Source organism: Pseudovibrio sp. M1P-2-3 (assembly GCF_031501865.1).
GTDB classification, from domain to species: domain Bacteria; phylum Pseudomonadota; class Alphaproteobacteria; order Rhizobiales; family Stappiaceae; genus Pseudovibrio; species Pseudovibrio corallicola.
Window position 1 is genome coordinate 57,672 of the sequence record NZ_JARRCW010000002.1, and the last position, 195,691, is coordinate 253,362.

Consider the following 195,691-nt stretch of genomic DNA (forward strand, 5'->3'; position numbering starts at 1 on the left):
AATAGGTTGTTCTCATTCCACATTAAATTTTAACTCTTTAAAGTTCCGGCTCTGGTTCGCTCGTCCTCTATGTGCGTACCAGAGCCGCCATCTGTATCGGTCTCTAATGTGAAAAAATCTAGAAATCCAACTCTTTAAAACCAGATATCATGTTCTCTAAAAATGGTTTGCTCTTTTGAAACTCTCTTATAACCGGGAGGTAGCCATAACAATGTTCTCCATTGTCCGGGTGCCACTTTCTGAACAATGGGACAGCATGAGATGCACAAAAACTTTTATACCTACAATCAACACACTTCGGGTGTGTGATTAGCGAACGAACCACTTCATTGAGCATCTTTTCAAGAACTCCATATGGTTCTGTGATTATGCTTTGTATTGAAGAGTTTTTTAAATTTCCAAGTGGTTCATATCCAAAGTTGCGGTCTAGGACATGCTGCCCCATCGATTCAGACCAAACAAACAAATCAAGGTTGTGATCAACATATAGAGATGAAAGAAATATGTCTCTAGTTTTATCCTTCACATGTTTTATATGGAAGGGTTCGGGCTCCGGGAGCTTCTCTACATCAAAGTAACCGTTTGGTGATAACGCTATGTTTTCTCCATATTCATCAAGCAAAGTGACCGCATATTCACCTATTGGTATTGGATGTATATCATACCCTCTTGTTACAGTTAAACGTGCAACCTCTGCCAGCCACTTTACTTCTTCGTCGACAGTGACTACTTGAGATGTTCTATATCCTCTTGTTTTTGAGGGAGTATACCGGCCAAATTGCATTTGAACACTAATGTCACTTAGGGGCCCCATAGCTTCATCAACAAACTTTTCGGGGGAGAACTGGTCTAACAGTCTGCGTGTCACCAAAACTTCGGGATATCCTAATATCCCATGTTGCCTCATTGTAAGGATCATATCCCTAATATCATGTGGTGAATCTGCGATGGGGTCATATATTATTTCAAGAAAGTACCTACCTGGATATCTGTTTCGAAGTCCAACAAATTTCTGAATATCTTCAGAGGGGGCTGTCGAGAATACTCGATATTGACTTGGAAATGACTCTGCAATTTCGTCCAGCATATCTTCTGGAAGCTCACTATGGTTTCCAAACCTAAAAGTATAAGAGTAGTGGTCTACAGTGAAACCATTTTTGCCAAAGTATCCTGAATCCTTTGTGTTAATATTCGCTCGAAGCCAATCATAATACTCCTCGACCCTAGAGTGTATAAGTCGCATGCCCTCTGATGGAATTATGTTTCGAAACCGCCAGCCATTTTTAAAATGCTTATCGACAAGGCATCCTGAGCACCCACGAGCACAGCCGTCATAGGTATGTACCGCTATCTGCAGATCATCCATAATCCCTAACGTTGAGCCTTCTCTGTCAAAAAAATTGCTAAACATAACCAGCTCCTATTTCGAATGTCTTTCTTATACCCGCCGGGCAACCTGAAACCTGACCCTTTAGTCTCTTGTTAATCATGTTTACAAACTTAAATGCACCAGAGCTAATACAGGCAGGACGGAACTCACATCTACGACATTCTTTATTACGAAAAAGAGAATTTGCATCCGCTAAGGCACGATGTTTCATTCCCACTTGCAGACCTTCTCGGTCAAATCGTATAGGGTCCAGTTCAGCTAAAATTGTAAACTGACCGTTGTGCCAATTCCCATCTGCATCAATAAATGTGATAGAATCACAGGATTCCTGCGCCTTTTCGATTGCGTCTTTGTGTGATATATCAACATCCTTTAAGGCGTTGTCCACGCGCTCAATAAACGATGCATCAATTCCCCTATCTCGACTTTTTACGTAGAACTCAGCCAGCCACTCTTCCATCTTCCTTAACACAGAGGAGCAATTCAGCGCCTTGTCATAGGAAGGCGCCCAGACAATATTTATTACTGAGCGGTGACCAGGGAATTGATCAAGGACACCATCAATATTTGGGAGTGTCTCGCATGAAAGCGCCAATTGGAGTATATCGCCACTATCTTCAACCTGATCATGTACACCCCTACGCATGCTTGAAATTTCACTCATAAAATGGCGAAGGTTTTGCCAATATTTGGTTGATAAAAGAGCCGTATTCCCGACAACCACAAACCGCATATCAAAAGCTGAATTGCTATTCCTTGTCATGAGGTATTGAGCTTTCTGAATTTGGCTATTTATCTTTCCTATGAGTGATGTTGTGATTTCCGCATACCCTTTGTGAAAGGATAAATTTCTCTCCGCTGTCTGAATGATACTTTGAATATTATCCAAGTCAGCCTTTTCAAGATCGAGTATATTAGCTCGTCCAATACCTAGAGCCACACTTTGTGCTCCAGCGTAGCTACTTGCTATAGCCTCAATTCCCTTTGTTATATTACACAATTTTGTATGTGGAGATCTCTCGGCTCGCTCAGAACGTGAAAGAACACATGTCTGGCAAGTACCATGACAATGTGTAACATATTCCATAGCAATTGTTAGAAACTCTTGCATTATCTGGCTCCTAAGTCATAATTCAGAGAAAAGCTTTGGGGCCATAGCAGGAACCTAGGCGTGACTCGACATCTTTATATACACGACGTACAATACCTATCCCATTGAAATTACATGAATTAAAGTGCTCGCACTCTGAACATGAGAACGGACTATTCAATAATTTATTATAGGATTGAATACCCAAACGTTTCACTGTCGGTGATTTTAAAATTTGATCAAGACATGTAGATTTCAAATCTCCAAGTGCTGGGGCTTTATTCCTATAGTCAAGTATAACGTCTCCAAAGCTTGTATATGCAGTAGGCCAGACCTTACCATCACTACTCACATGGTATGTTTGAGCAATGAATTGTTCATAGGACCCACTGGAATTGAACCGGCGTAGTTCGTCTTTAAACAGTGCTGAGCCCGCGGCCGTAGAATTATAAAATTGAGTTGCCCAACCTGCAGCTTTATCTACGCTATAGCCGTAATTTTTACGCCCCATATTTTCAATTGTAGGTGTAAAACCAAGAGAAACTGATCTCCCCTCGAGCTCCATGTCCAATTCCTTTCCAAGATCCTGTGGACCTAGTTTTGAAAGAAGAGCTTCAGAAAGAAGCATCTGCAAATGAACTTTTGGCGCTAAACGGCAAGCCTTTCGAAGGCGATTACCATACTCTTTGTTACGAGATAACCTTATGGGATCAACTGTAATGTCGAACACAATGTTAGGGCAAGTATTGATTATTGACACCAATTTACTTTCATATACATCCCAATAGTTTTCAGATGTTAAAGTCATTGTCATACCAATACTCAAACCAGCCGTTTGAACAATTTCTATGTATTTGTGTAAAGCATCCAACGGGAGTTGTGGAACATCTCCGAACACCAATACTATTCGATAGTTCAAATCAATTGATTTACCGTATGTCGCAATCTGGTTTACAACTGCCTCGAACATGCTAATCGACATAAGCGGAAAGCCTTGGCCCCGTTCGGCAACTGACAACAAGCAGCCGGTACAAGAGCCAGCACAACCATTATATAATTCGAGAGTTATGTCGGTGAAAAGTTGTTTTCCGTGAGTAGACAATTAAGCGCTCCATACCCCATTTATACATGGCCAAGGGATTTTGGCTTACCAACTGCAAATGAGCGAACTCGCATCCTGCATCTAGGTTTGAAATCTTATAGATATACTTTATATAAAATAACTGAAACAGAAAAGTCTGTGCTTAGGATATATTATGGGTATCAGTTTGTTTCCTGCAATATTATCCTATCTTACAAAGATATCAGGTTCATATTATGCGATCTATCTTTTACATTTCAGCTGTTATATTCACTTTTTTATCCTCATACATGAGTGCGAATGCACAACAAACCTCTGACATTAATGCGTCACTAAACTCGAAATATGTAGCAGTCGGTAGCGAATTAACTTCAATGTTGTTGGAGTATCTTGAATATAACGCACATAGGATTAAAGAAACTTCCTATTATGCTGGCCAAGAAACCCTTTATGGAATAAGCGGCATAAATCAAGGTCTAAATGGAACTACCAGTTTTGAAATAGGTAAAGTTGAAATGGTCAACCCTGTTAACGGGGATACCCATTTTTTCTTTGATAAGCTTTCAATTACAGGGTTTAAGAGGGCTGCCCCTAATGGTACGAGAACAAGCTTTGATAAATTTGTCGTAAATGATCTTAAAATCCGTGATGCTTCTACAGGATTGCCCGGCTTGATGTACTCAAGTATACACATTAAAAATTTTCGACATACTACCGCTGAAGACCATACGTTTTCCATCGCTAATTTAGAATTGATTGCCCCCAAGTGGAGCCGTGCATACCCAATACCTTTGCAGGCAACGCTAAAATTATCTTTTGCAGCAACATCTGGATACCTACAAAAATTAAGTAGCATTCCATTGGATCAGTTTGCGCAAGGACACCAAGTAGATGCAAGAGTAGCGATGGAGGTAAGTCCTGTCCCAAAAGAGCTTACAATGAATATTACAATGGCTACCAACAACTATGGTTTGCTGTCTATGTACATGAAACTGGATAACCTAAATAATCAAATCCTATCTGGTTTAGACGCGATTATTCGTCCACCGGACATCATTACTGAAGAAGATGCAAAAAGATATATATCAAAGGTAAAAACTGGCTTATCTAATATGAGGTTACAGCTAATTGTTGCAAACGGTAAAATAAGCAGCGTTTTGGAGGCTGTTTGGAAAGCGTATCAGGGGGACGGTATTCTCCCATTTACAGGAAATAGCCACTCAATAAATATTGTTGGAAAGCCACAAAAGAATAGAGAATTATACCACTTCTTCCCACAGCTGAAGTCTGATCGCGAAAAGAATGAGAGCTCCCAAAATTTACAGTTTCTCAAAACCAAGACAAATGAAAGTGACTAATAAACTGATTTAATTACAGGTTTCCATCATACAATGGTGGGCCCTCTAAAGGCTCAGGTATATGGAAGGTCGGCATACTTTTATCCAAAAGCAATCCCGTTTATTTACTGCGATAAGGTCATAAGCCGACCTTCTACAACCTGAAACCTGTAGCTATCTACAGTTTATCGCAGTTTTCTATATGCCATTCAGAGCTATGCTCAATTTTGTCTAAAGCATTTATTATCTCTGTTCTTTCAAAATAACTTTCTAAGTTGGCATCCCCTGCATCAGCAAATAAGTTGGAAAAATCCTTGAGGGTGCAGCCATCCCAATACCCACGGCATAATATATCTTCAATTGAACTTTTGTCTGCACCTGTCAGCCCATCAAGTAGATCATGCTTTTGCAACATGGTTTCTAAGGTTGCATAGCGCTCTTTGAGAAAAGTCTCACTTTGCGTTTTATTTGAAGTCATTTCCATATGTCCTTCAGTATTTGTAACTTAATTTATGAATTATCTAATTCCATCTATGTTATTTACAAGTGCGGTTCTCAACAATTGCTCTATCTTCCAATTATTTATTTTACAGATAGAGCGTACCTTTTCAACTTCATCTGTGTGGTACCATCCTGATATGCGAACTCTTTTTTTCCTATATTTAGCGACTGTGCTGCTGGTACTGAAAGAGATGGCTCGGGAAATCTGAACAGGTGGTATAAGTGGATTTCGCTTCTGAAACTGGCATTATGCCACGAACAGGAGAATTACATGGCAAGACGTCCAAGGCGCAATCACAGCCCGGCTTTTAAGGCGAAAGTAGCGTTAGCTGCCATCCGCGGTGAGAAAACGCTGAGCGAACTGGCCCAAGACTTTGATGTCCATCCCAATCAGATCAAAGTGTGGAAGGATCAGGCACTTGTCGGCATGCCGGATGTGTTCGGCGCTGACCAACAGGGCAAAGTCGAAGCCGAGGTCGATATCAAGCACCTTCATGCCAAGATCGGCGAGTTGACATTGGAAAATGATTTTTTGTCCGGTGCGCTCACCAAAGCCGGGCTGCTGAGCGCCAAAAAATGATTGACCGCACCCACAAACTGTCCATCAGCCGTCAGACCAAAGCGCTGGGGATCTCGCGCGGTTCTGTATATTATCTACCCCGGCCAGTTTCACAGGAAGAACTCGCCCTTATGCGCCGGTTGGATGAGTTGCATCTGCAATATCCCTTTGCCGGGAGCCGTATGCTGCAACGGCTTTTGAAAGCGCAAGACCATAATATCGGGCGCTTTAAGGTTCGCTCCCTGATGAAACGGATGGGCATTGCAGCCCTTTACCGGCGCCCCAACACCTCCAAGCCAGCACCTAGGCACAAAATCTACCCGTATTTGCTGCGCGATCTTAAGGTCACAAAACCCAATCAAGTCTGGGCCACCGACCTGACGTATATTCCTATGAAAAAGGGGTTTGTCTATCTGGTCGCCATCCTTGACTGGTACACACGCAAAGTCCTGTCATGGAGACTGTCGAACACTATGGAAGCGGATTTTTGCATTGAGGCTCTGGAGGAAGCGCTACGCAAGCACGGCAAGCCGGAGATTTTCAATTCAGACCAGGGCTCCCAGTTCACCAGTCAGGAATTCATCAAGGTGCTGAAACGTGAAGACATCAAGATTTCCATGGACGGCAAAGGGGCTTGGAGGGACAACGTGTTTGTCGAACGGCTCTGGCGGACCATCAAGTACGAGGAGGTCTATCTCAAGGCTTACGCAAGTGTAGGTGAGGCCAGAAAGTCCATCGGGACATACATCGCTTTTTATAACCAAACTCGACCACATTCATCGCTTGACGGGCAGACCCCGGATCAGGCTTACTACAATCATGCGCCGCAAAACCATCAAACAGCGGCATAAACGGAGCGCATCCACTTAAGAAAAGCGTTTCCCTGTACAAACAAACCGGACCACCTCTGAATTTAGCTTTACTTTTATTGCGGATCACATATTTCGAATTGCATTCGGATAGGATTTTTTCAAAACCGGAAGCTTTGAGATGCATGTTGATGCATTTGGCCAAAATCTCTTGCTTGTTGAGAAATGTAGTATCCTTGACTTGCTCTACTTTAGATGCAATCGGGAATTCAACAAAGGCAGAGAGTTGTTTAGACTCTCTTCGGTCGATTGTGACACCATTTTTCCGCTTTTGGAGTGCTCTATTAACGCGAACGGCCACAATCACTCCCCTTTAATCGTGTCCCACTACCCTTCCATTGCTGGCTATTGTCTGGATAGATAATTGCTGGACCATGCGGATTATCAATATGCCCGTTTGTTTTACGCCTTACGGTGATTGTGCCATCCCGCCCCGCCAGAAGTCTATGTGTTGTTGCATCGTGGTCAAAGTTATCAACCTTGTGATAGTTCAGGATGTCTTTTGAAAAAGTATTTATCAGCTCTAATGCAGTTGGGATCTCATCAACAGAGCAGGTATCTGAGTCGAGTACTTGCCCATCGGCATTATACATAAAGCTGGTTGTGTTATCGGGTTTTTTGGGATCTTTCCAAATAGCAACCATTTCTCCGCTTTTACGTAGGTAGATCGCATCTGGGCCTAAGGTACGTTTCCCTTCCTGGACAAGCAAAACATCTCTCGTCAATCCCAGTTCTCCATCTTGAGATGCACTCATTTTATTCAAAGCCACAGCCAGGTGCTTACGATCGCATACAATGACATCTATTTGACCTGAAATAAGGGTTCCAACGCGTTGGAATATACAACTACGATTGGTGGAGCGCATAAGAGATTTCACGATTACAGCTTCATGCTTACTCATTAATGCTACTGCCAACTCTTTGGCAGCAATTGTCCCCTCTTTGAGGGCATGGATTTTACTGCGGATTTTCAAGACTTTTTCGTCAAAGTAGTTTGACACAGTACTAAAGACTTTTTCTTTAACCTCATCTTGAATGTAACCAACTAAACCCGCGACTGCGATAAACCCAGCACCAGAACCTAATGCTTTTTCAACCGGTGATAAATCCAGTTCGAGAGGTACATAGCGCGATGCAATTAACGGGCCCATAATACCAGCAGCAACTGTTATGCCTTTCACAATTTTCCCAACCAGTTTGTCAGAGGCAAACCCTCTGTTGGACTGCCCTAATTCAGCGCCCTCATAGTTGTTCCCTGCTATGAGCGCGGAGTCTGTGAAGTCGGGTAGGCTTTTGGCCGGGATTTTTATGGTTGGTGCTAGATTTGCCTTTCTGAAGTTATTCCGTACTAATGTGGCCCCGGACCAATCAACATTACTCATGGACGACCTTGAAAAGTCGGTTTTATTGAGCTTTGCATTTACGAACGTGCTGCTACCGAGAGCACATTCAGAAAAATTGGCGTTTTCAATGCAAGCGTGCTTGAAGTCGCTAAAGGTTAAACTTGCACCAGTAAAGGTGGTTTCTTTGGGATTGTCTTGATAAACAACGTCAAGAGGCTTGATGTCACACCCATAGAAGTTTGCTCTAAAAGCTGACAATCCATTTGCTTTTAGACCGTGCAACTTGGTTTGTGCAAAATTTGCTCTATTTGCTATTGAACCAGTTAAATCAGCCCCTGACAGGTCAGCACCGCAAAAATCACCATTGCTAAAATCTCTATTCCTCAAAGACAGTCCACGTAAATTTGCGCGCTGAAGGCTTTTATTACGTTTGACGAGAGTTTCGACAAACTGGCCGTATGTTTTCGATTTGCCCTCATACAGGGGATTTCCATCAACATCGCGAATTGTGATCAGTTGCATACCAGATCCTTTATATAATTATTCTTTTTTAAATCACAATTTCTTGCAAGTTTCAGTCATTAAAATTAGAAATATAATTAGACTCTATCCTATATCATTTATATTATCCTAATTGATAGAATTGCAATATTTTGAAATAGGCTCATCAAGAATGATTTTATCTGCTGCATATAATAAGGCGCAGGATGCGTTTTCTCCTGAAACAACGGTTCAAGGGAATGCAAAAAAAGACATCATTGCGAAAAAGGTAACGATCTGTGAAAATGCAGTCTTGGTTGGAAGCATTAAAGCAGATACGGTAATCATCCATGGATCAGTGCAAGGTGATATAAAGTCCAAAATCTGTAAAATATCAAATACGGCAAGTGTAAAAGGCAATATCCAATCCGAGAAATTGACCAACCTTAACAGCTTTGAGGGCTATGCATTTGTAGACCTATATGAGGCTGGAAAAAATGCTGTTACAAAAGGCTCCCTCTATGCCTCTCGCATCCACTTATTGCAGTCTTGTAATGTTACGGCATGCTTTGAGCAACGTGGTGCAGTGGAAGCAAAGAAACTTGAGGCGTCAATCTTTGATAACTTTCTCGAAGATACGCAGGAAAACGAGACCCTAAAACCATTTCCAGTTCAAAAATCCTTGAGCCGGCAACTAAGTGATATAAAACGGAATAATATGAATGAAAGCATTCCGCTCCCTACTCCCATTGGAAATACAGATGAAATCCCAGAGTTTCTACGGATTGTATAATTCACCATGGACCAAATTTGATGCTTTCAGCCATGTGGATTGCCCGAATGTTATAAGTTCGGCTAAAATCGAAGAGGAACTGATTTATTAATCAGTTTGTCCAACACGTTCAGGAAGTCCTCATTCTCACGAGGTGGAAGTGCCTTGATTTGCCAAAATGCCAGATGTAACTCTGACGATGGGGCCGGGGTTATTTGTGTATGAATGGTAGGGTGCTCACTGGTAGGTTGACTGATACAGCCACCTAACAAATAGGACAACATGATCAAAAATATCGTTGGTTCATTTAGATTGTCCAATATTTTGCGGAACTTGTTGGCTTGCATTGACATTTTCGCCTCAAGATAAAAGAATAGGATAAACAAAGTTGGGTGTCATGAATAAATTAATTTATCCTATATTCCTATCTTTATTGACTGTGTCAGCACCATATGCGCAACCATTGTCAATTCCAATTGTATATGAACAATTTTCTCAAAACACTCCTGAAGCCCTTAAGTACTGGGGGAAATCAGCCATGGATGCAGAGGGAACTTTGGTTTCACCTAGCATCTTTGTCGGGAACGTGCCAGTCGGATCGATCCTACTTACTGTAACCATGCTCGCAGCACCCAGTGTATGTGGCCTCAATGAGTGTCCAGTACGTATTTTTAAAGATGATAAGATGTTAGCAAGCTTCAACTCTTGCGATAATGTAATGTTCCATAGCCTCAGTCAATCTGGATATTTCTTCCGCGGTTGTGATGATATTTATCCTACCGGGCTTGTAAAACATGATGATTAAGTCACCCTTTATAACTCGTATAGCCCTCTTATGTCTTGTCGTAGGTAACAGCTGTCAGTTAAGTGCCGCCAAAAGTATTGGTGAAACCGTTACAGAAAAATCGAACCAGACATGTGGTAACAACTCTGCCAGAGATATTGTTGGTGCATTAGAGTCCGGAGGGTCGGGAGGCTATCAAGCAGTGAACTCCCATGGCTACTTGGGTCGGTATCAAATTGGCGAGGCGAAACTTCAAGATTTAGGTTATACCATTCCAGATGGAAACTCTAAGGACAACAGCTTCACGTGGTCAGCAAAGGCTCGCCGTGAATTAAATGTATCAAATAATCAGGATTTTTTAAACCAACCTGATATTCAAGAGCGGGTCTATACGGAGATCAATCAGCTCAATATTGACTATCTGGATGATGCCAATCGAGCAATTGGTGATACTTTACCCTGTGGGTCTACGATCACACAAGATGCCCTTTTGGCCGGTGCTCAATTTGGTGCGCAAAAGGTTAAAAACTATGTCAATAATGGATATAAGTGCATTTATGAGGGGGGGGCTCAAGAAAATACAGTTGATGGCAATGGGGTATGTGTTGAAAAGTATATGTGCGCCGTGGCCGGATGTTCGACTATCCAAAAGGACATGAGCAAGAAAACATGTGATGTTGTTATGCCTATGCTTAGTGCCATTGATTGCTCCACCTACCCGCCCCAAGCGCAGAAATTTTGTAAGAAATATAAGCCACAACTGATGACGCGAGCACAATGCGATACAGCAGAAGAATTATCAAAAGAGGCTGAGAAAGGTCCTAATGCGGACGCGTGTGAGAATATGACGTTTGGACCAGGTACCGGAAGCTGGTCTTTTGTTCTTGCCTGCTCCTTTGCTGAGAACCTTCCTGCAGACCAAGACGGAGTGACCAATCCTCCAACATTTGTTGGGGACCCTGAATGTATATCCAAGTTGCGCGAAACGGGCGCACAGTTCTCAGAGCTAGGAAATTACACAAACGGATCCATTGGAGGTTATAGCTGCGTGATTCCAAATGCAGTCTCCATTTCGCGCTCTCCAAGTATGGAGTGGGGACGAAAATTGACCCTTATGTGTGATACAGCTTTGCAAATGGTTAACTTTGATAAGGAACTCAAATCTCTAGGCGCGAGTGAATACTATGACATATCTTCTACCCGTACATGCGGACCTAAACGGGACAAAAACGGTAATAAACCGGGTACTGTTACAGAACATGCACTTGGACGTGCAATTGATGTGGGTGGGTTTATCGTTAACGGCACAAAGTACTCCTTTGGTGAGATTGCAAACGCTAAAAATGGGGCGGGAACTGCCAAGACAGCTATTGTAAAGAAAGCCTATGATGCAGCTTGTGAGAACTTTAATCTCGTTTTGTCCCCCAACTATCCTGGGTATCAAGGCGCTTATGTCCATTTCCACTTGGAGCAAGCAGGAATGAGTGGATGCGAATAAATAGAACCTACGTGTTTGTCTGTCTGGTGTTCACATTTATGAGCAGTGCGTTTGCAGATGAAAGACATGATCATGAAAAAGCTTCAGATCTTTCTTTTTTCTTAACCGCAAACTTTAAACTGCCAGTGTGGAGGAGGTATCACCCCCTCCATCAAAGGGTGGAAACGGAGGTCGTTGTTCCGGATTTACTTGAGCATGGGAACCACAGTGAACAAAAGCCCGTGTTCGCTATGTCTCTTGTACAGCTACTAGGAGATAATACTCCCGAACTGTTTATTCTCAATCGATCAAATGGACGGTGCAATCAGGATGGTTGTTTAGTTCAAATCTACAAATTATCAGCTGGCAGCTGGTATAAAATATATGAGAACACGGCCTCAGCAATTGTTTATAGGCCAGAAAAAGGACAAGTACCAGCCAAAATCGCCTCAATAGGTGATACCCCCTCTATCCATACCTGGAGCCCATTAGCTGGGGCATTTAATAAATAAGCGCCACAATGGAAAAGAGAGAGCTATAACTGAATCTGGTGTATGGGGCTTTTGATATAGCAGCGTATCGGGTTGAATGTTTGATGCCTAAATCAAGATTTCAACCAATTGGAGATACGCTACCATGGATAAGGATAATGTTCTTGATCTTCCCCGTCAAAGAGCTGGTTTTGATGATTCACTGACACAATTGCTGCGTGAAGGAGCGAGGGAGTTGTTGCAGAAAGCTATTGAAGCCGAACTTCAGTCTGTTCTTGGCAGTTACCAAGGTGAACTTGAAGAGAGTGGTAAAGCTCGAATTGTGCGTAATGGCTACCATCCTGAGCGCGAAATCCAGACCGGGATTGGCCCCGTTTCAGTGAAGGTACCCAAGGTTCGCGCACGCTCCGGCAAAGCTGTGACATTCCATTCAGCCCTTGTACCTCCTTATGTGCGCAAGGCTAGAAGTCTGGAAGCCGCCTTACCGTGGCTTTACCTGAAAGGGATTTCAAGCGGTGAGATGGAAGAGGCCTTGAGGGTTCTGGTTGGTCCCGAGGCGAGTGGTCTTTCTGCCAATACCGTCGCCAGGCTGAAGAGAGAATGGAAGGGCGAGTATGAACACTGGCGTCAGTCTCGTCTGGATCAGGACGAGTGGGTCTATATCTGGGCGGACGGCATTTACAGCGGCCTGCGGGCAGAAGATGTTAAACTGTGCACCCTTGTTGTGATTGGTGTTAACGCGCTGGGACACAAGAAGTTTCTTGCTATCGAGGACGGTGTGCGCGAAAGCACGCAGAGCTGGCGGGAGGTGCTGTTAAAGTTGAAAGAGCGTGGCATGAACGCGCCCAAACTGGCAACCGGTGACGGGGCTATGGGGTTCTGGCTCGCCCTTGACCAAGTCTACAGCACGACCCGCCATCAACGCTGCTGGGTGCATAAGGCAAACAATATCGTGGGCTACCTGCCCAAGTCTGTGCAGGACAAGGCAAGGGTTGCCCTAAAGGATATTTGGATGGCGCCGACGAAGGCAGAGGCTGAAACGGCTTTTGATCTGTTTGTTGAACAGTTTGAGGGTAAGTATCCCAAGGCCGTAGAATGCCTTCTCAAGGACCAACACGACCTCCTCACGTTCTATGATTTTCCGCAGATGCATTGGCAGTCCATCCGCACCTCTAACCCCATTGAATCCACATTCGCTACTATAAGACACCGCACCAAACGCGCTAAGGGGTGCCTGAGCCGCGATGGTATGCTGCAGATGATGTTCAAACTCGCGCAATGCGCACAGACAAGATGGCGAAAACTACGCGGCTTTGCCGATCTTGGCAAACTCATCACAGGCATCGACTTCAAAGATGGAATTGAACAACAACAACCCGATCAGAAAGCTGCTTAAGCAAATGCTCATACACCAGAATTGACTATATCTCGAAAAGAGATTATGATCACTCAAACAGTTAGCATCGTTATAGAAAGATACCAGCAGTACCAAGCGTTACTTGTGTGTCCCTGCAGATGAGAAATTTATCTACTATTCGAAGGTGGGCTGGTGTGAACCATTTTGCTCATTCCCTTATAGATCACATAAGCTGCCAAGACCTTTTGAACATAACCTCTGGTCTCTTTGAAGGGGATAGATTCACACCATATAATCGCTGCTGTTAAACTCACTCTTGGGTCCCCAAAACGGGTTATCCAATCATCAACATTTGTCCGTCCAGCGTTATAAGCAGCAATGGCGAGCATCATATTGCCATTGTAGTATGTGAGAAGGTCTCCAAGGTATTTTGATCCAATCGCCACGTTGTAATCCCCGTTCCCGGCCAATAGATCCATACGCAATCTAGAACCTACGGAGTTTACAATATCACGCGCAGTTGCTGGCATAACTTGCATTAGTCCAAGTGCACCTGCCGGTGATACTGCAGTAACGTTAAATCGTGACTCTTGCCAAATTACAGCCAGCAAGAGAGATAAAGGCACTCGCTTATCCTTCCACAAATAACTCGCATATGGAAATTTTGACGTAATATCTGAATGGAAACGCTTTTCATGACTATAGCTTCCAAACTGCCGAGCAAGCGCAGAATAGTATTCGTGGCCAGCTAAGCTTGCCTTATACATATCTGTCTCGGCTAGACTTGGATTTCCAGTTTGACGTTTTACAAACCCTCGCCAAAAGTATCCTTTTGCTATTGTGTCTGCATTTTTCTCACCATCAATAGAACTGATCATATTCGTAAAATGTACAAGAGCCCTTTGATTCCAACCGTTTATATATGAGAGAAACCCTTGATAAAATTCATGATCAATCCCGGCAGCCTTTTCAGTAGATGTAAATAGACTAAGGCTTATATATGCCTCCTGAGCTCTACCCTGCTCACTTAACTCCATCGCACGCTCACGAACTTTAAGCCATGACTCATCAGCCCTTGAAGGATAAGAGGCAATCAATAGGATATGTAGTGCAAGGATAATATGCTTCACAAGGTTGCAAATACTGTGTGATTCAGACTAAATACCTCTTCTTCAATAACAAGATGCGAAAGAGATAGTATGTCCATAGCTGATACGTCTCCCTGTATGAACATACCGTTACTCTCAGCAACTACGTCTGCTATGTTTGACAGTAATACTTTAACATCACCAGTATGTGTCTGATAATTGCTAAGTCTTGTTTTGATAAATTCTTCGATCAAAGAGTATAAATACAATTTATTTTCGTCTGCTTCTTGATGGTATGCAGAGAACGTTATTGCCTCGACAGTAAATAAAAATACCTCTCTGTAGAGAGCCCCAAGACCATATGGACGATAATCTGAATATTTGTAGAGCGCATGGGCAATACTGCGCGCACATAACTTTGTGACCTGTGAATGGTCGACTTTCTTGGACTTAAGGTCATTCCCAACTGCCAACACTATGGTTTCACGACCATTATCCAATATACCAAGATCTTCCCACTCTTCATCTTGGTAAGTTTCAAAGACTTCACTGTATGGAGATGCAACAGATACTAGTGAAATACCAAGTATGTTTGTATCAATAATCATATCATTCAGGGCAGCGTTTACTAACCTAAGATCCTTACTTAAGCTTTGTTTTTGTGTCTCTAACATCAGACATTAACCTATTCGTAGTTACAATTGTACCCATATCAATCAGAAAGCGAGTTTGTGGCTTCTAGCTCATTTTTTAGCCACAAAAAAGATTTATTTAAAAATTTACCTTAAAGGCCAAGCCCCCTACCACTTTCGTTTAAAAGAAAGTTACCTAGAATATTTGCAAGTTTCATTATAAACTTTTACGTGTTTTTTTATTTTTTTTTACACAGTTAGAAAAATGAGACTTGGATACGTGTTCATACCTATCTACTGAGTTCACTAACAATATATCATGATGCGATGTGGCAATAACATGACTATCCTATTCAGGTTATCTTTCTATCCTATTCAGAATAAAACTTGCTTTATCAAAAATATTATTAGGAGTATGCTGTGAAGAAATGAGATAAAGGTACCCTAAATGATCAATGCACGGCATGGAAGCCAACGATGGAAATCACCACCAGAAGTTAAGCGCCCGAAGGGGGGGAGAGCTGAAGCGGGACCGGGTATATACCTTACAAATTTACTTGAGCGCGCCATGACATACGCTACAGGCAGCGGTGCATGCATGCATTTAGGTATCTCACCCAACCTTGTTCTGACCAAAGACGTTCACATTGAACCGCAGGATGCGCTTTCTTTTCTGCGTAAGACCAGAGGTATAAAAGAGCGGTCTCACTTGGAAGATGACATTCGCTATGAAATAGGTGGAAGTAGAGAGAACCGACAATCAATAAGCCTTGAACAAATTATAAACCTATTTGTTAACTCTGATAACTGCATTGGAGAAAAGGCCCTTTCTTTGAATAGTTTTATTCTAGAAAAGGGTGCTCATGCTTCCCTACAATGGATTTCAGGTAAAGAGGATTGGCTGGTTGTCCATGACCCAGAGATTATTACGTCACACGAACGGGTTCTTTCAAAAGATTTAGATCTGTATCAAGCACAATTGCCTTGCTTTCGAGATCAGATTACCCAGTACACGAAAACGTACGATGGAAATGAAGGACAACGAAGGACATGTAGGCCAGTCCCATGAATATTACACGTAGGTCCATCACAATTGGCGCCATCTCATCAATGCCTTTGATGGCACCCTCTAGCACTATTGCCCAAACACTGCTACAGCCCAACTTAACTGGCAAAGACAAGGCATACATTCGATATGCAACACATGGTAACTTTGCAGTTCCGCTAAACCCGTTACGTTACAAAAGCACATTAGGAGGTCAGTATATTATTTTTTGCCCACTCCCTGATACAGGGGCGGCTACCAACATAATAGTATTTTCCCACTCATTACTTTCGGATCCTCTGGCATATAAGGACTTGTTATGGCATTGGGCGTCCCATGGGTTCACTGTTATTGCCCCTATTCATGATGACTCTCTCTTGAGCAGAGGCGTTACGCTCCGGGAAAGATCCCACTTATCTGTGCCAGATTGGAAACTTAAGCAGCTCTTGACCGATCAATCATCATGGTATGACCGTACCCGCGCTTGCTCGGACATTCTAAATATGATTAGCGAGTTTGAAAAAGTAACAAACTGCGAAATTAAGACGGATAGGCCAATAATTGCCGGGCATGGATTTGGCGCCTTTATATCTCAACTCATCGCGGGGGCTAAAACCAGCAATATGCCTGATGACACGACCAGGTATTACAATCCAAACTTCCGGGTTAAGCTCTTTCTCTCACCGTTTGGAAACGGCATGTTAAACTTGGATGAGACTTCTTGGCATCCAGTTGAGGGACCAACTCTTTCTGTTGTACCTGAAGAGAGCGACAATGTCTTCAAGACTGATGTCAACAGCCGCACTCAATTGTTTAAAATGGCAAGTAACAGCTACCATCATTTGGCAGTTCTAAAGGGCAAGTCTTCATCGAGGTATATCCAACAATTGACTGAACTTAACTCCAATGAAAACCAAATGATTGTTGGGACGAAAGCATTAACAGCTGCCTTTATTCGAGCCTATGGAGCTTATGACGCAGATAGTTTTTCACATATGCGGTTTAATTTTTTCCAAAATCAGTCACTTGGAAAAATTATTGAAAGAAGACGCTGATGCCCCCCCCCTCTTTTGTTCCCCACAAGGCGTGCTCGTAATCGGTCACGTTGGTACATCATTTCAATTTTAAAGCGTATTTTCATGCTCATAAAGTATCTATTCAAAGCCTTACTTCCCAATTCAAACTGTCGGAATACGTCATACCCATTTTATATTCAGCGCTGCATTCTTTGGGTTAAGTCCAATAAGGCGTCAACACTGGCAGTTGGTTCCCCAAAATAGCTTTGGTACTGATGTGGTTCAACTGTTTTAACATTGCCCTCCACCTTCTTAAGCCATAACCATAAATTACTATCTTTAATCATCCCTTTTGCGACAGTCGCCGGCCGGCCAGGCCCGCCTGCGTCCGCGACACAATCGCTACCTTCCGGAAGTCGATCGTCACGTTTCATTGTCTCCAGCTTCATATTTTTTGAATGGATAACCGATGTTCTGCATGAACGTGACAACTCACGATGAACTTCCCCCTTCCAGCGGTCCAAATACATACGTTCTATGTAATCAGCCGCAGTTTGCGCGCTCTCATAACCAGATGCATAAGCCATCTTTCTCCACTCAGAACGATACTTGCCGCCAATAGTAAATGTTGCCTCTCCTGAAATCAGGCCATGCGCTAATGTGGCAAATGTGGAAGCAAAAGCCTTCTCAGGCTCACTAACACCTTCATCAAGACAATGGGCTGCGTGATATAGCAATAACCATGCTTGCACATCGTGTAAGGGAGCGCGCAAGTTCATTGGGAGGGAACTGTTGCCCATCTGATTGGCAACATATTCCCCGTTGATTTGATCAGAGGGAGGCGCAATAACACAGGCACGTTTTCCTGATGTATAGTCCATGGTCCACGCAACTCCCATAGGTTCACTGTGTCCCTTTAAGAACTGAACATCCGCTATATTACAAAACTCATTTGTTTTTGAACACAAACCATTAGAAGCCTGTTGCCAAAAGTCTAAAGTATCATGTGTACGTGTGGTCACAACAATATCAATATTCTTTGTTTGCTCCATTCCGGTTATTAATTGGAGTGCAAGAAGAATGACCTCAAAACTCATATTATTTGACCTTAATTAAATTTGATATATGGATAAAAAAGCAGCCCAATTAACAAAAACATATATGAGACAAGAACCACGATCTTTATAAAGTCACGCTCGGCAAACCGTGTGGCCGGTTGCTTACACAAACATGCCTCAATTGCGTTTATGGCCTTCAATTCTGTTTCAATTGGAAGATAAATGCTTTTGCGTGTCCAGACCTGCTTCGGGAAAATAGGAAGATCATGCAAATGGTCTTTCATTTGCCCCTCTTCACTCTCCTTATATAAACAGGACCGTCCTAGCCCCTTTCTTTCATAGTATACACCCCAAATACGAAATCCAAATGTCTGTTCCATATGTTCAGGACAAGCTATATATGCAAAGTCAGCCATGTTGATCCGTTCTTGCGACTTCTAGACCTACATAAAGTGCCAGCGATGCAATTGATGTCTCAATCAGCCACGAAAATAACCCTTCGGTATCAAAACTCGTTTTTATATATTGTAGAGCACTCGTTCCGATCTCTTCCATTTGCAGCTCTCTTTTGCAGTGTTGCCACAATACATCCGTTAGCAATGAAGCTGATGAGCCCACCAGTATGGGTGAGAACCTGGACATAGTGTGGATCCTTTTGATCCGTTCATCCATTTGCCGTGGCCATAGGCCAAGGATTTTGAGTATCAATCGGCTCTCACCACCGTCCCGAATGGCGCGGATACTTATATCCTTCAAGTGTTCATGAGTGAAAAGAAGGGACAACTTATTCTCACTTAAATGCTGGTTGGTAATGGCTGAGACAATAGAATAAGGACAAGCTAATTGTATTTTCCGTGTTATTTTATTTGCCAAGACTTCAAAGGAGCCAGTCTCACAATTCTTGAATTTCACATAACTCACCAAGCATCCCCTCCTACTTGGCCGTTCAAATTATGGGACATAATTGAGCTGTCCACCAGTTTGCTTAAATGACTGAAATCGAGGCTTTCCAAAAACCAGCTCCAATAGACTTTTTGGTACCTTTTGTACTTCAAGGTTTCGATCTCTAATAAATACATTATCGCACCCCAATAGGGTCAAGAGAGCAATGATTAGTACTGTTTCACGTGAGCCTTCCTCTACAATTATTCGTGCTTGATTTTCACTTTTCGTGGCCACAATGGCATCTTGAAAGCCCCTGGGAACCGAGAAGTTTAAAGATGCCAAAATACGATCAAAGCTCTCCTCAGCAACATTGGAATAAAACTCGCGTGCATTATAGGCTGCACCGCTCAAATATGCAGTATCAAGACTTCCCAGAACCATACTATGCCCCAAGACCTCACCCAGCTTCCAAACGGGGAACATCATTGTCCTCTCGCCGTTCTGAGGAGTGTTAAAAATCAAACAACCACTTATTCCGGAGGGTCCATTGGGAGCATGACGCGGAGCAAGTCCCCATTCAAGCCATAGAACCTGATCTCCTTTGGGTACACTTATTTTATCTAAGTTGCATTCAATTATTCTGGGATTATGGGTGATGATCTGCCAAACTCTTTCGCAGTGCTCAAACCCAATATGTATCTTATCTGCGCGCTGCATCAAATACTGCAGCTGAATAAACTCTTCAAATCCGCCTCCTTCCCTCAATCGGGTGGCGAGTTGATCGAAAAGCGGAAATGTATAAGGCATTATCTATATAGCCTCTTTTGCCTTTCTTTGTCTCGTTCACATTCCATACATCTGATTGCATTTGGTGCAGCCCTGCGGCGATCAAGACCAATTGGTTCTTCGCAGTCCCGGCAATGTTTATGAGAACTATGCGTTCTTAGCTGGGTTTGAATAGACCGAATTTCGTTGTTGCGAATATTCTCAACATATGACTGCGCAAAATCTACATTATCCATACTAGATCCATATTTAGATTAAAACAGGTCATATCACGCTATGAGCTTATCCATATTAAGTCAAGAAGCTATGATAATTATAGGATGGCAGGAAATAAATTCCTATGGGAATAAAAATAGGTTGAAGCTTGCAGTCATAGCTTTCAGTGTCATATTACATTTCGAACTCTTATAGCGGGCATATAGTTAATGGATCCTATTCAAAAAGCTCTTGGGCGGAGTACTAAAGGTGCTGCAAAACGATCATATCTTCAGGATTTAAACGAGATCTTGACAACTTATTATGGTTTGGATTACGGAGCCATCTCTCAACAAGCTCTGTTAATGGGTGAGGACGAACTTCGAAATGCAAGGGATTCCAAAATAAAACCCAGTATTTTTGCAGGTGAGTTAGCTGAACGGTTGGCATTGATGAGTGTCTCTCATTCTCAAAAATACGCTCCAACCTATAATAAGCTTAAACTTGCTGCAGTCTATTATGCCCGTCACGAGAATAAATGGAATCTGGGATTAAAAGCAACGCCCATCCGTCAAGAATTGAACGGGGTAAGTGTTCTGAAGCCACACGTAACTAATAAACAGATTGGATTTGCAGTTCACCACTATCCTGGTGCTCAACTGCAATATGGGATTAAAATTTCCACACCTGAGGGCAATAATAACAAACCTGATACTTACTTTGGCCCTGACATTGATCAGGCAATTGCGTCCATGGAACTTGCATTAAAACCGTCCTCCCGGCCCTCTCATAAGTTGTGACTACTCCTTGCCCCGAAAGAAGAGGAGTTTCGGAAAATTTGGTTAACCGTTGATATCTGGTTGGCGCACACCAAAGGGGCATGTTGTAAGATGCATACACAGGATATCGTGGATTTCATAGTACACTTGAGTCAAGCCTTACGTGCCCATTTTCTCATTCTGCACCAAATGGGCACGTACAACCTGTAACCACGTATGATAGGAAAGCAGCCCCACTCAACCTTCGCGGAGCATAAGGGTATCTATTAATTTCACAGCCTCACGCCTTCCCCCAGCACCTTCGGTCCATGCCCCGCCGTGTTCTTTGACCCAAAGTGCCACAGATAACCATCCATTTCCGTCCCTAAGAACAAGAGCAATGGATGGAGCCATGAATTTAGCGGTTAGATATTCAAGTGACGCAGGTTCCAATTCCAGAAGGGATTGAAGATCAAGCAACCTGTGGTCTTCAGCATCAGGCTTGAAACTAATAAGGTTGACCCCCCCAATAGTCCGTAATGGTGCAGCCCAATCCTCTATGAAATAATCTACCTCAAGGTTTCGTTGAATACTATCGCCTATTTGTGATAATTCTATAGGAACAACCAAAACCCACCTCGGCGGCGGTAACACCTTCCCTCTTGCACGCTCTGGCCACAAGGGCATTGCCTGAGAAACACTAATCACTAAAAAATATGATATATAAAAGCCAAGACATATAGATCCAATAAGATGTCTTTGCATCTGAACCCCTTAGTGAGACAGTGAGAAACTGTAATCAGCCGTACTTTGACTTCGGCAAACAGTACACATCCGATTGTGCTTTCCTTCTGAAACAAAACGAGTTTCACAACACAAGCAGGACCGATACCTTTTCTCCTGCGTGGATGGAGTAGTCACCCCACTCAGGAAATCTTCTGGAAGGGTAATGAGCTTAAAGATATCCTCAGTACTCTCTCTCAGAATATATTGGCAAACACTGTCGATAGACCGCCCAAGCTCGGCTGCGACAAGATCGACTCTGACCTTACCGCTCCTATTCGTGTGCCGGCTAATTGACCCGTCCAAGACAACAAGTTCCTCATCTTTAAATAAAATTCTTGAATTCACCGTCGTGGATCGCCTCGGTAAACTCAGCCGAGAGGCCTGCGACTGTATGGATAAAATGGATCGCTCCAGATAATAGGATATCACAAACAGACTGCCTACTTGTGACCATAGACTTATAAGCAAAGCCACTTCATCCTCACGCCATCTCTTTACCTTTCGAGAGTTCATGCAACTCAACCTACATACTTGTTGACACTTATCACTTCTTTAGACAGAAAGGATCATTCAGTAACAATTTATCCTAGCCACATATATCATTTATCACTATGATGTAATAATTAAATACGAATAAGGATAAAATTTAATAGGATATTATGTCTAACGCAAAGAAGCCCCATAAAGCAAACTCTGGGATGCAATCCCAACTGGATAAGGTTATTGGTGCAAAGGTCGCGATCCATGCTACATCCAGAGAAAGCTACCAGACTTTCATGCGGATTATCTTCGGGCTGATTTGCATTATTGCACTTTTGTCATTCTTTATCATATACTTGGCCATGCGCCCGGTAGAGGAGCGCAATTATGCTGTAGACCCTCAAGGCAGAATTCTCCCCTTACAAGCTCTTTCAGAGCCAATCCAGTCGGACAATTATGTCATCAACTGGGCGTCAACATCCCTACAGGCTGCCTACACTATGTCGTGGGCGAGTATGGAAGAATTCAATGCTAGAAATAGGCATAATTTTACCGATGCAGGTTGGCATGGTTTTGAAAAAGCGATCACTCAATCAGGCTTTCTAGAAAACATGACCAATAATCAGGTCATCACCAGTGCTGTGGCAAACGGTGTGCCTATCATCAACGCTCGTGGAGTAACTTCTAGTGGCCAATATGGTTGGTTGGTTGAAGTTCCTCTGATGCTTCAAATGCGCAGTGCGTCTAAAGTCGTGAACAAGTCATTGCTTGCCCAGATTACGATTGTCCGCCGTCCTGTAACAGAAAATCCAAGAGGGCTTGGGATTGCTCAAATTACAACTCAATAGATCTCAAATGGCGCAAGCTGGCACGCTAGCTCTGTCCATAAGCCTTATCGCGACAGCCTTCCAAGGGCAGGCTGTCGCTCAGGATCTTATTATTCCTGAGACTTATGATTACCAGTTGGACGACCAAGATAATGCCAACTTAAATGTTGGAATGGAAAAGAAAAACTACAATCCTACAGATGAAATGCTTCGCGAGGCTCTTAGTAATATCGTTCCAATCACTCCTGAACAAATCCTTGATGCCCGGCGACACAATCAGATCGTAGAAGACGCCCGCTCTAAGCCTCTGGATCCAATACAGCAAAACTCGCGATCTTTACCAATCAGCTTGAAATCTGGAGAAGCTTCACCGGTTATAAACGTCTCGCCTGGATGGATTTCAACGATAACATTCTCTGATGTAACCGGTCAGCCATGGCCAATTTTGTCAGTGATCAACGGCAATCCGGACGTATATAATATCCAAACAACAGGAAAGCCTGGTGAAAGTAATATCCTAACGATTAGTGCCGGATCCGCCAGCATTCCGACAAATGTTGCGATCACCCCAGTTGGAGCAAATGTTCCTATAATGGTCACCCTGCAACCATCGCGATCCCGTGTGGATTACAGAGTTGACGCACTTATCGACCAACGCGGACCTAACGCAAAGGTCAACTATTCCTCGGTAAGCTCACTTACAAATGAAACTGACGACAGTACCATGTTGTCCTTCTTGGACGGGGTTCCCCCGGCTAAGGCCAAGTCTTTAAAGACCACAGATAAGCAGGTTGAGAGTTGGTCCTTTAATGATCGCCTATATGTGCGGACCAATAAGACTTTGCTCTCCCCAGCATATATGGCCACACAATCCAATGCCAGTGGCATTCATATTTACGTCTTAGAAAGCACTCCGGTCCTGCTAATTGGAGACAGGGGTCGCATATCTAAAGTTAGCATAAAAGGGTAGTGCTTTTCAAAATGAAGGCGTTCATAAAAAATATTAAAACCAGTATAGGTGGATCCAAAAAAACGCTACTAATCGCACTAGGGATCTTTCTTGTGGTGATGGCGGTACTGTTTCTTTTTGACAGTGAACCAACGGTAAATCCATCTACGGTCACGACCCTGCGGGACATGCGTGGAACTGTTCAAGGGGCAAACCCCCTTGCTCCTGAATATCGTAAGCAGGTTGAAAAAGCAGATCAAAAACGCATAGAAGATGCGCTTGCGACAGGGGGCACTGCTTTACCAACAATCATTGCTGGAGATACCCATGAAGCTGTGCTTCCACTAGATATAGAAGAAGAGGTGCCTCCGCTGGTCCTGGAAGAGCCAGAGGAGGAGACGGAGGTCAAAAATGCTGCCCAACCCGACTTCATATTCGAACCGGACCCTCAGCAGCATTTTGCATCACCGGTACAGAAAGTCTCAAACCCTGAGGATATTGGACGTATTGAAGAGTACCTTCGGACCCTTACCACCAACGCTCCCGTTGCAAGTGTTGAGACTGTTTATTCGGGAACTTACTATCAAGACCTAGAACAAGCCAGTGCCGAAGACACAGAGCCGTCCTCACCACGAAAGGACGAGGATGAACCGCAGGTTTCCATGCCACTTGCTGGGACTGTCCTATATGGCCAACTGATTAGCCGGGCAAACTCTGATACTCCAGGCCCCGTACTCGCAACTATTTTACAAGGCCCTCTCGCTGGATCACGTTTGATCGGCTCTTTTACCTTGCGCCAGAACACCTTGGTGATCGATTTCCAAACCGTTGCTGTTAAACAGTATCAAGGTCGGGAGATAAATAAAACTTTCCCTGTCAACGCTGTAGCAGTAGATACAAAGTATATAGGTACGGGATTGGCAACCAAAGTAAACCGGCACCTTGCGCAGAAGATTGGATTTACGTTCCTATCAGGACTTGCCCAAGGTATTGGATCTGCTATTTCGCAAAACGGCAGTACGACAACTGTTCGTTCAGATGGCTCAGTCACAACCTCTACAAGCGACCTCAATACGACTGAGAGCTTACTTTCCGCGTCAGGTCAGGCAGTTTCCCAAACAGGGCAATTATTGATGTCAGAATACGGTTCCCGGCCAACAACGGTCATTGTCGAAGCAGGAACTCAACTAGGCGTACTTTTCTATTAGGAGATTCCAATGGCCGGTAAATTCAATGAAGATAGTCACGGAGCTGACTTTGACTCAAGTGACTTCACAACAAACGATTTTGAAACAGATCACCTATCTGACACGTTCGGGCAAGATAAAGAGCACCCCGAGGAAGCTTCTTTGCCGGATTTTGTAGCAGAAACACAGTTCGCTGAGTTTGATCCGCAAAGCAACGAGGAAGATAGTACGAGTTTTTCCAGTTCGTTTAACAGTTTGGCTGTTGAGGATGATGATAACACTCAATTCCCGAATGCGTTAGATGCTTTTAGCAATGATGGGGGGGATGACACCCTCTCTGATTGGCAAGGAGATGTCGAAAACTCACATGATCCTTATGGGGACGTCCCCAACCCATTCATGGACGAAAGTTCTGAAAAAGACGTGCCCCCAGAGGAGGGGTTTGGCGAGGCTCCCCCCACCAAAGGGGACGAGGACGATGGGAGTGACTTTTTTGGAGGAGATCCAGATCCATCAGACGCCCTAGCGAAACTGGATAATCTGGAGAAGGACACCTCAACCTCTTTTACAGAAAGTCAGGCCGATGATGAAGAGGACCTAAATGGTGTTGAGGATGAAGATCTTAATGAGACTGATGCACCACAGGAAAACACCTCTGACCAGGGTGGAAAAAAGAAACTCATACTCTATGCATTGGCAGGTGGGCTTGCTTGCGCTGCTGGTATGGGGGCTTTTTTGTATCTGGGTATGGGAAATCAAAGAGTTTCTACTCCCCAACCTGTAGCCACCGCGCAACAAAATGATTTCCCCGCAGGCTTGCCACCCATGGAGAGCGATCAAACACCGCAAACTCAACCTGTGGTAATTCCTGGTGCAACAAGTGACTTTGACTTAGATGATCAAGCCTATTCAAGCACAAGTCAGCCCCAACCAGACTTTTTTAATAAAAAACAGGCATTTACACCTTCGCAAAATACAATTTCGCCAGTGCCTGCCCAAAATCTCCAACTTCCTGATGATATTGTACGCTTAGAAGATGGAGAGAAGGAAAAGCTTAACAAGCTGCTAGAGCTTGATGAAAGGGCATTGACGAACCAAATAGATCAGCTGGAAAGTACAATTGTCTCACTGACACAAAAAATTGAACGGCTAGAAAAAGGTCAGAAGTCGTTTGAGAAGAAAATCTTCTCATCACAGCAAGTGGTACGATCCCCAAATAGCCATAGTGAGCAAAAGAGGGATGCTACTGAAAAGCCACCCCAAAAGAGAAATAGCACCGGCATCCGTCTGTCATCGCGGCCTTTGAACGAAAAACCACCAGCTTTGAAGCCCCCAATCGTTCCAGATGCTCATCTTCGCTCTGTATCTGGAAGCACTGCAACAGTTCTAATTGACGGTAACTATATGGACCTTACTGTTGGAGATAGGATCCCTGGGGCCGGGAAAGTTAATGCAATCCGCAAATATCGTTCTCAATGGTATCTCATTACTGATGGCGGACTTGTGACACCATAAGAAGGTAATGAAAAGATGGCAGGTCAAAAACAACAACTCATCTTAAGTGTGAAATGTAAGAACTGGAGAATGAACAGCCAAGATTCACATAAAGCTGATACCGAGTTCAAAACAATGCGTACCAAAGCACTTAAGAGAGATAAGCAGACCTGCCAGTTTTGCGGATTTAAAGACAAACAATGGCAAGAAGTCCATCATCTAAACGATGACCACAGTGATAATCGTCTCTCTAATTTGATAACGATATGTGCGTTTTGTCATAATTGTCACCACATAGGTTATGCCGGAGTACAAAAGGAGGCCGTTCTTATTTGGGCTCCTGAAGTAACCCAACAAGAACTTCATCATATTGTCCGTTCATGTCTGGTGGCCAAGGCTTGGGCAGACAAGTGCCTTGCAAAACCTGGGATCTTACAAAAGGTTCGTTTAAATGCACTGAAAAACAATGACAGTTGTCAAGCTCTATTGAGTGCGCTGCGTGCAAGAACCCGTGATGCAGAGAAATGGATTTTGACAAGCGATCCCACTGTTTTGGCTAATATGCTCCTTACTTTACCACATAAAGACTATCAGCGCAGACATGAGTTCTTATCGGGCATTCGCCTTCTTCCACTTGGTTATAGAGCACATGAGGGTGGAAATCTTTATGAGCAACGGGCAAAGAAATGGATCGAACAAGGAGGCGTTTATTCAAACCTGAAACCTGAAACCTGGTCGTCATTGGCTGATGGTTTTTTAAACTCTTAATCTTTGGGGAATATCAGTTCATGCGGCCCGACACCATGTTGGATAAGCGCTTCGGCGTGGTTTTTTTTGATGATGTCGATGACCCGAATTCAGGATGGGCCTGCCTTGGAGGTGGGCCTGATACAAAACCCAAGCGCATAAGCGGTCCCGAAGATCTGTCCACCAGTGCTATCTGGTGGTGTAATGTGGATCTGAAGAGCGGCGACAATCGACTGGAATTCTGGCGCCTATCGCAATTACGCCCCAATTATTATCTTCCAATAAAACTGGCACGCCTTCTGGCCGAATGGAGCATCGACATGCAAACAGCTCCACCTAGTGCCGTGACCCAGTTTGCAGCAGTTCTATTTACTCGGATAATGACGCTATCCTATCGTTTGATACAAAATATAGACCCCGACAGGAAAGCATCAGACATCTTCGTTGGTATGAGGCTTGCCGAAGATTACGTGCAAATCATGCCAACGCCTTTATACCCAAAAGACGAAGCTGCCTCAATTATGCAAGCAGGCAAGGCGTTTGAACACTTTACCGCAACATCAATCCCACCCCGAAAGAGCTCGCGCCTCTACACAGTTATAAAACCTCGCATTCCATACGCTTTGGAAATGTTGCGTACCCCAATCCCTCATTTTGACAAACCCTTCGAATTTGTCAGTCGGCGCAAACTGCAAAAATTTGGGCCAAACATTATATCGCATCTACAAAGTCTGAATAAACCAGCAATGGCCGAAATCTCTGTTGAGCGTATTGATGGGGAGCTGGCCAAGATTTTTGGATTTGCCGCCTCGACCAGCCGCGCCAAAAGATCCCAGCGCTCATGGGTGACAACACCAGAGTTCTCCAGCCTGGCCCGGCACGCTGAAATAGAGGTCAACAGTGCGTGGATTGGGGAAAGCTATACCACATACATGGACCACCTCCCTCACCCCATAAAAGCCTTCCTCACCTCTCCTGCAAGTGGGGTCTCGTGGTCTGCTGGTATAGTTGCTGAAACTATATGGCGCGCAACTGGCCTGGCTGATAGCACTGGTTTTGGTATGGGCTCCCCCATCAGTGAAAACGCAAAAACATCATGGCAAGGCGCATGGATCCGCGGTGCAGACAAAATTAGCATGTTTGAGACAGCGTGGAAGCTGACCCAACAAGAGCATTCAGTCATCAGCTATGGTTCAGGATGGCTGCACGCTTCAGTATTTGATGAGGAAAAAACGGAATTTCAAAGAGATGCTCTGTCTGTCGGCATGTACCCCTCCATGTTGTCTGTTGAGCCGAAAGAGTTCTCTATGGATGAGAAAATCCAATGGGGCGGCGCGCCCAATGCGTACCTTTTGGTGGCCATACACATGGCCTGTAAAAACAAAATTTTGGACCAGCTGGATATGGCACCACTCCAACCTAGGAAGACGCAGGAGGAATATGTTCGAAACCTGTTTTCATCCCTTGGGGCACTAAAGTAATGTGGTTACTCCTCGCCCGAATGGGCGAGGCTTTCGCCCTGTTGGATAGATACAAGGATTTCCAAGTGGGCTGGACAGTTTCAACGTTCTTGGGAACGCAATATTTAATACCCCCCTGTATTTTTATGAGTTGCAAAATTGGCAATTTCCAAGCAATGACAGCACTCAAGCTTCTTATTGATTTCTTTTCTCATTTTTTTTATCTATTTGTGATCTATTGTGAGAAAGTCGGTCCACGGAGAACAGCACAAATATGGGGTCTAATATTCGCAACCTTGATGCGGCAACAGTAGAAATTCTGGTCAACGGAACAGCCAGACTTGTCTCTGCCAGCTTAGCCAAAAGTGATATTGAGAACCAGCATGTGCCCTCAATCATTGAAGATGTCTTTAGTGAGCTCGTCTATACTGCCCAATCCTTACAGGAGCCGCGACCAGTCTTTGAAATGGAAGTACTTCAGGAGATCACACCTCCCTCCCCTCACAGACAGCTTCCTGCCCCTCAAAAACACACCGCCAAAAGTGTTCCCGTTCCGCAACTAGATTTCAGTTTTGACGACCAATCTGAGGTCGTTGAGCCCTCCCCAGCCCCAGCCCCAGAAAAAACACTCCACAAGCCTGTATTCTCTGGCGTAACCCTATATTTTGATGGGATCATTTGTCTGGAAGACAACAAAAAGGTTTTAAACCTAAGGGAACACCTCAAATCCCATCATAATATGAGACCACAAGAATATCGAGACAAATGGAAGCTACCTGAAACATATCCGATGATCGCCCCTTCCAAACTCATGAAACAGGCTGCAACTCACCGTGTGGATCCGGCCACATCAAAACTAATCCCACTGTAGCCATAGATTTTCCTTTTTAAACTCAGCTTATAAGGATAAATTACAGATAGAATAATCTTATATTTATCCTGAATTGAGGAGACTTCATATGGAAAATGAAGAGAAGGTAAATAACAAAACATCAGCACTTGGCCAAATAACCGGGTTTTCTGTGATTGGTTCTACGGTCAAGTCTAGCATAAATTATCCAAGGGCGGCGTATACCCGTACTAAACAAACTATTGATCTTCTTAGAAGCCCATCAAGGAAAACAAGAACACCAGATTTGGATGACAGTCTGGATGAGCATGACAAATTCCAGCTGGCGCAGTCCTTTTACCGAACCTCAGAACGCAACATTGAAGCGGCTGTAAAAAATACTTTCAGATCCTTTTATCTCTATCTAATAATGATGGGACTACAATCAGTCTATGTCATTTGGAAAATTTATGGATCTTCCATTTCCTCCTTGATGGTTTTTGTGCAGCTCTCTGTGTTTATTATGCTTTCAGCATTGGCGTTCAGGTGCAGTTACACAAACTATATTTTCAGGACAAGGTCTCTTCCAACCATCGTATCTTATTTAAAATCAGGACGGCTTTTACCAAGCAAGCAACAGGCAAATTTATAACTCTTAATATCCACTTGCACATCTCAATCATAATGCCCGCAATATGCGGGCATTATGATTTTTGGTTTGTGGCAGAGGTATTCTTTAGAGTTAAACTACCTTTGCTGAAGCACTTCTATTTTTGTATCGGCCCCTGGGAGACCTCCGTACTTTTTGATTTGGAAGGGGTCGTTGGGCCATCCAAGTCATTTTTGCCACCATTTCCCTTACCCTTACCTTTTCCGTCAGGTTTTGGTCCCGCGGGTTTCATATTCGACATAATTGCGTTTGCACCACCAGCTGTTGCACCCGTAACGGCCGCTACAGCTGCATGGCTTTCATGCTGGTCTTGATAACCGGCGGAGTTAATACCCATCCAGGCTCCAACGCGATCCGCAATAGTGGGAATCATCGAGTATAGACGAAGAGTAAAATGCCACTGGAGAAACATAATAATCACAGTTTCGGCAATGAACGTCCAAATCCACGATAAAACATCAATATTGGCTGGATGTTCCATTGGATTAAGACTATCGCGATCAACTGAAACCAAATCCCATACGGCGCCCCAACTGACATTCAGCGTATTAATCATAACGGGAAGGAGAGCCATACACCCGATAAAGGCCAGCATCCCGATGGCCGGGCGTAGTAGAAGATTAAATAGGAGCCCAACACCTGCGGACTGTTGCTGGTCCACAAGATCCTGGCCATCCATACGTATGAACACAAACGCCCATAAGACAACCGCAATTGCTGCTTCCAAGAAAGCCACGGCCCAGCCAAAACCCATGATTAGTACCATGACGAATGGGATAAGCGGAAGAATGTAGGTGTGTAACATGCCAGCAATAAGGGCAACGAGTACCCCATAGCTGAGCCACCCAAGTAAGTTACCAACAAACTTTTCAATAAATGCAGCACCACCTACCCCAATCGCAGGGACTAACCATGAAGATGCAGTTCCAACACGTGCCGCGAAAGTTGCTCCCTCCATTGTAGCCATACCAATGATCGCAACGTCTGCGCCCAGTAAGAGCATTCTGCCACGCCAAATCATATCACCAACAGGATCATTGGACCATTCACTCCAATCTAAACCTGGCGACCCCATTATTCTCGGGCTGGTCGTGCTGATGATATCTTCAAAAGCACCCTCGATCTTCCCCATCGCATATTTTTGCGAGGAAGCCTTATTGTTAATCGGTTCAGTGGGAGTTTCCTCCCCCCCCTGTCCTGTCTCGGAAGGATCACTAGCTGGCGTGCTACTGGCAGTTGACATGTTAGAAACATTTTTGAAAGTGGTCACAAGCCATGAGTAACCGGCAACTGACGGGCCTAATAAAGTTTCACTGGGAGAACTATAATCCGGCAATTCATTAATCACTGTGGTCGTAGTGGCCGCGATTTTGGATAGGATGCGCTCGTACGCTCCAGCCATCATAAAGCCGCCCTTATCCACTAGGGTAAATAACTGGCTTGATTGTTGCTCGGTTAGAGACCCTTGATAAATTACTTTGGCCTTTTTCCTAAGACCATTGTTCCAAACTTCAATTCTCTTATTTCGAAAATCATGAAAGTCGCCGGGAACATAACCGTTCTCACGAAGTGTACCCGCAAGAGCAACAGACGCCTCGTTAAAGTTATTTTCCTTCGGCAGAAGCGCGATCACTGTCTCCCAATTGAATCTATCAAGGTATTTTGCGATATTGTCTGCCATTTTTAAGGTTAGGCCCGACCGGGCTACGGCAGTCAATTTATGGGCAGAACCATCGGAGGTAAACGTATTGAGTTGCAGTTCGCCGCAAACTCCATAGTTAAAATATTCAACCCCATCGCGAATATATTGACGCCGGCTTCTAGGGGGATAGGTGATCGTACGCAAGAATGTATTATATTGGCGCTGCTCGTTAAAATATCTTAAACACATCTCACTGTCGAACAGGGCATCAAAGACACGCTCACCTTGCGTACTTTTTACAACCACACTTATGGGGTTGGATTTGTATTTTTCCATATAGGCTTTAATGGGGGCATTGCCCAACTGGATGGCCGCCCGGCCAATCACATCCCGCAATAAATAGTGTCCTGCTGAAAACCCGTCTGACAAGGGAATGAGTAGGCCGAACCCTAAGATGACACGGATCGGAGCATAGAGCTGATGATATTTATCGCCCAAGACCCTCCCACTTGAAGCGGTGCTGACAACCCCCGAGATGATATGCCACCCCATCAATAATGCGCCAAAAAAGGTAACTACCCCGCTGACGGTCCCAAAAGCATCACCTATTGGGCTTTCTCCCAACGGGAAGAGAGCTTCCACCCACCGCCAGGCAAGGTCTGTGTCTTTAGGCTCAGCCAGAAGATCTGAAATCGTGCTTGCCACTGTACTCATGCAGAATCATCCAAATATGATATTTATATATTATCCTTAGTATATTGACGTCTCATCCTGTACGCAAACGCAAAGTCTTACTTAACATTTTAAATTGACTCGCTAATCAACTCATAGTAGAGTATACGATATAGGATAACATGTAGTTTAGGGTAATAGTGATGAAAACTGCGGATTTAAGAAAAGAGCGCCGCAATATAATCGTTGGCGGGATCGCATTGCTGATAGCGGGGTACTATTTTGTCTTCTCCCCCCTTAAGGCATCCTGGGACGAGGAAGCCCGCATGATGGCAGCTTATAAAGCCCAAGTTATGGCGGAATATGATGAAGCCGTGAAAAACACTGCATCCCTCACAGAGGAGCAATTGAGATGTTTCGCACGCTACGGCCGGTTTGATCGGGATTCGTCTGTGCCAGATTTTGATCGAAACTATGTAAACTACATGTGCGGGTACACCGGAAAAGCTGACTAGGTATCTCATCATCAGACGGGATTATTCCCACTATTAATGTGGTATGCTGTCCCGGCGTGAGATCGATCAAGCAGGTCAGCATCCAAGAAATAACGCTGAATTATAACGGGTTTTGTGGATCTATCCGGCTCTGGTCAACTGCTCCTATCAAAAGCTGCCCTAAACTACATGTGTAAACTGGCTCAACGCCAAGCACTCCTCACGGCCCTGAAAAGCTTTGGGGAGTGCTTTTTATAGAGGGTAAACATTCCATGGGCGAAGGGACTGCCTTTGATCACTTCAGCAATCGATCGAAAAAAACAGTAGTGATTACTGTTGTGTTTGTATTCACGGATGTAAATAGAACGTAAATTTACATGAAGGCACGCTTTAGGGGCGCGGAAATGAGACAGTCCGTCCGAGCGAAAACCGGATTGCTCACCTAGTGTACAGGCCAAGATTTTGCCCCATACCTTCTCGAAACATCCAAAGTATGCGCTCTATCCTAATTTATTCTCATATTTCACTACGAAGTTATCCATTTATTGTAGAATTAATATTGAAATTTAAGATCAAATTAAGGATATAAGAAAGAGGTATTAAACGGGATAGGATAAATGAATATAACAAACCCTGAAGAGGCAATTAATTTTAGCAAGGCCTTAAGGAAGTTTGAGCAATGCATTCGCAACTCAAGCTGCAATCCGATGGCACGTAACCTTACCCTTTTACATATTCTCATTTTAATAGAGCTCCAAAATGGTCCCCTCTTGACCACTCAACTTGGACAAAGGCTTGAGTTTCAAAAGAACCTTTCTCCCAGCCTTATTAAACTGGAGCGCATGGCCATTATCACCAGAAGTAACAATCATCAAGACGCACGGCAAAAAACCATTGAACTCACCAACCATGGTGAGCTGCTTATTGCTGATATTAAAGACTTTTGGGAAGAAAGGAAGGAGACACATCACTAGATGACAGCACGTAGCACCCCAAACTCTGTATTGAAGATCAGTTCAGTCTCTGCCCGAAATCTACACAAGGCTCGGTCTGTGTGCCCTCCTGAGCTTATGTGCTGTAGTCTGGCAATCGCAAATAGTTATCTGATTTTTCTCTCCCGGAATTGGAGTGTACCCGTTACCTATAGACGAAACTGTATAAGTACCAAGCATGCATCTATAGCAATCAATGAATTTATGAGTAACCGGCCAGACCTTCGGAGCGATGCCTACACACAAAGCAGGCACGATCTAAAACCCGCGATGCTTTGGGATGCGCTTGCTATTGATCTGTTAATTGTCCATATGAGCACAAATTTTAGTCAGCAGCACTTTGAGTTGAGCTCATATTGTTGGAAGGCATTTTATGCCAATCGTAAGCACGCTGTAAAAGCTGTACAAAGGCTTTATCTGTTTGCCAACGCCCATAGTGTTGAAATGCTACCAGATCGGTCAATTTTGAAAACACACCCCAAACAAGTTCAGGGGCTGGCCAGCACCCTGCCTCCCCTCTACCGTCAATAGTTCATGGTTATTCTTAGGCGCCTGATCATAGTGTGTTTGTTACTGTTGGCACTCCTTTTCGGAGCTGGCATCTCCCTAAGTGCATACTACATTAATAGGGTCTCTAAAGACCTCCCCCAGAAGTTCACCGACCCAATCCAGCGCCCAGAAGAAGGGATCACAATTACCGACCGCAATGGGGTAACACTGGCAACATTTGGAAAAAAGAATAAAACATTCACTCCCTTATCCAAAATCCCGAAACATATCATAGCAACTTTTGTTGCCGTTGAGGATAAACGGTTTTGGCACCATACGGGCGCTGACCCGTTTGCTATGGCGCGAGCTGCCTGGCTAGCTCTCACAGGAAAACGAATTACCGGAGCCTCCACTATCACGCAGCAAGTTGTCAAAAATATTCTCTTAAACGATGCACGCACGTTAGAACGTAAGGTTCAGGAAATTATTCTAGCCCGCAGACTTGAGCGAGATCTTGGCAAACATGCAATTCTTGAGACATACCTAAATGAAATCTATCTTGGTGCTGGCGCTTACGGCATAGCAGCTGCAGCAGAGGTCTACTTTGGCGAGCCTTTGAACCAACTCAATACCGCGCAAGTCGCCCTTCTAGCCGGTTTGCCAAAGGCCCCTTCTGCTTATAACCCACGTGCCTATCCTGAAAAAGCTCTCAAACGGCGGAATTTTGTCATTAGCAGATTGCACCGAACAGGGCTTATTTCTCAAAGTCAGCTATTTGAACTTCAAGCGCTCCCTTTAGATCTAAAGAAGGCGGCTGGAAAACATACGGACACTGGGATAGCCTACTCCACCCGCTTAATGCTTAAACATCAGCCAACTCACCACAACAACAAAGCCAGCACCCTCGTTTCTTCTATAGATGAAGCAATGCAGGCAAATGTGTTTACATCTTTACAACAAGGGCTCATTCAACTGGATCTCAAAGAGGGATGGGCTGGACCTGAAGCACGTAATCAACCACTTGTTACAGACTGGATATCGCCTCCAAACTGGGCAAAGTCACAACCAGATATTCTAACCCCTGCCATTGTCCAAAACATCACAGATGTGGTTTCCTTCACAACGCCTACCGGGATCATACATTTAGATCTCGATGATGTTAAAGAAACGGTCGTCCGCTCTAGCTATGACTTAAGGGTCGGGGACGGAGTATTTCTTTCAGAGGTTGAGGGATCCTATGTAATGTCGCAACGTCCTCGGCTAGATGGTGCAGCCATGGTCATGGATGTAAACAACGGGCAGATTCTCGCAATGAGTGGGGGCTTCAGCTTTTCTCAAAGCCAGTTCAACCGAGCATTGCAAGCACGCAGGCAAACAGGATCCCTAATGAAACCACTGGTCGCGCTGTCTGCTTTACAAAATGGATATACGCCCCAAAGCCTGGTCCTTGATATTCCAATAAAGCTGAGAGGCACACAACCAGGAGAGTATTGGGCTCCGCATTCACCCCGTCCTCCGGAAGGCCCCATATCTCTCAAGAAAGCAATTGTGGAATCTCGAAATTATAGTGCTGTACGCTTGCTGCATAAACTGGGTATTCCGCAGCTTAAACAAACAGCTTCCCGCCTGGATATCAAACTCGCTCGCGCCATGGACTATTCCATAGCCTTGGGAACCAACGAAATGACACCTGCTCAAGTGGGGGCAATGTTTTCAGCCTTTGCAAATGGCGGCGTTCCCGTTGTTCCCACATTATTTGCTGAATCTGAAAAAAATACATACAACAGACAAAGCCCAATATCTGGAAATCAATATGACCGCTCGTTTCACCTGCTTAACGATATTTTGAAAGAGGTTCCAATCACCGGTACCGCAAAACATGCATTTCGCGGCTACACACTTCCTATCGCCGTGAAAACCGGTACGACCAATCAATCTAGGGACGTTTGGACAGTTGCCTATAACAAAAATATTGTCGTGGTTGTCTGGATTGGCAGAGATGATTATTCGCCTTTGCCCATCGGAACCACTGGTGGAAATAGCGCTGCATATATCGTCCGCAATATTCTGGAAGCTCTGCCTGATAGGTATCTTCATCAATCCAACGCTATCAAGCCTCTAGGGGCAGAGCAAAAGATAACTCATCCAGCAATACCACCCACATTTTAAAATAGTCCTTTATGAATATCGATCTTGTTCCTTGCATAAAGCCAATCTATCCTAACAACCATTAGGTTTAACAAGTGCCAAGGAGACAAGTGTAATGGCTCAGGTGGCCTCCCCTACGCCAACAGGTGCTGGACGTCCTCCCCCTATGTCAAATACCCAGTACCAGCAACTCGACAATACGGATTTTGGTAATGGTATTCTACCACCGTTCACATTGGGCAGCAGTGCTGCTATTCAGAAAGGGCAACATCTGAATGGCGACATGAAGCAAACACCAAACACCCCCCTTTCAGTCACTGATGTCAAAGAGCGGCTCTCTGACTACTTTCTGGGAAAAATCAGTCCACAGTCCCTTGCGGACTGGCAAAAATATCTTGCCCAGAATTTTTTGGCCCTCAAAAGTATCGCGAACAAAGCGGGTGACATCGTCAACTATATCGTTGATGTCACGTCCAGTAAAAAAATTGATGCTAAGAGCATAATTCCTGAGTTGGGCTACAAGGAGTTATTGTTGAGTGAGTTAAGGCGGGAAGCAAACGGAATATTTGGCCCGGAAGGCGCGCCAGACTTCCCCAACTCATGGGAGGCAGTGTCCATGTCTTCTGAATTTTCTGATCGCGCTGTCGCTTATACAGTCGGAGAAGATAAGGCCGGCTATTTCGGTGAGATTGTTGGTTATTCGAGTGGCAACGTACAAACAAATATGAAACTGATTAGAGCAGCACAAGAGAAAGGGATCAAGTTAATCATCCCCTTTCATAAGGATCCTGTGACAGGAAAAAGACAGCTGCTTGAAGGGCTGCCAATCTTGAGAGCCGACAGAACCATGCGCGGTGATTTGGTAGATAAACGTCTTTCCCATACAAACCTGTCGCAGCACTTTGGAATGACCATGCATCAAGCACAAAGAAAGGCTTTAAAAAAGCAAGAGCAAGCGGCCAATGATCGAGCGTTTCTCACAATGAGCGGGATAGAAACCGTTCGCGCACCAAAACCAGCAGAAAACCAAAAACAAGGCTTTGGCCACCGCAATCGTCACAAACCAGAAGATATGGCCTTGTATCGCCAAACTGACGGATCAATTTTTGTATTTAACCAAAAGTTAAATGAACCGGCAAATATTCCTGTGGCAAATCTCCCGCAAGGGGAATACCCACGCTTTGATCCAAATGGTGCCTACGAAGGTGTAAGTGAGGTCAAGATTAACGCTGTAACTCATCTGGACAATAACGGAAATGAGGTCAACCTCGACCGGAAACTACAAAAACCCCAAGCCGCCAGTGAGCAAATCTCAAAAAGAGATGTAAATCTGGCTGCGCGTCCCCAAATCTACCACTAGTTTGGAATTAGCCCGCCCTATCGGGCGGGCAACTGATCCTATAAATTACGACATTTTACGGCAGCTTCTTTTGAAGCTTCTGTAAAGCCGAGTAAAGAATATACTTCTTTGGCTCTATTCCCATATGCATCCTTCCAGCTCACAGTCATCTGCTTGCCTGCTTTCATAGCTGCAATCAACCGGCGCTCAGGCGCGCCAGATCCGACGAAAGCAGCTTGTTTGAACGAAAGTGCCTCAAATCGCCGTCCGTCCACATCAAAAGATACAGTCCACTGATCACTATTTAAGACACCTGCTCCAACTGAAATAGCAGAGACCGTATTTTGGGCAGGATAATATAGAACCGATAAATGGCCATCCTTCTTACCCTTGATTTTATTTATAGTTTTCCCATCGATTGGATAAGTCGATGCCCAACAAAGTGTATCGTTCCCAAATACTGACCAATCCTTCACAGCTTGGAAGGCAGAAACGGGTGATATGCTTAAAAGGGTCAGTACTATTGTTGGGATAAATGTTCTCATCATATATACACCGCTTACTTTATCCTTTTACCTTATCTTCTCGCTGTGGCCCACAACCCCAACTGTTAAGGCCAAATTATCATATATTTTCGACAATCTAAAGACAAACTAGGTATAAAATTGGCTTGTTTCTGAAAGAACAAATGACTAATACTCTCTAAATGAGTTGTCGTTTATCCTATTTATAGGATCATTAATTTTATGGGTACTGTGCACCTGATTATAGGTCTCTTTTGTGGGAGTTTGAAATTGTCTACACTGACAATAGGAAAATCAAATAGTAAAGCCCCCGAAAAGTACCTGTCTCACGTATGTGTGAAACTATTTCCGTTTTTCTTATCAGCCAACAGCCTAGATAGTATCTATAAATATTCAATTCGTAATAAATTACAAAAATATAGTATTATGTACTATCAGAAAAATATACTACTGTCCCTACAACATATTCATAACTATATATATATAATTATGAACTATTATATTAATCATGCCAATGTATATATGATAGCACCTCTAATGCCCATACATGTTAAACTTAATGTCAATTTAAGTTACGTCAAGAACAATCCAAACCATGTTGAAGGTCATTTAGTATAATGAAGCCAATATTGATCATCCACTTTTTGGCGCTTGTATTTTCCATGGCATCACCGGCCTCAGCTAATGAAGCTTGTCACCAAATACTCTCTAAGATTTTACAAAATTCAAGTTACTTCGGCACATATATGTTAGAAGTCCCTGGCAAGACTGATACTATTAAAGTCTATCGACACAGAGATGATGCTCGAATACTTGCCAGCTTTCACATGCAAGCAAGTAAGCCCCTTGTTGGAACTTCACGTGCCGATGTAATTGCAAACCTAACAAGAGAGAGTGAACACTCACTTCAAGCACTCCAGCATAGTGGACGAAAAGTTCAATATACCATTACAGCCCAAGACCCAATAACCCTGACATGGCTAGAAACTAGGGAGCTTGCGAAGATCGGTCCTGCTTATGTGGCCAAATCTACCTTGCGTTTTACCCCGCAATGCACACTTGTGGCTGACTATCTCTCACCAAGTGTCTTTCTTCTTCAGTCCCGATGGCGTGAGCTCAGTAACCACATCGTAAACCTTGGACGCACAGCTCGACATATTGTAGTTCCGGATCTTACTCTAGTCCAAAACACTGCTCCTCAAGGGATCATGTCTCTGGCAATTAATTTTGGTGTACCGTTCATGGCAGGCATCCTATTTGCTTTTGGTATAGCGACTTTTCGGCCTATCGAAAGCCTATCGACACTCGGCCGTCTTCTTTACATCGCTTTGCCAACCGCCGTCTGCCTTTACGCTTTAAAAATTCTGGATGCTGATGTTGTCAGTATACTCGAGCAACTGAGTATTCAACAAAATGTAGGCTTTCTTGCTTTGCTTATCTGGACTGTTCTACTGGCTATGATCTCATTATTGGCCGGGGAGAAGACTACCCTATTGTTTTTAACTACGTCCATGGCCACAGGTCTGACACTCGTAACGGCAAACTTCCTGAACTGGACACCTGCTAACGTCAATTTTAACATGATTGGTATCCTTCTATTGGTATCGGGTTGTACAATCCTGTTTGCGTGGCTTTCCGATTTTAAGATAACCTCAAAATTAAAGAGATAAAATAGGGTTTAACAATGAGTGTCTTTAGTACACTAGGGTTGCCAAGTACTGCATCTGAAGCTGACGTTAAAAAAAGCTTCAAAGCCTTGGCGAGAGCCATACATCCCGATAGTTCTACTGGAACTCATCATTGCTCTGTAGACTTCACACGCTTAGTAGATGCCAAAAACACCGCTCTGCAGCTCATTAGAGCGCACTCCCTACAAAGTGCACTGATCACATATCGTATACCACTCGATCTTGCCCTTAATGGAGGGCCGCTCAATATAATTGAAGATACAATTGCGTGCGGGCATTGCGACCAACGAGGGTACATACCTTTGAAAGAGCTCCAGCCGTGTACAGAGTGTAAAGGTAGCGGTCGTGGTACTCCACAATATCATGGCTCCATTACCGTAGACACAAACTGTCTAATTTGTCAGGGAAACGGTGAGACAAAAACCATACCATGCCAATCATGTCACACAAAAGGAACCTTACGCGATATAGAGGTCTATCTAGACATCCCAAAACTATGCGCTGACAATGAATTCATATTTGGTGATGGGTTAATTAATCACAAACCAGCATGTATCGGGGTCCATATTAACATTATCCCCTGCGACCATGTAGAAATCAGAGACATGGATATATTTGTCACCAAACAAGTATCACACTCCTTCCTACGTCAAGGTGGCAAACTACCAATTGTACTACCTGATAGAACAAAAGCGTTTCTTAACATAAAGCCAAACAGCGTAAGCCCAATCAGATTCAAAATTGCTCAAAAAGGATTGCACCGGCAACACCAATTTGGTGACTGTTATTACATGGTGACGTCTGCGTGATCCATAAAATAATCGCTCTATTAAGAGCCTAAATCTAGCTCAAAGAACACTTGAGTTGACTTGTCCCAGCCAGGAAGGGCGAGGAATTAAAGAACAATTGTTAAAACCGCCGATGATCACTCTTATATTCCGTCATATTCTGTGAGTTATAAAGTTCCATTTGAGAATAGCCTTGAATGAGCTGGCGTAAATGCGTTTCACGGCGTTGAGCCAAGCTGGCAAAGCGAAAAATCTCGCCATTTGTCAGGAGTGGCTTTCCATTTGGGATAGGGACCGCCTTTACATTCATGGGTATGATAGATTTGCCTCTAGCACCACATATTTGTGTTCGCAGGCTAACTGGATGTAACGAAGAGACTTTTTTGGAAATTGGTGCCCTGTAAGGGGCATAGGTTCCATCAAAAGCGCTGTCTAGCATTTGGACAGTCTCTTTATATCGTTCCTTTTTACTTATCCCACCTAGCATTACACTTAAAAAAGCATGCTTCCCTCTTCGGGCAGCAGCTATAAGGTTATATCCAGAAGAACAGGTGTATCCTGTTTTAAGGCCAATCGCCCCAGTATAAGTGTATAAAAGGGGATTGGTGTTGCGTAGTGTCTTCCCATTATACTGCAGCTCTTTAATAGAAAATAAATACATATATTCTGGGAACTCCATCAAGACTTTCCTTGATAATAGAGCCATCTCTCGTGCGGTCGTGACTTGATTTGTTGCAGGAAGGCCATGGGGCGTCATAAAGTGAGTTGAAGACAGCCCCATAGCTGCAGCCGTTGTATTCATACGCTCAATAAACGAGGGTAGATCACCACTTAGGTGCTCTCCAATCGCAACAGCCACATCATTTGCACTTCTTGTCAAGAGAAGGCGTAGGGCACTCTCCAACGGTAATCCATACCCTGCAGGAAGGCCTATCTTACTTGCAGGTTGTTCAGCAGCCAACTTACTGAATATGACCAGCCCGTTTGCATTTTTCTTGCCAGATTTTATATCTGATAGAGCCAAATAAGCGGTCATTATCTTAGTTAAGGATGCAGGATACCAACTTTCATCAATCCGCTCGCCCGATAAAATCTCCCCAGTATTGAGGTCCATGATTAGTTTGGGCCCTGCATTTGCTTTGGAAGCACAAAATAAAGCAATCACGCAAAATGCAAACAAACGAAACCACATGAAACTGCCAGTCCTACTCTACTATCGACGTGATTATCTATAATATTTTATCCTTTCTTTATCCATAAAAAAACCTCCCTAGAAGGGAGGTTAAGTTCGCCAAACATCAGAATATCATCTCGCCAGATAGCGGGCACATACTGATAAGATAGCCTTCGGGGAAAATGAAAGCAATCTTTAACAATCATCCTTTTAGATAATATTTTATCCTATGTCAATTAAAATTAAGGCTCTAGACCAAAAGATAACATATCATCCTCTGTCTCTATATCGCCTCCACCTGGCAGTGGAATTTTAACTGAATTACCAAGCCCGATCCATGTACCGTCTTCAGGAATGGTGGGTATACCATTTCCTTGTTTATATTTGTCAACGACAGAAGATGGTAAGTGTATGATCCGGTTTGGTGTATCGTAATCCTGTACTGGTTTTACAAAACCGCTTTCAACTAAAAAATCAAGAAGCTTGCGTGAATAGTGAGGGAAATCCGCGGTTGTAAGGTCCGGTTTACCTTCCGCTTCATCAAAGAAGGATATCAGATCCAATCTCTCTGCTTCACTAAGCTTTGCTGCCTTAATTTTGTCTTTGAATTGTTCAACTGGTATGAGCGAATCAGGGGACTTTGCAGGGGGAGCAGAGATAACCCCGGCGAGGTTCAGCCCCAAATTCATTTCGCTGTTATCTTGAGTTGGGAGACTATACTGCTCTATCTGTTGGCTCGACATAGCTTGAGGAAATATCGGCCCTTCGTGAGTTCCAACTCCTGATTTTAGATAGAAAACCCCTCCTAGCATTAACCCCGCTCCTATCACTAGTGCTATAAATGGATCAACAGTACGTGCACGATAGGATATGGCTTTATAGTTCCTTTTTGGGGGAGCTGGCATGGAGAGGGAAGGGCCACGATCGTATACGATGCTGCCGCAAATTTCTAGATACAGTTTTGCAACTTCATCAAGTCGCCCCTCAAAAACGACGACTTTGGTCTCCTTTTCCGAATTAGAAAGCGTTGTTGCATCGTCACAATAGAGGATAAACGATGTCTCACTTTCACTCATCCAAAAACGTTTTACCTGGCCATCTACCAATACCGTGCATCCTTTATCTGCAAAGTATGGTGATGTTCTGTTATCCATATTCATCATAGGAACCTTTGAAACTTTATCACAACAACAAATCATCCGGGTCTTTTGGCGTATTAAAATACGCCTCTAAATCCACAATCCCCTCGCGGGCCATAACAAACTCTAGCCCATCCACCGCTCCGTCTACTTTTGCATCAACAATTGCCCTCCCAACGGCTGTTTCCGCTTTAAAGTGACTTACAATTCCGGCAGCCTCAATATGGTAAGTAGGACGCCCATCATTATTGAGGACATAAAACAAGGTTCGGTCATACCACTTAGTCCATAAGAACTCTGAACTTGGAATAAGAGAAACCTTCGTCTTTGCCCGTCTTGCAAATCCCATAACAACAGTATGCTCATAGGCATGGTACTTGCCGATTTTTTTCAAAAGCTTACGTATGCGTTCATCAGAGCTATATGTATTGATGAGACGCTTCATTTCCGCCTCTCCAGAGTTTTGCAATGCGCACGCAACACTCAGCTTCTGCCTTTCACATAAGGCATCTGGATGACGTATTAGATGCAAAATATGGAGGATCAGCACAACTTTTGTCGTCAATGGCGCTTCATCAAATCCACGCCAGCGGGCTCCTAACTGGTGTGTAAACGCACCGATGGCTACGCTTTGATCAAGAACGCCATCTTTTAATGGGACAGAGTTATCTCTCATCCATTCCATTGGGGTTTTCTGTTGTGCCACTTTTGCGCCCAAGCCCTCTGGTTCAAACTTTAAACTGCTTGTCGCAACTTTCCAATGTTTAGCCTGGTAATCTGCAAGGCTTTCTTGGCCATTAGTCGTCCCGGCCAGATTAAATCTTCTGGCATATCGCCCCCCCGGCATCTTTAGATAAACCCAGACCGCCATAAATAGAATACAAGGTGCATAAACCCATCTGGTGATGCTTCCAACGCTTTGACGAACAAATGAGTACTCACGCCACGAGACATCTTGCCCAGCAGATTGCCGACCATCAAAGACACTTTCTATGAAATCAAGAACGGACGTGCCACGCTCACCTAAACCACGAACTGAATCAATAATTTGTACTGATACCCAATCCAACGCAAAGGTTGGATATATGATCACTGAACGAGCGTATTGCCAAAAGAACCACCCACCGGCTATGACGGCAATTAGAATTGCAATCACAACAACTTCCGTTTGGTCTCCCCCATCCTTCCCTTCAGCCATTATACCTCACATCAAGTTTCCAAGTTTCTGCACTTTTGCAGGAACTGATCCAACTTTAGTCGGTTCTGTTTCTGCACTTATCCTATCATTTTGTGCATAGACAACAGGGGCCGGAGCCATTGGCTGAGGCTCTGGATTTGGAGCACTCGTTCGAATAGGAGCCTTTGGCCTGGACTTTGGCTTTGACCTTGTTAGGTTGCATTCATTCAGTATATCTTGGGGTAAATCGCCTTGTTCAACCAGCTTATCTATTCCAGCGTCAATGATCTTGCGAAACACAACTTGTGGCCTGTCATGTTTTTTTGCCGCAGCCCAAACCGCAATAGTCCTTTGGTCTGCAGGAAGATCAGGATTTAGGTAAATCTGTACCTTTACCGAAGCGGCCATGTTTAAACACTCTCATCCTCTGTTTCCCTCGCCTGATACATGGCATACTTGTAAAGACCGCGAACATTTGAGTATTCAGGATCGGCTTCAACTGTCCCGTTTTGTTTATAGGCTTCCACGATCTCCCGAAATAATGCACTGCCCCCACCAACAAACAGAACCTTTTTAAAACTGGCCCCTGAGCCAAGATTTCGTTGGATTGCCTGTCCAATCTGGCTTTGCTGCATTCTAACCGCCTCAGTTACCTCCTTGGTAACATCCTGGCTTTTACCCCACAAATCGATCCGGTTGTTGCGTACTGCTGCGTTCAAAACCGCTAGGGAAAAGTCATCTTCAATATCAAACTTCTTGCGCAACTGGTTCTGCAAGGCTTCATAAACACTGAGAACTCCTTTGTTAATGGATCCGGATCTGGCATGGTCAATATGTTCGCCAGAGACAACAGTGGCGATATCTGTGGTACGCCCGCCAATATCCACCACAGCCACATCTCCCTTCAGATCAACCTTTGGCTTAAATTGATCATCCAAAGCATAATCCACCCATGCGGCAACGGCTTGACAGCCCACCTGTACTTCATTGATTTGTGCAATCTCTACTTCTTTATTGGCAGGGGTAATTGCTTGGCTGAGGTTACCAACTTTTCGTGCAATTAATTCATCGTTGCGTTCTGCATCTTTAAAATAGTTGGCAACTGGAAGTCCTGAAATAACATTAACTTTTTGTCCTCCAAAACCTGCGCTAATCAAGGCATGGTTGACAAGCACCCTATTGTTTGTCGAATAATGAAATTCATTAAACTCTGTCGAGACACTTGGAATGTTATCAGATACCGTATAAGGGCCGTTTTCGGTTTCATACATTCCAATCATACCTCCACCTCCAATGGCGCCCAATCCAAATCTGCCTTGGCGGACAGTTGATCGAATACACATTTTAACTTCTTGGCCATCAGGTAGAAAACCATAAACTTTTGTCTGAGCATACCCATCATCTACCGCGATCACCGGGCAGTTTTTATCTTCGAATTGCATCTTTTATCCTTTAATTATCCATAGAAATTGGTTTGAGATTGATTGGTTCTGACTTAGGTTGATATTGACTTGTATACCCAAAATCAGCGAATTCACGGCGCATATGATAGGGCACCGGATAACGGTGCCTGCCTGTAAAAAAACACCTGATAGATCTTAGTGTTCCCATCACTCCAAGCCCTATATGTTCAGCGTACCAACCGAAACCCAGAGCAAGAATATCAATTGTGATGGTGAACCAATTTATAGAAAACAAGCTCAGTGCTATAACCAAACCAATGCGAACATCAAACACAAAAAACTTGGGAGTTTTGTAAGTATACTGCCAGTTTGCCATCACTTCTCACTTATACAGACGCAATAAACTCGAAAGTTTGCGGCGTAATCCTGCCTTGCTGTAACAGCTTCCGTCCGCTGTCAATCATTGTCTGCCCCCGTCCACGGCGCTCCAAAAGCAAACTCCTAGCATGTGCCGGCCATGCCCCATAATCAATCGCAGTAAATGAATCTCTCACTTGCCGATCAAACACTAAATATTCGCGGCACCCAACTTGTCCCCCTCCTTTGCGCGGAACCAAGATCTGACAGACAACCATCCGCAGAGTGCTTAAGATTGAGTGTGCGTTTGCACGCTGGCTGGCATATGGAAACAGGTTGATTGCTCTTGAGAGCGTATCTGCCACTGATGTCGTGTGGAGTGTGGAGATCAACAGGTGACCGGTTTGCGCGATACTAACGGCTGCCTGCATGGTTTCCGTATCGCGGGTCTCACCTAAATTCACGATAGTTGGACAGCGGCGCATACCATTCCGGACACAGTAAGCAAACTCACTCTCACCACTCCCTTCTCTGGGTTTTATATGCTTGCCCGCATGAGATTGGAAGACAATCGAATTGGGCATCTCCACCTCATCGTACACATATTCAATGGGGCTCGAATACTCCAAAACTTTCTCATGAGCTTCAGGGTCCTCAAGGCGATCCTTCAATAAAGAGGCCACTAAGGTAGACTTCCCCGACCCAGTTGGTCCAGTTACCCAAATCATTCCATTTAAGGGGCGAAAATTATTGATGATGTCTTCTTCAATTTCCAAGTCCGAAAGATCCGGAGGGGACCCTGGAAGGGAACGTAATGTGATTTGAATACCATCGCCATCCCCTGATCGGCCACCAGAAATGTTCACCCTGAACCGCAACCTCCTATAACGATCTAGATTGATGTTATAGGAGGGATCAAGGTCTTTACCTGAACTAACCTCACCGACTGCATTCGCCCCATAAAGATCACGCGCCATCTGGTTAATTTGATCACTGTTTAGAGGAAAATTTGTTATGGGCCAGAGCTTGCCACCGATATGTCCGACTGCCGGCAGCTCAGGCTGCAGTGTTATATCTGACGCTTTATGTTCAGATGCCCATATTAGCAACTCACGAAGAAATTTGTCACCGCTGTTATAATAGCCTGGATATTTAGACCCATCGTGGCCACTTGAAAAACCCACGTTTATCCTTCCCTTAAAAGTGATCTTTCTTTAGATCCGGCGCTAATTTTACAGGTGTAGGAACAACAGGCGGGACGCTTTTTTTACCCTGCACGCTCGGTTTGTCCCAGGCACTTGTACTTTTGCGCACCTCGTCGATAACTGTATCTTTGAGTTCACGTACACCCTCAATCTGGCCACTATCAGATTGATATGTCGGCGAGCTCTCCCATTTGTTTGTGTCAAGAACTAGTTTGGAATCTTGAGTAATTCGAATGGCCCGGTCGTTCACACGCATGTTCTCGCCATTTCCAGTTGTGCCCATGGACCCTAAAGCCACAATAGGAGAGGTTACTTTCCCCTCTTCCAAAAGACGCTTGTACCGTACCATCCCTGCATAGTCTCTAGACAACCGTGCAAGGTTTGTTTTGAAAATTTGATTGGCCTGCTCCTCACCTTCCCTCCATCCTCGGGTGACACCTTTTACCCAGATATCGCCTTCCGCTTTATTGTTCGGTGTAAGTGCTGCAGGTACTTCACTTGCCTCCTCAAATGAACTGATGAGGTAGCTTTGCCAAAGAGGGGGAACAGACGTAAAGCGGGCTTGATCTATCACCTCATAGACCGTATCAGCCACACGAAGTGCTTTGCCTTTTTCATATAACTCCCAAGCTTCCTTAGCCTCAACAATAACAGGTGGGGTAATTATGGAACCATCAGGCCCATCAATCATAACTGATGTGAATTCAAAAAGCTCAGCAAGTTCACTTGAATTTGTTTGCAATGTTTGATTGATCTTGTCCGTCCGGTAAGCAAGTCCTGAACGAGCACCATATGAAAGCGCCGCTTCCTCCAGAGCTGTAATCCGAAGTGTATCAAGCCCTTTTTCCCCTTCATTGCCCTGGAGGGGCTTTCCTTTTCTTAAAACCTCTTCGAGGGAGGGGGGACGGACGTCCACTTTCTTATCCTTTGCTTGACCTTTTGAACTCAAGCTCAGTTTGGAAACATTAGGTTGGGTATCATCAGCACTCATCACACCGCCATACGATTGGCACCCACTTAAAATGGAGCCGCATAGGAGTGTTATTACCAAACGTGTCGACATTTGCTTTCTCCAAATCTAAAGGTTAGCGGACCATAGAGTGTGAATTGGTTCTATAGCGGAACTCAACAATCTTCTGATTGGGATCCAGACTCACCTCGCCAAATGGGTAGGCCTGTTCACCAATCTGTGAGAGAATGTGTACAACCTTACCTGAACGAACACGAATGTGGACCATGGGTACAGTAGCAGGCGGATTCCCGCCCTCACGAACTTGATAGCCGATCATATTTGCAACACGCTCGACAGCTTCCTTGGCAGGTCCAGACCATATAAAATCCGTCTTTCTCTCCAACTCTTCAGGTAATGACTGTTCATCCAGTACTAATTTGCCAGGGATTGTCCGGCTGACTTGAACACGCGCCAGTTCCTGCTGCGCTGCAGCTGCTTGGTCAGCCGCTTCTTTCAACAACCCAACCGTGACCTGATCAGCCTCAGGTACCGGTGATACAACTTCAATAGGTGTATTACTCCGACACCCAGCCATACCTAAAAGGCAAATTACCAAAATAGACCTGATCCTAATTTTCACGGCAACGCTCTCGTATTATCCTATACAAACCACTACTTCTATCTACGCTGCAATTGGTGAGAGAGGCAAGTTATTTTATCCTAATCGACCTTTCTAAACGTGCTGTGCGTCATATCAATTCATTTATTGCCTATTTTGAATGTTTTTAAGTGATATTACCTTTATTTAACCTGCACTATTGTGTTGCATGTGTACATAATTTCATTAGAGAGCTTATATATTGTGTTTAATTTTCGCATAATTCAGATATTAGCTATCCTATTATAGGTATTCTTGCCATAGTAGGTACGCTTTAACCTAAAATGGAAAGTGTCCTTTACTTATCCTGAGATGTTGGAAGTGAGACAGATGGAAGCAACGAGCGTTGTTTAATTATCTATATAGCTATTTTCGACCGTTGTTGGCTCTCCCAGATGCCCGTGAAATCTTACAACACAGCTGTCTGTTTTATTTTGTCAATCAGCTTCATTATTTTGTCACATATCTTGCATGTAACGGGGGGAGCCTTGCAAAAATAATAATGTCCCTAATAAATCTTCAGCGTTCACATCCCTTACAAAAACACGCTTCCTATACACAAAGCGCCGCTGTGAGAGCTAAAACCACTACAAACACGCCCCCCCTCAACACCAAAGTCCATGACCCCACAACACCATTAACCAAGCCCCCTAAATCATTGCCCCTGACAAACAGGCAAGCCTTGGCAATTTTTCAAGGTCAGCCCAACCATAGCTCACGGCTCCTTCGCAAAAGTAATGTCCGCTCCACATCAAAGCAGCCTCCCACCCCTCTATAACTGTTGGCACTTTTTATTCTTCAAGCCCACTCAACTGATATTCCACTGTTGGCACTTTCCAATCTGTCAGCTCCCTTAATCCAAAACAGACCGTTCCTAAAAACATTCTGAGCTAACACAAATTCAGGTTCTATCATGAATGAGCAATCCGAAAGAAACGAATACAAGACACCCGAAGCTAAGCTCCTGGATACCCAAGATTTAAGTCATCGGGCCCTGCAGTTTATTGATGCGGAAAAATCAAAACTTACTCGAAAGATCTCAGACACTGCCCGTGCTCTCACACCGGTTACAAAAAATATCGTAACTGATGTGACCCGGACGGAGCAAACCCATAGTGACTATCTAGATCGCGGCAGAAGTTTACTTCAAAGCTACCTTCGAGCTATTGGTCAGCCGACGAACAACCTAGAAATGGTCGACCCTGAAGAGTTTGTCGCTTATCTGTTTTCGCGCAGGCCTGAGTGGGCGGGCAGTACATGGCGTTACTACAAGCAAGCTGCCATTGAAATTGTAGCTGCCATGCCATTTGAAAATTCAGGGACCGCACTTTCCATATTAGAGAGTGACTACGATAGTCCTATCCCACAATCCAGCCCCTACTATCAAAAAACAACTTCCGACCCTGAAAACATAAAGAGCTCACCACGCCAAACAAGTTCGGCAAAATCAAAACGTTTTCCAAAAGAAGACTTTGATAAATTACAAAATTACCTACAAAACTTTTCAAGATCCAAGTGGGCTGTAACCCTCTCTCACTGGTTAACCGCTGGCATATTAACTGGACTTCGCCCCACTGAGTGGCAAGTCAATCATATCGCTCAGTTTAACGGGGATGGAGGAAAACGTGACTACCTTCTTGTGGGGAATGCTAAGGCAACAAATGGCCGGGCAACTGGTTCAATCAGAACCCTTGATATAACGGAGCTCTCTGCCCAAGATAAAGCTTCCATTCAATTTATGTCCAGCCATGGGTCTGCTTGGTTTCAACGCGAAGAGTTTACATTGGTACAAAACGCGTGTTCAGCGCTGCTGACACGTGCCTCCCAAAAGCTCTTCAAACGTTCTCAATACTGCCTTTACACCCTACGTCATCAATTCATTGCGAACCAAAAAAAAATACACCCCCCCGCTCATGTGGCCGCCCTTGTTGGGCATAATGATATCCGAACTGCACAAAGCCACTATGGAAAGCGACGGTCAGGCTGGAGGCTGCATGATCAATCTGGAACCGTTCATCCGATTAAATCAGAGGTACAGTTTGTGAAAAAAATTATACGCCACAACAACGAAACTATTCGCAAAAAAGTTGCTGCAGGTTTGATATCCCCTGCTAAGGCAAAGGATATGTACTTGTGAATAGGTAAGGAAATAAAACCCGGTACCGGCGGAAGCGATCACATTCCAAGGTAGGCCTGTGCAATCCCAATCCAATGCGCTCATGTGTGGGGGGACGGGCCTGAAAGAGGGCAAAATCAAACTAAAAATCTAGTATACTTATAATTAATTTAAGTTTAATTGTGCACGCAAAGATTGATAAATTAAAGGGTGTACAATTGACTGGCATGCAATCCATTTCTCTTAAAACGCTAACGGTCTCTCTTGGCTTGCTCATGGGGTTACAAGGGTGCGTTACAAACAGCGCCTCACCAATATCAGGCCAAAAAACCGCTACACAAAAAGCAATTGGTAAATGTGTAGCCAGTATGGTGATTACCACTGGCGTTGGCGCTCTTGTTGGAGCTGCTGTCGGCCGCTCAGGAAGCTCTGCAGGCAGAGGTGCTTTAGCTGGAGCTGCTGTAGGTGTTGGCTCTTGCGCAGTCCTTATACATGTTGCTGCCGCTGAAGACAGGAAACGGCTTGAAGATGCTGAAAGAAAAGCAGTTCAGCTTAATCACAGCAGCACCTCAAAAATTAAAACCTCTTCAGGCACACACGTAACTGTTCAAACCAAAGTTACCAAGGCTCCAGTTCCTGTAACCCGGCCTGGTAACAATACACCGGTTTCGGAAAAACAAGAGACTGCTACTCCTCAATTTACTGCTTGCCGATATGCAGAACAAAAGGTCTCGGTCCAAGGAAAGTCAGCATCCAGTGGCAAGCAATTGTGGTGCCGCATGGAAACTGGCGACTGGCACCCCATCAATCAATAACCTCCAACGAGCAAGCGAGTTTTTAAAATGCAGACCAAGCAGGCATGTAACTATCTTGATGAGAATTTTTGCACCGCCGGCAATGAGCCGGGGGGCATCGAGGCCTCTCTTTTGGAGGCTATTGAAAGTGAATGTAATTTAAAGCGTATACGCCTGTCTGATCCATCAGGGAGTACACCAAAAGGTCTCACCCCTGCCATGGAAAATTGGTATATGGCCAATGTTGCCTACCCCAGAGTTGCGGCACTTGAGGAAATCAATCGGGCCTACCAAAATGTGGAGGATGACAAGGGCACCTCAGCTGTTTTCTTAGAAGGGGAACAATCACGACTACAAGATACGAGAATTCGGGAAAAGCGTGCTGCGTTAAAGCAAATGCAACAAGCGCACAATTCTGATTTCACACAACTGGAAGAAGCTGGCCAAAAACTCGAAGAAAAAACCGCACTCTACGATGAGATGCGAAGTGAGTATAATGGCCGGGAAGCAAAACTAACCCCCTGGTGGTATATCCCGGCACTCATCATCGTTCTTATCACTGAAACACTGGTAAACTACGAGAGTTTCAACGCAGTTAAACTCTTCACACCAGCTCTCGCCCTTGGATCCACATTGATTATTGGCATTGCTCTAGCACTTGCCTCACACATGCACGGGACTGTTTTACGGCAATATAAATCACTTGCTGGCCGGCACAGGAAAAATGTCGACCGTGCCACGGGTTGGCGAATGGCAGGTCTTGGTACGGTATGTTTAGCCGTTGTCATGGCCGCTGTATGGTATGCAAGAAGCCAATATTTTGCAGGCCAACTTATTTCTTTCTCTGTTCTTGGCGGTCAAGCACCAAGTGCATTGACCGTTATTGGCGGCTCAATGATCATGAATGTGGTGGTTTGGATCGTTGGGGTTATTATCGCATTTGTTGCCCATGATGAAGATCACTTTTTTCCACTTACACTCAAAGAAAAAAGGGCCGCAGAAAAAGAAGTCGAGCAGCTTAGTAAAAAAATCGAGAAAATAAAGCGCGCAGAATATGGGCGCATAAATGAAGATATTGATGTCAAGATTAGTAAGCTGCAGTCGAAAAATAGAGTTTTCAAGCCAGCTGACGACATGAAAGACGAGTATGAGCATGCACAACAGATGCTCAGAGCTCTTAAAGAGCAGGATCAACGGATCCTGTCCATATTGAACAACTACCGCTTAAAGTTGATCGAAGCTTTAGGGGAGAAAAAATGTAAATTCGCGCTCACATCAGAGTTAAAGGACGTGAAAGCAGAGATCATGGATCCGATTGACTACAAAGCCTACCGCTTGTCATTAAACTACCACACGGAGGCATGATGATGCGTGTCATTGCAACATTACTTGCGCTTGTATGTTTAACGGGAACAGCACCTGCACAGGTTAGAACCGAAAACGCCACCTGCGCCAGAACTTTGTCTGAGCAGCCACTACGCCAAACATTAATCGTCATTGACGGAGCAATGGTTGCTCCTGATACAGACAACGGCCCTTCCGCAAAGAACCAAAATTGGCGCCGTTTTCTCACCTCCTTGTTAAATCCATCGGGGCCAAACAGCAGCAATAGCTTCTCCCCAAATGAACCCGTAACAGTTGCCATCGCCAGTTCTGATGGCGCGAGCCTCTCTCCCATTTTCCAAGGATGCATGCCAATCGTGAGTGCAGCGGAAGCTGAAAAGCTCGATAGCCAGACCAGTTCTTTGGATACATTTATTGGGAGAGACTGGAGGTCAAGGCACAAAAAACAGGCGGAAACCTTTTTAAACTCGCTTGTTATGGCATCCGTGGAAGGCATCAACAATGTCTCCATTGGGGGGACGGAGAAGGTTCGTTTCACTGAAAGCGGGCTCATTGAAAGTATGCAACGTAATCCGATGATATCCTTGGACAAGGGAATCCCTAGAATTCTCATTCTAACAGACATGGATCTCTACACATTTCCAAATGGGGATATCACAACCATTCGGGCGGCGGCACGTTCAGAAGGCATACGGGGGGGGGGCAACTTCCTACGCGCAGAAACCCATATTTTTGCACAGGGCCTGGGCCAGCATGACCAATTGGATGCTTATTTGAAGCCCTACTTTCTCTCCCAACAGGCCAACTTGGTCTCGATCGGATCTTTCGGGGCAGCTCTGCCTTCCAACAGCCAGCCCACATCCGTTTCAGTATTTCAAGGTGTTGCCGACTTCCCACAAGGGACTTACCCAATGCGTATGCGCCTGGCAAAAGACCAATCAAATTCGATCGTAAACTCATGGGTGGAAGTGCAATCGGATCAAAACCGTTTTGTTCCGTTTAATGGGCTATTAAATTGCCAAACAGATACACAGTGTGAATACATCGGAGATCGGGTGTTTGCCCAAATTTGGTCAGACAACCCAAACCCTGAGCCGGAATGTTTGCAGTGGATGGCATTTGCCGGCATGAGAGAACTCTCGTTTTCCATTGAGGGGGAACAAATTACCGGGAATGTCTCGGATCCAGCTTGTGAAATTGTGGGCCGGGAAGAGGGCATTTCGTTTAAACTTACGAAGGTTTCCAATGGCTTATTCTAAAAAGATGCCTTTGGCTTTACTGTTCATTCTTTCAACTATAGTGTCAGGGCTGTCTATCAGCCCTGCCCTATCTGCATGTCCCCCAGGATTTCCTAAGGGGTTACCGTGCCCTCAAGAGGCGTGGGAAACTGTTGGTTTAGAGCACGCAGATCGCCGGGAGCGTCTACTTCGGTTAACTGATGCAGGCTTAAATCTCCAATTCTTTGAAGAAACAATCACAAAGGAGATGCATGGGCTTTCTGACTTTCCAACAGACATACCTGTTTTGCGCGTCGTTGCACAACATGATGTTTTTTTTGACCGCGGAAGTAGCCAAGTAAAACCTGAAGCCTATCCGATCCTCGATATAATTGCCCAAAGTCTACAAAAAGAACCTCCGGATGTATCTGTATTTATTGTGGGACATACAGATTCAGATGGACCGGATGAATACAATAAACAACTGGGATTGGACCGGGCTAAAACAGTAAGCGATATGCTCGCCAGACGAGGTGTTTATCAGGCAAATATATTCCGGATCTCTTTTGGCGAAAGCCTACCCATTGCAACAAACGCTACAATAAAAGGAAAGGCTCGAAACCGGAGAGTGGAGTTTTTATTTGCCGCCCAAACACAAGCAATCGTTGCAAGCTTTGGAAAGCAAATGGTCAACATTTGTTCCGATCCAAATCAGGCACAGCAAAGACTATGTCAAAAATCTAAGGTGAGCTTGGATGCAGAGAAAGTATTTGTCACCTCCAATTACAACAAAAATATCAATAGCCTGAACCGTAAAACACAAACGGTCATGGACAATAAGGAGCTGAGCAGCTCGCAATTAAACCACACTATTTCGAATATTGAATTACAACGAAAAAAAATCCCAATAGAAATCAGCAGACAAAAAATTGTCATTCAACTAGACAGATAATGTTTAAATTTTACCTCGCCTCTTTATTAATGATAATGGCTGGTCCGGTGGAAGGCTTTGCGGATACCCCTTCCCCGATCACCTATTGTCGCTCTTTGTTTCATACAGTTGTACAACAACCCGACAGCAATGGTGGATGGATTGCCACAACTTCAAACAATGAAAACAAATTATGCCTTTATGGCTCACTTAGTGATATTGATCTGGCATACTTCAAAAAGACTATAACCAATATTGATAAGATTGATGTCATTGTTCGATCTTCAGGCGGACCTGTTGAGACTTGGCTTACCGTGGCAGAGCTACTCTCTCATAAAGTGCACGAGCTAACAGTAGATGAACTTTGTTTTTCAAGCTGTGCAAACTATATAGTACCGATTGCCCGGCAAATTACATCCGGGCCCAATAGTTTAATAGCATGGCATGGCGGCCCATACATGCCAAAGAGCTCACGCACTGATGGATTTTGTTCATTGGCAGATCATAATTGCTTGGCACTGGCTCGCCGCACAGAAGTTTTGTATAAAAAACACAATATTAGCTCAGATTTGTTGAGAGTATCAGGCACTGTTCCCCATCATAAAAAGTATAGGAGTTTGATATCAACTCTTGCCAACATGCAACTGTTAGATAGCTCAATGCCGCTACCTGTCGCCGGTTATGCTTTTTCCCCGGATCGACTCAAAGCATATGGCATACATAGTACCTCCAGAATGTGGCATGCAGGGGCCGATATTGATATCGCCCTTCTATCACTCCGGCGAAATCAAAACCTCTTGCTCATGGAATCCCCTTAACCTAATCGCATGAAGTAGAGACAGCAAAGCTCGAAGTGCGTTCAGGATCTGAATTGACAGTTGCAGTGGTATCTTCAACGCGAACCGGAATAAAGGCTGTCGCTTCCGGGACATCAATGGCGTTAGGTCGGTCAGGCTGGACGTATATGGACACCCCCGATATGCAAGCAGTGATTTATGAAACTTTGGAAAGTGAGGTCAGGCACTGACGTATATTCGGCCTCTATTTGCGACCTTACTCCGTCGCGGGCCCCTATGGAGATCCGTCGAACCGGTCCAATTCGCTTACGCGCACTTTAAATGTGCTCCGTCCGGCAGTGGTTTTCCGGTTCTGTCTCAATGACCATTTTCCTTAGCTTCTTCGGTCCTGCTCACATAGCTTATCAGGGAGCATTGCCATCTTCAGCCGATAGCAGTCTCCCGATAAGATTCTTTTGTTTGCAATAAAGCCCAGACAATACGGGCCATCTTGTTGGCAAGGGCGACAGCCACCAGCATAGAAGGTTTACGGTCCAACATCCGTTGCAACCATGCCCCCTCACGGGCACCGCGCAGCTTGGCCCACCGGACCACTGCCATTGCCCCGGTAATCAGAAGGCGCCGAATATCTCTTTGTCCCATCTTGGAGGTGCGTCCCAACCGCTCCTTACCTCCACTGGAAAACTGTTTGGGAGTTAGACCGAGCCAGGCAGAAAAATCTCTTCCCTTTGTGAAGATCTCAGGCGGCGGCGCAAACGCCAGAATGGCAGATGCGGTGATCGGGCCGATACCAGGAACTGCCATCAAACGTGTCGCAACTTCCTCCTTTTCGGTTGTTCGGTTGATAGCCTTCAGGAGCTCATTAATTTTCTCCTGCAGGCTCACAATCTGATCGAGAAGCATATGACTATAGCTCTCAACCGTTTCTGGCAGGTCCTGCCCCTTTGTTTGGAGCAGTTCTCGCAATGCCTTGAGATGAACAATCCCTTTTGCTGCAAGCAGACCATGCTCTGCCAGATGCGCCCGCAAGGCATTAATCGTTTGCGTTCGCTGGCGCACAAACAGATCCCGGGTTTTGAAAGCCATACAGCCTCCCTGCTGTTCACTGCTTTTGACGGCAACAAAGCGCATGGTTGCGCGGGAGGCTGCCTCCGCAATGGCCTCAGCATCTACTGCATCATTTTTCTGCCGTTTGACAAACGGTTTCACATAGACGGGAGGAACCAGTTTTGCCTCATGGCCGAGGCGGTTAATTTCCCGCGCCCAGTAATGAGCGGTCGCACAAGCTTCCATAGCCACAACAGTCGGGGGCAAGCTTTCTAAAAATGGCAACAGTTTTGCTCTGGAGAGTTTTTTGCTGAAAATCGGTTTTCCACTCTTGTCGGCACCATGTGCCTGAAAAACATTCTTAGCCAGATCAAGTCCTACTATGTAAAGTTCTTTCATGGACGCCTCCTATACAAGTGGTCTGACACCACTTTGGCACAGTAAAGCCTGAAAGGGGGTGTCCATCCCATCGCTTACGAACAATATCTTAAGACACAGGAAACAAGCATTAGATCCGATGCAAGGAATGCGGCTGACCGGAGCACACTCGGGTTTGATGAAACCCGGTGGGCGGTTCTTACCTCAATAGATGCAACAAATCCGAACGCTGGCAGCGCTGTATTACTCTCATTTAGTAGTGCATCAAGGACTTTCGCGTTGGGTAACGCCCCCGATCTCACCCACTCAATATTTCGAAATTGGCTCCAAAAAATGGAGAAAAATATACACTGGGACGAACAAGGGAAAGGGGCCGCGTGATGATTAAACAAATCCGATGGCAACTTAGCAAGAAGATATTCAAACTATGGATCTGGGTGACCCCTGGCGACTGGTTGGTGCCCATGTTCAAGTCTATTCGTAAGGTAGATGAAAATGAACTTTGGGAGACTAAAGATTCACCAAAATCTAGGGGCAGTTAGTTAGAGGTGAAAATGACTGAGAAGATCGACTACAACACCAAAGAAGAGCTTGAGGATTTAATCTTAGAAATCGACGTAATACTTGAAACTGGCGGAGTCGTGGGGACTGCTATGTTCGCCACTCTAGCAGAGCTGGTTAAGCTGAAAAAGTCCGAGCAGCCCAGATCGGCCACTTAATAGGAGGTGGGAATGACACGAGACGAGCAGTTGGAGTTTTACAGTCAAGTTCAGGAAGTTAAGCAGACTGTAGTAGCCTTAAACGGGCCTTACAAAGAAACAACTTCTATTCTGCATCAGTTAGATCTGATGCATGAGACGTGGGTCGAGGATGAAATCGTAGACTGGGAAGTTTGTGAGAAAGGCATCGTTTTAGACGAGACAACTTCCCAAGATGAAGGTGGCTGGTTTTGCAAAGGAAACCGCTCTTCGAGAACATCGAGCATCAAACCAGAGCCGTTGCTTGAAAACAAAAAGTGCGAAAGATTGTTGACGCTACCATAAGTTTGTGTGAACTACGGGATGCTCTTTTCATGGCCAAGGGCGTCAAAGTTCATTTCAGATCGATCTCCAATATTCTACATCGGCATGGCTTTAAATATAAAACAGACAGTGGAGGCAACAGAGCGGGACAAGCTTCCTGTCCACAAAGCACGCGAGGAATGGCTTGAAGAACGCCAGACTGTAAGGCTTTAGAACTCACAACGCTCCCCATATTTTTCAGGCATGAAACACAATATTGATGGGGTAAATTCAGCCCAGAATAGGCTCTCACTTAAAAGTGAAAGACCCCGTCTTCGCCTGGCAAGCATGAGTTAATTTGATGAGGTTATGCCTTAAATCGCAACATGTTACATTACAAAAAATTTAGATATCTTCTCCTTTCCAAATACTGAAAATTATACTCAATCATTACATTCATGTAATTTAAATATAGATATTTCTACCAATATTTGCTACATAACCTTACGGCAGTTAAGCGATGAAGGAGAAATTAAAATAGAAAACCCCCAACATCGATAATGTAATAATAAAAGATACGCTCATTAATACATAAATAATCAAAGTTAAACAGAAGCATCTACTATAATATACGCTTCAATGATCATCGTTGAGTAGATGAATTCATATTTAACTCTGATAGTAACTATAAAAGACTGGAAAGCGACTATGACTAGTGCTGTTCAAAAATATCAAGTAGGTAGAGATGGCGACGACATCCTCCATGGAGATAACGGTTCAGATCACATAAGCGGAGGAAAAGGGGCCGACAAAATATGGGGTTATGGTGGAGATGATACCCTAGACGGCAATAGAGGTAGTGACAGAGTTGACGGCGGAGGTGGAGACGACATCGTCACTGGTGGCAAAGGAGACGACACTCTTATAGGTGGCGGTGGCCAGGATACATTTATTTTCTCCCGCGACGATGACAAAGACGTCATTAAAGACTTCAATACCTCTGACGACACAATTTTGCTGGAAGGTTTTGGAAGCAACAAAAACAGCTTCAACGAAATCATGAACCATGCCAGCAACGAAGATGGCAATGTGGTGATCGATCTGGGAAGTGGTGATGTACTCACACTGAACGGTTTAAGTAAATCCGATCTAAGCTCGGACGACTTCTCCTTCGGTTAAGTTTCCCAAATAGCACATAGAAAGAACTCCGCCAGTTTCCCGAGGTGGAGTTTTTTTGTGTGCGGGTACAGGGCAAAAAAGAGAGCGGAATATCCGCCCTCTTTCAAGTGGGGTAAGTCCAGTTGGTTAGTAAGCGTCTGGGCTGACCGACCTAACGCCCTTGAAATTCGTGGTTTAAGTTCGGCCTGATTTAATTATGCAGGACTAGACTTATGAGCAAGAAAAACAAGACGTATTGGAGTGAAGAGGACAAGCGCACCGTTTGTGAGGAAGCTTTGTCGTCCCGTGAATCTATCGCCCAGGTTGCCCGCAGAAACGGGCTTAACAAAGGGCGTCTTTATAATTGGCTTAAGGACAAACGTTATAATCCTTCCCCAAAGCCTGCCATTGATGCCCCTGAACCTACAGCCTTTGTTCCGGTTAGCGTTGAAAACGCAACTGTATTTGAGAAGTCAGCTCCTGAATGCTCACCGAACTTTGTTGTTTCAAATTCAGAGTTGGTGATGGAAATCAGGTTGGTTGCAGGACATGAAGTGCGCCTGAGTGGTTGCTTGAATGAGCAGCAGCTTACCGCAGTTCTCGCGGGGCTCGCCACATGATTCCGGTTCCCAGTAATGCACGCGTGTGGCTGGCCGCAGGCATCACAGATATGCGTTGTGGTTTTAACACTTTGGCGGCCCGAGCAGAAAATATCCTAAAGGAAGACCCGTTCAGTGGCCATCTGTTTGTATTTCGCGGCCGACGGGGCGATTTGTTGAAGATCATCTGGTGGGATACGCAGGGTGGTTGTCTATTTTCCAAAAGATTGGAGCGCGGCCGCTTTGTCTGGCCTGCGGCTAAGAATGGTAAGGTCAGTCTATCAGCATCGCAATTATCACTCCTTCTAGAAGGAATTGACTGGCGTATGCCGCAGACAACGTGGAAGCCACTCACAAACGGTTAACCCTTTCAATTCCTTGGATTTACTGTTGGAAATCCTGCTTTATATGTTTAGTCCCGCGAGAAGATGGAATCAGTTTATCGTTGACACCATCTTGTAAGGAGGGGCTATGGGACAGGTATTACACGGTAGCGCCACGACTACTCACGCGGTTCGATCGGCCATCCAAAAATCGGATGCAACAATCAAAGAGCTGAGTACCCGATATAACATCAATCCCAAAACGGTTATGAAGTGGAAAAAACGTAGCAGCGTAGAAGATCAACCTATGGGCCGGAAAAATCCTCGCTCTACCGTTCTTACTGTGGCTGAAGAGGCTGCGTGTATTGCTTTTCGCAAGCACTCTTTACTCGCGCTGGATGACTGCCTTTATGCTCTGCAGGAAACGATCCCGAAGTTGACCCGCTCATCCCTCCACCGTCTATTCCAGCGCCACGGGATTTCGCGTCTGCCAGCCCCAGATAAGAACAAGACCAAAAAACCTTTCAAAGCCTATCCGATCGGTTACTTTCACATCGATATCGCGGAGGTGCGAACTGCGGAAGGCAAGCTTTATTTGTTCGTTGCCATTGATAGAACGTCGAAGTTTGCCTTTGTGGAACTGCATGAGAAAGCCACCAGAAGGATTGCTGGCAACTTTCTTCGCAACCTCATCATGACTGTACCTTATAAAGTCCACACCGTGCTGACCGACAACGGGACCCATTTCACCGATCCCAAAGGCGACAGTTGGAATGCTCAGGACGTGAAGCGTATGCTCGCGACCGGTCAGGTCGAACGTATGAACCGCACCATCAAAGAGGCCACGGTTCGACGCTATTATTACCAGACACACAACCTGCTGCGCACTCATCTGGAAACGTTCATACAGGCTTATAACTTCGCCAAACGCCTCAAGGCTCTCAAAGGACAAACACCCTTTGAATACATTACCAAACAATAGACAAAAGAGCCGGACAGGTTCATAAAACAACCACACCATCTCCTCGCGGGACTTAACATTTATAGTCTTGAGCCTTTATACTGAAACATATCCAGCTGCCTTGAAGTAATTCCAACACTCTTGGGGTGTGAACAGATCGCATATGTCACCCAGAGCCTTTATCAAGGTCTCAAAGGTTCTGGCTTTCATTCTGCGTAGGTGTGCTTTGAGCTTGGAAAACGCCATTTCGATAGGATTGAGATCAGGAGAATAGGGCGGCAGAAAAAGGAACCAACACCCGCTTTGTCTGAGGGCCCTTGCGGCTTCTGGAACTTTGTGTGTGGACAGGTTATCCAGAATGACCACCGTTTTAGGGTGCAAGCATGGAGCCAGTTGTGTCGTGATATAAGTGGTGAATGCCTTGCCATTCATGGCCCCGTCCAGAACCCAGGGCGCAATGAGTCCCTCGTGGGTCAAACCGGCGATAAAGGTCTGGTTCTGCCAGCGTCCAAACGGCGCTGTGTCAAGGGCTCGTTCCCCTTTAAAGGCTCGGCCTCGCAGCCGGGTTAAATTCGTTTTAACACTGGTTTCATCGAGAAACACCAGTCTCTCAGGCAGATCACGCATTATAGGCTGACGGGTGTGGCGCCATTCATCTCTGGCATTTTGTACATGGAGTTTGCCACGCTCGGTTGCCACCAACGATTTTTTTTATAGGTGTAGCCAAGACGGCGCAAAGCCTTGGAGACGGAAGTATGGTGAACCCTCACTCCCTCAGCCATGAAAAGTGCATCACATAACTCCATCAACGTGATATCTCCGTCTTGATTGACCAGCTCGCGCAAGAAGGAGAGGTAGGGCTCCAATTTTCCGCCTCCCTTTGGGCGCCCTGTCCTGACCGGGATTAAACTCTGCCCCTCCCGAACTTTACGGGCCAAGCGAGATCCTGATGCTGGAGAGATCAGCAGGCGGCGTGCTGCTTCACGCCCGCTCATCCCGGATAAAATGAGCCTTTTAAAGCGAAGGCGTAAATCAAGTGAAAGTGGCCGGCCCATGTGATCTCCTCCCTAAAAGGAGTGAATCACAAATCAACCTGATTGGGAATCCCCAATCGATTCAGCGTTGCGCCTCATTGCTTTAATGGCCTGTCCTTGGAAAAAGGCGGACGCTCTTTAGTCTTGCAAGAAATCTAGAAAGACTGATTTTTAGAGGTGCCCTTTAGAGTATAATACCAACGGCACCTGTTTTTGACTCGGGATGAGGATTCCCAAATCACTTGAATTGTGATTCAACATTGGGAAAGGAGATTCCCAATGTCAGCGATCCCATTGCGCCGAGACTATGATGCTTCTTCGTTACGAACTCTTGCTTGTCAAAGTAAGGATGTCAGGCAGAGCCGCCGCCTTCTTGCTCTTGCTGCTGTTTATGATGGGTTGTCGCGCTTGGAGGCGGCACGCATGGGCGGCATGGACCGCCAAACACTGCGAGACTGGGTGCATCGGTTTAACGCAGAAGGGCCGCACGGCCTGTACAATCGTAAGATCCCGGGCCGTGTCCGGTGGTTAAATAAAGAGCAAATGGCTGAATTTGCAGATCTGGTTGAGGCTGGGCCTGATTTACAACAACACGGCGTAATTCGCTGGCGTCGGCGGGATCTGCAAGGTGTGATCGAGCAGAAGTTTGGGGTCAGCTATAGCGAAAGGGCTATTTCAAGCCTCCTCAGAGTTCTGGGATTTTCTCGGGTCAGCGTTCGGCCACAGCACCCGGCACAGGACGAGCAAGTTATGGAGACATATAAAAAAACTTCCATGCCCGGCTTAAAGAAATAAAAGCGCGCTTGCCCTCACAAACATCCATGGAAATCTGGTGGCAGGACGAAGCCCGCATTGGTCAAAAAAATGGGCTCACCAGAAGGTGGGCAAAAAAGGAACGAGACCACGGGCTCCCAGCGACGGGCGCTATCAATCAACTTATGTATTCGGGGCCATCTGCCCCGCCCACGGCAAAGGGGCAGCACTTGTTTTGCCCAAAGCCAATACCAATTCCATGCAGCTTCACCTTAAAGAAATCAGCCGAACCGTCGCCAAAGGGGCGCACGCAGTGGTCCTGATGGATCAAGCGGGTTGGCATACAACGGCAAAACTGAAGTTGCCTGATAATATAACCATCTTGCTGCTCCCACCCCGTTCTCCGGAGCTCAACCCGGTTGAAAATGTTTGGCAGTACTTACGGCAAAACTGGCTCTCTAACCGAACCTTTCAAGACTACCAGGAAATTGTCGATGCCGCCTGTTCCGCTTGGAATAAGCTTATTCAACAACCCCGCGCAATCTCATCAATCGGTAGACGAAATTGGGCGCATACAGGTCAATTATAAGTGCCGTTGGTATAAAGCCTGAATACAATGTGCTCTAAATACACGCTGAGTTTAGACACTGTAGATCTAATTCGAACCGCTTTCATCCATGGGGTCCGTCGGCTGTATATCTTCGAATGTATCTGATGGGTCCAGCTGTGTATGAATATCGGGTTGGGGATCGCCTGAGTGCAGGCCTCCATCCAACTCGGTTAAGACCTCGTCCGGCACATCAAAGGTTGTAGGCATGGCATATTCAACTCCGACGGCATTAAGATAGGTGCTTCCTTCAAGATCCAATTGTGTTCCAGTTTGACTTTGCATCGCGCCAACGGCTGTCAGGTACGGAAGTAGACTGTCCTCTTCAACCTGTTGGATATCGTCCGTTATGGGTTCATCACTGGCTATTGGAGGAGATGGCGGTGGTAAATGTAAGCCCTCATCCGTCCCATGCACCTCAATTTGAACAGTATGGGTCTGGGTTTCACCATCTGCTGTGTGCACCGCGACTTGAAAACTCTCATGAGCTGTATCTCCATGATCAAGCCCTTGAGTAGTAGTTAGAGAGTTATCAAGTTGGTAATGCCAAGCGCCGTGCTCATTAATGGAAAAATTTCCATAGTTTCCTGAGACCTGTGTTTGTTCTAGAAAGGTGGGCTTATCGCCAGTGTCAGTATCCGTAGCCGTTAGCTGGCCGGAGATTGTATCTCTCAACGCATCTTCTGTAACTGACCCAGTATCCGCTCCAGATATGACGGGATGATCTTCATGACCACTTACATTAACAGTGATTTGTTGATGCAATATAGTGCCATCGGTCGCATGCGCTGTAACAAGGAATGTATCAGTTTCAACCTGCCCACCACTGAGATGCTGAGTATCGGGATTGTGATTATCCAACCGGTAGGACCACGCACCGCTGGCATCTATTTCAAAGTGCCCATAAGTGCCTGAGACAGCATGCTGGCTCTGGAAGGCTACAGTCTCCCCACTGTCAGCATCATGCCCGACAAGCTGCCCTGTGACTGCTTGTATAGCATCTTCCTTTATGGACCCGGTGTGATGACCCGATATAACAGCAGTATCATTGCTGCCCATTATATCAACGGCTACATCTCTCGATATTAATTTCCCGTGGGAATCCGTTGCCTGGATCGTCGCATGATCTTGTATGACATCTCCGTGCTTGAGAGACTGAATTGCGGCCTCCCCATTATTTAGAGCGTAGTGCCAGTTTCCATGGGCATCGACAGTAAAGGTGCCGTGAGAACCATTTGCATTGGGATCAACGGACCACGTGTAGTGATGGGTTTCATCGAGAACGCCATCACCACTTACTGGATCCAAATGGCCACTTACACTCGTCACTTTATCTTCTGTGACCGCTGCTCTTAGCACGCCGCGCAACGTGTAGTCAGGCCCATTGGCAGCCATAGTAACAACAATATGTTGACGTGTTTGATGCCCATCACTATCTGTTGCAACAATTTTAAAAGTTTCCTGCGGGTGTCCTCCCGCTCGTGCTGCTGCTATGAAGGCGTCTTGTTTAGGGCCACTATGAATGAGCTCATAGGTCCAATGGCCATTCGGCTCAATGAGTAACCTGCCAATGTCCGTATCAATATTTGCAGCTTCTCCCGGCACCCAACTTTGGCCATTCACTGTTACAGTCAGCGGATCTTTGTTATCTGCATCGGTAACAAACAACTCTCCTTCCGCATGAAGATGAGTCCAGTTTCCTTGCTTTATTGCCCGTTCTGACTCCAAAGTGCCGCTGATGATTGGATTGTCATCCGTTCCGGCTATCTTGATTGCTACTACAGCAGAGTGTTTTTGACCGGAAGTTTCCGTTACAGGTAACAGGAAGTTTTCTTGTAACCCTTCCCCGGTCTTGAGACCTTGTATAGCCTTGTCGCCGTTGTTCAGCTGATAACTATAGGAGCCGTCTGCATTTACATTTAAAGTACCGTAATTTCCAACATAGGCTCCAGGGTGGTCAATATGCCCGACTTGCTGTCCCGGGATGACCTGCCCCATTGCTGTGATTGAAGAATCTTCTTTCAAACTGGCTGTCGTATGCATCGTGAGTGGGTTGGCAGCTACTACGAAATGGTGTTGCGCAGTAGCCTTCATTCCTGCCAGTGTATTGAGTGTGCCCTGTACCAGAAGGTTTTGGTCTGCAATGGCGGCAATATCTTGCCCTGGAACAGTCACCTGCCATTTATTGCCTTGTACAGTTGCCGAATAATGGATTCCGGCTATTTCAAGATCAACTTTACTTCCGTCAAGAGCATTAGCTGTCTCCCCGTTGATGAGGAGAGGTTTCCCATGCTCTCCGCTGTCAATCAGGTCATCCCCGCCAACACTGTTGATCACAAGTACTGGCCTATCGTGAGCGATATAGACTTTCTGAGTGATAAAATTCCCTGCCTGCATATCATAGAATCTGAAATTGTGATCGCCAGTCAATAGATTGAAGTTGCTACCATCAATCGACCAATGACCACTGGCATCTACTATGGCAGAAGCATTACTCCCATAAAGTAAGACGATTTCATGCCCAGGTGTGCCTGTACCATGATAAACTAGTGTATTATCCGTTGTAATAAAATCAGAATGACTAAGTCCTGTATCCTGACTGATGGACGAAACTGCTAGAGGAATGTGGTTGATATCCAGCAATCCGTGGGAGAGTATTGTTTCATGACCATCTCCAATTGTCATTGTCACTGGGATATCGGTTATTGTTTTGCCGTGAACGGGCGTAAACACCCACTCGCCATTGCTGTTTTGAGCAAATGAGCCATATTGAGCGTCCACATCCACTTGAGTAACTGACAAGTTATCATTGTCAGGATCAGTCGCACCGGCCAACTTCAGCAGATCGCCCGGACTAAATGTTTTTGTTAAACCGTCTGTTACCTCGCCCATATCTACTGGTGCGGCGGATGTTGCTGTCACAACCGGTCGGTCATTGGTACCCGTGAGGTTTATTGTAAGGTTCTGCTGCGCTTGCCCTCCATCTCCATCGGTCACGGTAATGGGTATAGTTAATGCCTTGTGAGCGCCCTCAGCCAAGCTGTTATAAGCCGCATTTGAGGGATCAAATCGATAGTGCCCATTTGCGTCAATTTGAAACCCATCTATCTGGGCTGTGCTGGTATAATGCAAGCTACTCTTAGGACTGTCTATATCCGTCGCTGTCATGTGCCCTGTGACAACTCTTCCGCCCTCCGTTGCTGCAGTTGTCGCAGCACTTAAAACTGGAGCATCATTGGTGCCGCGCAGTTCAACAACAATATTGTGTGTTGTACCATCTGCAGAAGATACCCGGTACGTCGCATGCTCTACTTGCCCTGCGGCAAGTTGCTGAACTTGTTGGTTACTGTTATCTACCACATAACTCCAGTTCCCAGCGGCATCGATGTGTAGGTTCCCCCCAAATGGGTCGGAAATCGCGTGCTCCCCAAACTGGCTGAACTGGAAGTGTTCTTGTGTAGGCCCATCAGGATCGGTGATATTAAGATTCCCGCTGATGACGATACGTCCAGATACTTTGTCTTCTATTGCTGAGCCAGTATCCGTTCCGGAGATTACCGCTTTGTCCGAGGCGGCAGCCAACGTTGTTGTTGCACCCGTGTGTGTTACCCCCCCATGAGCATCATGGACGTCGAAGCCAAAGTGCACTTGCCCGTTGTAATCTTTCTCAGGTGTAAATGTATAAGTTCCATCTTTGTTGTCGCGAACCGAGCCATGATCCACACGTAGGAGTTCGATACTTAATTTACCCACATCATTCGCGTCAACATCAACCGTATTGGCGAGAAGCTGCGCCTTGGTTAGTGTCTGGGAAATATCCTCGGTTCCACTGTTGAGTGTAACCGTAGAAGAACAGTAGGGCCGGTCATTACTGCCGTGAATAGTAATAGTGATGTCATGAGAAGTTCCATCCTTGGAATAAACTGTAATTGTATCTGTTACAGATTGACCGGCGCCCAGCTGGTCGATAGCAGTCCCGTGTGATGTTGCAAGCCCCCCCACGAAACGGTTGCTTCCAGCGTCCGCATGGTAGTGCCATGTGCCATTCGGGTTTAATAGTAAATCTCCATACTGCCCGTGATAATTAAATCCATACCCCTTGCTATCAAATTCTGCTTCTCCTGCATCAGGGTCTGTAATCGTTAGTTGCCCATCTACACTAAGAGTAGTTTTACCCAGTTTCGCCATACCGGGCTGGGCATAATCGGGGGACATGTCAACACCAGCAGTATTCTCTGTAACACTGCCAGTATCTACACCGCCGATCACCGCTGCATTACTTGTGCCAGTAACAGAAATTACGAGGTTCTGGGTATCTGTTGCACCAGATTTGTCAGTGACGGTCACCGGGATTGATAGATGCTGTGTAGCACCTGCCGCCAAGTGTTCATAGGCCGAGTTTGTTGGGTCAAAGTTCCAACTGCCGTCTGCATTCAATACAAAACCTGCAGGCGCGGTTTGAGTCAGAGAATAGGTTTGGCTATCACCATGGTCTACATCTGTGGCTGACATCTGACCAGTTAAGCGCGTGCCCCCCTCTGTTGTAGAAGCGGTTGCGGCCTTTAGAACCGGCGCATCATTGGTCCCATGGATTGTGATCTGGATCTGGTGTGTTGTACCGTCAACCGATTTTATTGTAACAGTATCCGTGGCCGTTTGCGATGCACCCAATTGTTGGATTGCAGGTTTTCGATTATCAATGTAGTAAATGAAGTCTCCATCTTGTTGAAGTAATACGTGACCACCCATCGAGGTGTCGTATCCTATACCCTGATAGGTTTGGGGGCCTTTATTGATATCAAATTTCGCTTCCCCCGGATCTGGGTCACTGATGTCCAGGTGTCCATAGACCTGCAGTTCATAGTGGGTGTTGATGTAACCGCGGTCCTCGGTGACCGATGGAATTTGGGTGTCTGTAATAACCGCTGCATCCCCAACAGCTGTCAATGTCGTTGTTGCGCCTGTGTGTGTCAGACCTCCATGATCATCTTTTACATCATAAGTGAAATGAACAGTGCCATTGTAATCCTTCTCGGGTGTGAACGTGTAGGTTCCATCCTTGTTGTCCTGAATGGAGCCATGGTCTGAATGAAGGTTGGCAATACTCAGCTTTCCAGCGTCATTTGCATCAACATCAACCGTATTCTGGAGCAATTGGGCCGCGGTGATGGTCTGACTTGTATCTTCGGTTCCTGGATGCAAGGAGACTTCAGAAGAACAGTAGGGCCGGTCATTACTGCCATGAATGGTGATGACTATATCGTGCGCAGTTCCGTCTTTTGAGTGGACGGTGATTGTATCCGTGAGGGTCTGGTTTTCACCCAGTTGGTCAATAGCCGTGCCTTGAGATGTCGGTCGCCCACCCACAACTTTTATGTTGCCTGCGTTGGCATGATAGTGCCACTCTCCATTTTCATGCAGCAATAGGTCACCATACTTACCATGGTAATCATAGGCGCCAGATTTTTTGTCAAAGCTGGCTTCGCCAACATCCGGATCAATAATGGTCAATTTTCCACTGACATAAAGAGGAGCCTTGCCAAGCATAGATATATGCGGTTGAGCATAATCAGGGGATTTATCTTCCCCAGCAGCATTCTCCGTAACACTGCCTGTGTCTACACCCGAAATTACAGCCTTGTCGTCGGTGCCGTTGATGGTGACGGTGAGTTGGTGGGCGGTGCCGTCTTTGGAGGTGACGGTGAGGTGGTCGGTGAGCTGGTCGCCATGAGCCAGGCCCTGCACCGCCGGCTGCTGGTTGTTGAGGCTGTAGCTCCACGCGCCGTCGGGCTGGATGGAGAAGCTGCCATGGGCGGCACTCACATGAGACTGCGCCACGAACTGATCCTGACCGGCGTCGGGATCGGTGATGGTGAGCTGACCGCCGGTGTGAAGCGCCGTCTCCTCGGTGACCGCCCCGGTGGCGGTGCCGCCGATCTGGGCCTTGTCGTCGGTGCCGTTGATGGTGACGGTGAGTTGGTGGGCGGTGCCGTCGATGGAGGTGACGGTGAGACTGTCGGTGAGCTGGTCACCATGGGCCAGGCCCTGCACCGCCGGTTGTTGGTTGTTGAGGCTGTAGCTCCATGATCCGTCGGGCTGCACGGTAAAACTGCCATGGGCACCTTGGGCGTTTGGTTGCGCCACGAACTGGTCCTGACCGGCATCGGGATCGGTGATGGTGAGCTGGCCGCCGGTGTGAAGCGCCGTCTCCTCGGTGACCACACCGGTGGCGGTACCGCCGATCTGCGCCTTGTCGTCGGTGCCGTTGATGGTGACGGTGAGTTGGTGGGCGGTGCCGTCGATGGAGGTAACGGTGAGGCTGTCGGTGAGCTGGTCGCCATGGGCCAGGCCCTGCACAGCCGGCTGCTGGTTGTTGAGGCTGTAGCTCCACGAGCCATCGGGCTGCACGGTAAAACTGCCATGGGCGCCTTGGGCGTTTGGTTGCGCCACGAACTGGTCCTGACCGGCATCGGGATCGGTGATGGTGAGCTGACCGCCGGTGTGAAGCGCCGTCTCCTCGGTGACAGTGCCGGTGGCGGTACCGCCGATCTGGGCCTTGTCGTCGGTGCCGTTGATGGTGACGGTGAGTTGGTGGGCGGTGCCATCGATGGAGGTAACGGTGAGGCTGTCGGTGAGCTGGTCGCCATGGGCCAGGCCCTGCACAGCCGGCTGCTGGTTGTTGAGGCTGTAGCTCCACGAGCCATCGGGCTGCACGGTAAAACTGCCATGGGCGCCTTGGGCGTTTGGTTGCGCCACGAACTGGTCCTGACCGGCATCGGGATCGGTGATGGTGAGCTGACCGCCGGTGTGAAGCGCCGTCTCCTCGGTGACAGTGCCGGTGGCGGTACCGCCGATCTGCGCCTTGTCGTCGGTGCCGTTGATGGTGACGGTGAGTTGGTGGGCGGTGCCATCGATGGAGGTAACGGTGAGGCTGTCGGTGAGCTGGTCGCCATGGGCCAGGCCCTGCACCGCCGGTTGTTGGTTGTTGAGGCTGTAGCTCCATGATCCGTCGGGCTGCACGGTAAAACTGCCATGGGCACCTTGGGCGTTTGGTTGCGCCACGAACTGGTCCTGACCGGCATCGGGATCGGTGATGGTGAGCTGGCCGCCGGTGTGAAGCGCCGTCTCCTCGGTGACCACACCGGTGGCGGTACCGCCGATCTGCGCCTTGTCGTCGGTGCCGTTGATGGTGACGGTGAGTTGGTGGGCGGTGCCATCGATGGAGGTAACGGTGAGGCTGTCGGTGAGCTGGTCGCCATGGGCCAGGCCCTGCACAGCCGGCTGCTGGTTGTTGAGGCTGTAGCTCCACGCGCCGTCGGGCTGGATGGAGAAGCTGCCATGGGCGCCTTGGGCGTTTGGTTGCGCCACGAACTGGGCCTGACCGGCGTCGGGATCGGTGATGGTGAGCTGACCGCCGGTGTGAAGCGCCGTCTCCTCGGTGACAGTGCCGGTGGCGGTACCGCCGATCTGGGCCTTGTCGTCGGTGCCGTTGATGGTGACGGTGAGTTGGTGGGCGGTGCCATCGATGGAGGTAACGGTGAGGCTGTCGGTGAGCTGGTCACCATGGGCCAGGCCCTGCACCGCCGGTTGTTGGTTGTTGAGGCTGTAGCTCCACGCGCCGTCGGGCTGGATGGAGAAGCTACCATGGGCGCCTTGGGCGTTTGGTTGCGCCACGAACTGGTCCTGACCGGCATCGGGATCGGTGATGGTGAGCTGGCCGCCGGTGTGAAGCGCGGTCTCTTCGGTGACCACACCGGTGGCGGTACCGCCGATCTGCGCCTTGTCGTCGGTGCCGTTGATGGTGACGGTGAGTTGGTGGGCGGTGCCATCGATGGAGGTAACGGTGAGGCTGTCGGTGAGCTGGTCGCCATGGGCCAGGCCCTGCACCGCCGGCTGCTGGTTGTTGAGGCTGTAGCTCCATGAGCCATCAGGCTGGATGGAGAAGCTGCCATGGGCACCTTGGGCGTTTGGTTGCGCCACGAACTGATCCTGACCGGCGTCAGGATCGGTGATGGTGAGCTGACCGCCGGTGTGAAGCGCCGTCTCCTCGGTGACAGTGCCGGTGGCGGTACCGCCGATCTGCGCCTTGTCATCGGTGCCGTTGATGGTGACGGTGAGTTGGTGGGCGGTGCCATCGATGGAGGTAACGGTGAGGCTGTCGGTGAGCTGGTCGCCATGGGCCAGGCCCTGCACCGCCGGCTGCTGGTTGTTGAGGCTGTAGCTCCACGCGCCGTCGGGCTGGATGGAGAAGCTGCCATGGGCGGCACTCACATGAGACTGCGCCACGAACTGATCCTGACCGGCGTCGGGATCGGTGATGGTGAGCTGACCGCCGGTGTGAAGCGCCGTCTCCTCGGTGACCGCCCCGGTGGCGGTGCCGCCGATCTGCGCCTTGTCGTCGGTGCCGTTGATGGTGACGGTGAGTTGGTGGGCGGTGCCGTCGATGGAGGTGACGGTGAGACTGTCGGTGAGCTGGTCACCATGGGCCAGGCCCTGCACCGCCGGTTGTTGGTTGTTGAGGCTGTAGCTCCATGATCCGTCGGGCTGCACGGTAAAACTGCCATGGGCACCTTGGGCGTTTGGTTGCGCCACGAACTGGTCCTGACCGGCATCGGGATCGGTGATGGTGAGCTGACCGCCGGTGTGAAGCGCCGTCTCCTCGGTGACCACACCGGTGGCGGTACCGCCGATCTGCGCCTTGTCGTCGGTGCCGTTGATGGTGACGGTGAGTTGGTGGGCGGTGCCATCGATGGAGGTAACGGTGAGGCTGTCGGTGAGCTGGTCGCCATGGGCCAGGCCCTGCACAGCCGGCTGCTGGTTGTTGAGGCTGTAGCTCCACGAGCCATCGGGCTGCACGGTAAAACTGCCATGGGCGCCTTGGGCGTTTGGTTGCGCCACGAACTGGTCCTGACCGGCATCGGGATCGGTGATGGTGAGCTGACCGCCGGTGTGAAGCGCCGTCTCCTCGGTGACAGTGCCGGTGGCGGTACCGCCGATCTGGGCCTTGTCGTCGGTGCCGTTGATGGTGACGGTGAGTTGGTGGGCGGTGCCATCGATGGAGGTAACGGTGAGGCTGTCGGTGAGCTGGTCGCCATGGGCCAGGCCCTGCACAGCCGGCTGCTGGTTGTTGAGGCTGTAGCTCCACGAGCCATCGGGCTGCACGGTAAAACTGCCATGGGCGCCTTGGGCGTTTGGTTGCGCCACGAACTGGTCCTGACCGGCATCGGGATCGGTGATGGTGAGCTGACCGCCGGTGTGAAGCGCCGTCTCCTCGGTGACAGTGCCGGTGGCGGTACCGCCGATCTGCGCCTTGTCATCGGTGCCGTTGATGGTGACGGTGAGTTGGTGGGCGGTGCCATCGATGGAGGTAACGGTGAGGCTGTCGGTGAGCTGGTCGCCATGGGCCAGGCCCTGCACCGCCGGTTGTTGGTTGTTGAGGCTGTAGCTCCATGATCCGTCGGGCTGCACGGTAAAACTGCCATGGGCACCTTGGGCGTTTGGTTGCGCCACGAACTGGTCCTGACCGGCATCGGGATCGGTGATGGTGAGCTGGCCGCCGGTGTGAAGCGCCGTCTCCTCGGTGACCACACCGGTGGCGGTACCGCCGATCTGCGCCTTGTCGTCGGTGCCGTTGATGGTGACGGTGAGTTGGTGGGCGGTGCCATCGATGGAGGTAACGGTGAGGCTGTCGGTGAGCTGGTCGCCATGGGCCAGGCCCTGCACAGCCGGCTGCTGGTTGTTGAGGCTGTAGCTCCACGCGCCGTCGGGCTGGATGGAGAAGCTGCCATGGGCGCCTTGGGCGTTTGGTTGCGCCACGAACTGGGCCTGACCGGCGTCGGGATCGGTGATGGTGAGCTGACCGCCGGTGTGAAGCGCCGTCTCCTCGGTGACAGTGCCGGTGGCGGTACCGCCGATCTGGGCCTTGTCGTCGGTGCCGTTGATGGTGACGGTGAGTTGGTGGGCGGTGCCATCGATGGAGGTAACGGTGAGGCTGTCGGTGAGCTGGTCACCATGGGCCAGGCCCTGCACCGCCGGTTGTTGGTTGTTGAGGCTGTAGCTCCATGATCCGTCGGGCTGCACGGTAAAACTGCCATGGGCGCCTTGGGCGTTTGGTTGCGCCACGAACTGGTCCTGACCGGCATCGGGATCGGTGATGGTGAGCTGGCCGCCGGTGTGAAGCGCCGTCTCCTCGGTGACCACACCGGTGGCGGTACCGCCGATCTGCGCCTTGTCGTCGGTGCCGTTGATGGTGACGGTGAGTTGGTGGGCGGTGCCATCGATGGAGGTAACGGTGAGGCTGTCGGTGAGCTGGTCGCCATGGGCCAGGCCCTGCACAGCCGGCTGCTGGTTGTTGAGGCTGTAGCTCCACGCGCCGTCGGGCTGCACGGTAAAACTGCCATGGGCGCCTTGGGCGTTTGGTTGCGCCACGAACTGGTCCTGGCCGGCATCGGGATCGGTGATGGTGAGCTGACCGCCGGTGTGAAGCGCCGTCTCCTCGGTGACAGTGCCGGTGGCGGTACCGCCGATCTGCGCCTTGTCATCGGTGCCGTTGATGGTGACGGTGAGTTGGTGGGCGGTGCCATCGATGGAGGTAACGGTGAGGCTGTCGGTGAGCTGGTCGCCATGGGCCAGGCCCTGCACCGCCGGCTGCTGGTTGTTGAGGCTGTAGCTCCACGCGCCGTCGGGCTGGATGGAGAAGCTGCCATGGGCGGCACTCACATGAGACTGCGCCACGAACTGATCCTGACCGGCGTCGGGATCGGTGATGGTGAGCTGACCGCCGGTGTGAAGCGCCGTCTCCTCGGTGACCGCCCCGGTGGCGGTGCCGCCGATCTGGGCCTTGTCGTCGGTGCCGTTGATGGTGACGGTCAGCTGGTGGGCGGTGCCATCGATGGAGGTGACGGTGAGGCTGTCGGTGAGCTGGTCGCCATGGGTCAGGCCCTGCACCGCCGGCTGCTGGTTGTTGAGGCTGTAGCTCCACGCGCCGTCGGGCTGGATGGAGAAGCTACCATGGGCGCCTTGGGCGTTTGGTTGCGCCACGAACTGGTCCTGACCGGCATCGGGATCGGTGATGGTGAGCTGACCGCCGGTGTGAAGCGCCGTCTCCTCGGTGACAGTGCCGGTGGCGGTACCGCCGATCTGGGCCTTGTCGTCGGTGCCGTTGATGGTGACGGTCAGCTGGTGGGCGGTGCCGTCGATGGAGGTGACGGTGAGACTGTCGGTCAGCTGGTCACCACTCTTCAGGCCCTGCACCGCCGGCTGCTGGTTGTTGAGGCTGTAGCTCCATGAGCCATCAGGCTGGATGGAGAAGCTGCCATGGGCGCCTTGGGCGTTTGGTTGCGCTACGAACTGGTCCTGACCGGCGTCGGGATCGGTGATGGTGAGCTGACCGCCGGTGTGAAGCGCCGTCTCCTCGGTGACAGTGCCGGTGGCGGTACCGCCGATCTGGGCCTTGTCATCGGTGCCGTTGATGGTGACGGTGAGTTGGTGGGCGGTGCCATCGATGGAGGTAACGGTGAGGCTGTCGGTGAGCTGGTCGCCATGGGTCAGGCCCTGCACCGCCGGCTGCTGGTTGTTGAGGCTGTAGCTCCATGATCCGTCGGGCTGCACGGTAAAACTGCCATGGGCACCTTGGGCGTTTGGTTGCGCCACGAACTGGTCCTGACCGGCATCGGGATCGGTGATGGTGAGCTGGCCGCCGGTGTGAAGCGCCGTCTCCTCGGTGACAGTGCCGGTGGCGGTACCGCCGATCTGCGCCTTGTCGTCGGTGCCGTTGATGGTGACGGTCAGCTGGTGGGCGGTGCCATCGATGGAGGTAACGGTGAGGCTGTCGGTGAGCTGGTCGCCATGGGCCAGACCCTGCACCGCCGGTTGTTGGTTGTTGAGGCTGTAGCTCCATGATCCGTCGGGCTGCACGGTAAAACTGCCATGGGCGCCTTGGGCGTTTGGTTGCGCCACGAACTGATCCTGACCGGCATCGGGATCGGTGATGGTGAGCTGGCCACCGGTGTGAAGCGCTGTCTCCTCGGTGACCGCCCCGGTGGTGGTGCCGCCGATCTGGGCCTTGTCGTCGGTGCCGTTGATGGTGACGGTCAGCTGGTGGGCGGTGCCATCGATGGAGGTGACGGTGAGGCTGTCGGTGAGCTGGTCACCATGGGCCAGGCCCTGCACAGCCGGCTGCTGGTTGTTGAGGCTGTAGCTCCACGAGCCATCGGGCTGCACGGTAAAACTGCCATGGGCGCCTTGGGCGTTTGGTTGCGCCACGAACTGGTCCTGACCGGCATCGGGATCGGTGATGGTGAGCTGACCGCCGGTGTGAAGCGCCGTCTCCTCGGTGACAGTGCCGGTGGCGGTACCGCCGATCTGCGCCTTGTCATCGGTGCCGTTGATGGTGACGGTGAGTTGGTGGGCGGTGCCGTCGATGGAGGTGACGGTGAGACTGTCGGTCAGCTGGTCACCACTCTTCAGGCCCTGCACCGCCGGCTGCTGGTTGTTGAGGCTGTAGCTCCATGAGCCATCAGGCTGGATGGAGAAGCTGCCATGGGCGCCTTGGGCGTTTGGTTGCGCTACGAACTGGTCCTGACCGGCGTCGGGATCGGTGATGGTGAGCTGACCGCCGGTGTGAAGCGCCGTCTCCTCGGTGACAGTGCCGGTGGCGGTACCGCCGATCTGGGCCTTGTCATCGGTGCCGTTGATGGTGACGGTGAGTTGGTGGGCGGTGCCATCGATGGAGGTAACGGTGAGGCTGTCGGTGAGCTGGTCGCCATGGGTCAGGCCCTGCACCGCCGGCTGCTGGTTGTTGAGGCTGTAGCTCCACGAGCCGTCGGGCTGCACGGTAAAGCTGCCATGGGCGCCTTGGGCGTTTGGTTGCGCCACGAACTGGTCCTGACCGGCATCGGGATCGGTGATGGTGAGATGACCGCCGGTGTGAAGCGCCGTCTCCTCGGTGACAGTGCCGGTGGCGGTACCGCCGATCTGCGCCTTGTCGTCGGTGCCGTTGATGGTGACGGTCAGCTGGTGGGCGGTGCCATCGATGGAGGTAACGGTGAGGCTGTCGGTGAGCTGGTCACCATGGGCCAGACCCTGCACCGCCGGTTGTTGGTTGTTGAGGCTGTAGCTCCATGATCCGTCGGGCTGCACGGTAAAACTGCCATGGGCGCCTTGGGCGTTTGGTTGCGCTACGAACTGGTCCTGACCGGCGTCGGGATCGGTGATGGTGAGCTGACCGCCGGTGTGAAGCGCCGTCTCCTCGGTGACAGTGCCGGTGGCGGTACCGCCGATCTGCGCCTTGTCGTCGGTGCCGTTGATGGTGACGGTGAGTTGGTGGGCGGTGCCATCGATGGAGGTAACGGTGAGGCTGTCGGTGAGCTGGTCACCATGGGCCAGGCCCTGCACCGCCGGTTGTTGGTTGTTGAGGCTGTAGCTCCATGATCCGTCGGGCTGCACGGTAAAACTGCCATGGGCACCTTGGGCGTTTGGTTGCGCCACGAACTGGTCCTGACCGGCATCGGGATCGGTGATGGTGAGCTGACCGCCGGTGTGAAGCGCCGTCTCCTCGGTGACAGTGCCGGTGGCGGTACCGCCGATCTGCGCCTTGTCGTCGGTGCCGTTGATGGTGACGGTGAGTTGGTGGGCGGTGCCATCGATGGAGGTAACGGTGAGGCTGTCGGTGAGCTGGTCACCATGGGCCAGGCCCTGCACCGCCGGTTGTTGGTTGTTGAGGCTGTAGCTCCATGATCCGTCGGGCTGCACGGTAAAACTGCCATGGGCACCTTGGGCGTTTGGTTGCGCCACGAACTGGTCCTGACCGGCATCGGGATCGGTGATGGTGAGCTGGCCGCCGGTGTGAAGCGCCGTCTCCTCGGTGACCGCCCCGGTGGCGGTGCCGCCGATCTGGGCCTTGTCGTCGGTGCCGTTGATGGTGACGGTCAGCTGGTGGGCGGTGCCATCGATGGAGGTGACGGTGAGGCTGTCGGTGAGCTGGTCACCATGGGCCAGGCCCTGCACCGCCGGCTGCTGGTTGTTGAGGCTGTAGCTCCACGAGCCATCGGGCTGCACGGTAAAACTGCCATGGGCGCCTTGGGCGTTTGGTTGCGCCACGAACTGGTCCTGACCGGCATCGGGATCGGTGATGGTGAGCTGACCGCCGGTGTGAAGCGCCGTCTCCTCGGTGACAGTGCCGGTGGCGGTACCGCCGATCTGCGCCTTGTCGTCGGTGCCGTTGATGGTGACGGTGAGTTGGTGGGCGGTGCCATCGATGGAGGTAACGGTGAGGCTGTCGGTGAGCTGGTCGCCATGGGCCAGGCCCTGCACAGCCGGCTGCTGGTTGTTGAGGCTGTAGCTCCATGAGCCATCAGGCTGGATGGAGAAGCTGCCATGGGCGGCACTCACATGAGACTGCGCCACGAACTGATCCTGACCGGCGTCGGGATCGGTGATGGTGAGCTGACCGCCGGTGTGAAGCGCCGTCTCCTCGGTGACAGTGCCGGTGGCGGTACCGCCGATCTGCGCCTTGTCGTCGGTGCCGTTGATGGTGACGGTGAGTTGGTGGGCGGTGCCATCGATGGAGGTGACGGTGAGGCTGTCGGTGAGCTGGTCGCCATGGGCCAGGCCCTGCACAGCCGGCTGCTGGTTGTTGAGGCTGTAGCTCCACGAGCCATCGGGCTGCACGGTAAAACTGCCATGGGCGCCTTGGGCGTTTGGTTGCGCCACGAACTGGTCCTGACCGGCATCGGGATCGGTGATGGTGAGCTGACCGCCGGTGTGAAGCGCCGTCTCCTCGGTGACAGTGCCGGTGGCGGTACCGCCGATCTGCGCCTTGTCATCGGTGCCGTTGATGGTGACGGTGAGTTGGTGGGCGGTGCCGTCGATGGAGGTGACGGTGAGACTGTCGGTCAGCTGGTCACCACTCTTCAGGCCCTGCACCGCCGGCTGCTGGTTGTTGAGGCTGTAGCTCCATGAGCCATCAGGCTGGATGGAGAAGCTGCCATGGGCGCCTTGGGCGTTTGGTTGCGCTACGAACTGGTCCTGACCGGCGTCGGGATCGGTGATGGTGAGCTGACCGCCGGTGTGAAGCGCCGTCTCCTCGGTGACAGTGCCGGTGGCGGTACCGCCGATCTGGGCCTTGTCATCGGTGCCGTTGATGGTGACGGTGAGTTGGTGGGCGGTGCCATCGATGGAGGTAACGGTGAGGCTGTCGGTGAGCTGGTCGCCATGGGTCAGGCCCTGCACCGCCGGCTGCTGGTTGTTGAGGCTGTAGCTCCACGAGCCGTCGGGCTGCACGGTAAAGCTGCCATGGGCGCCTTGGGCGTTTGGTTGCGCCACGAACTGGTCCTGACCGGCATCGGGATCGGTGATGGTGAGCTGACCGCCGGTGTGAAGCGCCGTCTCCTCGGTGACAGTGCCGGTGGCGGTACCGCCGATCTGCGCCTTGTCGTCGGTGCCGTTGATGGTGACGGTCAGCTGGTGGGCGGTGCCATCGATGGAGGTAACGGTGAGGCTGTCGGTGAGCTGGTCACCATGGGCCAGACCCTGCACCGCCGGTTGTTGGTTGTTGAGGCTGTAGCTCCATGATCCGTCGGGCTGCACGGTAAAACTGCCATGGGCGCCTTGGGCGTTTGGTTGCGCCACGAACTGATCCTGACCGGCATCGGGATCGGTGATGGTGAGCTGGCCACCGGTGTGAAGCGCTGTCTCCTCGGTGACCGCCCCGGTGGTGGTGCCGCCGATCTGGGCCTTGTCGTCGGTGCCGTTGATGGTGACGGTCAGCTGGTGGGCGGTGCCATCGATGGAGGTGACGGTGAGGCTGTCGGTGAGCTGGTCACCATGGGCCAGGCCCTGCACCGCCGGCTGCTGGTTGTTGAGGCTGTAGCTCCATGAGCCATCAGGCTGGATGGAGAAGCTGCCATGGGCGCCTTGGGCGTTTGGTTGCGCTACGAACTGGTCCTGACCGGCGTCGGGATCGGTGATGGTGAGCTGACCGCCGGTGTGAAGCGCCGTCTCCTCGGTGACAGTGCCGGTGGCGGTACCGCCGATCTGCGCCTTGTCGTCGGTGCCGTTGATGGTGACGGTGAGTTGGTGGGCGGTGCCATCGATGGAGGTAACGGTGAGGCTGTCGGTGAGCTGGTCACCATGGGCCAGGCCCTGCACCGCCGGTTGTTGGTTGTTGAGGCTGTAGCTCCATGATCCGTCGGGCTGCACGGTAAAACTGCCATGGGCACCTTGGGCGTTTGGTTGCGCCACGAACTGGTCCTGACCGGCATCGGGATCGGTGATGGTGAGCTGGCCGCCGGTGTGAAGCGCCGTCTCCTCGGTGACCGCCCCGGTGGCGGTGCCGCCGATCTGGGCCTTGTCGTCGGTGCCGTTGATGGTGACGGTCAGCTGGTGGGCGGTGCCATCGATGGAGGTGACGGTGAGGCTGTCGGTGAGCTGGTCACCATGGGCCAGGCCCTGCACCGCCGGCTGCTGGTTGTTGAGGCTGTAGCTCCACGAGCCATCGGGCTGCACGGTAAAACTGCCATGGGCGCCTTGGGCGTTTGGTTGCGCCACGAACTGGTCCTGACCGGCATCGGGATCGGTGATGGTGAGCTGACCGCCGGTGTGAAGCGCCGTCTCCTCGGTGACAGTGCCGGTGGCGGTACCGCCGATCTGCGCCTTGTCGTCGGTGCCGTTGATGGTGACGGTGAGTTGGTGGGCGGTGCCATCGATGGAGGTAACGGTGAGGCTGTCGGTGAGCTGGTCGCCATGGGCCAGGCCCTGCACCGCCGGCTGCTGGTTGTTGAGGCTGTAGCTCCATGAGCCATCAGGCTGGATGGAGAAGCTGCCATGGGCGCCTTGGGCGTTTGGTTGCGCTACGAACTGGTCCTGACCGGCGTCGGGATCGGTGATGGTGAGCTGACCGCCGGTGTGAAGCGCCGTCTCCTCGGTGACAGTGCCGGTGGCGGTACCGCCGATCTGGGCCTTGTCGTCGGTGCCGTTGATGGTGACGGTGAGTTGGTGGGCGGTGCCATCGATGGAGGTGACGGTGAGGCTGTCGGTGAGCTGGTCACCATGGGCCAGGCCCTGCACCGCCGGCTGCTGGTTGTTGAGGCTGTAGCTCCACGAGCCATCGGGCTGCACGGTAAAGCTGCCATGGGCGCCTTGGGCGTTTGGTTGCGCCACGAACTGGTCCTGACCGGCATCGGGATCGGTGATGGTGAGCTGACCGCCGGTGTGAAGCGCCGTCTCCTCGGTGACAGTGCCGGTGGCGGTACCGCCGATCTGCGCCTTGTCGTCGGTGCCGTTGATGGTGACGGTGAGTTGGTGGGCGGTGCCATCGATGGAGGTAACGGTGAGGCTGTCGGTGAGCTGGTCACCATGGGCCAGGCCCTGCACCGCCGGTTGTTGGTTGTTGAGGCTGTAGCTCCATGATCCGTCGGGCTGCACGGTAAAACTGCCATGGGCACCTTGGGCGTTTGGTTGCGCCACGAACTGGTCCTGACCGGCATCGGGATCGGTGATGGTGAGCTGGCCGCCGGTGTGAAGCGCCGTCTCCTCGGTGACCGCCCCGGTGGCGGTGCCGCCGATCTGGGCCTTGTCGTCGGTGCCGTTGATGGTGACGGTCAGCTGGTGGGCGGTGCCATCGATGGAGGTGACGGTGAGGCTGTCGGTGAGCTGGTCACCATGGGCCAGGCCCTGCACCGCCGGCTGCTGGTTGTTGAGGCTGTAGCTCCACGAGCCATCGGGCTGCACGGTAAAACTGCCATGGGCGCCTTGGGCGTTTGGTTGCGCCACGAACTGGTCCTGACCGGCATCGGGATCGGTGATGGTGAGCTGACCGCCGGTGTGAAGCGCCGTCTCCTCGGTGACAGTGCCGGTGGCGGTACCGCCGATCTGCGCCTTGTCGTCGGTGCCGTTGATGGTGACGGTGAGTTGGTGGGCGGTGCCATCGATGGAGGTAACGGTGAGGCTGTCGGTGAGCTGGTCGCCATGGGCCAGGCCCTGCACAGCCGGCTGCTGGTTGTTGAGGCTGTAGCTCCATGAGCCATCAGGCTGGATGGAGAAGCTGCCATGGGCGGCACTCACATGAGACTGCGCCACGAACTGATCCTGACCGGCGTCGGGATCGGTGATGGTGAGCTGACCGCCGGTGTGAAGCGCCGTCTCCTCGGTGACAGTGCCGGTGGCGGTACCGCCGATCTGCGCCTTGTCGTCGGTGCCGTTGATGGTGACGGTGAGTTGGTGGGCGGTGCCATCGATGGAGGTGACGGTGAGGCTGTCGGTGAGCTGGTCGCCATGGGCCAGGCCCTGCACAGCCGGCTGCTGGTTGTTGAGGCTGTAGCTCCACGAGCCATCGGGCTGCACGGTAAAACTGCCATGGGCGCCTTGGGCGTTTGGTTGCGCCACGAACTGGTCCTGACCGGCATCGGGATCGGTGATGGTGAGCTGACCGCCGGTGTGAAGCGCCGTCTCCTCGGTGACAGTGCCGGTGGCGGTACCGCCGATCTGCGCCTTGTCGTCGGTGCCGTTGATGGTGACGGTGAGTTGGTGGGCGGTGCCATCGATGGAGGTGACGGTGAGGCTGTCGGTGAGCTGGTCGCCATGGGCCAGGCCCTGCACCGCCGGCTGCTGGTTGTTGAGGCTGTAGCTCCACGCGCCGTCGGGCTGGATGGAGAAGCTGCCATGGGCGGCACTCACATGAGACTGCGCCACGAACTGATCCTGACCGGCGTCGGGATCGGTGATGGTGAGCTGACCGCCGGTGTGAAGCGCCGTCTCCTCGGTGACAGTGCCAATCGAAAGTCCACTAATAACAGCTCTATCTTGAGTACCTTGAATTCCAATGACTATTTGATGAGAGGTTCCATCGACACTATGAACCTGAAAGGTTTCGTAGCCTCTGCTACCTTCCGTTAAGCTTTGAACCTGAGGAAGTCCATTGTTTAGAGAGTATGACCAATGCCCTGAACTATCGATTTTTAAACTACCAAAACTGCTAGTAAGACTTTCGGGTTTAAAGGCAGCTTCCCCAGGATCAGGGTCAGTAATGTTCAATTGGCCAGTAACAGTAACCAATTTATCTTCGACAACTGTGCCCTGATTCCGACCGGATATAATTGCACCATCGGGGGTCGGCGCAATCTGGTACGGCAGCAGTGCTTGAGAATTTTTTCCGTCTGGTTGAACGGCGATAACCGTGAGAAAGCCATGACCGGACCAATCCGGCGGCGGTGTCATCTTTAGCTGGCTGATATCAGTACCGGGGTCTATTAGCCAGTGTCCTTGTGGGTCGGTATGACCAAGGTTCAGATGAGCTCCTTTTGGAACACCAGTGATCACAAGAGTAACGCCATCACCATTGCCGTGACTGTCTACTGTGCGAATGTGCAGTGGTAGGTCCTTATCCTCTTTACCTTGCGCCGTTAGAGCAGCAACTGCAGGTGTTCCGTTTTGACCTGCACTGACTACATTCCCAGTCTGCTTGTGTCCTGAACCACCACCACCTCCTCCCCCTCCACTTGTAGAGTGACCGGCATGAAAAGATGAAGTACCCGCAAGGCTTCCGTTTCCCAGATTAGGGAGAATATAATGAGAAGCCGCGCTTGCTGCACCCTTGCTACCAACAGGATCTGTTCCGGTATGAATTGGATGCAAGCCCGAAATTGGGTTGCCTATCCCCGTAGGTTCACTACCTTGTGCGGCGGGAGGCGTATCTGGTGCTTCCGGGGCGCTAGTCCCCAACAGTTTTCCTAGCCCTTCCCCTGAAAAAACAAGCTCTCGGTGAGGTTGAGGGGAAGAGCCATGAAGCTCTTCCCCTGAAGGTTTATGGAGTTCCTGCATAGTTTCCGGCGTCAAAGGCTCAGGATTTATTGTGACCCAGCCGAAAATTTCTTCTGGAGAAATTTGAGCTTTAGCTGCTTTTTTCAGCAAAGATAGTTTTTCCATGGGAGCTTTACTGCTCATGATAAACCTCTCAACGCTCTGACAGGGCAAGATCCAGATTTGTGTAAACTGGCTTCCAAATATACTGGAATACCGTTTTGGAACCGGTGAGGATATCTGCTTCACCGGTCATACCGGATTGAAGCGTTAGACCTGCTTTAGGCTCTCGGAAAAAAGTGCGGTCCACGCCAACTTCAACCAAGTAAAACGGCACACCCCGTTCATCCATATGTGTCGTTGGAGAGACTTCTTTGACAACCCCGTTTAAGGCACCATAACGGCTAAAATCGAAGCTATCTATTTTCAATCTGACTGGTTGCCCAACTTCGACAAAGCCGACATCTCTGGGCGATAGTCTGCCTTTGAACTGCAACCCACCTTCAATTGGAACCAAGGTAATGACAACGCCGCCAGGGTCTATAACATCCCCTATGGTCTCATCAGGGAGGGATTGGACAATGCCGGCAACCGGAGTACGTACGACAGTTTCCTCCAGTCGTTGCTTTAACCCTTTTACTTCTGCCCGTAGTGCTCTGCGTTCGCCGGTTGCCTCCGCGATGCGAGTACGGGCTTTTGCCGCCTGATCCAGATCAATCCCAACAAGCTGTGACTGTAGTTGCTCCACTTGAGCTTCCAGTATGCTTTTACGCCCAGCCAGCTGCGCCAATTCAAAGCGGTATCTGGCAGCTTGCTCTCGAAGTTCGACAAGCCGCGGACGTGAAGAAAGGCCACGCCCAACCAACCCTTCCTCGATGCTACGCTCTTCTTCCGCAACGGTAATTTGCGCCATCAGTTCAGGTTTTTCAGCCTCAACGGCGGCAATTTCTGCTTTTTTTTCCATTATTTGGGCTTCTAAAACGTCTTTTTGGGAGCGCATCAGATCACGTTGGGCCGGTAATGCTGCAATCTCTTTTAGAACGAGTTCAGGATACTGATCCCCCAACTGCCCAAAGTTTGGCTGACGTTTGTCGACCAGCGCGCTGAGCCGCTCAATCTCTAGCGAAAGCCCAGCAATACGGGCTTGTGCTGCTTCAAGCTCTGAACGGGCTTCAGTTTGATCAAGGAGGGCAACTCTGTCTCCTGCATTTACAGTTTGCCCGAGTTTTACGTCGATCTGTATAAGATGCCCACCATGACGACTTTCAACTCGTTGAACTTGAGCGACCGGTTCTACTGTACCTCTTGCCTTGGCAATTTCATCAAGGGGGGTGAATATCATCCAGATAATTAGAAGGGCGATACCAACTATTGTGACAATAGCTGCCCTTTTTTTCCACTTAAAGACTTGGGTGTCCCCGAGCTCAAAACTGTGTTCACCTTTTTCCTTTGTCATTTAGTGTCTCCGGTCCAGTTCAGCCACTTGACTTGTTTTATTAATTTTGAGTTGGTGCTTGTACTGGGCCAAAGTAGGCCTGAGCACCATTTTCCAAAACAATAGCCAAATCGGCTTGGGGTACTAAATCAGTATCGTGGCTAGAGAAAAATACAGTTGCTTTGCCGCGCTTTTCTTCAAGAAACTGTTTGATTATTTTTCGGCAGTACTCACCGCCAGAGGAGAGAGGATCATCGAGAATATATAAAGGAGCATCTTTTTGGGTCACGCCTTGCCAGGCTTCCCGCTCAGCTTCAACTATAGACCTTCGGCCCTGACTATTGGGCCCGTGTGTACTTGATTTATTCGAGCGCGGATTTGCATCCAGATAGGCGCAATATTCCGCCATATCGTCACTATCATATTGGGAAACAGTACGGCCATTAATGTAGTAGCCGCCCGATTGTGCCCTCAAGTACCCAGCAATTATTCTTAGGAGGGTCGTTTTACCTGAGGAGTTAGGACCAATAACCGCGACAACACTTCCATGAGGAACATCGAACGTGATTCCAGAACACGCGGGCCCCAGCCCTCCATCATAACGAAAGTATACTCCTTGTGCTGATAAAGTAGACACATTTTGAGGAAAAGGCTCTTGTGAGTGAACATTATGTGCCACCGTCGGGAGCTGCATGGAATCGCGCAGTTGCCGCCATGCTACCCAGATACTTCCAAGTCGTGGTAAAGCAAAAAACAGAGCCTGAGCTGGTGCTGTTACTCTCCATGTCAACAACATGGTGCCAATCAGTGCTCCTGGCGTTATGGAACCGGCAAGCGCAAGATCCACTCCTATAATCAAGGTCAAGAGAGCGGTACCGGTACCCAAAGCAGTTCCCAGAGACTGCACTGCAGCCATGCGCTTTTGCAATTTCACGTTGTGCGGTATAATCGCCATCATAGACCGTTCAAACCGCTGCAGCCATGTATTAGCAAGACCGCTGCGGTAAATCGCGCCTTGGCTATCAACCACCTCTGATGTCATACTCTGTTTTATTTGTGAAAGACGTGCCACCTGTGGGTCCGTTGGCGGGCTTGTCTTAATAAGGAATATGCCAAAACCCCAAAAAAACAGCAAATAAGCTGCGGGTATAAGCGCCAGAATACCACCAACAAAAATAAGTGCAATCAGAGTGAGTACAAGAAAAGGGGCATCGTATATGGCAGCAATATTGGGACTGGCGAAAATGCCTGCCGCTTGTTCGCTCGACTTCAAACGAGACCCGAGTGCATCAGTTGACATTCTCTGTTTCACGGCTAGCGGTTGCCTGAAGATTTTTTGGGCAACAGCTAAACAGATACTTGCTGATAAACGTGCGTATTCTGCAGCTGCCAGATTGGAGCGAATGCGCCTTAGGGTAATCATCAGTATTAGAACAATCGTCACGCCACCAAGGAGTGCAGGAAGCGTGGCAATTGCCCCTCCCCCAAGAACACGGTCATAAACCGCCATGGTAAAGAAGGGGACACTTAAAGCACACAAGTTGATACCCAGAGACTGCCAGGCAACAGCAAAGGCGCCCTGTCGGCTTCGCTTCACAAAATCTGCATAGGAAACTTCTGCCATTAAGGCTTCTGGCAGCAAACGAATATGTAATAAGTTTTTTGAGGCGCGAATATGATCCGCAGTACACTTTGTATCACTGGGAATGAGCGTTTCTTTTCCTGCACAGCGCACGAGTGCCACCCATTGACCATGATGACGGGTCACAATCGCGCCTTCAAGTCCATCACTCCAGCTGACCGGGAGACGGTGATAGTGTATCGCGGTAGCCCCAAGTAATGCACAGGCCTGCTCAATCTGGCGGATATGTTCGGTATTTTGTTGCCCCAACACAGCTTCCACCAGCTTCTTGCTTCTCCGGCCGCCAAGCGCCGCCAAGGTTTCAAACAAAAAATTTGCAGCGTTCTTGCTCATTATGCCACCATTGCACTTTGGGGATCGAAACACTCAGGTATATACCGATCAGCAATGGCATGCAGTTCGGGTGAGGCCGTCGTCATGATGACAGTTACAGACCCCCTTAATGTCGCAAGTGTTCGTTTCAGTGATTTTATTCCTGCTGCATCCAGCGAGATGTCAGGGCGTTCCAAAATGACTAGTTTGGCATTTCCCACGAAGGCCTGCACAAGAGCCGCCCGTTTTACGGCTCCATCAGACAAGGGGGGCATGCCTTGAGCCCCAACCTCAGTTCTGTAACCGTCGACGAGCCGCCCTACCATTGCATCGAGCCCAAACATTTCCGAAAGCTGAAAAGCCTCCCGCTCCAAACCCGGGGTAAAGCGGGTCAGGTTTTCCAAAATACTCCCTCTTTGTAATTCGGACCGAGCTGGGACGTATCTTGTATTCTCATTTACACTCAGTGTCCTCTGACCTTCAGGCCAAAGTTGATCGACAAGCTCACGCAGAACTTCAAAGGCTTCTTGATCGGGGCTTTCATTGATAACTATTATCTCGCCCGAGCTAGCTTCCACCTGGCTTTCTCGCAATGAAATTAAGGTTGGCTGGTTAACCTGATTAAGCTCGGGAAACTCACTCTCTGGTATATATTCAGAGGCAATCTTGGCAGGTGTTTGCCGCATTAAGGTAGCTGCAATGCCCATAAGCTGAGCCGAAGCACGCCCTCCCAGTAGAGTACATGCAGCCAAGCCGCCAGTTGTCATGTTTCCGGCGAGCACCGAGGTTGCTCCAAACCCCACAACAAGGACAGTTGTCAGCAAAGCCCCACTTTGCAACAAATCCTGCTGTAGACTGGAAATCCGCTCGACTTTCTCCAATGCAATTGCACTGTTCCGCTTTTGCATACTGAAGGCGTTGAAAACCGCCCCAAAACAACCCAGAAAAATTCGATGTGGGGCCAACTTACTTATACTGCCCTCCAAATCGCGAAGGGCAGAATCTTGCTCAGCTGTGTCCCTTAGCGCTGTTCTATATGTATTTTTGTAATAGAGAAATAGAAGGGCGGAGCCCCCCCCCACAATGAGTGGAGCCAGAACCACTATTCCACCGAGATACCAAATGAGAATGAGAAAAACGACAGCAAAGGGGGTGTCGTAAAGACCTATACGACTTTGCCCAACCCCTACATCTTTTGCCTTGTTTACAGAGGATATGGCACGGTGTGCCATCTCAGTTGAGTAACCACCATAAATGAGATTGGAGACAATTCGCTGCCAAAGGGGGTAATCATTTTTCGCTGATAGTATTGCAAATATATCAGAGCGAACAATTCGCAGGAACGCGGCAAGCAGAAGTGCAACAAGAACCGCAAAGAAAATTACAGCAGCAGTACCCCACGATTTATTGGGTAGAATTCTATCGTAGACTTGTAACAGAGCTAGAGGAAGAGCTAGGGCACAGATATTGACGCATACAGTGAGAAGACTCAGCCAAATGCGAGACATGACGAATACCTTTTTGAGGACATAGTAAACCGCTCAACTTTCCTCCATCAAGCACCCCTGTTGTTTAGGGTTAGCCATTTACGTATTTGCGGCAAATAAACTATGGGCTTGGATCAGTACTCATTAACCTGAATGTAAGCGACGTTTTAATATTATTTAATGATCCGTAGTTATTTCGATATAGGTATCGTAACAAGCCGAAAGCCCTGATATTACAATGCAGCTCCGCACTTCAAACTATTCGCATTCAGGCTCCGCCTGTTTTTGAGCAGCCTCAAAATTCCACGGCAGTAGTTCATGGATGCGTTTCTGCTTGTGTCCGTTGGCGATTCTGGTCAGCGTTGTGGTGAGGTATGCCTGCGGGTTGATACCAGTCAGTTTGCAGGTCTCCATCAGTGACGCCAGAACGGCCCACGTCTTGCCGCCCGCATCATGGCCTGCAAAGAGAGCATTCTTACGATTAAGAGCCACAGGTCTGATCGTCCGCTCGACACAGTTGCTGTCCAGCTCGATGCGGCCATCGGTCAGAAACAACGTCAAGCCATCCCACAGTTTGGCAATATAGGTGAGGGCCTTGCCCAACGGGCATTTGGGCGACACGCGGGCGCGATGAGTGCTGAGCCATTGATGGAAGGCCTCAATAAGCGGTTTGCTGTGCTGCTGCCGTGCCTGGTGCCGCAGCTCTGCCGACTGACCGCGGATACGCTCTTCGATTTTATAAAGCTGTCCAATCTGGCGCAGGCCTTGTTCAGCTATGGGCGCTGATTTGTTGCGGGCCACTTCAAACAGTTTACGGCGGGCATGGGCCCAGCAATAAGCCAGAGGAACCGGGGAACCTTGTCGCTCCTGCAATCGATTATAACCGGTATAGCCATCCACCTGCAGCATCCCTTCAAACCCTTGCAAGATCGCTTCTGCCACCGTGCCAGATCGGGAGGGGGCGTAGGTAAACACCACGCCGGGCGGCTCCGCCCCGCTCCACGCCCGATCATCCCGGGCAAGTGCCCAGAGGTACCCTGTTTTGGTTTTCCGGCGCCCGGGATCTTGAACCGGCACCACGGTCTCATCCATGAACAACTTACTGGAGCCTTTGAGGTGGTCCTTTAGCGCCTCATAGACGGGGGTAAGTTCATAGGCACAGCGGCCCATCCAGTCGGCCAGTGTCGAGCGGTCGAGCTCAAGGCCCTGACGGGCATAAATCTGGGCTTGCCGGTAGAGGGGAAGATAGTCGCCATACTTTGAGATAACCACATGGGCCAGCAGCGCTTCGGTGGGCAGACCGGCCTCCACAATATGGCTTGGGGCTGGCGCCTGCGTAATGCCCTCTTCACAGGTACGGCAGGCATATTTGGGACGGCGGGTGACAATCACCCGAAACTGGGCCGGAATCACATCCAGGCGCTCCGATACATCCTCCCCGATCTGATGGTACGCATGACCACAGGTACAGGTGGTGCTCTCAGGCATCACCATCACCTCAATCCGGGGCAGATGGGTCGGCAGATTGCCGCGGTTGGTGTTGCGTTTCTTCTTGTCCTTTTTCTTAGGCTGGCTGTCTTCGTCCGCTTCAGCCTGAACAGACGCGATTGCGGTTTCCAGTTCTTCCAGTTGCAACTGGATCTGGTCCGGATGGATCTTTTCCGATCTTGAACCAAACAAGGCGCGCTTGTAATCTGCCAGCAGTTTTTCCAGCTGTACGATACGCGCATCCTGCGCCGTTACCCGCTGTTCAGCGGCGGCGAGCTTGACTTTTAACATGTCAATGTCATCGGGACAGGAAGCAGGATTTTGCATGGCAAAGGTATAGCAGAAACAGTCAGTTACCCCTAGGTCACTCATTGGATATTCCTGACTATTCAACACCTTGCGGCGCTTTTACTTCCAAAGCTCTCACCTTGCGCCAGTCAAGACCGCTAAACAGGGCTTCGAACTGGGCGTGAGACAGGTTCATCACCCCATTGCGGATTTGCGGCCAGCAAAACAGCGTCTCTTCGAGCCGTTTATAGACCAGCACCAAGCCGGTACCATCCCAATAAACAAGCTTCATGGCGTCCCCGCGTCTGGAGCGAAACACAAACACCGTGCCGGTAAACGGGTCCAACCGTAACTCGTTTTGCACCAAGGCGGCCAGGCCATTATGGCCTTTGCGAAAGTCAACCGGCTCTGTCGCTATCAAAATCCGTAGATGCTGCGCCGGCAGGATCATCGATGCGCCTCCAACGCCAGGACAAGCTCAGCAAGGTGGCTCACTGGAATGTCAGATGGCAAATCCAGCTTAACCCGGCCAACCTTCAGCCGAATGGTTCCAAGGGACGCCTTATCGCGGGGGGAGTGAATGGGGTCTGAAGAATACTCAGGCGGAAGGCTTTCCAACTCCTGCTCTTGCGCAACCTCCTCTTGAAGTACCAAGGCTGCAAAGTTGGGCAGCGCCGCATTTTGATCTATTTGATCTTCATCTTCGGAGCTATCTGGTTCACTGACCTGTCGGCGCCAGTGGTAGATTTGCGAGCGGGAGACACTGTGGCGTCTGGCAGCGTTTGTAACACCAAGGCTATAGCTGTCCTTGAGTATCTGCACCCGCTGTAACGCTTGTGCTGAAGTGCTATTTAAACTTGTAAGGTCAGACATGGATCCTCCTGATGTGATTTCGGAGGACTATGGAAGTCCTAACTACCTATGAACAGGTGGGGTGAAAACACCACATACAATTTTTTGGCAGAGCAGTTGAAAGAAACGCAAACACAGATCAAGGCGCTGGAAAGAAAGCTTAACGAGTGGCACACCGACAATGAAGACAGCAAACGGCTGGAGACGATTCCCGGAGTTGGCGTCATCACTGCGACCGCGCTGGTTGCAACAATCGGCGATGTTACCCAGTTCCGCAGTGCCCGCCAGCTTGCCGCATGGCTCGGCTTGGTGCCTAAACAGTACTCGAGCGGCGGTAAGGAAAAATTAGGAAGAATATCGAAACGCGGTGACGGCTATCTGCGCAAGCTTCTGGTTCACGGGGCAAGGACAAGTTTGGGCTGGTCCCGGCGAAAACAGGACGGTTTGTCCCAGTGGCAAAAGGCATTGCTTGAACGGCGCCCGACCAACGTAGTCCTGGTTGCCATGGCCAATAAAATGGCGCGCACCGTCTGGGCCCTGCTCAGCAAGTCGCAAACATATCGGTACAACTCAGTGGAAGTATAAAGCGTCGTATTAAAACCAATTGCGAGGGTGATCGTGATGTGATGGCAAAACAGGGTAACCGGGACCAACTAACCCCGTGGCATTGTCGGAGCTTCGAGCTCGCCAACTTGATTGGGTGTTGGTCTACGAATTCCATCAGGGCCAGCGGAATAGACCGCGCAAACAGGCCGGATAGATGACTGAAAACCTACATTGCTAAAACTCATAAAACGCTTGCAATCCGGGGCGTGTTCATAGATGGCAATGCCTGTTGCACTGTTGAAACTGCAAAGTGCGTCGTCCACATTGAAGGCCCTTCCTGCGAAGCCCTATCATGCGGCGACACGTCTCAACCGCGAAGACAACCATGCTCCTGGCTATCCCTCACTGGGGAAAATACTTGACTTCGAGGTTGCGATTAGACAACTCCATCAGCTATGTGCCCATTGGACCTTCAAGCTCATCGAGAGAATGCCCTTTATCTCTTTTTGCCATCAAATACTTTATGTTTTGCGTGGTCACATGTGTAGCGGTTTGCTTTACTTCCGTGATCTCTAATTGCGCACGACTTAACGTGGAGACTTTTTCAGGATTATTCGTAACCAATGAAAACCGTTTGATTTTCAGCGCCTTCAGCATTTTTGCTGCGATCAGGAAATCTCTCCCATCCTCTGGAAAATCTAAACTTCGGTTCGCCTCGAATGTATCTTGCCCTGAATCCTGTAGAAGATATGCCTCGAGCTTTGAGTACAGTCCAATTCCGCGGCCTTCTTGGCGAAGATAGATCAAAACGCCATCATTGTATTTCATTTGCTCTATAAAATCAGCAAGCTGGGCACCACAATCACAACGTTTAGAACCAAACAAATCGCCGGTAATACATTCTGAGTGAACCCGTACGAAAGGATTTGTCGCAACTTCAGGATCACCAAAAATCACGGCAAAGTGCTCCTCGTCGTACCCTGCCCCTTTGAAACTAATAAAACGAACACGCTCGCTATCAAGACCGTCGAGATCAATTAAGACATCTGAACGAACTTCCATTTCATCCGCATTATCTACCAATTCTTGGTCATGTACGACACTTGCGAGATTTGTCATTTGAACTACCTCCCGTATAGTGAGTTAAGGATGTACTGAATAGAGGCGACCATCATAGGAGCCTGCAATAAATGCCTGAGTTGCCTCATCCCAGGTTAGAGATGAGATACCTGACAACGTCGGTCTGACAGGTTTTCCAGTCCAGTTCTTCCTATTAACGTCAAATACTTGAATAGTCCCGCCATAACTACCAGAAGCGATCAAGTCTCCTCGACTGCTTGAAGCCACACATTTTATCGAATGTCGGTGAGAACTCTTAAATACATCAGGTGACGAAACTCCGTTTCTCCAAAGACGCAAAGTTAAATCTCGAGAAACAGTCGCAAAACCACTTTCATAAACACAAAGATCATTCACGATACCATCATGAGCACTTCCGATTTCGCTGGTTACTTCTAAAGTATCAACATCCGTATACTTAATCTCACCATCCGAGGTGCCTGTCGCAATGATACCGTTCTGACAAGCAATTCCTTTGATAGCTCCTGAGTGAACTTTGACTACTTTTGTCTCAGCCGGATCTTTTACGTTTAAATAGATTACATGACCCGAATATGTGCCCACAGCAAGAAAAGTAGCCGCAGCGGATTTCACGATTACTGCACAATTCAATGGTGAATTATGTCTATATAACTCGGTGGCTGTTAAAGCATCAAAAACGATGCCGGCTTGCCCCCCAGCAAAAATTTGCCCGTTATCCTCGACCACAAAATTGCATAACGTGCCTAAGTTAGCGATCTCCGCACCGCTCTTTTCCAAAACTCCGGCATCTCCGACGGAATAAATACCGTCGCTGCCAGCAAAAACAGCATTCACACCGGGGATTGGTCCTACACGATCTGTATCCCAAACATCAGATGCTAAGTCCCAGGTTGCATATGTCGTCCCAAATGTTGCAAAAGCTATCACGTTTTCAGTTAGGAAACTCGCAGATCTAGCCCAGATACATCTTGGGAAGGTTGATGTTTTGATCTTTGCTTCTAATGATCCCTTATTCAGATCCCAGATATGAACTCGATTATCATACCCCAATGAGACCAAACGCCTTTCTGCATCATCAGCAAATAACAACTTGATTGCAGTTGTGTGGGCATCGAAAAAAGTAACATTATCATATGGATCGATGGACGCGATAGAACCATCACTGTTCCCTGCCAGAATTGTTCCATCTGTCAGAGTTACAAGAGTATCTATATCTACCCCGTCAATCGATCTAACTGCACGACATTCCCCAGTAAGAGTATCCCAAGTACGAATTGTTCCATCCATGCCACATGATTGAAGCGTTCGATTATCTTTGCCCCAATCAAAATTCTCGATTAACCCTGTGTGTCCTACCAACCGCTTCTTGAACACACCATGAAGATCATGCACGGAAAGAGTGCCATCAAATGAACTAGTTGCTATTTGCTGCCCATCCGGAGAAAAAGCAGCTTTAGAAACATCATCAGCGTGAACAGAAATTACACCGATCAATCGCATATCGGGAACACTCCAAACTCTAGCGGTGTAATCACTGCTAGAGCTAACCAGTAGAGTGCCATCAGGCGAAAAGTCGCATTGATTGACGAGATGATCATGTCGACCACATGCAAGTGCTTTGTTGGTCTGAGCACACCACAGGATGAGCTGATTGTCGTAACCCGCAGTCGCAATATACTTATCAGAAAAAGTGGCCAGACCGCTGATTGGTCCGACATGAAAAATAGAATAAGCATTCATTGTATCGCCTCCTCAAGATGCGTCCATAGCAACACGGAAACCCATAGCGTAAAGATCTGAGTGATAACGTCCATGGCGTCGAGTTACGCGACAAAGATCTGCATATCTTGCGAAGCTGCCACCACGAGCGATCCTATATGCTTGTCTATCCCGATTAAGGTCATCAGTGATATGTACCCCACCTGGGTATGGAGCATAATTACTACTCGTATACTCCTCGACATTGCCGGACATATCAAAGCATCCCACCCATGAGCGCCCTTGAGGGTAAATCCCTACAGGCGTCGTAAAATTTATTTTAGATTCAGCAGTGTTTGCATTCTCGACATGGAACTTATCTCCCCAAGGATAAACTTTCGATCCTGCTGCACATTCCCATTCAGGCTCACTTGGAAGACGAAAAGTTAGTCCTGTTTTGTCGCTCAACCACGCGCAGTAGTGATCTGCTGTCTTTTCACTAACCGTGAAAACAGGATGATTAGCGAACTCTGCAGGGTAGCGTCCTAATGACCATGACGACGGTATTTCAGAATTAGGATTATCTAGCAAAAATGCTAAATACTCTGAATTCGTAACAGGATAAGTTGCGATTCTATAGGGAGATAGATGTATCGTATATCGTGGACATTCTTTTTCAATCCATTCGCGAATTACGCCCACATCAGAAAACTCAGAAACCACTTCATCAACGGCTTCATAAGGTAGCCCAAGATCTACTTGACCGCCCTCTACTTGAACCATTTGGGGGACTTGCCCTGGTCTAATTCTAGGATCTCCCAAAAGGGCTAGAAGCATACCGCTTGCAAGACGATCATTAAACCGTCCAACCTCCAGTCCACGACAAGCCCGCTCAACTATCTCCTCTCCATCATTCCCAACTAAATGACTGATCGATTGCGACACCTCTTCAGGTAGAGATAAATCAGAGCACACAGCAGGTGGTTTAGTCGCGTCGACATCCATCCCATCTTCAGAGAATGATTGAATATTCGGACATTCCTCGGCAATCTTCTGCATTATCTTGCCCTCCCAAGATCAAAGTTTGCAGAAGTTTTGCGACATAACGCAAAACTATAATTATGAGCACGCCATCACGTTATGACATGCCGTACTTAAACTCTACATCATTAACTATCCCGCTGTTTCGCACATTAAGAAGTGCAGCAGAATATTGAGCAAGCATACGAATGCCGTAGTCGAGTCTATCCCTCAAACGATCATTGTCCTCATTTAGCTCGCCATTAAAAAGGCTCTCTACATTTCTCAAAATCACATGATCAGGTAGATAACAAATGTGACTGTTCTTATAGGCAAAGGCTCGTAACTCAGTCATCGGAGCAAATCCTCCTTCACCTGCTGAAACAGACACTATCAAAGCAGGCTTGTGACCAGTTTCTTTTACACTCGCGAGCATGAGTAGGTTTTTTAGACGAGGTGGAACCATCCCACCCCATTCTGGAGTAACAATGATAAAAGCGTCAGAAGATGCCAAGTTCTCTGAGGTTTCAAACCATCCATCCCAAGAAGAATGTCCGTCCCACACTCCTTCATTCCATATCTCGATGTCAGCAGAACAAAGTTCAATTCTATCAACTTCACCAAAAGCATTTAGTACAGCAGGCATGTTAGACAGATAGTCTGTTATTCTACTACTTTGAGACTTTTCTCTATGACTCCCGTTAATTATACAAAGTTTCATTGTAAGTTTTCCGCCTCACTTAACGCTAAGTTTGTTTCACCTACAGGCAATATCTGCTCACTATGTATTATGTAGTTTTTTATTGTCCCACCACGCCCCATTATTGAAACTACGCCTGTCTTCGAAATATTAATCGCCTTCATGTGCTCGGCGCCGTAATAACAGGAGTCCAGCACATCCCCACTAACAATATCTCCTAAATATATCCTATTGGCATAGTTAATAAAAACAACGTAAGAACCAAATACGACAAAGTCTTCTACAGTATTTGCCTCAGAATTCACGAACTGAACATCGTGGTACCATACACCATCGTCTCTATATACTTTATCTATTGCCGATCTATGCGTTACAAGCAGTACATCAGGGCTTAACCACTTCATCCTCTTAGGCAGCTTACCTGAAGTCTTCTCAACAACTTGATGGGAGTTTGTATCAAGTAGATATATAGAGCCTCCTCGCTCACCAACTGCTAATATCTCTCCAGTCGGAGAGACTGCAATCGACCAGATCGGTTCAGATGAGCGGAAAATTTCTATAGTCTTATCATTTAGGAGCTGAAGCACACGACCATCTTCAAGAGCGACATAGAAGCAACTGGTCTTAATACTAAAAGAAATGTCCCTGACTGCTGCAGAAAAATCAAAAGACTTAATCTTCTGATTATCTTTAATTAAATAGCCCTTACCGCAAGTTGAACCGAGCAATGCTTCACTATTTTTTCCGAGCTCAATACGTTTGAAATATCCACCTTCCAATGAAAGCTTCTGTAAGACTTGAGCAGTTCCCACAACCACTGGCCCTTCAGACTGCAAACCAATTCTTAAGACCAGACCCTCCTCACCACATGCAATAATATCATCATTATGATTACAGCATGACCAAACGGCTGGAGGTGTCTGTTTAAACTCAGAAATTCTCTCTCCAGTATCACAGTTGAACTTAATGATTGATCCATCGCGAACCTGCACAAAAGCTATAGAGGGATCCGCCTCACTAAACTTCACCCATCTCGTCTTAAATGGAGCTTTAAATGCAACTTTTATTGGATTTAGGTTGGCCGGATCGATTTCATAGACGTTTCTATCAAAACTTGATGCCAGCAAGCGTCCACCTTTGCTCCTCGTAACATGTTCAAGGTCATCATTAGTAAACAGCTCTCCAAATTGACAATCCAATGCGAAAGTATCAGTCTTACGAACAACAACTCTGACTAGAAATCGCTGATCACACGCTGCAATAAACTCATCTGAACCAACCTCCTCAAACCAATGAAAAGTTTCAACGATCTTGTGAGGAGAAACAAATGTCTCAACATGACCATTGGCATAAACACCAATGCAGCCATTATTGGTTCCGAAAAGAGCATAACTACCACATGAAGAATACTTAGTTGTTATGATGTCATAGAAAGAAGCTCGACCAGAACTTAAAACGTTACCCTGAAAGTCCAACTCAACAATGGAAGAGTTACCCGTCCGAGTGATCAATTTCGCTTCAGTCGGATGAAGATCAACGGCTTGAGATGTCGAGTGAATAGGTTCGACATCGTCAATGCCTTCGAGGCGGATGTTTTTCCGAAAAATCTGACTGATGGAATTTTGATCTTCATACGATCCGAGAAAGATCTCACGGCCACCACCCATTGCAGCGATTAGTTTACGCGCAGGACAAATGGAAATTCCGTCGATCATTCCATCGTGAGCTGCAAACTCACCTTGAACATCAAGTTGCTCATTTAGTATCAAAATCTTGCCGTATCGAGTGCCTGCGAACAGCATCTTGGCTTGGCCATCATATGCAAATGAGTTAGCCGACTGGTAGAACATATCCGCCCCCAGGAAGAAAAGATTAAAGCCGAGAGTTTCCCCTCGGCTATATTCCATAAGTAAACAAAAAACTAAGTTTACTTCTCACCACGCACGCGGAGCTGCTTGTTTCCGCGAACACTATTCTTACCTGTACGCTTAGTAGTCTTTCTCAAGATAACCATGCTTATATCTCCTAATTAAAGCGTGAGTTACTAAGGAAATGTACTTATTAACTAAGTATACGTCAAACACAAAAGTGTTTAGATTAAATTTTCTAATTTTATAATTTGCTTTTTTACTTAATATATAAACAATTACTCTTCACAAAGATGAATAATGCATAAAAATTTATAACTAATTCAAAGTAAGATATCCTGATATTCTCCGAATCAGAATTACAAAAAGGCGACTAAAGCGGAGATAAGATGAAGCTTCTGATATTATTTTTTGCAAATTTCATAGCATCGATTGCGATGGGAATCTCACTCACAATTGTGCCTTGGGAACTCGCTCAAACCAGCGGTGGTGCAAAATTCTTAGCCTTTACGGCCACCTGGTCTACCGCAGTGTTAATATTTGTTTCCCCTATCGCCGGACGTTTAGTCGACAGCATATCACGACGCTATTCGCTAGTATTATGTGTTGTTATCATGGCAGTCGTTTTACAGCTAGCTGCTATCGCTTATGGTAGCCAAGTATTCAAGGTCATCAGTTTAAGCATTTTCTATTTCTGCTCTCAAATATTTTTCCTGTTTTTTTACAATGCATTAAGCGCATTCATACAAGAAATTTTCAAAGATACAGAACGTGGCAAAGTGAATGGTTGGATGCAGGCCGAGATGCAGGCCGCGACTTTCGTCGTCGGCCTTCTAATGATTTATTTAGTAAATGAAAGAGATTTCCAGCTTGCTCTTATGATAAATGGTGGCTTGCTGGTAATTGCTGCGATTTTACTCCGTTTAATTACATACACACAGAAAAAGAGAGCCGCGCGAGCAAAAACTTCTAAAGATGTCTATCGAGTGATATTTAGTCGGCTAGATCTAATTTTACTTGGCATTGGCGGTAACATTACCTTCGTCTGCGTAATGATGCTAAACATTATTCATCCAGTCTATTTCAACAATGTACTTAACCTAGAAATTGCAGCCTTAGCACAACTTTCCATATCTTTCGGTATAGGCGCGGGCTTGGGAGGTTTCTTTATTGGGAGGTTTGTTTCTGACACCTCCGCATTACCTATTATCAAAATCTGCCTTCTTGTCTATTCAGGATCACTTTTGACAATCTGCCTGAACCCTCAACTAGTGACAATCTTAGTACTGTATGGCGTTATGGGCGCTACTGGTTCTGCTATTCGAGTAGCCTTCAATACCTACGTCATGAGTGTGATAGATACATCGATTTTCGGAAGTTATTTAGGTGTCATCAGTACACTAACTTATATACAACGAACTATATTTGGCCTCATGCTTGGCTTGATAATAAGTGTTTTCCCAAACTCAAACTATTACTGGTTTGCTTTTGCAATCATTTCGTTCGGGGCTCTTTGTATTCTAATCGCTTCGGTAACCACATCTGAGCAAAAACTAGAAATGGAATACTAGGAAATCAAAACACCACTATTAGCGTAACCGGCCGTTCAAGATCGCCTTACGGGCTTAGCGCTAATGGCTTATCTTCCCCTTCAGTTTTAAATGGAGGTGTGATTTGTCGAAGGAAAAAATGGCACGCCGATCTTGGACCCAAGAGGAAAAGGCTGCAATTGTCGCCAAGATTGGTGTGGATGGAACCAGTATCCCAGCTGTGGCCAGGGCATTGCCAAGTTGTTTGATCTTGGGTAGCTAACCGCGATGAAAGTCCCAAGTTCATTTGCCCGCCTGAATGGTTTCCGTTTTCCTCGAGAAGTTATCGCTTACGCTGTCTGGGCGTATTATCGCTTCGCTATGAGTACGGCCGATGTTGAAGACCTTTTGGCGGAACGTGGCGTTGTTGTCAGCCGGGAAACTGTCCGGTTATGGGTTAACCGCTTTGGGCGCCATTTTGCAGAATGCATCCGCAGGGACCGACCAAAACCCAATAGGAAATGGCATCTGGATGAGGTCGTCATTTCAATTAGTGGGAAATAATATTGGCTCTGGCGGGCCATTGACGGGGATGGGGATGTGCTCGATATTTTGGTGCAAACCCGCCGTAATATCAAAGCAGCTCGCCGTTTTTTCAAGAAACTGGTTGCGCAATATGGCGAGCCACGAGTGGTGGTGACTGATAAATTGCGCAGCTATATCAAACCGGTCAAGGCTCTTGCACCTAAAGCAGATCACCGGGCACACAAAGGGTTGAATAACAGTATTGAAAATTCTCATCGGCCCACAAGAAAACGAGAGAAGATCATGGGGCGGTTCAAGTCGCTCCGGCAAGCACAACGGTTCCTCTCGGCATTTGATCAGATCAACACTATTTTCCGTCCTCGCCGTTATAAACTATCCGCTCTCTCCTACCGCCACGCCAGAAATGATGCCCTCAAACTTTGGACCGGCTACACAGCCAAAATGGCGGCCTGAACCTTAAACAAATAAGGCTTAAACAACCCACATCAAACAACTTGATGAAATGAACACGCCCCTCCGGCCTCGCAGTGAGGCATACTGATGTGCGTTAATTAAGCGATCAAGAGGAACGTTCATGACTAAGATTGTAACGGTTGGGTTGGATCTTGCGAAATCCATCTTTCAGGTACACTGCGCGGATGAAGCGGGAACCCCTTTGCTTCGCAAGCGGATGCGACGTGGTCAAGTCATAGAGTTTTTTGCGGGTATCGAGCCCTGCCTCGTTGGCATGGAGGCTTGCAGCAGCGCGCATTACTGGGCTCGTGAATTGCAAGCATTGGGCCATGAGGTGAAGCTGGTTCCACCGCAAGATGTCAAACCGTTTGTAAAGAGCCAGAAGAACGATGCGGCTGATGCAGAAGCAATCGCCGAAGCGGTTCAGCGCCCGACTATGCGTTTTGCAGCAATAAAAAGCGCGGAACAGCAATCTCTTCTAGACCTGCATCGCACTCGCGAACTTCTGGTACGCCAGAAGACAATGTTGATCAATGCAATCCGCGGCCATTGCGGCGAGTTCGGCCTCGTGGTAGGCGCTGGCGCAGCAAAGGTTAGCGAACTTATCATAGTCATCAAAGACTCGAAAGACACTCGTCTGCCAGCCCTAGCACGTAAAGCCCTGAATTTTTTGGCAGAGCAGTTGAAAGAAACGCAAACACAGATCAAGGCGCTGGAAAGAAAGCTTAACGAGTGGCACACCGACAATGAAGACAGCAAACGGCTGGAGACGATTCCCGGAGTTGGCGTCATCACTGCGACCGCGCTGGTTGCAACAATCGGCGATGTTACCCAGTTCCGCAGTGCCCGCCAGCTTGCCGCATGGCTCGGCTTGGTGCCTAAACAGTACTCGAACGGCGGTAAGGAAAAATTAGGAAGAATATCGAAACGCGGTGACGGCTATCTGCGCAAGCTTCTGGTTCACGGGGCAAGGACAAGTTTGGGCTGGTCCCGGCGAAAACAGGACGGTTTGTCCCAGTGGCAAAAGGCATTGCTTGAACGGCGCCCGACCAACGTAGTCCTGGTTGCCATGGCCAATAAAATGGCGCGCACCGTCTGGGCCCTGCTCAGCAAGTCGCAAACATATCGGTACAACTCAGTGGAAGTATAAAGCGTCGTATTAAAACCAATTGCGAGGGTGATCGTGATGTGATGGCAAAACAGGGTAACCGGGACCAACTAACCCCGTGGCATTGTCGGAGCTTCGAGCTCGCCAACTTGATTGGGTGTTGGTCTACGAATTCCATCAGGGCTAGCGGAATAGACCGCGCAAACAGGCCGGATAGATGACTGCAAACCTACATTGCTAAAACTCATAAAACGCTTGCAATCCGGGGCGTGTTCATAGATGGCAATGCCAAGTAAACCCATTTGCCTTTTACCTTGAGGTACGTCTCGTCCATGCGCCACGAGGTTCCCACTTTATGTTTTTGTTTTCTGGCTTCTTTTGCAATCAACGGCGAATACTTCCCCCCCCCTCAAACTCGTCGTTTCAAGTCAGTGGCTATACAACAAAAAAACAAAATTGGAATTTTCAGAGGTGCCCTGTAATGTCAGTCATGGATTCAGCCCCATGCTTGCCTCCCAGGTTTGCAAGGTCTGGGAGACCATACGGATACAAAAGGAATGCAGCTGTAATAATTGAAGTGAGTATAATAACCAAATTCATAATATAACTTCATATTATGAATATAAACTTCCCATTACAGGTATCTATTGTTACTTATTATTTATCAATGAACATTTTACTTGAGCTTACACCTACATTAACGTAACCTACTAGATAGGTAAGTAATGTTGACCTATATTCCAAATAGGAAGTAGAAATGATATCAACTTAGTTCAATACGCAATTATGTATGCGCGAAACTGATGTATAATTCCCAATTAGCATGACTTGTTTGAGTGAACATCTCTCTTAGGGGTTACTTTTATTACCGGAGCTAAGAGAAAGATGACTTAATTACTCCGTTGAATAGCTGTTGACGGGACTATTGGCTACGGTAACGCCATCTAACGCGCATGATGAAAAGAACAAGAAAGTAAGAGGCCTAGCGCTTCGCAGCTATAGAAAAGAAATTTACCCACTGATCTATGGAAATGGGCAAATACCCTGTTCAACAGTTCAACTCCCCCGAAAAGAGGTAAGCGTGTGATATCTTTGATTTAGCTATACAAAAATGCGTTTAGATTTGATCTGTCAGGTTGAGCGCATACCAATGCAATACCAAGATACGTGAAGAATATGAAATGTCAGATGATCTACAATCAATAACCTATTTTGATCCTCCACATGAGATACCTTTACTGGATCAGATTGGAAAACTTCGCATAACTGCCTGGTGTCAACGAACTGGTGTTTCTGAAGAAATAAAAACAAAAGGAAAATGGCTTGATGATATGGACAATAGTGCCCGGCACTATATCTTGAAAAACCAAGCATCAGAATTGATTGGTGCAGCACGGGTGAACTTTTTTGACTCAGTTGAGAAGGTTGATTACATATCCAAATTCCACTTCAAAAAGACGATGAGTGGCCCAATAGCGGTAATATCCCGGTTGGTAATTCTAAAAGAATTCAGCCATCGTAAACTGGGTAGAGAATTTGATTTGCTTCGTATCAACCAAATCAGAGAAATGTGTGCCAGCGGAATTTTGGCAATTGCAGGCTTTTATCGGCTGAACGAACTAAAATGCATGGGCTTCCAACTAGCTGGTCCACCTTTCTCCGAAAGGGAGCTACCTAATCATGTCGCCTTCCCAGTATGCAACTATTTGGAGTAGAAAGACTCTCGCTGCCAACCCAAAAGCTAGGCACATAACCGGAAACAAATAGCCGCCACTCGGCTGGGAGTGGAAAGGAAGACCCGATGTCTTTATCATATCTGGCTGCTATTCCTAGTAACTTCTTGTTTCAGCCTTCCTCCCCCATCTGTACAAGGTCAGCGAGTTAGCCCACAAATGGAGAGATACAGCGCAGCTGATTCACTGTATCTCAATTTCAAAGAGCAATGATCCTTTTTTGCCCACTTTCTTGAAGAATTCAGAATGAAATATTCTATTAAGTTTGTCCTGATCCGTATTTTTACGGCCGTAACCCTGTTTGCTACACTAGGCAAGGCAAACGTTTGGCTGGATACAGCTTCCAATACCATCCTCGCTCTGGGGTATCGTATCGAGCTAGTTCTTCTCCCTCTTACTTTTGCTCTGCTGGGTACCAGAGCTTTGATTTTCTCTTTTGCAGTAATGTCTGGGGGGGTAGTCCTGTTTGCGCTGGGGGATAAATCGATGGTTACCTTGCTTGCGGCGCTCTTATTCGCCTATGGAGCAGCAATAAGTGGTTTTCTTTTAAAAAATGTGGCTGCTCAAAGCAAAAACGGAGCTGCAAAAAATCGCATGGCCCTAAACGCTGGTGCACTTATGGGGGGGCTGTGCATCATGATCCCCTTCCTAACGCCCACACTTTTCTTTTGGTGTTCCGCCTTAATCTTGGGGGGGTGTCTGTTTTTGGCGCTTCAATGCCCCCTTCGTTTAGCTGATGTACAAATGAAAATGTTTCGAGGTCTAAAGCTTGCAACCCTGTTCGCCTGGGTGCTGATGGGAACGACCATGGGTATGGCAATTTTTGGCACCTTTTCAGTTTTACCCCAAACCCTTTTGGAAACAACAGGTACGCTGCCTGTCTGGTACGGCTCCATGGTCATCTTGAACAGTTTTATTATTGTTGTCGCTCAAATGCCGGTTCTCAAATTGATTGAGCTCACCGGACGCTATCGAGTGCTTGTTATGATCGGGCTAATTTTCATGGTATTTGGCCTTTATATTCTCATTGATATTATTCCCATTCACTCATTTTTCGCCGCCGCTATATGGACAGTTTTGGTCTCCATCTCAAAATGCACCATTCCTCACCTTGACTACTATTCCGCTCGGCAAAAAGCTCTATTTGTCAAAGAAATCAGTGTTGGTCTAGGCGCTGGCCTTACCGTCTTCATTATGCGCTCGGTCCCAGGTGCATATAATGCATCGGTGATAGCGGTGCTGGGTATTTCTTTTACCCTTATTTGGTGGTCAATGACGTATCGTCAACTTCGTCTCTATGATTAAATGTATGGTCCCGCAGGGAGATGGAATCAATTAGAGCGATCGGGGACGCCGACCTATCTATCAAAAGAGGCCTCACTATACTCCACTTTGTTGAGTATAGTTCCATGGCAATAGCTCGTTAATACGATTGATCTTATGGTCTGCAATACGGTCAAGAACATAGGTAAGCCAAGCCTGCGGGTCGACCTTATTCAGCTTGGCAGTTTCAATGAGGGTGTAGGCGATAGCCATCGCCCTACCGCCCTTCTTAGAGCCGACAAACATCCAGTTTTTTCTTCCAAGGGCCACAGGTTTCATTGCCCGCTCACAGCTGTTGTTGTCGATTTCCAGAAAACCATTATCCAGATAGGGCCGGACTTTCGGCAAACGGGTCAAGGCATAACGGATCGCTTTGGCAAGTGGAGACTTGCCCGAGATCTTTGGCAGCTGTGCGTGTAGCCACACTTCCAATTCATCCAGAACAGGTCTTGCATCTTGTTGACGAACGGCTTGCCGTTCCCCGGCGTGTTTCCCGCGAACTTTCTTCTCAATGGCGTAGAGTTTGGCGATTTTTAAGATCGCGTCTTGCGCTATAGCTGAACCGTTCGCTTGTTGGATCTCTACAAATTTACGACGAATATGGGCCATACAAGCGACTTCTCGTGCCCGTTGTTCGCCAAAGACACCATTAAACCCCGCATACCCATCGGCATGAACAAAACCCTGATAGTTTTTCAAGTGCATTTGCGGATGTTCGCCCTTCCTATCAATCGTAAACTGATAGAATGCTGCAGGTGGCGCAGGCCCTGTCCAAGCCCGCTCATCACGTACATAGGCCCAGACCCTTGCGGTTTTGGTTCTCGATGTACCCGGTGCCAGGAGCTTGACCGGTGTGTCATCGGCAAAGAGCGCCTTGCCGGCTTGAACGTGTTTGCCAATGGCCTCGGCCAGAGGCTCCAGAAGGCATATCGATTGCCCCACCCAGCCTGCCAGAGTGGAACGGGACAGCTCCATCCCCTCACGGCCATAGATCTGGGATTGCCGGTAGAGCGGAAGGTGATCTCCGAATTTGCGCACCAGAACATGCGCCAGCAGGCCTGGTCCGGGGCGCCCTCGTTCAATAGGCCGCGATGGCAATGGGGCTTGTGTAAATGTCTCACAGCATGCGCAAGCTTTGCGGGGCCGCACAAGCCTGTTCACCACAAACCGTCCTGGAATATACTCCAGTTCTTCGGTAGTATCCTCGCCAAGTGTCTTCAGGGAGCCGCCTCAGCGCGCACATTCATCACCGGGCTCCAGAACCTGCGTGTTGCGTTGCAAGCTTTCGGGCAAAGACCAGCGCTTTGGTTTCGTTCTTTCCTCTTGGGTGACAACTGAATCATTCTCTTCAGGGACACTTGCAGCCAAAACCTCTTGATGTTCAAGTGTCAGCAACAGCTGTTCAAGATTTTCTGACCGTGTCCCAAACCGGTGCCGATTGGCCCCATGCAGCTGATGTTGAAGTTGCTCTACCTTCAAGGAAAGCGCCTGCACCTCTTTGCTCAAAAGGGTTACGAGGCCTTTGAGTTCCCTCGGATTATCCGGCAAGTTGACAAGGACATTGAGCATGGCAAACTTTTACCACACTCCACAGATACGCGGGTTATTAAAGCAGGATTTCCAACAGTAAATCTATGGAATTGAAAGGGTTAACCGTGTGTAAGCGGCTTCCATGTTGTCTGCGGCATACGCCAGTCAATTCCTTCTAAAAGGAGTGATAATTGTGATGCTGATAGACTGACCTTACCATCCTTAGCCGCGGGCCAGACAAAACTGCCGCGCTCCAATCTTTTGGAAAATAGACAACCGCCCTGTGTATCCCACCAGATGATCTTCAACAAATCGCCCCGTCGGCCGCGAAACACAAAAAGATGACCACTGAACGGGTCTTCTTTTAAAATATTTTCCGCTCGGGCCGCCAAAGTATTAAAGCCACAACGCATATCTGTGATGCCTGCGGCCAGCCACACTCGTGTATTACTGGGAACCGGAATCATGTGGTGAGCCCCGCGAGAACTGCGGTAAGCTGCTGCTCGCTCAAACAGCCACTCAGGCGCACTTCATGTCCTGCAATCAACCTGATTTCCATCACCAACTCTGAGGTAGAGGTAGTAAAGTTCGGTGAGCATTCAGGAGCTGACTTCTCAAATGCAGTTGCGTTTTCAACGCTAACCGGGACAAAGGCTGTAGATACAGGGGTATCAATGGCAGGCTTTGGGGAAGGATTATAACGTTTGTCCTTAAGCCAATTATAAAGACGCCCTTTGTTAAGCCCGTTTCTGCGGGCAACCTGGGCGATAGATTCAGGGGACGACAAAGCTTCCTCACAAACGGAGCGTTTTTCCTCTTCACTCCAATACGTCTTATTATTCATGATTATAAATCCAGTCCTGCATAATTAGATCAGGCCGAACTTAAACCACGAATTTCAAAGGCGTTAGGTCGGTCAGGCCAAACGCTCACCAGGTTGGTATAAGTTGCATGCTATAATATTTTATGGTGGGCAATGTAAGGTTAGATAGCCTATGCGTAATTGTGACCCAAACACCCCAAATTATGTTCCGCCTCGTAACGAGTTCGAGTATCAACTCTGCCACATCTGGTCAGAAGTTCTTGGTCTTCAGAAGATCGGGGTAAATTCAAACTTTTTTCAAGTAGGTGGTGAATCCATTCATGCCATTAAACTAGTAACACAAATTAATCAACAACTTGGTCGGCAACTAACTGTAGCAACAATTTTTAGACATCCCACGATTGCTACTCTAAGCGCGAGCCTTGCAGAGACTCAACACCAACCGCTCATTATTTCCAGAGCCCCTGACCAACCGCAGTACCCCCTATCCTTTGCTCAGGAGCGTCTATGGTTCATCGAGCAATATGAAAGAGGGACTAGTGCCTATCATATGCCGATGCTTTTCCGTCTCTCCAATGAAGTGAACCATTCGGCCTTAAAAAGCAGCCTAGCATTGATTGTAAACAGACATGAGGTCTTGCGCACCTGCTTTGTTAAAGACACAGAAGGGACCTATTTTCAGAGAATCTGCGGAACCTCCTTTTCAATACCAGAGCATTTTATAGAGAATGGCTCGTGGGGCCACACTTTAAAAGATGTATTACATCAAACTTTCAATCTTGAGCATTTCCCTCCTATCCGTGCCGGGATTTACCATGTTAATGGGCAAGCCTATTTCGGGTCTGCTCCGGTAAGGGGCAGGATAGTACGCTAGTGAAAGCTTTCGACTAAAGCTTCACGGTGAAAGATAGCAAAGATTTCATTTTGATCGGTTTTGCGTACCGGTCGGATCGCTACACTTGGATTGTCGTTGAAAATAGAATAGACGCCTGATCTTAGGCGGCACGACAATGTGAATGTGCTATCTACTTCACCATGCTTTTCGATATCCCCGATCACGATACCCTTTACAAGGCGCTTTTGGCCCGTGACGCTGCCTATGACGGTCAGGTCTATGTCTGCGTTTCTTCTACCGACGTATTTTGCCGGTTGACCTGCCCAGCCCGTAAACCCAAGCAAGAAAATTGCACATTCTACGAAACCGTCGGAGAATGTATTGAAGCAGGATATCGCGCATGCAAGCGCTGCCATCCTCTACAACCCATGGCGTTAGCAGATCCCGCGATTGCAGCACTTTTGGCTGCATTGGACGAGCGCCCGGACTATCGCTGGCGCGAAGGCGATATCGAACGTATGGGCTTCGAACTTTCCACAGTCCGGCGGAGCTTTAAACGCCAATTCGGGATGACATTTCTGGAAATGGCGCGTCAGAGGCGGCTCAGGGATGGGTTTGAGACAATCGCAAAGGGTGGATCGGTGATCGAAGGCCAAATTAATGCAGGATTTGACTCTCCTAGTGCGTTTCGAACAGCCTTTCTAAAGCTGATGGGGAAGGCACCTGGCAATTTGTCCTCGGACCCGTTGCTATTGGCTGACTGGATCCCTACGCCGCTTGGCGACATGATCTCTGTCAGCAGCAAATCACAACTACATCTTCTTGAGTTCTTTGACCGTCGAGCATTACCAAAGGAGCTTGGTCGGCTTGACATGTTCACCAAGGGGCGCCTAGGCATCGGAAGAATGCCGCCGTCAGAGCAGATCAAAGAGGAACTGACGGCTTTCTTCACTGGAGCATCGTCAGATTTTCAAACTCCGCTAGCTTATCATGGATCGGATTTCAGCGGTGCGGTTTGGGATTCGTTGAGACAGATATCGGCGGGGCAAACACGCAGTTATTCAGACATTGCCGCAAGTATTGGCCGTCCTTCCGCGGTTCGTGCTGTGGCCCGCGCGAACGGAGCTAACCAGATCGCTTTGGTCATTCCATGCCATCGTGTCATCGGTTCAGACGGATCACTGACAGGTTATGGCGGGGGGCTTTGGCGCAAACAAAAGCTCTTGGAGATTGAACGGCAATATCTGCCAAAAAACACGAAGGGAAACCACCATGTCTCAAGCTGAAAAGGCATCTCACTTCACAGGTCTGCATAAAAAAGGCAGCCCGGTTGTGCTCTACAATATTTGGGATGCAGGAGGAGCGAAAACATTGAAAGATGAAGGAGTTGCCGCCGTGGCGACAGGAAGCTGGTCCATTGCAGCCGCTCATGGTTATGACGATGGAGAAGCCATTCCTATGGACTTCTTTTTGAGCATTGTTGAGCGTATATGCGCCACGGTAGATTTGCCTGTGACTGTGGATTTCGAAGGTGGGTATGCGACTGAACCTGCCGAGGTCGCCGAAAATGCCCGAAAAATTATTCGAGCCGGGGCCGTCGGGATCAATTTCGAAGACAGGATCGTCAAGGGCGAGGGGCTTCATTCAATCTCAACTCAGGTAGCGCGTATCAGGGCAATCAAATCTGTAGCCGCTGAAGAAGGCGTCCCTCTCTTTCTGAACGCGAGGACAGACCTGTTCCTTGGCTCAGATCCTGCCACGCACGGAGACAGTCTAGCGGAGGCGCTGCAGCGCGAAGCAGCTTATGCTGATGGAGGTGCAGATTGCTTTTTCGTGCCGGGACTAACAGAAATTGGACTGATTTCACGCGTTGTCGACACTGCGAAATTACCAGTGAACGTCATGATGATGGGAGATCTTAGGTCGATCAAAGACGTGGCTGCCTTAGGTGTATCCAGAGCGAGCTATGGCCCCGGACCCTACCTACAGTTCCTTGCTGATCTCAAGAAAGCTCATGCAGATATTTCTTAGTGGGATTTGCTGTTCGTGTTCGCAAAGCAATCATTAGTGTAGTCGTGGAGAGACTTTACTTTGGTTCACTGTTTCGCTTCAGGGTCCGATAGACCGTCGGCCGGGATACTGAGAAAACCTCTGCTAAATCGCTGATGGAGTAATCGTCAGTAGCACGCATGCGGCAGAGTTCCTTTTGTTGCTTTTTGGAAAGCTTGGGCTGTTTGCCACGTAATTTACCTTTGGCGCGGGCAATAGCCATACCCTCACGGGTACGCATGCGGATAAGATCAGCCTCGAATTCGGCAAAAGTGGCGAGGATGTTGAAGAACATCTTCCCCATTGGGTCGGCTGGGTCGTAGATCGTCGCCCCGAGCGCCAGCTTCACGCCCTTTACTTCGAGCTGGCGGGCGATTTCACGGGCATCGGGAACGGATCGGGCAAGGCGGTCCAGTTTAGAAACAACAAGTGTATCTCCCGGACGCACAGCTGCAAGCGCCTGATCCAGGCCTGGACGATGACGATTAGTGCCGGTCAACCCATGATCGATATAGATGCGATCTTCAGCAACACCAAGGGCAATTAGTGCCTGATGCTGCACTGATAGATCCTGTTTATCGGTAGAACACCGCGCATATCCAAAGAGTATCGGTTCCATGAGAAGAGTGTACGAATAGGGTGCCTCTTTTGAAATCATTATCGTACCACCTAAGTGAGACGATGGTATTCCTGATTTTTAAGGGTATGCGGATTGCATCTCAAACGTCCGCTGAACGATCCTCTTACGGACACTGCTGGCTGCATAGGACAGGATAGTAACTTGCCAAGACGACAGATTCTGAGTGACCGACAGCGCGCAGCTCTCTTTGATCTTCCGACCGATGAGCAAACGCTGCTTCGCTATTACACATTAGCTGATGATGATATCCAACAGATTCAGTTACGCCGTCGGCCTCAGAACAAATTTGGCTTTGCCTTGCAACTATGTGCATTCAGATATCCAGGCCGCCTTCTTTCACCTGGAGAGGTCATTCCGGCTGAGATTACTGAGTTCATAGCAGCCCAGCTTGGCATTAATCCCACCGCACTAATTGTTAAGTCCCGCGAGGAGATGGTTAGGCTGTTTTATGAACCTGTCTGGCTCGTTTGTCCATTGTTTGGTAATGTATTCAAAGGGTGTTTGTCCTTTGAGAGCCTTGAGGCGTTTGGCGAAGTTATAAGCCTGTATGAACGTTTCCAGATGAGTGCGCAGCTGGTTGTGTGTCTGGTAATAATAGCGTCGAACCGTGGCCTCTTTGATGGTGCGGTTCATACGTTCGACCTGACCGTTGGTCCAGGGATGGGCCGGTTTCGTTAGCCGGTGGTCAATATCATTTTGAGCGCAGGCCAGAACAAAAGCATGGCATCGAAACCGCTGACCGGTCGCGAGCATACGCTTCACGTCCTGAGCATTCCAACTGTCGCCTTTGGGATCGGTGAAATGGGTCCCGTTGTCGGTCAGCACGGTGTGGACTTTATAAGGTACAGTCATGATGAGGTTGCGAAGAAAGTTGCCAGCAATCCTTCTGGTGGCTTTCTCATGCAGTTCCACAAAGGCAAACTTCGACGTTCTATCAATGGCAACGAACAAATAAAGCTTGCCTTCCGCAGTTCGCACCTCCGCGATATCGATGTGAAAGTAACCGATCGGATAGGCTTTGAAAGGTTTTTTGGTCTTGTTCTTATCTGGGGCTGGCAGACGCGAAATCCCGTGGCGCTGGAATAGACGGTGGAGGGATGAGCGGGTCAACTTCGGGATCGTTTCCTGCAGAGCATAAAGGCAGTCATCCAGCGCGAGTAAAGAGTGCTTGCGAAAAGCAATACACGCAACCTCTTCAGCCACAGTAAGAACGGTAGAGCGAGGATTTTTCCGGCCCATAGGTTGATCTTCTACGCTGCTAAGTTTTTTCCACTTCATAACCGTTTTGGGATTGATGTTATATCGGATACTCAGCTCTTTGATTGTTGCATCCGATTTTTGGATGGCCGATCGAACCGCGTGAGTAGTCGTGGCGCTGCCGTGTAATACCTGTCCCATAGCCCCTCCTTACAAGATGGTGTCAACGATAAACTGATTCCATCTTCTCGCGGGACTAAACAATCGGGCAGGTTTTGAAGGTCGAAAAACATACCAATCTTCTAGCATAGGGACGTGAATATTGCGCCTGAAAAGACAGGTGCATCAGCATAAAACCCCAAGGAATTTAGTCAGTTAGCCACTGATGAGCGGCCGCCATGTTTTTAGCGGCTGCCGCCAGTCAATCCCCTCCAGCAACATGGCAAGCTGGGCGGGGGAGAGGCTGACTTTGCCTTGCTTGGCTGCTGGCCATACAAAATAGCCTCGCTCCAGTCTTTTGCAGAAAAGACAAGTATCCGTCTTGGTCAAGCCGTTTTTGGTTGCCATTGCCGGTCCGCTTTTATGAGAGCGTTTGCCAGTTCGATTAGCTTACGCATGAGAGCTATTATGGCGATTTTGGGAGGCTTACCAGCCGCTCGCATCTGGTTGTATTTGGCTTTCAGGTCTGGATTATAACGGCTGGCAACAACGGCAGGCATGTAGAGTGCATCGCGTACCGGCTTGCGCCCTGCTTGAATAAAAGCAGCGCCCCGCCAGCGTCCTGACTGGCGGGTCATGGGGGCCAGCCCCGCCAGAGCAGCGGCCTGTTTACGGGATAATTGTCCAAGCTCTGGCATTTCAATCACCAGCGCCGCGACGGCGACCTGTCCCAGCCCGGGAATAGAGTGTAAAATCTTTGCTGCCCGCGCCCTTTGAGGGCTCTGCTCAATTTGCTTTTGAGTTTCGGCGTTAAGGGCCTCCAATTGCTTTCGCACGAGTTTCAGGCGTTGCTGTGTCTGTTTGCGAACCAGGTTCACCCGTTGTGTTTTCAACCGGTTCTCCAGTTGCGTGGCTTCTTTTACAAGAGCTTGACGTGCAACGCGTATCTCTTTGAGATGACATAGGCTTGCATCGACTGGCTTGTCTGGTTCCAACTGGAAATCCTGCCCCATTTGGGCCAGCAGGCGCGCATCAATCCGGTCCGTCTTCGCCCTCTTGCCTTTGGCCTGTGCAAACCGGCGTGCTTGCCATGGGTTAACTTTGCTCAGAGGATAGGAACCCGACAATGCCAACTCAAAAGCGCCGTGATAAGAACCTGTGGGTTCAAAAATAATTCGAGCGACAGGCAGGCCTTTCAGCCAGCTTTTTAACTGTCTGTACCCTGCAGCTGTATTGGTAAACTGCTTACTCTGCTCATCCGGCAGGCAGTACACATCAAGATGGTCTTTCGAAATATCGACACCAATGGTAACCTCAGACATCTTCGCAAGTATCCTATGCTTGTCGTGCAGAGCTTTGGGCTGCTGCGTATCCGTTCAGGCCTGTTGCGAAGACGGTGGCCGATCATACTCTAAAACGGTCCCTTGTGACCTAGCGCGTCCCGATCCGACCACCGCCACTGCCCTCCCGACTCAATACGGTGGCCATTGGCCTATATTCGCAGAAGACACTAAAAAGCATAAGACAAGCGCGTTCCGTTTGATTGGGTTCAATCAAACGACAAGAATTCGCTCAAAATAAATAAGTTAGAGTGCACAGCGTGAATGCGAATGAACGCGATGTGCTTTAACATTGGATTTCATTCGATCCGTTCCGCATGATCAATTTAGGCGGACTATATTTTAGGTGTTTCAAACCTGTAAGGTCGGGCAGACCGGACGGACACCCAGTTTCTCATATTCATTTTTAATAGTTACATAACTGGGCAACACATTTGTCATTAAGAACGTCCTGATGGCCTGGTTTTGTGATTTATGGCTTTGTGTTTCGATCAGTTTCAAGAGCGCCCAATATCCAAAAATATTATTGAGCATTCGACGGGGCGGTATTTTTAATGCAGGACTTTAAAATAGACAATAAATCAGCCTAAACAAGAGCTTAGAAATGAAATATGGAACATATAATTTTACTTTATAAAATCTGCCCCTAGCTCACGTTGATCCAACTTGTAGACGCGAATTGCATTAGCGCTAAGGAAGAGTGATTTACTTTCTTCATCCAGCTTAAGGTCGTCCAAACCATCCTGTGCTTGCAGTGGGGTGATCATTGGGAAGTTCGTGCCAAATAGAACCTTCTTTCGCCCCTGCCCCTTCATGAACCTAACGAGCTCGGGTGGATAGCGTTTAGCGGTATATGCTGATGTGTCGATGTAGACATTTGTGTGCTTGGTTGCCACGGCAACAGCCTCTTCTGTCCAGGGGTATCCAATATGGCCCCCAACGATTGTAAGTTCAGGAAAATCTAAAGCGACTTGATCTAGATAGATAGGGCGCCCAACCTCACTGGGCATAAGAGGGCCAGTGTGACCTATCTGGGTGCAAAAGGGAACGCCCAGTTCCGCGCAGGCGGTGTAAATCGGATAAAACCGGCGGTCTGTTGGTGGGACTTCCCAAAGCCAAGGTAAAATGCGAATGCCTTTGAAACCAAGGTCCTCAATACACCTGCGAACTTCCCTGACCGCCTGTACGGGTTTGGATATGCCTACAGACCCTATCCCGACAAGGCGGTTTGGGGCCTGTTCGACAAAGCCTGCGACTTCGTCGTTGGAGATCATGGAGTTGCGAGGGCCCTCCCATGCGCTGATCAGGCTGATATCAATATTCCCGGCATCCATCTGCGCAATGGTGTCTGTGACGCGAGGGGCGTGTGTGGGAACCGTATCTTTGGTCCACCGGCGAAGTGAATCGAAAATAGGATCTTGAATATGACGGAGAGTAGAGTGCTGGGCCCAAGCATCGATGATCATCATAGGGTTCTCACGATTGCGCTGCTGCACAGCCTAACATAAACTAGAGCCTGCCTCAAATACTCAAAACTGTGATGGCCACACTGAGAGAACCACGAGTACCGAGCCGTCCCCTCCCCCAAAGAAAACAAATCAGGCTGGTCGTCTTTCTTGCGTCATTTGATAGATCGCGGGCTTACCGGCGTGCAATTAATCATTTCCGATGCCTGTAGTGGGTTGATTGAAAGCATTGATGAGTATCTGCCTGAGACCCGCTGGCAGTGCTGTATGGTTCACTTCTACAGAAACATATTCTCCCATGTCCCATCGACACTACCGGCCTCTCACCGTCATACCCGACGACGAGAAAAGATCATGGGCCGGTTCAAGTCTCCGTGCCAGGCTCAGAGGTTTTTATCCGCACATGACCAAGTCGCTTCTCTCTTTCGTCCTAAACGCCACCGCCTTTCAGCCAACTCATATCGCCATGCACGCAACGACGCTTTCAACCTATGGAACGAGTACACAGCCGAATTGCGCGCTTAAAAAGGTGGCACGCAAACTTGTGCAGTTAACTTAAAATAACCTGACAAAGCCCGCTGCACACACAAGGGCTGTTGATTTGGAATATCGCTATTTTTGAGTTTAACACGGCCATTTGCGGCACGCCCAGAAACCAGACACAGGCCGCAGTCAATTGACCCGGCCTATGGCTTTCATTTTATCCCGCCGCGCTCGCGGCCAGCGATGACGGAACTACACCGCTTGCCGCCCAACAGGCCAGTATCAAGGCGTAAACAGAAAACGCCGGTCGCAGATCCCCTTGCTGGTCCGGGCGCCCGGTTCGCCTTGCCACTTGATGCGATCGTCTGGGGCATCTGGAAGCGCATCTCGCCTAGCATACGCCAACATACATGGCGGCCCCACAGTATTGGCGAGGCGCGTTACAGGCAGGGGGTTGAGGATACGTGTAAATTGCGCGCTCTTGCAATTATAGAGATTAGGACGATATCCTCATGTCCTTTGAGTAGAGGTAACGCAAAGTCAGAGCGGATACGCGAGAGGCCGTCGCTGTTCATTGTGTTTAGGAGGAATATGATGGGTGTGTCTTACTGGAAGGTGATCGGCGGTGCTGTGATTGCAACAGCTATTTTGGGCATTGTAGCCGTCAATAGTGGCGGCGTTGCACAATATATCGACCGGCAACAAAACAAAACGCTAGCGCACGCGCCCTACCAAATCAGCCCTCAAGCACAAAAACTACACCAATCCTTGAGAATCGCAGACCTGCATAACGACGCGTTGTTATGGGATCGACACCTGTCAAAGCACCAGAGCTATGGCCACACGGACCTGCCACGGCTAAACCTTGGTAATGTTGCCCTACAAGTTTTCACAAGTGTAACCAAGTCTCCTGCGGGGCAGAACTATGAAAAGAATAAGCAGGGTGCACGCGATAGGATCACACTTCTCGGCTGGGCTCAAAACTGGCCGAAACGCGCGCGGGAGCAGCTCAGCGAACGCGCTCTTTTACAGGCCAGGCGCCTCTATCAGCTAGAACAGAACCACCCTGACGAACTGAAAGTTGTTCATACCAGACAGGAACTGCAAACTGTTCTAAAACTTAGACAAGAGGGCGGCCGCCAGATAGCGGGTATTCTTGGAACTGAAGGGGGACACGCGCTGGATGGCTCCCTCGATAATCTTGACGTATTGTTCGCTGGAGGAGTGCGGGTCATGGGCCTCCAGCACTTCTTTGATAACGCGTTGGGCGGCTCGCTTCACGGGCAAAACAAAGCAGGCCTTACAGACTTTGGAAAACAAGTTGTCCGCCTGGTGGAAGAAAAAGAGATGATTATCGACGTGGCGCATTCATCGCCCGCAGTCATCGATGATGTCCTGAACATGACAAATCGTCCCATTATCGTTTCGCATACAGGCGTGAAAGGCATTTGCGATACGCCAAGAAATCTCAGCACTCGGCAAGTGAAAGAAATTGCCGCCAAGGGAGGCTTGATTGGTATTGGCTTTTGGGGAGCGGCAGTATGCGACACCAGCCCACTGGGAGTGGCAAAATCTATTGACTACGCGGTGTCTCTGGCTGGCATTGACCATGTCGCACTCGGCTCAGACTTCGACGGCGCAGTGACGACTGCATTGGATACATCCGAGCTAGCCGCTATTACACAGGCCCTAATTTCATTGAACTATACGGACCAACAAATTGCAGCCATCATGGGCGAAAACACGATCAAGTTCATGCTGAACGCTTTACCGCAAAATTAATTTGTATTTCTGGAAATGGCCCGGTTCTGCTTGGTAAGCGAACTTGGTCATCGGCAAGAGTGCGGTGCCGCGCTTAAGAGGGGGCCAACCGGGCAAGCCGGATTGAAACCCCATTGAGTAGAGATTGAGTCAGCCTTGAAGGAAAGCCTGAGGGCAGTTCCGCGATCGTCTGCTGCAGCGCCGGCAAGGCTGTGGCATGGATGTCGGCAAGCAGGCCTTGCACCACCGTTTTAGAGTGCCCGCATGCGGCGCCGGTCTCGATAAAATGGCGCGGAAAGATCTTCTCTATCTTATAATGCTTAGACGTGCCCACCCGCATGGCCAGCCGGAAATCCTTGCGGGCAATCCGCCGCTGGTCCAACATGGGCTGCAGGGAGAGAACGTCATAAAACGGCGTCAAGCGAAAGCCGCCCCCAGGCATCAATGCAATGCTAAAATTCTTGGCGTGCCCGTCGGTGGCACCGATTAGCCAAAATAAGATATTGGCTTTGAAAAATTCATGCCGATCTTGATTTGGCTCATCACTGCCTTTCAAGAACTCCATCATCTCAACAATCCCGGGCCCGCCCTCACTTTGATATTTTCGGTTTGGAGGGACCGACAGCGCCTGACACATGTCTTCTTGCGGCAGCCGCAGCAGCCGGCCATCGCCAGTCCAGTTTCGGTCAAAGCGCTCCACCACCAGCGTTTTGCGGGCACCAAAGGTTGCCATACTGACCTTTGCGGTGCGCAGGCCACAGGCATCCAGAAATTTCAGGCACAGATATTCATTTTCAACGCTGTCCGACAAGTCCATTTCGTTGGCCAGTTTGCCAATTTGGGGTTTAAGGATGTGCGTCGTTGGCGTGGTTCCGGAGGGTGAAATCCATTGACCACCATGAAACAGCAGCGCAGTTTTCTCTTGAGCCCCGGCAATGGAAATTCTAAAATCATGCTCTTTACGGATGCCAAGCGGTGCGACATCAAGCTCATTCAACAGCGCCTCGATCTGATCGTTAGTGCGCGGGTGCCCAGTCACTGTGCCAGCCGGTTGCGAGGGTGACCTATCGGGCAAGAATTGCAGGGCGCCGATACATTCGCGGCCAATTTCTGTCAGCATACTATAGGCATCGGTGCCGGCGGCGCCGACACGGTCAGCAACACGGTTGAGAATATCTGGATTGTCCGGCAGCAGGTTGTCGAACACCGCGACAACTTTGGCGCCGACATAGGGCTGCGGTTGCAACGGCAAAGACCGGGAGACCGGCATGGCATGCGCCCATTCCAGCCAGTGGGGGGCATAGGTGAACGAAATCGCTCCGCTGCTCCGGCGGTCAAGGGTGCCTACCCGGCGCCCGTTCATAAACACGCTTAATGGTTGATTGCTGCGCCGCCGGCCCATTTAGAAAATGTCCTCAAAGCTGGTTGCGCTGCCCTTGCTGCGGGGTTCTACGTGTATCTCAAGCTCCAGAGCCGCCAGCACACTAAAAATAGTATCAAGCGAGCCGTTGGCCGTTCCGGTTTCAATTTTGGAAATGGTTTCCTGCCATAGGCCGCTTTTGGCCGCCAGTTCGGATTGCGACAGGTTCTGCGCCTTACGGGCGCTGCGAATGGCATGGCCGATGTCACTGGGGGTGCGGGCTAACTGTTTCATCTGCGATCTCCAAGAAGGAAATATGATGGATAGATCATAAATAGTCAATATGATGAAAGGATCATAATTTTAAAATATGATCAAATAATCATAAATATAAAATATGATGTATAGATCATAAATCCAAAACGCAAAATCAGGTGGCAAGTCACATGAACGGCATGGATTAAATACGACCAAGAGTACGGCACTTTAGTCGTGCTTGACCTTCTTGGAAGAATCCACGCAGTTTGTGCGGGAACAAGAAAACACTGGAAGTGTAGGCTTTGGTTAGAAATTGGATCTGGCGTGCAATGAGCCAAATAGGCCTACAAGCGCTGATGATATGGTTCGCTCTTCTCGGGGCGCTCATTTCTGCAGAAAGTTTAGCAAAGGGGACCAATCAGCCGCTTTATGAGTCGGTGCTCCCGCCACTTGGCTTTATTTTGACAATAGAGGTCGGCTTGTGGCTTATACGCGGGCTCCACCAACGAGAACTGTCCAGCTGGTGTCTTCTGATTGGGTTCTTTCCCGTCGTGGGGCCCATAATCTTTCTGATCTTATGGTTTTCCACCCAACCTCTCGCCCAAACAAGCGCGCGCGCAATGGAGGAGTTACGCCCCCCCGCTCCAGTCTCTGCCAGAACCGGTATAAACCCACCTTCGATCTCGGCCAATGATTGGCCTAAAGTGCTGATGCACCGCCGCGCGGCCGGTCCAAACCTGCGCGGGATCCAACGGCTGAGTTATGACAGCGACTTTTTCGGAGAAGAAAACGAAGTCGTGGACTGCGCCGGCACCCTGTTTACTGGAATTGTGGTTTATGTGGAGCGAGGGATTTTGGATGGAGAAGTGGCGTTCATCGGCGGAGTGCGGAAAGGCTATGACATCTCCTACCACCCCAACGGCACGATTGCTGATTTCCAGGAACTTAGCGGGAACGCAGAAGTAGGCCTTTATGCCGAATGGACGGAAACTGGCACCTTAATTAAGGCCAAGACCAAGTGGTTAGGTCTGGTGATCGAAACCCTGGAGGATGTGCAGGGCCAGTTGATTTACCGGCAAGTTGCCAGTGAGGCAGAGAAAATAGAACGGCGTGACTCCAAACTGACCAATATGTATCCTTACCGGCAAGAATCCATCTATACCTTGCTGGCTGAAGCCGAACACCGCATCAAAACCGGAACCGTTTTTGATGACCCGCGCCTTGTAACCGGTCCAAACCCAACCCAAGCTAGTGGGATCTGAAATGAGTAGATGGTCCGAACGGGCGCGCGAGCAAACGACCCTGGCCCGCCACGTCTCCTGCGTCGATGAAATCGGAGCGTTGCACACCGTGGCTGGCATGGATGTCTCCTTTTGTCCTGATGGCACATACGGCTGCGCCGTGATTGTCGTTCTTGGGGCAAACGACTTGCAAGTTCGCGAGTGTGTCGCGTTTGAAGGGCCTGTCACGACCCCTTACGTGCCGCAGTTTCTGGGTTATCGGGAAATACCATTGCTTGCCAAGGCCTTTGCCCAACTATCTGCCAAACCTGATCTGGTCATTTATGATGGCAATGGTCTGCTGCATGCGCGCCGGTGTGGGGCTGCCAGCCAATTCGGCGTGCTGTACGACCTGCCAGTCATAGGCTGCGCCAAAAGTGCCCCGGTTCCCCTTTTACCGTTGCAAGGCTCGCGGGGCACGAAACAACCAATCCTTGTCGAAAATCGACCTCTCGGCGCGCAGCTGATCACCCGCGACGAAGTGAAACCCCTCTTCGTCTCGATTGGCCACAAAGTTTCTCTGGAGCGGGCATGCAACGAAATCTTGCGCTTTACACCTCAGTTCCGGCAACCCGAACCGATCCGGCAGGCTGACCAACGCTCACGGGAACGGGTGCGGGCATGGAACAAAACACCCTAGAGGACGGCTGCACACGGGTTTAGGAAGTCCATAAGAGAATGTGCACAAAAGTTTTAGAGCAGGCTTTTTATGGTTTGAACCAAGTCGCCTCCCGCTGACCGGCGCTTTGCTTCACGGTGCTACAGGCAGGGGAAAGGTCATCGCTATTCTTTGGGCTGTGCTGTCTGTGAGCCCTCATGTCAATAAGGAGACTCCATGAGTATTTTAAAGGTATTTCTGGAACTTGATATGTTTGTATCTCTACAAACTGACTGGATCAGGGTAGTGTCGCAATCGCTTTTTTTCAAAGACGAAAAACACGTCCAGCGCTTCCCTGTCATAGATCATATATTTGCCGGGGGTGGGATCAGCCGGGTAGGAGGTGCCTTCCTTAAGCATTTGTTCAAACCGCTGATGGAAAGAAAGGCCGTGCACATCTTCAACCCACATTGGATTAAAGGCAAAGCCCCCCCCATTCCTCATTCCCCCCTTCAATAAACCCTGATCGTATAGGCGGGGAGTCAAATGTAAAGTGCTCGCCATATGAGAAGACGGTGCCTTCCGGGCATTTGCGGAAGTCTTCAGCGCTTTGGACTTTAGTCACGTTTTACGCCGCCTTTGTCGGACGTATATGGACACCCCCGATATGCAAGCAGTGATTTATGAAACTTTGGAAAGTGAGGTCAGGCACTGACGTATATTCGGCCTCTATTTGCGACCTTACTCCGTCGCGGGCCCCTATGGAGATCCGTCGAACCGGTCCAATTCGCTTACGCGCACTTTAAATGTGCTCCGTCCGGCAGTGGTTTTCCGGTTCTGTCTCAATGACCATTTTCCTTAGCTTCTTCGGTCCTGCTCACATAGCTTATCAGGGAGCATTGCCATCTTCAGCCGATAGCAGTCTCCCGATAAGATTCTTTTGTTTGCAATAAAGCCCAGACAATACGGGCCATCTTGTTGGCAAGGGCGACAGCCACCAGCATAGAAGGTTTACGGTCCAACATCCGTTGCAACCATGCCCCCTCACGGGCACCGCGCAGCTTGGCCCACCGGACCACTGCCATTGCCCCGGTAATCAGAAGGCGCCGAATATCTCTTTGTCCCATCTTGGAGGTGCGTCCCAACCGCTCCTTACCTCCACTGGAAAACTGTTTGGGAGTTAGACCGAGCCAGGCAGAAAAATCTCTTCCCTTTGTGAAGATCTCAGGTGGCGGCGCAAACGCCAGAATGGCAGATGCGGTGATCGGGCCGATACCAGGAACTGCCATCAAACGTGTCGCAACTTCCTCCTTTTCGGTTGTTCGGTTGATAGCCTTCAGGAGCTCATCAATTTTCTCCTGCAGGCTCACAATCTGATCGAGAAGCATATGACTATAGCTCACAACCGTTTCTGGCAGGTCCTGCCCCTTTGTTTGGAGCAGTTCTCGGTATGCGGTGTTTTCACCCCACCTGTTCATAGGTAGTTAGGCCTCCCATAGTCCTCCGAAATCACATCAGGAGGATCCATGCCTAACCCTACAAGTTTAAATAACACTTCAGCACAAGCGTTACAGCGGGCGCAGATACTCAAGGACAGCTATAGCCTTGGTGTTACAAACGCTGCCAGACGCCACAGTGTCTCCCGCTCACAGATTTATCATTGGCGCCGACAGGTCGGTGAGCCAGATCACGTCGAAGATGAAGAGCACATAGATCAAAGAACGGCACTGCCCAACTTTGCCGCCTTGGTACTTCAAGAAGAGGTTACGCAAGAGCAGGGGTTGGAAAGCCTTCCGCTTGAGTATTCTTCAGAGCCCATTCACTCCCCCATCGATAAAGCGTCCCTTGGAACCATTCGGCTGAAGGTGGGCCGGGTAAAGCTAGATTTACCATCCAACCTCCCAGCAAGCCGCCTGGCCGAGCTTGTCCTGGCGTTGGAGGCGGGGTGATGTTGCTGCCTTCCCAGCACCTGCGATTTCTGGTGGCCACCCAGCCGGTGGACTTTCGCAAAGGCCATAATGGCCTGGCCGCTTTGGTGCAAAACGAGTTGAAACAGGATCCGTTTACCGGCACCGTGTTTGTGTTTCGCTCCAAACGCGGCGACCGTCTCAAATGTGTTTACTGGGATGGTACCGGACTGGTTCTGGTCTACAAGCGTTTGGAGGAAAGTACCTTCTGCTGGCCGCAGATCCGTAATGGGGTGATGCACTTGTCTCCTGCTCAGTTCGAAGCCCTGTTTGGTGGTCTTGACTGGCGCAAGGTGAGAGCTTTGGAAGTAAAAGCACCGCAAGGTGTTGAATAGTCGGGAATATTTAATGAATGACCTAGGGGTAATTAACCGTTTCTGTTATACCTTTGCCATGCAGACACCAGCCCCATTTCCTGATGATGTTGACGCGTTAAAAGTCAAGCTTGCCGCGGCTGAACAGCGGGCGGCGAGGCAGGACGAGCGTATCGCGCAATTGGAAAAACTGCTGGCAGATTACAAACGCGCCTTGTTTGGTTCAAAGTCGGAAAAGATCCATCCGGACCAGATCCAGTTGCAACTGGAAGAGCTGGAAACCGCAATCGCGTCTGTTCAAACTGAAGCCGACGACAAGAGCCAGCCCAAGCCGAAAGCCAAGAAGAAACGCAACACCAACCGCGGTAATCTGCCGTCTCACCTGCCGCGTATTGAAGTGGTGGTGGAACCTGAAAGCACCACTTGTGCCTGTGGTCATGCGTACCATCAGATCGTGAGGATGTATCGGAGCGCTTGGATGTGATCCCCGCCCAGTTTCGGGTCATTGTCACCCGCCGCCCCAAATATGCCTGCCGGGCTTGTGCAGAGGGCATTACGCAGGCCTCAGCCCCTAACCATATTGTGGAGGCAGGGCTTCCGACCGAAGCGTTGCTGGCCCATGTGATCACCTCAAAGTATGGCGACTATCTGCCGCTCTACCGGCAAGCTCAGATCTATGCCCGGCAGGGGCTGGAGCTCGACCGTTCGACGCTTTCCGACTGGATGGGCCGCTGTGCCTATGAGCTTACCCCCGTCTATGAAACGTTAAAAGAGCACCTCAAAGGCTCCAGTAAGTTGTTCATGGATGAAACCGTGGTGCCGGTTCAAGATCCCGGGCGCCGGAGGGCCAAAATAGGGTATTTATGGGCGTTGGCCCGGGATGATCGGGCATGGAGCGGGGCGGAGCCGCCCGGGGTGGCGTTTACCTATGCCCCCTCCCGGTCTGGTACGGTGGCCGAAGCAATCTTGCAAGGGTTTGAAGGAACACTGCAGGTGGATGGCTATACGGGCTATAACCGGCTGCTCAGCCGCGAGCCAAAGCCAGTGCAGCTTGCGTATTGCTGGGCCCATGCCCGCCGTAAACTGTTTGAGGTGGCCCGCAACAAATCGGCGCCCATAGCAGAGGAAGGTCTGTCTCAGATTGGACAACTCTATAGAGTTGAAGAGAGGATCCGCGGCCACTCGGCAGAGCAGCGGCTGCTGGCACGACAGCAGCACAGCAAACCGCTTATTGAGGCCTTCCAGCAGTGGCTGAGGTACCATCGCACCCGCGTGTCGCCCAAATGCCCATTGGGCAAAGCCCTGACCTACATTGCCAAACTATGGGATGGCTTGATCCTGTTTCTGACCGATGGTCGTATTGAGCTGGATTCCAATTGTGTGGAGCGGACAATCAGACCGGTGGCTCTGAATCGCAAGAATTCTCTGTTTGCAGGCCATGATGCGGGTGGCAAGACATGGGCAGTTCTGGCGTCCCTGCTGGAAACTTGCAAGCTGAATGGCATCAATCCGCAGGCTTACCTCACCGCAACGCTGACCCAAATCGCCGACGGCCACCAACAGAAACACATCAATCAGTTGCTGCCTTGGAATTTTAAAGCTGGCGAGATCCCTGCTGTAAACTGATCCTATTGCTCCTGCCACAGCACTATAGCTTAGGGGGGATGGGGGCCAACATCTGCCGTTTGCGGCATCACAAAATACACCAAGAATGGAGGCTATGCGCAACTTTACTGAGTTTAATTATATTAATAATTCAGAAACTCATGAGTATTTTCGTTGATGAAAAACAGTCTGATAAAGCTCTCTTCACATATAATTTAATTCAACGTTACCGCCAGTTCTGCTTATTATTATTACAGATAATTTAGGTTTCTTGCACGACCACAGCACGGCGCCATCAGTCCTTTTCATATGTATTTTACGGATCACTTACGTAAGGTCAGTTACTATGAGAAGGACGGAGCAATGGATGTAAGATTGTGTAGAGCGCGAACTCTACTAAAGAACGTCAAGCAAGATAGCGCCTTAGGTGACACTGCTTTTTACCAAAGCATAAGTAACTTTACGGCAGGTGTCCTCCGCCGCTGTCAGCGTCATAAATTTTTCTTCAAACGACTTCGTACAAGCTCGCAGTTCCCCCGATTTATCCCAGATCTTCGCTACGGCCGACGACGACAAACACTCCTTTAATCTAAACTGAAATACGCCATCGCCATCGATCATCATCAGTAGCACCGGTAAGTGATACACCTTACCCCCAGTCCTTCCGGTTTCGCTGCGAGATAAAACCCAAAATGCAGGAATACGAGAATGTCTATTACCATTGGTTCCAATCGAGACGATACAATTACCACAACAGATTCCAATGATCTGGTTGTCTCTGGGAATGGTGATGACACGGTGGATACGGGGGCTGGGGACGATGTTGTGCTCACCGGCAACGGCGATGACACCGTGGATGCCGGCGATGGGGATGATGTTGTGCTCACCGGTAAAGGCGATGACACCGTGGATGCTGGCGATGGGGATGATGTTGTGCTCACCGGTAAAGGCGATGACACGGTGGATGCTGGCGATGGGGACGATGTTGTGCTCACCGGTAAAGGCGATGACACGGTGGATGCCGGCGACGGGGACGATGTGGTTCTCACCGGCAACGGTGATGACACCGTGGATGCCGGCGATGGGGATGATGTTGTACTCACCGGTAAAGGTGATGACACGGTCATTCACATTGAAGCTGATAACTTGAATGCCCTCGATGTTTACTATGGAGGTTCTGGGTGGGACAGGCTTGTTTTGGTGGTCTCTCAAAGCATTTATGAGTCAGATGCATTTCAAGCTGATCTAAACCACTTCCAATCTATGATCGATAGCACCGGATCCTCTTCCGGCATGCTGTCTAGTCTCGGCATTGAAATTCACTCATTTGAAGAAATTGAAGTTGTACTAGATGACAGGAATACGGCGCCTACCGCCACCGCCGTTGACCTGGGCAGCCTTAAGGAAGATGGAACCCGTCTCATTACGGCCCTAGAGCTTTTGAACGGAGCGAGCGATGCCGAGGGGGATCCCCTTATAATCACCAGCCTTGACATCCAGTCCGGCGGCGGCAGCTTGAATGACAATGGCGATGGCACGTGGACCTATCAACCGGCTGCCGATGACGACAGCGCGGTGACCTTTGCCTATACGGTGAGCGATGGCCAGCTGGACGCCTCTAGCACCGCCACGCTGGATCTTACAGCGGTGAATGATGCACCGGAAGCCAGCGATGGCTCGGCCACCGTCCTGGAAGATGGCACGCTGAGCGGTGCGCTGCCCGCTGCGACCGATGTGGACGGCGATGCGGTGAGCTACAGTGCTGGCACCACGGCGCCTGCCAATGGCGCGGTGACCATCAATGCCGATGGCAGCTACACCTATACGCCCGATGCTGACTTCAACGGCACCGACAGCTTCTCCTACACCGTGTCCGACGGCAATGGCGGCGAGAACGAATACACCTTTACCGTCACCGTCGATCCCGTCAATGATGCGCCGGTCACCGCCGACAGTACGCAAACCACTGCAGAAGATTCCGTCGTCTCCGGCACGTTGAGCGCCAGCGATATTGACAGCACGGCGCTCACCTTTGCTCTGCTGTCCGGACCTGCCAACGGCACCATCACGCTGGATGCGCTCACCGGGGCCTATACCTATACGCCGGGTACTGACTATAACGGCAGCGACAGCTTCACCTATTCGGTCTCAGATGGCGCGCTTGAAGCCTCAGCCACCGTGAGCTTGAGCGTCACCACCGTCAATGATCGGCCTGTGGCCACCGCTGTGTCGTTGGGCTCCATGGTTGAAGACGGCTCGCGCCTGATTGTGGCCGCCGAGCTGCTGGCCGGGGCCAGTGATGTGGACGGCGACCCATTAAGCCTGACCAGCCTTACGATCCAGTCCGGCGGCGGCAGCTTGAATGACAATGGCGATGGCACGTGGACCTATCAACCGGCTGCCGATGACGACAGCGCGGTGACCTTTGCCTATACGGTGAGCGATGGCCAGCTGGACGCCTCTAGCACCGCCACGCTGGATCTTACAGCGGTGAATGATGCACCGGAAGCCAGCGATGGCTCGGCCACCGTCCTGGAAGATGACACGCTGAGCGGTGCGTTGCCCGCAGCGATCGATGTGGACGGCGATGTGGTGAGCTACAGCGCTGGCACCACGGCTCCTGCAAATGGCGCGGTGACCATCAATGCTGACGGCAGCTATACCTATAGCCCGGTGGCTGACTTCAACGGCACCGATACGTTCTCCTACATTGTCTTTGACGGCAACGGCGGGGAAAACGAATATACCTTCACGGTTGAGGTCAGTGCGGTCAATGATGCGCCGGTCACCGCCGACAGTGCGCAAACCACTGCAGAAGATACCGCCGTCTCCGGCACGTTGAGCGCCAGCGATATTGACAGCACGGCGCTCACCTTTGCTCTGCTGTCCGGACCTGCCAACGGCACTATCACGCTGGATGCGCTCACCGGGGCCTATACCTATACGCCGGGTACTGACTATAACGGCAGCGACAGCTTCACCTATTCGGTCTCAGATGGCGCGCTTGAAGCCTCAGCCACCGTGAGCTTGAGCGTCACCACCGTCAATGATCGGCCTGTGGCCACCGCTGTGTCGTTGGGCTCCATGGTTGAAGACGGCTCGCGCCTGATTGTGGCCGCCGAGCTGCTGGCCGGGGCCAGTGATGTGGACGGCGACCCATTAAGCCTGACCAGCCTTACGATCCAGTCCGGCGGCGGCAGCTTGAATGACAATGGCGATGGCACGTGGACCTATCAACCGGCTGCCGATGACGACAGCGCGGTGACCTTTGCCTACACGGTGAGCGATGGCCAGCTGGATGCCTCCAGCACCGCCACGCTGGATCTCACCCCGGTGAATGATGCGCCCGAGGCCAGCGATGGCTCGGCCACCGTTCTGGAAGATGGCACGCTGAGCGGCTTGCTGCCCCGGGCAACCGATGTGGACGGCGATGCGGTGAGCTACGCCGTGGGCAGCACAGCGCCCGGCAACGGCACTGTGACCATCAACGCCTTTGGTGATTATACCTACACCCCCGACGCGGACTTTAGCGGCACCGATACCTTTTCCTACACCGTGTCCGATGGCAATGGCGGGGTGAATGAATACACCTTCACCGTGGACGTGCGCCCGATCAACGACCGGCCAGAGATTGAGCCACTTACACCGCAAGAACTCACCGAGAACAACACCTCCATGACCTTGAACGGGGTGGTGCCGGTGAATGATCCAGATCTGGGCGACACGCTGTCGGTCACCGTTCTGGGCGGCAATGCCTTTAACAATGGATCGCGTGTAGATCAGCAAATCTTTGCCGCCGAGCTGCTGGGACTGCTGGATATTGTATCCTCGGCCACCGTGAGCGGCAGCGGCCCCACAGCCTTGAACTGGACTTTTAACGCCGATCCCGCCTATTTTGATTATTTGGGGGAGCGCGACAACTTCCGCATTGAGTACGATCTGGAAGTCTCGGACGGCATCGCGTCCACCTTCACGATTTTGCAGATTGAAATCCAAGGCACCAATGATACGCCGGTGGCGTTTGTGCCGATCGGAGACCAAGCCTTTGACGAGGACACGGCGGTTGCCTTTAACATTGGGGACTTTGCCTTTTCTGATGCAGAAAACGATGGCGTGATCTTTGACGAACTGTTCGTGGATGCCCGGCTGAGCGATGGTGCCCCGCTGCCACAATGGTTGATGTTTGACCATCAAAACGGTGAGTTCACGGGCACACCGCCGCAAGACTTTAGTGGCGATCTCGAGATCCGCGTAGAAGCGCAAGATCCGCAAGGTGCCTCAGCAGAGCAAACCTTCACTCTCTCCATTACGCCGGTCAATGATGCGCCAGTGGCAGAAAACGGCTCTGATGTTATCGACGAAGACAGAGACCTGAGCGGCTTGCTGCCCTGGGCAACCGATGTGGACGGCGATGCGGTGAGCTACGCCGTGGGCAGCACAGCGCCCGGCAACGGCACTGTGACCATCAACGCCTTTGGTGATTATACCTACACCCCCGACGCGGACTTTAGCGGCACCGATACCTTTTCCTACACCGTGTCCGATGGCAATGGCGGGGTGAATGAATACACCTTCACCGTGGACGTGCGCCCGATCAACGACCGGCCAGAGATTGAGCCACTTACACCGCAAGAACTCACCGAGAACAACACCTCCATGACCTTGAACGGGGTGGTGCCGGTGAATGATCCGGATCTGGGCGACACGCTGTCGGTCACCGTTCTGGGCGGCAATGCCTTTAACAATGGCACGCGTGTGGACCAGCAAACCTTTGCCGACGAGCTGCTGGGATTGCTGGATATTGCGTCCTCAGCTACCGTGAGCGGCAGCGGCCCCACCGACTTGAACTGGACCTTTAACGGCGATCCCGCCTATTTTGATTATCTGGGTGAGCGTGACAACTTCCGCATTGAGTACGATCTGGAAGTCTCGGACGGCACCACATCCACCATCACGATATTGCAGATTGAAATCCAAGGCACCAATGATGCGCCGGTGGCGTTTGTGCCAATCGGCGATCAAGCCTTTGACGAGGACACGGCGGTTGCCTTTAACATTGGCGAATTTGCCTTTTCTGATGCAGAAAACGATGGCGTGATCTTTGACGAACTGTTCGTGGATGCCCGGCTGAGCGATGGTGCCCCGCTGCCACAATGGTTGATGTTTGACCATCAAAACGGTGAGTTCACGGGCACACCGCCGCAAGACTTTAGTGGCGATCTCGAGATCCGCGTAGAAGCGCAAGATCCGCAAGGTGCCTCAGCGGAGCAGACCTTCACTCTCTCCATTACGCCGGTCAATGATGCGCCAGTGGCAGAAAACGGCTCTGATGTTATCGACGAAGACAGAGACCTGAGCGGCCTGTTGCCCAGGGCAACCGATGTGGACGGCGATGCGGTGAGTTACGCCGTGGGCAGCATAGCACCCGGCAACGGCACTGTGACCATCAACGCCTTTGGTGATTATACCTATATCCCCGACGCTGACTTTAACGGCAGCGACGTCTTCTCCTACACCGTGTCCGACGGTAATGGCGGGGTGAATGAGTACACCTTCACAGTGGAGGTGCGTCCGGTCAATGATGCACCAGAGATTGAACCACTGGACCGTGTGGACCTGAGCGAGAACAACACCTCCATGACCTTGAACGGGGCGGTGCAGGTGAATGACCCGGATCTGGGCAATACGCTGTCGGTCACCGTTTTGGGCGGCAATGCCTTTAACAATGGATCGCGTGTAGATCAGCAAATCTTTGCCGCCGAGCTGCTGGGACTGCTGGATATTGTATCCTCGGCCACCGTGAGCGGCAGCGGCCCCACAGCCTTGAACTGGACTTTTAACGCCGATCCCGCCTATTTTGATTATTTGGGGGAGCGCGACAACTTCCGCATTGAGTACGATCTGGAAGTCTCGGACGGCATCGCGTCCACCTTCACGATTTTGCAGATTGAAATCCAAGGCACCAATGATACGCCGGTGGCGTTTGTGCCGATCGGAGACCAAGCCTTTGACGAGGACACGGCGGTTGCCTTTAACATTGGGGACTTTGCCTTTTCTGATGCAGAAAACGATGGCGTGATCTTTGACGAACTGTTCGTGGATGCCCGGCTGAGCGATGGTGCCCCGCTGCCACAATGGTTGATGTTTGACCATCAAAACGGTGAGTTCACGGGCACACCGCCGCAAGACTTTAGTGGCGATCTCGAGATCCGCGTAGAAGCGCAAGATCCGCAAGGTGCCTCAGCGGAGCAAACCTTCACTCTCTCCATTACGCCGGTCAATGATGCGCCAGTGGCAGAAAACGGCTCTGATGTTATCGACGAAGACAGAGACCTGAGCGGCCTGTTGCCCAGGGCAACCGATGTGGACGGCGATGCGGTGAGTTACGCCGTGGGCAGCATAGCACCCGGCAACGGCACTGTGACCATCAACGCCTTTGGTGATTATACCTATATCCCCGACGCTGACTTTAACGGCAGCGACGTCTTCTCCTACACCGTGTCCGACGGTAATGGCGGGGTGAATGAGTACACCTTCACAGTGGAGGTGCGTCCGGTCAATGATGCACCAGAGATTGAACCACTGGACCGTGTGGACCTGAGCGAGAACAACACCTCCATGACCTTGAACGGGGCGGTGCAGGTGAATGACCCGGATCTGGGCGATACACTTTCCTTGAGTGTTGTGGGAGGTAACGCCTATTCCAATGGGGTACTTCAGAACTCACCCTCCCTTATTGCTGAACTAAGCAATATGCTGAGTATTGCCTCCTCAGCCACCGTGAGCGGTAGTGGCCCAGCCGCCTTTAACTGGACCTTTAACGGCGATACCTCCTATTTTGACTATCTGGCAGAAGGTGACATCTTCCGTATTGAGTTCGACTTGGAAGTCTCTGATGGCACTGCGCTACCCGCCTTGCAGCCGCTGGTTATTGAAGTGCGTGGCACCAATGATGCCCCCATCGTATTCTCCCCAATTGGCAACCAATCCTTTGAAGAGGATACAGCGGTCGCCTTTAATATTGGTAGTTTTGCCTTTGCCGATGCTGAAACCGGCGGACCGATCTTTGGTCAGCTGGGGCTGGACGCGATGCTGGCTGGCGGCGCCCCGCTACCGCAATGGCTGGTGTTCAACTCCCAGACCGGAGACTTTTCCGGCACCCCGCCACAGGACTTCAACGGGGATCTGGAGATAGAGGTACGTGCGACGGATGCACTAGGAGCAACCTCGCCAGCCCAAACCTTCACCCTCTCCATTACCCCCGTCAACGATGATGCGCGGGCCGTGGATGATGATATTTCAGTCAATGAGGACACAAGCATTAATGTGAAGTCTCTCATTTTGGCCAATGACTATGATGTGGAAGGGGACTTGGTGGACGTCACATCAATCACAGTGCTCCCAACCAATGGCACCATAGAACTGATTTCAACGCCTCAAGGACATGATTACACCTACACGCCGGACGAAAACTTCACCGGTCAGGACAGCTTTGTTTACCGCCTCCTCTCTAGGGATCCCAACGACCCAGACACATATGGCACTGTGACCATTAATGTTCTTCCCGTAAATGATGCGCCCGAATTTGAGCCACTTGTGCCGCAAGAACTCACCGAGAACAACACCTCCATGACCTTGAACGGGGCGGTGCAGGTGAATGACCCGGATCTGGGCGATACACTATCCTTAAGTGTTGTGGGAGGTAACGTCTATGACAATGGGACGCTTCAGAACTCACCCTCCCTTATTGCTGAACTAAGCAATATGCTGAGTATTGACTCCTCAGCCACCGTGAGCGGTAGTGGCCCAGCCGCCTTTAACTGGACCTTTAACGGCGATACCTCCTATTTTGACTATCTGGCAGAAGGTGACATCTTCCGTATTGAGTTCGACTTGGAAGTCTCTGATGGCACTGCGCTACCCGCCTTGCAGCCGCTGGTTATTGAAGTGCGTGGCACCAATGATGCCCCCATCGTATTCTCCCCAATTGGCAACCAATCCTTTGAAGAGGATACAGCGGTCGCCTTTAATATTGGTAGTTTTGCCTTTGCCGATGCTGAAACCGGCGGACCGATCTTTGGTCAGCTGGGGCTGGAGGCAACAATTGCCGGCGGCGCACCGCTGCCGCAATGGTTGACGTTCAATTCTGTAACTGGAGACTTTTCCGGTACCCCGCCGCAGGATTTCAATGGTGATTTCGACATAGAGGTGCGAGCGACTGATGCTCAGGGGGCGACCTCGCCAACCCAAACCTTCACCCTCAGCATTACGCCCGTTAACGATGATGCGCGGGCCGTGGATGATGTTATTTCGGTGAATGAGGACACAAGCATTAATGTGAAGTCCCTCATTTTGGCCAATGACTACGATGTGGAAGGGGACTTGGTGGACGTAACATCAATCACTGTGCTCCCAACCAACGGTACCATAGATCTGATTACTAACTCTCAGGGACATGACTACATCTACACCCCTAATGAGAACTTTACTGGTCAAGACAGTTTTGAGTACCGCTTGCTTGCTAGAGATCTTAATGATCCCAATGTGTATGGCAACGTGACCATTAATGTTCTTCCTGTAAATGATGATCCTCTTGCCATTGACGACAGCGCCAGTGTTGCCCAAGGGGGTACTGTCACCATTAATGCGCTGAATAATGATAGTGATGTGGATGACAATCAAACTCTGAGCATTTCACAAATTACACAAGGCAAATCGGGAGCTGTTGCAATTAACGGCGATGGAAGGATTGCCTATACCCCAACCTCCAAATTTACAGGTACCGACAGCTTTACCTACACAGTTTCTGATGGGAACGGTGGAACGGATACGGCCACGGTTACTGTCGAGGTGCTCCCTGTCGTGAGCGGTAAGGACGGTGCCACGAGTATTATTGGTTCCAAAGGCGCAGAGGCGATTATCGCAAACAGTGAAGACAATGTGATCCACTCTGGCTTGGGAGCCGATCTGGTTGATGGTGGGGAAGGTACCGATATTTACGAAGGCACCCTTGACGAGCTGGATGGAGATATCATCACCAATTTTGAACAGGGTGAAATCCTCGTGGTACGGCAAGCCAGCTTTACCTATGATGATCTTGTTTTCCGCTCTGGCTCAGTTATCATTGACTTCCCTGATGGGCAGTCTGTGTCCCTGCAAAATCTGGACTTTGAACAGATGGGGCAAGAGTATGCCGTTATTGTCACCCCTATCATCGGCGCACCCGGTGTTGGCGATGGTACCATTATTGGTATTGAACCCATTGAGGGGTCTCCTGACTTTAATATGGGGGCTGTGAACGATGCTATTTCAGTGGCTGAGGATGGTAGGACCACGTTTAGTCCTTTGACGAACGACATTATCCAGTTTGGAGTAACCGCCGAAATAGACAGTGTGGGCAGGGCCAACAATGGCACCGTAACCGACAATGGAGATGGAACGCTCACCTATACCCCAGATGCTGACTTCTCTGGATCGGATAGTTTCTCCTACACCTTCAAGGACGCAGCTGATACCAGCGGCGTCCCTGTCACATATTCCGCTATTGTCTCGGTGCTCGTGGAACCTGAAAACGACCGGCCTGTGGCGCAAGATAGTTCCGGCACCACACTGGAGGATGTGACCTTTGCAGGAAACCTTGTTGCAACGGATGTGGATGGTCCTTTCCTGACCTATGCACTGGCAACCGGACCAAGCGATGGTGAGCTGGATCTGAACACCTTTACGGGGGTTTATACCTATACCCCCAATGCCAACTTCTTTGGCTCTGACAGCTTCACCTATTCGGTCTCGGATGGAGAGTTCAGCTCAACAGCTACGGTTTCACTCACAATCACGGCGGATAATGATCGCCCTGTGGCCACAGCCCTCACTCTTGGGACTATGGCTGAGGATGGAAGCCGACAGATTACGGCGACGGAGTTGCTGGCTGGTGCCAGTGACGTGGAAGGGCCATTGCTCCTGACCAGTTTGAACATTCAATCTGGCGGCGGTTCACTCACCGACAACCTCAATGGCACATGGACCTACACTCCTGACTTGAATGATGATACGGATGTGGCCTTCCTTTACACCGTATCAGATGGAGAGTTTACGGCTTCTGCCGTGGCCACTTTGGATATTCTTCCAGAAAACGATGCCCCAATGGCCAGCAATGGCTCCGCAACCATTGCAGAAGACAATGATTTGAACGGTGTACTGCCCACCGCGACGGATGCAGAAGGAGATCAGATCACTTACGCACTTGCCACAGGTACAAGTAATGGCTCGGTCAACATCAACACAGATGGTACATTTGTGTATTCGCCAAACCTGAACTACTTCGGCGCTGACAGCTTCAGCTACACAGTTTCCGATGATAATGGCGGCGCAAACACCTACACCTATGACCTGACCATTACTGCGGTGAACGACAAGCCGATTGCCGCAGCCGACACTGCCACTGTAGCCGAGAATGATTTTGTCTTCATTGATGTGCTTGCCAATGACAGCGATGTGGACAACGGCAGACCTTCTCTGGTCTCCGTATCCGATCCAGCCAACGGTGTGGCCATTTTAAATGGCATTGATATCGTCTACCAGCCAGATGCCAACTTCTATGGCTCTGACAGCTTTACTTATACCATTCGTGACAGTGGTGGTCAGACGAATACAGGGACCGTTTCAGTGACGGTAACGTCGGTGAATGATAATCCTGTCGCCACCGGAGAAAGCCGTACGATTTTGGAGGACACCGACCTTGTCCTTACCTTTGATGAGCTGCTTGCCAACGACAGTGATGCGGACAATGACGAGCTCACCATCTCCGCTGTTTCCGGAGCATCGGGCGGAGCTGTTTCTCTCGATGCGCAGGCTCAAACCATCAAGTTTGACAGTGGGTTGAACTTTAATGGTCTAGGTTCGTTCACCTACACGGTTTCCGATGGCAATGGCGGAACGGACACGGCAAGTGTGAGCATCAACATTACGCCCGTCAATGATGTGCCCATCGCCATTGGCGACAGTGCCACAACCATTGAAGAGCAAAGTGTGACCATTGATGTTCTGTCCAACGATCTGGAGTTTGATGGCGATAATCTGCTTCTCCTCGGAACTTCCGGCGTTGACAACGGCACAGTGACAGAAAACCCGGATGGCACTTTAACCTTTACGCCTACAGCCGGGTTTATCGGCACTGAAACCTTCCAATATTCTGCGACAGATGGCGCGTTGGCCTCCCAAGGTAACGTTACAGTAACTGTGGAAGAAAAACCGGCTATCGTGCTCACGGGCAATTATGTGACCGGTTATAGCTTCTCTGTCCTTACCGATGGGAGTGGTATTGCCAATGGTATTGAGATCACCGATATCGATAGCTCTGATGGAGACGACGGCGTCACTCAGGTTGCACTGGATGATGAGTTGATCATACAGGACCGCGAGATCTATATCCGGACGAATACGGAGGGTGATGATACGCAAACCTATGACACCGTAGATTCACAAGGGCGTGCTTCATGGGATCTGATCATCGCCGGCGGTGGTAATGATACTATCGATGCCATGGGCGGTTGGGATCTGCTGTTTGGAGGGGCTGGCAATGATACCCTGCGCGGCAACGGTGGTATCGATCGCTACTATGGCAATGAAGGGGATGACAGGTACATCCACTACGCCAGCTGGCGGGAAATGATAATTGAAGACAATGGAGAGGGGCAGGATACAGCCTTTCTTGGTAGCCTTGCCTCAGACCGGAGCTTGGGAACAGGTGACAGCTGGCGGTTGGATGTGGAAGGCACTGACCTCAATATCATCTATACAGATCGTGGTAGTGTGTCGGATCCGCAAGGTGTCTTTGTCAAAAATGCCCTCGTTGACAGTAATTCAGATGGCCAATTGAACAGTCTGGACGAAGATGTGATTGAGCTCTTCCAGTTCAATGACCAAACACTCACCCTTGATGCGCTTCTGGCACAAGAAGGCTATAACCAATTTAATGGTACTTGGAATAAAGCCCCTGAGGCAAGTGATGGAGCAGCATTCACTCAGGAAGATGTTCCTTTGAATGGCGCTCTACCTGCCGCCATTGATGCAGATGGCGATACGGTAAGCTACGCAGCTGGCAACATATCGCCCACCAACGGCTCGGTTACCGTCAACAGTGATGGCAGTTACAGCTACACCCCCAATGCCGACTTCTTTGGCTCCGACAGTTTTTCCTATACCGTGTCCGATGGCAAGGGCGGCGTGAATGAGTACACCTTTGATGTCACCGTTGAAGAGGTCCTGCCCGTAGTTCTGACGGGAGATTATCTCACGGGGTACAGCTTGACACTTACCCCTGATGGCAATGGCGTCCTGATCACCGATATTGACAGCAGTGATGGCGACGACGGTTCTACTGTTATCACCGGTACGGATGAACTTTTCATAATGGACATAAAGAGCCAAACAAGTGTCTCTATTCACCAGTTGCAGGTTGGGTCAGGAGCTCCCAGTACTGGAGCTGACCCTGATCTAATTATCGGGAGTTCTGGAGATGATAATGTTAACGCAAAATCTGGCAATGATGTTATCTTTGGCGGCGATGGAAACGACCAATTGCAAGGCCGAGCGGGTATCGACCGTGCCCACGGCAATGACGGTGATGATGTCTACGTTCATCGCAGTTCTTGGGGTCAGACAATCATCGAGGACAATGGTGAGGGCGTAGATACTGTTTATCTTCAGTATGAGTTGGTTAATAGTAATGGTGCCAACGCGACTGACTGGATGATCGAGGTTGACGGGACCGATATCAATATTACGTTCCCTGACCAAATCGGTGATCCATCAAACCCAAATGGCATTTATATTAAAAACGCTTTGGTTGACAGCAACAATGACGGAAAGCTCGACCATCTGGATGAAGATTTCATCGAGAACTTTCAGTTTGAGGATGGAACATTTTCAGTGGAAGAGGTGCTGGAACATGCAGGCTACGACCTTGAGAGTCTGGGCTTAACCGCGTTCGTTCCGTATGGCCTTCGCATTGGAGGAGCAAGTAATGGGGATGATTTTGGATATTCAGTAGCCTCTGCGGGGGATGTGAACGGCGATGGCATTGATGACATTCTGATCGGCGCTATGGCCGCTAACGATATTGGTTACGGTGGAGCCGGTGAAAGCTATGTTGTATTCGGCAAGGATACGCAGAGCGAAGGTCAGTTTTGGACAGTTTCAAATGTGATCTCCTATATGAATGGTACAGACGGGTTTATTGTGGAAGGGGCCTCTGCGGGTGACAATTCCGGCTATTCGGTTTCCTCCGCAGGAGATGTGAACGGGGACGGGGTTGACGACATCCTGATTGGGGCACGGTATGCAGATCCTAATGGTCAGGACAAAGCAGGAGAAAGTTATGTGGTCTTCGGAAGTTCCACGGGGAACTTTGCGCCCACTCTGAATCTCAGTACTTTAGATGGTCAGAACGGGTTCGCCTTGAAAGGTGTGAATACACTTGACCAAGCTGGGTATTCAGTTGCCTCGGCCGGAGATGTGAACGGTGATGGCATTGATGACATCCTCATTGGAGCTCCGCAAGCCGCAGGCAATGGCAACGCAGATGCAGGCGAGACTTACGTGGTATTTGGCAAAGAAGGTTCCTTTGGTGCCAGCTACGATCTGAGTACATTGAATGGACCCAATGGGTTTACCGTAAGTGGGGCATATTCTGGAGATGAAGCGGGGACTTCCGTGGCCTCCGCCGGAGATGTGAATGGGGATGGCATTGATGACATCCTCATTGGAGCTCCGGGCTGGGACTCGCCCTCAAGTGCAAATGTGGGGGTCGCCCATGTCATCTATGGTAAGAATACGCTCACAGAAGGTAATTTTGCGGACAATTTCGACCTCGAATCCCTGGACGGTAGCAATGGCTTTACCTTACACGGTACCCAAGCACAGAGCTTGACCGGCTTTTCCGTCTCCTCTGCCGGAGACATAAACGGTGATGGAATTGATGACATCCTGATCGGAGCACCATCTGCTGCCTTAAAGAGCGATATTGAAGCGGGTGCGGCTTACGTTGTCTTTGGTAAAAACACCGCCACGGAGGGGGAGTTTGCCGCCTCCATTGATCTCGAAAGCCTCGATGGCACCAACGGCTTTGCTTTAACAGGTGCAGATTATTTTGATTTGGCTGGAGCCTCTGTAGCTTCTGCTGGAGATGTGAATGGCGATGGTATTGATGACCTGTTGATTGGAGCAATGCAGGCTGACCCTGGCGGCGAAATCCTAGCGGGCGAAACTTATCTCGTCTTTGGCAAGGATACTACCACGCAAGGAGGGTATGGGGCGACGTTTGATCTGCAAGCACTGAATGGAAGCAATGGCTATGTGCTGAAAGGGCTGCCTGAGGAGAATTTCTTCGGGCGTTCCGTTTCTGCCGCTGGAGATCTCAACAACGATGGAATTGACGATATTCTCATCGGAACGAATGACGGCTCTGGCAGTACTTATGTTGTCTATGGCGGAGCAGACTTACTTGCAAGCTTTGACGAGCTGGATGGTGTTGCCGATGGTGATATCAAGCTGGGTCTCATGATCGATGATCGTTTTTCCTACAATAATGACCCCACATTAAGTGCGGCAGGCTTCACGGTCCATGTGGGCTCACCAGATACGTTTGATATGACGCCTTTTGGAGATGATATCGATAGCGATGATGATGGGTCTAGCCTGAGCTACGCTCTCACTGACATCCCTGAGGCAATAGTCAGCTCAACACTTGATATTGTAGATGGACAGCTCTCTTATGATCCGGGTGATGGCTTCACCGAACTGTCACTCGGAGAAACCCGGGAGTTTGTGTTTGAAGTGACAGCAACCGATCAACACGGTGCTTATGCCATAAATGATGTGACTGTGACGGTTGTGGGTATCAATGATGACCCCACTCTGCAGGATGCCACCTACTTTGTCACAGACAGAAGTGAACCGGTCACCTTTGACCTTACGGTTCTGGCCGATGATATTGACCATGATGATGACAGATCTTCCCTGATCTATTCCATTGCGACTGGCCCTTCCCAAGGTAGTGCAACAGTTGACCCCTCCAGCGGACTATTGAGCTTTAACCCTGAAACAGACTTCCAGAATCTGGCAAACGGAGAAACCCGCGACATTCAGATCGAAGTTATGGCAACAGACCGCCATGGAGGTTCTACAACAAGCACAGTGACGGTCTCTGTTACAAATGAAGAAAGTGGCCCCCAGAAATACGGCTTTGTCTTGGGAGGGGCCCATTATCACAAGTCTGTGTATTGGGGCGCTAATGACGCGTCTGGGGGGGCGGTCTCCAATGCGGGCGATGTGAACGGTGATGGCATCGATGATATCCTGATCGGTGCAATAGGTGCAGACCCCAATGGAGTGACATCCGCTGGTAAGACATATGTTGTTTTTGGCCAGGACACCACCATTGACGGAGAGTTTGCTTCACAGCTTCAACTCCACGACATAGTCACAAACCAAGATGGTTTTGTGGTGAACGGAGCCGGTGGCGGAGACCGCACGGGAGCATCTGTTGCTGGCGTTGGTGATGTAAATGAAGACGGGATCGATGATTTTCTAATCGAAGAAATAGGACCTTCAAGAGACTCTCATAAGCAATACGTCGTATTCGGATCTACATCGTATACTCAGGAAATTATGCTTGATGAACTGGATGGCAGTAATGGCTACGCTCTCAATGCAGGAGGCTTCTATGGAGGCTATGTAGGTGATTTGGTTTCATCAGCTGGCGATGTGAATGGAGATGGTATTGATGATATTGCGATCGTTGAGTTCCGCGGCTCTAGCACAAGCACAACATATGTCGTGTTTGGTCAGGATGCAGCTAACGTCAACGATCAACCTGAACTCGACTCCTTGGATGGCAGCAACGGTTTTATCCTGAAAGGGATTGATAGATATGACTTCTATGAAGCATCTGTGGCGTCTGCTGGCGATGTGAATGGGGATGGTATTGACGATCTTTTGATCGGATCAAGGCTTGCAAACAAAGTTGTCACTGGAGACCCTATCGTAACCTATGACACTGGCGTTACTCATGACACTGGCGTAACTTATGTTGTCTTTGGTAAAGATACTGCTGATGAAGGTGACTTTTCGGCAAGCATGAACATGAGTGATCTGGATGGCAGCAATGGCTTTGCTCTCACAGGAAAAAATGAATCTGACAATTCCGGAGAAAATGTCTCCTCCGCCGGGGATGTGAATGGGGACGGCATTGATGATATCCTCATAGCGACAGAAAGCGCTGATGAGGCTTATCTGGTGTTTGGCAAAGACACCACCACGGAAGGCGACTTCGATGCCAACTTTGATTTAGGCTCGCTCAATGGCACCGAAGGCTATGTACTTACCGGAGACCCTGTCAATGAATTTGACTTTTCGAACCTCACCGTCTCAACCGCAGGTGATGTGAACAACGATGGTGTTGATGACATTCTCATTGGCGTTCCCTTTGGTGACCCTGCTGGGGATCCTGAGTTCAATTCAGGTGAAACCTACGTCCTTTACGGCGGTGAGCGGTCCTTAAGTGAAGTGGACGGCCGCGATGGCCTATACGACGGTGAGATTAAACTCAGAAGTCTGACCGACGATGCCTTGATCGTATGATGAGGCCATACAGAACCTGAGCACCTTAGAGGGGGACCTGCCATTAACCAGAGCAGCTCCTCTTTGCGTTACCAGTATTATGACCACACCTTGAAAGCTGCACTTTTGTCAAGATGGAGCCGGAACAACGCTTACAGAACAGTACCATCTGGTATCTTTTGTCTGGCCAGTATGATGTTCTGGAAGCAAAACGAAAGCGCAGCCGTTTTCATCCATATACTGTTATGGCTTTTGAGCTCCACACCAAAACGGTGTAGCCTATGAAAAGTGGGTAAACGGGATGGCTGTAGTCTTCCCTTGATGGTCACGCAATGTACGAAGTTATCGCGCTCTGAGCGATCAATCCAAAAGGAAGGCAGTATGAATATTATAGCCGATGTTTTCCACTCAGCTATACTCTTGTAAAGGCTGGATCCCATCGATTAAGCTTAACTAACTGGATACACATGCTTTGAAGTCGCACCAATTAAAGTGTCTAGGTGGGGTTATAACAACGGTTACCTTTTATATCTAAAATGTTACCATGATGTGGTCAGAGCTATGTGAATGCCACATCACGAAAGATACAATTGTGATGTTTGTATTACACTACTGCAAGTATCATGAAACGAATGAGCATGGTTTGTATTCACCCAGTCCGTGACACGCATAAGGCTAAAGTGAAGGGCGGTTTGTTAGGGTTGATATTACATGGTACAGAAAATCATACTGGTACCCAGATAACTAGGAAACGAGCGCTGGAAGTGAACTCTTCGATTTAGGTCCCCGCGGAGGCTTTTTGCTGGTCCAGTTCATTTATGTAACGTTTGGCGCTGCTGTGGTTATAGTCCTCTGGCAGGCCCCATTTTTTTTTATATTCATGCGGTGTAATGCCCAGCCGGCTAAGCGGGCGTGTTAACGATTTGTACCACTTATTATCTTCAAGACATAACATGGTTTGATTTCGCCGGCAGAGTGTTTCCTCAACATCGAGTTTAGGTGTAATGGATCTCACCTGATCTGAAGCAAGGACAGAAGGTTGCTCACGACCTTGGAGTGCTGACAAAGATGTATAAACTGTTGTTGTCAAGGTCTTAATTTGTTCATTTAAATTAGGGCATTGCCCATTGGCGGCAACATACTGTCCCAACACATATGCTGTAAGCATTAGAGGATTATCTTGAGATTGAGCACTCCCCAATTTGGGCATTACTTCAGCCATATTTGAAATAGGTAAGTATTTTACGTTTTCCATATTCCCAAGCTCGTTTCGTTCACTTTTAGGATGCTTAATTATCCTAATATCAATTGTCAATAGATGGAAAGGCAGTAGCAACTACAGATTGTTTGCCAGTCCTGTCTTAAAATGATTTGGTCAGATCCATTTGCAAGAATCCAGTAGATTGTGCGAAAAATATCTAAATTAAATCCAAATATGACTTTTGTTTAAGGTAAAATCGTGGAAATATAAGTCATCATATAGCTTAGTTGGATAACAAATAAGAATGGGAATTGCGCAATGAGCGGTTTTTGGTATCAACGTGAACCTATTGAAGGATTACCCCGAATCCTTATCAACGGCCGAGCTCAGATATTTGATTCTATAACAAAAGCAAATATTCCAATAATTTGGCCATATGGGATCATTAAAACACAATCAGGAGCAGCTGTATTCAACGTTGCAGAGGCGTGTGCCCTGACATTTTTGAAAGAAGCTGGCTGTAATGCGGTGTATTTGCAACTTTCACATATTGCGGAACTTACTGAAAATCATCCAACTGTAAAAGAGCTCTCACAAGAATTTGGCGTCTCCAAATGGGCTATAGTGGCTGCAGCTCGTAAAAAAAACTTGTGATTTCGATCTCTCCCGGCTGCTTATTCACACAACACCACCAAGTGAACTGATGCTCTATCAAGTTACTTCAGGAACAATTTTAAGTTATTCAGTCATGAAGAACGTGAAAAGCACTAGTCCAACAGGTGGACGCCTCGTATACAACCATGACATTTCAGTCAATGGCGACCAGTATGGAATGAAGTGTTTTGATGCTGCAGCACGCGGAGTCCGGGGTGAACGGGTTACCTTTAACTATCGCATTGACGGCACAGGAAACAAGTTTATCATCCCCTCCACTTTCAAATAACAAGCCTCGCAAATGCGAGGCTTAGTAAAATTTCTAATTTTGTAAAAAGCAGTGCACGCTGTTTATTTAAGGTAAAAGTCAGAACGGGATCTCATCATCTAGGTTTGGTGTTCCCAATAACGCATCATTATATTCTGCATTTTCAGAATCTTGCGCCCCAGTCCCATTTGTCGAATTATCCGTATTGCCAGTTTCTTGGGGTTTGTTCCCAAGCATAACAAGATTTGAATTCTTGACTGTCAACACAACTTCGGTGGAATAACGATCTTTGCCTTCTTGGTCCTGCCATTTACGAGTTTGCAATGCCCCCTCAATACATACTTGAGCGCCTTTTCGCAAATATTGCTCTGCTACTTTTGTAAGTCCTTCATTAAAAATTACAACTCTGTGCCATTCCGTCTTTTCCCTTTTCTCCCCTGTGTTTTTATCACGCCAAGTATCTGTTGTTGCCAACTTTAAGTTGGCTATTGGCTTTCCATCTTGCATGCGGCGAATTTCTGGATCCGCTCCAAGACGACCGATCAACGTTACTTTGTTCAAGGAACCACTCATTGTTTAAACCTCCAAATATTTTTATCCTATGATAAATATCACTTTATCCTTATTTGCATACTTCATCTTTATCCTCCTTTGAGCAACCCTTTTATCTGATCTTCTAATTTTCTATGATTGATAGCGTTTCATGGAATTTAGATATCCTTTACCAAATGGTGATAGGCCCACCTACTTTTATAGGGTGTGACCTTAGTTTTGGTGCACCTCGGCTAAAATTTGGGAAAATTAGATAGTGGCTCTTGAGAACAAGATTGATATTGAACACCTTGATGAAGACACATCTTGGAAACTTATCAATGGTACCCCTTTCCAACTGTTGAACGCCCTCGATCCTGCAACCAATACCCGAATTGACACATTACAACCGTCTGCGCGTGATGATGGGTATTGGTGCTATTACTCCGATGATGGACATTGGAGATATTTTAACCTGCTAAGACATAGCGGCATTTACTCTCTTCATGAGGTTGATGGGTTCACTGAAACTCCAGCGGTTAAAGCAAGTGTTAGATTTTTACAAAGATCTCCAGCTTTAGTTGAGTTCATACAGGACGAGCTTCGCTTACTGGAGCTTTATAATTCATTGTCTTCCAATTACTGGAAACTTGGAAGCTTTACCTTTGCGGGATCATGGCGTGAAGCTGCAAATATTACTGCAGCCATGGGGGGGAAAAGGGCCCCAGCTACGCAATACCTACTATCAGGATCCGAGGGATTAATTAACGAAACAATCGAGGGCTTTCTTGAGAAAATTGGTGGCAGGTTCATGAAGCCATCATCTGCAGATTGGGTTATTCAAGGCAATGCACGGCTTGAAAGCCTTATTGCAACATGCAGTACCCGCGCTCATAGCTCCCTCTCTCCGTGGTACCGGTGCTGGGCCAAAGGTGCCATGAATAAGGACCCATATAATCAGCAACTTCACATGCTTGCCTTGAACGGCCAAATCAAACAAAAAGAGTTCGAAGCAGCTCTACAGATTGCCTTCCACCTGTGAGGACAAGCAGGCGTCACAAAAGAAGATTGTTGAAACTTGCATCCTTTTTTTGAAACTGGAACTAACGGTTTTATAAAGGAGGATGCCATGTCATATGTGGCTCAAGCAAATGACCTGCAAGACGCGGGCGAAGTTATACCAGGCGCCATTAAATTTAATCACGGCAACATCCTTACCCCAGAAAAATTCGCAGCTCTAGACAGCTATCAGCAAGTTGCACTGACAACAAAAAAAGCATGCTGGCCAGAGCCAGATTGGTCAGCCATGATTAAAGAGGGTTCCGACCCTCATATGGTGGCTCTTCAAAAGGTTATTTATCAAAAAATACCGTCAAAACCTGTACTTGGTATGAATGATGACCCAGTTGAGTTCGTATCAAACTATGTCAAAGGAATTCAACTATATCGCTCGCTTATAAATGAGCAGACAGATATGCCCTCTCTAAAGGAACATATAGATAATTATATTACTTCATGCTGGGAGCAAGAAACAGAGAGTCGTCGGACGTCCTGTCTACCAGCCGACATCTTAGCCCTTTCAGCAGCAACGCGCAGCGGAGGAAAGCGTGTAAAGGGGGAGTTTTATGCTCGCTTTCAAGGTCGATACAAGTGCACGGAACTTGACCTATTTCAGGCAAAAAGCATGGTCTTTGCGGGCTGGCCTAATGCCGAAGTTGCCTGGAAGAAAAACAACCTAGTTGTGCCTCACAATGACAAATTCAGGATTCACTTTAAAAAAGGGAGATCGCTAAAGTATTATATTAAAGAGTTTGACTGTGAGAGGGATGCGGAGCACTTTCTTCAGATTCAATACAAAAAGAATAACCCTGACACCCCTAAAAAACTCAAAAAAAATGACCCCTATGGCAACCTTATTGTGGGCTCCAGACCACACTTAGACAAACTGGAAAGGACCGGACTTAACCCTGTAGGCGGTGAGAAGATGCGCTCATCAGAGGGGTTTGTTAATGAATTCAACCTAAGAGGCGTTCAATTTGGGAAAAGCGTATCTTTAGCTGAGCGGCGTAAACTCCTCCGCCTTGGGAGTGAAGCCCTACAAGATCTTTGTAATATTGTAGATATCCCAATTGCGGCGATTGGTCAGGACCAAACTTTTTCTGTTGCCTTTGGCGCTCGAGGTAGACCTGGCGCTGCAGCACACTACGAGCCAGTTCAAAAGATCATCAACCTTACCCGCTTTAATGGGGCCGGTTCAGTTGCCCATGAGCTAGCTCATTTCATTGATGATGTGATCATGAGAAAAAGCCTAGAGGCTGATGGGCATAACCAGTCAAAATACAACTATTTGAAATATGCATCCGGAGGCTCCACTCCTATGGATAAAGATGCCATTAATAGGTACGATGGGCCAGGTCACAGTGATCGAATTGATCAAGCATGGAAGAATGTCATGCAGACAATTCACTATAAGCAACCTGATTGTGACGAATACATCAACCAAATCGATGATCAATGAAAAAAATGGAAGAGCGTCCTGAAATTACAACCTATAACGGGAAACGAAAGAATGATTTGATAAGGTTACGTCAACGCCTCGTTGAGGGGGACGTCCATCTATTGCCACTGGAAAAGACTAAGTACTACGCTAGTGCACGACGACTTGATAAGCTTGATGGTCGCGCAAAAGTGCGCAAAAAACCATACTATTCCACGCCCTGTGAGCTCTTTGCCCGTGCTTTTGAAAGCTGGATCGAAGATGAATTACACAACCTTGATGCTAAATCAGAATATTTGGTTCATGGAACTCGGAATGAAAACTTTAATACAGATGTCCATCTGGCTCCGCGCTATCCAAGAGGGGAAGAACGCATTAGGATTGGCGAAGCCATGGCAAACCTAATGAAGGAACTCAAACCGGTCCTAGCCCCTAAGGTTGAGAAAGTGCATATATTTAAACCTTCCTCCAAGCCTCATCAACTCTCGCTTTTATAATGAAAAAGTGGAATGTCGGTCGGACATTCCACTTTCGACAAGTTTATCTTGAAAAAATTGATAACAAAGTGTGATAATTTGTCATATTTGAGAGGTTTTACGCTATTTTTTCCAGTTGTCCTTGTGGGAATTAGAAAATAATTAAGAGAAACAACCAGAATCAAGATATACGGAATTGTGAATAAGGGAGACTGATGAAATTATTCTAAGAAAGACAATATTATCATCATAATTGACACAGAAATGGCAAAAAAATAATAAATATAGGGTTATGATGCGTTAGTACATTGAACGAATAAGGTTCGTGGCCAAACATTAGACATAAAAAGAACACATAAAACAAAACAAGAAACCAAAGATATCACGTTAGACATCAGGTAGAGGGAATGACAGACAAACACCTTACAAAAACGTTTCTAGAAGGCGTAATTTCCATAGCGACTGCACAGGTGAATGCAGGTAACCTTGAAGCAAATGATGTATCAGGTTTCATTCGAAATGTGAGTTCAGCTCTTCAAGATTGTATCACCAAACTTGATCACCTAGATGATCAAGCCGCACTCGTCACCAAACAAGTTTCCGCCCCCCCCGTTCAGCCCGTTCAGCCCGTTCAGCCCGTTCAGAACGTTATCTCACAAGAGCAAGCGGCCCACCAGCTTGAAACTGAGGTGACAGTGAAACCTGTAAAGACAGCTTCAGAACAAACAGTGCAGGCGGCGGCACCACCACAGCCAACAGCATCGTCTTTGGCACTTAGCCCAGCTCCAGCTCAGAGTGTTGAGCAACCCAAAGCTAAACGGGGGAGACGGAAAAAAACAACTGAAAATGCCCAGGCACTACCGGCTCCAGAAGCAAATACCCCGGAAAGTAAAGAAAGCATCAAGAAGCGCTTTGCTCATCTTATTCCTGAGAAGCCTTTTGTTGATCCAGCAAAATCGGTTGAACATGATGGCATCATTTGCTTGATAGATGGAAACAAAAAAACGCTATTAAAATCTTACCTTAAAACTCATCATGGGATCACTCCGGAAGAATATATAGCGTTGTTTGATCTTCCCTCTGATTATATTTTTGTCGCCCCCGCACACACTGAAAATCGGAGGGCGAATGCGTTAAAAGGTGGTCTGGGAGTAAAGACCGGTCGAAACCGTACTAAAATGGACGCCTAATACCCCCAAATATCCGAACAATGGATATTAAACAAAAAAATTGGACGCGGAGTGCAATCTCAATGAAGATTAATTTCGCGTCTTTGTTCAACTAGGGTAAGGAAAGTCTTCTAAACTTTAAATTGCCTGTTCTTTAAGCTCCTTATATGCTAGCCAAAAACATCCTTGCAAACTAACCAGTTTAGCAAGATAAATTATCTATGAGGTTATTCTCCAATAGCCATGTATTAAGGTTTCTTGATGTTTTCTGTATTGGCTTCACATATTCGCATAAGCTTATGTTTCACCGTGTTTCTTATCTTTTCTGCCACGAGTGCTAAATCGGACGGCTTAACATGGGTTAGAGCACAGTTAGAAAACGCTGTAACGTACTATTCTGGCTCGCAAGCTCAGGCTATCAAGAATACACTCAAGAGATTAAACAAGATCCATGTTCCCATTAATGGAAAGGTAGTCCTAGTAAATGTGCCTGCGGGCCAGCTCTACGCTTTTGAGGGCGGTATTCCCATACTTGGCAGTCGTGTTATCGTTGGTCAACCAGCCCATGAAACACCAGAGCTTCAAAACAAGGTAACCTTCGTGCGGGCGCTTCCAACCTGGACGGTGCCCGAAAGTATCGTTCGGAGAAAAGGCTGGCGCGTTAAAATTTCTAAAAATCCGGATTATTTCATCGACCGTCAATTTTATGTCCTGTCAAATGGCGAGAAACTTTCTCCCTATGATGCTGCTGATTTATCAATTAGACCAGACACCTTTATCCAAAAACCCGGCCCGCATAATGCATTGGGTTTACTAAAGATTGGTTTGAACAATCATCAGGCAATCTATATGCATGATACCAATCAGCCCGAGTTATTTAACTCCACGATATGGACCGCTTCTGCGGGCTGCATACGAGTTGAAAAGGTTCGCGAGCTATCTGCCTGGATCCTAAATATGGATAGAGATAAATTGGATCATATTATTAAATCCGACCTACGCAAGACCATGTCTCCCCCCTCCCCTGTGACGGTTATAGTTGGGTATTGGACCGCATGGCCAAAACCAAATGGCGAGATTGACTTTTTCAAAGACATCTACAAAAAGGATTAGACCGAATTGCAGGATTTCCGCTCAAAGCTTTATGTACTGAGCCCTATTGTTCAGTTTAACCTCTCACTCATCCTAACAATACTGTACTGGAGTGATTTTCAGCACGTTGCCATCTTTTCTTACAACTTAATTTATCTACTATTGAGCGATCTAGAGAGCTTTTTGACATACATATGGTTATCGCTGCCTGTCCTAAAGCCCAACATTCTGTTGTTTGGAAAACTATGGCTGGGGAGTTGCGTGTTTTTGTTCGCGTTGACATTGCTAATTGCATCAAGCATTACTTTTGCTCACAGAGTAGTAGAGAAATGGTGAACATACATAGTGTTGCCAGCTTTCTAGGGAAAGGATAGCAAGAGGTATTAGATGGGTAGTATTGCTGTCAAAGTAAGTGGATGGCATGGCGATGATGGTGCGATCGTTCGGGCTCTTGATAACAGCGTAGGTATTGAGATCGGGTGTACTTTCAATGCTTCCTTATCCCCTTCCATCAAGGCACCCCGGCCAAAAGGGTTTGCCTATCATAGGAATGATGGCCTGCGTTTAAGTGGAACTGTACTCTTAAAAAACATTCAACTAGGCGAAGATAAAACTCAGCTTATCGCAGGCGAGATCGATATCATTTCAAGGCGCGAGCGAGACTGCCTGGTCTTGGTGGAAACAGCAGCCTACACCCATTTAACTTGCCCAGCTAAAGGTACAAAAGTGATCCATGAGGCAATTGTATTATTTGATGGAAACGCAATAGCCCAGACATCCTTACAACAATGCTTGATTAATGCAGAAGATCATCTAACTGACCCTTGTATGCTTGGAAATGCAGGTTTGTTTTTCACTGGTTTAAACCGCGAAAATAAAATTCTAGAGTACGAAACCGATCTTGATAGTGCTAGAGATCCTGTGGAGATCATATCCAATATGGTGCGAAAGCGCCCACAAAATATTATCGAAGCTGCACGTACTTCAGGAACCAAGCGCCCACCTTGGGTCATGGCACCTATTTGTCGACTTGGAATATCGAAAGAGCACAATTCTCGTTTGTCTGCCCAATACCATAATTATAAATATATGAGCAACGGTCACCGCCAATGGACATTTGGAGATTTAGTGTTGGTTAACTATGGCCAAGGCTGGGAGTTAGCCTCTGCGTTACCTTTGGATCGTTCCAAAGCGGCTCGTCCATACTATGAATACAAATTATTATAGGCCAAAAGCGTGTGTCATTTGATTGGTTTTAAGCAAATGACACGAATTCGCTCATGTATCCAGAGTGAAGATGCAGCCAAGTGCGTCATTAAGCACCTCTCACAAACCTCCAACTATACTATTCATTTTTTTGCTTGGCCTCTTCAATAAGCCTATGTAAATTTTGCGCGACATATTCAGTTATATCAGGAGAGACTTGTTTTCTGAGTGTAATCACCAGTTGCTTTTCGCTCTCTTTCACATCCGCATACTTCTTTTCACCAATATGAATATGTGTGAGTTTTTTAGCGGGAATAGGCTCGGGTTGTTTCCGATCCACATTGTCTAAAGCATCTTTGATGCGTAGAAATCTTGTTTCAGAATCATCAAGTTCCCATTTGCTCTCACCAGTTAGCGTTTTCCAGACTGTTTCTTTCTCATCCGGTAGCTTTCCTTTATCAAAATGTTCAGCAAGAGCCTTCCAATTTGGTCGCCCAATCCCTGGCGCACTACCAATTTGTAAGATCCGTTCGGCGGCAATGGATTCAACAATGGCAGTATTTTTTGAAACTAATGATTCTGAACTACCTGCGTTTCCAGTTGCATCAGCTACATCCTTCAAACTGGCTTTGTTTTTTCGCATTTTGTACGAGAAAAGAGCAAGTTCGATAAATGTCAGTCCTTCTCTATCGTTGTTTTCCTTCCCTTGTGCCTTCATTAACTGTAGATCATCAAGATCTTTAACCACACCATTAACGGCAATACCCAATTGCTTACAGGCTTGCACACGTCGATGTCCGTAAGCGATCTGATATTTGCCGGGGAATTCCGGATGCTCACGGACTAGTATGGGAACTTCCTGGCCGCTTGCCTCAATAGATTTAACCAGTCGCTCTAATTTCTCACTATTAAAATCAATACGGTCTGAGATAAATGAGGGAAAGCAGTCATTCGGGTTCAAGGCTCTGATCGTGGAAGACTTAGGTCTACTTGAACTTACATGCAGAGGCGCGTTCTTCGATACTTCATGTGGCGTTTGAGCCGACAGCTCAGAATAAGCACTAACAAGCTCCTTTGGCTTACTCTTAGATACCCGACTTTCTCCCAATTTAATATTGGCAGCACCTAAAATGTCATGGGTTTTTCTTTTGCTCATTAGTCCCTGCCCCATCCTGCTTTCAAGATACCTTCGATTGAATCGTTTACTTTTTTCATGGAGCCCATACCACGACTATATGTTTGAGAATGAAGTTCCCCTGCACTGACTTCATATATTGTTTTCATATTTAAACCAGCCTCGCTTATGGCCGTAGTTTGAATCATTTCAGGATCTAAGCACCCTGGCAATTGATGGAGGAAATCTGCAATGGTTTCTTGCGCTTTGGACTGACGATGAACGTTGGTCAAGATATAGCTGAGATCCCGGACCTTTTGACTGACTTCAACATTGTAGTCTGAGGTAAGCTTAGTTTCTAAGTGGACACGAAGACTACTCAAAAACTGCCTTGCGGACGCAACATCCATCCATTCGGGGTGTAAAGCAACAAGAATGTGGTCAGCTGCAGTGATAGCTGTTTTTGCTGTCCACATGAGGTTTGGAGGCGTATCTAGAATAACAACATCATATTGATCATCCACATTTTCCAAAGCTTCTGCAAGCCGCGTATCGTAGTTTAACCTTTGTATACAGGCACTATACTCACTTTCCAGCTCCTCCTTTTGCTCGTTGAGCACATTCATTTCTTCAAGCCCAATGGAGTGATTAATCAGCTTGTCTTCAATAGTCTCAAGCTCACCTTGGATGATAGGTAACCGGTAAGAAGCAATAGCAGTACCATAAGAGGCTTCACTATCCCATAAGTTGATTGGATAGCCGCCTAATGCCACATGAATATTATCCCAATATGTTGGCCAAATAACAGAACCGATATGAGATGGTTCATCCCACTTTAAAGCAGAATAGAGTGAGTTTTCATCTTTCAATCCGAGAGCATCAATCTTAAATATACTTGCAGCTGAACCTTGAGGGTCCATATCAATCAAAAGTACTCTATACCCCTTTAGGGCTAGAGACTGTGTCAAATGCACTGCTGTCGTCGTTTTCGCAGACCCCCCTTTATAATTTGCAACAGCAAATACTTTTAACTTTTCACCTTTACGCCTGCGAGGGTCGTAAAATAATGCTTTTTTGGGGTCTTTATCTTGAACTTTAGTAGCCAAATACTGCCGCACCTTATTCAAATCACCCAATGTATACATTCTAGCATTTGTTTTCGGTGCCCGTTTGATTTTCAAACCGGCAGTGTCACAACTATCAGCAAGATATGCTGGGGTGATTTTTAACAGCGCCCCAGCTTCTTTTGGTGTAAACGTTCTCAAGACTTTCACATCATGAGGATCGTTGGTAGAGATAGAAACTTGGTCAATAGTGCTTTCAAGAAATGAAACAGCTTGATCTACATCATCAAGTATTTGAAGATGGCTATCAAACGCGCTCTTATAATTTTCGATTACTGCTTCTGACATAACAATATACCCACCTATTACAAATGAAATCACTAATTGATCGAAATCAGATCATAGTTACTTTTAGAGATGCGATCATAAACTATACATGTGACAACATTCCCCATATGCGACATTAGCCGCATTTATGATAAAACATCGAATGCGGGCTTATGTCAAGAAGATGGATGAATTATACATGCTATGATGAAATTTATTTTTTATCCTATTTATAGGATAATGAATGAATTCCATGTAATTTAATGCCAAGCAAGAAGCTAGCTCCATTTAAGCCCTCCCCCACCCTCATAGAGGGTATGGCCTGTTGCACAGAATCTCAATTGGGCAGAAACAATCTTGTCATCGCTCCATGAAGTGTGAGATGCCTAGATTCTCAAGGTATTACTTAAACTTTATTGAAATGATGTCTAACTTACAAAAACTAAGAGCCATACTCATATCGGATCACAGCTGCTACGACTAGAATGAAAGCGGAAAATGTTATTTTGAGCAGCCCCGTTTGAGTGGTCCACTTTGAAAGTTAGTGCATGGTTGGCCTTTGGTCCACCGGAATGATGACTTCCGGAACCGGCGGTCGGTAACCCAGTGCACTGTGCGGTCGTTTGGTATTGTAGTGTTTCCTCCAGCTTTCTATGATTATTTGGGCTTCACGTAGGGAGTAGAAGATTTCTCCATTCAATAGTTCATCACGCATTCGGGCATTGAAACTCTCGCAATATCCGTTTTCCCAAGGCGAGCCTGGCTCAATGTAGGCTGTTTGGGCTCCCACGGCTTTGATCCACTTTTGAACCGCCTTTGCAACGAACTCCGGGCCGTTATCTGAACGAATATAGGCAGGTGACCCGCGCATAATGAACAGATCCGTCAACACATCGATGACCTCGTTCGAGTTCAGCTTTCGCTTCACCCGAATAGCAAGGCATTCACGCGTGTATTCATCCAGAATATTCAGCGTTCTGAAGGCCCTACCGTCTTCTGTTCGATGATGCACAAAGTCGTAGGACCACACATGATTTCGGTATTCCGGTCGCAGCCGGACGCAAGACCCGTCATTGAGCCAGAGCCGCCCCTTTTTCAATTGCTTCATAGGAACTTTCAGCCCCTCTCGTCGCCACAGGCGTTCGACACGTTTGTCATTCACCTGCCACCCTGCATCTTTCAGCAAAGCGGCAATCCGACGGTAACCATATCGGCCATAGTGGCGTGCCAGTTCAATCATGTCTGCAACCAAGGGCTCTTCATCGGCCCGGCCCACCGATACGCGACGCTGTGTGGAGCGATGCTGACCAAGAACACGGCAAACACGCCGTTCGGAAACCTTCAGCTGACTGCGAACATGATTGATGCAGGCTCTGCGACGAGCGGGGCTCAGAAGTTTCCCTTAGCAGCCTCGCTAAGGATCAGCTTGTCCAATGTCAGATCGGAGACTGCACGGCGCAAACGCTCGTTTTCTTTCTGCAGACGCTTCAGCTCCTTGAGCTATTCTGTGCCCATTCCGCCGTACTTCTTCTTCCAGCGATAATAGGTTTGTTCAGTAACACCAATCTGTCGGATCGCATCCATGCGCCCCATTCCTTGCCACCTCAGGACTTCAACCTGCCGCAGTTTAACGACAATCACTTCTGGCTTTGGTCTCTTGATTCCCATATTGAGTCCTCCGTTTCCTAATTATAAACGTAGACCACTTCTTTGGGGGAGGCTCAGATGAAACATATCTTAAGGTCAAAGGGAAATGGGTTTACCTATATGGTGCCTTTGATAAACATGGCAAAACCGTTGATTATATGTTCTCAAATACTTCGTGACGAAGATGCCTAAACCCTGCTCTTTTAGAAAGCCATTGGTAACATTGCCTTTCCGGTAAAGGTCGTTATGGACAATAATGAAGTCCGTATGGCCGAGCTCAACAAGACCTATATTTACTTACTATTAGTCGGGCATTGGGTGTCATGTATCGATATCCTGCAAGTCGAATATTTTAACGAAATCAGCTAAGTTATGCATCAGGTCATCTAGAGGCGGACAAGAGCAACAATAGGCTTCAAATCTATTCACCTAACCGAAACGAGGCGAATGTGAATGGAAACGGCGTGCATGATCCGGAAACCAGCTCAACGTCATTTTGTGGTTTTCGCAGAGTAAGTGCATCTAGACGATAGGTTTAATCTTGGCTCAGACAAAATTTATGACATTACCGTCATAATAAATGTGGTGCTTAATCGGATATAAAAGCCCCTCCCCTTTCAATTCACATTATACCAGCGGCATTTATAATTGACCTGTGTGAGCCCATTGTCTCATGCCGATTGATGTGATGGTGTTGGGTTGTTGAATAAGTTTGTTCCATGCCTCGCAGGCAGCCTCGACAATCTCTTGGTAATTTTTAAAGACTCGGTTTGATAGCCAGTTTTGGCGTAAATACTGCCAGATATTCTCAACCGGATTGAGTTCCGGGGAGCGCGGGGGGAGCATCATAAGGGTTATGTTCTCAGGGATTGTCAGTTTTGCTGTGGTATGCCAGCCTGCTTGATCCATCAGTACCACTGCATGGGCACCAGTCGCGACGGTTCTACTGATCTCTTCCAGATGTAATTGCATGGAGTCTGTATTGGCTTTGGGCAAAACAAGGGCTGCCCCTTTGCCACGGGCGGGGCAGATCGCCCCGAATAAATAGGTTGATTGATAGCGTCCGTCGCGGGGAGCCCGTGGCCTGGTTCCTTTTGTCGCCCATCTTCTTGCAAGACCATTTTTCTGACCAATGCGAGCTTCGTCCTGCCACCATATTTCTATAGATTTTTGTGGGGGCAAATGCGCTGTTATCTCCTTGAGATTGCTATGGAAGTTTTTTTAAATGTCTCCATAAGGTGTTTGTCCTGCCCCGGATGCTGAGGCCGGACGCTGACCCGAGAAAAGCCAAGGTCTTTGAGGAGGTTTGAAATTGCTCTTTCGCTATAGCTGACCCCAAACTTTTCCTCGATGACACCTTGCAGATCCTGCCGTCTCCAACGGACCACACCATGCTGGTGTAAATCAGGACCAGCTTCAACTACATCAGACAACTCTGCCATTTGCTCATGAGTGAGCCACCGGGCACGGCCCGGGCTCTTACGGTTGCATAGACCCTCTGGTCCTTCTGCGTTAAACCGATGTACCCAGTCTCGCAGCGTTTGGCGGTCCATACCGCCCATTCGCGCCGCATCCAAGCGCGACAACCCATCATAAACAGCAGCAAGAGCAAGAAGGCGGCGACTTTGTCTCACATCCTTACTTTGGCAAGCAAGAGCGCGTAACGAGGAAGCATCATAATCAGGACGTAGTGGGATCGCTGGCATTGAGAATATCCTTCCTCAATGTTGAATCATAATTCAAGTGATTTGGGAATCCATATGCCGAGTCAAAAGCACATGCCTTTGGTATTACCAGTCAACTCAATATACCTGAGAAAAATATCTGGGTGAAAACAAGTGCAACAGTCAATTTATTTTCACCTCCCTACCCATTCTTGACAGCTGTCAAACTGGATAAACTCAGCTGCTACTGGCCTAAGCCAGTAGGTTTTAACACGCGCCATCGAGTATACTGATGTATGGTTTACCGAAATATTCGACCACTCTTCGTACAAAGGCACCCCATCGCCCAAAATGGCAGCCCCAATATACCTTCTTTAGCCCGAGAAATCTCTGCATAGCCTTTGCACGAGGAGCGACCCTTGATCTTATGCATTACTTGGCTGATCGACAAATGCGGTGGCACTATTACAAAAAGTGAACGAGGTCCTTAGAGATCCCCCTTCTAATATCTGAACCCTTATCTCTTAGATAGTCCGATGGATGATATTGTGTAGAAAGAGACCAAACTCCTCACGCAACATAGGCTTGCGATAACTGACAATCCAGATGAGAAACTTGTTGTAATGGTCATATGTTACTTCTCACCTGATTCAGATCAGACTAACTACGGAGGCTTTGATTCAAGACTATAAAAAACTATACTTTGACAGCTGTCAAACCAATATACTGCTGACATTCTAATAAGCACAACCTATAAAAAACAAATTTTTCATAAGCCTATTTTATCATCAATATAGTACAGGCAGATGTATATAAAACTGCATTCCAGTTTATTATTACAAAGGGTACTCACTCATATCCGGAAGTGCCCTAACCTTGCACCTCTTACACTGGGCCAAATGTTTTTACTTTTAGCTGACCATAGTTCCGTATTAGAGCTCGTGTGAACCAAATGTAAAACATTATTGAGATTTGACAGCTGTCAAGTCCGTAGGTCGTTGGTCATGTTTTAAAGTCTGCTTGTCATAATGTTTCTATGAAAAGAATTCCGAATCTTTTTGATATATATTTCATTCCCTTTTAGAGACCCCGCATGCAACCGCTTTCTCACGGCACAGTCTCTGATATCGGCATATCATGAAAGTCGGTTTAATCAGACGAGAAGATGGCGATTAGTAATGATATTCCCTATTACAGCTACGCGTATGAACAATAAGGAGCATACTGAAACTAGCATTAATCAGGCATAGTTTCCTCCCCCCCAAAAAGACAACGGTTAGCTGGATTTTATCATACCCCGGATTAAGGAAAACTAAAAAACTTAAGATGCAGATATGAGTAATCTACGCCGAATGGGCAAGTGTCGCAGTTACATATAAAGATTGGCGCAATCAGTCTTTTACAACCTTAATCCGAAATTACCCTTGAGAACGTGCCAAGAAAGAAGGCTCCTGAACCTGAACCTGAACCTGAACCTGAACCTGAACCTGAACCTGAACCTGAACCTGAACCTGAACCTGAACCTGAACCTGAACCTGAACCTGAAAATGTTGCAAATATTATTTGATATATACAGATACTATATGGTTTTTTAGCTGAAAGATATGGTTCTAGATCACACCGAAACACTTACTGACTTGACAGCTGTCAAGTCAGTAATTTGCGGGTAATGGAGAGAATTTGACAGCTGTCAAGTCGATGAAAAGAGGGCCGTATCTAAGTTTGACAGCTGTCAAGTATAAGATAAACCGAAGAGAAGTTGATCTGAGTAAGTAGCTATATCTTTGGCAAATGGGAAATGTGAGTTGAAGAGCTATTGCTATGATCCACTAGTTCTGAGTTGAAATCAGAATCAGAGCTTTTTGGTCGTATGCAATCAAATGGTAAATGTGTTTCATGACCCAATTCTGATACTAATTCACGTGAAGAAATTGAACCGTACATTTTGGTATTCTCTAATATTGGTACTTTGATATCATTCTCCCATTGATGCACAATTTCCCTTACAATGTTCCCACAATGAGTTGAAAGGTCGGTGGAACTGTTGTGAATGCCATTTAATTGTTTCTCTACATCTCTAGAAAAACCTGGTTTCTTTAAAGACATTGGCGCCCTATTAAGCCACATTGTTCCCTTAGGTGTGAGAGTTAGATCCTGGTTTAAGAGGTTTCTTTCAAATATAGTATTTATGTGATGCGCCCATGTTGATGGCCTCCCCAATCCTTCCTTTATGGCAAGTCCGAGCAGAACAGTGTCACATCTGCGATCAATGATTTTGGATTTTTCCCATCTTTTTCTTCCTGGGTACTTTGACGAAACTTCCCGTCCCCATTTAAGACTTGCTAGGACTTCATAAACTTCATCGCCAAAACCATATGAACGTGCATGATCTGCAAATAATGGCCCATCATGCATCTCAATTTTTATTCTTTTACCCGCCTTTATAACTCCCCGAGAAATTAAGACTTCAACTGCATCAACCTGGCTAAGTTTACATGGATCTTTGTTGTAATCTACGGTTACTAATGGATGAGGGGCATCATGTTCTGTTGGTTCAACATTTTCCTCCATCATTCGTGTATCAATAATCGCCTCTCTGTTGTTCAAAATTCTTTCGATTTTAATACGAGCTGAGGCTGAAAGTCCACGCGATCCAGCCCGTGGATATGATAGCCGGCCTGCTTCATAAAGTGTCTGCATACACTTAGAGGTTTCCATGGGAGAGAGGTCCAACTGATTGCCAGCTTCGATCATCACATCACTCATATTTGGTACCGCATTGGAGGATCGGACTTGTGATTTTGTGACGTGAAGTTCTGGTAGCTTCATTTCTAATAGGGACGTTGCTATTTGCTCAGTTATAGGTCCTTTTATTGGAATTTCAGTCACCCAGTGAGCCTGATTGTGTTTATCTGGAGCAACAAGTTTTAGGTATTTTGTGGCAGGTCTCTGGCGGAACACCAATGAAAGAAGGCCTGTCCCAACACGCCCCACAGCTATTCCATTACCTGAAAAGGTACTTCCAATTAATCTATCAACAATGGATCTAACTCGCCCTGGATATGTCTTACTTTCGTCCATACAAGTAGCCTGAGACAAAGCATTTTCAACTGAGTGCTTATCAAGTCCATCAAATCGAACTCTCATTACCTTGCATGGTAACTTTCTAATAAGGGACCACACATCCCATGCAATAACTTCTCCTTCCTGATCACCATCAGTGGCAATGTAAACTTTGGTCGCAGATAGTGCTTCCTGTTGTATTCGTTTCGAAACGCCATTGTTTTTTGGCTGACGTGTATATTCAATAAAGTCACTATTGATTTGTAAATCTTTGAGGGGAGGGGGGATGTGAAATAAGTGTCCCCTGGTTGCTATAACTTTCGCGTTAAAGCCGATCTCTTGAAATACTTTTTTTACTTGTTTGCATTTTCCCGGCGCTTCAATGATCACAAGCTTCATCTGATGACTCCTTATGTGCCTCATATTCAAGATAGTTGCCCTACTGAACGAGACACAAATTCGCAAAGGCGGCAAGGGGAGGGGAGGGGAGGGGAGGGGAGGGAAGGGAAGGGAAGGGAAGGGAAGGAGAGATAACTAAGGTAAAAGAGGAGTCTAAGCTCCTCTCATGTATAAATAACGTATATTTGTCCTACTGTTTATGGCCTGACTGCGAGAATTTACTCACGACAGCCGAGGCGATGTTTTTAAGTAGGTTCCTAAGATTCTCCAATACCATGCTGACTTTACTCGACATTTCATTACCTTTATCAAGGAGTGGGTCCTCTAGTTCATTGAGCTTATTTTGCGCTTGCTCCATGTGCTCAGTGGCACTTTTATTAAGAGCAGTGATCTTGTCATCCTCTGGAGCATTTTTCTCGAGGTAATCTTTTTGAAGGTTTACAGTTTCAGTGTACCCTCTGATCGCCTCTAAAAACTCTATGCCCTTCGAAGTTTTTCTCATAACTTCGTCATTGGCCAGTATTTCTTGGACTGCAGCATGGTCACTATGTTTTGGTGAGTTTAGGGCTTGTTGTAGGTACTCCCCTAGACTTGTACCTTCGACTGCTGCCTTTTCATGCAGATTAGCTTCGACAGCAAGTTTCTTGATGGTTTCATTGCGATTACTATTTAATGAATGAATTCCGGAGCTCATCGCTTCAAGAACCTGAGCGGTTTCATTGTACTCCCGTGCCAATTGTTGGGAGTATTCTCTTCCAAAAGCTTTAGATTTCTGATCAATCCTACTGCTTAAACTCTTACTTATCTGAGCAACCGCACCAGTTCCACTTTTTGCTAACCCTGTTGCTGCTGTAACAAGATCACCCGCAGCACCGAATATATTCGTTGCCGATGTTTTGGCTTGATAACCTAGATTTGGAGATCCGCCACTCATTGGGGCAGCGACCATTCCATCCCCGAATTCTGATTGCAGTGGTGTTTTTAAACTCGGACTTTCGACAGGTTCATCACTATATGAACTTTGATGTTGTGTATCTATTTTTCGTGGCTGGGCAGGATCTTTACGTTCAGAACGTACCTCTTGCTTATTATTTTGCATACTCTCTTCAAGATCATCAACATACTCGATTTTCTGTTCTTGAAGAGTTTTCTTTAAGCTTTCAAAACTGGATTCTGGGTATTCGTTTATGCCAGCGGTATCCTCTAGTTCCTCCTCCTCCTCCCCAAAGTTAGAAAAGTCACCAAGTTTTACTTTGATATTCTCTTGCGTTACATCACTTTCTTTGTGAGCAGGTGCGTCCTCTGCCTTAGTAAAGAACCTAGATAAGGGGTTCTCCTCTATAACCTCAACGTCACTGTCTTGATCAAGATCTTCTTCTGCAGCAGACGTAAATGCCGATAGGCTTAGTACACGTTCTTGTCCTTCCTGACCGTGCTCATGCTCCTCGGTTTCGCCAATATTTTTGTCCGAAGATAGATCAGATTGCTCACCGGCATGATCTAAAGATTGTTGTTCTTCGAGTTCCTCATCTAGGTTTTTCTCCTCTTCGTCCTCAAGCTCTTTCGGGTGCGTGCTTTCGAGTTTTTCGACAGATAGCTCGTTCGATTGTGGTTCTATATCTGGGACCTGGCTTAATTCCGCTGAATCGTCGTCAGGTGCCACATCCATGACAAACTCAGTGTCGTCATGCTTTTCCATCCCATCAATTCCAACCGGGTCTGATACTGGAATTTTATCCTGTTGAGCTTCATCCAATGCTACGTCCGACATAGTCACCTCTATCTATCCTTAAATGTATTAGGAACCATCATGCCTGTTTGCGTTGCAAGATTCAGGCTAATTCTTTCCATATATTCAAGGTTTTCGAAATTTTGATAGGCGATAACTGCTAGGATATTACGGATATCTTTAATGGCAGCTGCGGAACTTTTTTCTGCTTCAGCCATTGCATTCTTATCTAAAAGCCACTGGCGCGAGATAAGTGCTAGAAAATCTTTCGGTGACAGGCCTTTTTCGAACGAAGCGTTCTTATAGATATCCGGCATAGTTTGGCTGACACCCACGGCCCATTCTGAACTTTTACTTCCCTCCCCAGATGGCATCCTTTGTGACATAAGATAAGATATGGTTTCTGAGGACACAGACATTGCAGTTGCCTTTTTATTGCGCTCAGCAATGGTCTCAAGAGTATCAAAGTGCGCTATCTCATCTCCTGAGACTTGAGGTAGGACCTCCCAAGCAGATAGGTTTAAGGACGCGGCCAAAGCGGCCTCCTTATATTCCGGAGGGATACCGTAGGTACCATCTTCATTCTTGCGCAATAATGTTTGTTTAACATTTATATCTGCGTTTGGTGTTTCACTAACTTTTTGACAGACATCATTTGCAACATCTTGTTCACTGGCAAATTTTAGACAGTGGACTTCAACAAGGACCTCCTTGGCAACCTTATCCCCTTTACTTGAAGGGGCACCGTCTTCTCCAAGGATAAATTTTTCAATTTCTTCATCCAGTTGTTTCTTAACTACATCAGAATTTCGAAGAACTCTAGCTGAGGTAGATCCAGTGATCATTGAACACGATTTTGTTCCAGAGACTGCATCACGCATTGCATCAAGTCTGGCCTGTTCAACAGCTTTCACCGTTGCCCTATCATCTTGCTGGTCGGCAAGAGAGTGCCCGGCACCAGTTTGCTCCCGCAGGTTTCCAGATAGTTGGCCTGTGGCCAGGCGTAGGGTTTCCATTATTGCCAGCTGCAGGGCATGTACCTTATTGTTTGTATTTTCATTTATATTGTCACGCACACTTTCTTCAGCATGTTTCTTATACTGGTCCCAGCGAAGACCGCCGTGGGCATTTGCCTCAACAGCCGTTAACATTGTGAATACCGCAAATGATGTGCCCAAATGTCGTAGATTCAATTTCATAGTTCTTTTCCTAAAATAAATCCGAAAGACTAAAGGATGAGACGGCATCAGCTAATTCAGATGGTTTAAGGACGTCCAAATTGGCAATACTCAAAAGTTGATCCGCAGAACCAGTCTGGGCAGCGAAACCTTTAAATGGATCATATCCACCAATACCGGCCCCACTCATATTAGGTAGCGCGCTAGAAGCCACTTGCTGTGCAACTGTAACAGCATCATTGCAAGTCCAGTTCTGCATCGTATTGGCAAGACTAGTAATAGACGGGGGTTTGAAGAGCACATCTATACTTGGCATTGTAAACAGCTTATCTAAACATCCATTTGCGGCAAAACCTGACCCCTTTGACGTTTTCATGGCCGATATCTTGCTAAAGCCAACCTGAGAGCTCTGTGCGGCAGTAACTATCTGATCAACATGCTTTTGGGACAAGTCACTCAGTTGTTGGGCAACACCTGGATCACAACTGGGGTCGGTGTTTTGGGTCGCAGGGCTTTGATTATTGGAAATTCGACTATAGGACCCATCCCCAAAATTTGTTGAGCCGCCACCAGTTGTAAATCTTCCCGCCACAGCAGAGATGTCCAACCCCACAGCATTGGACATGATCGAACTTAGTTCCTTTCCCAGTTCTGAACTTGGAAAGCTCAATGAGCCCGTTCTGAGAAATTTATCGAATTCAGTAGCACCAATGGACATTGCACCTGCAAGAAGTGAGGCTTCATCCAGTTGAAAACTTCCAATTTTTCCGCCAGAGAACGCAGTGGTGCCCATGGTTGACAATTGGGACCAAACTTTATTCATTTCTGATCTAGAAGTTTCTAGGCCCGTTAACCTACTAAAGTCATCTTCCACCGAATATGCAGAGGCCAACATTGTCCCTTCAATGAGAAAACCAACTGCTATGGCTAATCTTACGGTTTTCCTCACCTTCTCCTCCTAGGCTTCACAGCCTCAGCTCTATCGACTATACCGAAACCATTTCCAGACCAACCCAGTGTTATATATCCTTGTTTGGTTTCTAAGGTTAGATCAGGCAATCCATTCCTTAAGGTTTCAGATACCTGCACTTTTCCAAATGTACTAGATGAAAGAATAGTCTTCCATCTGTTGTCTTCCGACCTATGAATTATCCTGATAGGGCAACCGTTAAGTTTGCCACACACCCCATCGCCTTTTGCCAACAGGATCTTTATTCGCCCACTGGACTGAGGTAGGTCTGCAATGGAAAGAGAAATAGGATCTTTTTTATTCAGTTTACGAGCCCCTACACCAAAGGCAGCTGACAAACTTTGCGATTTCGCACTATCAATTTTTTCAAATTTGACTTCAGAACCGCGGCCAGTAACCATTGGTTTATAGGACTTCCCTTCCCAATACCATGTGACATCATCTGTTTTTAAGGAAGCGTAGGATTGATGTTGTATCCGATGAATTTCAATTGTCTTAGAGAACCGATCTAGAACAAAGCGCCACCCTTGTGGGACATGACGTAAAATTACAGTTCGGCAAGATTTATAGCCCTGTTTGCAGGAGCTAGAATGCTCAAAACGTGCAACAAGTTCCGCAACACCATCATTATTTAAATCATGGGCCCCAGCCAATACCTTAATTCCTGGCCGTGCACTAATGTAGGAACGGAACAACTGCTTAATGACCGCGCCTGTTTGATCATTTGAAAGTGGGTTCAAATTTATTAGACTGCCGGCATTGGCACCTGCAAGCGATTGTCCCAGCAAAAAAGTCCCTAAACAGACTATTTTTTTAAAGTTCCTCATTGGAACAGATCCCCTAGGCTAAAAATAATTTGTCCCGATCCATTTGAAGACCCACTTGTGTCAATTTCGATGGAGCCTAAGCTATCACCCAAATTGACACCTGGTATGAGCTCACCCGGATTTAAAGACCCATTAGCAATATCTCCTAGGTCAGAAATATTGGTAAGCTCTTCCAAGATTTTATTTGCTTCATCACACGCCATCTGGGTAACCTGCCCAAGTATATCCGTTAGGCTTGGTGGCTTAAATAGAATATCCGTTCCACCATTAAGCATTAGATCATCAAGGCATGTTGATTTTGAAAATGTAGACGGCCGCTTAGAAAAGTTTTGGTCTGCCACACCAGCCGAGGCGACAATATAGGCTTCCCTCTGCTTATCCAGTGCTTCTTGTACAGATGGATCACACCCGTCATTTGCATATGTGTTAGCACATGCTGAAAAGAGAACACACAGAGCTGTCATAGATTTGAGAAGGTTCATGTATCATCCTACTATCGTAGTTCTGTTTGGATAGTTTGTGCAGATATATCGCACAGATTTATAATCGTTTTGACATTCGCAAGATTTCTTATTTTTCGTTGACCAACTACATTTTGAAACATGTCCGTCTCTAACTCATATAAGTCAGCAAGCTTTCTTTGCTCTGGACCGCCGTTGCGCAACTTTTTCAAGAGAACGATGATTGGGATTGCAGGTGGAGATGGCTTCGCACTATCTGCCAGCCAACTAAGAAACCGTATTCTACCTGCTCTTTCCAACTCAATAAAACTGCCTGCCTCTTGATAAACGTAGTCAATAACTTCATCAATACTATCAAGATTTTTAATAGCATTTTCAATAGTATAAGCTACCTTAGAAGAGTCGGTGTCACGGCCGAAAAACTCCAAATATGGGGGCAGACATGCAGCCCATTGTTTTAGTGACTCCGGGTCCAGTTTCAACATACCTTGATCCTTGCAAAAATCTTTAGGATAAATCTCGTACTGTATTATTGCAGTCAATAACGAATTATACCATACCAAAGATAGGATGTTTTATAATGCCTTCTCAAATTTTCTCATTGGTAGGTCAGTCCATAGAAGACATGGATATGCCGCACCCTTCACAGAATGTGAAAAATAAATTCGCACGTAATCTTGATGCTTTTGCACTTGCCTTTACACCTGAAATTCCAGTGGCCAACACAATGGAGAGCAAGTCAGAACAAAGACATGCTTTGAGAATGACGCCAATGCGATAATTGTGTTTGGTGGGGGCTAAACATTTGCTCCCCCTTTCCTATATTTTTTCAAATGTTAGATCAAGTTCATCAAATGGCATTGATTTAAAAAGTGGATCTCTATTTTCTATCACTTTCATTGCGTACAGTCTAAGTATATCTTGGCGTTCATCAAGATTTAAGAGAGGATCTAATCTACCTAATTGAGCAGGTATCCATAGACTTGTTTGTACTTTATTTCGTTTTGAACTATCTTCAGATCCAAATTTATTACATATTAGACGTAACCAGTCTTTACACTTGAAGTTATATACAACTGATGACTTCGTCCAGTTTACTGACTTCAGTGTCTCCCGAAGTTTTATGTTGCAGTATAAATCCACACTACTGGGGCTAACGCCAATGCCAAATCGCTTTGCCATTGATAAACTCAAATATACATCCGTTCCTTCAATTGTTACTTCACCATTCGAACAAAGTTGCAGGAGCCAGTTTATATATGGGTGGTTTGTCGCCTCTAACATAGGCTTATTTTTTACCTTATTCTGCATAATGATTAGCTATAAATAGGTTGTATAGCAGTATTCGAACATGTAAAGAAACTCTATCGCAAATCTCTTGCATGAAATAATATTATTATCCATACGAAGATATAAACATCTGAGATACTGGTTGAAATGGACAGGGAAAGAATGATTCATTCTGTTGAAAAGAATAATTCATTGAATGCTATCCTTGGCTCCGAATACAGGTTTGGATGGTTTCGTGGTCACTTGGTAATATACAACCAAGAGCAAGGGGCTGGTGTTTTTTCTCAGCTTCCAGGTGCAGATATTGCCGGTATCGAGTTGTCCCAACTCCTTACCCACGAAGGCTATTTCCTGAATGTATTTACTGAGGTTGCTACACTACCAATTGAGACGCCAGCAATTGCAAGAGCGGATATTCGTAAAGCTTTCAAGAATGCCTCGCATTCAATTGCCTTAGCGGGAAGCTGGTCTAATCACATGGGAGTGCTTTTGAAAAAATTTGGGTCACTACCTAATTATTACCCCCCTTATAAACCTCTTACCGTAAAGAGTCAGCAAATCTTAAATCGAATTGCACTCGCAGAAACAGGGGGGAGGCCTGTTTTTTTCAACAAACAGCAAATATTGGCCCAGGATTTAGTAAATCCAGATTTTTTCTTAGCATATATTTTGAATGAAGCTCGAAATATATGGCGTTCTGCAACCGATGTGAACAATGGGAGAGGTGGCTTCACATACAGCGTTGTTGCAGATGAAAACTCATGTATTGGCTACCGTGTCAATAAACTTTCAATTAGTCATTCCCTCCTGTTTTTGACAGCCATCACAGGGGCATTACGGGAACTGATCCATAAAGACAACTGTCTTTTGGATGATGTTGCAGAGCGGTTTGAACTTTCACTTACACTCGCAGATTTTTTGGATGAAACTTTTGGAAACTGACCACACATATACACTTATACTGGCGGTTCTGGTTGCCATTATTGGACAGCGTGTTGCTGAGCGAATAAAAGTATTTGATGGAACACAGTCTTTAACCACATTAATCATTTATCCATTTTTCCCAATAATGGGAAGAAAAGTATCTACAAATAATACAATTCTTTACTACCCAACACTCTGTCTAATTTTAATACTAGTATCTCTATATCACTTTTTATTTTTAATATTAAGTGCTTCAGATGATTATTGGATATATATATTATGTATTAGTATACTTATACTTATTTCAATATGCGACTATACATCATACATAATTCCTGAGACACTAACGTGGGCGTGTCTATTTGGAGGGTTACTATACTCTCCTTTGGAGTTAAACGTGGAGCTTCGTATTCTTGGAGCTATATATGCCGGTTTCATTTTATGGATAGCATTTACCGCTCATAGTATAATCACTCGCAACGACCATTACTCAGGCGGGGATGTCGCACTTGCTTGTGGCTGTGGTGCTTGGGTTGGTGTAGACAATATTGCTCCTCTTTTTGTGCTTCTCATAACATCTGCGCTCATATTTGGACTTGTAAAATACTTGACCAGCAAAACAAGGATTTTACCAATGGGACCATGCTTCATGGTGGCAACATTAGGTGTGTTTCTTTGGAAGGTATGAGACTTCAATTTCTATATAGCAATATATATATTAGAGGGGCGCACCGCTGCAGCGCCCCTCTAGCTTCATGATCAGATGCATAAGAACATATGAATGCAGTAATTCATGAGGAACATTTCATCATCCTGGGAAGATATGATGTTATGTTTTACATAACTTATGATCGTCCTATATTCATGTCAACAATTATCCTAATTTGTTTTTTTAGGGAGAAACTGTCAAGTCAATAATTTAATACTCATGTAATGAGTAAGGAGCTTTGCCGAATGATAATCCGCGGCACGATTGATAAATTTTATTTCCATCCATCCAAACCCCGCGGCACCGGAATCGCCGTCATAATGCATGAAACAGACAATGGACTTCACCCTTTGAAAGTACGGGGCCCTTTTTATAATGGAGTGCAAGCTGGCGATGCCATCCAATTCAATGGTCAATTCTCTGAGGAAATATATAACGGAAGAACAAGGGATCTATTCATTTTTCGGTCCTGCCGACCCGAAAAACCAGTTACTGAGGTGGGTATCCAATTTTTTCTCTCTAAAACATTAAATTGGAATAAGCATGCCGTCAGTTGGAAGAGTATAGTTGAGTTTGTCGAAAAGTATGGGAAACAATCGTTAACACATTTACTGGAAAATCCACATGCCTTGGGGGATCTGTCAACATCGAATACATCAAAAACACAGGCCCTAAGGGTAGCATTTTCAAATGTGACAGCCCCATTAATTGCTAATGATCTACTAAGTGCGATAGGCGTACGTGAACCAGCAATTTTAAATGTACTTGAAGCATTTGGTCGGGACGCGCTAAATGTAATCATGAGTGACCCGTACCGCCTAACCAAGTTCAATGGCTTTACCTTTGCTAAAATTGACAGGTTAACCCAAGATATTTTAGATCTAGATGAAAATGATCTGCGCCGTGTCCGTGCAGTGATTGAAGAAGTCGCAAGCTTTAGTGAGTGTGAGGGCAATACATACACATATGTTGAGCCTAAACTATCTACTTTTTCCAAATTTGGCATTAGCACACAAGACCTCGAACGCTTCATTCGGAAAACAAGTAAGGAAGATGGAAGTATCAATTTTGATTTTGTCAATGAGGAACCAATCTTCCAAAGAAAGCAGTCTTATCTTTGGGAAAAGAGCGCCGCGGCCATGGTAGGTTCCCTTTTAAGGGGGGAAGATTTCCAAAAAGATCAAGATCATACAGACATTGCCCGTACGGTGCTAAACTCTGATAAGTATGCACATTTTGATGAAATCCAACAAGATGCGGTATTCAATGCGTCCGCTTCCAAATTCTCAATTCTGACTGGCGGACCAGGCACTGGTAAATCGACTGTAACAGAAGCAATAGTTGAAATTGCAGAAGCTGTGAACTCGGGCCCAATTCTCTTGATGGCGCCGACAGGAAAGGCTGCAAGACGCCTCAAGGAGACAACTAAAAAAGAGGCCACAACAGTACACAATGCACTCGGGGCAAAGTTGTGTGGAGAGGAGAAAACTTACAAATTCCATAGGGAAAATAAGCTTCCTAATGGCTGCTTTGTTATTGTAGATGAAGCGTCTATGTTGGATGCAGAAATATTTAGCGCTCTGATGAGTGCTATGCCCCCATCCGGGAAAGTTTTACTGGTCGGAGATAAACACCAACTTCCTAGTGTTGGGGCAGGCTACGTTCTTGGAGACCTCATTCAATCCGGTATTGAAACTAACGAACTTCGCAAAGTCTATCGCAGTGGGAACAATTCAGGAATTGCAAAGGGGGCAAGACTTTTGCAATCAGGAAAGGTCCCTAAAATGTCAAATTCACTTGGAAACGGTGTTGCGGCAGTAGCGATACCCTCGGTTCGGATTGCATCAGAACTTCCTGAAATTCTAAAGGAACTCTGTTCGTTAACTGGTATTGACCTGCACAAGGATATTGCTGTGTTGTCTCCACAAGCACCAGGTGTTGGAGGGACAAAGGAGCTTAACGAGAGTTTGCACCGTGCGTTCAATCCCAATGGTAAACCAGTTGGACAAACCTTCATTGGCTCCATGAACGAAAAGATAATGATCCATGTTGGTGACCGGGTCATGCTGTCAGAAAATGAGACTGAGCTAGGAGTAATGAACGGGGATGTGGGTACATTGATTTCATCATCAGGAACAGGACGTGCTGGGTCCTTTAAGGTGAAGTTTGATAGCGGAGAAGAGATTGCTTTCCCCACCACCTCTATCAGAAAATTTTTACCGGCCTTTGCAATTACAAATCATAAATCTCAAGGCTCTCAATATCCTGCTGTCGTATTGGTTTCATGTCCCGAGCATGAGAAGATGTTGGAACGAACCCTAACTTATACAGGCTGGACACGTGCTGAGAGGTATCTCATTGTTGTGGGTGACCCAAAAGCACTTGAACGCAGTGTAAAGGTTGACAATTCAAATAAAAGGTTAACGAGACTCCAAGAGTTTGCACGCCTTTCAGTTCCAAAGATCATGAAAGATATAACTCCGCCACCTCCCACTGAGGCAAGGCAAGAATGTTTCCAAAACCGACCAAATTAATTTAGGATACTTTACGCATAAAGCTGTGCCATTTTTAGTTGAATATTATCCTTTTTTCGGTCATGACCATTTTAGGTGAAAGCGAGGTTAGGATGTCAATCACAGGATTATGGTCTCAGATAATGATTGCGTTCAGCGCAATGACAAAAAAGAACTTATCTCGATATTGCGACTTGGAAACGCCCTCAGCTGAGGGCGTGTTTGTCTGCATTGACGGCTCTTACATGTCAATTGCTAAAATTGCTGGAAGCCGGAAAGTCGTAGGTCGGGATGAGCTAAACAAAATCGTTGAAGATATTGCAAATTCGTGGAAACCATTTTTAGCAGAGCCTGGGCATGGACTACAGTTCTTTTTCTCAAGAGATCAAGATCATTCAAGCCAGTTAGTGAGCGATATTTTGCAGTCTCCAGAGCGGGTTGCACAACGCTTGGGATTGAGCTTGGAAGACCTTTTTGAGGAGCGGAAACAAAATCTTCCCAAATACATAACCCTTGAAAACATTTATGTGGGGTTGTGGACACGTTTATCGGTACTTCCTAAAAATGAACGCGAAACCGCGAAAAAAGACCTCGCCCATCCCAAAATTATCCCTCATATGCGAGACGCCCAAAAGACATTTCTTGTCGGAAGCCTTTTAAAGGAACGCCACACGTCTTTTGTTAGTTCTTTTATACAGGACCTCTCATCTGCTGGAATGAGTGCCAAACTTCTTGATTGCCGCGATGCATTAAAAGCCATGAAGTGGTCCATTCACCCGAATATGCAAGGCTCATCCTGGCTACCGACGTTGCCAGGTGACCCTATCCCACGCCGCACGCCCTTTAATCCTGATGATGATATATCTTACTTGTTGTGGCCACGCATTGAACCTCAATTATTTGACCGCGAAGCTGAGCAAATCAACAGTTCAATAGTTAGAATAGGATCCCAGTATTTTGGGTCCCTTGACATGATAGTTGGTCCCCAAGATGTCAAACCTTTTAGTAATTTGCTGCACCGCTTGATTGATCTTGGAGATATTCCATGGCGAATGTCATTTAAGTTAGAAGCTGCAGACATGACCATTCTTAACGTTAAGTCAACGCTAGCTTCTCTTTTTCAGTTTTCTAACTCCTACAATAGCCAGATCAGAACGGCTGTCGAGGAATTAGATGCAGCTCACAAAGACGGTACCGTTCTTGCCAAACTACGTGTTTCTTTTACCACGTGGGCACCAGTTGTTCAGGTAGGAAATATTAAAGAAATTGAAACTCGCCTTGCCCGCCTTCAAAGAGCCGTTGAAGGCTGGGGCTACATGCAAGTAAGCTCTTATTCGGGTGATCCAATTGGTACAACCATGTCAACTAATATCGGATTGCATATGGGAGATACGGCTCCATCAGGTGTCGCTCCCCTAGAGGATATAGTTGAACTACTTCCATGGGGCCGTGATGCCTCTCCTTTTGAAAAAGGCTCTGTTTTATTTCGTACCTCTGATGGGCGGCCTTGGCCTTATGAACCTGGTACGTCTGTTCAAAATGCCTTCATCGATCTTTTCGTAGCACCACCTGGCAGGGGAAAATCTGTTCTTCTCAATGCCTTAAATCTCTCTCTTAGTTTGAGTGCCTCTGCTGTTGCTGGATCTGGAAAGGCTGAACTCCCAAGAATTTCAATCATAGATATCGGTCCATCTTCTTCTGGACTAATATCTTTGCTTAAAGAAAGTCTTCCAGCTAACCGTCAACATGAAGTGGCATATCACCGCCTCCAAATGACCCCGAAGTTTTCTATTAATCCATTCGATACGCAGCTTGGATGCCGTCATCCATTTCCGGCTGAAAAAAGTTTCATTCAAAACTTTCTTACGACACTTGGGACAGAGGCAGGTGAAACCAATCCACCACAAGGTCTAGGTGAGGCCATGTCAACAGTCATTGATGAGCTATATATAAAGTATGATGACAATCCAAACACCCACGGTCAGCCAAAGCGTTATATCAAAGGCGCAAACCCAGTCGTAGATTATACGCTGGATCAGCATAATATAAAGCTTGAGCATGGCAATAAAACCACCTGGTGGGATGTTGTTGATGCCTTGTTTTCCAAGAACGAATTCCATAAGGCTTCTGTGGCACAAAGGTATGCCGTACCCATTCTTGAAGATGTAATGTCAATCTTACAAGAAGGCGCAGTGACAGACATTCACCGGTCTGCCAAAACAAAAACGGGCGAGACCGTTCTTGATGCCTGTAAGCGTATGATCTCAACGTCAATTCGTGCTCTACCAATAATTTCGCATCCCACTGTTTTTGATGTTAGTACGGCCCGAATTATTTCCCTTGATATTGATATGGTTGCGCCTCGAGGGGGACCTGCAGCAGACAAACAGACAAACTTGATGTACATGTTGGCTCGCTCTGCTGTGGCAAGAGACTTTCACATGGATCTTCAATTATTGCCAACAATACCACGTCTTTATCGTACCTATCATGAAAGACGTATGCGGCGCATGAAAGAGACCCCAAAGCGCCTTGTCTTTGATGAATTCCACCGAACAGCAAATGCGAAATCAGTCAGAGACCAGGTGGCTGTAGACATCCGCGAAGGGCGTAAATATGGAATTCAAATTGCCCTCTCAAGTCAGTTACTTGGGGACTTTGACGACAACATAATACGACAGTCAACTGCCCGCTGGATATTAGGGACCGGAGATGAAGCTGACCTTGAAGATGCACAAAAACGGTTCAAACTATCCAACACTGCCCTAAAAATTTTGCGAAATAAACTGACCGGCCCAAGAAAAGGAGGTGCGCCTTTGCTGCTCATGCTGGATACCAAAAAGGGCTCCGAAGAGCATCTTTTATATAACACCTTGGGGCCTACCGAGCTCTGGGCATTCTCGACTACGGCTGAAGATACTGCCCTGCGCGATATACTGTACAGTAAACTAGGTCCCCAAGAAGCCCGCAATCGATTGGCGAAAAGATTTCCAGGAGGGTCAGCCAAACCAGAAATCGAAAAACGAAAAGTCGCCTATATGGATCAATCGGAATCTTTGGATGAAGAGCTTGATGCTGGAATTATTGAAGGGTTAGTAGAGGAGATGTGCAGGTAATGACAACATATCAGGAAGCAATTTCTATTCTTAAGAACGTCTACAAAGGACAATTTTTAATCATTGATAGTATGGTTCACTCGACATCTATCGAGTTTTTCAATGAAGCCTCACAAATATTATCAAGCAGTCATCAGACAAGTTCTCTTGTTGTTTCACCCGACAAGGAGTTGGTCTGTGACCATAGGAAAATATGCTATAGCTTAGAAGAGCCCTTGAGACACCTGTTCTACAAGCACGCACGCCTGCTCGGGTACAGCCCACTCACGCGCTATTTAGATGAGAGGAAAATCCCAAGTTATTTGTTGAATGATAACTCAACAACTTGTTTCCTCACTGTCACCGAAGCCTGCAAGGTTATTTCAGAGTGGCGAAAAAATGATGTGAGTGCAGTGGCCGCTCCTGTGAGTGATTGCGTATTGGATAACCAAAGCGCTGCGGAGTTTTACCGAGTTTGTGCAAGCCTTTATACGGACTATGAAAATTTAATCGATAGTCATCATCTAATAGACTACGCTGATGCACTTCGGATTTTCACCAAGAAACTAAGATCAGATCAGTCGGTACAAAATATTATCTTAGCTGAGTTTAGCACGGTCATACTTGATGACGCACATCATCTAGGGGAAGTGGAAATTAAATTTCTACGAGCCTTAAGCGACAGCGGTGTAACAGTTGTTCTCATTGGGGATGGTTTCAGCTCTCATCAAAATTCAGCTTACAGAGAACTTTTGCCGTCCTCTGATTATTTAAGGATTGACGGGGCTTCCCATCATTCTCGAGTTCCCTATGAAGATCCAACTGGAGAAGATAAGTCAAGTATACATGCGCTCCGATCTTCACTGGAAGCGTTCAAAGGAAAACTCACTCTTACACTTGTTCCATCCCAGACGGATCAAGCCTCTTACATGTTGGAAAAACTTAATTCGTTAAGCCCTTCAGAACATGAAGACCATGTCATGTGCTTTGATAAGGATAGTTATTCTGAACTACAAATTCTTTTGGATAATAGTATAAATTTACAGCCAAAAGATCCTTCCATGAGCCTTTGGAACTCATATGCGAGCCAGGCAATGTATGAGGTTATTCGTCCTTTTGATGAAGCGGTTAGTCCTCAAGCTAGTCTAAATAAATCTATTACCGAAATACTATGTACAGCAGGTTCTAAAATATCCTTCATTGATCGTTGCTTTAGAGCAAGCCATAAAGGCAACGCATGGTCTCAAATAGTCAACCATATTACGCATACTCTACTTCCACACATAGACTATATGGAGATATTCCAGACTATTAATACTCTGTGCTCCCAAGAAGGTTTCTTAAACGTGAGCCAACATGGTATCTCAAAACGAAAGTTTAAAAATAAAACCATTTTGCTAGGGGCAGAGAACAAGTCTCTAAGTGAGCTACGAAGAATCCTTTATAGAGAGATTGGAACGACAGCACAGGCCTGTGAAATCGTCTTCTTTGAAAGTTCAGATGCCCTTCGGACAGTGGTTAGAGACCTCTACCTATTGGAACAGGATAATTATGATCTCAGGACAGCCTAGCATATTTTGAAGTAACCACCAGAATGGCATTTGATCCTTGCAAAGTGTCATGAAAAGCTGACTTACACTCGTTTGAAGGATAGCCTAATATGGAACAATTGATTGACAAGCTGCAGACTGTTCAAGTTAAGGACATTCATTGTAATCTTATGTATGAGGGCATGGCTCGAAATTTGGATGAATTTGTCAGCCACCTCATCGCCGATGAAACTGATCTTAAAATGGCGGATCTAGCAGGAGTTAACTTATCAGAGAAGAACCTTACTGGAATTGATTTTACTTATGCAAATTTGGAAGGGGCTAAGTTTCAAAACAGCGATCTGAATGCATGTGCATTTAGTGGCGCGAACCTCAAAGGAGCCGACTTTACACGAGCACACGTAAAGCATGTAATGTTCCACGATGTGCAGGCTGACAATATCTCTTTTGCTGCCTCAAAGGTTGAAAACTCGACCTTTACTAAAGCAAATATGCTGAATGCTGACTTTGGAGCTTCTGAGCTGAACCGATGTAATTTATCAAATGCTATTCTTCCGCATAGTAAATGGCAAAGGGCTAAGATCCAAGAAGGGATCTTTCTCAACTCAGATCTTAATTCTTCAAACTTTAACAAAGCTCACCTTCACGAGAGCGACTTTCCAGGAGCCAATATGGAAAGCTGTATACTACGTGATGCCAAGGCAACTGGTCGGTCGTCTTTTGTAGGAGCAAAAATGCACTATATCAGTCCGCATGGATTTGAGTGTAGTGATGCATACTTTGAAGAAGTGAGAACTGATCTTGTTAACTTGAAATGGCTAGTGGACCGGGGCGTTGTTCCAGAAAGCCGCCTGTTGGAAGTATCGATACCAGAGATACAAGAAGAGGTAATGGCACTAGCTGACGATGAAGTTACCTTAATGAAAGAACAACTCGGAGCCAAATCCAGAATTGAATTGGTTACAAGCCTTACTCATGAAATTAAGAGAATTTCATCCCACTTAGAAGACAACTCTGCATACACCAATAACACCAAAGATCATATTGGCAAGCGCGTACTCTCCAATATATTGGAGTATGCCAAAGGTACAAAACGAACACTATTCAATGTCCCTGAAAGAGGCCCATCAGACTTTGAAGGTCGGGCCACAAAGAAGGGTAATAGTCTAGGATACTCTTGATTTATAGGAACTGCCGTTTGCGTACACAAATGGCAGCTCCAGCCTTATACTCATCCGTGTACTTACCACGTTGGTTCCCATTCCTTATCTCCTCGTAATTTATGTTGTGTACGTCAGGGAAGAATGTATTTGTCCAGACCAATCGCCCATTCCCCGTGTGCATGTTCGGGTCGAAGTAAGAGTGTACGGGCTTTATGTTTTGCGTTCAGCTGAGCTAGTTCTCTTAATGCAACCTCAGCCTCTAAATACTGAAGGGTTAGATTATACCCTTCTTTATTTGGCATCAAAAGGGAGACATGCAGTGGCCACATTTTCAATGAACCCGGTTTCACAAACGGATCTACATATTTGAGAAACGTGGGGGTTACAAATGTTGTACTTTCGTGCTTGAGGCCATACTTTTCCCACAAGTCCGCATCAATAACACATGTTCCAGTAATAAGTCTGTTGGCATATACATCTAAAGCTCCATTAGCTTTTTCGAAGTCCAACGCGATAATTTCCTTAACGGCTCTTTGGAAAAGGGGCAGCTTTGCGTCAGTAGGTAAAAGGAGTAAGTCTGCCCCCGAAGTACCACTATACTTCACATTAAATGCTTGCTTAAATTTCCACCGGATAGGGTGATCATTGGGCAGTTTAACCTTTGCACCACCCGTACCGAGGATCATATCAAACGAGGTGGTTAGGCAGTTGACTAAGCCCTCACATCTGGCCAAAAACTGGAGCCAACCTTGAGGTGCTAAACATTCCAGCGCCTTTTCCAACTTACCCATTGTCTCGTTCAGGTTTCTCTTTGGAACCTCCCAACACTTTCGCCGGGAATTCCATTTTGCACTAAGAGTTTTATTGAGGTACTGGCGAAAGGCTACGAACTCATAGGGCGTATAAACATGCAGCACAGTATCTGCATCAAATACAGATACTGCACCATAGCATTTGGGCAATTTATATTCAGACATGCACCTTCCCATACAATAACTTTTATCCATAATAATTAATGGAAATTATCACTTTTATCCTATATTGATATAGAGACTAAGGCTACAATTTATCTAATAATAGGTAAAATAGAAGAGTAGGTTTTTGTATGACAAATGCTAGGTTTTTATCAACTATCATTGGATCCGATAAAGGAGGGGTTGGAAAGTCTACTATTGCAGAGCTCCTGGCCAACGCCTTTGATCGTAATAATGTTCGGCTCCAGATTGTTGAGATTGACAGACAAAGGAAATTGTCTGCAGCGTTAGGTCAGCAACGTATTAATTTGAGTATGGACCCAACACCAAAATTTGGTACTCCAGAGAGTTTAGAGCAGTACTTTAACCCGGTTTTCAAGCACTGGTCTCTAGCATCTTCCTTAACGGATTTAGGGGCAAATGTTACTTCTCCAATTCTAAATTGGATCGAACACTTTGACTTAGATGACTTTGCACAGGAGGTTGGAATTTCATTTCGGTTTGCCGCCTGTACCACCCCTGATGATCAAGCCATTAATTCCGCCTTAGAAGCCTATAAATCAGCAAAAAGAGCCCTAGGGAAGAATGCGAACTATTTTGTCATATTGAACCATACTGACTCAAATTCATCGTATGAACCATTTAAGAAAAATGTAGACCTTGTTGAATTGAACAGGCTGGCGGAAGAAAACGAGCTCAGACTTTTAAAACTCCCCTATTGTAGAAGTTCACTATTCCGAATGTGTAGCAGCGAGCAAATAAGCCTGTTCAAACTTATCGACAAGTATAAGAAGTCAACTGCCAGCGAGCTTGCAAAAGAATTGGATATGGAACCACTTCTTTTGTTTCAAAATCTGAAACTACTCCTGAAATGGCTGACAGAAACCCAGAACGCTATTGCTCCACTTCTTGATTTCAACAAATCATTTCATCAGAATGAAGCCCGGCTTAGAGCAACTGCATTGAATGTCTGATAGAACCCAACTTCAGTTCATTGATGATAAAGAGTGGCGTGATTTTGAAGATTTTGTTCGGGCCAAGTATCCTGATCTTCGGTTGAAAGATCTATCTGACCAGACAGAGAACGAAGGGAAGTCTCAGCACTCACAGCTAAAAGGTCTGGCTCATATTGGACCTGTGATCTGGTGTCTATCTGTCACATTTTATTTTATTGCTTCCTTCTGTATGCTGGATAGCCGAACTTATATTCTTAGCGCCACAGTGCTCTTTATCGGGACTGCAGTGTGGCGACTGCTGAGAGCAAACACGATTAACATGGTTGAAGACTTGTTATGGTCGAACGTAATTCTGATGTTTGTTTTCAGCATAATTGTATGCTCAAGTCGCTCTTACCTTGGGGAAATTCTAATTTTTCCAATAGGGGCTGTCGCATTGTCTACTTTTGACATGATGAGATATCTCTATCGGCACCATCTGTTTATTTTAAAAAACCTTGGCAAAGAACACTCATTGGGATGACTGATAGAGGCTTACACTTGAAGCTTTGAGAGTGTTCCAAGAGAAGTTGTGTGAGATTTGAAGCTTCACGAGTGTTCTTAACAAAGGCCGCTTGTATAGTGTTGGGAAGGATGAATTTATCGGGCCTACGCCACTCCCGCTCGTGAAGCCAACTCACCCAGCCAGTATTGTTAACTTGAAACCGAACCACTCTCCACAGTTCATCGCGTGGTACATTAAAGATCTCAAGTTCTTCATCGGAGAGATAGAGCACCGGCCGGACGCCATTTTTGTACGCATACTTCTTTGTAATTGCTACGCCATAGGGTTCATAACGTGGTTTGCTGGGATCCGTATTCTCTGGTGTGAGGACGTACTTTAGAGATGAGAATGGTACATCCATAAAGCAAGTTGCCTTTCGGCTTCCCTTGACAAAACCTTTCTTCCTGCTGCTTCCCCAAATAACCCCCGTTTTCAAGATTGATATGAGGTTATCAAAAGCTGAATAGTCATCATCTTTATTCGTGTTCTTGGTTAAGTGTAGTAAATACGGCGTAAGATCTGGTCTTGAGTTAAATGGAAGTTCATCAAATTGCGGCAATGGCATCTGGACCTCATTTACATTAAATAACTTACTTTTTACCATGGGGGGGCGCGCACGGACGGAATTCGTGAGTGAGTAAGAAAGGCACCATTGCATAGAATATGTAGATTCCCATTAGCCTTAAAGTCCCAGATTAGCTCACAAGTTTTGCAGTTTCTGGCGAAACTATTGACCACACCAGGCTTCTATGATCCTCAAATACCTATTGGTTTCGGATTGCCGGATATGGGGCAGGGGGCTTGACAACGCCCTTTCAAACCCATGCCGCAACATCGCGCCTTTTTCGACTTTACCCTCAACAAACACCAGTGCGTCTGACAAGGCCTGACTACGCGGGTCCTCTTGAGTACAAATTTTTGCTGCATGTCGGAGTGTAACCAAGACCGCATGTATCTCATGTTCATCAATGAGAGCCTCTGCCCAGTCTCCACCGAATGCGACGTTGCCAAGTTGCGTTTTTCGATCTACCATAAGAACAAAGTAGGAACATTAATTTTTGATTGCAATAGGCAAAACGACAATGGCTCCGATTAGAACCATGTACATCGACATGGATGCATTTTTCAGTAGCGTTGAACAACATTTAGACCCACTCTTGAGAGGAAAGCCGGTAGCTATCACCGCAGTGGAGGCTGAAAGCGGCTGTGTTGTTGCAGCTTCCTATGAGGCAAAGGCCCATTAGAAAGCATCTATAATCTGCAAAATTCTTATACTTAGTATGCTGTTATATAATACCAATTAATATCATGAATTTAAAATAAGTCTTTGAATTACTATGATGTCTGAAAGGTAATTCGAAGGTTATTGATTTCGTGATGAAGCGTTTTAATCTTAATGCCTATATTGGAACCTTCCCAACACAACGGGTAGATAAAGACTTCGTCATTCCTTCTTTTCAGCTTGTTCGGTCTGGCTGTTTGCTGGATAGTCCGCGAGATTTTTTGGTAGCCTTACAGGCGGGATATTTGGCCCGCTTTTATCTCTCCCACCAAGCAACAAAAGACTTTTATTGTTTACCTCACAAAGGCCAGGTCCCAAGAATCGGGCTGATTGGAAAAAGACGGCATTTGAGTGCGCGAACGCTTTCTACCTATCGGGACCATCTGCTCAAATTTTTAGTCTGGTGCGAAGTCCGCGGCAAAGAATGCGGTGATTATCAAAAATATGATCCGATCAACCTAGCTTCGACTCGGGATCCTTTAGGCAAACGTGGAAGTCTTGAGGACTTCGAAGACGATATGCTGAATCGCCAAGAGTTCACGTCAAAGAACCGGGAGATCCTTAAAGCCATTGGGATGGTGGTAAACAGTTATATTCTGTTCCTTGTTGCATATGATGTAAGAACAAGGCCTTTCATTCCCTATGAGTTTTCAATTCCGAAAACTTGGACTGCGGTTTCTGCTGCTCCCCCAAAGCAACCAGACATGCCGCTGTTGAGTGAACTCAAGGCATGGGTACGTGGCACACACGATCTGCGCTTTCGGGTGGTTAGAAGCATCATATGCTTTGGCGGGTTACGTCATCAGGAAGTCCTTTCTTTGACCCGAAGCCATATCCTTCCCCCAACTCAAGTCGAAATGGATCCATCGAACCTCAGAGTTAAACTCCACCTCCTTGGGAAAGGGAATAAGTGGCGCACAACAACGCTTCCGAGGTTTGTCTATGACGACATTAGAGCGTGGATGACAACGGGGCGCCAAGAACTCGAACGTAAGTTATGGGAACGGCAGAAGATAAAGCTGGGCCGTGCGCAACCAGAGGAACCTATATTCATATCGATACGAAGGGATAGATTCAAAAAAGCAATGACAGCAGGTTTTGTTGACCGTGCCTTCTTGAATGTACCGTTCAAACACTGGAGCCCGCATACAGGGCGCCATGCTTTTGCAGTGAACCGTCTTACCGAATTGGTCCTACAGCAGATGAAGGGCCTGTCAAGGACCAGACTGTCTCCGAAAGAGGCTTTTGAGCGTGCAATCCTAACGCAAGGCCCTTTGGAGGTCTTGCGCTTGGAGATGGGCCACTCAAGCGCTGAAACCACGGGACAATACATTCGCTACATGCGAGCAAGAGCGTTTGGTGACCAAGCCATTATAGGTCTTAAGGAAGACATCGAGGAGTTTTATTCATGACCTTCGGTACAACCCCCTCAGACTATGTGATTTATAACTGTGACAAAACGCAGAAGTTGCACTTACGCCCGTTTTATAAAGGCAAACCCAAAGCGACTAGAAGTAACGACATCTATTATCCATTTGCTGGGCAACCTGAGTTGATGCGCGACATTCGTATTGCTCTTGAGGCGCGCGCGAGCAAACTCACAAAACTCAGTAGTATGGGTGTATTTTTTTCAAGTTTTTTCACATTTTGCCATGAGAAAGGCTTAACCGACCTAGGTTTATCGGACCTCACGCAACATCTCATTAATGGGCACTCAGTCTGGCTCAATGAACGCGGCGTTTCCTATGGTCATCGCTCCATAATACATTCACAAGGCAATGCTCTGTTCGCTTATATTCAAGCGCGCATGAATGAACATGCTCCAGGTAAATACCCCAACCTTTCGACTAAAAAAGGAGCAGGTGTTCTTCCAATACAATATCCACGCAACAAAAAACCTAAAATTAGTCGAGCTGCTAAAGACATTAGCACCGACATGATGCCGCAAATCAAACAATATTGCTTGGCCATGCTGGACAAAATTGATTCAGGAAACCCACTGATCTCTATCACCCCCGAATATGGCACAGACAAGTTCAATAAAGCACACGTTATGTTTGATTGCCTTAAATTTGAGGAGGTCGCCATTATCACCGGGAAAAGAAAAGGTTCCTGGTCCAAACAAAAGACAGACTGCTATCCTTGGAAAGGCAAGCCCAGTGTCTATCGAAACACAAATAAATTATGCCATGGGGGCTTTCAAGGCGATATTGTGGAGGCCTTATTTCCAACCTGCGAAGAAGCCACCGCCACACTCTTGCTGATCACTTTGGATACAGGGTTTACCGATGCTGCCAAGCAAATCAGTATCGATCCGATTATTGCAGCTGCAAAGAACAGGAAGGCACCGACTTCAGGTGAGTTTATTACCCTAGCAGCAGGTCAGTCGGGCGCTCGCCCGAAAACAGGAAACGATTATGTTTCCAGAGCCGTTAGCACTACAAAAGGTGGCGCTTATTGGGCTATCAGGCGTATGCAAGGACGCTCTGAACGACTGCGTGCATTGGTTGCACAACATGTGGAGGCTCTTCGAGAAGAGGTATCAGGAAGGAGTGATCATACCATTCCTTCCTTCAAGAAACTCACAAGTCAGCTTGCCATAATGACTAACATCTTGAACCGATGCCTGATCTATCGCAGTGGCGACGGCATACCTAGAAGTGCAACTGAGATCCCTGCTCCGACAATAGCCAGTTTTTTAAATCGAGCTGTGCCTGATAGCGGGCTGACATACTACGACACGCGCCACTTGTTTGCCCAAAAAGTCTTGGAGGAAACAAATAGTCTTTTCACTGTTCAAGAGGCTCTAGGGCACACAAACTTAATGACTACTATGGAGTATCTTCGATCCCGCGGGTTACGGGATCAGGCATATGAAACATATTCTCGTGCCACCGGAATAACCTACGACGAAATCTCTCAGAAATATATGATCAATGTGGCGGCAATCCGGGAACGGTTCAAACATGGCGGTTCTAATCTTTCGGTGAGTTCCCGGGCCAAGTTCAACATGACGTGTGTGGGGGCTCGCTGTACCTCTCCTTTTGAGCCACCCGACTTCGCAGATCCTAATAACTCCTGCAGGAATGGGGAACGGCAGTGTAATTCCAATAGGTGTATCCTGTGTCCACACTCCCTTTGGAACCCGCGTGAAGATGGCTTTGCAACTTTAGCTGCTTGGGAACAGATGCGGCTCAAGCAGGAACATGCCCAGCAGCGGGATCCGGAATTACGCTATTGGCTGGAGCTTCAACTGGAAGCCTGGAACGGCCTGCTTACAGAATGCCCAGAAGACATAAGAAGGGCCGTTAAGGAGCTCGTTGCAAAAGAGGGTGGTGATGCACGCTGACGCTTTCCAGACTGCTGTTGAGTTAACACCGGCAGATCTTATGGCCGCGAAATCCAGCCAAATTGAATGGTCCGCGCCGTGGAATGAGATAAAGAATAAAATTTCCCTGTGTCACGGATTTCGCCTTGAAGATGATGTCTGGGTGTTTCCAGAAACACAAATCAGCCGTAACTTAGCCAAACGCAAAATTGATTTTACCAGAATTGAACCGTCACCAAAAAATCCAGACCTAATTGGCTTAAAACGACGTGTGAAGCGTATGGTGTGGCTGTACTTGCATGATCAGTCTACAATTGCATTAACGCCTGTAACTAAGCAAATCTATAGCCATTGCTTCATTTTGATGGTCAATATTCTATCTCAAAAGAAAGTACATATTCCCGATGCCAATGATGGGTGCCCCGATGGTAATCCGTTATTCGCCTCCATCAATGAAAGCGATTTCGACCTTTGGGTACCCGTCACCAAGCAGATGCGCAATGGTATCAGTTTGGTGCATGTGGTTTTCGAAGACACTCAGGATGGCTTTTGTTTTTCTCCTCAGTCATACACTCAGTATATCCAGGCAAAGAAATGCAGGACGAATGAACACAAGGGTTTAAACACAAGAGCTGTCGTTTTTGGAGCGCTTGAGGACCACGATCTATCGCAGCTTTTGCACCTCTGTACGACCTATATTGGATACATCGAAATTGCAGAAACACTTTGGGAGTGGCGGGAGGATCACAGAGAACGCCTGGATCGAACCGGTGAGGCAACAGAGCTGTTTAGCGTCAGGAAGCGTAACGGCAAATATGCTTTCAAACATGGCCCTCAATGTTCCAAAATAATCGCAGCTGATTTTGAAGCTAAGGTCATGGCACCCAATCATCAAGCCTGGGCCAAGAAAGGGCTAATTGACAGCCAAGGGTGCTTCATTGCCCCTATTCTGGGTCAATCCAATATTCTTTACACGAAACCCTTTGATTTTCGATATGAGCAGGCGCTTCTAACCTTTGTCAGATCAATCAGAACTGCTGCATTAATTTATGTCTTGTTTCTTACTGGTATGCGCGTGCAAGAAGCATTTGCACTGAAAGAGGACCTTTATGTCCCAACACAGCAAGACTTTGACCTGATCAAGGGACGTGTGTTCAAAAACACTGGTTCAACTCATGGAGAACTACGTGATTGGTCATACCCCAAAATTGCATCCCCTGTGCTAGAGGTTGCCAAGCGTTCTAAAGCACTTCATGAAACAATTGCAGCAACTAATCCGGATGACAAATTGTTTTTGAAACATGCGGGAGAAGTAAGGCAAATCGGGAAGTTACTAAAAGAGCAGTATAGGTGTGAAGGGGCACTCGATAGCTTATTGAAGCGCCTGCGCCCCAGCTCAATCTCTTTGGTTGTGCGCACTGGGCGAGATCTGCTGGCGGTTAAAATCCAAGCTGGGCATGATTTGATCGAACAAACCTCAGCCTACGCACAATCCAACCCCAATCATTCTTATATAGAAGCACTCGAAGTTGAACATCGCAAGTTAGACCGCCAGTTTGGTTACAACATACTCAAAGCACTGACGAACTTTAAAGGGCACAGAACGCAGAACGACTTGCTTGTTGGCAACACGGTCGAGTTTCTCATAAAAATAGATGCGGTCTCAGAAGAAGATAAGCATCGCAGGGCACGTTTGCAAAGTGCGATTGATACCGCAAACACATCTGATTTTTTGGAAATCTTGAGAGATCTTGGCGATACGTTAGATGATGTTGCTGTATTTTTAGGCGAAGGAGTACGCCGCAACGGCCATGGTCGATATTGTATGGCAAAACGCGGTGGCGCTAACTTCAAAGGTGCCTGCAGTAAAGTGAGCGGCAAGTTGGATGATACGGGCTGCGTCCCGTGGTGCCAATATAACTTTGAAGACTGGATCGGGCTGGATAAGCGCGCTGAAGATACTGAACGACTCCTCAAACGCTTTGAGCAACAATTTGATGGGAAAGTTGCTCTGTTCAGAAACCAATTTGTGAACCTCCTCAATGAAGTTCTAAAGACCGTCTGGTCTTTTTCCGGGCCTCTTAAGCGTTACAAAACGGATGTTCGAATTGCAAACATGGTTGAGCAAGTGCGCGCTTATGATGAAACTTTTTTTTCGTATCTGGATCCCTATGCGCGCCGCACGTTAAAGGAGTATGAAAATGCCTAACAGACACGGCCTACCCACTAAATCTGAGCAAAAATATGCCAGTGTACTAGCGGTCGTTGAGGCATTTGAACTTGAGAAAAAGGAAACTGAAAGCATGGGGTGTCAGTTCAAGGCGCCTACAAAATCCAAAATCCAACGCTTGGCTAAGGTGAGTAAAAACTATCTCGATCTTTTGGCAAAAAATGATGATTTATATGTGCGTGTAGAAGCCTTACGAAGTCGGCCTGTTGCCACTCGAAAACGAGTGAGCATTGAAGAGGCCCGTCTTGCTCAAATTAGGAAACTTGAAGATCAACTGCAAAAAACAAACACAGATAATACCAGACTGCGGGATGAGAAACTTCGCTTGATATTGGAGCTTCGCCAGGCAACCGCCCAAGTTGAGCAATTATTGAATTACTGCTTATCAATTGGAAAAGAGCTACCTAAACTTGAGAAGGTCTTTTCCAATAACGAGGTTCTCGAGTTTCCTAGGCACGACTGAACATCCTCGAACGCCGCTTTCTTTTTGGGCTATTGAAACGCGTAGAGGTAGCTCGGGAAATTTGGATTAGTAGTTTTAAGTAGAGTTTGTTCGTGGATTCGGCATGATGCCAAGAACATGAGCTAGCTGCCATGCCGGATGTGTTTGCGTAGCCAAACAGGCTAAGGCCGAGCCAGAACTGGGCATCAAGCACCTGTACGCCAAGATCGGCGAGTGGGCACAAAATCGATCTGTGCCTGCTGCACAACTTAAGGCGGTAAAGCCCAATCAGATCTGGGCCTCAGACTGACCTACATTCCCATGTACAAGGTTTTAGTTTATCTGGTCGCGACCCTCTACCGGTACACCCGTAAGGTGCAGCCTGGGAACTATCTGTGACAGATTGCATTAGATGCAAACGGCTGCGGCACAGATAGAAATAGACATATTTTGTCGTTATCTAAGCATAGATAATCAGCTAGTCAGGGGTAGTTTGCGGGAGAGGGCAAAATACTACCTTAAAGATGGGATAGCAGATCAGATATTTTTTCGTACCCATGTCCCTGTAGAACCTTTAGTGCAATATCACGACTTTTCCTGTCTGCTATGGGGTCTTCTTGATAGGTGACTGCCTGCAACTGATCTATATATTCTGCGCCTAGATCATGCTCCATTGCGCCAGCTATAACTAAAGCAAGGTACCAATCATAAGGATATAAACTACCAGTCATTTCTGTCGCCAAATAAGTAGTAACGCTTTGCGGACCGCTTTCGGTAATAACTTTAAACTTATCTATTCGCCTATATCCTTTTCCAGCTCCTTCTAAACGGTCAAGCAAAGGTAACTCATCAGCCGCTATCTTGAATAAGACACCACGCGCATCAAAGGAATCAGAAGTCTCAATAAGAGTAGCTTTACCCGAGCCATCTTTGCTCTTTTTGGAGAACTCTAGTTTATAGTTTTTGGCGACTGCTTTGCCAATTATCCTTGCGCTGGGGCAACGTCTTCTAAGTCGACTACTTAACATGTTGGAACCGTATGCGAAGTAGATAAAATGTGTCACTAGAACAACTCCGTTTTTAAGTACTTTTGGAAGTTGTATCTGTGGCAACGGCGAAATACGATGTCAACGTACGTATGTATACCTGTTGAGACTGGCAATCATCAGACTAAACTCTGATTAAATGCGAGCAAAAGGAAGGCGGGATTTCTTTTGCTTCTCGGGCTGCATTCGAGTTCACTAATTTGGGTTCTAGCATTGGCATTGTTTTTGCTGAGTACTCGCCATGACCAAGCATTACATAAGTCTTTGGATTAAACGGCCTCTAACAAATGGCAACCGCATCGCACTAACAATAAATCTATGAGGGTGAAGATGATTTCAGAGCGGTTCGAAGATTTCGCACAGTCTCTACGCGTGTTTATCGAGCAGAAATATAAGTATCAAGACCTTTTTCTTGTTGATGCCAACGAAGCTATTGGCAACGTGGAACTTGCATGCAAAGGCATTTTGGATACGTTTGCCAGCTTGTATGATGCAACTCGCTCGATACCAAGGATAAAATTCGACTTTTATAGTAGCCCATTATGTAGCTGTGTACTCGCATATAGGAATGCAAAACATCACAACAAGGCACACGGGATACGGAGTGTGCACCGACATGCGCAGCAAAATGAACGCCGAGACTATCTCTTAGTGAATTATCCAGCAGGAAAAGGTGAGGAAGGAGGTGGTTTCATTGAGCACTATGTGTCTTGGGGCGACTTCCGCGAGTTGTTTGAAATGCCTCGTCAGGAAAATAGATTACGTGCAGATGCAGGCGATCTCATCCGGGGTAAATTATCAGCTGAAGAATTTGAGCTTTTTGCGGAACGCGGTAGAGTCTCAATAAACAGGATCTTCATCAACATGATACCTGTGATTATCGGTGCTGGATCAGAGTTTGTACCTCACCTTCAATCTTATATCCAACCGCAGAGTACTGAGGCAGAGCACTTCCTCCTGCACTTCCAACACGTTGAGCAGGCCAACTTTCAAAAACCTGAGTATATTGAGCTTTCTAGCGCAATTTTTGGCTAGCTAGCACAATCTATGCGCAAATCTAAGCTATTAGCTGGATATGAACTCAAGGGGTTTAGGCGACGATTGCTTGGCATATTATATCAACAGTTGAGACAGGCACTAAAAGCCACCAATTTTTGTCTTAGGTTCTCGCTGATAAACTCACTTAGATGGTTACGGTTAAGAGTTGTCAATCATCAGGGCTCAACCCACAGATGGCAGACTAAAGGACTTAATCCTACAACTTAGGCAACTGCAATCAAACGTCTATAAGGCGTTTGATATACGCCAAGTGTAAGCGTTTGATAGTAAAACGAAAAGCTATCAAAATAAAATAGATGCTCGTCGCCATTATCGTCTATCAGGACTACATCAGCGCTTCCAAGCGGGCCACCTTTATTAGCCCGACAATATTCTACGATTTTATCAAATACCAATGTTTCCTGCAATTTAGAAAACCGAGCGGCAAACGCTGAAGACTGTATGAAGTGTCGGCAAGGGCTATTCGGATCAAAATCCTCACCACGATGTACTGGGTGGGGATGATCTGTAATCAGACCAATGATTGGTAACTCCTTACCCCAGGTTTCAACGCCTCGCCAAAAAGTAGTCGTGTGGGTATTACCGTAAGTTTCCTTGAGCTGCTTCAATGCATCGAAGGAAGGTTTCTGGGAAAGACATTCTTCAGCAAATCTATCGCGTAAAAACAGCAACCTTCCCGCCGCAAAGTTTGCTTCTGCTTCTAGTGTCGCATGACAAGAAGGGATAAGTGTCTTAGCGTTGTCTCCCAACATCGCACCAGCATGCCAAGGTAAGAGACTATGGCCGATTTCATGGGCTTCGTGCCATCGATGTTTCAGCTTTGGCTGATCCTTATCTAACAAGATTCGCTTGCGATCTGGTATATATAGAGCTCGCAAATCCCATTTGCGAACTGCATCAAGAATACGCGAAGGACGGGCAAGCACTTGCCTACCTGCCATTGACATTTTAGATACAACTTCTTGTAGAATGCTAGGGTCTTCAGCTGAGTAGTAAGCGAGATCAAGTTTGAGAAGCTCTCGAACAGTGTCGAGATCTAGAGGCGGTTCCGGATTGCCTAAATCTCTTAATACTCTATCGATCTTTCGATCAATATCTGCGGCTGTTTTCGCTTTTAAGATTTCATTTTTCGCCAACTACTTGCCCGCCTCTTAACTATTGATCCTTAGTATCTTCGCTCAAAACTGAGATAAGTCCATTTAATATTGCATGCTCTTCATCTGACAAAACGTCTATAGATGCAGATTTCGCGGCATACCGGACTGCTTCTTCGACATATTGATCATCTTTAGAATATGTAAGTCCAGATAAAGTCATCAGTTTTTCTTGAGAAACACCAAAGGCTTCAGATAACTGATAAAGTGTACGGGCATCGGGTAAATAGGCAGTGTTGTTCTCGAGGCTGAGCAGGTCACCAATCTCAACATCCGCTTTTAACGCTAGATCTTCGATCGACAAACCTCGATCACGACGCATGAGGTTAATGAAGCGTCCAAGTGCAAACCGTGACGCATCAGGATTCTCTTCTATGGTATCTTCTTTAATGGATACAGGATTGACAGCAATCATACCTGCCGCAACATCAAGACCGTCTTCTCGTTTACTAGCAGCGCGGCACCATGCTTTGGTGATATTGAATGTCATTCTCCTCTTCCTTTCTCAAGGAACCTTTGTGCACTATCAGGATCAAACTCGAAATAGCGCAGGTTATGATAACTCGCATCTTGTCCTAAGTCAGTCATACCACATGCATTTGCATAGAAAACATTCGATTGTGGCAATGAATGCAGACCAACTTTACCTTTGAAGCCCTCTAGTATACTTTGTTGGATAGCTGCGTTTATAAGTATTGAGCCACAGCCGCCAAACTTTGCAGCTTCATCCCTGACATCATTTCTATTCCATGGGGCAGCTTCTAGAAAATCGACATAAACAATGTGTTGACTTTTTTGGCTGGGCAGTTGGGCTCGCTTGGTCAGATCAATTATCATCATAGCCTGCGTCATGTTTTCCGCTACAATTGCGAATGATAAATTAGATAACTGTGTTGCAATTGCGTTTTGCTTATCACGCCAGTTCCAATGTCGACTCTGAGGCCAAAAATTGCGACTTATGTTTTGCTGATTTAGCCTTTTTAATTGACTCTGCAGGTGTGGAACCCATTCGGCTTCCCAATCGGCAAGATTTTTATCTGTAATGCCGTTCCATAGTTCCGCATCAACATCTTTATCTAAATGTTTATCTCGTAACCAAATCGGCGTTATATCAGAAGGCCTCTTCGCGATCATAGCATCATGATCTCCGCTTTTTCTTTTGAAGCCTCATCCTCAAAGAACAGCTTATCACCTCTCTCGAGGCGCTCTTCAACACGCTGATAAAGGCGAAGAGCTTGCCGAAGCAAGACAGTTTTACTCAAATCTTTTTTCTCGCATAGCTCCTCCAGGACAACCATTTCGGCTTCGGTGAGATTCAGTGTCATGGTCTTTTTTGACATTTTTTATGCTCCCTTTCTCTCCGTATACTATTTTTCCTGGAAAAAAGCAATAAAAAATATCTTACAATTGGCTATTGCATAGCTAAAAAATAGCTATTATATATTGAATGGTGAGCATTGGCATTGTGCCATGCAAAAGAAAATGGATTTAAGTAATGCGAGACGAAATTGACATCGAGAGCTGGGTTAGCAGCCAGGGTGATACCGAGATCCCACAAAGCAAAAACTACCTTTTACGTCTTTGGGGAAATGATGGGTTTGATGAGAAACGGAGAATTTCTGACGGGGAGCCAACTGGCCGCCAGATCCTTGAGACATTTGATCGTTTGCCAGCTGATGAACATGTACTCCTTTACCTCCCACGTCATGGCAAAGTTGAAACAGTTGAGTTGGATGAAACGGTTAACTTGAGGGAGCGTGGCCCAGAGCGCTTCTTTGCGTTCAAATCAGACAGATTGCACTATTTTGTAGTCAATGGTCGACGTTTTGCATGGGGGGCTTCGAGTATTTCAGTATCACTCATTAAATTAATTGCTCGGGTACCAGCAAATGACACCTTGATTTTAGAACGTTCTAACGAACCAGATATCGAGTTATCAGATGAAGATTATGTCGAGTTGATTGGACTAGAACTTGAGCGTTTAGTCTCACGTGAACAAAGCTGGAAGCTTAATGTTCAAGGCGTAGTTCTGTCCTTCACGAAGCCATTTGTAATCGTGAAAGAAGCATTAGCCGAAGCAGGCTTTGACCCAAATTCTGGCTGGATTGCCATACTTAAACGAAAAGGTGAACCAAAGCTACAAGTTGCTATGAATGATCAAATTGACTTGAGTTTGCCGGGAATAGAAAAACTTCGTCTTACACCAGCAGAAATCAACAATGGCGAGGCGCAACCTGCTGCCCGTCGCGAGTTTGCATTGTTGGATAAAGATGAGGCTTACCTCAATGAACGAGGTTTTTCCTGGGAAACCTTCCAAGAAAATGGGCGTCGTTGGCTGATCCTCAAGAACTTTGTTTTGCCGAGAGGCTACAATCATGACGTCGTCAATATTGCAATTGATGTACCGCCAACCTACCCGCATTCTGAAATTGATATGTTTCATTGCCTTCCGCACCTAATGCTAGGCTCAGGCTTAGGAATTGGTGAAACAAATGGAAGAACACAAATTGAAGGTCAGCAATTTCAGCAATGGTCCCGCCATCTTTACGGTCAAACACGCTGGAACCCTGCCACAGACAGTGTGATGACGCATTTAGCTGTGATTGAAGCAGCTTTGCTGAAGGAGGTTGGGGAATGACCCGAAGTTTTACGCTTACAAAAGCACAACACTCAGCACTGAGAAGCATGCTATATCCCGGTGACAACCTTGAATCCGCTGCCATCTTGATCTGTCGCTTCACTGGTCCTCAAAAAGAACGTCTCATTGTTCGAGATATCTTGAATGTGCCGGATGGTTTATGCGTCCATCGTTCTCAGGACTTTATCAAGTGGCCCGGACAGTGTGTTGAAGAAGCCATTGATCGAGCTGAACCGTGTGGTGATGCAATCATATTGATTCATAGTCATCCAGGTGGGATGTTTGAGTTTTCCAAGCATGATAATAAAAGTGATAGGCAGACAATGCCGTCATTATTCGAGGCAATCAATGCCGACGGTTTCCATCATGGGTCAGCAATAATGACGCCTAATGGCGCAATTAAAGTTCGGCTTTATCGGAAAGACGGAGCGATTAAAGGTATTGCTCGAGTTCTTAGTGTTGGAACTGATCTCAGAGAGCTATCAGCAAACTCCAATATACCAATGGCCTTCGGAGCGCAAATGACTAAAGCTCTGAAAGAGCAAACAGCTTGCGTCGTAGGCGTATCAGGGACAGGATCACTTGTTGCCGAACTTCTCGCTCGCATGGGTGTAGGTCGCCTTATATTGATAGACTTCGACATTATGGAACCCAAAAACCTAAATCGAATTGTCAACTCAACTCTTCAGGATGCAATCAGCAATCGCTCAAAAGTAGAGATGATGGCAGTAGCTATCCGGCAATATTCGCCGAAGGTAAAAGTGATAACAATCCAGGGCTCAATCGAAGAGGTTGACGCAATAATTGCAGCTTCAGCTGCAGATATTATCTTTTCATGTGTTGATAGGATGACAGGTCGTAGCTTTGCTGAGTTGCTGGCACAATCATGCCTCATCCCACTCATTGATCTTGGAGTTACAATACCGACAAGAAAAGATCCGGCAGGGATCTCTCATATTGCAGATGTGTGCGGTCGAATTGACTATGTTTGGCCAGGTGGCCCAAATCTTACAGATCGAAATGTCGTAACTCCAGAAGGTCTTCGCAGGGAGTATCTAGAGACAAATGCCCCAGAGACTGCACAGAGAGAGTTGGACGCAGGGTATTTGAAAGGAGTACACGAGGAAGCCCCGTCTGTGATGGCGCTCAACATGAGAGTAGCCGGAGATGCAGTGCTAGAATGGACAACACGTTTGTTCAACTTTCGTCATGATGGCAATGAAGGGTTTGCTAGAACCTTGTTTTCTTTAGCAGGCGGCGAAATCGATTACATTGGTGAGGCTGATTTTACGTTAAGTGAAAAAATAGACCTTGGCCGAGGCTTAGCCCAACCTCTTTTGGGTCTACCATGTATGACAACGTCTACCGAAAAGGATGCCGCATGAAAGTCCTAGCTTGGATACGACGATTGTGGCAACGATACGGGCCGCGCCGCAAGTTGCTAATTATTGAATACGATGATTTACCGAACCTAATATCATCACGGCATCTTTATCTTTGTCGTGATGACGGGGATGACTGGTCAGTAGCAATGCGCTGCCCTTGTGGCTGTGGTGACACGTTAGAGATGATGCTTCTTGAAGAAGCTAGTCCTAACTGGAAGCTCAGATCTTCAGAAAATCAAGCTCCAACTCTTCACCCCTCGGTATGGAGAAAATCGGGGTGCGGTGCGCATTTCTGGTTACGGGACGGTCATATTTATTGGTGTGATTAATGAACAGTGATTTCCCCGATTAAAGGTTGCGATAGCAATCAATGACCTTGTTGATGTCGCTTCACAACATCCATCACAGTGTTCTTGCTGATACCAAGCTCTCGAGCAATCCAACGGTAACTTCGGCCTGCAGAAACAAACTCCAAAACTTTGGGTGCCAGCCGGTCAGATTTCGGGCGTTGGCCTGGCTGTCGACCAAGCTTCTTGCCCCTTGCCTTTGCAGCCGCCAAACCAGACTTGACCCGTTCACTGATCAGATCTCGTTCAAACTCTGCAATCCCGGAAAGGAATGTGGCCATCATCCGTCCATGGGGTGTTGAGAGATCAAAAGTCATACCATTTAAGGCAACAACAGAAACCTTCCGGCTGTTGAGTTCACCAAGGGTACTTAGCAGGTCAGTCGTAGACCTACCCCAGCGTGAAAGCTCAGTCACCAAAACGGCATCAACCTGTCTTGCCTGTGCAAGTGCCATCACCTTCTTCCGCTCTGATCGGTCAACCTTTGCTCCGGACTCCGTTTCTTTGAAGATGCCGACGATTTCGTAACCAGCTCGATATGCAAAGGCGAGCAAATCTTGTTCTTGTCGCTCACAAGACTGATCTGCAGTTGAAACACGGCAATAGATGACTGCTTGCTGTCCCAATTAAACCCTCCTGGAAATTGATGCCTGAAGGCCTTGATTTTACTGGACCGAATAGTGTCCAAAACAGACAATACTCCAACTGGGACATAAAGTGTATGCCGCGCCGCACCATCCTGACAGAAAGCCAACGTGAAAAACTATTCGCATTGCCATCTGATGAGATCACATTCCGGAAGCATTACATTTTGAGCAATAATGGCCTCTACCATATTCGCCAGCGACGACAACAACAAGTTTCGCTCTTCAGCTTTGCGCACGAAAGCTGCCGCTGTCAGTCGTAACAAAGGGATACACTTTCCTCAGTATTTTTCGTAGAGGTGGCTTTGATCGAAATCGACCTCACCAGCACCGCAGTTCAAACATCGCTCACCACAGTAACTTTCATTGTAGGACCATCCCCCTGCCCACCCACAGCAAGGGCAAAAATCCCATACCTCAACATCCCCCCAAGCCCATGGACTCGCAAATTCAGGAATCGCATCGCGATCATAAGAGACAATTTCAAACGGGTCCGATCCAACAGTAATGTAAGCCATCGATGAATGGTATTTCAGCGCATCGATCACATCGCTTGCACCCAATGAGAACCATTCTCGCGTCAGATGCTTTGATGCATACCGTTTATGCAAAGTGCGCTCAACGACCGCGTCTTGTGTGATCCCTTGTGTGCGGATTTCACCCATCAATGCCAGTTCATCTGGGTTGCCAGTTTGAAGGTTTGACATACGCCGCTTCACGTTGACAGAACGTCCGATTTTGATCCGCAACGGATCCACCGCATCATCTGAAAGTTCAGTGATAAAATAGACCGTCATAATGTGCGTCTTACCTCTTACGTAAAGCGCGAAGCCGCAGGCACGAAGAACTACCAGGCAGGCAACGGCTGCAAGGTACTCGGTATGAAAGTTTATGTAATGAAAAACGACAGGCCATAAGCCTGCCGCTCTCAACGCTCGCGGCCATCGGCATCCCTGCCTGTACCGCCCAGTAAGGATACGCCCTAAAAAGGGGGCCGATCAATTAGATACAAATGATAGAGGTAAATCTCACTTTACCAATAACCTATCTATAAAACAGGGAAAAACCGAACTCTCAATGCTCATTAAATATCCTGGGGGAGCCGCGCGAGCGGCGGGGGCAAAGCCCCAACATGAGATGCCTAATGGTGATTACTCATAGATAGACAAGCATTTCGGTCTTTACTTTTGTAATGCATTTTCACCTTCCAAATTGAGATACGATTTTGTGACAAACTTTTCCAAAATTACCGAATTAGTTCATATGATATTGAATTAGCTAATGATGTTGAAGTTTTTGGGAAAATTACACTATCTAAGGCCCACGGTGTTAAAACAGGAACACGT

General features: G+C 47.6%; 157 protein-coding genes and 10 pseudogenes (1 of these 167 running past the window's edge). 88 read left to right on the forward strand and 79 right to left on the reverse strand.

All coding sequences use genetic code 11. The features are described from left to right. Positions 1-5: the 3' portion of a hypothetical protein gene (locus P6574_RS20800; RefSeq protein WP_310622262.1), read on the forward strand. Its footprint begins 970 nt before the window's first position; 5 of the gene's 975 nt are visible here — the last part of the coding sequence; the start codon falls outside the window, past its left edge; it ends in the stop codon at positions 3-5. 113 nt (positions 6-118) lie between these two features. On the opposite strand, the gene P6574_RS20805 is transcribed toward P6574_RS20800, so the two are convergent. The 3 genes from P6574_RS20805 to P6574_RS20815 are packed head-to-tail and all read right to left on the reverse strand — an operon-like array spanning position 119 to position 3,582. After that, on the reverse strand, positions 119-1,411 hold the full coding sequence (locus tag P6574_RS20805; RefSeq protein ID WP_310622263.1) for a hypothetical protein: 1,293 nt from the start codon (positions 1,409-1,411) through the stop codon (positions 119-121). Beyond that, on the reverse strand, positions 1,404-2,501 hold the full coding sequence (locus P6574_RS20810) for a hypothetical protein (RefSeq protein ID WP_310622264.1): 1,098 nt from the start codon (positions 2,499-2,501) through the stop codon (positions 1,404-1,406). The genes P6574_RS20805 and P6574_RS20810 overlap by 8 nt, the downstream gene beginning before the upstream one ends. 22 nt (positions 2,502-2,523) lie before the next feature. After that, positions 2,524-3,582 (reverse strand): hypothetical protein, encoded by a 1,059-nt coding sequence (locus P6574_RS20815; RefSeq protein ID WP_310622265.1) that lies wholly within the window; start codon positions 3,580-3,582, stop codon positions 2,524-2,526. A 269-nt stretch (positions 3,583-3,851) separates the two neighbouring features. Between P6574_RS20815 and P6574_RS20820 the strand changes: the two genes are divergently transcribed. Next, a complete protein-coding gene (locus P6574_RS20820) occupies positions 3,852-4,919 on the forward strand; it encodes a hypothetical protein (RefSeq protein WP_310622266.1) in 1,068 nt (355 codons plus the stop codon). A 157-nt stretch (positions 4,920-5,076) separates the two neighbouring features. Here P6574_RS20820 and P6574_RS20825 read toward each other — a convergent pair whose 3' ends face one another. Then, positions 5,077-5,382 carry a hypothetical protein gene (locus P6574_RS20825; protein ID WP_310622267.1) on the reverse strand — a complete coding sequence of 102 codons (306 nt, stop codon included), beginning with the start codon at positions 5,380-5,382 and terminating at the stop codon, positions 5,077-5,079. A 288-nt stretch (positions 5,383-5,670) separates the two neighbouring features. On the opposite strand from P6574_RS20825, the gene P6574_RS20830 reads away from it, so the two are divergent. Beyond that, a protein-coding gene (locus P6574_RS20830; protein WP_310622268.1) for an IS3 family transposase occupies positions 5,671-6,809 on the forward strand; the annotation gives its coding sequence in 2 pieces (ribosomal slippage) (positions 5,671-5,935 and positions 5,935-6,809; 1,140 coding nt in all). Between the two features lie 302 nt (positions 6,810-7,111). On the opposite strand, the gene P6574_RS20835 is transcribed toward P6574_RS20830, so the two are convergent. Continuing rightward, entirely contained in the window at positions 7,112-8,692 is a 1,581-nt protein-coding gene (locus P6574_RS20835; protein ID WP_310622269.1) for a pentapeptide repeat-containing protein, read from the reverse strand. A 151-nt stretch (positions 8,693-8,843) separates the two neighbouring features. Here P6574_RS20835 and P6574_RS20840 point away from each other — a divergent pair, with 151 nt between their 5' ends. The 5 genes from P6574_RS20840 to P6574_RS20860 all read left to right on the forward strand — a co-directional run bounded on the left by P6574_RS20840 (position 8,844) and on the right by P6574_RS20860 (position 13,570). Continuing rightward, a complete protein-coding gene (locus P6574_RS20840; RefSeq protein WP_310622270.1) occupies positions 8,844-9,443 on the forward strand; it encodes a polymer-forming cytoskeletal protein in 600 nt (199 codons plus the stop codon). A 376-nt stretch (positions 9,444-9,819) separates the two neighbouring features. Next, a complete protein-coding gene (locus tag P6574_RS20845; protein ID WP_310622271.1) occupies positions 9,820-10,227 on the forward strand; it encodes a hypothetical protein in 408 nt (135 codons plus the stop codon). Then, complete coding sequence (locus P6574_RS20850) at positions 10,220-11,704, forward strand: extensin family protein (RefSeq protein WP_310622272.1); 1,485 nt, start codon at positions 10,220-10,222, stop codon at positions 11,702-11,704. The genes P6574_RS20845 and P6574_RS20850 overlap by 8 nt, the downstream gene beginning before the upstream one ends. A gap of 38 nt (positions 11,705-11,742) precedes the next feature. Beyond that, positions 11,743-12,195: a hypothetical protein gene (locus P6574_RS20855; RefSeq protein ID WP_310622273.1), complete on the forward strand. Its 453-nt coding sequence runs from the start codon at positions 11,743-11,745 to the stop codon at positions 12,193-12,195. A 124-nt stretch (positions 12,196-12,319) separates the two neighbouring features. Beyond that, positions 12,320-13,570, forward strand: coding sequence for an IS256 family transposase (locus P6574_RS20860; RefSeq protein WP_310622274.1), 1,251 nt, complete (start codon positions 12,320-12,322; stop codon positions 13,568-13,570). Between the two features lie 128 nt (positions 13,571-13,698). Here P6574_RS20860 and P6574_RS20865 read toward each other — a convergent pair whose 3' ends face one another. Both P6574_RS20865 and P6574_RS20870 read right to left on the reverse strand, forming a co-directional pair. After that, entirely contained in the window at positions 13,699-14,661 is a 963-nt protein-coding gene (locus P6574_RS20865) for a lytic transglycosylase domain-containing protein (protein ID WP_310622275.1), read from the reverse strand. Then, entirely contained in the window at positions 14,658-15,293 is a 636-nt protein-coding gene (locus tag P6574_RS20870) for a hypothetical protein (RefSeq protein ID WP_310622276.1), read from the reverse strand. The genes P6574_RS20865 and P6574_RS20870 overlap by 4 nt, the downstream gene beginning before the upstream one ends. 406 nt (positions 15,294-15,699) lie before the next feature. On the opposite strand from P6574_RS20870, the gene P6574_RS20875 reads away from it, so the two are divergent. Continuing rightward, positions 15,700-16,320 (forward strand): hypothetical protein, encoded by a 621-nt coding sequence (locus P6574_RS20875; protein WP_310622277.1) that lies wholly within the window; start codon positions 15,700-15,702, stop codon positions 16,318-16,320. Next, positions 16,317-17,351 (forward strand): hypothetical protein, encoded by a 1,035-nt coding sequence (locus P6574_RS20880; RefSeq protein ID WP_310622278.1) that lies wholly within the window; start codon positions 16,317-16,319, stop codon positions 17,349-17,351. The genes P6574_RS20875 and P6574_RS20880 overlap by 4 nt, the downstream gene beginning before the upstream one ends. A 158-nt stretch (positions 17,352-17,509) precedes the next feature. On the opposite strand, the gene P6574_RS20885 is transcribed toward P6574_RS20880, so the two are convergent. The 5 genes from P6574_RS20885 to P6574_RS22200 are packed head-to-tail and all read right to left on the reverse strand — an operon-like array spanning position 17,510 to position 20,277. Then, a complete protein-coding gene (locus P6574_RS20885; RefSeq protein WP_310622279.1) occupies positions 17,510-18,409 on the reverse strand; it encodes a hypothetical protein in 900 nt (299 codons plus the stop codon). An 11-nt stretch (positions 18,410-18,420) separates the two neighbouring features. Beyond that, positions 18,421-18,786 (reverse strand): hypothetical protein, encoded by a 366-nt coding sequence (locus P6574_RS20890; protein WP_310622280.1) that lies wholly within the window; start codon positions 18,784-18,786, stop codon positions 18,421-18,423. Then, complete coding sequence (locus P6574_RS20895) at positions 18,779-19,291, reverse strand: hypothetical protein (RefSeq protein ID WP_310622281.1); 513 nt, start codon at positions 19,289-19,291, stop codon at positions 18,779-18,781. The genes P6574_RS20890 and P6574_RS20895 overlap by 8 nt, the downstream gene beginning before the upstream one ends. 30 nt (positions 19,292-19,321) lie before the next feature. Further along, a complete protein-coding gene (locus P6574_RS20900; protein WP_310622282.1) occupies positions 19,322-20,062 on the reverse strand; it encodes a hypothetical protein in 741 nt (246 codons plus the stop codon). Beyond that, positions 20,062-20,277, reverse strand: coding sequence for a TraR/DksA C4-type zinc finger protein (locus P6574_RS22200; RefSeq protein ID WP_405048165.1), 216 nt, complete (start codon positions 20,275-20,277; stop codon positions 20,062-20,064). Before P6574_RS22200 ends, P6574_RS20900 begins: the two co-directional genes overlap by 1 nt. Positions 20,278-20,466: 189 nt before the next feature. Here P6574_RS22200 and P6574_RS20905 point away from each other — a divergent pair, with 189 nt between their 5' ends. Beyond that, a complete protein-coding gene (locus tag P6574_RS20905) occupies positions 20,467-21,036 on the forward strand; it encodes a hypothetical protein (protein ID WP_310622283.1) in 570 nt (189 codons plus the stop codon). A gap of 216 nt (positions 21,037-21,252) precedes the next feature. Here P6574_RS20905 and P6574_RS20910 read toward each other — a convergent pair whose 3' ends face one another. Further along, entirely contained in the window at positions 21,253-21,759 is a 507-nt protein-coding gene (locus P6574_RS20910) for a hypothetical protein (protein ID WP_310622284.1), read from the reverse strand. A 719-nt stretch (positions 21,760-22,478) separates the two neighbouring features. Here P6574_RS20910 and P6574_RS20915 point away from each other — a divergent pair. From P6574_RS20915 to P6574_RS20950, 8 genes are all read left to right on the forward strand, one after another. Beyond that, positions 22,479-23,108: a DotI/IcmL/TraM family protein gene (locus tag P6574_RS20915; RefSeq protein WP_310622285.1), complete on the forward strand. Its 630-nt coding sequence runs from the start codon at positions 22,479-22,481 to the stop codon at positions 23,106-23,108. After that, positions 23,086-24,057 (forward strand): DotH/IcmK family type IV secretion protein, encoded by a 972-nt coding sequence (locus tag P6574_RS20920; RefSeq protein ID WP_310622286.1) that lies wholly within the window; start codon positions 23,086-23,088, stop codon positions 24,055-24,057. Before P6574_RS20915 ends, P6574_RS20920 begins: the two co-directional genes overlap by 23 nt. Positions 24,058-24,068: 11 nt before the next feature. Beyond that, the gene (locus P6574_RS20925; protein WP_310622287.1) at positions 24,069-25,244 is read left to right on the forward strand and encodes a DotG/IcmE/VirB10 family protein; all 1,176 of its coding nucleotides are present in this window, start codon (positions 24,069-24,071) and stop codon (positions 25,242-25,244) included. 9 nt (positions 25,245-25,253) lie between these two features. After that, positions 25,254-26,738, forward strand: a complete 1,485-nt coding sequence (locus P6574_RS20930) for a hypothetical protein (RefSeq protein ID WP_310622288.1) — start codon at positions 25,254-25,256, stop codon at positions 26,736-26,738. Positions 26,739-26,753: 15 nt separating this feature from the next. Then, entirely contained in the window at positions 26,754-27,485 is a 732-nt protein-coding gene (icmJ, locus tag P6574_RS20935; protein WP_310622289.1) for a type IVB secretion system protein IcmJDotN, read from the forward strand. Between the two features lie 20 nt (positions 27,486-27,505). Continuing rightward, positions 27,506-28,945 carry a hypothetical protein gene (locus P6574_RS20940; RefSeq protein WP_310622290.1) on the forward strand — a complete coding sequence of 480 codons (1,440 nt, stop codon included), beginning with the start codon at positions 27,506-27,508 and terminating at the stop codon, positions 28,943-28,945. A 253-nt stretch (positions 28,946-29,198) separates the two neighbouring features. After that, a complete protein-coding gene (locus P6574_RS20945; protein ID WP_310622291.1) occupies positions 29,199-29,795 on the forward strand; it encodes a MucR family transcriptional regulator in 597 nt (198 codons plus the stop codon). 88 nt (positions 29,796-29,883) lie between these two features. Beyond that, the gene (locus tag P6574_RS20950) at positions 29,884-30,405 is read left to right on the forward strand and encodes a hypothetical protein (RefSeq protein ID WP_310622292.1); all 522 of its coding nucleotides are present in this window, start codon (positions 29,884-29,886) and stop codon (positions 30,403-30,405) included. A gap of 115 nt (positions 30,406-30,520) precedes the next feature. On the opposite strand, the gene P6574_RS20955 is transcribed toward P6574_RS20950, so the two are convergent. Further along, positions 30,521-32,779 (reverse strand): DotA/TraY family protein, encoded by a 2,259-nt coding sequence (locus tag P6574_RS20955; protein WP_310622293.1) that lies wholly within the window; start codon positions 32,777-32,779, stop codon positions 30,521-30,523. 161 nt (positions 32,780-32,940) lie between these two features. Here P6574_RS20955 and P6574_RS20960 point away from each other — a divergent pair, with 161 nt between their 5' ends. The 5 genes from P6574_RS20960 to P6574_RS20980 all read left to right on the forward strand — a co-directional run bounded on the left by P6574_RS20960 (position 32,941) and on the right by P6574_RS20980 (position 38,220). Continuing rightward, complete coding sequence (locus P6574_RS20960) at positions 32,941-33,252, forward strand: hypothetical protein (RefSeq protein WP_310622294.1); 312 nt, start codon at positions 32,941-32,943, stop codon at positions 33,250-33,252. Between the two features lie 596 nt (positions 33,253-33,848). After that, positions 33,849-34,205: a winged helix-turn-helix transcriptional regulator gene (locus tag P6574_RS20965; RefSeq protein ID WP_310622295.1), complete on the forward strand. Its 357-nt coding sequence runs from the start codon at positions 33,849-33,851 to the stop codon at positions 34,203-34,205. Between the two features lie 222 nt (positions 34,206-34,427). Further along, the gene (locus tag P6574_RS20970) at positions 34,428-34,754 is read left to right on the forward strand and encodes a hypothetical protein (RefSeq protein WP_310622296.1); all 327 of its coding nucleotides are present in this window, start codon (positions 34,428-34,430) and stop codon (positions 34,752-34,754) included. Positions 34,755-34,757: 3 nt separating this feature from the next. Next, positions 34,758-36,881, forward strand: a complete 2,124-nt coding sequence (locus P6574_RS20975) for a transglycosylase domain-containing protein (protein ID WP_310622297.1) — start codon at positions 34,758-34,760, stop codon at positions 36,879-36,881. 94 nt (positions 36,882-36,975) lie between these two features. Continuing rightward, complete coding sequence (locus P6574_RS20980) at positions 36,976-38,220, forward strand: hypothetical protein (protein WP_310622298.1); 1,245 nt, start codon at positions 36,976-36,978, stop codon at positions 38,218-38,220. A gap of 38 nt (positions 38,221-38,258) precedes the next feature. On the opposite strand, the gene P6574_RS20985 is transcribed toward P6574_RS20980, so the two are convergent. Beyond that, a complete protein-coding gene (locus P6574_RS20985) occupies positions 38,259-38,747 on the reverse strand; it encodes an invasion associated locus B family protein (RefSeq protein WP_310622299.1) in 489 nt (162 codons plus the stop codon). A gap of 722 nt (positions 38,748-39,469) precedes the next feature. Here P6574_RS20985 and P6574_RS20990 point away from each other — a divergent pair. Both P6574_RS20990 and P6574_RS22205 read left to right on the forward strand, forming a co-directional pair. Continuing rightward, positions 39,470-40,393, forward strand: coding sequence for a hypothetical protein (locus tag P6574_RS20990; protein ID WP_310622300.1), 924 nt, complete (start codon positions 39,470-39,472; stop codon positions 40,391-40,393). A gap of 14 nt (positions 40,394-40,407) precedes the next feature. Then, positions 40,408-41,220, forward strand: a complete 813-nt coding sequence (locus P6574_RS22205) for a DnaJ domain-containing protein (protein ID WP_405048166.1) — start codon at positions 40,408-40,410, stop codon at positions 41,218-41,220. A 100-nt stretch (positions 41,221-41,320) separates the two neighbouring features. On the opposite strand, the gene P6574_RS20995 is transcribed toward P6574_RS22205, so the two are convergent. The 9 genes from P6574_RS20995 to P6574_RS21035 all read right to left on the reverse strand — a co-directional run bounded on the left by P6574_RS20995 (position 41,321) and on the right by P6574_RS21035 (position 49,201). Further along, the gene (locus P6574_RS20995) at positions 41,321-42,391 is read right to left on the reverse strand and encodes a D-alanyl-D-alanine carboxypeptidase family protein (RefSeq protein WP_310622301.1); all 1,071 of its coding nucleotides are present in this window, start codon (positions 42,389-42,391) and stop codon (positions 41,321-41,323) included. Positions 42,392-42,615: 224 nt separating this feature from the next. Further along, a complete protein-coding gene (locus P6574_RS21000) occupies positions 42,616-43,533 on the reverse strand; it encodes a hypothetical protein (protein WP_310622302.1) in 918 nt (305 codons plus the stop codon). A 22-nt stretch (positions 43,534-43,555) separates the two neighbouring features. Then, the gene (locus P6574_RS21005) at positions 43,556-44,710 is read right to left on the reverse strand and encodes a secretion/conjugation apparatus DotM-related subunit (RefSeq protein WP_310622303.1); all 1,155 of its coding nucleotides are present in this window, start codon (positions 44,708-44,710) and stop codon (positions 43,556-43,558) included. A 6-nt stretch (positions 44,711-44,716) separates the two neighbouring features. Further along, positions 44,717-45,097, reverse strand: coding sequence for a hypothetical protein (locus P6574_RS21010; protein WP_310622304.1), 381 nt, complete (start codon positions 45,095-45,097; stop codon positions 44,717-44,719). A 2-nt stretch (positions 45,098-45,099) separates the two neighbouring features. After that, positions 45,100-46,131 carry a ParM/StbA family protein gene (parM, locus tag P6574_RS21015; RefSeq protein WP_310622305.1) on the reverse strand — a complete coding sequence of 344 codons (1,032 nt, stop codon included), beginning with the start codon at positions 46,129-46,131 and terminating at the stop codon, positions 45,100-45,102. A 10-nt stretch (positions 46,132-46,141) separates the two neighbouring features. Next, a complete protein-coding gene (gene icmT / locus P6574_RS21020; RefSeq protein ID WP_310622306.1) occupies positions 46,142-46,468 on the reverse strand; it encodes an IcmT/TraK family protein in 327 nt (108 codons plus the stop codon). A gap of 10 nt (positions 46,469-46,478) precedes the next feature. Next, complete coding sequence (locus P6574_RS21025) at positions 46,479-47,426, reverse strand: ATPase, T2SS/T4P/T4SS family (protein WP_310622307.1); 948 nt, start codon at positions 47,424-47,426, stop codon at positions 46,479-46,481. A 220-nt stretch (positions 47,427-47,646) separates the two neighbouring features. Beyond that, the gene (locus tag P6574_RS21030; protein WP_310622308.1) at positions 47,647-48,717 is read right to left on the reverse strand and encodes a type IV secretory system conjugative DNA transfer family protein; all 1,071 of its coding nucleotides are present in this window, start codon (positions 48,715-48,717) and stop codon (positions 47,647-47,649) included. Between the two features lie 22 nt (positions 48,718-48,739). Continuing rightward, positions 48,740-49,201, reverse strand: coding sequence for a DotD/TraH family lipoprotein (locus P6574_RS21035; protein WP_310622309.1), 462 nt, complete (start codon positions 49,199-49,201; stop codon positions 48,740-48,742). Positions 49,202-50,177: 976 nt separating this feature from the next. On the opposite strand from P6574_RS21035, the gene P6574_RS21040 reads away from it, so the two are divergent. The 6 genes from P6574_RS21040 to P6574_RS21065 all read left to right on the forward strand — a co-directional run bounded on the left by P6574_RS21040 (position 50,178) and on the right by P6574_RS21065 (position 56,484). Next, the gene (locus P6574_RS21040; RefSeq protein ID WP_310622310.1) at positions 50,178-51,401 is read left to right on the forward strand and encodes a hypothetical protein; all 1,224 of its coding nucleotides are present in this window, start codon (positions 50,178-50,180) and stop codon (positions 51,399-51,401) included. A gap of 206 nt (positions 51,402-51,607) precedes the next feature. Next, the gene (locus tag P6574_RS21045; RefSeq protein ID WP_310622311.1) at positions 51,608-52,195 is read left to right on the forward strand and encodes a hypothetical protein; all 588 of its coding nucleotides are present in this window, start codon (positions 51,608-51,610) and stop codon (positions 52,193-52,195) included. A 27-nt stretch (positions 52,196-52,222) separates the two neighbouring features. Beyond that, complete coding sequence (locus P6574_RS21050) at positions 52,223-53,539, forward strand: hypothetical protein (RefSeq protein WP_310622312.1); 1,317 nt, start codon at positions 52,223-52,225, stop codon at positions 53,537-53,539. 2 nt (positions 53,540-53,541) lie between these two features. Continuing rightward, complete coding sequence (locus tag P6574_RS21055; RefSeq protein WP_310622313.1) at positions 53,542-54,777, forward strand: hypothetical protein; 1,236 nt, start codon at positions 53,542-53,544, stop codon at positions 54,775-54,777. Continuing rightward, positions 54,764-55,687 (forward strand): OmpA family protein, encoded by a 924-nt coding sequence (locus tag P6574_RS21060; protein WP_310622314.1) that lies wholly within the window; start codon positions 54,764-54,766, stop codon positions 55,685-55,687. Before P6574_RS21055 ends, P6574_RS21060 begins: the two co-directional genes overlap by 14 nt. After that, positions 55,687-56,484, forward strand: a complete 798-nt coding sequence (locus P6574_RS21065) for a hypothetical protein (protein WP_310622315.1) — start codon at positions 55,687-55,689, stop codon at positions 56,482-56,484. Before P6574_RS21060 ends, P6574_RS21065 begins: the two co-directional genes overlap by 1 nt. A 402-nt stretch (positions 56,485-56,886) precedes the next feature. Here the strand turns inward: P6574_RS21065 and P6574_RS21070 are convergent, their stop codons facing one another. After that, positions 56,887-57,909: an IS110 family RNA-guided transposase gene (locus P6574_RS21070; RefSeq protein WP_310622316.1), complete on the reverse strand. Its 1,023-nt coding sequence runs from the start codon at positions 57,907-57,909 to the stop codon at positions 56,887-56,889. A gap of 533 nt (positions 57,910-58,442) precedes the next feature. Between P6574_RS21070 and P6574_RS21075 the strand changes: the two genes are divergently transcribed. The 7 genes and pseudogenes from P6574_RS21075 (at position 58,443) to P6574_RS21105 (ending at position 62,035) form a co-directional block, all read left to right on the forward strand. Then, the gene (locus P6574_RS21075) at positions 58,443-58,607 is read left to right on the forward strand and encodes a hypothetical protein (RefSeq protein ID WP_310622317.1); all 165 of its coding nucleotides are present in this window, start codon (positions 58,443-58,445) and stop codon (positions 58,605-58,607) included. A gap of 12 nt (positions 58,608-58,619) precedes the next feature. Continuing rightward, positions 58,620-58,931: a hypothetical protein gene (locus tag P6574_RS21080; RefSeq protein WP_310622318.1), complete on the forward strand. Its 312-nt coding sequence runs from the start codon at positions 58,620-58,622 to the stop codon at positions 58,929-58,931. A gap of 18 nt (positions 58,932-58,949) precedes the next feature. Beyond that, positions 58,950-59,123 carry a hypothetical protein gene (locus P6574_RS21085; RefSeq protein ID WP_310622319.1) on the forward strand — a complete coding sequence of 58 codons (174 nt, stop codon included), beginning with the start codon at positions 58,950-58,952 and terminating at the stop codon, positions 59,121-59,123. A gap of 474 nt (positions 59,124-59,597) precedes the next feature. After that, positions 59,598-60,068 carry a calcium-binding protein gene (locus P6574_RS21090; protein ID WP_310622320.1) on the forward strand — a complete coding sequence of 157 codons (471 nt, stop codon included), beginning with the start codon at positions 59,598-59,600 and terminating at the stop codon, positions 60,066-60,068. A 212-nt stretch (positions 60,069-60,280) separates the two neighbouring features. Beyond that, on the forward strand, positions 60,281-60,667 hold the full coding sequence (gene tnpA, locus P6574_RS21095; protein WP_310622321.1) for an IS66-like element accessory protein TnpA: 387 nt from the start codon (positions 60,281-60,283) through the stop codon (positions 60,665-60,667). Next, positions 60,664-61,011, forward strand: coding sequence for an IS66 family insertion sequence element accessory protein TnpB (gene tnpB / locus P6574_RS21100; protein ID WP_310622322.1), 348 nt, complete (start codon positions 60,664-60,666; stop codon positions 61,009-61,011). Before tnpA (P6574_RS21095) ends, tnpB (P6574_RS21100) begins: the two co-directional genes overlap by 4 nt. Before the next feature lie 106 nt (positions 61,012-61,117). Beyond that, a pseudogene (locus P6574_RS21105) lies at positions 61,118-62,035 on the forward strand (DDE-type integrase/transposase/recombinase). Here the strand turns inward: P6574_RS21105 and P6574_RS21110 are convergent. After that, positions 62,027-62,985, reverse strand: a protein-coding gene (locus tag P6574_RS21110) for an IS630 family transposase (RefSeq protein ID WP_310619020.1) whose coding sequence is annotated in 2 segments (ribosomal slippage) — positions 62,027-62,641 and positions 62,644-62,985 — 957 coding nt in all. Because the reading frame shifts where the segments join, the coding sequence is not laid out codon by codon here. The pseudogene P6574_RS21105 and the gene P6574_RS21110 sit on opposite strands and share 9 nt — an antisense overlap. A gap of 258 nt (positions 62,986-63,243) precedes the next feature. Between P6574_RS21110 and P6574_RS21115 the strand changes: the two are divergent. Then, positions 63,244-64,306: pseudogene (locus P6574_RS21115) on the forward strand (IS630 family transposase). A 66-nt stretch (positions 64,307-64,372) separates the two neighbouring features. On the opposite strand, the gene P6574_RS21120 reads toward P6574_RS21115, so the two are convergent. From P6574_RS21120 to P6574_RS21150, 7 genes are all read right to left on the reverse strand, one after another. Beyond that, on the reverse strand, positions 64,373-84,265 hold the full coding sequence (locus P6574_RS21120) for a VCBS domain-containing protein (RefSeq protein WP_310622323.1): 19,893 nt from the start codon (positions 84,263-84,265) through the stop codon (positions 64,373-64,375). A 10-nt stretch (positions 84,266-84,275) separates the two neighbouring features. Beyond that, positions 84,276-85,577 (reverse strand): HlyD family type I secretion periplasmic adaptor subunit, encoded by a 1,302-nt coding sequence (locus P6574_RS21125; RefSeq protein ID WP_310622324.1) that lies wholly within the window; start codon positions 85,575-85,577, stop codon positions 84,276-84,278. Positions 85,578-85,617: 40 nt separating this feature from the next. Beyond that, on the reverse strand, positions 85,618-87,531 hold the full coding sequence (locus P6574_RS21130) for an ATP-binding cassette domain-containing protein (RefSeq protein ID WP_310622325.1): 1,914 nt from the start codon (positions 87,529-87,531) through the stop codon (positions 85,618-85,620). Next, positions 87,531-89,018 carry an ABC transporter family protein gene (locus tag P6574_RS21135; RefSeq protein ID WP_310622326.1) on the reverse strand — a complete coding sequence of 496 codons (1,488 nt, stop codon included), beginning with the start codon at positions 89,016-89,018 and terminating at the stop codon, positions 87,531-87,533. The genes P6574_RS21130 and P6574_RS21135 overlap by 1 nt, the downstream gene beginning before the upstream one ends. Before the next feature lie 237 nt (positions 89,019-89,255). Further along, entirely contained in the window at positions 89,256-90,812 is a 1,557-nt protein-coding gene (gene tnpC, locus P6574_RS21140) for an IS66 family transposase (RefSeq protein WP_310622411.1), read from the reverse strand. 58 nt (positions 90,813-90,870) lie between these two features. Further along, positions 90,871-91,224 carry an IS66 family insertion sequence element accessory protein TnpB gene (gene tnpB, locus P6574_RS21145; RefSeq protein ID WP_310622327.1) on the reverse strand — a complete coding sequence of 118 codons (354 nt, stop codon included), beginning with the start codon at positions 91,222-91,224 and terminating at the stop codon, positions 90,871-90,873. After that, the gene (locus tag P6574_RS21150) at positions 91,221-91,646 is read right to left on the reverse strand and encodes a transposase (protein WP_310622328.1); all 426 of its coding nucleotides are present in this window, start codon (positions 91,644-91,646) and stop codon (positions 91,221-91,223) included. The genes tnpB (P6574_RS21145) and P6574_RS21150 overlap by 4 nt, the downstream gene beginning before the upstream one ends. Before the next feature lie 48 nt (positions 91,647-91,694). On the opposite strand from P6574_RS21150, the gene P6574_RS21155 reads away from it, so the two are divergent. Further along, entirely contained in the window at positions 91,695-92,210 is a 516-nt protein-coding gene (locus P6574_RS21155) for an IS110 family RNA-guided transposase (RefSeq protein ID WP_310622329.1), read from the forward strand. 68 nt (positions 92,211-92,278) lie between these two features. On the opposite strand, the gene P6574_RS21160 is transcribed toward P6574_RS21155, so the two are convergent. From P6574_RS21160 to P6574_RS21185, 6 genes are all read right to left on the reverse strand, one after another. Beyond that, positions 92,279-92,494 carry a hypothetical protein gene (locus tag P6574_RS21160; RefSeq protein WP_310622330.1) on the reverse strand — a complete coding sequence of 72 codons (216 nt, stop codon included), beginning with the start codon at positions 92,492-92,494 and terminating at the stop codon, positions 92,279-92,281. 130 nt (positions 92,495-92,624) lie between these two features. Beyond that, positions 92,625-93,290, reverse strand: a complete 666-nt coding sequence (gene ribA / locus P6574_RS21165) for a GTP cyclohydrolase II RibA (RefSeq protein WP_310622331.1) — start codon at positions 93,288-93,290, stop codon at positions 92,625-92,627. Positions 93,291-93,314: 24 nt separating this feature from the next. Next, on the reverse strand, positions 93,315-95,012 hold the full coding sequence (locus P6574_RS21170) for a WD40 repeat domain-containing protein (RefSeq protein WP_310622332.1): 1,698 nt from the start codon (positions 95,010-95,012) through the stop codon (positions 93,315-93,317). A 12-nt stretch (positions 95,013-95,024) separates the two neighbouring features. Further along, positions 95,025-96,029, reverse strand: coding sequence for a formylglycine-generating enzyme family protein (locus P6574_RS21175; RefSeq protein ID WP_310622333.1), 1,005 nt, complete (start codon positions 96,027-96,029; stop codon positions 95,025-95,027). Between the two features lie 79 nt (positions 96,030-96,108). Continuing rightward, positions 96,109-96,711 (reverse strand): NADPH-dependent FMN reductase, encoded by a 603-nt coding sequence (locus P6574_RS21180; RefSeq protein WP_310622334.1) that lies wholly within the window; start codon positions 96,709-96,711, stop codon positions 96,109-96,111. Continuing rightward, positions 96,708-98,540, reverse strand: a complete 1,833-nt coding sequence (locus P6574_RS21185; RefSeq protein ID WP_310622335.1) for a WD40 repeat domain-containing protein — start codon at positions 98,538-98,540, stop codon at positions 96,708-96,710. Before P6574_RS21185 ends, P6574_RS21180 begins: the two co-directional genes overlap by 4 nt. Before the next feature lie 407 nt (positions 98,541-98,947). On the opposite strand from P6574_RS21185, the gene P6574_RS21190 reads away from it, so the two are divergent. The 4 genes and pseudogenes from P6574_RS21190 (at position 98,948) to P6574_RS21205 (ending at position 102,236) form a co-directional block, all read left to right on the forward strand. Further along, positions 98,948-100,129, forward strand: coding sequence for an MFS transporter (locus P6574_RS21190; protein ID WP_310622336.1), 1,182 nt, complete (start codon positions 98,948-98,950; stop codon positions 100,127-100,129). A 103-nt stretch (positions 100,130-100,232) separates the two neighbouring features. Next, positions 100,233-100,370, forward strand: coding sequence for a hypothetical protein (locus P6574_RS21195; protein WP_310622337.1), 138 nt, complete (start codon positions 100,233-100,235; stop codon positions 100,368-100,370). A gap of 5 nt (positions 100,371-100,375) precedes the next feature. Beyond that, positions 100,376-101,086: pseudogene (locus tag P6574_RS21200) on the forward strand (IS6 family transposase). A 121-nt stretch (positions 101,087-101,207) separates the two neighbouring features. Continuing rightward, on the forward strand, positions 101,208-102,236 hold the full coding sequence (locus P6574_RS21205) for an IS110 family RNA-guided transposase (RefSeq protein ID WP_310622338.1): 1,029 nt from the start codon (positions 101,208-101,210) through the stop codon (positions 102,234-102,236). A 68-nt stretch (positions 102,237-102,304) separates the two neighbouring features. Here the strand turns inward: P6574_RS21205 and P6574_RS21210 are convergent, their stop codons facing one another. Continuing rightward, positions 102,305-102,442, reverse strand: coding sequence for a hypothetical protein (locus P6574_RS21210; RefSeq protein ID WP_310622339.1), 138 nt, complete (start codon positions 102,440-102,442; stop codon positions 102,305-102,307). Positions 102,443-102,483: 41 nt separating this feature from the next. Then, a pseudogene (locus P6574_RS21215) lies at positions 102,484-102,594 on the reverse strand (IS6 family transposase); the annotation flags it as partial. Positions 102,595-103,375: 781 nt separating this feature from the next. Between P6574_RS21215 and P6574_RS21220 the strand changes: the two are divergent. Then, complete coding sequence (locus tag P6574_RS21220) at positions 103,376-103,909, forward strand: GNAT family N-acyltransferase (protein WP_310622340.1); 534 nt, start codon at positions 103,376-103,378, stop codon at positions 103,907-103,909. A gap of 264 nt (positions 103,910-104,173) precedes the next feature. Next, on the forward strand, positions 104,174-105,232 hold the full coding sequence (locus P6574_RS21225; protein ID WP_310622341.1) for an MFS transporter: 1,059 nt from the start codon (positions 104,174-104,176) through the stop codon (positions 105,230-105,232). 75 nt (positions 105,233-105,307) lie between these two features. Here the strand turns inward: P6574_RS21225 and tnpC (P6574_RS21230) are convergent, their stop codons facing one another. The 4 genes from tnpC (P6574_RS21230) to tnpA (P6574_RS21245) all read right to left on the reverse strand — a co-directional run bounded on the left by tnpC (P6574_RS21230) (position 105,308) and on the right by tnpA (P6574_RS21245) (position 107,624). Next, a complete protein-coding gene (tnpC, locus tag P6574_RS21230) occupies positions 105,308-106,471 on the reverse strand; it encodes an IS66 family transposase (RefSeq protein ID WP_310622412.1) in 1,164 nt (387 codons plus the stop codon). Between the two features lie 9 nt (positions 106,472-106,480). Continuing rightward, complete coding sequence (locus P6574_RS21235) at positions 106,481-106,819, reverse strand: transposase (RefSeq protein WP_310622342.1); 339 nt, start codon at positions 106,817-106,819, stop codon at positions 106,481-106,483. An 80-nt stretch (positions 106,820-106,899) separates the two neighbouring features. After that, positions 106,900-107,247 carry an IS66 family insertion sequence element accessory protein TnpB gene (tnpB, locus tag P6574_RS21240; protein ID WP_310622343.1) on the reverse strand — a complete coding sequence of 116 codons (348 nt, stop codon included), beginning with the start codon at positions 107,245-107,247 and terminating at the stop codon, positions 106,900-106,902. Beyond that, positions 107,244-107,624 carry an IS66-like element accessory protein TnpA gene (gene tnpA, locus P6574_RS21245; RefSeq protein ID WP_310622344.1) on the reverse strand — a complete coding sequence of 127 codons (381 nt, stop codon included), beginning with the start codon at positions 107,622-107,624 and terminating at the stop codon, positions 107,244-107,246. Before tnpA (P6574_RS21245) ends, tnpB (P6574_RS21240) begins: the two co-directional genes overlap by 4 nt. Positions 107,625-107,775: 151 nt before the next feature. On the opposite strand from tnpA (P6574_RS21245), the gene P6574_RS21250 reads away from it, so the two are divergent. The 3 genes from P6574_RS21250 (at position 107,776) to P6574_RS21260 (ending at position 110,469) form a co-directional block, all read left to right on the forward strand. Beyond that, entirely contained in the window at positions 107,776-108,477 is a 702-nt protein-coding gene (locus tag P6574_RS21250) for a condensation domain-containing protein (RefSeq protein WP_310622345.1), read from the forward strand. A gap of 161 nt (positions 108,478-108,638) precedes the next feature. Beyond that, the gene (locus P6574_RS21255) at positions 108,639-109,724 is read left to right on the forward strand and encodes a bifunctional transcriptional activator/DNA repair enzyme AdaA (RefSeq protein WP_310622346.1); all 1,086 of its coding nucleotides are present in this window, start codon (positions 108,639-108,641) and stop codon (positions 109,722-109,724) included. Then, positions 109,711-110,469 (forward strand): isocitrate lyase/PEP mutase family protein, encoded by a 759-nt coding sequence (locus P6574_RS21260; protein ID WP_310622347.1) that lies wholly within the window; start codon positions 109,711-109,713, stop codon positions 110,467-110,469. Before P6574_RS21255 ends, P6574_RS21260 begins: the two co-directional genes overlap by 14 nt. Before the next feature lie 55 nt (positions 110,470-110,524). Here P6574_RS21260 and P6574_RS21265 read toward each other — a convergent pair whose 3' ends face one another. Continuing rightward, positions 110,525-111,106: a recombinase family protein gene (locus P6574_RS21265; protein WP_310622348.1), complete on the reverse strand. Its 582-nt coding sequence runs from the start codon at positions 111,104-111,106 to the stop codon at positions 110,525-110,527. A gap of 162 nt (positions 111,107-111,268) precedes the next feature. On the opposite strand from P6574_RS21265, the pseudogene P6574_RS21270 reads away from it, so the two are divergent. Next, a pseudogene (locus tag P6574_RS21270) lies at positions 111,269-111,568 on the forward strand (DUF4158 domain-containing protein); the annotation flags it as partial. Here P6574_RS21270 and P6574_RS21275 read toward each other — a convergent pair. The 4 genes from P6574_RS21275 to P6574_RS21290 form a co-directional block, all read right to left on the reverse strand. Next, a complete protein-coding gene (locus P6574_RS21275) occupies positions 111,536-112,525 on the reverse strand; it encodes an IS481 family transposase (RefSeq protein ID WP_310622349.1) in 990 nt (329 codons plus the stop codon). The pseudogene P6574_RS21270 and the gene P6574_RS21275 sit on opposite strands and share 33 nt — an antisense overlap. 174 nt (positions 112,526-112,699) lie before the next feature. Further along, a complete protein-coding gene (tnpB, locus tag P6574_RS21280) occupies positions 112,700-112,891 on the reverse strand; it encodes an IS66 family insertion sequence element accessory protein TnpB (RefSeq protein ID WP_405048167.1) in 192 nt (63 codons plus the stop codon). After that, entirely contained in the window at positions 112,870-113,805 is a 936-nt protein-coding gene (locus P6574_RS21285) for an IS110 family RNA-guided transposase (protein ID WP_310618894.1), read from the reverse strand. Before P6574_RS21285 ends, tnpB (P6574_RS21280) begins: the two co-directional genes overlap by 22 nt. Before the next feature lie 644 nt (positions 113,806-114,449). Continuing rightward, entirely contained in the window at positions 114,450-115,292 is an 843-nt protein-coding gene (locus P6574_RS21290) for an amidohydrolase family protein (protein ID WP_310622350.1), read from the reverse strand. Positions 115,293-115,418: 126 nt separating this feature from the next. On the opposite strand from P6574_RS21290, the pseudogene P6574_RS21295 reads away from it, so the two are divergent. Both P6574_RS21295 and P6574_RS21300 read left to right on the forward strand, forming a co-directional pair. Further along, a pseudogene (locus P6574_RS21295) lies at positions 115,419-115,586 on the forward strand (transposase); the annotation flags it as partial. 21 nt (positions 115,587-115,607) lie between these two features. Beyond that, positions 115,608-115,814 (forward strand): annotated as a pseudogene (locus P6574_RS21300) (IS6 family transposase); the annotation flags it as partial. Positions 115,815-115,984: 170 nt separating this feature from the next. Here the strand turns inward: P6574_RS21300 and P6574_RS21305 are convergent. Then, positions 115,985-116,146 carry a hypothetical protein gene (locus P6574_RS21305; protein WP_310622351.1) on the reverse strand — a complete coding sequence of 54 codons (162 nt, stop codon included), beginning with the start codon at positions 116,144-116,146 and terminating at the stop codon, positions 115,985-115,987. 220 nt (positions 116,147-116,366) lie between these two features. Between P6574_RS21305 and P6574_RS21310 the strand changes: the two genes are divergently transcribed. Next, positions 116,367-117,554, forward strand: a complete 1,188-nt coding sequence (locus tag P6574_RS21310; protein ID WP_310622352.1) for a dipeptidase — start codon at positions 116,367-116,369, stop codon at positions 117,552-117,554. Positions 117,555-117,627: 73 nt separating this feature from the next. On the opposite strand, the gene P6574_RS21315 is transcribed toward P6574_RS21310, so the two are convergent. Together P6574_RS21315 and P6574_RS21320 are read right to left on the reverse strand one after the other, a co-directional pair. Continuing rightward, complete coding sequence (locus P6574_RS21315; protein WP_310622353.1) at positions 117,628-118,935, reverse strand: type II toxin-antitoxin system HipA family toxin; 1,308 nt, start codon at positions 118,933-118,935, stop codon at positions 117,628-117,630. Further along, positions 118,936-119,187: a helix-turn-helix domain-containing protein gene (locus P6574_RS21320; RefSeq protein ID WP_310622354.1), complete on the reverse strand. Its 252-nt coding sequence runs from the start codon at positions 119,185-119,187 to the stop codon at positions 118,936-118,938. Positions 119,188-119,453: 266 nt separating this feature from the next. Between P6574_RS21320 and P6574_RS21325 the strand changes: the two genes are divergently transcribed. From P6574_RS21325 to P6574_RS21335, 3 genes are all read left to right on the forward strand, one after another. Beyond that, complete coding sequence (locus P6574_RS21325) at positions 119,454-120,413, forward strand: toxin-antitoxin system YwqK family antitoxin (protein ID WP_310622355.1); 960 nt, start codon at positions 119,454-119,456, stop codon at positions 120,411-120,413. Position 120,414: 1 nt separating this feature from the next. Then, complete coding sequence (locus tag P6574_RS21330; RefSeq protein WP_310622356.1) at positions 120,415-121,071, forward strand: endonuclease V; 657 nt, start codon at positions 120,415-120,417, stop codon at positions 121,069-121,071. A 195-nt stretch (positions 121,072-121,266) separates the two neighbouring features. Beyond that, a complete protein-coding gene (locus tag P6574_RS21335; RefSeq protein ID WP_310622357.1) occupies positions 121,267-121,548 on the forward strand; it encodes a hypothetical protein in 282 nt (93 codons plus the stop codon). Between the two features lie 389 nt (positions 121,549-121,937). On the opposite strand, the gene P6574_RS21340 is transcribed toward P6574_RS21335, so the two are convergent. Beyond that, the gene (locus P6574_RS21340; RefSeq protein ID WP_310622358.1) at positions 121,938-122,507 is read right to left on the reverse strand and encodes an IS110 family RNA-guided transposase; all 570 of its coding nucleotides are present in this window, start codon (positions 122,505-122,507) and stop codon (positions 121,938-121,940) included. A gap of 48 nt (positions 122,508-122,555) precedes the next feature. Between P6574_RS21340 and P6574_RS21345 the strand changes: the two genes are divergently transcribed. The 4 genes and pseudogenes from P6574_RS21345 (at position 122,556) to P6574_RS21360 (ending at position 141,556) form a co-directional block, all read left to right on the forward strand. Next, entirely contained in the window at positions 122,556-122,978 is a 423-nt protein-coding gene (locus tag P6574_RS21345; protein ID WP_310622359.1) for a transposase, read from the forward strand. After that, entirely contained in the window at positions 122,978-123,331 is a 354-nt protein-coding gene (tnpB, locus tag P6574_RS21350; protein WP_310622360.1) for an IS66 family insertion sequence element accessory protein TnpB, read from the forward strand. Before P6574_RS21345 ends, tnpB (P6574_RS21350) begins: the two co-directional genes overlap by 1 nt. A gap of 58 nt (positions 123,332-123,389) precedes the next feature. Further along, positions 123,390-124,936, forward strand: a pseudogene (tnpC, locus tag P6574_RS21355) (IS66 family transposase). A gap of 687 nt (positions 124,937-125,623) precedes the next feature. Then, positions 125,624-141,556, forward strand: coding sequence for a tandem-95 repeat protein (locus P6574_RS21360; RefSeq protein ID WP_310622361.1), 15,933 nt, complete (start codon positions 125,624-125,626; stop codon positions 141,554-141,556). Positions 141,557-142,313: 757 nt separating this feature from the next. On the opposite strand, the gene P6574_RS21365 is transcribed toward P6574_RS21360, so the two are convergent. Further along, the gene (locus P6574_RS21365) at positions 142,314-142,850 is read right to left on the reverse strand and encodes a MucR family transcriptional regulator (RefSeq protein ID WP_310622362.1); all 537 of its coding nucleotides are present in this window, start codon (positions 142,848-142,850) and stop codon (positions 142,314-142,316) included. A gap of 204 nt (positions 142,851-143,054) precedes the next feature. Here P6574_RS21365 and P6574_RS21370 point away from each other — a divergent pair, with 204 nt between their 5' ends. Both P6574_RS21370 and P6574_RS21375 read left to right on the forward strand, forming a co-directional pair. Beyond that, the gene (locus P6574_RS21370) at positions 143,055-143,390 is read left to right on the forward strand and encodes a hypothetical protein (protein WP_310622363.1); all 336 of its coding nucleotides are present in this window, start codon (positions 143,055-143,057) and stop codon (positions 143,388-143,390) included. 103 nt (positions 143,391-143,493) lie between these two features. Next, on the forward strand, positions 143,494-143,679 hold the full coding sequence (locus P6574_RS21375; protein WP_310622364.1) for a hypothetical protein: 186 nt from the start codon (positions 143,494-143,496) through the stop codon (positions 143,677-143,679). 78 nt (positions 143,680-143,757) lie between these two features. On the opposite strand, the gene ssb is transcribed toward P6574_RS21375, so the two are convergent. Continuing rightward, positions 143,758-144,231 (reverse strand): single-stranded DNA-binding protein, encoded by a 474-nt coding sequence (ssb, locus tag P6574_RS21380; protein ID WP_310622365.1) that lies wholly within the window; start codon positions 144,229-144,231, stop codon positions 143,758-143,760. A 235-nt stretch (positions 144,232-144,466) separates the two neighbouring features. On the opposite strand from ssb, the gene P6574_RS21385 reads away from it, so the two are divergent. The 6 genes from P6574_RS21385 to P6574_RS21410 all read left to right on the forward strand — a co-directional run bounded on the left by P6574_RS21385 (position 144,467) and on the right by P6574_RS21410 (position 150,650). Further along, on the forward strand, positions 144,467-145,231 hold the full coding sequence (locus tag P6574_RS21385; protein WP_310622366.1) for a hypothetical protein: 765 nt from the start codon (positions 144,467-144,469) through the stop codon (positions 145,229-145,231). 87 nt (positions 145,232-145,318) lie between these two features. Next, a complete protein-coding gene (locus P6574_RS21390) occupies positions 145,319-146,707 on the forward strand; it encodes a hypothetical protein (RefSeq protein WP_310622367.1) in 1,389 nt (462 codons plus the stop codon). Next, the gene (locus P6574_RS21395; protein WP_310622368.1) at positions 146,704-147,183 is read left to right on the forward strand and encodes an LPD1 domain-containing protein; all 480 of its coding nucleotides are present in this window, start codon (positions 146,704-146,706) and stop codon (positions 147,181-147,183) included. The genes P6574_RS21390 and P6574_RS21395 overlap by 4 nt, the downstream gene beginning before the upstream one ends. Positions 147,184-147,569: 386 nt before the next feature. Continuing rightward, complete coding sequence (locus P6574_RS21400; RefSeq protein WP_310622369.1) at positions 147,570-148,352, forward strand: MucR family transcriptional regulator; 783 nt, start codon at positions 147,570-147,572, stop codon at positions 148,350-148,352. Positions 148,353-148,592: 240 nt separating this feature from the next. Then, entirely contained in the window at positions 148,593-149,444 is an 852-nt protein-coding gene (locus tag P6574_RS21405) for a L,D-transpeptidase family protein (protein WP_310622370.1), read from the forward strand. A gap of 366 nt (positions 149,445-149,810) precedes the next feature. Next, positions 149,811-150,650, forward strand: a complete 840-nt coding sequence (locus tag P6574_RS21410) for a hypothetical protein (RefSeq protein ID WP_310622371.1) — start codon at positions 149,811-149,813, stop codon at positions 150,648-150,650. A gap of 118 nt (positions 150,651-150,768) precedes the next feature. Here P6574_RS21410 and repB read toward each other — a convergent pair whose 3' ends face one another. The 3 genes and pseudogenes from repB to P6574_RS21425 form a co-directional block, all read right to left on the reverse strand. Then, complete coding sequence (repB, locus tag P6574_RS21415; protein WP_310622372.1) at positions 150,769-151,785, reverse strand: plasmid partitioning protein RepB; 1,017 nt, start codon at positions 151,783-151,785, stop codon at positions 150,769-150,771. Continuing rightward, positions 151,785-153,155: an AAA family ATPase gene (locus tag P6574_RS21420; RefSeq protein WP_310622373.1), complete on the reverse strand. Its 1,371-nt coding sequence runs from the start codon at positions 153,153-153,155 to the stop codon at positions 151,785-151,787. The genes repB and P6574_RS21420 overlap by 1 nt, the downstream gene beginning before the upstream one ends. 520 nt (positions 153,156-153,675) lie before the next feature. Continuing rightward, positions 153,676-154,802 (reverse strand): annotated as a pseudogene (locus tag P6574_RS21425) (IS3 family transposase). Between the two features lie 56 nt (positions 154,803-154,858). On the opposite strand from P6574_RS21425, the pseudogene P6574_RS21430 reads away from it, so the two are divergent. After that, positions 154,859-154,948 (forward strand): annotated as a pseudogene (locus P6574_RS21430) (DDE-type integrase/transposase/recombinase); the annotation flags it as partial. A 475-nt stretch (positions 154,949-155,423) separates the two neighbouring features. Here P6574_RS21430 and P6574_RS21435 read toward each other — a convergent pair. The 9 genes from P6574_RS21435 to P6574_RS21475 all read right to left on the reverse strand — a co-directional run bounded on the left by P6574_RS21435 (position 155,424) and on the right by P6574_RS21475 (position 165,557). After that, positions 155,424-156,487 (reverse strand): IS630 family transposase gene (locus tag P6574_RS21435; RefSeq protein ID WP_310622374.1). Its coding sequence is split into 2 segments (ribosomal slippage): positions 155,424-156,004 and positions 156,004-156,487, totalling 1,065 coding nucleotides; the frame shifts between segments, so codons are not numbered across the junction. 1,376 nt (positions 156,488-157,863) lie between these two features. Further along, positions 157,864-158,001 carry a hypothetical protein gene (locus P6574_RS21440; RefSeq protein WP_310622375.1) on the reverse strand — a complete coding sequence of 46 codons (138 nt, stop codon included), beginning with the start codon at positions 157,999-158,001 and terminating at the stop codon, positions 157,864-157,866. 220 nt (positions 158,002-158,221) lie between these two features. Further along, complete coding sequence (locus P6574_RS21445) at positions 158,222-159,907, reverse strand: DNA topoisomerase (protein ID WP_310622376.1); 1,686 nt, start codon at positions 159,905-159,907, stop codon at positions 158,222-158,224. 190 nt (positions 159,908-160,097) lie between these two features. Beyond that, complete coding sequence (locus P6574_RS21450; protein WP_310622377.1) at positions 160,098-161,678, reverse strand: hypothetical protein; 1,581 nt, start codon at positions 161,676-161,678, stop codon at positions 160,098-160,100. 8 nt (positions 161,679-161,686) lie between these two features. After that, positions 161,687-162,835 carry a hypothetical protein gene (locus tag P6574_RS21455; RefSeq protein WP_310622378.1) on the reverse strand — a complete coding sequence of 383 codons (1,149 nt, stop codon included), beginning with the start codon at positions 162,833-162,835 and terminating at the stop codon, positions 161,687-161,689. Positions 162,836-162,845: 10 nt separating this feature from the next. Continuing rightward, positions 162,846-163,688: a hypothetical protein gene (locus tag P6574_RS21460; protein WP_310622379.1), complete on the reverse strand. Its 843-nt coding sequence runs from the start codon at positions 163,686-163,688 to the stop codon at positions 162,846-162,848. 71 nt (positions 163,689-163,759) lie between these two features. After that, positions 163,760-164,611: a hypothetical protein gene (locus P6574_RS21465; RefSeq protein WP_310622380.1), complete on the reverse strand. Its 852-nt coding sequence runs from the start codon at positions 164,609-164,611 to the stop codon at positions 163,760-163,762. Continuing rightward, positions 164,608-165,093, reverse strand: a complete 486-nt coding sequence (locus P6574_RS21470; RefSeq protein ID WP_310622381.1) for a hypothetical protein — start codon at positions 165,091-165,093, stop codon at positions 164,608-164,610. The genes P6574_RS21465 and P6574_RS21470 overlap by 4 nt, the downstream gene beginning before the upstream one ends. A gap of 11 nt (positions 165,094-165,104) precedes the next feature. Further along, positions 165,105-165,557 carry a hypothetical protein gene (locus P6574_RS21475; protein WP_310622382.1) on the reverse strand — a complete coding sequence of 151 codons (453 nt, stop codon included), beginning with the start codon at positions 165,555-165,557 and terminating at the stop codon, positions 165,105-165,107. Positions 165,558-165,652: 95 nt separating this feature from the next. Here P6574_RS21475 and P6574_RS21480 point away from each other — a divergent pair, with 95 nt between their 5' ends. Beyond that, on the forward strand, positions 165,653-165,853 hold the full coding sequence (locus P6574_RS21480; protein WP_310622383.1) for a hypothetical protein: 201 nt from the start codon (positions 165,653-165,655) through the stop codon (positions 165,851-165,853). Positions 165,854-165,891: 38 nt separating this feature from the next. On the opposite strand, the gene P6574_RS21485 is transcribed toward P6574_RS21480, so the two are convergent. Then, on the reverse strand, positions 165,892-166,383 hold the full coding sequence (locus tag P6574_RS21485; RefSeq protein WP_310622384.1) for a hypothetical protein: 492 nt from the start codon (positions 166,381-166,383) through the stop codon (positions 165,892-165,894). Positions 166,384-166,524: 141 nt separating this feature from the next. Here P6574_RS21485 and P6574_RS21490 point away from each other — a divergent pair, with 141 nt between their 5' ends. The 6 genes from P6574_RS21490 (at position 166,525) to P6574_RS21515 (ending at position 176,334) form a co-directional block, all read left to right on the forward strand. Further along, complete coding sequence (locus P6574_RS21490) at positions 166,525-167,304, forward strand: hypothetical protein (protein WP_310622385.1); 780 nt, start codon at positions 166,525-166,527, stop codon at positions 167,302-167,304. After that, positions 167,285-167,974 carry a prepilin peptidase gene (locus tag P6574_RS21495; protein ID WP_310622386.1) on the forward strand — a complete coding sequence of 230 codons (690 nt, stop codon included), beginning with the start codon at positions 167,285-167,287 and terminating at the stop codon, positions 167,972-167,974. The genes P6574_RS21490 and P6574_RS21495 overlap by 20 nt, the downstream gene beginning before the upstream one ends. Before the next feature lie 266 nt (positions 167,975-168,240). Further along, positions 168,241-170,529 (forward strand): ATP-dependent DNA helicase, encoded by a 2,289-nt coding sequence (locus P6574_RS21500; RefSeq protein ID WP_310622387.1) that lies wholly within the window; start codon positions 168,241-168,243, stop codon positions 170,527-170,529. Positions 170,530-170,669: 140 nt separating this feature from the next. Further along, entirely contained in the window at positions 170,670-173,624 is a 2,955-nt protein-coding gene (locus P6574_RS21505) for an ATP-binding protein (RefSeq protein ID WP_310622388.1), read from the forward strand. Further along, positions 173,624-175,174, forward strand: coding sequence for a UvrD-helicase domain-containing protein (locus P6574_RS21510; RefSeq protein WP_310622389.1), 1,551 nt, complete (start codon positions 173,624-173,626; stop codon positions 175,172-175,174). The genes P6574_RS21505 and P6574_RS21510 overlap by 1 nt, the downstream gene beginning before the upstream one ends. A gap of 89 nt (positions 175,175-175,263) precedes the next feature. Next, positions 175,264-176,334, forward strand: coding sequence for a pentapeptide repeat-containing protein (locus tag P6574_RS21515; protein WP_310622390.1), 1,071 nt, complete (start codon positions 175,264-175,266; stop codon positions 176,332-176,334). Between the two features lie 113 nt (positions 176,335-176,447). On the opposite strand, the gene P6574_RS21520 is transcribed toward P6574_RS21515, so the two are convergent. Beyond that, positions 176,448-177,293 (reverse strand): hypothetical protein, encoded by an 846-nt coding sequence (locus P6574_RS21520; RefSeq protein ID WP_310622391.1) that lies wholly within the window; start codon positions 177,291-177,293, stop codon positions 176,448-176,450. Positions 177,294-177,421: 128 nt separating this feature from the next. Here P6574_RS21520 and P6574_RS21525 point away from each other — a divergent pair, with 128 nt between their 5' ends. Together P6574_RS21525 and P6574_RS21530 are read left to right on the forward strand one after the other, a co-directional pair. Further along, on the forward strand, positions 177,422-178,264 hold the full coding sequence (locus P6574_RS21525; protein ID WP_310622392.1) for a nucleotide-binding protein: 843 nt from the start codon (positions 177,422-177,424) through the stop codon (positions 178,262-178,264). Continuing rightward, positions 178,257-178,769, forward strand: coding sequence for a hypothetical protein (locus P6574_RS21530; RefSeq protein WP_310622393.1), 513 nt, complete (start codon positions 178,257-178,259; stop codon positions 178,767-178,769). The genes P6574_RS21525 and P6574_RS21530 overlap by 8 nt, the downstream gene beginning before the upstream one ends. Here the strand turns inward: P6574_RS21530 and P6574_RS21535 are convergent. Continuing rightward, positions 178,729-179,355, reverse strand: a complete 627-nt coding sequence (locus P6574_RS21535; RefSeq protein WP_310622394.1) for a hypothetical protein — start codon at positions 179,353-179,355, stop codon at positions 178,729-178,731. The two genes, P6574_RS21530 and P6574_RS21535, sit on opposite strands and share 41 nt — an antisense overlap. Before the next feature lie 162 nt (positions 179,356-179,517). After that, positions 179,518-179,823: a hypothetical protein gene (locus P6574_RS21540; RefSeq protein WP_310622395.1), complete on the reverse strand. Its 306-nt coding sequence runs from the start codon at positions 179,821-179,823 to the stop codon at positions 179,518-179,520. A 49-nt stretch (positions 179,824-179,872) separates the two neighbouring features. On the opposite strand from P6574_RS21540, the gene P6574_RS21545 reads away from it, so the two are divergent. The 5 genes from P6574_RS21545 (at position 179,873) to P6574_RS21565 (ending at position 186,093) form a co-directional block, all read left to right on the forward strand. Continuing rightward, positions 179,873-180,034 (forward strand): Y-family DNA polymerase, encoded by a 162-nt coding sequence (locus P6574_RS21545; protein WP_310622396.1) that lies wholly within the window; start codon positions 179,873-179,875, stop codon positions 180,032-180,034. A 133-nt stretch (positions 180,035-180,167) separates the two neighbouring features. After that, positions 180,168-181,484 carry a tyrosine-type recombinase/integrase gene (locus P6574_RS21550; protein ID WP_310622397.1) on the forward strand — a complete coding sequence of 439 codons (1,317 nt, stop codon included), beginning with the start codon at positions 180,168-180,170 and terminating at the stop codon, positions 181,482-181,484. After that, positions 181,481-183,421 (forward strand): tyrosine-type recombinase/integrase, encoded by a 1,941-nt coding sequence (locus P6574_RS21555; protein ID WP_310622398.1) that lies wholly within the window; start codon positions 181,481-181,483, stop codon positions 183,419-183,421. Before P6574_RS21550 ends, P6574_RS21555 begins: the two co-directional genes overlap by 4 nt. After that, positions 183,411-185,609 (forward strand): hypothetical protein, encoded by a 2,199-nt coding sequence (locus P6574_RS21560; protein WP_310622399.1) that lies wholly within the window; start codon positions 183,411-183,413, stop codon positions 185,607-185,609. Before P6574_RS21555 ends, P6574_RS21560 begins: the two co-directional genes overlap by 11 nt. Next, positions 185,602-186,093, forward strand: a complete 492-nt coding sequence (locus P6574_RS21565; RefSeq protein ID WP_310622400.1) for a hypothetical protein — start codon at positions 185,602-185,604, stop codon at positions 186,091-186,093. Before P6574_RS21560 ends, P6574_RS21565 begins: the two co-directional genes overlap by 8 nt. Before the next feature lie 497 nt (positions 186,094-186,590). Here the strand turns inward: P6574_RS21565 and P6574_RS21570 are convergent, their stop codons facing one another. Beyond that, the gene (locus P6574_RS21570) at positions 186,591-187,136 is read right to left on the reverse strand and encodes a gamma-glutamylcyclotransferase family protein (protein WP_310622401.1); all 546 of its coding nucleotides are present in this window, start codon (positions 187,134-187,136) and stop codon (positions 186,591-186,593) included. 312 nt (positions 187,137-187,448) lie between these two features. Here P6574_RS21570 and P6574_RS21575 point away from each other — a divergent pair, with 312 nt between their 5' ends. After that, the gene (locus P6574_RS21575; protein ID WP_310622402.1) at positions 187,449-188,153 is read left to right on the forward strand and encodes a hypothetical protein; all 705 of its coding nucleotides are present in this window, start codon (positions 187,449-187,451) and stop codon (positions 188,151-188,153) included. A 227-nt stretch (positions 188,154-188,380) separates the two neighbouring features. Here the strand turns inward: P6574_RS21575 and P6574_RS21580 are convergent, their stop codons facing one another. The 4 genes from P6574_RS21580 to P6574_RS21595 are packed head-to-tail and all read right to left on the reverse strand — an operon-like array spanning position 188,381 to position 190,671. Next, positions 188,381-189,313, reverse strand: coding sequence for an ImmA/IrrE family metallo-endopeptidase (locus P6574_RS21580; RefSeq protein ID WP_310622403.1), 933 nt, complete (start codon positions 189,311-189,313; stop codon positions 188,381-188,383). A gap of 19 nt (positions 189,314-189,332) precedes the next feature. After that, the gene (locus P6574_RS21585) at positions 189,333-189,821 is read right to left on the reverse strand and encodes a helix-turn-helix domain-containing protein (RefSeq protein WP_310622404.1); all 489 of its coding nucleotides are present in this window, start codon (positions 189,819-189,821) and stop codon (positions 189,333-189,335) included. Beyond that, positions 189,818-190,465: a GNAT family N-acetyltransferase gene (locus P6574_RS21590; protein WP_310622405.1), complete on the reverse strand. Its 648-nt coding sequence runs from the start codon at positions 190,463-190,465 to the stop codon at positions 189,818-189,820. Before P6574_RS21590 ends, P6574_RS21585 begins: the two co-directional genes overlap by 4 nt. After that, the gene (locus P6574_RS21595) at positions 190,462-190,671 is read right to left on the reverse strand and encodes a ribbon-helix-helix protein, CopG family (RefSeq protein WP_310622406.1); all 210 of its coding nucleotides are present in this window, start codon (positions 190,669-190,671) and stop codon (positions 190,462-190,464) included. The genes P6574_RS21590 and P6574_RS21595 overlap by 4 nt, the downstream gene beginning before the upstream one ends. Positions 190,672-190,826: 155 nt before the next feature. On the opposite strand from P6574_RS21595, the gene P6574_RS21600 reads away from it, so the two are divergent. The 3 genes from P6574_RS21600 (at position 190,827) to P6574_RS21610 (ending at position 193,683) form a co-directional block, all read left to right on the forward strand. Next, positions 190,827-191,969, forward strand: coding sequence for a multiubiquitin domain-containing protein (locus P6574_RS21600; RefSeq protein ID WP_310622407.1), 1,143 nt, complete (start codon positions 190,827-190,829; stop codon positions 191,967-191,969). Beyond that, positions 191,966-193,354: a ThiF family adenylyltransferase gene (locus P6574_RS21605; protein ID WP_310622408.1), complete on the forward strand. Its 1,389-nt coding sequence runs from the start codon at positions 191,966-191,968 to the stop codon at positions 193,352-193,354. The genes P6574_RS21600 and P6574_RS21605 overlap by 4 nt, the downstream gene beginning before the upstream one ends. Positions 193,355-193,500: 146 nt before the next feature. Beyond that, complete coding sequence (locus P6574_RS21610; protein ID WP_310622413.1) at positions 193,501-193,683, forward strand: DUF6527 family protein; 183 nt, start codon at positions 193,501-193,503, stop codon at positions 193,681-193,683. A gap of 38 nt (positions 193,684-193,721) precedes the next feature. Here the strand turns inward: P6574_RS21610 and P6574_RS21615 are convergent, their stop codons facing one another. Both P6574_RS21615 and P6574_RS21620 read right to left on the reverse strand, forming a co-directional pair. Then, a complete protein-coding gene (locus P6574_RS21615) occupies positions 193,722-194,327 on the reverse strand; it encodes a recombinase family protein (protein ID WP_310622409.1) in 606 nt (201 codons plus the stop codon). 299 nt (positions 194,328-194,626) lie between these two features. After that, a complete protein-coding gene (locus P6574_RS21620; protein WP_310622410.1) occupies positions 194,627-195,142 on the reverse strand; it encodes a GIY-YIG nuclease family protein in 516 nt (171 codons plus the stop codon). Between the last annotated feature and the right edge of the window lie 549 nt (positions 195,143-195,691).

Coding starts and splice junctions, on each gene's coding strand:
- P6574_RS20940 (WP_310622290.1), top strand. CDS start 27,506: ATGCGGCCCGACACCATGTTGGATAAGCGCTTCGGCGTGGTTTTTTTT.
- P6574_RS21505 (WP_310622388.1), top strand. CDS start 170,670: ATGACAAAAAAGAACTTATCTCGATATTGCGACTTGGAAACGCCCTCA.
- P6574_RS21610 (WP_310622413.1), top strand. CDS start 193,501: ATGCGCTGCCCTTGTGGCTGTGGTGACACGTTAGAGATGATGCTTCTT.
- P6574_RS21010 (WP_310622304.1), bottom strand. CDS start 45,097: ATGGCCGCTTCGGTAAAGGTACAGATTTACCTAAATCCTGATCTTCCT.
- P6574_RS21190 (WP_310622336.1), top strand. CDS start 98,948: ATGAAGCTTCTGATATTATTTTTTGCAAATTTCATAGCATCGATTGCG.
- P6574_RS20945 (WP_310622291.1), top strand. CDS start 29,199: ATGGGGTCTAATATTCGCAACCTTGATGCGGCAACAGTAGAAATTCTG.
- P6574_RS21535 (WP_310622394.1), bottom strand. CDS start 179,355: ATGCCATTGCCGCAATTTGATGAACTTCCATTTAACTCAAGACCAGAT.
- P6574_RS20855 (WP_310622273.1), top strand. CDS start 11,743: ATGAGCAGTGCGTTTGCAGATGAAAGACATGATCATGAAAAAGCTTCA.
- P6574_RS21120 (WP_310622323.1), bottom strand. CDS start 84,265: ATGAGCAGTAAAGCTCCCATGGAAAAACTATCTTTGCTGAAAAAAGCA.
- P6574_RS20980 (WP_310622298.1), top strand. CDS start 36,976: ATGGCTCAGGTGGCCTCCCCTACGCCAACAGGTGCTGGACGTCCTCCC.
- P6574_RS20845 (WP_310622271.1), top strand. CDS start 9,820: ATGAATAAATTAATTTATCCTATATTCCTATCTTTATTGACTGTGTCA.
- P6574_RS21445 (WP_310622376.1), bottom strand. CDS start 159,907: ATGAAGCTTGTGATCATTGAAGCGCCGGGAAAATGCAAACAAGTAAAA.
- tnpB (WP_405048167.1), bottom strand. CDS start 112,891: ATGGCAACCAAAAACGGCTTGACCAAGACGGATACTTGTCTTTTCTGC.
- tnpB (WP_310622327.1), bottom strand. CDS start 91,224: ATGATCCTGCCGGCGCAGCATCTACGGATTTTGATAGCGACAGAGCCG.
- P6574_RS21185 (WP_310622335.1), bottom strand. CDS start 98,540: ATGTTCTACCAGTCGGCTAACTCATTTGCATATGATGGCCAAGCCAAG.
- ribA (WP_310622331.1), bottom strand. CDS start 93,290: ATGACAAATCTCGCAAGTGTCGTACATGACCAAGAATTGGTAGATAAT.
- P6574_RS20965 (WP_310622295.1), top strand. CDS start 33,849: ATGAATATAACAAACCCTGAAGAGGCAATTAATTTTAGCAAGGCCTTA.
- repB (WP_310622372.1), bottom strand. CDS start 151,785: ATGAGCAAAAGAAAAACCCATGACATTTTAGGTGCTGCCAATATTAAA.
- P6574_RS21470 (WP_310622381.1), bottom strand. CDS start 165,093: ATGAACCTTCTCAAATCTATGACAGCTCTGTGTGTTCTCTTTTCAGCA.
- P6574_RS21255 (WP_310622346.1), top strand. CDS start 108,639: ATGCTTTTCGATATCCCCGATCACGATACCCTTTACAAGGCGCTTTTG.
- P6574_RS21400 (WP_310622369.1), top strand. CDS start 147,570: ATGACAGACAAACACCTTACAAAAACGTTTCTAGAAGGCGTAATTTCC.
- P6574_RS21070 (WP_310622316.1), bottom strand. CDS start 57,909: ATGAAAGAACTTTACATAGTAGGACTTGATCTGGCTAAGAATGTTTTT.
- P6574_RS21405 (WP_310622370.1), top strand. CDS start 148,593: ATGTTTTCTGTATTGGCTTCACATATTCGCATAAGCTTATGTTTCACC.
- P6574_RS21565 (WP_310622400.1), top strand. CDS start 185,602: ATGCCTAACAGACACGGCCTACCCACTAAATCTGAGCAAAAATATGCC.
- P6574_RS21030 (WP_310622308.1), bottom strand. CDS start 48,717: ATGTCGACACGTTTGGTAATAACACTCCTATGCGGCTCCATTTTAAGT.
- P6574_RS21490 (WP_310622385.1), top strand. CDS start 166,525: ATGATTCATTCTGTTGAAAAGAATAATTCATTGAATGCTATCCTTGGC.
- P6574_RS21475 (WP_310622382.1), bottom strand. CDS start 165,557: ATGTTGAAACTGGACCCGGAGTCACTAAAACAATGGGCTGCATGTCTG.
- P6574_RS21250 (WP_310622345.1), top strand. CDS start 107,776: ATGCGTAATTGTGACCCAAACACCCCAAATTATGTTCCGCCTCGTAAC.
- P6574_RS21450 (WP_310622377.1), bottom strand. CDS start 161,678: ATGTCGGACGTAGCATTGGATGAAGCTCAACAGGATAAAATTCCAGTA.
- P6574_RS21285 (WP_310618894.1), bottom strand. CDS start 113,805: ATGTCTGAGGTTACCATTGGTGTCGATATTTCGAAAGACCATCTTGAT.
- P6574_RS21515 (WP_310622390.1), top strand. CDS start 175,264: ATGGAACAATTGATTGACAAGCTGCAGACTGTTCAAGTTAAGGACATT.
- P6574_RS21395 (WP_310622368.1), top strand. CDS start 146,704: ATGAAAAAAATGGAAGAGCGTCCTGAAATTACAACCTATAACGGGAAA.
- P6574_RS21510 (WP_310622389.1), top strand. CDS start 173,624: ATGACAACATATCAGGAAGCAATTTCTATTCTTAAGAACGTCTACAAA.
- P6574_RS21545 (WP_310622396.1), top strand. CDS start 179,873: ATGGCTCCGATTAGAACCATGTACATCGACATGGATGCATTTTTCAGT.
- P6574_RS21590 (WP_310622405.1), bottom strand. CDS start 190,465: ATGATCGCGAAGAGGCCTTCTGATATAACGCCGATTTGGTTACGAGAT.
- P6574_RS21260 (WP_310622347.1), top strand. CDS start 109,711: ATGTCTCAAGCTGAAAAGGCATCTCACTTCACAGGTCTGCATAAAAAA.
- P6574_RS21370 (WP_310622363.1), top strand. CDS start 143,055: ATGAGCGGTTTTTGGTATCAACGTGAACCTATTGAAGGATTACCCCGA.
- P6574_RS20890 (WP_310622280.1), bottom strand. CDS start 18,786: ATGGCTGACTTTGCATATATAGCTTGTCCTGAACATATGGAACAGACA.
- P6574_RS20960 (WP_310622294.1), top strand. CDS start 32,941: ATGAAAACTGCGGATTTAAGAAAAGAGCGCCGCAATATAATCGTTGGC.
- P6574_RS20910 (WP_310622284.1), bottom strand. CDS start 21,759: ATGCAAAGACATCTTATTGGATCTATATGTCTTGGCTTTTATATATCA.
- P6574_RS20985 (WP_310622299.1), bottom strand. CDS start 38,747: ATGATGAGAACATTTATCCCAACAATAGTACTGACCCTTTTAAGCATA.
- tnpA (WP_310622321.1), top strand. CDS start 60,281: ATGAGCAAGAAAAACAAGACGTATTGGAGTGAAGAGGACAAGCGCACC.
- P6574_RS21390 (WP_310622367.1), top strand. CDS start 145,319: ATGTCATATGTGGCTCAAGCAAATGACCTGCAAGACGCGGGCGAAGTT.
- P6574_RS21205 (WP_310622338.1), top strand. CDS start 101,208: ATGACTAAGATTGTAACGGTTGGGTTGGATCTTGCGAAATCCATCTTT.
- P6574_RS21210 (WP_310622339.1), bottom strand. CDS start 102,442: ATGAGTTTTAGCAATGTAGGTTTGCAGTCATCTATCCGGCCTGTTTGC.
- P6574_RS21455 (WP_310622378.1), bottom strand. CDS start 162,835: ATGAAATTGAATCTACGACATTTGGGCACATCATTTGCGGTATTCACA.
- P6574_RS21040 (WP_310622310.1), top strand. CDS start 50,178: ATGAATGAGCAATCCGAAAGAAACGAATACAAGACACCCGAAGCTAAG.
- P6574_RS21360 (WP_310622361.1), top strand. CDS start 125,624: ATGTCTATTACCATTGGTTCCAATCGAGACGATACAATTACCACAACA.
- P6574_RS21090 (WP_310622320.1), top strand. CDS start 59,598: ATGACTAGTGCTGTTCAAAAATATCAAGTAGGTAGAGATGGCGACGAC.
- P6574_RS20925 (WP_310622287.1), top strand. CDS start 24,069: ATGAAGGCGTTCATAAAAAATATTAAAACCAGTATAGGTGGATCCAAA.
- P6574_RS21125 (WP_310622324.1), bottom strand. CDS start 85,577: ATGACAAAGGAAAAAGGTGAACACAGTTTTGAGCTCGGGGACACCCAA.
- P6574_RS21330 (WP_310622356.1), top strand. CDS start 120,415: ATGAGTAGATGGTCCGAACGGGCGCGCGAGCAAACGACCCTGGCCCGC.
- P6574_RS20970 (WP_310622296.1), top strand. CDS start 34,428: ATGAGTAACCGGCCAGACCTTCGGAGCGATGCCTACACACAAAGCAGG.
- P6574_RS20995 (WP_310622301.1), bottom strand. CDS start 42,391: ATGTGGTTTCGTTTGTTTGCATTTTGCGTGATTGCTTTATTTTGTGCT.
- P6574_RS20875 (WP_310622277.1), top strand. CDS start 15,700: ATGATCAATGCACGGCATGGAAGCCAACGATGGAAATCACCACCAGAA.
- P6574_RS21600 (WP_310622407.1), top strand. CDS start 190,827: ATGCGAGACGAAATTGACATCGAGAGCTGGGTTAGCAGCCAGGGTGAT.
- P6574_RS20905 (WP_310622283.1), top strand. CDS start 20,467: ATGGATCCTATTCAAAAAGCTCTTGGGCGGAGTACTAAAGGTGCTGCA.
- P6574_RS21575 (WP_310622402.1), top strand. CDS start 187,449: ATGATTTCAGAGCGGTTCGAAGATTTCGCACAGTCTCTACGCGTGTTT.
- P6574_RS21305 (WP_310622351.1), bottom strand. CDS start 116,146: ATGCCCCAGACGATCGCATCAAGTGGCAAGGCGAACCGGGCGCCCGGA.
- P6574_RS22200 (WP_405048165.1), bottom strand. CDS start 20,277: ATGGATAATGTAGATTTTGCGCAGTCATATGTTGAGAATATTCGCAAC.
- P6574_RS21060 (WP_310622314.1), top strand. CDS start 54,764: ATGGCTTATTCTAAAAAGATGCCTTTGGCTTTACTGTTCATTCTTTCA.
- P6574_RS20805 (WP_310622263.1), bottom strand. CDS start 1,411: ATGTTTAGCAATTTTTTTGACAGAGAAGGCTCAACGTTAGGGATTATG.
- P6574_RS20990 (WP_310622300.1), top strand. CDS start 39,470: ATGTTAGAAGTCCCTGGCAAGACTGATACTATTAAAGTCTATCGACAC.
- P6574_RS21075 (WP_310622317.1), top strand. CDS start 58,443: ATGACTGAGAAGATCGACTACAACACCAAAGAAGAGCTTGAGGATTTA.
- P6574_RS20860 (WP_310622274.1), top strand. CDS start 12,320: ATGGATAAGGATAATGTTCTTGATCTTCCCCGTCAAAGAGCTGGTTTT.
- P6574_RS21520 (WP_310622391.1), bottom strand. CDS start 177,293: ATGTCTGAATATAAATTGCCCAAATGCTATGGTGCAGTATCTGTATTT.
- P6574_RS21180 (WP_310622334.1), bottom strand. CDS start 96,711: ATGAAACTTTGTATAATTAACGGGAGTCATAGAGAAAAGTCTCAAAGT.
- P6574_RS21220 (WP_310622340.1), top strand. CDS start 103,376: ATGTCAGATGATCTACAATCAATAACCTATTTTGATCCTCCACATGAG.
- P6574_RS21410 (WP_310622371.1), top strand. CDS start 149,811: ATGGGTAGTATTGCTGTCAAAGTAAGTGGATGGCATGGCGATGATGGT.
- P6574_RS21605 (WP_310622408.1), top strand. CDS start 191,966: ATGACCCGAAGTTTTACGCTTACAAAAGCACAACACTCAGCACTGAGA.
- P6574_RS21130 (WP_310622325.1), bottom strand. CDS start 87,531: ATGAGCAAGAACGCTGCAAATTTTTTGTTTGAAACCTTGGCGGCGCTT.
- P6574_RS21495 (WP_310622386.1), top strand. CDS start 167,285: ATGAAACTTTTGGAAACTGACCACACATATACACTTATACTGGCGGTT.
- P6574_RS21420 (WP_310622373.1), bottom strand. CDS start 153,155: ATGTCAGAAGCAGTAATCGAAAATTATAAGAGCGCGTTTGATAGCCAT.
- P6574_RS21525 (WP_310622392.1), top strand. CDS start 177,422: ATGACAAATGCTAGGTTTTTATCAACTATCATTGGATCCGATAAAGGA.
- P6574_RS21175 (WP_310622333.1), bottom strand. CDS start 96,029: ATGCAGAAGATTGCCGAGGAATGTCCGAATATTCAATCATTCTCTGAA.
- P6574_RS21335 (WP_310622357.1), top strand. CDS start 121,267: ATGAGTATTTTAAAGGTATTTCTGGAACTTGATATGTTTGTATCTCTA.
- P6574_RS20930 (WP_310622288.1), top strand. CDS start 25,254: ATGGCCGGTAAATTCAATGAAGATAGTCACGGAGCTGACTTTGACTCA.
- P6574_RS21045 (WP_310622311.1), top strand. CDS start 51,608: ATGCAATCCATTTCTCTTAAAACGCTAACGGTCTCTCTTGGCTTGCTC.
- P6574_RS21005 (WP_310622303.1), bottom strand. CDS start 44,710: ATGGCTGAAGGGAAGGATGGGGGAGACCAAACGGAAGTTGTTGTGATT.
- P6574_RS21465 (WP_310622380.1), bottom strand. CDS start 164,611: ATGAGGAACTTTAAAAAAATAGTCTGTTTAGGGACTTTTTTGCTGGGA.
- parM (WP_310622305.1), bottom strand. CDS start 46,131: ATGCAATTCGAAGATAAAAACTGCCCGGTGATCGCGGTAGATGATGGG.
- P6574_RS21155 (WP_310622329.1), top strand. CDS start 91,695: ATGAACAGGTGGGGTGAAAACACCACATACAATTTTTTGGCAGAGCAG.
- P6574_RS21480 (WP_310622383.1), top strand. CDS start 165,653: ATGCCTTCTCAAATTTTCTCATTGGTAGGTCAGTCCATAGAAGACATG.
- P6574_RS20870 (WP_310622276.1), bottom strand. CDS start 15,293: ATGTTAGAGACACAAAAACAAAGCTTAAGTAAGGATCTTAGGTTAGTA.
- P6574_RS20850 (WP_310622272.1), top strand. CDS start 10,220: ATGATTAAGTCACCCTTTATAACTCGTATAGCCCTCTTATGTCTTGTC.
- tnpB (WP_310622343.1), bottom strand. CDS start 107,247: ATGATTCCGGTTCCCAGTAATACACGAGTGTGGCTGGCCGCAGGCATC.
- P6574_RS20835 (WP_310622269.1), bottom strand. CDS start 8,692: ATGCAACTGATCACAATTCGCGATGTTGATGGAAATCCCCTGTATGAG.
- P6574_RS21485 (WP_310622384.1), bottom strand. CDS start 166,383: ATGCAGAATAAGGTAAAAAATAAGCCTATGTTAGAGGCGACAAACCAC.
- P6574_RS22205 (WP_405048166.1), top strand. CDS start 40,408: ATGAGTGTCTTTAGTACACTAGGGTTGCCAAGTACTGCATCTGAAGCT.
- P6574_RS20810 (WP_310622264.1), bottom strand. CDS start 2,501: ATGCAAGAGTTTCTAACAATTGCTATGGAATATGTTACACATTGTCAT.
- P6574_RS21055 (WP_310622313.1), top strand. CDS start 53,542: ATGCGTGTCATTGCAACATTACTTGCGCTTGTATGTTTAACGGGAACA.
- P6574_RS20820 (WP_310622266.1), top strand. CDS start 3,852: ATGAGTGCGAATGCACAACAAACCTCTGACATTAATGCGTCACTAAAC.
- P6574_RS20840 (WP_310622270.1), top strand. CDS start 8,844: ATGATTTTATCTGCTGCATATAATAAGGCGCAGGATGCGTTTTCTCCT.
- P6574_RS21275 (WP_310622349.1), bottom strand. CDS start 112,525: ATGGGACAGGTATTACACGGCAGCGCCACGACTACTCACGCGGTTCGA.
- P6574_RS21225 (WP_310622341.1), top strand. CDS start 104,174: ATGAAATATTCTATTAAGTTTGTCCTGATCCGTATTTTTACGGCCGTA.
- P6574_RS21135 (WP_310622326.1), bottom strand. CDS start 89,018: ATGTCTCGCATTTGGCTGAGTCTTCTCACTGTATGCGTCAATATCTGT.
- P6574_RS20915 (WP_310622285.1), top strand. CDS start 22,479: ATGCAATCCCAACTGGATAAGGTTATTGGTGCAAAGGTCGCGATCCAT.
- P6574_RS21085 (WP_310622319.1), top strand. CDS start 58,950: ATGCTCTTTTCATGGCCAAGGGCGTCAAAGTTCATTTCAGATCGATCT.
- P6574_RS20880 (WP_310622278.1), top strand. CDS start 16,317: ATGAATATTACACGTAGGTCCATCACAATTGGCGCCATCTCATCAATG.
- P6574_RS20975 (WP_310622297.1), top strand. CDS start 34,758: ATGGTTATTCTTAGGCGCCTGATCATAGTGTGTTTGTTACTGTTGGCA.
- P6574_RS21340 (WP_310622358.1), bottom strand. CDS start 122,507: ATGAACAGGTGGGGTGAAAACACCGCATACCGAGAACTGCTCCAAACA.
- P6574_RS21025 (WP_310622307.1), bottom strand. CDS start 47,426: ATGGCGCGTGATCTTTATGGGGCGAATGCAGTCGGTGAGGTTAGTTCA.
- P6574_RS21235 (WP_310622342.1), bottom strand. CDS start 106,819: ATGCTCAATGTCCTTGTCAACTTGCCGGATAATCCGAGGGAACTCAAA.
- P6574_RS20900 (WP_310622282.1), bottom strand. CDS start 20,062: ATGCCTTATACATTTCCGCTTTTCGATCAACTCGCCACCCGATTGAGG.
- P6574_RS21310 (WP_310622352.1), top strand. CDS start 116,367: ATGGGTGTGTCTTACTGGAAGGTGATCGGCGGTGCTGTGATTGCAACA.
- icmJ (WP_310622289.1), top strand. CDS start 26,754: ATGGCAGGTCAAAAACAACAACTCATCTTAAGTGTGAAATGTAAGAAC.
- tnpB (WP_310622322.1), top strand. CDS start 60,664: ATGATTCCGGTTCCCAGTAATGCACGCGTGTGGCTGGCCGCAGGCATC.
- P6574_RS21345 (WP_310622359.1), top strand. CDS start 122,556: ATGCCTAACCCTACAAGTTTAAATAACACTTCAGCACAAGCGTTACAG.
- tnpB (WP_310622360.1), top strand. CDS start 122,978: ATGTTGCTGCCTTCCCAGCACCTGCGATTTCTGGTGGCCACCCAGCCG.
- P6574_RS20885 (WP_310622279.1), bottom strand. CDS start 18,409: ATGAGTTTTGAGGTCATTCTTCTTGCACTCCAATTAATAACCGGAATG.
- P6574_RS21585 (WP_310622404.1), bottom strand. CDS start 189,821: ATGACATTCAATATCACCAAAGCATGGTGCCGCGCTGCTAGTAAACGA.
- tnpA (WP_310622344.1), bottom strand. CDS start 107,624: ATGAATAATAAGACGTATTGGAGTGAAGAGGAAAAACGCTCCGTTTGT.
- icmT (WP_310622306.1), bottom strand. CDS start 46,468: ATGGCAAACTGGCAGTATACTTACAAAACTCCCAAGTTTTTTGTGTTT.
- P6574_RS20825 (WP_310622267.1), bottom strand. CDS start 5,382: ATGGAAATGACTTCAAATAAAACGCAAAGTGAGACTTTTCTCAAAGAG.
- P6574_RS21530 (WP_310622393.1), top strand. CDS start 178,257: ATGTCTGATAGAACCCAACTTCAGTTCATTGATGATAAAGAGTGGCGT.
- P6574_RS21620 (WP_310622410.1), bottom strand. CDS start 195,142: ATGACGGTCTATTTTATCACTGAACTTTCAGATGATGCGGTGGATCCG.
- tnpC (WP_310622411.1), bottom strand. CDS start 90,812: ATGCAAAATCCTGCTTCCTGTCCCGATGACATTGACATGTTAAAAGTC.
- ssb (WP_310622365.1), bottom strand. CDS start 144,231: ATGAGTGGTTCCTTGAACAAAGTAACGTTGATCGGTCGTCTTGGAGCG.
- P6574_RS20955 (WP_310622293.1), bottom strand. CDS start 32,779: ATGAGTACAGTGGCAAGCACGATTTCAGATCTTCTGGCTGAGCCTAAA.
- P6574_RS21065 (WP_310622315.1), top strand. CDS start 55,687: ATGTTTAAATTTTACCTCGCCTCTTTATTAATGATAATGGCTGGTCCG.
- P6574_RS21265 (WP_310622348.1), bottom strand. CDS start 111,106: ATGGAACCGATACTCTTTGGATATGCGCGGTGTTCTACCGATAAACAG.
- P6574_RS21035 (WP_310622309.1), bottom strand. CDS start 49,201: ATGGCTGGGTGTCGGAGTAATACACCTATTGAAGTTGTATCACCGGTA.
- P6574_RS21170 (WP_310622332.1), bottom strand. CDS start 95,012: ATGAATGCTTATTCTATTTTTCATGTCGGACCAATCAGCGGTCTGGCC.
- P6574_RS21050 (WP_310622312.1), top strand. CDS start 52,223: ATGCAGACCAAGCAGGCATGTAACTATCTTGATGAGAATTTTTGCACC.
- P6574_RS21290 (WP_310622350.1), bottom strand. CDS start 115,292: ATGATGATCATCGATGCTTGGGCCCAGCACTCTACTCTCCGTCATATT.
- P6574_RS21315 (WP_310622353.1), bottom strand. CDS start 118,935: ATGGGCCGGCGGCGCAGCAATCAACCATTAAGCGTGTTTATGAACGGG.
- P6574_RS21500 (WP_310622387.1), top strand. CDS start 168,241: ATGATAATCCGCGGCACGATTGATAAATTTTATTTCCATCCATCCAAA.
- P6574_RS21320 (WP_310622354.1), bottom strand. CDS start 119,187: ATGAAACAGTTAGCCCGCACCCCCAGTGACATCGGCCATGCCATTCGC.
- P6574_RS21555 (WP_310622398.1), top strand. CDS start 181,481: ATGACCTTCGGTACAACCCCCTCAGACTATGTGATTTATAACTGTGAC.
- P6574_RS21560 (WP_310622399.1), top strand. CDS start 183,411: ATGCACGCTGACGCTTTCCAGACTGCTGTTGAGTTAACACCGGCAGAT.
- P6574_RS21540 (WP_310622395.1), bottom strand. CDS start 179,823: ATGGTAGATCGAAAAACGCAACTTGGCAACGTCGCATTCGGTGGAGAC.
- P6574_RS21000 (WP_310622302.1), bottom strand. CDS start 43,533: ATGAATATGGATAACAGAACATCACCATACTTTGCAGATAAAGGATGC.
- P6574_RS21150 (WP_310622328.1), bottom strand. CDS start 91,646: ATGTCTGACCTTACAAGTTTAAATAGCACTTCAGCACAAGCGTTACAG.
- P6574_RS21080 (WP_310622318.1), top strand. CDS start 58,620: ATGACACGAGACGAGCAGTTGGAGTTTTACAGTCAAGTTCAGGAAGTT.
- P6574_RS20950 (WP_310622292.1), top strand. CDS start 29,884: ATGGAAAATGAAGAGAAGGTAAATAACAAAACATCAGCACTTGGCCAA.
- P6574_RS21595 (WP_310622406.1), bottom strand. CDS start 190,671: ATGTCAAAAAAGACCATGACACTGAATCTCACCGAAGCCGAAATGGTT.
- P6574_RS21550 (WP_310622397.1), top strand. CDS start 180,168: ATGAAGCGTTTTAATCTTAATGCCTATATTGGAACCTTCCCAACACAA.